Source organism: Arthrobacter sp. BE255 (assembly GCF_031457335.1).
GTDB lineage: Bacteria > Actinomycetota > Actinomycetes > Actinomycetales > Micrococcaceae > Arthrobacter.
In genome coordinates this window covers 283,682-514,367 of sequence record NZ_JAVDWK010000001.1, presented here as the reverse complement: position 1 = coordinate 514,367, position 230,686 = coordinate 283,682, and the positions used below count along the sequence as shown (strand labels likewise).

Below are 230,686 nucleotides of genomic sequence, written 5' to 3'. Positions count from 1 at the left end.
GCAAGCTGACCGCTGACGACCACCAGGGCACCACCGTCTCCCTGACGAACCCCGGCGGCATCGGCACCGTCCACTCCGTGCCCCGCCTCTCCAAGGGCCAGGCCGCCATCATCGGCGTCGGCGCGCTGGACTACCCGGCCGAGTTCCAGGGTGCGAGCGAAAAAATCATCGCGCACAACGCGATCAGCAAGGTCCTCACGCTCACCTCCACGTATGACCACCGCGTCATTCAGGGAGCCGGCAGCGGTGAGTTCCTGAAGCTCGTGCACCAGCTGCTGCTCGGTGCCCAGAACTTCTACGACGAGATCTTCGAAGCCCTGCGCATCCCGTACGAGCCCGTCCGCTGGAGCCCGGACCTGCAGGTTGACCCCGCCGACCAGATCAACAAGGTCGCACGCATCCAGCAGCTGATCCACTCCTACCGTGTCCGCGGCCACCTGATGGCGGACACCGATCCGCTGGAGTACGTCCAGCGCAAGCACCCCGACCTTGACGTCCTCACCTATGGCCTCACCCTGTGGGACCTGGACCGCGAGTGGCCCACGGGCGGGTTCGGCGGCAAGCCGATGCTCAAGTTCCGCGACATCCTCGGCGTCCTCCGCGATGCCTACTGCCGCACTACAGGCATCGAATACATGCACATCCAGGAGCCTGAGGAACGCAAGTGGTTCCAGGACCAGCTGGAGCACGCGTACTCGAAACCGAGCCGCGAAGAGCAGCTGCGCATCGTATCCAAGCTCAACGCTGCGGAGGCCTTCGAGACCTTCCTGCAGACCAAGTTCGTGGGCCAGAAGCGCTTCTCGCTGGAAGGCGGCGAGTCCCTGATTCCGCTGCTTGACGCGATCATTTCCGACGCCGCTGATGACGGCCTGGACGAGGTTGCCATCGGCATGGCCCACCGCGGCCGCCTGAACGTGCTCACCAACATCGCCGGGAAAACCTACGCCCAGGTCTTCCGCGAATTCGAAGGGACCCAGGACCCCCGCTCCGTGCAGGGCTCCGGCGACGTGAAGTACCACCTGGGCACCGAAGGTACCTTCACCTCGGACAACGGCAAGGAAACCAAGGTTTACCTCGCCGCCAACCCCTCGCACCTTGAGGCCGTGGACTCCGTGCTCGAAGGCATCGTCCGCGCCAAGCAGGACCGCCTGGACCAGGGCGAGGCCTTCCCGGTCCTGCCCATCATGGTCCACGGTGACGCCGCTTTCGCCGGCCAGGGCGTGGTTGCAGAAACCCTGAACCTGTCCCAGCTGCGTGGCTACCGGACCGGTGGAACCATCCACGTTGTGGTCAACAACCAGGTCGGCTTCACCACCGCTCCGTCCTCCTCGCGCTCGTCCACGTACTCCACGGATGTCGCCAAGATGATCCAGGCGCCCGTTTTCCACGTGAACGGTGACGACCCGGAGGCAGTGGTCCGCATCGGCCAGCTCGCCTACGAGTTCCGCCAGCGCTTCCACAAGGACGTTGTGATCGACATGGTGTGCTACCGCCGCCGTGGCCACAACGAGGGCGACGACCCCTCGATGACCCAGCCGCTGATGTACAACCTGATCGAAGCCAAGCGCTCCGTACGCAAGCTGTACACCGAGTCGCTGATCGGCCGTGGCGACATCACCGAGGAAGAAGCAGAGCAGCTGCTCCGCGACTACCAGGAACGCCTGGAGCGGGTCTTCGCCGAGACCCACGCCGCCCAGACCTCCCCGATCCCGATCATTACGGCGGACTCCGCTGCCGTGTCGGACATCGAGCGTCCCATCGCCCAGCAGTCCGATTTCGGCACCAACGCACCGGCGTCCACGGCCATCTCCCCGGAGACCCTGGCCCGGATCGGCCAGGCGCACCTCGAAATTCCCGAGGGCTTCACCGTCCACTCGAAGCTCAAGCAGCTCCTCGAGAAGCGTGAACAGATGTCCCGTGAAGGCGGCATCGACTGGGGCTTCGGCGAGATCGCAGCCTTCGGCTCGCTCATCATGGAAGGCGTTCCTGTCCGCCTCGCCGGCCAGGACTCGCGCCGCGGAACCTTCGTGCAGCGCCACGCCGTGTTCCACGACCGCTCCAACGGCAACGAGTGGCTGCCCCTGGGCAACCTCTCGGACAACCAGGCCAAGCTGTGGATCTACGACTCCTTGCTGTCCGAATACGCTGCCATGGGCTTCGAATACGGTTACTCCGTGGAGCGCCCGGACGCGCTCGTGCTCTGGGAAGCCCAGTTCGGCGACTTCGTCAACGGCGCGCAGACCATCATCGACGAGTTCATCTCTTCCGCCGAGCAGAAGTGGGGCCAGCGTTCGTCGCTGGTGCTGATGCTGCCGCACGGCTACGAGGGCCAGGGGCCGGACCACTCTTCAGCCCGCATCGAGCGGTTCCTGCAGATGTGTGCCGAGGAAAACATGATCGTGGCCAACCCGACGACGGCCGCATCGCACTTCCACCTGCTGCGCCGCCAGGCCTACAGCCGGCCACGCAAGCCGCTGATCATCTTCACGCCGAAGCAGCTGCTCCGCCTCAAGGGAGCCGCATCCTCGGTCGAGGACTTCACCACCGGCAGCTTCCGCCCGGTCATCGCGGACCACGAGCAGCTGGCGGCAGACGCCGTCGAACGCGTGTTGCTGGTGTCCGGCCGCCTGTACTACGACCTCCTGTCCACCCGGCAGAAGACCGAGGACAAGACCACGGCGATCGTCCGCGTGGAGCAGCTCTACCCGCTGCCCGCGGCGGAAATCGCCGCAGAGCTGGCCAAGTACCCCAACGCCGAGGTTGTCTGGGCACAGGATGAGCCCGCCAACCAGGGGCCGTGGCCGTTCATGGGCCTCAACCTTCCGGGCGAGCTTGACCGCAAGGTCCGGCTTGTGTCCCGTCCGGCGTCGGCATCCACTGCCGCCGGTTCCATGAAGCGGCACGCCGCCGAGCAGGACACCCTCCTGAAGCAGGCATTTGCCCGTTAGTGACCACCATGGCTGCCCGGCCGGACGTCGAAATACCAGACTCCGGCCGGGCAGTTCTGTTTAATGGGGTGCGAGGGTATCCAACGGGCAGAGTGCCCGGCCCGTCCCGCGCTGCCGGCTTTACCACCCGGCACGGGACGCCATTCAGTACGGAAGTAAAGAGGAACTTGTGGAAGACAGGAAGCTGCGCATCGCAGCTGTTGGAGATGAACTGCTGGCCGGTCTGGGCGACCCCAGGGCCCTCGGCTGGCTGGGCCGCGTCCTGGCCCGCACTCCGCAGGACGGCATGGCGTTGGAAAGTTATGCCCTCCCCTGCCCACAGGAAGGAACCGAGGGCCTTGCAGCCCGCTGGCTTGAGGAAGCCGGCCGGCGGTTCAGCGACAACCACGAGAACCGGCTGGTCATCGGGCTGTCCGGCCGCGACATTGAGTTCGGCCTCTCCACCGCACGCAGCCGCCTGAACCTGGCCAACATCCTGGATTCAGCGTCACAGAACCGGATCGAAGTGTTTGTGGTCGGCCCGCCGCCAACCCTGGATCCCACCCAAAACCGCAGGCTGGGCGAGCTCAACACCGCGTTCGCCGACGTCACCACCCGGCGGAAGCACCTTTACGTTGACACCTTTTCACCATTGCTGAACCACGAGCAGTGGCGCCAGGACCTTGCGGCGAACGGCGGTACACCCGGGCAGTCCGGCTACGGCCTGATGGCCTGGCTGGTCCTTCACCGGGGCTGGTTCCAGTGGCTGGGGATGGACGCCCCCGAATAATCCGCGTTCCGCCAATTCGCGATATATCTTGACCATCCCACAGCGCCGTTATACCGTGGGATATCAATCACGATATATCGCGATCTTGGAGGATTCATGGCAGAGACCAGCTGGACGGTCACCGACCCCCGGGTTATCGACGTTGACGGCGTCACGTCGCTGAAGCTGGGAATGGTCCGCGGACGGTTCGACATCGTGACCCACTCCGAAGCCGTTGCGCGGGTGGAGGTTTCTGACGTCCAGGGCGACCCTGTCGCCATCAGCGTCGTGGACGGACGGCTGGAGGTCCGCCACCAGTTGCACGGGCCGCAGGGGTGGTTCAAGAACCTTATGGGGACCGTCAACCACAACAGCAACAATTCCGCCGTCATCAGCATCGCCCTGCCCGAGGGCGTTGACGTGGAAGCGGGGACAGTCAGCGGTGACGGCCTCGTCTCCGGGATCAGCGGGCATACCCGGCTCAACACCGTATCCGGGTCGGTGATGGCGGATGGAACTTCCGGCGACCTTCACGTCAACACCGTCAGCGGCGAAGTGATCGCACGGAACCACGACGGCGTCCTGACCGCCAAGAGCGTCTCAGGTGAGGTCACCGCATCGGGCAGGTTCACCAACATCCGGGCGAACACGGTATCCGGGGAGATGAGCTTCGACCTCCTGGGTTTCACCCACGACTTCGGCGCCAACTCGGTGTCCGGCGACTTGACCATCCGGCTGCCGCACGATGTGGGCGTGGACATCGTGGCCAAGTCGGCCAGCGGGACCCTGATCATCGACAACCAGCAATACTCCCAGCCGGGCGGCAAAGTGGAAACGATCGCCGGCCCCGACGGCAAGCTGATGATAGTCCGGACCAACTCAGTCTCGGGCAAGACGTCGATCTTCCACGGCCAGCCGGCCGGGACCCCGGAAACAGGGCACTGATGGCCCCTGTCTTCGCCCACGGCGCCCTTCGCCTCTACCTCTTGGCCCTCCTGGAGTCCGGGCCGAAGCACGGCTATGAGCTCATTAAGGCGCTCAGCGAGCGGTTCGGCGGCACCTACTCCCCCAGCGCCGGCACCATCTACCCGCGGCTGGGGAAGCTGGAAGAGGAAGGGCTGGTGGCGACGGAATCGGCCGGCCGCCGCACCAACTACCACATCACCCCCGCCGGCCTCGCTGAACTGAACACCCGACGCGATGAGCTCGCCGGCGTCGAAAATGACATCTCCGCGTCCGTCCGGCGGCTGGCGGACAACCTCCGGGACGATATCCGCACAAACATGCGCGGCCTGAGGGCAGACCTCGCCGCAACTGCTGAGGCCGCGAGGGCATCGGTCCGCAACGGCGATTTCAGCACAGCGGGAACCCGGCAGTCCCCGGAGGGACACCGGACGCTCAAGGAGGCCGAGATGCTGCTCCAGGCGTTCCGTGACGACATCCGCTTCGAGCTTCGCCTGCAGGCAGGCAGACAGCCGCTCAGCCCGGTGGCCCTCGAAACAGTCCGGACCGTGCTGGACCAGGCCCGCATTTCCATCCGGAATTCCCTGCCCGGTTGAGCTGGCGCTTCACAGGCGGTTCCGGTTCGCGGCCTGTGCCTTCATGTGGGAGACTTGAGGGCAGCTCTTTTGAGTACCAACATTAAGGAGGCCAGCTATGAGCAAGCGTGCACGTAAACGTCGTGACCGTAAGCGTGGCGGCGCGAACCACGGCAAGCGCCCCAACGCCTAAGCAAAAGCTTTGGTATGACGGTTCAAACGAAGAACCCCGGAAGTCACATGGCTTCCGGGGTTCTTGGTCTCTTACGTGGTGTTTCCTGCAGGCGGCCCTCAGGCCTCGACCGGGCGGATTGAGTGGATCCGGTCCAGGATGGCGTTCTTCAGGTTCTCCGGAGCCGCTTCCGTGCAGGAGCGCTTGACCATGTTGCGGATGACACATTCAAGGTCGTACTGCTGGGTACACTCCGGGCAGTCATCAAGGTGGTGCTTGATGTCCGTGATGTCCTCACGGGTCAGTGCCCCATCAAGATATTCGTAGATGCGTTGCATCCTGGCGTCGTCGCAGTCGCCCAATCCCTGGCAGTCGCTCATTTCCTGTTCTCCTGTTGTGTGCTTCCGGCCGTGTCCTGAGGATCAACGGCGGTTTTGAATCCCCGCTCGGCGGCATACTCCGCCAGCATGTCCCGCAACATTTTCCGGCCGCGGTGGAGCCGGGACATCACGGTGCCGATGGGCGTGTTCATGATGTCTGAGATTTCCTTGTACGCGAAGCCTTCGACGTCGGCGAAATACACTGCCAGCCTGAACTCTTCGGGAATGGCCTGCAGCGCCCTCTTCACGTCGGTGTCCGGCAAATGGTCCAGCGCCTCCGCTTCGGCTGACCTCAGCCCGCTGGAGGTGTGGGACTCCGCCCTGGCCAGTTGCCAGTCCTCAATGGTGTCCGAATTCGACTGCAGCGGCTCGCGCTGCCGCTTGCGGTACAGGTTGATGTAGGTGTTGGTCAGGATGCGGTACAGCCACGCTTTGAGGTTGGTGCCGGGCTTGTACTGGTGGAACGCAGAAAAAGCCTTGGTGTAGGCCTCCTGGACGAGGTCCTCGGCATCAGCCGGGTTCCGCGCCATCCGCATGGCCGCTGAGTACAGCTGGTCCACGTACTGCATGGCATCGCGCTCGAAGCGGATCCGGCGTTCTTCGGTGCTTTCCGTGGCCACGTCCACCGCCTGCTCAGCCTGCGGCGCGCCTGGCTCCACCGCGTCCGATTGCACGTTGGTGGTCTTGGCTTCGCTTTCGGAGGCCTCATACATGGCCTCGAGGGCCGGATCCAGGGTGCTCATTGCCCTCAAGTCTACTGTCAGGCCTTGCGCACGCACGGACCCGTACTCCGGGGCACCGGATTCCAACGCACCCATCGCCACGGGGCCTGCCACTTCCATACCGTCCTTCACCAACCCCAAAGGCCAACTCCGTTCCCTGTCCCGTTCAGCGCGACCGGACCTGCTGCCCGCCGCCGAGGGGGCGCGCCGTGCGCCGTATTTGTCCGGCACTGCCGGACCCGCAATCCATAACCCCTGGCGGCAGGCAAATATTCCCCAAAAGTGCAAGACTAGAACCGACTCCGCCGCATTCGACGCGGTTCGTCCACCCAGGAGGAAATCCATGTCCTTTGTCCGTACTCTCGCCCGGCCCATGCTGGCATCCAGCTTCGTGCTCGCCGGACTGGACAAGCTCAGGAACGCCGACGACACTGCCCAGCAGCTGTCGCCGCTCCTGCGCAAAGCCACAGCCTCACTGCCTTTCCGTACGGAGGAAAAGACACTGGCCCGGGTCATCGGCGGAGTGCAGGTGGGCGCCGGCGTGCTGTTCGGCCTCGGAAAGTTCGCGCGCCTGTCGGCAACGCTGCTCACTGTCATCTCGGCCCTTAATACTTTTGTGGAATGGCGCAGCGCGGACATCAGCACCAAGGACGCCCGCCTGGCACGGCGCAACCAGCTCCTGAAAAACCTCTCCCTGAGCGGCGGGGCCCTTCTGGCCTCGGTGGATACGGCCGGCAAGCCCGGCCTGGCCTGGCGCGCGGAACACCTCGCCGCCGACGCCAGGAAGGGTGCTTCCCACCTTGCCGCGGACGCCCGCAAGACGACCGGCAAGAAACTCCACAAGGCCGACAAAGCAGTGCGGCGTGCAGTGGACCAGGCAACGGGGGCATAAGGACGCATGACCGGATCCACCACCGCCGTTTCGCAGCCCGACGCAGTCGAAGCAGTCCCGAACTGGCCCGCCCCGTTCGCCACCAGGCCCATCAACGCCACCGTCACCGTTCCCGGCTCGAAGTCCCTGACCAACCGGTTCCTGGTGCTGGCGGCACTGGCTGACGGCCCGTCGAGGCTCCGCGCCCCGCTGCATTCGAGGGACTCGGCCCTGATGATCGAGGCCCTGCGTCAGCTGGGAGCTTCCATCACGGAAGTCCCCGGGGACGGCGCCTTCGGCCCGGACCTTGAGGTCATTCCGCTTAGCCAGGACGCGCCGTCGTCGCGGACCCGGATTGACTGCGGCCTCGCCGGTACCGTCATGCGCTTTGTTCCCCCGCTCGCTGCGCTGCGGAACGGGGTCAGCACGTTCGACGGCGACCCGCACGCCAGGAAGCGTCCGATGGGGACGATCATCGAGGCGCTGAAGGCGCTTGGCGTGGATGTGGCGGCGGAGGACGGCGGCACGCCGGCTTCCCTGCCGTTTGAGGTTGCCGGAACCGGCGAAGTCAGGGGCGGCCACCTGGTGATCGATGCCAGTGCTTCGTCGCAGTTCGTCTCGGCACTGCTGCTGGTCGGCGCGCGGTTCACCGAGGGACTGCACCTGGAGCACGTGGGAAAGCCGGTGCCCAGCCTGGACCACATCAACATGACCGTGGCCGTCCTCCGCGGAGTGGGCGTCTCGGTGGACGATTCCGTCCCCAACCACTGGGTTGTGGCGCCGGGAACCATCCGGGCGTTCGACCAGCGCATCGAACAGGACCTGTCCAACGCGGGACCGTTCCTTGCTGCCGCGCTGGCGTCCGGCGGCACCGTCAGGATTCCCGACTGGCCCACTCACACCACCCAGGTGGGCGACCTCTGGCGCAGCATCCTGACGGACATGGGCGCCACCGTCAGCCTGTCCGAAGGCGTCCTCACGGTCACCGGCGGGCCGGAGATCAAAGGTGCCGACTTTGCCGAAACCAGCGAACTCGCCCCAACCGTCGCGGCCCTCTGCGCCCTCGCCAGCGGTCCATCCCGTCTCACCGGCATCGCCCACCTTCGCGGCCACGAGACGGACCGGCTCGCCGCCCTCGTCACCGAGATCAACAGGCTCGGCGGCGACGCCGAGGAAACCAGCGACGGTCTGGTGATCCGCCCGGCCACGCTGCATGCCGGCGTCGTGCACAGCTACGCGGACCACCGGATGGCGACCGCCGGTGCCATCCTGGGCCTGGCGGTGGAAGGCATCGAGGTGGAGGACATCGCCACCACAGCCAAGACCATGCCCGACTTCCCGCAACTGTGGGCAAACATGATCGCGCAGGGCCAGGAACCCGGCACCACGGTTCCGGTTGGTGCCGAGTAGTGGCACGCAGCACTGATTCCTGGGACGAATCCGACGTCCGGATCCGCCCCAGCAAGAAGGGCTCCCGCCCCCGCACCAAGGACCGCCCCAGCCACGATGACGCAGTCACCGGCCGGATCATCACGGTGGACCGCGGCCGGTACACGGCGGTTGTTGGCGAGGATTCCGGTGACGAGCGTATTATCATCGCCGCCAGGGCACGGGAACTCCGCCGGAACCCCGTCGTCGCCGGCGACTTCGTCTCCCTGGTGGGCGACGTCTCGGGCGAACCTGACACCCTGGCCCGGCTGGTCCGGATCCAGGACCGCCGGACCCTCCTGCGTCGCAGCGCCGACGACACCGACCCGATCGAGCGGGCGGTTGTGGCCAACGCCGACCAGCTGGTGGTGGTGGTGGCTGCCGCCAATCCCGAGCCCCGCACCGGCTTCATCGACCGCGCGCTGGTGGCCGCCTACGATGCCGGCATCGAGCCGCTGCTCCTGGTCACCAAGGCTGACGTCAAGGACCCCGCGGAGCTGCTGTCCAACTACGAACACCTGGACTTCCCGGTCATCATCAGCCGCACGGCCGACTCCGAAGCGTCCGGCATCGACGCCCGCTCCGATGACGGGCTGTCTGCGCGCCTCGACAGCGATGCCGTCGCCCAGCTCCGGGCCCACCTGGACGGCAAGGTGACGGTAATGCTGGGGCACTCGGGCGTCGGCAAGTCCACCATGGTCAACGCCCTGACCGGCGCGGAGCGTGCCACCGGCGGCGTCAATGCCGTGACCGGCCGGGGACGCCACACTTCCTCCTCTGCCCTGGCGCTCAAACTGACTGACGCGCCGGCGGGAAGCTGGATCATCGACACCCCCGGCATCCGCTCCTTCGGCCTGGCCCATGTGGACCCGGACCGCATCCTCCGGTCCTTCCCGGACCTGGAACCGGGCACCGATGCCTGCGAGCGTGGCTGCAAACACACCACAGGCGCAGTCAACTGCGGCCTGGACCCGTGGGTCACCGACGGCCATGCCGGGCCGACAGGACCTGCGAGGCTCGGTTCCCTGCGGCGCCTGCTGGGCACCGACCCCCGGATGGCTGGGCAGGAAACCAAGGAACTGGGCAGCGTCAACTGACGCCGTCCCGCCCGGTTGGAGCCGCACGGGGGCTCTGCGCACGGTTCCAGTGGCCGGGGTCCCCAACCACGCGGCGCTTTGACGGTAGTTTGGAACCATGATCCAACCCGCTTCGAGCTACAACGATGACCTGCGCCTGGCCCACGTGCTGGCCGATTCCGTGGACGACCAGACCATGAGCCGCTTCAAGGCCCTGGACCTCCACATCGAGACCAAGCCGGACCTGACGCCGGTCACCGATGCGGACAAGGCCGCCGAGGAAGCCATCCGCGGCCAACTGTCCCGTTCCCGCCCCCGTGACGCAGTCCTGGGTGAGGAATTCGGCAGTTCAGGCCACGGCTCCCGCCGCTGGATCATCGACCCCATCGACGGCACGAAGAACTTCGTCCGTGGCGTCCCGGTCTGGGCGACCCTGATTGCCCTTGTTGACGAAGGCGAGCCCGTCGTCGGCGTTGTCAGTGCCCCTGCACTGGGCAAGCGCTGGTGGGCCGCCAAGGGCGCCGGCGCGTACATGGGCCGGTCACTGGCCGCTGCCACCCGGCTGAAGGTATCCGACGTCTCGAAGCTCTCGGACGCGTCCCTGTCCTACTCCAGCCTGGGCGGCTGGAAGGACCGCGGGAACCTCGATGACTTCCTTGGCCTGACCGAAGACGTCTGGCGCACCCGCGCCTACGGCGACTTCTGGTCCTACTGCATGGTCGCAGAAGGCTCCGTGGACATCGCGTGCGAACCGGAGCTCAATCTCTACGACATGGCGGCGCTGGTGCCGATTGTGGTGGAGGCGGGCGGCCGGTTCACATCCCTCGACGGAGAGGACGGCCCGTTCGGCGGCAACGCCCTGGCCACCAACTCCATCCTGCATTCGGAAGTCCTCAAGCGGCTCAACCCCGGGCTTGACGACCTGCTCTAACGGCCACATGTACCGAATTATCAGCGGCGGACGCCTCCGGCAGGGGGCGTCCGCCGCCGTATCTTCGGACAAACGCGACAATTCCGGGCCCCGCGTAACAAAAGCCTTAACATTCGGACCGGCTTCCTGCCCGCCCCGCCCATGTTCTACGCTCTTAACAGGTCACGAGTGCCAGCGCGAAACCCCGGTTTGCTGGCCGGCAACCCTCCATTCGCGGTGGGGTGCCCCGGGTGACGACCAGGCCGGTCCGGAACGGACCCGGCAAGCGCGGATTCCCGGGACAGGGAGTCCCTCTGAAGTGAGGTCTCTGTGACAACTGCCACCGTCTCCCCCAACACCGCCGTCCGTCTGCAGTCCGCAGCCGGCCCCGACACCGCAGCCCTGTTCAGCGAACGGCTTGCCGTTGCCGGCCGGCCGCTCTCCGCCGTCACCGGCGCCGAAATCCAGGCCCCGCTGATCCAGGGCGGACACGTCCGCTACGCCAACCTTGACTACGGTGCCTCCGCCCCGGCCCTCTCGGTGGTTTCCGCGTACCTCAACGAAATCCTGCCGTTCTACGCCAGCGTCCACCGCGGCGCCGGCTACGCATCCCAGATCAGCACGTCGGTCTACGAGAACGCCCGGAACATCGTGCGTGACTTTGTGGGCGGACGGGCCGGCGACTCCGTCATCTTCACCAGGAACACCACTGATTCGCTGAACCTCCTGGCAGGCTGTCTCCCAACGGTGGACGGCCGCCCGGCCGGCGACGTCCTGTACCTCGACATCGAGCACCACGCCAACCTCCTGCCGTGGCAGGGTGTCCCGCACCGCAGCGTCGTTGCCGCCGACACGTTGGCCGGCACCGTGGAGGCCATCCGCGCCGAGCTTGAACAGGGTGGAGTCAGCCTGCTGGCCGTCACGGGCGCTTCCAATGTCACGGGCGAAATCCTTCCCATCCGGGCACTCGCCGCCCTGGCGCACGAGCACGGCGCCCGGATCGTCGTGGACGCGGCGCAACTCGCGCCCCACCGCCGCATCAACATCAGCGCCGACGACGTCGACTACCTCGCCTTCTCCGGGCACAAGCTCTACGCTCCGTTCGGCGCAGGCGTCCTCGTGGGCCGGCCGGACTGGCTCGACGCCGGCACGCCGCACCTTGCCGGCGGCGGCGCTGTCCGTGAGGCCAGGCTCGACGGCGTGAGCTGGGCCACAGGTCCCGCCCGGCACGAGGGCGGTTCCCCCAACGTCCTCGGCGCCGCCACGCTGGCCCGCGCCACCCAGGTGATCGCCGCACTGGACCCGGACCGCTGGCACGCCCACGAATCAGCCATCCGTTCCTTCCTGGTGGAAGGACTCCACAAAATCGACGGCGTCACCGTGCACCAGATTTTCCAGGACACGGACCCGGATACAGACACCATCGGCGTGGTGAACTTCTCTGTCGAAGGCTACGACGCCGGTTTGGTGGCCGCCTACCTGTCCGCCGAACATGGAGTGGGCCTCCGGGACGGCCGTTTCTGCGCCCACCCGCTGCTCAAACGCCTGGGCCTGCCGTCAGGCTCCCTGCGGGCGAGCTTCGGCCTGGGGTCACGGCTCGAGGACGCCCAGCGGCTCCTGGCCGGCATCGAGGAACTCCGCAGGACCGGCCTCGGCTGGGACTATGTGGTGGACTCCGGCCGCTGGGTTCCGGCCAACGACACCCGGACCTACCCGGACTGGGCACCCAACACGCCCGGCACGGCCGGCGCAGCCCCCTGCACCGACGACTGACCCGGACAGCCCTGTCGATGCGGTAAATTCGAAGGATACCCAAGGGCATCTGGCGAAGGAGACCGCACGTGGCACGGGGTGGCCCCAAACTTGACCACGGACGCCGTCAGGAGCTCGGACAGAGCTTCCAGGACGGCGGCGAACACTACGAGCGCGTCCGGCCCGGATACCCCGTCGAATCGGCCGACTGGCTCATCCCTGCCGGGGCGCGCGACGCCCTCGATGTTGGCGCCGGCACCGGCAAGTTCACAGCCCTGCTGCTTGACCGCGGACTCGCTGTGGCCGCCGTCGACCCTTCCACGGACATGCTTGACCAGTTACGGGTCCTGCTGCCCGGTGTTCGGGCGACGGAAGGGACCGCGGAGGCGACCGGACTCGCAGACTCCTCGTTCGACGTCGTGAGCGTGGCGCAGGCCTGGCACTGGTGCGATCCGATCGCTGCGAGTACGGAACTTTCGCGGGTCCTCCGCACCGGCGGAACGCTGGGGCTGATCTGGAACCAGCTGGACACGTCCGTTCCATGGGTTCACCGGCTTTCCCGCATCATGCACGCGGGGGATGTCTACCGGCCGCACTTCCGGCCGCCTGTGGGGCCGGAGTTCGACGGGCTGGAAAGCCACGTGACGCACTGGGAAGACGCGCTCACCACCGGGGAAATCATGGAGCTTGCCAAGTCACGGAGCTACTACCTGCGTTCGGGTGAGGCCACGCGCACCAAGGTCCTCGCCAACCTGGACTGGTACCTCCACGACCACCTGGGCCATGAGCCTGGCGCCCGCCTGGGACTCCCCTACCTGACACTGACATGGCGGGCAGTCAAAGCATGAGGCCGTCCGCCCACCGGGTAGGCTTGGTGTCGTGAAGACCAGCGCGCCCTCCTCCTCCATCGAGGACTACGTCAAGGTCATCTACTCCTTCACGGAGTGGCAGGACAAACCCATCACTTCCTCCCAGCTGGCCCAACGGCTGGGTGTGGCCAACTCCTCGGTGTCCGAGATGGTCCGCAAGCTCAAGGACCAGGGCCTGGTGGACCACAAGCCGTACAGCGCCATCACCCTCACCCGCGACGGTGTGCGGCTGGCACTTTCCATGGTCAGGCGGCACCGGCTGATCGAAACGTACCTGGTGCAGCAGCTCGGCTACAGCTGGGACGAGGTCCATGATGAGGCCGAACAGCTGGAACACGCTGTCTCGGACACCTTTATCGAGCGGATGGCGGCGAAACTGGGCAATCCGCTCCGGGACCCGCACGGTGATCCCATTCCCGGCGCCGACGGCACAGTCCGGATGCCCCACGCCCACCTGATGAATGAACTTGACCAGGGCCACACCGGCCGGATCACCCGGATCAGCGACGAGAACCCTGACTTGCTCCGGTACCTGTCGGCGGAGGAAATCGACCTCGACTCCGAGGTCGAGGTGGTTGGCCGCAAGCCCTTCGGCGGTGCGCTGGTGGTGCGGATCAGCTCCGAAGGCAAGACCCGCGAATACGACCTCGCCGATGAGGTCACTTCCGCCCTATGGGTCGACAGCGACACTCCGCACGCCGGCTGCGTCCTCGGAAACGGCTGAATGGCCGCCTCCGGGGCACCCGGTTGGCGTGCGTGGCTGGCGGTGGCCGCCGGCGGACTCCTCGGGTCGGAACTGCGGTACGGCCTTGGCCTGGCGTTCCCTGACAATATGGGATCACTGCCCTGGACCACGCTGTGCATCAACGTCTCCGGGAGCTTCATACTCGCAGCCCTGACCACGTTCTGGATCGCCAGGCCACGCACCGCCTTTTGGCTCCGGGCGGGCCTGGGTCCGGGATTCCTGGGTTCCTTCACCACGTTCTCCGCTGTGGTGTTCTCGGTGGACCAGCTTTGGCGGGCCAACCACCACCCCGTCTGGATCGCCTATCTTGGGCTGTCGCTCCTGCTGGGGCTGGGCGCCGCAGCTGCCGGCTGGCGGACCGGCAAGGTGCTGGCCGACCGTTCCGGGGCCGCCGCATGAGCGCCGCCATCCTGGTTGGCGTCTTCGGCGTGGCCGGTGCCCTGCTGCGCTTCGCCGTGGACAGCTGGTTCGCCCGCCGGGCGGGCGCCCTCCCGGTCCGGAGCGCCACGGGCGCGGCCGGGCATGCGCCACGTCACTGGCCGTGGGCCACGCTGGCAGTCAACGTTGCCGGCTGCCTGGTCATTGGGCTGTCGGTAGGGATTACCGGACGACTCGGACTCCCCGAAGAGTTACACACCGCCGTTGCCACCGGCCTTGCCGGCGGCCTGACCACATTCAGTTCGTGGACCACCGCCACCATCAGGCTGCTGAGTGAGTCACGGTTTGGTGCGGCAGCTCTGAACGTGGCAGCCAACCTGCTGGTGGGATTCGCCGCGGCCGCGGCGGGCATTGCCATCGTGTCCTAGTCCGGAGTTCCGGGAGCGGTTCGGGCTGAGGCGGCGGCCATGGATGCAGTCCCGTATCGTTGACTGTGATGATTAGCAGACGTGACGCGGCAATTGCCCTTGATGTACCCATGGAAATGGCGCAACGCCACGGCATCCCCAAAAGGCTCACGGAAGCCGAGCTGGGTGAGATCCTCGACAACCCGCCACCGTGGCTTGTCCAGTCCCGGGCAAACCGGACTGGAAAGCGCCCGGTGTGGGTCCACCTGGAGTGCGCAATCTGCGGCTATGAGGAAGCGGCGCGGCCCAAGAAATGGTGGCCCGACTTCACCTATGTCAGCTGCGGCCACCATGCCCCGGGTGAGCTGCCGCCCCCTCGCCCGGGTTTTGTCCGCAGCGAATTCGACGGCGTTGGGACGCGTTTTGTGGGCATTGCGGACGTCCCCGTTCCGGACTGAGCCGGGGCATTACATTTAGCGCGAATCAGGCGTAATTTACGAGGTGGGACGCATGCCGTCCCGCTGAGTAAAGGGAGCACGCCATGCCGGACAAAACACCCCACCAGAATCTGTCCAAGAAGCCGGTGAAAACCATCAAGGAGAAACGCGCCGAAAAGAAGGCCAAGAGCCCGATTGACGGCCCACAGGATCCTGTCGCACACCTGAAGAAGCGCAGGTAGCGGGCACTAGCCGGCCGCCATCTCTTCAGGTACGGCCACAAGTTCCGTTTCCTTCCCGTCCCTCAGCACGTCGATCCGCAAAGGCTGCCCGATAGCATCGGCAAACAGCAGCTTCTGCAGGCTTTCGGCGTTGCTGACGGGGCGGTTTCCTGCTGTCAGGATGATGTCGCCAGCCAGCAGGCCTGCGTGGTCTGCGGGCGAACCGGCCAGGACCTCCACCACGCGCAGCCCGTCCCGCTGGCCCGTCCGGACCACGGCACTCGCGTTCAGGCGGATGGGCGTGCTGACCACGCCAAGGTAAGCCCGGCGGACCCGCCCGTCAGCCAGGAGCGCGGCGATGATCCGCCGGGTGGTGGTGTTAATGGGCACCGCGAGTCCCAGCCCGGCCCCGGCTACGGCTGTGTTGATGCCGACGATCCTGCCGTGGGTATCCGCCAGCGCACCGCCGGAACTCCCCGCGTTCAGGGCCGCATCCGTTTGGATGACGTCCTCGATCACGCGCCGGTTGCCGCCTGCCCATACCGGGATAGCCCTGCCGAGGCCGCTGACGACGCCGGCTGTCACCGACCCCGCCAGCCCCAGCGGGTTCCCGACGGCGACAACAAGCTGTCCCACCCGGAGAGTCTCTGCGTCGCCGAACTCGGCGGGCGGTACCTTCGGCGCGCGGCCGCGGACAACGGCAAGATCCGACAAGGCATCGGCGCCTACAAGTTCAAGGTCGGTGCGGCTGCCGTCCGCGAACACAGCGTGGCCCTGGTGGGTGCCGGCTACTACATGGGAATTTGTCAGCAGGTAGCCGTCCGTGGTGAAGAGCACCGCCGACCCTGCGCCCACGCGGAACCGGCCGTTGCGGCGGTTTCCCGTCATTTCAATGGCGGCAACATGCGGGGTGACCGTCTCAGCCACGCGCATGACCGTCTCCGAGTACGAATCCAGCGGCCCGTCGTCGGACGCTGGGGAACCGGGCTTCAGCACCTGGTCCATGGCCCACCTCCTGGTGTTAGCGCAGCCACCCTGGCCCCGGACCGGCTGCTGGTCCTATCTGTCTCAACTATTCCGCCGGCCGTCCTACTCCCTGCGCGGCTACGCCGTGGGTGAACGGGGGCAGGTTGCCGGAGGCGCCCGTCCGGGGAGGGTGTCAATTTTCGGGGAGGCGGTTAACGCAGAACGGCCCGGACCAGGGTCCAGGCCGTTCCGCATGCCTTGCAGCATTGCAAAATGTGGAGATGGGGGGAATTGAACCCCCGTCCGATGTCGTGTTGTCAGGGCTTCTCCGGGCGCAGTTTGCGTCGGATTTTCTCGGCCCCGGCCATGCTGCAAACAGCTGGCTGATCCGGGCCCAGTCATCTAAGAGTCCCGTTTACCCCGATGACGGAGGCAAACAGCAGTGGCTATCTAAATGACGCCAGCATCCGGGGCAATAGCAACCTCGGGCTGACGGACTGTCTTACTGCTTAGGCAGCGAGAGCGAAGTCAGTGCGGTTTGATTTGGCACTTATTGTTTTGCAGACAGCGTTTACGAGATAATTCTGCATCCTCGGCCCGCTTCACCTGTCGCGACTAACATCGTCGAAACCGATCATCCCCGTATTTTGTTACCAAACCCGGCAGGTCAGGTTTTGCGTCCCAATCCCTGCCGGACTACCAATCATAACGCATGGCCGGCGGAAATGATTCCTACCTGCGGTTGCGTTCCCGGACCTCGCGCAGCGCCTCGCGCGTGTCCTGCTGCTCACGGAGGGTCTGGCGCTTGTCGTACTCCCGCTTGCCGCGGGCGACGCCGATCTCCACCTTCGCCCGGCCGTCCACAAAGTACAGCTGCAGCGGCACGATGGTGAAGCCGGATTCCCTGACTTTGTGGGAGATTTTGATGAGCTCTTCCCGGTGCAGCAGCAGCTTCCGGCGCCGGCGGGCTGCGTGGTTGGTCCAGGATCCCTGGTTGTACTCCGGGATGTGGATGCCCTCCATCCACAACTCGTCGTTGTAGAAGGTGCAGAAGCCATCCACCATGGAGGCGTGGCCCTCGCGGAGCGACTTGACCTCTGTGCCCATCAGGGCGATGCCGGCCTCATAGGTATCCAGCACGTGGTAGTCATGCCGGGCCTTGCGGTTGGTGGCCACCACTTTACGGCCACTTTCTTTGGGCACGGTGGAACTCCTCGGTTCTTGGATCGTCAGTGGCTCCGGCCGTTCCGGCGCGAAGTCATACCAGTGTACGGCAGGCGCGGAGCCGCGTTACAGCAGCCGCATCGGATCAACGGCCGCGCCGTTGAGCCACGTCTCGAAGTGGGCATGGCACCCGGTGGAATTGCCGGTGTTGCCCGAGTAGGCGATGAGCTGGCCCTGGGAGACCCGCTGGCCGTTCGAGACGACGATGCTGCTGTTGTGGTAGTAGATCGTGGTCAGCGAGTTGCCTTGCACAACGCCGTGCGACAGCTTGACCCGCCACCCGCCGCCGTCGGCCGAATTCCAGCCGGAGGAAAAGACTTCGCCGGCCGCGGCCGCGTATACAGGGGTTCCGCAGGCTGCTCCGAAGTCGATGCCGGTGTGCAGGTAACCGCCGGTGCCGTAAAAGTCGATCGTTCCCGGCGGCGTGGCACGCCAGCCGAACCCGGACGTGATGGGCACGTCACCGGAGAAGGGGTGGCGCAGGCCAAACGCCGACGGCGACCCGGTCACCGGAGCGTACGGCTGCACAGCCTGCCCTGCTGCGGCTGCGGCAGCGGCAGCTGCCGCAGCGAGACGCCGCTGTTCTGCTTCCCAGGCTTCCCGCAGCCTGCGGTCCCTTTCGGCAATTTCGTTGGCGACAGCATTCTGGCTGGCCTCAACAGCTGCCAGCTGGCTCTGGATACCCGGCTTGGCTGCCTGGAGTTCGGCGTCAAGACGGATGGTGTCCGCGATCAGCTGGTCAACCTGTGCCTTCTTAGCCTCGGCTTCGTCACGGGCAGCCTTTTCACGTTCGAGGGCGGCGTCCGCCTTGGCCTTCAGGTCCTGGATCTCCGCTTCAACGGCAGCGAGCCTCGCCTGCGAGTTGACGTTGGTGGCGTTCTGCTGCGACAGCTTGTCCATTGCCGAGTTCTGGCTGCGCATTGCCTGGTCGGCCAGGTCCATCGTGTCGGTGAGGCTGCCACCCGCATTGGATCCGAAAAAGAGCGTGAGGTTCGAGGGAACGCCGCCGGACTTGTACGCCTGGGTCGCAATCTGGCCGATCAGCTTCTTCGTGTCGGCTATCTTCTGCTTGTCCGTCTCAAGCTGCTGCGTGAGCTTGGCCTTGTTCTGCTGCGCAAGGTCCACGCGCGCTGAGAGTGCTTCGACTTCCTTGACCGCGGTTGCGACCCTGCCCTGGGCTTCGAGCAGTGCCTGTTGGGCGCCGGGAAGCTGACCCTGGTAAATCACCAGGTCGCCCGCGGCTTTGGCGATCCGCGAGTCGACGAATTCGAGGGATTGCTGGACCCGGGCTGCCTCGGCTTCGAGGGCTGCCTGCTTGTCTTCCAGTTCATCGGCGAACGCTACCGGCGTTGAGGCGCCAAGGCTGGCTGCAAGGACCAGCGCCAGGACACCGCTGATGATGCCTGTACGGCGCGCCTGGCGGGTACGGTTCCTGCGGGGCAGGCCGGAAGTTCGATCGAGACCAGTCATAAGCTTTCCTTGTTCGGTTTGCACAGCCTAGACCCTCAAATATCTGCGCAAGGTCAAGAGAGACGAAATTCCTGCCAAAGATCCGCCAAGGATTAGCAGGGCAGGCGCAAGAACGAGAGTCTGCCCTGGCGAGATGAAGGCTGTGTCCGGGTACTGCTTGGACAGGTATTCACCCAGGAAGAAGTGCGCCACGGCCCACAGGGTGCCGGATGCCAGGACTGCACCAATGACGGCGGCAATGACGCCTTCGAGGATGAACGGCAGCTGGATCACCGTTTTCGAGGCGCCCACGAGGCGCATGATGCCCGTTTCGCGGCGGCGGCTGAAGGCTGAGAGCCGGATGGTGGTTGCGATCAGGAGAATCGCGCAGACAATCATGACGCCGGCAACGCTGACAGCCACGAGGGAGGCGGCGTTCATGGCAGAGAAGAGCCGTTCCAGCAGCTGGCGCTGGTCAATCACGGTCTCGACGCCGGGCTGCGATGAAAACGTCTCGCTGATGATCTGGTACTTTTCGGGGTCCTTCATGTTGATCCGGAACGAGGCAGGGAGCTGGTCGGGCGTGACAGAGTCAACAATCGGGGAGTTCGAGAACTGGTCCTTGAAGTGCTTGTAGGCCTCGTCTTTGGACTCGAACTGGAAGTCGTTGATGTACTGCGAAACAGCCGGTGACTCCAGGAGGGTTTGCAGGTTGTCCTGCTGCTCCGGGGTGACCGGGCCGGTGGCGCACCCGGTCGCCGTCGAACCGTCACTGCAGAGGAAGATCGCCACCTGGACCTTGTCGTACCAGTAGCCCTTCATCTGGTTGATTTGCAGCTGAAGCATGCCGGCGGCGCCAACAAAGGTCAGGGACACAAAGGTCACCAGGATGACCGACACAACCATCGATACGTTCCGGCGCAGTCCACTGCCAATCTCACCGAGGATAAAAGCGAGCCTCATCGCCGGTCCTCCCCTGCGCCGTCGCCCCGGCCTTCCGGGCTGGCCGGCGGTATCTCTTCCCGGCCGCTGGCGTCCTTGAGCCGCCGCGACTGCCCGACAATCGGAATCATGGAGGTGTACAGGGCCTTCGCTTCGTCGCGGATGACAACACCGTTCTTCAGCTCCACCACGCGCTTGCGCATTTCGTTGACAATGTCGTCGTCGTGGGTGGCCATCACCACGGTGGTGCCGTTCTGGTTGATCTTGTCCAGCACGCCCATGATGCCCATTGAGGTGGTGGGGTCCAGGTTTCCCGTCGGCTCGTCGGCGAGGAGGATGCCGGGCCGGTTGACCACCGCCCGGGCGATGGCCACGCGCTGCTGCTCACCGCCGGAAAGCTCGTGGGGAAGCCGGTTTTCCTTGCCTTCGAGCCCTACCGTCTTGAGTACCTCGGGCACGGTGTCGCGGATGACACTGCGGCTCTTGCCGATGACCTGCATGGCGAAAGCGACATTGGCGAAGACGTTTTTCTGCGGCAGGAGACGGAAGTCCTGGAACACCACGCCGATGCCGCGGCGAAGCCGGGGCACACGCCAACTGGAAATTTTGGCGACGTTCTGGCCTGCCACGTACACAGCACCGGACGAGGCCCGGTCCTCTTTGAGCACAAGCCGCAGGAAGGTCGACTTACCGGACCCGGAAGCGCCTACAAGGAAGGCGAATTCGCCGCGGTCGATCTCAAGGTTGATATCGTCCAGCGCGGGCCGTGCCTGCTGGTCGTAGACCTTGGTGACATTTTCGAATCGGATCATGACCCTAAGTACCCTGCAGGCATGGCTGATGGTACGCAGCCCAGATCTGCAGCCGGTGCGCGGGCTTCTGTTTGGGGGAAGTAGAGCTCCGGCTCCTCGACTATACGCAGTCCCTATGCCTTATTTACGCCGCTTCCGGGGGCGTGTCGCGGGATCAGTCGCGCCGGGACGGCCGGACGTTTACTTGTCGGCGTTCCGGTTGTCAGTACGCCAGCGGATGCCGGCGTCGATGAAGTCGTCGATCTCGCCGTCGAAAACGGCGGAGGTGTTGCCGACTTCGTGGTCGGTCCGCAGGTCCTTGACCATCTGGTACGGGTTGAGCACGTAGGAGCGCATCTGGTCACCCCAGGAGGCCTTGACATCGCCGGCAAATGCTTTCTTTTCGGCGTCTTCCTGTTCCTTTTTCAGGAGCAGGAGCCTGGACTGGAGGACGCGCATGGCAGCCGCCCGGTTCTGCAGCTGGGATTTCTCGTTCTGCATCGACACCACGGTGCCGGTGGGGATGTGCGTCAGGCGCACGGCGGAGTCCGTTGTGTTGACCGACTGTCCGCCGGGGCCCGATGAGCGGAACACGTCAACGCGGATCTCGTTGTCGGGAATGTCGATGGAGTCCGTCTGTTCAATCAGCGGGATCACTTCGACGGCGGCGAAGGAGGTCTGGCGGCGGCCCTGGTTGTCGAAGGGGCTGATCCGGACGAGGCGGTGGGTTCCGGCCTCCACGCTCAGCGTTCCAAACGCGTAGGGCGCTTTGACTTCGAACGTGGCGGACTTCAGGCCGGCCTCCTCCGCGTAGGAGGTGTCCATGACGGTGGTCGGGTACCCGTGCCGTTCGGCCCAGCGCAGGTACATCCGCATCAGCATTTCGGCGAAATCAGCGGCGTCGACCCCGCCGGCGCCGGCACGGATGGACACCACGGCTTCACGTTCGTCGTATTCGCCGGAGAGCAGGGTGACAATTTCGAGGTCCTTCAGCGCCTTCCTGATGGACTCCAGTTCCGCGGCGGCTTCGCCCATGGAATCGGCGTCGTCCTCATCCTGGCCGAGCTCCACCAGCACTTCGAGGTCGTCGATCCGCGCGGTCAGCTTGTTGAGCCGCTCCAGTTCGGACTGGCGGTGGGAGAGCCTGGACGTGATTTTCTGGGCCGCGGCGGGATCGTCCCACAGGTTCGGCTCGCCCGCCCGCTCGCTGAGTTCGGCGATGTCCTCCTTCAGGGCCTCAACATCGCTGACTTGCTCGATGGAGGTGTAGGTGGCGCGGAGGGCGCGGATTTCTGCGGAAAAATCAATATTGGCCATGGTTGTTTAAGCCTACGCTATCCAGCCGGAGGCCCGGACTCCGTTGCCGGTCATCCCTTGCCCGGTTGGCTCTGAGATCGGTCACCGGGTCAGGCGGGAACGGGCCGTGGACGAGGCTTCGATCCTGATTCCGTCGGGCACCAGGAAATTCACAACCGGTGGGTGGACAGCTGCGGTCAGGACAACGACGGCGGTGGAACCGTCGGGACTGCCTGTCGCCGTCGAGACCTCCAGGCTGTCCAGGCGCTGGGCTCCCGGATTCCTGCGGATGAAGTCGCTGGCGACATTCCTGACGCGCTCGGAGCCGAGGACAGCTGAGGGGCTGCCGCCGTTGGATCCGACCTCACCCAGCGTGAAGCTGTCTGCTGCGGCCAGTGACGCTCCGTCTGCCAGTGACAAGAGCCTTTTGTGCTCGAGGTAGACGCTTGAAATGCCCACGACGACGGTGGTCACCAGGAGAGCCAACAGGACGTAGCCGATGATCAGGACAAGCATCTGGCCTTCCTCTGCTGCCTCGTTTGGATTCACCGGAACCTGCCGACCAGCTGAGTGGATGAAGCTTCAACTTCGCTGGCGTTGAGGCGGAACCCGTCGACGAACGGCACAAACGGCAGCGGCACGGTGAGGTTGACGGTCACCGTAACTGCCGTTCCGGCCGCCTGACAGTCGGAGGGCTCACAGCTCGTTGAGATTTGTGCGTTGCCGGCAGCGTGTCCGTAATCGGCGAGCGCAATGAGGGCCGCCTGCTCGGCCGCTACTTGCGCTGACTGGGTATGTGTCTGGGCAACATACACTTTGGCGGCCTGGTCGGCTGCCCCTACGACGGCAAAGGACCCGCCCTGGATCTGGCCCATGGTGATGATGAAGTACACCAGCGGAACCATCAGGAGCAGTGCGAGGAACGTAAACTCCACGACCGCACTCCCCTGTTCCCGGGTTGCCGGTGCGGGCTTGCCTGGAGCCGGACCGGTATCGACGGGGAGGCACAGTACCTCCCGGAACCTCTTGAGGAACGGCTGCACGGCGTTAGGGCTGGACGGCGGCATGGCCCTTGACCTCCAGCATGCCCCGGGGCCCGATCAGCCCGATCACCGGCATCGGCGCCTTGATGGTTACTTCGAGCGTTCGAAGTCCCTGGAAAGTCACTTCTGACGTGCTGATGTCCTGGGCGAAGTCCGCGTTGAGGGCCATTCCAACCAACGCCCCGGCGCGCTCCTCCGCATCTGATGCGCCCCGGTCGGCCAGCGTGCCGTAGCGTGCACCCGAAGCGGCGGCGTCGATCAGGGTGTTGCGGACGTGGAGGACAAGCGTGAGCTGGATGATCGCGAGGAAGAACATAGTGAGCAGGCCACCCACCATAACGAAGTCCACTACGGCGGATCCGCGTTCGCGGGTGGCTGCTGCGCCCAGGACCCGGTCCCAGCCCATGACGGGACCGCCATCGTGGAGGAGGTCCCGCCCACGGCCCTGAAGCATTGCTAGTTTCCGACCTTGTCCATTGCCTGGTTGAACATCGATTCCAGTGCCGGTCCTGCCAAAGCCAGCAAGGCCGCAACGAGGACAGCCGACATCAAAGTGATCATGACCCAGCCGGGGACATCACCGCGCTCTGGATGGTCTGCAGGGCGCGTGTCGGTCCTCGTGCCAGGCCTGACCAGGTTGCCGGCAGTGGCCCACAGGCTAGCCAGTGTCACCGACCAGATGAGTGCCACCATGCACCTGAGCTGTAATCCGCTCCGTATTCCCAGGTTTTTCATTTTCTGTCCCATTTCATTAGTCGCGTTCTCCATGCCGGCGGTCCTGCCGGTTGTCTCTGTCATATGCACGTTCGCCTAAAGACCCAGGCTGATTGCCGCTATGCCGGGGTAGACGGCGAAGACAACTGTCAAAGGGAGGACACCGAAAACCAGTGGCACCATCATCCCGATCTCCTTCTTGCCGGCTGACTCCATAAGGTCCCTTTTGGCCGTATCCCGGACGTCCTGGGCCTGTGCGCGGAGCACATCCGCCAACGGGGTCCCGCGCTCAACGGCGACGATAATGCCGTCAACGAACCGGACCAGCGGACCCAGGTCTGTCCGGGCGGAGAAGTCCTGCAAGGCCTCCACGAGCGGTTTGCCGGCCCTGGTTTCGGCCAGGATTCTTGAGAATTCCTTGGCGAGTTCTCCCCGCGCACTGCGGCAGACGCGGTCCAGAGCGCCCGTGGCGCTTTCACCGGCGCCGACCGCGAGCGCCATCAACTCGGCCAGGCTCGGGAACTCGGCCATCATCCGGGCTTCACGGTTCCTGATCTGGACACCCAACCAGTAGTCGCGGAACAGGAAGCCGCCGAACGCGCTGCCGATGACCGCCACAACAGCCAGCAAAGGACTGAACCGGCCTGCAACGGCACCAACGACCACCAACGCCAACGACACAGAAAATCCAGCCGCGGCCCAGAGCAGCTGTTCCGCCCGGAAATCGATCGGCGACTTGTGGATACCGGCCTGGGCAAGCCGTCGCGCCAGGCCTTTGGAGCCCAGGTTCAACCTGCCCAGCGCGGCTACACCGTCACGGATCATGGGCCTCATGATGCGTTCCAGCGCGCCGAACGGCGTGACGTTCTGTATGCCGCCAGCCCGCAACAGCCTTGATTCAAGGTTCTGTGACTTCAGCTGCGGTTCGATGCGCTCGGCCAGGGTGGTGGCGCGCATCATCGGCAAGCGGACGAGGATCAGCCAGAGCCCGACTCCTAGGACGATTCCGCATACGGTGGCCGCGGCTTGTGTGCCTGTCACCGGAGTACCCTTTCGTCCTGCGGCAGGGCGCCGATCCGCAACATGATCGAGTAGCAGACGAGGGAAACCACGAGACCGCCCAGCAGAACTGCGGCACCCACGGGAGTGTTGTATGCCTGGACCGCTTCCGGCCTCGTGGCAAGAAGGACCATGACGATCCACGGAGCAGCGACGGCAAGCCTGGCGGCGTTGATGGTCCACGACTGGCGTGCCTCAAGCTCGCTACGGGTGCGGGCGTTTTCGCGGAGGAACTCCGCGAGGGTGCCGAGCAGTTTGCCCAGGTCAGAGCCTCCGACTTCACGGGTCAGCCGCAGTGCTTCGACGATCCGGTCGGCCACAGGATCGGCCAGGCGGTCCTTGAGCTTGTTAAGGGAGGCATCGAACTGGCCTCCGGCCCGGTAGTCCGAGCCGAAGTCCCGGAACACGTGCCGCAGTTCTTCCGGCCCCTTCTCCCCCAACTGGATGAGTGCCTCCGGCAACGAGAGTCCTGCCCGGATGGCTGATCTGAGGTGGTCAACTACATCCGGCCACAGCTGGCGCAGCATTGCCGTTCGCTTTCTGGCCCGCCATCTCAGCACACTGACTGGAAGCCAGGCACCGAAGAGGCCGAAGCATGCCGCCATCGGCCACGAGCGGCTGACCGCGAAGAATACAAGGGCCACAAAAAGACCGAGTCCCAGGCAACTGGCAACCAGGCCGGTCGTTGTGACCTTTTCGATTCCGGCGGAAGCCAGCAGGTCTTCCAGCCGGTTTGTTCTGACCGGCCGGTCAGCCCGTTGGGGACTTTCCCAACACGACCACCAGATAAGGAAGAACCCGGTACCGGCAAGTACCCCCATGAGCGGTGCCATCAACGCGGTTCCAGCAACGCCGCGACGTCGTAACCTGCACGGCCAAATTTTTCCGCGGCAGGCATGGAACTGGCCCGGGGTTGCAGTTGCCCTTCGTCCATGGCGAAGACCATAGACGACTCGATGATGCCGTTTTCGACTCTCCGCCCCAGTGAAAGCACTTCGGTTACCTGTCTGCGCCCGCTGTTCTGCCGGCTGCAGTGGACCACGAGGTCGATGCAGGACGCGACGGTTGGTACGACGAAGGCTGAGGAGATGTTCTCGCCGGCGAGCAGCGGAAGCGTGCAGATCTTGGTCACGGCGTCGTGGGCTGAGTTTGCGTGAACCGTGCACATCCCAGGAAGGCCGGAATTAAGCGCAATTAACATGTCCAGGCTCTCCGCTTCGCGGACTTCCCCCACCACCAGGCGGTCGGGCCGCATGCGGAGGGCCTCCTTCACCAGCCGTCGCAGCGGGATCTCGCCTTCCCCCTCCAGGTTGGGTTGACGGCACTGGAGGCCAACCACATCCCGCAAGGGAAACTGGAGCTCGAAGATCTCCTCCACGGTGATCACACGTTCCCGGCTGCCGATACTCGCGGCCAGGCAGTTCAGCATGGTGGTCTTTCCAGCCTGGGTGGCACCGGACACCAAAATGTTAAGGCCGCTGGCAACTGCGGCGCCGAGGAACCGGGCGGACTGCGGCGTCAGCGTGCCAAGCTCCACGAGGTGCTCGAGCCTGCTCGCCTTCACAACGAATTTCCGGATATTCACGGCCCAATGGCGGCGTGTGACATCCGGGATGACCACGTGCAGCCTGGATCCATCTGGCAGTGCTGCGTCCACAAAGGGCGACGACATGTCGAGGCGGCGGCCGGAGCTTTTAAGCATCCGTTCCACCAGGTCACGGACTTGCTGGTCGGTGAGGCTCAGGGACGTCAGTTCGGATTCGCCGTTCCGTGCGACATAGATTTCGTTCGGGGCATTGAGCCAGATCTCCTCAATGGTTGGATCGTCCAACAGCGGCTGAAGCACACCGAAACCGGCAACGGCATCAAAAACGAACCTGCGCGCCGCCTCCAACGGACCGATCGGAGGGAGGGGCCCCATCAGCGCCCGCTCGTCGTAATCGCTAACCGCGGCTTCAACCAGCCGCCGGATCTCTCCGGCCTGCCGCGACGGGTCCAGGCCACGACGGCGGATCAGCTCGCGGACTTCATCCTCCACGATTTGCACAGCGTCCATAGTTCCCCCAAACCCACTGCCGCCCCCAGCGGAGGCAGTGCAACTGGGGTTAAAGCTAGAGGACCTACCACACGGTGCCAAGTCACATGAGCGGCGCTGTGGATAACACCAAACGCGAAGCATCCCGGCGGGCGCCCTCCGCTACTATCCGATGGGCGACAACCTTGAATGGGGAACGCCGACTGTAGTCGGCCGCGGTTGGAATGGTTTCACCTTGTTTGGTTCACCAACGTCGTAGCTCCACACCCTCTGTTGGGTCTGCCCTCGCTTAGCCGTCGCATCAGTTAATGACAGCAACAGGTCGGCGCACGTGGTCTAATGAAGCATATTTCACCTACTTGCCGCGTTGCGCACCTTGGATCCTGGTCCTCAGCACTGGGACCGACGTCCACCGGGAGCGCCGATACAAGGAGCGATCCGGACATGGCGTTTAGCGTTTCAACGGCCAAGGTCGACATCACGCCGACACTCAGCACCAACCCCTATATGGCCGGCTATGGAACAGTAGACGGGGGCCGGATCGCCACCAGCAGCACCCCTTACCAGCCGCTGTATGCCCGGGCCATTGTTCTTTGGGAAGATACTTTCCCCCATCTCATTCTGAGCGCGGATTTGCTAGCTTTCCCCCGCGCGATGCACCAGAGAATCCGGGCCCGGATTCTTGCCCTCGCTGGCTGGCAGAGCAGCGAGATTCTTTTGCAGGCAACACATACCCACAACGGCCCGGCTCTGATCGACTCGCTTCAGCCCTACATTTCGTATGGCCTGTCCGACCTCACGCTCATCAGAAGCTACTGCGCTGCTCTGGAGGACAAGATCGTGGCTTTGGTTGGGACGGCCCTTGCGGCTCCACGGACCGCAGTCACCCTTGACTACAAGGTGGCCAGCCAGAATTTTGCGGCCAACAGGGTTGGGCTCCCTTACACGGAGACGGCCGTCCCGGTCCTTGTAGCCCGGCGCAGCAACGGGGTTCCGCGGGCCGTTATTTTCGGTTACGCGTGCCATCCGGTAAGTGCCGGGTGGCGCACTCTGTTCGATGGCGACTTTCCCGCCGCCGCATGCAACTACATTGAAAATCAAACCGCCGGTTGCTTCGCCCTTTTCCTTCAGGGAGCAGCTGGGGATCAGGATCCGCTCGGGGCCCGCGGCTGGGCCTTGCGGGACCAGCACGGGAACTCCCTGGGAACTGCCGTGAGTTCGGCCATGTCCAGCCCGGGCCGAACGATAGCCGGGCCCCTGCTGACCTATTATCAGGAAGTCCAGCTCCCCCTCGATATCACTCTGACTCCGGCAAATCTCGTCGGCGTCCGCGCAGCGTTCGTCGCAAGGCTTGGTAACCCTGAAGGGCAGCCGCTCTGGTACCAAAGGCATGCGCAGGGAATGATTGCACGGCTCGACAGCAACAACCTCCCCACCGCTGTCCCTTCACCTTTCCAAGTTTGGAAGCTTTCGGGCAGCCCCCAATTAAAAATTGCGATGGTTGGCGGGGAGCTTGTCAGCGGCTATGCTGCCTACTTCCGGGCAGGGCACGGCGGCGCGAACGGCATCGTCGTGGGTGGTTATGCCAACGAATCCTGCTGTTACATCCCGAGCAACGAGTTCCTGCCTCCCTACATGCCCTACGGAAGCTATGAAGGCGGATGGGATCCCGATCAGCCCGGCATTGGTGGAGGGTCAATGACCGTCTACGGGCATCTGGCCCATTTCAAGGGAGGAAGCAATGGGGTGGAGGCCACGGTTGTCAATGCCATGAATGCCCTGCTGGGCTAGTCGGACGTCACGCGTGTTGAGGCGCAACGGCCGTGCACAGCCTGGACCCTCCCGAGCTTCTTACCTTTCAGGCGCTCTGTAACCACCGTTCCAGCAGGACGGATTGTGGCGCCAATGGGGCAAACGCCAGCGCGCCCTTGATGACTGGAGCTCCGAGCTCGGACAAACGAGTGTCCAGCTCCCGTGGATCGGTGCGAATGCACGCCTTCAAAATACGCAGGAACAGGGCTGACCTGTCGTCGCTTGGGGCACCGGCCGCAATTGCAACGTGCACTGCCGTTTCCTCTTCCGGCGTGAGGATATGGGGACCACCCCCTACGTAGGTGACCTCGCAATTCGCTATGCGCATGTATCTCGACGAAGCCCACACTTCTTCCAGGCTGGACAGCGTTCCAATCCTGGCGCCCCCGACCTCGAAACAATCGAACTGGTACCGGGCCTTTGGCTCAGGCTTCTCAGGCGGTATTCGGTATGCAGCCTCACCTCGTGCTCCGGCCGACGCCGCCACTTGGACGGGTTCAAGATAGGCCGCAGTGGAACAACTGGTTAGGACTAAGGTAGCAATAGCCATCTGAACGACGGTACGCCTGCGGATATCCACAATGGAGCCCCAATTTCTTTGGGATGCTCCCCAGCTCCGCATGCAATTCCGAGTTCGGCCGTTTAGGCCGAGTTAGTCAATTTTCCCCCAAATTCCGCATTTGTCACTAGTGAAAATTTCTCCATCGTCCAGGGTCACTTCATCCAGCCCCGATGCAGAGCGGTTCCGGTCGCTCACCAGGCCATCAGCACCGGCAACAGCCCAGGTGCATTCTTCTCCCACAGCGCCTGCCCTGCCCTTCTCCAGGACGTACCTTCCTGGTTCTATGGAGACACCCGCGATATGCCGACCGTCACCTACCCGCGTGCCGTCAGCCCACGCCTGGATAATTTTTCCTTGCGGACCATCAGGACACACCTGGGCGGCCGCGCGCAGAATCTCTGACTTGTTGTCAGCAAAGCCGCCCGGAGCTGTCTCATCGCTGACGCGTGTACAGAGCTCGACGGCGGTCAAATAGGCGTCGAGTCCAGCAGAAGAGCCAGCGCCTCCTGAATTCGCGATCTCGATGACGGCGGCTTCCTCGACCGTGGGCCGGAATGGCTGCGGACCAACGTAGGTAACCACACATGATTCCATCCGCAGGTAATTGCTCGCCGCCCAGACCTCCTCAAGGCTCGATAACTGAACGTCCGGCGAATTATCGAGACTTGTGCAAAAGAAAGCCAGCCGCTGGTCCAGTTCACTTGAACTACCGCCAGACGATACAGCCGGCGTGGGCGCGCTTTCCGGCTGGGCGGCTGGCGGGCCCACGGAGCAGGCAGAGAGGAGGATCGCCAACGTCCCCGTCAACAAGAACTTTTTCACGCCAGCCTCCTGTTCCATCATCGATCGCCGTCGCCACGCGGTCAACAAAGGGCCTTTGATCTGTATCGAAAGTAATCGAAAGGTGTGTGCCCTTCAGAAGAGACCTCCCAAGGACGGCCCGGCGTTGCCGCGGCGGCCAACACCTATATCCCCGGCGCTGGGTGCCGATTTATATGAGTACCACTACTTATTCACTTGCTCCCCGGGTCGGTCTAGCATTCAGCTCATGAAGGAATACCGCTCCCGGAGCGGCGTTGGATGGGGACTTCGACGACATCGGATTACGGCATTTATTGCTTCGGTTGGCATCGCAGTGGCGGTACTCACCGGAGTGTTTTTTTCTGCACCAGCGACCGCAGACCAGACCCGCCACACCCTGGCCGTTGGTCTGACGACGCCCGCGGGATCGGTTCAGGATCCAGCCGGCAGAATTTGGATTTCTGATGCCATGGCAGGATTTTGTCGCGTTCTTGAAACCTCCGGCAGCACGGTCGGCAGGATCGAGCACCCACTGACAGCAACGGATCCAACAGCAAAGACCTGTCTCGGAGGCACTTTGCCTTACCGTGGAAAAGGACCCGCGCTGGCAGCGAGTCCCGCTTTGCTCGACCCAACCCCCAATTCCCCGGGCAGCGGGGATGAACTCGTGTTCATTCCGGACGCAGCTGCAGGAAGCGCTGAACTGATTCGCGCGAAGTGGAATCCGGCCACGGGTAAGTTCGAATACCTCGACCAGCTCACGGTCCTGGATGGCGATCTCAGACCCAACGCAGCGAGCGCGGGTCCAGACAACAACATCTATCTGTCTTTTGCGCGGGCACGGTCGATCGTAAAGATCACGAGACCTGCAGCGAACCAACCAAGTATCGAACAGATAGCTTCGGTCAATTCGGCGGCGTTGGGTCTTTCCGCTACGACATTCAATAGCCAGGGACGAGTCACGGTCTTCGTGGCCGAGGCCGCCGGGCTGACAACTTTTACAGCTCCATCCGACGGAAGCCTGACTGACTACGTTCCCCTTGCCGCCTACAACGTCGGGAAGCCAACACGAGTCTATTTCGATAGGGCCACCAACATGCTTTATACCGGAACCTCCGGAGGCACATCGGCGGCCAACGCAGGCGTGGACTCAGTTGCCCGTATCAATCTGCAGACCGGTGTCGTTGAATCGCAGTGGGCCCTTGGATTCAGCATGGTCAGCGGCCTCGGCATGAAAGCCGGAAAACTCCTGGTCATGGACGACGCCGGCCAGTTGGACGCGAATAAACCCGCGGGACAGGGCAAGCTCTACCTATTGTCGAACACAGCGGCGCAGATCCTGACAGGCCCCACTGCCGCAGATGGGACGCAGGCCGCAAACCCCGGGATCACCAACGATCCAACACCAACGTTTACGGTAGGAACGGTTCCGGCAGGCAGCCAGATTGAATGCAGCTTAACGGGGGCAGGACAGACTGAGGTTTGGCAGGATTGCACCTCCGGGAGCTACACCCCCTCGTCGCCCCGGGCAGATGGCTCGTATTCCTTTGCCGTTCGCCCGATCCCCGGGATCGCAGCGACCCGTGAGTTCCAGATCGATACCGTTCCTCCCGCAGTGCCAGCCATCACCGCCCCGACCGCCGCCGAGATCGTTACCGGCAATCCTGTGCTCGCAGCCTCATCCGAGTCCGGAAGTTCACTGCGCTGCTCCGTTGATTCGACGGCGGACAACAGCTTCATCGCCTGTGCCTCCGGCCAGCCCTTTGCTTTGACGAAGGAGGGGCCCGTGACCCTCCGCGTCAAAGCTGTTGACCTCGCCGGGAACGTGAGCGCCGCAGCTTCAGTCAATGTCACCGTCGACCGCACCCCTCCGCTGATCACGATCACGGAACCGGCGGAAGGTGCGACCGTTTCGGATTCGATGTCCGTGCACTTTTCGTCGACGTCAGCTGACAGCTCCGAGTTCAGGTGCAGTCTTGATGGCGACGCTCTGTCAGCTTGCACTTCTCCGAAGGCGTATAGCGGCCTAGGGAACGGCCAGCATCACGTTGATATTGAGGTTTCGGACGTCGCCGGAAACAAGAGCCTCGCCACCCGTAACTTCACTGTCCAGGTCGCTGACACTGCTCCGCCCGTCGTCACGGCTTCACCTCAGTCCGGAACGTACGGACCTGGAACGACCATAACGTTGTCGGCGAACGAGCCTGCGTCGATCTATTACACAACTGACGGTTCAACCCCCACCGCCGCCAGCACCCGGTACGCCGGGCCCATCCTGCTCGGCGCCTCGATGACTGTTAGATATCTGGGAGTCGACTCGGCATCGAATACCTCGGACGTGGGGCAGCAGGCCTACGTCCTTGATGCCACACCTCCAGGGGTGGTCGCCTCGCCAGCCGCCGGCACATACCCGGTCGGGCAGCAGATCACGCTGACGGCCAATGAGCCCTCGACGATCTATTACACGACCAATGGTTCGACGCCCACGTCCGGCAGCACGAAGTACACAGGGCCCATCACCCTGTCTGCGGCGATGACACTGAAATATCTTGCGGTTGACGTTTCAAACAATGCGTCGCCGGTGGGAACGCAGGCCTATACGGTTATTCCTCCCGTTTCCGGACTCTGGAAGGACTTCAACAGCGACTCCAAGGCGGACGTCATAGCCCGGGACAGTGGGGGTACGCTCTGGATTTACCCCGGCACCGGGAAAGGCGGTTTCCTGGCCCGCAAAAACACCGGTCCTGGCTGGAATGAAATGTCGGCAATAATGCCGACTCCGGACTTCAGCGGGGACGGCCGCAGTGACGTGCTTGCCCGGGATAGCAGCGGAGCCTTGTGGCTCTACGCAGGCACTGGCACGGGTGGCTGGCAGCCCAGAGTCAAGAATGGTGAAGCGTGGAACGGAATGTCCGTGATTTTCTCGCCCGGCGACTTTGATGGCAACGGCAAAGCGGACATCCTGGCGCGGGACGAGGCCGGCGCCCTCTGGCTGTACCCGGGCAACGGTTCTGGAGGGTTCCTGGAGCGCGTTCAGGTGGGTAGCGGCTGGAACGTCATGAGCTTCATCTTTAGCCCGGGTGACTTCAATGGTGACGGCAAGAGTGATGTATTGGCTCGGGATTCCGGAGGAAGCCTCTTGCTGTATCCGGGCAACGGCAGTGGTGGCTGGCTCGACCCGCAACAGGTGGGTAGTGGCTGGAACGCAATGAGCGCCATGCTGGGCCCAGGTGACTTCAACAGCGATGGAAAGCCGGACGTCCTGGCACGCGATGCGGCCGGGCGCCTCTGGCTCTACCCCGGCAACGGCAAGGCCGGTTGGCTGCCCAAGAAGCAAATCGGTACCGGGTGGAATGGGTATCTGATCCCCTAGCCGCCGATATCTGCTCCTTGCCGGGCAGCACATCGATAACAGTGCCGCATCTTTCACTTTGGCAACATCAGGATCACTGGTTTCATTAGCTCCTACGGTGTTAGTGTGAGCGCGTTAAGTCTCAGCAACCCCAGTTCGGTGTCTCCTGACCGGATTTCACTGGAAACTGAAACCCTGATGTTGCGCTATGGGGAGCGCCTCATGTCACCGGAGCCAAAATGAAGCGGAACCAGTTAGTCAGCTATCGTCCCCTTCTGCGGGTCTTGGGCACAGCCGCCTTGGCGGCGGCCCTTATTGCGGGCCCAGGGCTGGCAGGAACTTCCGTAGCGCTGGAACCCAGCCCGACGCCGGCGGCGCCCACGGCGGATCCGGGTGCTCAGCCTTCTGCTTCGGCTCCACCGGTATCCGCGCCGGCGACATCGGCTCCTGCCCCGACCGGGGAGCAGCCGGCAACAGCTGCCACGTCGGCTGCTGCCGCCTCCACACCCACGGAAGAATCGATGGCCGAAGCCATCGGCGAGGGCGGGGCGGAGATGGGCCAGCGCTCCGCCCGGGTGACTGCGTCGGCTCCTTCTGACTCCTTGAAGAAACTCAGCACCGAATCCCTGGCAACCGAAGGTACTTGGATGCCCACGTTTGGTGTCCAGGGCCTGGACGTGAGCGGCCATCAACCCAGCGTGGACTGGCAGCAGCAGTGGAATATGGGCGCAAGGTTCGCCTATGTCAAGGCAACAGAAGGAAGTTACTTCACCAACGACTACTTCAACTCCCAGTACCAAGGATCCCGCAACGTCGGGATGATCCGAGGCGCTTACCACTTCGCAATCCCGAACGGCTCCTCCGGCTCCGACCAGGCGCGCTTCTTCGTGCAGAACGGCGGCGGCTGGTCCGCGGACGGTTACACAATGCCGCCAGTGCTCGACTTTGAGTTCAACCCCTATGAGGGCCGAACCATCAACGGGTTCTATTTCGGCAACACTTGTTATGACATGTCACCAACGCAGCTGGCGTCCTGGGTGCGCGACTTCGGCAGCACGATGCTGTCACTGACGGGTCGCCTGCCAATGATCTACACGAACACCAACTGGTGGAAGCAGTGCCTTGGGGATCCTTCCGGCTTTGGTGACTACCCGTTATGGGTTGCAGCCTACCCACTGACGCCAACCAACAACGCTGGCGCCGTTCCCTCAAGCTGGAGCACTTACAGCATCTGGCAGTACAGCAGCACCGGGCCGTTCGCCGGCGATTCGAACGTATGGAACGGCAGTCTGTCGCAACTGAAAGAATTCGCTGCCATAGGTGATTCCGGGCATAGCGGACCCTCTATAAAGTCCGATGCCGACATTCTCGCCGCTGACGCAGCGGGCAACCTGTTGAACTATGCCTCGAACGGCGCGGGCGGCCTCCGCGCGCCAAGAACAATCGGCTCGGGCTGGACGAGCCTGCGATCTGCCACTACCACCGACTGGGACGGTGACGGCGTCCGCGACATCTTTTCGCAATGGGATAACGGGGACCTCCTTGTCTACAGGGGGCTGTCCTTTGGAGGGTTTTCGACACCAACCCGGATTGGCCAGGGCTTTCAAGAAAACCTCATCACCGTCGGTGCCTGGCGGACGACCGATTCGCGTCCTGGTGTAATGGCACGGAAACCCTCGGGCGAACTTGTGTACTACGCAAGGTCAGGAGAAGGGCTGCAAGCCGGGGTCGTTTCCGGGACTGGTTGGGGAAATATCAACGTCACGATGCTCGACTTCGACGGCGATGGCAATCAAGACATCCTCGCCCAAACCGGAGCCGGTGAAATGAGGCTCTACCGTTCAAACGGCGGCGGGGCGTTCATTGCCGAGACACGGACTGTGGTCGGAACGGGATGGAAGGCCATCACCGCGGTTTCGCTGAGTGGCGGCTTCACCGGAAGTGGAACAAGTGGCCTCGTGGTACGCCGCGACGGCGGAGAATTACAGTATTTTCCGTTCGGACAAGGAGCTTGGGGACAGGCTGCGACAATCGGCACAGGTTGGAATCCGCTGCTTATCCTGGGCTCCGGCGACCAGACTGGACCTAAGCCGTGGGCCACACCGGCAGACACAATGGGCATTACAGGTGAGGGAAAGCTGCTGCTGTATCCTGCCGAAGCCGGCGGCCTCCTGTCAGGGCGGACGGTCGGCACAGGGTGGACAAACGTCCAAGCCATCTTCAACACGGATTGGGACATGGACGGGAGGCTGGATCTGTTGACCCAATGGAAAGATGGTGCCGTAACCCTTTACAAGGGCCTCGCGGGAGGAGGGTACTCGGTACCTGTCGGACTGGCCACCGGATTCCAGGACAAGACCCTGACAATTGGCCCCTGGAATAGCAAGGATAAGAGGCCCGTCATAGTGGCGAAATCCGCGAACGGCGACCTCTTGCTCTACGCCCGCGGGACTGCGGATGCGCTGAAGGCTGCTGTTCCCATTGGTTGGGGATGGAGCGGACTCGACATCACCATGTTCGACTTTGACGGAGACGGTAACCAGGACATGCTCGCCCGGCGCTCCGATGGTCAGCTGCTTCTTTACCGAACGGATGGAGCGTCCAATTTCCTGAACGAGAACCGGAGGCCAGTGGGCAGCGGTTGGGGCCCGGTGGACGCCGCGACCTCCACTTTGGGGTTCCAGGGGGCCGGCACGACTGGTCTTACCGTCAGGTTCAAGGACGGCACCCTTGCCTATTATCCTGTTGTCGGCGGGGCATGGCGGGCGCCTCTGACGATCGGTTCCGGTTGGACGCCGCTGACCATTGCGGGATCTGCGCGCTGGCCATAACCGGGGTGGCTCCGACCAGGGAGGGCTCCTGACACATGCCCCTCCAGCCGGAGGACGGCAACTGGCCGTGGCTGGTGCGCCGGCCTCGTGCCAGGAGACCGGACATCCAGGCGGGCATGCCTTCTGCTGTAGAATTGCACACCGGGTGCGTTCACTCAGGGCCCTTTCGGCTCAAGACACAAAGCAACAGGAGGCTTCTTCAGTGATCTCTGCCCGGATAACCGGTTTCCGTGCGGCCCAAGGCAGATCCTGGTTTTTGCCATCTTTCCTGGTGTTGCTGTTCCTGAGCTGGTCGTGGGCCTTCGCCTCGCCAATTGCTGCTATCCCCGACGAGCCGGCCCATGTCACAAAAGCCGCCGCCGTCGCCCGCGGTCAACTGGGTGGTACACAAGTCGGTACCGATGGGCCGCTGCTCGCTGTCGATGTCCCTCGTTATATCCGATACGTGGATGCCATGACCTGTTTCGCGAGGCATTTGGACAAGACGCCAACGTGCGCCCCCGACCTCGACGGAGACCCTGACGATACGGTGAAAGCACTAACAACTGCGGGACTTTACAACCCGGTTTACTACGCAATCGTTGGTTGGCCGTCGCTTGCCGCATCGGGGTTCCCCGCAGTGTACGTAATGCGTTTCGTCAGCGCCTTGTTGAGCAGTTTCTTTCTCGCCGCGGCATTCGGGGCGGTAAGCCAGTTGCGTCGCAACAAGTGGGCACTCATCACTCTGTCGGGCGCGATTACGCCAATGATCCTTTTTCTCAACGGATCAGTTAACCCGAACAGCCTCGAGTACGCGACAACGGCAGCGATATCAGCCAATCTGCTCTTGCTTCTTCAGAAGTCCTCATCGGAGCGCCTGCCAATTCTTCCAATAGCAATAACCACAGCAGCCGCTGCACTGCTTGCCAATACCAAGGCGCTTTCCTTACTTTGGCTGCTAATAATCGTCCTGGCTGTCATGCTCACGGCGACAGGCGTCCAACTGAAACGCTTAGCCAAGACTCCCGCAGTCCTCGCTGGTGCCGGCGTCATTGCTCTTGCGTGCGCGTTCGCTGTCAGGTGGATCGTCCGGCACGACAGCCTGAGCAGCAAACCATTTGAGGGCGCTGGCCTGGAGCCCGCCGATGGCGTGGAAATCATGCTCGATAAAACATTCAGCCACATGATCGGGTGGATAGGTCAATTCGGCTGGTTGGAACTCGATGCCCCTGTAGGCGTACTCGCCTTTTGGATGGCGATCATTTTCGTGGCCACCTTCTCTGTCCTGCTATTTACCCGGGGACGATCCCGCCTCGCCGCCCTGCTCTTGGCAGTCAGCCTTATCGTCCTTCCCATGGCACTTCAAGCCCAAGTCATTTCCGAGCAGGGAATCATCTGGCAGGGGCGCTACATCCTCGCCCTATTCGTTCCGTTTATGCTTATGGCCGGCTTCGCCCTTGACAGGTCGCTGACTGGGCGCATCCCGACACAGGGGCGGAGGGCCCTCGGCGCCGTTGTCAATATCGCGGTCGTTGCACAAATCGTCACCTTTGTATGGGTGCTCCGGCGATACACGACCGGCCTTTCACTGGACGTTCGGTGGGGTGACATGCTTGGGGCCCCAGAATGGCAGCCGCCGCTAGGCATTGTTGGTGTCGTAATCATCTTCTCGGCGACTTCGGTAATAGCCGCTGTGCTTCTCAAACGACATATTAATAGCCCTGACGGTTTGCCCGCTGCCGGTAACACCACCGAACCTGTATCAGCAGAAAGCGTCTGCGGGCATCCTGCGGACAGGACGACCGATCATGCATAATCACCAACGGGATCAGAACGTCGAGCGCAAGCCGAACCAGTCTCTACGGCGGGCCATAAATCACAGCGCCATCCGATACCTGTTTTTTGGGGGCCTGTCGTTCTTAGTCGACCTGGGTCTTCTCGTTCTATTCCGGGAGGTCTTCCAATGGAACCTCTCTGTGGCCACTGCCACCGCGTTCCTGCTCAGCTTCGCCTTCAGCTACACAGTCCAGAAGCTCTTTTCCTTCGAATCCGCCCACAGAACACACGTTAGTCTCGGCCGATACACCCTCCTGGTTGGCGCAAACACAATAGCAACCGTCTTCATCGTGCAGCTTTTATCCCTCACCGGCCTGGGTTATGGCGGAGCAAAAGTGGTTTCCACGGCCGCGACCACTGTATGGAACTATTTCCTCTACAAACACTGGGTATTCGGAGGCAAGCAGCCGACGCGGGACCATGTCGAGGAAGAAAATCGAAAGGACCCCATCCACAATGTATAACGGCGCCCGAATCGCTGCAGTCGTTCCCGCCTATAAAGAGGAGAGAATGATCGGGCAAGTCATTGAAACCATGCCCGACTACGTGGACCACATTGTTATCGTTGACGACTGCAGCCCGGACAACACTTCTGCCGCAGTCCGTGCAATGTCAGACTCCAGGGTGGAGCTCATTCGTCATGACGTCAACCAGGGTGTTGGAGGTGCCATTATCACGGGGCACCGAAAAGCCATGGAGCTCGGCGCCGATGTGAATGTCGTGATGGCCGGCGATGCCCAGATGGACCCTGCTTATCTTCCCGATCTCTTGGAAAAGGTCGTGGACGACGGCTACGGATTCGCCAAGGCGAACCGGTTCTTTTCCGCAGGCTCATTCTCGGGGATGCCCAAATACCGCATTTTTGGCAACATCCTCTTGTCCTTCATGACCAAACTTGCGTCGGGCTACTGGCATCTCTTTGATCCTCAGAACGGTTATACCGCCGTCCGGACTGAGATTTTGCAGCGCCTGCCCCTGGACACGATCTCCAAGCGTTATAGCTTCGAGAACGACATGCTTCTGAACCTGAATATCCTCCAGGTTCCCGCCATAGACGTCCCCATCCCAGCGGTGTACGGCGACGAAGTTTCCAGCATCAGGCTCAGCAAGGTTGTTCCCGAACTGCTGCATATGCTTGGGACCGGGTTCTGGAAGCGGATTTGGTACCGCTATGTACTGTGGTCCTTCTCCCCTGTTGCGCTCATGCTCTTCCTCGGAATGGCCCTGTTTGGGGTGGGTACCGTCATCAGCATCTGGGTTTGCTTCCAGATCCTGTCCAGCACTGTGGCAACCGCGGCCACCGTGATGCTTGCCGCACTGCCGCTGATGCTGGGAACCCAACTCTTGATTAGTGCGCTGCAGCTCGACATACAGGCCAGTCCCTCGGCACCCAGTCTGCCGCACATTCGAAACCACGGCAGGACAAAGCGTTAAGTGAAGCGAGGCCCGGGCTGGTTCAGCCCGGGCCTCGCTTTTTGTGTTGGCCCCGCCGTGCAGGGAAGGGATGCTGCCGGTTTGCCGTTGGTTACTTGCTGTTCTGCAGGTAGCCCTTGAGGCGGGTCTCTGCGAGTTCAGGGCGGAAACCCGTGCCGGTGATCTTTGTCAGGTCCAGCACGCTGTTGGAGGGCCGGGGCGCGGCGTCCTTTCCGCGGAAGTACTCGGATGTGGAGACGCCGGTGACGCTGCCCCGCGGGCGCCCGCAAAGTTCGAAAACGTCAGCCGCAACGTCCGCCCAGGACCTGGGCTCGCCGTCGTTCGTCAGGTTGTACGTCCCAAACGGTGCCCCGACCTCCAGGAGGTGCTTGATCCCGGCCGCAAGGTCTTCCGAGAACGTCAGACGGCCAATCTGGTCGTTGACAACGGCGGGTGAAACTCCCTTTTCCGCGAGGGACGCCATGGTCCGGACAAAGTTCGGCCCGTCACCGATGACCCAGCTGGTCCGGATGATGTAATGCCGTGGCACCACACTGACGACGGCGTCTCCCGCAGCCTTGGTCTGGGCGTAGACGCCCAGCGGGGTCGGGCCCTCGGTCTCATCATGGGAAGGACGGGACCCGTCGAAGACGTAGTCGCTGGAGACCTGCACCATCACCAGGCCATGGGCAACGGCGATCCTTGCCAGTTCCGCAACCGCGGTGACATTCAGTGCCCACGCAGCCTGGCGGCCTTCTTCCGTTTCAGCAGCATCCACCGCCGTGAACGCCGCAGCGTTGATCACGGTGGAGTATTTCCGCCAGTTTCGGTTGCCAAACGAAGCAGGATCGAGCAGGTCAAAGGTGCTCCGGTCAGCAAACTCCACGCTGGGATCGCCCGCGTACGCGGACCGCAGCGCCCGCCCAAGCTGCCCGTCAGCCCCGAGCACCAGCGTTTTCTTGGCCGCCATCGGAGTGACCTCCGCCAGCCGCGGGTGAGCCATGTCCTTCTCAGACAGCTCCGCCTTCTCCAGCGGAATAGGCCAGGAGATGCCCACCGTTTCGTCAGCGAGATTCACGAACGTGTACTCCGCATCGGCGGACCAATGGTCATTCACCAAATACACGTAGGACGTGTTGTCCTCCAGCGTCTGGTAGGAGTTTGCCACACCGCGCGGAATGAAGATCGCCTTTCCGGCATCCAGCTCAGCCGTAAACACCGAGCCGAAAGTCGGACCTTCACGAAGATCGACCCAGGCGCCAAAAATGCGGCCGGTCGCCACGGACACAAATTTATCCCAAGGTTCCGCATGAATCCCCCGGGTCGTCCCGGCTTTATCGTTATACGAGATGTTGTTCTGCACCGGGCTGAAATCAGGCAACCCCAGCGCCATCATCTTCTCCCGCTGCCAATTTTCCTTGAACCAGCCACGGTTGTCCCCATACACCGGGAGGTCGAAAAGCAGCATGCCAGGAATGGGCGTCTCCGTGGCAGCGAGCTTTTTCTGGAACTCCATGCCTATTGGCCCTGCACTTTGTATTTAGCCTCAGTAGCGGCCTTCTGCGGCCGCCACCAGTCCTCATTGTCCCGGTACCAGGCGATGGTGTCCTCAATGCCGGAATCGAAGTTCGAAAACTGCGGTTCCCAGCCCAGCTCGTCGCGGAGCTTCGTGGAGTCGATCGCATACCGCAGGTCATGGCCCGGCCGGTCAACAACATGGTCGTACGCGTCCGGGGACTGGCCCATGTGCTTGAGGATCAGCTCCACGACGTCCTTGTTGTTCTTCTCCCCATCCGCGCCGATCAGGTACGTCTCCCCGATCCGGCCCTTGGCGATGATCGCAAGCACCGCCGAGGAATGATCGTTCGCGTGGATCCAGTCACGCACGTTCTCACCCTTGCCATACAGCTTGGGACGGATCCCGTCGATCACGTTGGTGATCTGGCGCGGGATGAACTTCTCCACATGCTGGTACGGACCGTAGTTGTTCGAGCAGTTACTGATGGTCGCCTGCAGCCCGAACGAACGCACCCAGGCACGGACCAGAAGGTCAGAACCGGCCTTCGTGGACGAGTACGGGCTGGACGGGTTATACGGGGTCTGCTCCGTGAAACGCTCCGGATCATCAAGCTCCAGATCCCCATACACCTCATCAGTGGAGATGTGATGAAAACGCTTATTATGCTTCCGCGCCGCCTCGATCAGCGTGTACGTCCCGATGATGTTCGTATCCAGAAACGGCCGCGGATCATGCAACGAATTGTCATTATGCGACTCGGCCGCATAGTGAACAACAACGTCGTGTGCTGCGACCAGCTCGTCCACGAGCGGCTGGTCACAAATGTCACCCTTGACGAACTGGAACCGCTCGGCGGGAAGGTGCGTCAGCGACTCCTCGTTGCCTGCGTACGTCAGCTTGTCAAGGACGGTCACGTGGTGGTCCGTTGTGGACATGACGTAGTGGACAAAATTGGAGCCGATGAAGCCGGCGCCGCCGGTTACTAATAGTCGCTGCATAGTTTCAAAGGTTACCGGATTTGGATGATGCACGAGTCAGCAGGAAAGATAGGCTATATGCGCGGAATCATTCTGGCCGGCGGTACCGGCTCACGGCTCCATCCGATCACTCTAGGCGTCAGCAAGCAACTGATGCCTGTCTTCGATAAGCCGATGATCTACTATCCGCTCTCCACCCTCATTTTGGCCGGAATCCGGGACATCCTCATAATCACCACGCCCCACGACGCCGAACAGTTTGAGCGCCTGCTGGGGGATGGATCGCAGTTCGGTATCAACCTGAGCTATCTCCAACAGCCGTCTCCCGACGGCCTGGCTCAAGCGTTCATCCTCGGAGCGGAGCACATTGGCAACGAACCAGTGGCGCTGGTTCTGGGCGACAACATCTTTTACGGCCAGGGTATGGGAACCCAGCTTCGCCGTTTTGAGAACATCGATGGCGGTGCAGTCTTTGGATATTGGGTCGCTGACCCGAAGTCATACGGTGTTGTGGAATTCGACGCCAGCGGCAAGGCCATCTCCTTGGAGGAGAAGCCGGAAAAACCCAAGAGCCACTATGCCGTTCCCGGGCTGTACTTCTATGACAATGACGTCGTTGAAATTGCGCGGAGCCTCAAGCCATCGCCCCGCGGCGAGCTGGAAATCACAGACGTGAACCGGACATACCTGGACCAGGGAAAACTTCAGGTTGAAATACTTCCCCGCGGCACGGCCTGGCTGGATACCGGTACGTTCAATGACCTCAACGATGCTTCCAATTTCGTCCGCACGACCGAGAACCGACAGGGCCTGAAGATCGGGGCGCCGGAAGAGATCGCATGGCGGCTGGGCTTCCTTAGCGATGACGACCTTCGGCAGCGGGCCGAGCCCCTGCGCAAGAGCGGCTACGGAACTTACCTGCTGGGACTCCTGGAAGACGGCCGCTGATCCCAGTGCGGCTCCGTCACAGCCTGGATACGCCCCTCTATCGGATCCGGATGGTAGTCGGACATAGCCGCGGCGAAAATTCCGGACGGAAACCGTTCTAGCTGGCTCTTCTTCTGCTGATGGGACTCCCCACCGCGTGGACTGTGGCAACGCAGCTGATGGGGGCTCCCGATGAGCCTGCCCACGTCATCAAGGCGGCAGCTGTTGTCCGGGGCGAGATGACAGGCCTGGAAAAGCCTGGAGTCGGCACCTTCCGGTACGTCACTATCCCCGCAGAATTGCGTATTTAGGCAGCTTCGATTGCTTCGCCCGGCAAGCGGATGTCACGCCTGCCTGCGTCAAGCCGTTCACGGGGAATCGTGATGAACTGGTTGAGACGCGCACCTCGGCAGGAAACTACAACCCCGTCTACTACGCTGTGGCAGGTCTCCCCTCCCTGTTCAGCAGCGACCCTGGAGTTGTCTATGCCATGCGGCTGGTCAGCTCCCTGCTAAGTTGTTTTTTCCTGGCCCTCACCTTTGCCGCACTCTCACAAATGCGCCAACGCAAGTGGGCCATGGTCGCGACAGCTGTCGCTGTTACCCCTATGGTCCTCGTCCTCAACGGCGTCGTAAATCTAAATTCACTGGATTACCCCACCGTGGCGGCTCTGCTGGCAGACCTCGCGTCGCTTCTGGAACGTTCCCTTGAGCCGGCAGACTGCCCACGTTTTGTTCCAATCATCGCTGCCTCTGGATGTCTGTTGGCAAACGAAAGGCCTGTCGCGGCCGTGGCTTGCCTTGGTGGTGGTCGCGGCCTGCATTCTTGGGAGCGGGACGCAGTTGAAAGATTCAGCCGCAAACCCGTGGGTCTGCGGAGGAGCCGCCACAATCGTGTCGTCGTGTGCCCTGGCCCTCTCATGGTTGCTGACCCATGACAGTCTCGCCAGCAGTCCCTTCGAGGCGGCAGGATCGTCGCCTGTAACGGGTTTCCTGATAGTGCTCAGTCGCACCCTTGAATATTCAACGGCCTACGTCGGCCAGTTCGGTTGGCTGGAAGTACCACCAAACCAGGGGGCGGTTGTACTCTGGCTGGGCCTCGCTACGGCGCTGATCCTGTCCGCTATCGTGCGCGCCAAGGGCGGTGTCCGCGCGCCGCTACAGTCTTCCTTGTCACGGCACTGCTGTTGCTCCCGCCGCTCCTCCAGGCACAAGCCATCGGCACTATCGGAATTGTCTGGCAGGGCCGCTACATCCTGGCCGTTTTCGTTCCGCTGCTGATAGCTTCCGGAATGGCACTCGACCGCATCGACCCGAGCCCGTTCTCCCGGTAAATGGCGGCGGGATTGGAGGGAACAGCCGTGCTGGTCGCATTTTTTCACTTCTGGACGTTTGCGCAGACCCTGCAGCGCTACGTCAGCGGTTGGGCTGCAGACCGCGGCTGGACCGATATGTTCGCAAATCCGTCCTGGCAGCCGCCAGGCGGCACCTCGCTGTCTCTTGCATTCTTCGCTGTCGTGCTGGTTTCCGCTTTGTGGCTGGTCTGGCGCGGCGTTACTGCGGAGCACCGCCTAGCAACATAGTGCCAAAGGGTGGGGCCAAGCTGCTCGACGGCAGTGACGTCGTTGATCTCGGATGGCGTCCGCGCCCGGGGTTTCCCATGACTCGCGGTTGCTGCAGCCAAGCCACGTTTTCGGCCACTCCAGACGCGCAAATCCCGGAGGCGGGCCACCGGCAGGCTGGCGGCCGCCAGATGGACCGCGACGACGCCGGCGGCGGGTGCCTTCCGACCAAAAGGGCAAAAGGTGTTGCGACTGCGACCATGGTGTGACCACGCCCCACGTCAGAACACCCCAACGCGAAGCGCTCTAGCCTCGCTGGAAATGGACCGGAACGTTCAGCGACAGGCAATACTTGGATGCCGGGGAAGGCATAACCCTCCCCGGCCCGTGTCATCCTCTACCGTATTCCCTCATAGGCAGGTGCCGGTTGTTTGGAACCGTCGTCTGCTGGTTGCGGCTTCATTGGACCGTCCGACCGCCTTCGCCTGATGGTCAAAAGGCTCCAGAGCAGCATCCCCGCAACTGCGACGGCCCACAACGCGATGCCTATGCGCCACCCCGGCGGTTCGAAGCTTACGGTGATCAGCTTGCCCTTGGCGTCAGCGGGAATGGCCAGGCCAAGCAGATACCCGCCGATGGGGCGATTGGTAAATTGGGCGCCTTCCACACTGTATCCGGGCCAGGGAAGGCGGCTCAAAGCGGCTCGGCCGCCTTCGGCCGGCACGTCCTCGACCTTGAGCACGACTTTGGTGTCGTCCCGCGAGACCTCACTCAACTGGGTGCCAGGCCGGGTCCAGGTTACGCCTCCGGCCGGGCCCAGGGGCACGTCACGGCTCCACAGGACGGTGTCGTCAGTCTCCGTTGCGACATGCCATCCGTCGGGAACAGCAGGTATCTCTACTTCTTCATCCCGTGACACGTAATTGTTGGAGGCCATGGCCACTTGCGGTTTGTCGAACGACCGCTTGAGGATCTGCACGTTGTCGATATGAAGTTCATCGACGAGCAGCAGGCCGGTCTCTGCCCGGCGATCGAAGAGTTTCTCCGCAAGTTCAGGGCATGTTCCACCCAGGTAACGCAGGCAGAGCAACTCATTGAGCTTGGAGAATCCGACCAACTGGTAGCGGTTCACGACGTTTGCGTCGCTGAGGTACCACGCGTTCGCCATGAGCGTCTCTTCCCATGTCGCTTTGTCCTGGGGGTAGTCCAGCGGATCCCCCACAACGATTACGTCATTCTGGACGCCCTCGAGCACACCTTTATACGTGGACACGTCCTCGGGCTGGTTGGCGATCGACAAGCCGCTGCGTGCAGTCGTGCGGTGCTGAAGCACGGTCGTCGCTGTCGTGGCCAGCAATACACCGATAGCCAACAACGATATTGCGGGAAGCCCAAACTTATTCCACTTGTGGCTGGCGACCTCGGGGTGATTCAACAGCCATCGCATAGACACCAGGCCCGCGACGATCAAGGCAGCACATAACGCGATAGTGAAGTAACGCCACGGGGCCTGGGACCAGCCGAGGTAGGAACCAAGCACCACAAGGCCGAGCGCAAAGAGAAGCGACCCTCGACTGATCGAAGGCTGCCTGGAACGGGCCAGTGCAACGACGACCAGGAGAACAGCGGCCAACGCCACATAAGGCATAAACCGAGCGGGATAGCGCAGGGGGCCTATCGTCGTTGGAAGCAGGACAAACGCCGCGGACGCTGCGAGGAAGAAGAAAAGGTCCCGCAGATCGGATGAAAGCTTCTTGAACTTAATCCAGCTCACGAACGCAATGGCGGGCAGGAACCACGCAATATAGGCGGCCGGGCTTGTTGCTGCGGTTCCGGACCACCACCATGAAAGGAGCTGTGGGTAAGCGGTGGCGATCGGTGCCAGCAACAGGCTGGTGAAGTCAATGCTCATGTAGTCGTCGTTCCAGATGCCCGTTGTTCCACGCGTGGTGACGGCAGCTGTCAAAACCCCAGGCAGGAAGACGACAACGGCGACAAGCCCGATAGAGATGCCGGTGAGCGCAATCCTGGCGGCCGGCCACCATGCCTTGCGGACCAGCGCTTCAATACCGACGGCGAGAAGGATAAACCCGATAGCGACAGTTCCAGCGACATAGCCAACTGTGACTATCAGGTACCCCGTGACGAACGCCCAGAACGGATTTCGTTTGCCAAGCATCAGCTGGCGTAGCTGCGCCCAGAAAAACGGAAAAATTGCCCACACGAGAGCTCCCGTTACCCATGACGGGGCATCGAAATACATCGTGAATCCGTTCAATGGCACGGCTATGCCTGCAATGAAGGCCCACTCGGGCGAAAGTGTGTAGCTCCTGGCGAGAACGAACGTGCCAACGCCGGCAAGGACCAGCATGGCCACCTTCAGAGCGGTGGTGAGCACAACCGCGTTCGGGCTGACGTAGGCGAGGAGACCGAACAGCATGACCAGTGGGTTCCATGTGCCCCACTGCCCCTCCGCGATGTAGTTTCCACTCGACCATACAGAGGGGTTCAGGACCGGCACCTTCCCCTGGAACAGACTCTCGCCAAGGTGATACCACACGCCGTATGCACCGTTCTCGGTGTCATCCTGGAAGTAGAAGCGGCCGTGGAAGATGAGCGGGATAAGGCTGAGCACCAACACCGATCCGGCGGTTGACAGTAGCCACTTCCTGTTGCGTGACGACGGCGATAGGGAAGGCTGCAATTCTGGTTCCGTTCAGTTTGGGCATGCGTCCGCCGCATGACAGCGCGCGAGGGACAGGTTCATAATACCTGAGGGTCCATTCCCCGCGCTCGGGAAGGGGCTCCCGCGCCGCTCCGGGGCGCGGGAGGCGGGCTTCGGCCCAACAAAGCCAGGCTGAGCCGGTAGAATCTCCTGACATGACACTGGCTCAACCCGAGACTAACTTGACGCCCCACCGCATATCTGTGGTCATACCCGTCTACCAAGGCGAAAAGACCCTCGTTGGTGTAGTTAACGAACTCCTCCCCTATCGGCAAATGTCAACGAGCAAGGGCGGCCACGATTTCGTCATCTCGGAAGTCCTGCTGGTCTTCGATCACGGCCCCGACAACTCTGCTGCCGTGATCCGGTCATTGACCCAGTCCATTGACATCGTCCGCGGCGTCTGGCTGAGCCGGAACTTCGGCCAACATGCGGCTACGTTGGCGGGCATGGCTTCGGCAGGTGGCGACTGGATCGTCACCATGGACGAGGACGGACAGCACGACCCCGCAGCAATCGCCGATCTGCTGGACACGGCCATGGAGCACAACGCCTCTGTCACTTACGCAATGCCGAGCAACCCGGCCCCGCATGGCTTCCTGCGGAACGTCGCGTCGAAGGGCGCCAAAAAAGCAGTCCGCTTCCTGCTGTCCAGCGACGACGCCACGAGCTACCAGAGCTTCAGGCTGGTCACCGGGGAAGTTGCCCGCTCCGTGGCCGCCTACGCCGGGCACGGCGTCTACCTGGACGTCGCAATGGGCTGGATTGCTGACAAGACAGCGACTTGCCCGGTCCTGCTGAGGGAAGAGGGTGACCGCCGCTCCGGATACCGGTTGCGGTCGCTGCTCTCCCATTTCTGGCGGATGGTGATTTCGAGCGGGACGCGTGGGCTTCGATTGGTAAGCCTGATAGGTGCAATCTTCGCCTTGGCCGGAATCGGACTGGCCATCTATTTTGTCATCGCATACCTGACCGGCCATGGCGCAGGCCAACAGGGCTGGACGTCGACGATGGTGGTCCTCCTCGTCAGTACCGGCGCAATACTCTTCGCCCTGGGGGTCATCGCAGAATACGTCGGGGTCAACGTCAACATGGCCATGGGCAAACCGGCGTACCTCATTGTGAGTGACCCCGCCCTGGGTCCTCTCGGCAAGACTATCCACAAAGCACCCGCCCAGATGCCCTCGGGCCCGGTGGCTGATGCAGGCTAGGCCCACGTGGGTCATCGGTGCCGGCGGCCTCCTCGGAAGAGCCGTTGTCCGAGAGCTCGAGTCACGCAAAACACCGGTCTTAACAAGCAAGATCTCGTGGGCTGACCCGGAGGCAGCACTCCGCGAATTCCGGCTCGGCGCCGAGAAGCTGCGTATCGCAGCTGCTTCGGGTCAATGGACTATCGCATGGTGCGCCGGCGCGGGAGTGACCGGGACCTCACAGGCCGACCTGGACGCGGAACTTTCGTTGTTCTCCCGTGCCCTGGGCGTGTTCGAGGAGACCCTTTGCGCTGACGGTGACGGGCGCATGGGTGCGATGTTCCTTGCTTCTTCGGCCGGCGGAGTCTATGCCGGTTCAAGCACGCCGCCGTTCACTGAGGAAAGCCCCGTGCAGCCACTGGCGCCTTATGGTTTCGCCAAATTGAAGGCAGAGGCGGCGGTGACGGATTTTGCGAAGCGGACAGCGGTCCGGACTCTCATCGGAAGGGTCAGCAACCTCTACGGACCGGGACAGAACCTCCGGAAACCGCAGGGCCTTATCTCAGTGTTCGCCAAGGCTCACCTCACGGGCGCACCGGTTTCGGTCTACGTGTCGTTGGACACGCTGAGGGACTATCTTTTCGTTGACGACGCCAGCCGGTTGGTGTCCGATGGAATCGGCAGGCTCGTCCGGCCGGACGTCCTCCCTGGCGAGACCGTCGTGAAGATCCTTGCCTCCCAGAGGGCGGATACGATCGGCAACCTCATTGGTGCATGCCGCGCTATCTTCAAACGCCGTCCGTTGATTATCCTTGGCGCCTCGCCCTTCGCTAAAGCCCAGGCACACGACCTTCGGCTGCGCTCCGTGGTCTGGCCTGAGCTGGACGAACACCCTGTGACTCCGCTTGCTGTTGGAATCAACTACACCGTGCAGGAAGTCCAGCGGCTGGCGGTATCAGGAAAGCTCTGATGTGCTCCCACACCAGGCCTGTGGGCGCAAGGATTGTGATGCCCCTTGGCGTCTTCGGTAGTCTAGGGTGTGAAGTTGCCGGTTACCGGCCCTAAAGTTCGGAGATTATGTGGCTTCCACGAAGCAACCCGATTCCCCAGTGGAAGTTGTGAAGGGTATCCATGATGGTCCCCCCGGCCCCCTCTTGAGAATCATCAAGGATCAGCGGATCGCTTTCCTGTTAGTTGGAGTCAGCAATACCGCCTTCAGTACCGGATTATTCGTGGCGATCGCCTGGGCCTATCCTGCGCTACCCTCGCCAGTCGTGCTGAGCATCGCATTTGTCGTTTCCCTTGTCGCAGTCTTTTTTGTCTATCGGAAGCTCGTTTTTCGGGTGAAGGGCCACTTCTGGCTGGACCTCGGGCGTTTCACCCTGGTCAATCTGACGATGTTCTTCACGAACATGGCGCTGCTCCTGGTAGCCCACGAAATTCTCGGATATCCGAAGATCCCCGCCCAGATCGCGATCACGTTCGTGACTGTTTTCATCAATTACTTCGGGCACAAGTATTTCTCGTTCCGCAGACGGCCTGAACCCGCTTCCCCCACACAAGCCACCGAGGAAAGTGCACCATGAGTCCCAAAGTCTCCATCGTCATTCCGGCCTACAACAACGTGCAGTACATCGAAGAGACTCTCCAGTCCGTCTTGAACCAGACCTTCGAAGACTACGAAGTGGTTGTCGCAGACCACTCCTCCATTGACGGCACGGCTGAAGTCATCGCCCGATTCAAGGAACACCCCAAAGTCCGGGTGCTGTCCCCCACTCCGACAGGCGGCGGCGCCCAAGCAAACTGGAACCGTGTCAGCCAGGCTGCAACCGGCGAATACCTGAAGCTCGTGTGTGGCGATGACCTGATTGCGCCCAATGCCCTCACCCTGCAGGTCGCAGCCCTCGAGGCAAATCCGGGTGCCGTGATGGTCTCCTCGCATCGGGATCTGGTAGATGCGAACGGCCGCCTGTTCCTGAAGGGACGTGGGCTGCAGGGCGTAGACGGACTGGTCGGCGGCCGCCAAGCCATCCGTGCAACTGTGCGTGCAGGTTCAAATATCTTCGGTGAGCCAGCATGCTCCTTGTTCAAGCGGGACCTTCTTGCCCAGGAAGGCTGGTGGGACAACACCCACCCGTACCTCATCGATGAAGCGACCCTCGTGCGGATCTGCCGGCATGGTGACTTCGTAGCGCTTCGGGAATCCTTGGCGTCGTTCAGGATCAGCGCCAGCCAATGGAGCGTCCGGCTTGCCCGTCAACAGTCAGACCAGGCGATTGCTTTTCACCAGCAGCTGCGAGCGGACGATCCTACGCTGCTGAGCCGGCTTGACGTGACGGTAGGTAATGTCAAAGCTATCGCCATGTCCTACGCACGGCGCCTGGCCTACGTCCGCCTGACCCACCGCATGGGGCACCAACACGCCGTAGAGAGTACAGTCTGACAGCGGAGCTTGGCGAACTGCCGGGCACCAATGGTGTAAACGTTCGGAGGGGTTAGGCCCCTCCGAACGTTCTTCACTTTAAGGGGAGATTGCTGCGGGCAGCGTGGCGCCGGACCATTTGCGGGGCCGCCGTCGAACCGCCAGTGCCTCAGCGACGCTCCAGGCCACAGTGACAACAACAGCGAAAATAATGCTTCCAATGACAACTGGCCAGCCGGGTGGACTGAAGCGGAGGACGATGTCCTTACCTTCGGAGCCGGCGGGAATGTCGAGACCCACAAGGTAGCCCCGTAGCGGCGCTGCCAGGCTCGCACCTTCCGCAGTGTAGCCGGGCCACGCCAGCCGGCTCAGAACAGCATTTCCTGCGCCGTGGTCCAGTCTGTTCACCCTGATCACCACTTCCTGACTGCTTTCGGAGACCACCCTCAGGTCCGCGCCAGCCGAAGCCCAGACAACCTGGCCTGTGTTCAGCCGTGGCATGTTCCGGACCCACACGACAGAATTTTCTGACCGGGTGGTCTCATGCCATCCCGCGGGCGGGGTATCCCGAAAGGCGTCGTTGGCCTGAGGCTGCGGATCCCGGAGTATCTGGACGGTATCCAAGGAGAGCAGATCCGCGAGAACGGCGCCTGTGGTTTCATCGGTTTCGAACAGCTTTCTTCCAGCGGCCGCGCAGGTCCAGCCGTGGCTCGAGATGCAGAGGTCCTCTGCGTACTCGGCAAACATGATGGGCGAATACAGGTTTTGAACCTCCGCCGCATTCAGGTACCAGGCGTTGGATGCCAGGGTCTCGTCCCAGATTCCAGCCCCGAGGATGGTGGGATCTCCCACCACAAAGGTGCCACCTTTGGCGCCTGGAAGCTGTTGGGTGTATCCGGCCGATGCATCGGGCATCCGGTAGTCAGGCAGGGGTGAGCCTTTAAACGCCGCATGCTGCCCACCAGCTATAACGAGGCTGATGAGAATGGGAACGGCAGCTGTGAGTGCCGGCGTCCTGAAACGACCCCTAACCCGGCCCGAGTAAAGGAAAAAGTACAGCACAGCGATGCCCGCCACGGACAACAGGCCGAATGAAGCGGCCAAGCGGAAGGATGGAAACTGGGTCCACGCCAGATAGAGGCCGGAGACGACAATAGCCGCAGTAATCGCCAATCGCGCCCGGCTCAACGCTGCGACCCGGTAGCGTGAAACCAGGACGGCAGTAGCGATGAGCACCGCCAAGGAAACGTATGGCATAAGCCGGACAGGAAAGCGTAGGGGGCCAAGGTCACTGGGTGCCAAAGTCAGCCCCAGCGACAGCAGCCCGAAAACACCGATTGCAGCGAAGTCCTTGATGCCACCCCTGGCCCGCCCGTAATCAACGAGGACAAGTGCGGGCAGGAACCAGGCCACATAGAGGAGGGGCACTGGGGCAAAACCGCCCCACCAGCCTGTGACCTGTGGCAGGCTCCCCGGCACCCACGCTGTGGCAAGCCCAGTCAGGTCGGGGGTCAGGAACCCGCTGTTGACGATGCCGCCGGTCCGCGCAGTTACCGGGGCCGTCAGGACACCGGGCAGATAGACCGCCAGCGCCACAGTGCCACAGACCAGACCTGTCAGCAGGAGCCGGAGGGCGGCACGGCGTGAGGCGCGGACCCAGGCTTCCGTCAGAAGCCCAAGGAAAAGGATGGCCAGCATGAGCGTTCCGTGGACATAGCCGATAGTGATCAGCACGTAAGAGGTCGCTAGCGCAAGGATGGGGTTGGCTCTAGCGAAGGCCATCCGATGCAGACCAAACCACGCAAGCGGTAAAAGACTGAACACCATGAGCCCGGTGACCCACGAGGCGGCGTCCATGTATACGGTGAAACCGGTCAGGGTCACGGCAACGCCCGCGATGGCTGCCCACTCCGGGCTGGCTTTGTAGCTGCGGGCCACCAGGAACGTCCCGGCCGCCATGACGCAAAGGAATGAAATCTTGAGAATCGTGGAAAAAACGACGATGTTGGCGGATTTGCTCGCTATCAGGCCGATCAGGAGAATGAGCGGATTCCAGATCCCCCATTGCCCCTCAGCCGCATAGTTGCCTGCTCCCCAGGCGCTGTCGCTAAACAGGGGCCACTCTCCTGAGCTGATTTTGGTGCCGATCTCAAACCAGATACCAAATGCCCCAGCCTGGGTGTCATCGTAGTAATAGAACCTGTTGTTGGTGACGAGCGGGACCAATGATCCAATCAACGTGGCGCCTACAGTTGCCGCTATCCACGCAAGGTCGCGGCGCATTGGCACGTGGCTCACAAACTGCCCTCGGCTTCGGCTTCGGCTTCGGCCTCGGCCGAGCGCCGCCGCAACTCTTTGACCACGCCATGCACTTCGCCGTCCATCACAACTTTGCCGTGCTCCAGGAGGATTCCACGTTCGCAGACCGTTGCCACGAGATCCAGGTCATGGCTAACGACGAACAGCGTCTTCCCCTTGGCAGACAGTTCCTTGATCTTCGCGATGCACTTGCGCTGGAAAGGTTCGTCTCCGACGGCAAGGATTTCGTCGATAAGGAAAACTTCGGGGTCGGTGTGCACGGCGATGGAGAACGCGAGCCGGAGGTACATTCCCGATGAGTAGAACTTGACTTCCGTGTCGATGAACTCCCCGATCTCGGAAAATTCCACGATCGAGTCGAACATCTCGTCAATCTGTTTTTCGGTCATTCCGAGGATGGCGCCATTGAGGTAGACGTTATCGCGTCCGCTGAGGTCATGGTGGAAGCCCGCACCCACCTCGATCAGCCCGGCTACCCGCCCTCGGGTGCGTACTGTTCCGCCGTCGGGCTGCAATACCCCTGAGATGAGCTTGAGGAGTGTTGACTTTCCGGAGCCATTCAGGCCCAGGAGTGCGACAGTCTCTCCCTGCTTTACTTCCAGCGATACGTCTTTCAAAGCCAGGAACTTCTTGGAGAGGTCGCCTTTCCTTCCCTTGACCAGCCACACGAGGGCCTCCTTGAGGGACCTGGTGTGGCGAAGGACGAACTGCTTTCGTAGGTCGATGCAGCTGATCGCTACATGGCCATTCGTCGTCATGTCAGAGCTCCTGTGCAAAGTGGATGGCGAGACGACGGAACGTCAGCTGTCCGACGAAGAGGATAACCAACGTGGTCAATATGGCGACCGGAAGCCACACTGTCAGCAGGTCCGGCGGCATCGTCGCGCCGACGAGCTGATCGGACTTCAATGACGGTTCCCAGAATGCCCAATGAAAGACTTCCACTGCGACCGTCATGGGGTTCAGCTGGTAGATCCAGAACCAGGGGCCCATAACACGCTCAACCATCGACCACACGTAGAGGACCGGAGAGGCCCAGGTGACGACCATGACGATCATGTCAACGATGTTCTCCGAGTCGCGGAAATAGACGTTAATTGCCCCGAAAATCAAACCCAGCCCCGTTGCAAGAACTGCAACCATCAGGAATATCAGCACAACAGCTGCCAGCTGGAGGATCGACGGCGTCCAACCAACCACAAGACAGGCCCCGATGAGGACCAGCAGCTGAGGGAGAAAGTGCGCCGCCGAAACCCATACGGTCGCGACAGGAAAGAGTTCGCGCGGCAGATATATCTTCCGGATGAGATCGCGGTTGTCCACGATCGAACGCGTTGCATTGGACAGCGATTCCGTGAAGAAGTTAACCAAAACGATTCCTGCAAAGAGGTAGATCGCATAGTTGGGCGTTCCGCGCTGGAGGTTGAGGAAGATGCCCAGTGCCACAAAGTAGATGAGGAACTGCACGAGCGGTTTGACGTACGACCACATCAGCCCGAGCACGGAGCCCCGGTAGCGAACTTTGATTTCCTTGCGGACCAGCAGTTTCAGGAGGAAGCGGTCCCCGTAAACATCAAGGAGACCGCGCCCACTCCCCGGCTTTATCAGCTGGTCGATTTGGCCTGTCATCTAACTTTTGTCCTCGGAATTCGCTTCGAAAGTCTTTTTCCACGACTCCAGCGAGCTGATCTCGGCGACAGCGTCCCTGTACTGTCGGGCGAGCTTGTCCCACTCACGGAAGAGCTGCAGATGTAGCCGCGTTGCCTCCGTCAGCATCGATTTCAGCTTCTTCGGGTCACGTTGGTACCACGAAGCTCCAGTTCCTTCGGCATTGGACACCACCACGCTGTCGTAGTGGGCAACCCGGAACCAGCGGTTGTCCCTGTGGGCAAGATATCCTTGCGGCCGCTCGGCGCTTTCTGGGCCCGGTGCCTTGATCAGCTGCCGCGCAACTGTCTTGATACCCCAGGGAATGAGTTCCTTCTTGCTGGGCATTCCGACGACGGTTCCCCCCATGGGACCGCGGCCCAGTTTCGGTGCGGGAAAGTCGTTGACGTCATCCTTCAACTGCGCGTCCGGGTAGGAGGCCTTCAAAGCGTTGATTTCAGGCAGCTTGGTGCCGAGCACCCGATGGAGCTCCTGGGGCCCTTTGAAGAGGTCTTTCAAAGCCTCGATCCGGCCATGTTCGGTGAAGTACTGCATGGACACGAGGTGCTTCACGTCGGCCTGAACCGATTCCCGCAGGACACGGCCGCCCTTCGGGTACGGGCTGTGGATCAAGGTGGTAATCAGGCGGTTGCGTTCGTGGAAGTACGCCTGCCATCCCACGAGGTCGTCCTTGTCGATCCAAGAGACGTGCCACACCGCAGCACCGGGGAGGGACACCGTCGCGAAACCGGCTTCGCGTGCCCGAAGCCCGTATTCGGCGTCGTCCCACTTGATGAAGAGCGGCAGGGAAAGGCCGATCTCACGGATGACTTCGGTGGGAATCAGGCACATCCACCACCCGTTGTAGTCCACGTCGACGCGCCGGTGCAGCCATGCCGTCTGGCGGAGGTTGGCGATGCTGAAGTCGTGCCTGGTTTCCATGTCGGCGTGCGGCAGCGCCGGGACGATCCGGAAGGGATCCACAACCTCGCCGAAAGTGTGGAGCACACTGCGGTTGTACAGGTCGAACATATGGCCGCCGACGATGGTCGGCTTCCTGCAGTGGTCAGCAAAGGTCAGCAACCGGACTATGCTTTCGGGCTCGACCACAATGTCGTCGTCCAGGAGCAGCACGTAGTCACTGCCGTTCTCCACGGACTCGTACATCCCGCGGGCGAAGCCACCCGACCCGCCCAGGTTTGCCTGGTTAATGACCCTGAGTTTTCCGCCCAACGAGTCTTTGACGGCGGCGTAACCGTCCTCTGCCTCGACCTTGTGTGTGCCCTGGTCCACAATCAGGATCTCTTTGACGTTCTCCAGGACGGTGGGATTTTCTGCCAGGATGCGCGCATTGTTCAGGCAAAAATCGGGTTTATTCATGGTGGTGATTTGGAGTGTCACTTGGCCCTTGGAAACACGGCTGCTACCGGCCTGCCATTCTCCGTTCTCCAGGAGAAGTTCGCCCGTACTTGCGGCGAGGTCGAACCAGTACCAGCCCCCGTCGCCAAACGGCTGCAACGTGAGGTCAAAGACAGACGTGGCAGTGCCGTCCACGTGTTTGCCATCCACGCGCTGAACGGATCCCCGTGCGTTGGACTTGTAGACGGTGACAGTTCCGGTGCCGCTCGTGCTGACCACCAGTCGAACGTCACGGACGTCAGTCCAGCGCCGCCAGTAGCTGGCCGGAAAAGCATTGAAGTATGTGCCAAAGGATATCTGCTCACCCGAACGCACCCGCATTGAATGCCGCGTCAGCAGATCTTCGAAATGAGCCTCACGGCTTCCCGAACTGAACATCTGCAGTTTTTGTTCCGGCAGCTTGGGGGTGCGGGCCAGCTCGTCATTTTCGCGCAGCCGGATGCCGCTTGCCGTTCCCGCATCGACGTACAGGGACACTGTGTCCGGCTGGTCCTGCGATGGCAGGATGACGCGCTGGATTGTCGCCCAGTCTGTGGTTACTTCGTGTGCGCTCATGCGTCCACTCCTCCACTTTCAAGCTTGGCGCCGCTTTCGAAGTGCGGCCGGATCTTGTTGTCGAACATGGTCAGGGCTGAGCCAATGGCCATGTGCATGTCGAGGTACTTGTAGGTGCCCAGACGCCCGCCAAACAACACGTTCTGTTCAGCGGCGGCGAGATCACGGTATTTGAGCAGCCTCTCCCTGTCCGCGGCCGTGTTGATCGGGTAGTACGGCTCATCGCCCTTTTCGGCAGCGCGGGAGAACTCGCGCATCACAACCGTTTTGTCGGTCCGGTAGTCCCGCTCGGGGTGGAAATGGCGAGGTTCGATGATCCGAGTAAATGCCACGTCTTCGTCGTTGTAGTTCATCACGGACGTACCCTGGAAGTCCCCGACCTCCAGCACTTCCTCCTCGAAGTCGATAGTCCGCCACGAAAGGTCGCCTTCGGCGTAGTCGAAGTAGCGGTCTACCGGCCCCGTGTAGATCACCGGAATCCTGCCGACCACCTTGCCCTTGCTGTACTCGTGCGTTTCGTCGAAGAAATCGGTGTTGAGCCGCACTTCGATGTTCGGATGCTCCGCCATCTTTTCAATCCAGGCGGTGTAACCGTTTGTGGGCAGGCCCTCGTATGTGTCATTGAAGTACCGGTTGTCGTAGTTGTACCGAACCGGGAGCCTGGAGATGATGCCGGCGGGCAGGTCCTTCGGATCCGTCTGCCACTGCTTGCCGGTGTAGTGCTTGATGAATGCTTCGTAAAGCGGCCGGCCGATGAGCTGGATGCCCTTGTCGTTCAAGTTCTGCGGGTCAGTCCCGGCGAGCTCTCCGGCCTGCTCATGGATCAAGGCCTGGGCCTGGCCCGGCGTGAGGTTCGCACGGAAGAACTGATTAATTGTGGCCAGGTTGATGGGCAGGGAATAGACCTCGCCCTTGTGTACGCCGTAGACCTTGTGGACGTAGTTTGTGAAGGTGGTGAAGCGGTTGACGTATTCCCACACCCGCTCATTGGACGTGTGGAACAGGTGCGCACCGTACCGGTGCACCTCGATGCCCGTCTGCTCTTCTTTTTCGCTGTAGGCGTTCCCACCGATGTGGTGTCGGCGGTCGATGACCACCACCTTCAAGCCGAGCTCAGTCGCGGCCTGCTCTGCGATTGTCAGGCCAAAAAAGCCCGACCCTACAATGACGAGGTCAGCGTTCACGACTCTCCTGTGTGGTGGATTGCAGGCACAGCTATGCCCGGGTTTACTGGTCAAGGTTACCGCGACGAAGTCGCCGGCGTTCCGCTCTGCCGGGCTCAGAGCCTGACGACGTTGCCCGTCCTCGCGGACTCCAGCACGGCTTCTGCGACACGGAGGGTCTCCAGCCCCTCGGCCATTGTGACAATGTTCATTGACTTTCCCAGTACGGCATCCCGGAACGCTTCATGCTCCATTTTCAATGGTTCCCGCTTAGCCAGGGCGAATCGAATACTGGATCCCTCGGATACACCCCGGAACGCGGCCATGGATTCCCACTCGGTCTGGAAGGTTCCGTTTTCGACAAAAGTGAGGTCGGCCGAGATCGTATCTGCGATGAACGCTCCCCGCTCGCCCAGGACAATGGCTGTGCGCTCCTTCATGGGCGAGAGCCAGTTCACTATGTGGTTCGTGACGACGCCGCCGCTCAAGTGCCCGATGGCCGTCACCATATCCTCGTGCTCACGCCCGCTCCGGGACGTGGTGTGGGCAACGACGTCGACGTAATTCTTCTGGGCAAGCCAGGCGGTCAGATCAATGTCGTGGGTCGCGAGGTCCTTGACCACGCCCACGTCTGCGATCCGCGCCGGGAACGGGCCCTGCCTTCGCGTGGATATCTGGTAGACATCGCCCAGATCCCCGGCTTCGAGTCGCGCGCGCAGGCTCTGAAGGGACGGATTGAACCGTTCAATATGTCCCACGGCACCAATCAACCCCCGGCTTTCGAAGGCGGACGCAATCCGGCGGCCAGCCTCAGAATCACCGGCAATAGGCTTCTCCACGAGGCAATGGATGCCGGCTTCTGCCAACTGCACCGCCACGGCCTCATGGAGGTTGGTCGGAACTGCCACGACCGCCAGGTCGATGCCTTGGGCGATCAGGTCATCGACACCGTTGCAGACGGTGAGGCCGTCCGCCACGCCGTGCGGGTCGCCGAAGGAGTCTGCCACTGCGACAAGGTCCACGCCGTCCAACTCCCGGATCACCCGGGCATGATGCCTGCCCATCATCCCGAGTCCAATGAGTCCTGCACGCAAGTTTGGCATCAGCTTCCTGCCTTCGCGAGTGCGTTCACGGCAGCAACGATCCGCTCGAGATCGTTCTGGCTCAAAGAAGGGTGGACAGGAAGGGAAAGAACCGTCCTGGCCGCCTCATCGGTGGCCGGCAATTCGTCGTCCGTCTGGAATGGGGCCAGCCGGTTATTCGGAATCGGGTAGTAGACGCCACAGCCAACGTTGTACTCCTCCCGCAGGGCTTTGGCGAAGCCGTCCCTGTCCTCGCTGACCCGAATGGTGTACTGGTGATAGACGTGCTGGCAGCCCTTGGCCACGGTCGGAGTGATGACACCCTCAAGATGGGCGTCCAGGAATGCCGCGTTTTCCTGGCGGATCCTTGTCCAATCCAACACCTTTGTCAGTTGAACGCGACCGATGGCGGCGTGAATGTTGGTCATTCGAGCGTTGAAGCCAACGAGTTCATTTTCGTACTGGCGCTCCATGCCCTGGTTGCGCAGCAGACGCAGCCGACGCTCGACACCCGGAAGACCGGTGCTGACCATCCCTCCCTCCCCAGAGGTCATGTTCTTCGTCGGATAGAGGCTGAACATGGCAAAGTCACCGAAAGTTCCCACCCTCTGTCCGTTCACCGCAGCTCCATGTGCTTGCGCTGCATCTTCAAAAACCTTGATGCCGTGCTTCGACGCAAGGGCGCCGATGGCGTGGACGTCAAATGGGTGGCCGTAAAGGTGCACCGGCATGATGCCGGCCGTCTTATCAGTAATCCTTGATTCAATAGAGGCCGGGTCCAGGGTGAAGTGTTCCAGTTCGATATCCGCGAACACCGGAGTTGCACCTGTCAGTGCGACAGAGTTGGCTGTCGCGGCGAACGTGAACGAGGGGACAATGACTTCATCCCCCGGCCCGATCCCGGCCGCGAGAAGTCCGAGGTGAAGCCCGGACGTTCCGGAGTTGACGGCCACGGCAGCGCGCCCGTCGAGCAGGACCTCGGAGAACTCCTGTTCGAAAAGGGCCACCTCCGTTCCCTGGGCCAGTTGGCCCGTAGCCAGGACGGCATCAACGGCCCTGCGCTCGTCCTCGCCAATGATGGGCTTGGCGGGGGGGATGAATTCCTGGCTCATACTTCAACCTCTCGAAGAACTTCGTCGTGTTCGACATACATGGCACCGGTCTCAGGGCAGACCCAGTGCTCGCCGACGCGCTCCAACGGGAACCCCGCCTTTCCGACCCAACCGCGACGCTTGGCGGGAACCCCTACCATGAGTGCAAAGTCGGGAACGTCCGTGGTGACCACAGCGCCGGCCGCAATTGTTGCCCAGCGGCCGATTGTCAGAGGTGCCACACAGACTGCTCTGGCTCCGATGGATGCGCCGTGCTTGATGGTTACGCCGACAGGTACCCAGTCGTGTGCGCTCTTCAACTCGCCCTCCGGCGTGATGGCCCGGGGATACGTGTCGTTAGTCAGCACGACCGCAGGTCCAATGAAGACCCCGTCGCCCAATTGGGCTGGTTCGTACACCAGCGCATAATTTTGAATTTTGCAGTTGTCGCCCATCGTGACTCCTGTCCCGATGTAGGCGCCACGGCCAATAATGCAGTTTGCGCCTAGCAGGGCCTTCTCGCGTACTTGGGCCAGATGCCAAATTTTGGAACCCTCCCCAACCACCGCATCAGCTGACACATCTGCGTTATCCGCAATCTCTACCACCCGTGGACGTCCTTCCTCATAAGCACACGACAACGTCATTCATCCTATCTGGCGGGATGGTTGCCCCCGACACGCGCTGCATGACGGGGCCGTCGTTATCCACATGGCATGTGCCCGTTGAGACACGCGCCGGATGCCATGGCTAGCGTGGAGATGTAGGTCAGCCAAACGATAGGGATTCAACATCATGCCGCTGGAGTGTACGCTGGTCCGCAGCCCCGGCACTGGGCTGGTCCAGACACCACTGGAACTCACGGTGGACGCGTCCATTGGCACCGGGGGTGCGGACCTGCAGGCCGAACTCGGGGCAAGGTTCGGCACCGGCGTTCTGTCAGTGGACGGCTTCCAGCTTGCTTCCCTGACGGTCGGCGAACCGCCACTGGTGAACGGTGCGGTTATCGTCGACGGCGGGACACGGAGCCTGGGTGGCAAGCCGCGGCGGCCTTCGGGCCTGCCCGCGCCGTTGGCCCTCGCAGTGCTGAGCGGCACCGGCGCCGGGACGGTGGTTCCCCTGAGGCGCGGAACGTACAGCATCGGCCGAAGCAAAGCGGACATCGTCATCCCGGATCCTGAACTGTCGAGGCAACATGCCCGCCTTCTGGTTTCCGAAACTGCCATCACCATCGAGGACCTTGACAGTGCCAACGGTACGGAAGTCGACGGCGAACGGGTGAGAAACACTGTCGTGACCACCGGATCCGTCATCCATTGCGGCAACTCCACGATGTCGCTGATCTTCGTGGATGCTCCCGGCGTGAAGCTGGAAGAAGCAGGATCAGACGTCTACGAGCCCCTGTTGATCCAACGGCGAACGGACTCCGTTAACCGTGCCGCACTCGTGCTGACGGCCGTCCTGCCGCTGGTCATCGGCGTCGGACTGGCCGTCATGACAGGTATGTGGATGTTCCTTGCTTTCACCGTGGTCTCTGCGGTCTCCGTCCTCGTGCCGGTCGTCTCCGGGAGGCGTCAACGCAGGGACTTGGCCACAGCGGTGGCAACGGCGCTCCGCCAGGACCTGGAGCGGCGGCGGCGCGCTGCTCCACCGCTGTCCGATCTTGTGGTCGGCGGGCCGCCGTCCGGCGCGTCCCATGAACGGGCTCCCGGCGAACAGAGGATCTGGCTACGCCTGGGTTTGGCAGCCCAATCTGCAAATATCCGATTCGAGCCTGCCGCGCCGGAACTGGTCGTCCCGTCGGCCGGAGTTGTTCCGCTCGTCCTCGATCCGGCCAATTCCCTGACCACAGTCAGCGGCCCGGCTGAGTCCCTCGACGGTCTGATGCGGTCGCTCATTATGCAACTTGCGGGTTACCCGCGGGCCGTCCGCACCCGCGTGGTGGTCCATGGTCCGGCCGGTCGACTTCCACTCAGCGGCCGGTTCCTGTCCAGTGTCACCCTGACTGCCACGAAGGCTGCAGCAACAGCCGCGCTGGCAGGGGAACACGGCCCCACAACCGCACGGGGCGTGCTTCTGATGATCAATGCCGGCGACCCGACGGACGACGGAATCAAAGCTCTCGCGGCGGAAAACCACTGGCAGGTCATCGATTTTCGGTCCCGGCCTGGTTCCATGGCATCAGCGGACATCGAACTGGGCGAACGGGTGGCCGAGCTGCACGGACCGGAGGGGACCATTCGCTTTGTGCCGGACCTCGCTCCGGAGGAGGTCTTCGGCAACTTTTGCCGCATGCTTTCCCGTGATGCCGGGCCCGTTAACAGCAGTGCGACAACTGTGCCGCAAACTTGCCTGCTCAGCGACCTGCTCAACCCCAGCAGGTCTGAAACGTCAGCACGCTGGGCCGCATCCCGCCACGAACCGGGGCTCGCCGTACCCGTCGGTCAAACCGCCGACGGCACCCGCTATCTGGATCTCCACACCGACGGGCCCCATTTCCTGGTGGCCGGGACCACCGGCTCGGGAAAATCCGAACTTTTGCGCAGCATCACCGCGGCATTGGCGCTCAGCCACCCGCCGGACCGCATCAATTTCCTGTTTATCGACTTTAAAGGCGGATCGGGGCTGGCGCCCCTGCAAGGCCTTCCACACTGTGTAGGGATGCTCACCGATCTCGCCAGCCACGAGCTCGACCGGTCGCTGGTATCTCTTCGGGCGGAAGTCCGGCTCCGTGAGCAAGTACTGGCCTCCGCCCGGGCGCCGGATCTGACTGCGTACCGGGCTTCGCGCACGGATCGGGATGCCCAGCTCCCCCACCTTGTGGTGATCATTGATGAATTCCGGATGCTGGTTGAGCAGGCGCCGGCGGCCCTGACCGAACTCATGAGGATCGCAGCTATCGGGCGCTCCCTGGGCCTCCACCTGATCATGGCGACGCAGCGGCCCCAGGGCGCCCTGACGGCGGACATTCGGGCGAACGTCACAACCAGCATCGCCCTCCGCGTCCAGTCCGACATGGAGTCGATGGACATCATCAATGCCGCAGCCGCTTCAGCCATTAGCCTGCATACGCCAGGGAGGGCTTTCCTGGCGCGGGGCACTGAGGAACCAGAGGAGTTCCAGGCCGCCTCCCTGACGGAACCGACTGACAGGAGCATTCCAGGCCGCCTACGGGTACGTCTGGCCTCGGAATCGCTCATGGACCCCACCGGAAAACTGCCCGCGGCGGACGACCACGAAGACCTGACACCTGCGATGGCGGCCGCACCCATGGTCGAAATGATGTCGCGCCTCTGGGTCTGCATGGATGGTCAGCCAGCAAGGCCACCCGTGGCTGCGCCGCTACCGCACGTCCTGCAACGCCCCGTGGTGGCCGCTGCCGCCGTCAGTCACCCCGCATCACTGCCCTGGAACAGGAATCCACAAGGATGGGCGATAAGCCTCGGAATGATTGACCTGCCCGATGAACAGCGGACAGCACTGCTCGACTGGCACCCCGCCCGGCACGGGCATTTGGGGCTCGTTGGCACTCCGGAGGCGGGCGTGCCTGACGCCCTGAAAGTTACGGTCAACGGACTCGCGTCCCATCAGGTCGAATCGCATTTCTATATCCTCGACGCCGACGGTTCCTTGGACGGCATCGAGTCGAACTGCCGCGTTGGCGCCAAGGCCGGTCCGCAAGACCTTCGACGTGCCGTCCGAATCCTCGAACGCCTCAAACAGGAGCTGTCACTTCGGCTGGGCAGCTCCCCCGACCATCACCGGACTCCCCTGCTGCTGATCATCTCGGGTTGGGGAACGTGGGCTTCGTCCTTCCGGTCCGGACCGCTGGGCTGGGCGGAAGAGCTGGTCCACGATCTTCTGCGGGATGGCGGCCGCGCAGGAATCATTGTCGCCATTTCGGGACAGAGAGAGCTGGTGACTGCCAGGTTCTTCGCTTCGGTGCCTAACCGCTTCTACTTTCCGTGCGGCTCAAACGACGACAGCCGCCTCGCGTGGCCGAAAATGCCCGCCACGGCTGAAGTTCCCGGCCGGGTGGTGGCCTTCGGACCGCTCGCGGGAGGCAAATCTGCCGTCGGCCAGTTCTTTGCCGAGTCCGACGACGAAGAATCTCTGTGGGCTGTCGCGGGGAAAGCCGGCGGCCATGCAGTTATCAGACGGCCCTTCCGGGTGGATTCGCTGCCCGCCACGGTATCGATAACAGAAATGATGGAACGTGCAATGCCGGACACGGGAGTAGTGCCGGCTCGGCCGGGAACTCGGCGTCCGAAGCTTTATCCCGGCCTTCCAGGGCAACAGTCCTTTGTCATTGGGCTGGGCGGAGACGAACTGGCGCCTGTCTGCGTGCGCATTCCGGCAGGTGGAGTTCTCGCCGCCCTTGGAGGGCACGGCGGCGGCAAGACCAACTTTCTGCGGCTGTTACCGGAACTGAACGCCGGGACGGCGGAGTGGCTGGCACCGGATGCAGGCGGTGACGCCTGCGAGTACTGGTCCGGTGCGCTTCAGCGGGCCGCTGCCGGCGCAGTGGGCCGACATGCCATCGCCCTGGTGGACGACGCAGACCTCCTGCCCCAGTCAGCGCAGCAGGACCTTGCAGCACTGAACAATAGGGGAATCAGCGTGGTTTTCACTGCAGGGTTCAGTCCGCTACTGGTCCAGCGCGTGCCGCTGGCGCTCAGCGCCCGGGGTTCGGGGACCGGGCTGGTGATCGCGCCGCGCAGCCTCATGGACGGCGACCTGTTTGGCATCAGGTTCGACGCGGAGCCGAATCCGCCCCCGGGCCGCAGCGTCCTGGTGGCGAACGGCAGGCCGATGCCGGTCCAGCTGGGCTGGGTGCCTGACACGTCGCAAGCCCCAGCCCATAAACAGGACGCGGCGGGACTTCAAACGGCCGCGGAGCCGCCCGTCCGTGACGCATAGGTAACAACACGTTTGTCGAACAGCAGGACAATTGCGAGGAGCGCGGGAAGGAGCATGGCGAGCCCGGCCCAGATGAGGCCCCCGGTCAGGGTAGGGAAGCCCACGGTCAGGACGAAGATCTGGGCCACCAAGGAAGCTGCCCGTGTCCAGCGGTATCCGCGGAACAGGAAGTGCCCCACCGCGAACAGCCACGCCGAGAAGGCGAGGAGCAATGCCATCGTGAACACGGCACCCCAAAAGGAGAGGACAGGCGCTCCCGTCGCAAGTTCATATCCGTACCAGGCGGCCGCGCCAAGCAAAGCTGTGGCTTCAGCGGCGACAACCAGGGCAATGACTGTTACGCCGCGCGGACGTCCGGCCAGCTGGCCGGTGGGAAATTCCTGGCCCTTCTGCGGCCCGGATCCGCCCGCAAAAGGGTCTGGGGAACCGTCAGGGGAAGTGTTCGAGGGGGGTACGGGGGGTCTTGACACACTGGCACCCTACCGGACATAGTCGGACAGTGGTGAGGGCCACCAACACCGATGTGATGTATCGCTCAGCTTTCCGGGGATTTCAAGCCTTATTACCCCTTGTTTACACAGCGTTAACATGACAGGCTTAATTCAGATGACCAAGGGGGCCCCAAAGGGCCCCTTTCCTTTGTAGCTACTAGTGAATAATTTCACAAAGAGCTCTTCCCAGAAATGGAGCAACTGATCAGCATGGATTGGCGTAACCGCGCAGCGTGCCTTGACAAGGACCCGGAACTGTTTTTCCCGGTCGGAAACACGGGCCCTGCCCTCCTCCAGATCGAGGAAGCCAAAAGCGTTTGCCGCCGCTGCCCCGTTGTTGACACCTGCCTCCAGTGGGCGCTGGAATCCGGCCAGGATGCCGGCGTCTGGGGCGGCATGAGTGAGGACGAGCGCCGGGCCCTGAAGCGCCGGGCAGCACGCGCGCGCCGGGCTTCGTAACCCGGGCTAAGGCATAACAGACGGCAATGGCCGCAACCCAACGGGTTGCGGCCATTAGTTTTTCCAGAGTTCGGTTGATTCCAGCGGCGCCGGAGACGCGGGCTACTTGGGCATGAGGCTCAGCCGGATCCGGACGGCCGTGCCCCCGCCTTCCCGGGGTTGCCACGCGATGGTGCCGCCGAGCTCGCTGGTTACCAAAGTGCGGACGATCTGAAGGCCCAGGCCCTCGACATGGGGAGTCTCCGGCAGGCCCACCCCGTCATCGGCCACTGTGACCGTCAGGAGCTCTTCGCCGTCGTCCTCCTCGGACCGGTCGGCCAGGAGCCATACCGTGCCGGTGCGTCCCTCGAGACCGTGTTCGACGGCGTTGGTCACCAATTCATTGATCACCAGCGCCAGCGGAGTTGCGAAGTCGCTGGGAAGTTCGCCGAACAGTCCCGCGCGTTCGGTCTTGACCTGCTGTGAAGGTGAGGCAACTTCCGCTGACAGCCTGAACTGGCGGCCGATCAGTTCGTCGAAATCGACGCTCTGCGCCAGGCCCTGGGACAGAGTTTCGTGGACAAGGGCGATCGTGGCCACGCGGCGCATCGCCTGTTCCAGGCCCTGCTTGGCTTCATCGCTGACCATGCGGCGCGACTGCATCCTCAGGAGGGCCGCCACGGTCTGCAGGTTGTTTTTCACCCTGTGGTGGATCTCGCGGATGGTCGCGTCTTTTGTGACGAGCTCCATCTCCCGCCTCCGCAGCTCGGACACATCGCGGCACAGGACCAGGGCCCCGAACCGGTGCTGCTCATCACGGAGCGGAATTGCCCGCAGGGAGAGGCTCACGCCGCGGGACTCGATCTCGCTGCGCCATGGCATCCGGCCGGTTACCACCAGTGGCAGCGTCTCGTCGACCATTCGCCGGTCCTTTAGCAGGCTCGCCGTTACTTCGGCCAGCGACCGCCCCTCGAGGGACTCGCCGTCGCCAAGCCGCCGGAACGCGGAAACACCATTGGGGCTCGCGTACTGCACGATGCCCTCGGCGTCGAGCCTGATAAGGCCGTCCCCCACGCGGGGCGCGCCACGGCGGGACCCCGTTGGCGAGGCAAAGTCCGGCCACAGCCCCAGCGTGCCCATGCGGAGCAAGTCATAGGCGCACTGCCGGTACGTGAGTTCCAGCCTGGAGGGCATACGCGAGCTGGATAGGTCCATGTGCGTCGTCACAACGGCCAGGGTCCGGCCGTTGCGGACCATGGGAACGGCCTCGACCCGCAGGGCCATGTCGCTGCTCCAGTTTGTTTCGCTGGACCGTTCGATGGCACGGCTGGCCCATGCTTTGTCAACCAGCGGCTGCAGGTCCGAGCGGATGCCCTCACCCACAAAGTCGCCGTGGAAAACGGTGTGCGTGGTTGAGGGCCGGACGTGCGCCAACGCCACGTAGCCGTACTCCGGGTGGGGGAACCACAGAGCGAGATCGGCAAACGCGAGGTCGGCAACCATCTGCCAGTCCCCCACCAGGAGGTGCAGCCATTCGGCATCGCCCGGCCCAAAATCAGCATGTTCCCTGATGGGGTCCGTAAAGATTGCCACTGCACCTCCAGTTACGACGCCGGTATCCCTAGCGTCGGACGATTGACCTCAAGAGCCTCAATGCTACCGACAGTGACGCCATATCGTCCGCTTCGAGGGAATTGACCTCGTCGAACATGCTCTTGGCCCGGCCCAGCTGTTCAGCGTTCTGGCTCTCCCAATCCTTAAGCCTGTCCGCCGGGGCGAGTCCGGAATCCGTGCATTCGAGCACCGCCATCGTCATGTCCGACACCGTCGAGTACAGATCGTCGCGCAAGGCCGCCCGTGCCAGCGCCTGCCACCTGTCCTGCCTGGGCAGGCTGCTGATCCGTTCAAGCAGTGAATCAGCGTGGAAGCGGTTGAATACCGTGTAGTAAACGGACGCAATCTCCTCAACGGGGTCCTTGCGGACCTGGGCGATCTTGGCAATGTCCAGCAACACGAAACTCTCAAACAGTTCAGCCCAGCGCAGAGCCAGGCCTTCGGGCAGCTTCCACTCCCGTGCTTCCTCAAGCCACGCGGCCACCCGCTCGCGGTCGTCGCCCCGAACGTAGTCGAGGAGTCGGGCGCGCATCGGATCCATGACGGGCTTGAATTCGGCGACGACGTCAGCGATCGGCCGGTTGGCTCCGCCTTGGCCCACGAGCCAGCGCACGGCACGGTCCAGCAGTCGCCGGATGTCCAGGTGGACAGTGCTCCAGTGCTCCGTGGGGAACGATGCCGGGAGGCTGTTCAGCTCATCCACCATGACATCGAGTTCGTAGATCTCCCGGAGAGCGACAAACGCCTTCGCCACAGCCACCTCGGTGGCTGAGGTCTCCTCAATGGTCCGGAACGCGAAGGTGATGCCGCCCATGTTGATCATGTCGTTGGCAACAATGGTGGCGATGATCTCCCGCCGCAGCGGATGCGTGTCGAGTTCGGCATCAAACCGTTCCCGCAACTGCTGCGGGAAGTAGGCGCGGAGGGTCTGGCGGAACCACGGATCGTCGGCGAGGTCGCTGTCCCGGAGGGCAGAGGTCAGCTCGATCTTGGCGTACGCCGCAAGCACGGACAGTTCCGGGGACGTCAGGCCCTGGCCCTGGCCCAGACGTTCCCGCAGGGTCTCCGTAGTAGGCAAGGCTTCAAGATCGCGTTTGAGGTCAGCTGATTTTTCCAGCCAGTCCATCATCCGTTCGTAGCTGGGGCTCCACTCGGCAACGCGCATGCGGTCGTTGAGGAGCAGGATGTTTTGGTCCACATTGTCCTGCAGCACCAGCCGGCCCACCTCGTCGGTCATCGACGAGAGGAACCCGGAGCGTTCCTCTGCGGAGAGTTTGCCGGCAGCCACCATCCGGTCCACGAAGATTTTGATGTTGACCTCGTGGTCAGAGCAGTCCACGCCTGCCGAATTGTCGATGGCGTCCGTATTGAGGATCACTCCCTGGAGTGCTGCCTCGATTCGCCCGCGCTGGGTCATCCCGAGGTTGCCGCCTTCACCGACCACTTTGACCCGCAGGTCACGGCCGTCCACGCGGATGGTGTCATTGGCCTTGTCCCCCACGGACGCGTTCGACTCGGTGCTTGCCTTGACGTATGTTCCGATCCCGCCGTTGTACAGCAGGTCGGCGGGAGCCAGCAGAATCGCCCGTAGAAGCTCCGGCGGGCTCAGCTGGGTTGTCGATTCCGGCAGCCCCAGGGCCGCACGGATCTGCTCCGAGACGGGGACAGTCTTGGCCTGCCGGGCGAAAACGCCGCCGCCCTCGCTGATGAGGGATTTGTCGTAGTCATCCCATGAGGAGCGGGGCAGCTCGAACAGCCGCTGGCGTTCCGCAAAGGACGATTCCTCGTTTGGATTGGGATCCAGGAAAATGTGGCGATGGTCGAAGGCCGCGAGCAGGCGGATGTGGCGGGACAGCAGCATACCGTTGCCGAACACGTCGCCGGACATGTCGCCGACGCCGACGACGGTGAACGGCTGGGTCTGGGTGTCAAGGTCAAGTTCGCTGAAGTGCCGTTTGACAGATTCCCAGGCCCCGCGGGCGGTGATGCCCATGGCTTTGTGGTCGTAGCCTACGGAACCGCCCGAAGCGAAGGCGTCTCCGAGCCAGAAGCCGTACTCGGCTGCGAGGCCGTTGGCGATGTCGGAGAACGTGGCCGTGCCCTTGTCCGCGGCGACCACAAGGTAGGAATCGTCGTCGTCGTGCCGTACCACGTCCGACGGCGGCACCAGGTTTTCGCCGTCGGGCAGGGTTACCAGGTTGTCCGTGATGTCCAGCAGGCCGCGGATGAACGTCTTGTAGCTTTCAATGCCCTCCGCCATCCAGGCAGCGCGGTCTGCCGCCGGATCCGGGAGCTGTTTGGCGAAGAAGCCGCCTTTGGCGCCGGTGGGGACGATAACCGCATTCTTGACGGTCTGTGCCTTAACGAGGCCCAGGATCTCGGTGCGGAAGTCTTCGCGCCGGTCGGACCAACGAAGCCCGCCGCGTGCCACCTTACCGAAACGCAGGTGTACACCCTCCACCCGGGGGGAATACACCCAGATCTCGAACTTTGGCCGCGGGAAGGGCAGTCCCTCGATGTTTGTGGGATCCAGTTTGAAACTCAAGTGCTGCTTGTACTGGTAGAAGTTGGTGCGCAGCGTGGACTCGATCAGGTTCATGAACGTACGAAGGACGCGATCGGCGTCGAGGGTTGCGACCTGGTCGATCGATTCGTGCAGTCCCGCCCGGACGGCCTCCTGGGTGGCGCCACGCTGGTCCTCATCAACTGAGGGATCGAACCGGGCCGCGAAGAGTGCGCTGAGCCCTTTGGTAACTTCAGGATTGGCAAGCAACGTGTCGGCGATAAACCCGAACGAGTTGGTGTTTCCCATCTGGCGCATGTAGCGCGCGTAGGCCCGCAGAACAGTAATCTGGCGCCAGTGCATTCCCTCCCGGAGCACGAGCCGGTCGAAACTGTCGGATTCAATGGCACCGGAAACGGCTGCCCCGAAGGACTCGGCGAGCAACTGGCCGGTAGCTACCGGATCTACGCCGGCCGGGTACTTAAGCCCAAGGTCATAAAGGAAGAAATCACGCCGGTCAGCCGTCTCGATCTCGAAGGGCCGCTCGTCCAGTACCTCAAGCCCCATGTTGTGGAAGTAGGGCAGGATCTGGCTGAGGCTCTTCGGCTCCAGCATGTAGAGCTTGACGCGGGCATCTTCCTCCAGCGTGGCACCTGCGCCTTCCGGGAGATAAACATGGACACCTGGACGTTCCTGCTTTGCTCCGGCTGTACGCTCCGCTTCGGCACCGTACTTCTCGAAGCGGGAGATGTCCTCCAGGGCCTCCTCAACTTCATAGTCCACGCGGTAGCTCGCCGGGAAAGCTTCGGACCAGATGGCTGCCAGTTCCTTGGCGTGCTCGTCTTCACCGCTCCCCCGCAGGACCTCTGAGATTCCTTCGCTCCAGGACCGGGCGGCCCTGACCAGACGCTTTTCAAGGTCTTCGGCGTCAACGTGGCTGGCGTCAGCGCCTTTGGGCAGGCGGATGCGGAAGAACAGCCTGGCCAGCGCGGACTCTGTCATCCGTGCCTCGTAGTCGATCGAGACGGCCTGGAACGTTTCCCGCAGCTCATCCTCAATGCGGAGCCTGACGTTGGTGGTGTACCTGTCACGCGGGAGGTATACGACGGCGGACATGAACCGGCCGTAGATATCCGGGCGCAGGAACAAACGCGTCCGGCGGCGCTCCTGCAGCCGCTGGATTCCCATTGCGGTGGCCGCAAGGTCGGGGATCTCGATCTGGAAGAGTTCGTCGCGCGGATAGGTCTCAAGGATTCCGAGCAGGTCCTTGCCGGAGTGCGAGTCAGGCGGGAACCCGGCATTCCGCAGCACGGCGTCCACTTTTTCCCTGACGATCGGGATGTTCCGGACAGACCCGGCGTAGGCGCTGGTGGCAAACAGTCCGATGAAGCGACGTTCCCCGTTGACGTTCCCGGCGGCGTCAAAGCTTTTCACGCCAATGTAGTCCAGGTACGCGGGGCGGTGCACGGTGGACCGGGAGTTTGCCTTCGTGATTACGAGTGCGCGCTTCTCCCGGGCCTTTTTCCGGCCTGCATCGGTCAGGTGCTGGACATGGTGGGAATCCACTGCGGCCCGGAGGAGCCCGAGTCCGCTGTCGTCCCGGAGTTCAAGGACATCTTCGCCATCGACGTTAATGAGGTCGTATTCGCGGTAACCCAGGAAGGTGAAATTGCCTTCATCGAGCCAGCGGAGCAGGTCCTGGGCCTGGCGCAGCTCCGCAATCTGGGCCGGGTGGGCCACTTTGTCCAGGCTTTCCGCGATCTGGCGGGCCTTGTTGCGCATTTTCGGCCAGTCCTCGACTGCGGCCCTCACGTCACCCAGGACCCGTTCCAGGCCGGCAAGAAGTGCCGTCCGGGCCTCGTCCGTGGTGCGGTCGATCTCCACAGCGATCCACGACTCCATGTGGGAGGTGTTGTCTCCCTGGGCGATAAGGTGCGACATGCTGGGCATTGCCGCGGTGTCGCCGCTGGAAATTCCGAACTGCGATGGAACCCGGTCCACTTTGACCAGCTGCCCCGATTCGCGGTTCCGGGTGACCACAAAGAGAGGGTGGTTTACCAGGTGGATGGCAGAATTTTGCCGGACCAGCTCGGCGTTCACAGAGTCAACGAGGAAAGGCATGTCGTCTGTGACGATATAGACTACGCTGCTGTCCGGCTCCGTCCCGATGGAGATTTTGGCCTGGCCAGGGAGCCGCACTCCGGCGACCTCGCGGTGCGCCTCGGCCCGGGCCGCCAGCACATCCTGCGAGTAGCTGCGCGCGTCCTCCTCGGCTAGATGCTGATAGTAGTCCCCCAGGAAACCTTCACGGTCTCCAATAGCAAGGGGTTGATCCTCCACACTGGATCCAGACGACATCGACAAACGCCTCCATCACAAGATTGATGCTGCACCTTTGCAGCTCTTATGGTGAGCCTAACCCTTTAGGCGACGCCTCGCTGTGGAAGAAAATACAGAGGATCTGCGTTTTTGCTGGACAGATGCACAGACCAATTCGGCTATCGCGGCCCTGAGCTTCGACTCCGGTGCAACTTCGAGGAGCAATGAGCCTCCCAGCAGCGCTGAATCGGCGGCGGGACCGTCGGCCGGCAGAAACGCGCTGATTTCTGCGGCCGGACCATACCGGTCCCATGCTTCCCGCAACTGACGTTCGGGGGCCCTGCCCACCGCGCCGGCGCGGACCTTGTTCATCACCACCACGGGAGAGACATGCGGCACCGCAAGCTCCAGTTCGGCCAGCCCACGGACCAGCCGCGGGACTCCGACCGGATCCGCCGAACCCACGGCATAGACGGTGTCCGCCAATTCCAGCGTCCGCAGGGTCGCCGCGTTGCGTCGCGGGGCCATTGTGTCAAAGCTGATTTCTTCATCCGCCTCGAGGCAGAATCCGGTATCGACGACCACCACATCCGCGATTTCCCGGCCGCGCTCCAGCACCAGGGACAGGGCTGCCGCCCGGAGTTCCGTCCATCGGTCCGCGCGGGTAATGCCGGTGAGGACCCGGAATGTGCCGAGCCTGGTCGCTACCGCAGCCGCAATCCTGAGCAGTGCGTCGGCGTCGAGCATGCCCTGGTCAGCAAGCCGGCAAGCCTGCGCCAGCCCGGCGGACTCATCCAGCAGGCCAAGGACTGCCGCGACACTGGCCCCATAGCTGTCGGCATCAACCAGGAGGACGGACTTCCCCTCAGCAGCCAGTTCCCCCGCCATGTTCGCCGCGACCAGGGTCCGCCCGGGCGATCCCGCCGGACCCCAGACCGCTATGATGCGGCCCGTGCCGGAAGCAGCAGGGACATCTTCCGACGCCGCGGGCACGGACCTGAGCGCGGCGGCGGGATCGGCCAGGCCTGCTGCGGGATGACCAGGCTGCCTGCCCACCAGCTGGGCAACGGCCTCGGATATCCTTGCCGCCAAGGCTGCAGCCTCAACACCCAACAAAGCCGACGGTACGCCGATCCCCCGCAGCCGGGATGCCTCGTCCGGATTATCGGTGAGGGCTATGACCGCCACGCCGACCGCACCCAGCCGGTCGACAAGTGAAGCCGTCAATTCCTCACACCCGTCAGCGACCACGGCAGCGCGGGCAAGTCCGCTCTGGCAGGCTGCCAGCAACTCGGTCAGCTCGGCGCACCTCCGAACCACAGTCACAGGGCCGTGCAACCGCTCAAGGCCGCCCACAATATCTTCCTGGGCCTGGCCGACGGTGACTACCGGAATGCTCACGAAGCGGCCCCGCCAGGATTCCAGACTACGGAGATCTTGGCCTGGTTGGCCTGTGCTCCCAGCAACTCAGGCATGTGGCTGTCGGCCACGAGGACCATCAGCACGGTGCTTCGTGATGAACCCAGCGTTGTGGACCCGGAGGTGATCTCCGCAATTTCCGCGCCGGGAAGAAGGAGCTTCGGCTCGCTGAATCCGTTTTTCGCATCCGGCAGGGCAACCCACACGTCCACTCGGGTCCCGGCCATCGCCTGGGACGGGAGCGCCTCCTCGACAGTCACTGCAACCGGCTTGCGATCCAGGGCATCCACAGCGCCAAGACTTTGGCGCGGGACCAGCTGGTCCTTGCCGATTCGTTGGACAGCCACCACCCCCTCAGGCAGGCCGCCTTCTGCAGTTATGTACTGCCTCTCCGTGTCACCCAGCCGGACTTTGGCGCGGACCACGTTGTCCTCCGTCAGCATTTCGCCCACTGCGATGGCGTCCCGGGCCGCATAGACCTCGGTGGTCCTGTCAGCGCTGCCGACAAGCGAGATAACCCCGGCAACGGACGCAAGAACGAGCAGTACTCCAACGAGCAGCCGGGGATCTTTCCACGACGGCCGCTTCAGCCTTGCGGCCGCAGTTGCATCAACATTTGTCACGCGCAGTCTCCCCCTCGCTCCGCGCCGGGCCTCAGGCGGCGCCCGGACACCCTCATTGTTACGTCATGGAAGCCTGAACGGAAAGTCAAAAAGCCAAACAGCATCAAACTGTGGATAAACGCATCAAATGCTCCCTGAAGTGGCAAAATAGGACCATGCCCCGATTCCTCACCCTCGCAGACGTCGCAGAGCAGCTGCAGATCAACTCGCCGGCGGCGTACGCACTGGTCCGCAGCGGAGAACTCAAGGCCATCCAGGTTGGCGGCCGCGGCCAGTGGCGCGTTGAAGAGAAAATGCTGGAGCAGTACATCGAAGAGCGCTACGCCGAGGCGAGCCGGATGATCCAGGAATCCAGGTCCAAGTCCGTCTGAGCGGGCCCTGACCGCCGGATGGCTGCGAAGCGGCTAAAAGTCTCCGGTGAATGCCGACCTGATGGCGGCAAGTGCGGAAAATGGAACCGTACAGACGTGGCCAACGTGCGAGGCGCGGCGGGCTTCCCCGGGCCTGAGTGCAGCCAGGTCAAGGTAGTCGCGGCCCACCTTGTCGATGACACCGGTCATGCCGGAGTCCTGCGCGCTCCCGCTTCTCAACAGAACCGTCAGCTCCGACCGGTCCCGGGCCAGTCCACGAAGGGCATTGGACAGCCCGATACTCCTCCGCACAACAGATGGCTCACTGACCGAAAGCCGCCCCAGTCCCGCGTAACTCTCAACGGCAAGGTGCGGAACCAGTACCTGATGGCGGTTGTCGTTCAGGACAAAGGCGTCGGCCCCGGCATACACGAGGGTCCCTTCAAAAACCGCACCGGACACGAGGTGTACCTTCACCTGCGTTCCCAGGGAACCCCGCAGGCGGTCGGCCAGGCTTAGTCCGGCCGCGTCCGCTCTTGCACGCTCCGAAACCTCGGCTTCCATCGACAGCCTGCCGCCTTCGGCAAACTGTGCCTCCATGTCACTGAACAGGGCATCCCAACGCATTCGGCCAGCGTAGGACGCGCCCTCCTCACGGTCAATTCACAGCCGACTTCCCTCCAACGTATGGACAAACTTCGATCAGGTAGGGCAAACTGATTTCACTTGCATCAAACTGCATCAAACAACATCAAACGTGATGGAGATGGCAATGACAGCTCATGCGAAGCACAACGTCGGCTCCGACGCCGCGATGTCCGCAGCCATCCCGTTGTTGGGCGGATTCCTGTGGATCTCGGGCCTGCCATTCGCGGATCGCTGGATCCTCAGCGGCGCAGGCCGGAGGGCACCGGATTTCGACCAGCTTTTGGGCGCGGCCACAACTGCGGCGGGATTGGCAATCGCTGCGTGGTGGGTGCTTTCCATGCTGTCTGCCTTTATGGCGGCGGTACTGGACCGAAGCGGACGGAAACGCGCGGCCGCCACGGCGGGTAGGTTGTGTCCGGCATTCATGCGCCGGCTGGCGCTGGCGGTGCTTTCCGTCCACCTCGTTACCGCTCCACTGGCCCATGCTGAAACGCCCTCAGGTCCGGTTTGGCTGCCTACGCAGGGTGGTGCGGCTCCGGCCGCCTGGGAGCCCACGGGCGGCACCGCCGCCATCGCGTTGATTGCCGCGGCAAGTTCGACGCCGGAGGAACAGGGCTCCCCGCCGGAGCTTCATCCGGACTGGCGGCCCACTGCCCCGGTACCTGATCCTGGCCTCACTGTCGCCAGGCCCTTACGGGCCGGGCAAGCGCCACCATCATCGCGGACTGTGGTCACGGTGCTTGCCGGCGACACACTCTGGGACATTGCGGCCCGCGAACTGGGGCCCGCAGCCTCGGATGTCGAGGTGGCACTGCACTGGCCGCGCTGGTACCAGGCCAACAAGGCGGAAATTGGCGAAAACCCGGACATCCTGCTCCCGGGCCAAATCCTGAAACCACCAGCCGCTGCCTAGCCGACAGATCGACGGACAGCATTATCTACCAAGGGGGAAACCATGAGTGCCGTTACACCTATCCGCCCCGCAGCGCCCATGCCAAACCGGCCTGCAGCCGGGCGGCAGGCTCTGGATGGGGTGGGGCCTACTGCCCGTCCGCTCCGGGCCGTCGACGAGAAGACCGAGGTCATCGCCATCACCCGAACCACAGTCCAGGCCGCGATGGAAGTCCTTGCAGGCATCCGTCCGGTCCATCAGCTGGCCCGGCGGCTGGATCCCCGCTGCCTGGCAACGCTGCAGCACCGCGCGTTATTGATCCGGCGTGAGCTTGCCCGCTCGTCGTCACCGTCGCTGGCACGTCTGCACAAAAACTCCGTAGTGCGGTCGGTCCGGCTGTGCGAGGTCGCTCCCGGTATCTATGAGGCCAGTGCCGTCGTGGTTGACGACGTGCGGGCACGGGCCGTGGCAGTCCGATTGGAACGAAGCAAGGAGGTGTGGCGCGTTACGGAACTCGTGGTCGGCTGATCCCCCGTCCGGCCGGTCACAGAAAGGGCCCGGAACTTAGGTTCCGGGCCCTTTCCCTGTGGTCATGTCTCCGGTATCAGCGGCGTTTCTTCTTGGCAGGCTTCTTGGGGCCGTCCTGTGCTGCCGCTTTGGCGGGGTTGCCCGAACGCGCGGAAGATCGGCTCTCCACGCGCGTCTGGCTGGCGCCGTCTTCCCCCGGAGCCGTGTACTGAAGCTGCGCAGGCTTCTCGGGCGCCTCCAGACCGGCGGCGTGGATCTGTGGTTCAACGTGCTCGGTGTGGCCGCCGGCGGCGTCGGCCACCACAACATCCTGGGCCGGGGTCACCTCGACCTCAAGGTTGAACAGGAAGCCCACGCTTTCCTCCCGGATGGCTTCCATCATGCTCTGGAACATGGTGAAACCTTCGCGCTGGTATTCCACGAGCGGGTCACGCTGGGCCATGGCGCGCAGGCCGATGCCTTCTTTCAGGTAGTCCATCTCATACAGGTGTTCCTGCCATTTGCGCCCGATAACTGACAGCACAACGCGTCGCTCCAGTTCGCGCATGCTGTCAGAGCCGATGGCCTCTTCACGTGCCTGGTAGACCAGCCGGGCGTCGGAAAGGAGCTCTTCCTTCAGGAATTCAACAGTGAGCCGGGATTTTCCGCCCGCCTCATCAATGATTTCGTCGGCGGTAACGCTGACCGGGTACAGGGTTTTCAGGTTGGTCCACAGCTGGTTGTAATCCCAGTCGTCGCCGTTGCCTTCCGCGGTTGCGGCGTCGATGAGGGCCGTAATGGTGTCCTCGATAAAGAACTGCACCTTTTCGTGCAGGTCGTCGCCCTCGAGGATTCGCCGGCGGTCGCCGTAAATGGCTTCGCGCTGGCGGTTCAGGACGTCGTCGTACTTCAGGACGTTCTTGCGCTGTTCCGCGTTGCGGCCCTCAACCTGCCCCTGGGCGGAAGCGATGGCGCGGGACACTAACTTGGATTCCAGCGCGACGTCGTCCGGCACTGAACTGTTCATCAGGCGTTCGGCCGCCCCTGAGTTGAACAGCCGCATCAGGTCATCGGTCAGGGAGAGGTAGAACCGAGATTCACCCGGATCGCCCTGGCGGCCGGAGCGGCCCCTGAGCTGGTTGTCAATGCGACGGGACTCGTGCCGTTCGGTTCCAAGGACATAGAGCCCGCCAAGGCTCAGTACTTCCTCGTGCTCGTCCTTGACGGACTGCTTGGCCGCCTCGAGGGCAGCGGGCCACGCGGCCTCGTACTCCTCGGAGTTCTCCTCAGGGTCCAGTCCCTGCCTGGCGAGCTCGGCGACGGCGGTGAATTCCGCGTTGCCGCCGAGCATAATGTCAGTTCCGCGGCCAGCCATGTTCGTTGCAACCGTGACGGCGCCCTTCCGGCCGGCCTGGGCGACGATGGCGGCCTCACGGGCATGGTTCTTGGCGTTCAGGACTTCATGCCTGATGCCTTCCTTGGCCAGCAGCCGGGAGAGGTATTCACTCTTCTCAACACTGGTGGTGCCCACCAGGACCGGCTGGCCCTTTTCGTGGCGTTCGGCAATGTCTGCCACCACGGCGTCGAACTTGACGGCTTCGTTCTTGTACACCAGGTCGGACTGGTCGATGCGCTGCATGTCCCGGTTGGTGGGAATCGCGACCACGCCGAGTTTGTAGGTTCCCATGAACTCGGCGGCCTCAGTCTCCGCCGTGCCGGTCATGCCCGAGAGCTTGCCATACATACGGAAGTAGTTCTGGAGCGTCACCGTGGCCAGGGTCTGGTTTTCAGCCTTGATCTCGACGCCTTCCTTGGCCTCGATCGCCTGGTGCATGCCTTCGTTGTAGCGCCGGCCGGCAAGGATACGGCCAGTATGTTCGTCAACGATGAGGACTTCGCCGTCCAGGATGACGTAGTCCTTGTCGCGCTTGAACAGTTCCTTGGCCTTGATGGCGTTGTTCAGGAAGCCGATGAGCGGCGTGTTGGCCGACTCGTAGAGGTTCTGGATGCCGAGGTAGTCCTCGACCTTTTCGATACCGCTTTCCAGGACGCCGACGGTGCGCTTCTTCTCGTCGACCTCATAGTCGCGCTCGGGCTGGAGGCGAAGAACAACCTTGGCGAATTCGCTGTACCAGCGGTTCGTATCGCCCTGCGCCGGCCCGGAAATGATCAGCGGGGTGCGGGCCTCGTCAATCAGGATGGAGTCAACCTCATCCACGATCGCGAAGTGGTGGCCACGCTGGACGAGCTCTGAACTGTCCCAGGCCATGTTGTCGCGGAGGTAATCAAAGCCGAATTCGTTGTTGGTGCCGTAGGTGATGTCGGCGGCGTACTGCTCCCGGCGGACCGACGGGTCCTGGTTGGACAGGATGCAGCCGCTGGTCAGGCCAAGGAAGCGGTAGACGCGGCCCATCAGGTCCGACTGGTATTCGGCCAGGTAGTCGTTCACGGTAATGACGTGGACGCCGTTTCCGGTGAGGGCGTTGAGGTAGGCCGGAGCAGTGGCCACCAGGGTCTTTCCTTCACCGGTCTTCATTTCGGCGATATTGCCAAGGTGAAGGGCGGCGCCGCCCATCATCTGGACATCGAAATGGCGCATGCCCAGGGTTCGTGACGAAGCCTCCCGCACGGCGGCGAACGCTTCGGGCAGCAAGTCGTCCAGCTTTTCGCCATCCTGGTGGCGTGCCCGGAGACGGTCGGTTTCTTCCCGGAGTTCGGCATCCGTGAACGTCTTGAACGAGTCTTCGAGGGCATTGATGGAGTCGGCATAGTTCCGCAGTTGCCGCAGGGTTTTTTTGTCACCCGTACGGAGAAGTTTTTCGATAAGTGATGCCACGTGAAGATGCTCCCAGTCTCTGCCGCCGAATTCTGGCGTTTTTAGTCTACGGGAGAGACACAGGCCACGATGCCGGTGTTCCCTCAGAGCGGATAGCACTTCCACCCGCTCCAACCGCCGCTGCGAGGTCCCCGGCCAGGTCTCCCACCGGGCTCACCACAACGTCCCCCAGGCCCAGCCAATCAGCCATCAGTTCCAGCTCTGCTGCAAGTTCGACGGCGGTCCGCGGCGGTGCGCCCGGCTCGCCGTAGGCGGACCGGACCAGCAGCTTTCCGGCGGCGCGGTCCGCTTTGAGGTCCACCCGCGCCACGATGGCCTCGCCCAGGAGGAACGGCAAGACGTAGTAGCCGAAGCGCCGCCTGTGTTCAGGCGTGTAAATCTCGATCCGGTAGTGGAACCCAAACAGTTCCTCAAGCCTGCGCCGCTCGAAAACCAGTGAATCGAAGGGACTCAACAGCGCCCGCCCCACCGCCCTGCGCGGCATCCTGGCGTCGGCGTGGCGGAAGACCAGGCGGTCCCAGCCGGCCACAGAAACGGGCTCCAGCCTGCCGATGGCCACGAGGTGGTCCACTGCGGCTGCTGCGGGCTTGACGGGCACGCGGAAATAGTCTGCGAAACACCGCACGGTGCCGATGCCGTGAGCCTGCGCGGCAGCATCGATCAGCCGGTGCATGGATTCGGCACGGTCGCGCGGATGCCCTGCCGGATCCAGCCGGCCAGGCAGGACCCGAGGGGTCAGCGCATACCTGCGCTCGAACTGCTCGGTGCGCGACGCTGCGGAAATGATGCCAGCTTCGAACAGGTGCTCCAGTACCCTTTTGACCGCGTTCCAGTTCCATCCCCAGTTCTCGTCCCGGCGGTCTTCCACGTGCCCTATTTCCACCGTCAGTTCGGCGGCGGTCATGGCCCGTCCGCGGGCAAGGACGTCGAGGATCTTTCCGGCCACTGATTCGCGCAGCTCCGGATCCATAGCGGAAGCGCCGACCCATTTCCGCTTTTGCCACTGCAGCAGGTCGTGGAAATGCTCCGGTCGGATGTAGCTGGCTTCATGTGCCCAGTACTCCATCATGCGCCGCGGGTGGGTGCTGGACATGCGCTTCAAAATGTTGCGGTCGTAGTTGCCCAGGCGCGAGAAGAACGGAAGGTAATGGCTCCGCGAGACCACATTGACGGAATCGATCTGGACAAGCTGCAGCCGGGCAAAGGTACGGCCCACCGTCCGTGAAGTCACGGGGCCGGAGGGCCGTCCTTTGTCCAGGCCTTGGGCTGCCAGTGCGATCCGCCGCGCCTGTTCAAGGCTCAGCGTCGCCGCCACGTCAGTCCTTTCGATGGATGGTTTTCACCACCCTAGACCCTGGCAGCCTCATCGTCGGAGCGGTAGGCAAGGATCTTTTCTTCCACAACTGTTTCCCCTGGTTCGCACTCATGGTCCAGGGTGATGACGCCGTAGGTCCAGCCACGGCGGCGGTATACGACAGACGGCGTGTTGGTTGCCTTGTCCACGAACAGGTAGAAATCGTGGCCCACCAACTCCATGTTGTCCACGGCGTCGTCAAGGGAGAGAGATGCTGCAGGGAAGACCTTGCGCCTGATCAGTACGGGTGAGTCCCCGGCCGGAATGTCGTTGTCAACGTCGTAGGGCGATTTTTCAGGTGCCACGGGCACGGGTTCGCTACGGTGGCTTGCCTCGACGTAAATAGGTTCATGGGCACTTGCGGGCTCCAATGACGCGGTGGCTTCGCGGACCGCCTTGGGCGTGTGGCGGCCGTGATGGACTTTCTTGCGGTCTTTCGCACGGCGAAGCCGTTCAAGCAGCTTGTTATAGGCAAGATCGAATGCAGCGAATTTGTCTGCGGCGCTGGCTTCAGCGCGGATCACGGGCCCTCGTCCCAGGACAGTCACTTCAACGGTGAGCTGGTCGCCGGCCTGGCGGGCGTTGGTTTCCTTCGAGACCTTCGCGTCCACCCGCTGGACCTTGTCGCCAAGTGATTCGATCTTCGAGATCTTCTCACCGGCATATTCGCGGAACCGGTCAGAGACCGTCAGATTTCGTCCGCTGATCATAAACTCCATGGTGCCCTCCAAATGACTTCGGTGACACGACGGCGGCACTTCCTAGGGCCGATCTGCTTGACAGTCGAGCCCCTTTCCGAGCCGCTATCGACAGGTACATCTGTTCTTGGTACCCACAACCGACGTTAGTTCATCGCCACACGTTATTCATCCTTTCTTGGTTTATTTTTTTCTAAGTCAGGCCCCTTTCCGCCAGCTTCCGCGGATACGGTTCCGCCGCCAGCTGAATCGGGCGGGCGTGTCACGGCGAGGACCACCGCACCGGCCACAACGGCCCCGCTTTCGTGCAGTGCACGGGCCGCTTCGGCGAGCGTCGCCCCGGTGGTCAGGACGTCGTCGACGATGACGCACCGGCGGCCGGCCACGCCGTCGAGCTTCCGCCGCGGAACCCGCATCGACCCCCGGACGCGGCTGGCCCGGGCACCGCGTCCGAGGCCTTTTTGACCGCCCGGGAGGCCGCCCGGCCCTGTCCGCCGATGCGACTTCCGCAGCACATCCAGCACCGGCGCGCCCGCCAGCAGGTTCCCTGCGGCGGAAGAGCCGAGCAGGAGGTGCACCGGGCTGAAGCCCCGGCGCACGAATGCCCCGGTGCTGCTGGGGACCGGTACCAGGCAGGTGCCGGGGCTGTTGGGCACCGCAGCATGGACCGCACGGGCCAGCGCCCGTGCCAGGACCCGCCTCAGCTGGTACTGGCCGTGGCTCTTGAACGAAAGGACAGCCTGTGCGAGCTCGTCGCGGTAGACGCCTGCGGCGACAACGGGCAGTATCACGCCGCCACCGACATCCATGAGGGCCGGCGCCTGCGCTTCAGCCCTGAACGGATGCTGCGTCAGGTGCCTGACCCGCCGTTCGCAGGCTACGCAGAGGGCCAGGTCCTCCGCGCCGCAGCAGACGCAGTCAACGGGCACAGCCAGCGCCAGCAGCTCAGCGGCGGCCGCTGCCACCTGGTCGGTTGCACGCAGGAGCCGCCGGCGATGGACTCCCCTGTGCTTTGCGGGCTGCAGCGACGGCGGCCGGAGGTCAGGATCGCCAGCCAACGGGGCAACGGGGCCGCCTTGGTCCTGGCGTGGTACTGCAGAAGTCACACGTTCAGTCTGCTGCCCCGCGCACTGCCGGCGAAGGCTCGGGGCCGGCTATGTGGAAAAGTCCGGCACCGGTGGCTACCCCGGAAACGAGGGGTCGACCGGGCCCTTGAGCTGCGGCGACCAGCCGTTGCCCAGCCGCTGGAAAATGCCGTCGGAGGATTGACCGTAGATCTCCTCGGCCCCGTTGCCTGCACTGAGCGAAACGAGACCGGGCCACGGTGCCAGCTGCTGCGGCTGCCCGGAAGTCAGGGACAGCAGCTCAGGTGTGACGTTCGCTGCTGCCGAGCCCTTCATCACCGCTACAACGGTGTCGCTGACCCATACACCCTGGTCGGGGTCAGTCCCGGTTGCGAGCGTGACCGGCGTCGTCAGTTCCTTGGGTGTGCCGTCGGCGCCACGGATGATGCCGGCGACCTGAACCCGGGTTTTTCCGTTCTGTTCCGAGATCACCAGGACACGTACACCCTCACGGGAGACCCTCAGGTCCTTCACCGTCCTGCCGGCAAGCCACGACGGCGCAAGGGTGACAGTGGGAACCGCCGCGCCTTCCGCCACGCCCACGGGCCGGTAGGCCACGATTTCCGTGCCACCGGCAGCTCCCGGACCGGCAGTCCAGACCCAGTCCTGGAGGCTGAAGGTCGGATGCGTGAGTGTGCTACGGGTGGTGAGCGCCCGCGCGGGCTGCCCGGGAACCATGCTGTAGAGCGTGGTCCGGCTTTCATTCAGGAACGCCACGGTCTGTGACACCGGAGATTCAGCCGGGAAGCGCGGTCCCAGGGCAGACACCGGCTGCATGTCCGGCAGCGGAGAAATACGGTTGTTCTCGTACCGGACCAGCTCGTTGCCGCTGACCGCGATCTGCCGTGCGGGGACACCTTTGTCCTGGACAGGTGGCAGCACGGAACCGTTGTCCTCGACCCGGACCAGGTCCTGGTTGGCACGCAGCTCAACGTTGACCACGTCCGGCTGGCTGCGGAACGTCAGCGCCAGCTGGGTCTGCATCCGCAGCCTGTCCTCGGTGGAGGCCTCCGACAGCTCCTTTGCCGTGAGATCCACCTGCGCAGCGCCGGACACCACGGGGACGGATTCCCTGGCAAGTTTGATGCCCGACGGGAAGGCGCTGGCCACGGCGCCCCGGAGGTAGGGGGCCGGCCCGGCGAGAAGGGCGCTGGTCATTGCCTTGACGGTTTTGTTCTTGATGAACCAGCGGACGTCGGGAACGGCGTAGGTGAAACTCGGATCGTAGAAGTAGATCGGATACGCGCCGTAGATGACCTTGAAGGTTTCTTCCGGGATGGCTGTTCCGTCCGGAATGGCCGAGATCCGCCATTCACCGTCCACCTGGGTTAGCGTCGCCGGGATATTCTCGGTGGTGCCTTCGGGTGCCTGCGTGGCGATCCCGTCGGCGTCGACCGTATAGGCAACATCCAGCTCGTAGTTGTAGACGTTTTCGACGGCGGTGCCCACCACGCGTGCCTCGCGGTAGACCAGGGCACGCTGGTCAGGCTTCCAGGCCACGGAGGACGCCTGCGTCAGGTATTCGCGGGCTACAGCGTAGTCGTCCTCATAGCCGCTCCCGGCACGGTAGAAGTCCTCAATGATCGTCTCGGGGGCTGCGCCGGGCTGGGGCGCGGCCGGCAGGAAAACGGGTGCGTTGAGGTTCCCGGCGCTTTCGTCGGTGCTCTTGCCTACGGGCCCGGCCGTTGGTATCCGTGCACAGCCGGCGACAACCAGTACCAGCAGCACCATCAGCACCGCTGCCCTTTGGCGCCAACGCTGCTGCGGTCCTGTCATGAGGGCTCCTTGGGCGGCACGTGCACCGCGGTCTTCGATGCTGGGGACACTTCGCTGCGGGTAGTTCCGGCCGTGGCAGCCTGGGCGGCTGGGCCCGGACCGAGGACCAGGACATTCCGGTCTTCCGGTACCCCCGGCAGCACGATGTCCTCCGGTTCAAGCTGGACCGGAGACCTGTCGATCTCGTCGCCCTGCCGGAGGGGTACGGTCAGCCGGAAGTTGGCTCCGCTCCCCTTGTTTCCCCACGCCTGCAGCCAGCCGTTGTGAAGTTTGGTGTCCTCCATGGCAATGGACAACCCGAGGCCGCTGCCGCCCGTGGTCCGCGCACGGGCGGGGTCGGCGCGCCAGAACCTGTCGAACACACGCGCGGCTTCCGCCGGCGTCATGCCGATGCCCTGGTCCCTGACGGCAACTCCGACGGCGGTCTGGTTGGCAGCCACTGTAATGGTCACCGGTTTCCCCTCCCCGTGTTCCACGGCGTTGAGGATCAGGTTGCGCAGGATCCTGTCGATCCGGCGGGAATCCATCTCCACCACAATCCCGCCTGCCGGTGCCCGCAGGATGATGTCGGACCCGTATTCGGCGGCCACGGGAGCCGCGCCTTCGATGACGTGGGCGATAACCTGCAGGATGTCCTCCGGCTCCGCATCGAGCATGGCAACCCCGGCATCAAAGCGTGAAATCTCCAGGAGGTCGGACAGCAGGGACTGGAACCGCTCCACCTGGTTGTAGAGGAGTTCAGCGGAGCGCTTGTTGATGGGATCGAAGTCGTGGCGTGCGTCGAACAGCACTTCCGCGGCCATCCGGACGGTGGTCAGCGGCGTCCGCAGTTCGTGGGACACGTCCGAGACGAACCGTTGCTGCATCTGGGACAGGGTGGCGAGCTGGGTGATCTGCTCCTGCAGGCTGGCTGCCATGTGGTTGAAGGACGCGCCGAGGCGTGCCACCTCGTCCTCACCCTTAACCACCATCCGCTCCTGCAGCTGGCCCGCGGCCAGTTTTTCGGAGACGACGGCGGCATGGCTGACCGGGCTGACAACGTTGCGGGTGACGTACCAGGCAATGGCGCCGATCATCAGGACCAGGACGGCGCCGCCGGCCCAGAGCACGCTTTGGATTTCGTCGAGGGTCTGCTGCGCGGTGTTCAGGTCGTAGATCAGGTACAGCTCGTACACCGTTCCGTTAAAGGTCACTTTGTTGCCGACGGCGATGCCGGGCCGGTCTTCGGTTCCCACCGGGATGACCGTTGAGGCCCAGTACTGGTCCTTGCCGGATTCCTGGACCGCTTTGCGCAGGTCCGGCGGGATGACACTGACGGTCAGTTGGTCGGACGCCCGGGATTCCACCCAGCGGTTGCGGGGTTTCGTCTGCTGCGGCATGGCCTCAAAAACATACCGCCGCTGGATCACCGATCCCCTGCCCTCCACGGCGTTGAGGGTGTCGTAGACCAGGGTGATGACGCTGGACTGGTCGGTGACCTGGGCGCCGTCGAAGGTGTCCTGGACCTGCTTGACGTTGTACCGGGTCTCGGACTCGGCCTGGGTCAGGCGTTCCTGGAACAGGTTGTTGGCAATCTGGTTCGAGAGGTATGCGCCCACCACGGCGAACGACGTCACGGCAAGCAGCAGGGTTGTCAGCACGGTCCGGAACTGCAGCGACCGGCGCCACCGGCGGTGAAGGGATTGCGCGATGTAGCGCAGTGCGGGGAAAAACCTGCGGACTCCGGTGCTGACCAGGCGTGCAACACGCAGGCTGACAATAACTGCCCTGCGTTTCCAGATGCGGGCACGGAAGGGCAGCTGCTCGAGGCTCGCTGCCAGGGCGTCCGTATGCTCCGGGGCAACGTGATGTTCCTCCGGACGTGCAGGGTGTTCCGCTGCGGGTCCGTCCGGAGCACGCCCGCCGTCTGCTCCTGACGGGTCAGGAACCTGCTTTGTAGCCGACACCACGAACCGTCAATACTACTTCCGGGGCTTCCGGGTCCCGCTCAATCTTGGAGCGGAGCCGCTGCACATGGACGTTAACGAGCCTCGTGTCCGCGGCGTGGCGGTAGCCCCAGACCTGCTCAAGCAGGAGCTCGCGGGTAAATACCTGCCACGGTTTCCGCGCAAGGGCAACGAGGAGGTCGAACTCCAACGGGGTCAGGGAGATGCGTTCATTTCCGCGGCTCACCGTGTGGCCCGCCACGTCAATGGTGACATCGGCGATCCGGAGCGTTTCCGGCGCCTTCTGGTCGCCCGGCCTCAGCCGCGCCCGGACCCGCGCCACCAGCTCGGCCGGCTTGAACGGTTTGGGGACGTAATCGTCGGCGCCGGACTCAAGCCCGCGGACGACGTCGGAAGTGTCCGATTTGGCGGTGAGCATCACGATGGGAACGTCCGATTCGGAACGGATCTGCCGGCAGACTTCAATGCCATCCACGCCGGGAAGCATCAGGTCGAGCAGCACGAGGTCCGGCTTCGATGAACGGAAAACATCCAGCGCCTGGCCGCCGTCTGCGCAGAAGACCGGCTCGAAGCCGTCATTGCGCAGAACAATTCCGATCATTTCGGCCAGCGCTTCGTCATCGTCAACTACCAGAATGCGTGCCTTCATAGTTATATATTCCCTTATTGCCCACCCTTTGTCCTGTTGATCGCCGCCACGGCATGGCGCAACGCTATGACGCCCGACGCCTGAACTATAGGCTGGGAGCGTGCCGGCCTTGCCGGACGCCTTCGCCGCTGAACTGCGGCAACGGCGCCCGAATGCAAACGTCCGGTTCAATCCGGGGGAAGGAACAGGTTGTCACAACAGGATCCGAACATGCAGCGGCCGCCACACGGCGGCGGGCCGCCATGGCAGCCACAGCCTGGTTCCGGCCAGCCCCAGTGGGGCGCCCAGCCTGTGTGGGGTCCGCCCGCCGGCCCGGCGCATCAGCCGCAGTGGGGACAGCCGCCCTACAACCCCTACGGCGGTCCGCCGCCCTACCGGCAGCCGCAGTACATTGCCCCGCCCAAGCCCGGCATCATTCCGTTGCGGCCGCTGATGTTCGGCGAAATCATCGACGGCTCCTTCCAGACCATCAGGCGCAACGCCCGGGCAATGTTGGGAGCGGCACTGCTGGCGCAGTCCCTTGCGGTAGTCCTCACGGCCGTCCTCACCGCAGGTTCCGTCGCCTCGGCGGCTTCCCTGGAATCCTGGATCAAAAGCCTCAATGAGCAGGACATGGTCTCCATGGGCTTCACCGTCCTTGCAGCAGTCCTTCTGGTGGCGGTCCTGACCGTGTTCCTTGCGGCAGTCCTGCAGGGCGCCATGGTGGTGCCGGTGGCCCGTTCGGTCCTGAACCGCACCACAGGCTTCCGGCAGATGTGGGCGCTGGCCCGGTCCCGTGCCGGTGCGCTGATCAGGCTGGCCTGCCTGATGGTGCTGGGCTGGCTCGTGGGCGCGGCCCTGTTTGTGGGCCTGATGGTCCTCGTGATCGCCGCGTTGGGCGGAATGGGCGCACTGATCCTGATCCCGCTCGGCTTTGGCGGCATCGCCCTGTCGGTCTGGATCTACATCAAGATCCTGGTGGCGCCCGCCGCGGTGGTGATCGAGGAGCTGGGCGCCGTGGACGGACTCCGCAGATCGTGGCAGCTGACCCGGGGCAACTGGTGGCGGATTCTGGGAATCACCCTGGTGGTTTCAATCATGGTCGGCATCATCGCGCAGGTGGTGACCATCCCCGTGAGCCTGCTTCCGGGGTTCTATACATCCGTGGTTTCACCCCACGGCGGCCCTGACGAGGCAATCGCGGCAGGAGTGGCCATCGCCCTCGCAACCGCGGTCATCAGCGCCCTCGTCGGCGCCGTCGGTTATGCCTTCCAAACAGCAGTGATGGCACTGCTCTATCTGGACCTGCGGATGAGGAAGGACGGTCTGGACATCGCGCTCCTGCGCCTGATGGAATCCGGAACCGACCCCGACGGGGTTCCCGGCCGGGGCATCCCGGTATACGGCGGGCCTGCACAGGGCGGCCCGGCCCACAGCGCCAGCCCCGTTTACCGTGCCTGGCCCGATGTCCGCTGAACCTCCTGTCCTGCCCGACGCCGACGAAGCCCGCCGCTGGGCGGCCGAAGAGCTGGCCAAGCCCGAGTACCAAAGCGCCGGGCCTGGCTGGGTGGATGAACTTTGGCGCGGCTTCCTGGACTGGCTGGCCTCGCTGGAAGGCCCGTCCGGTGTAGACGGAAACGTGGCGGCGCCGCTGACCGGGGTGGTCATCGCCGTGCTCATCGCCGCCGCCATTATCGTGGCGCGTCCCCGCCTGAACGCCCGGACGAAAAATGCGGCAGAAGGGTTCGACGGCGACACGTCCGTGAGTGCCTCGGACTACCGGGGAAGCGCCGCAGCCGCGGCGGACCGGGGAGACTGGGGCACCGCCGTCGTGCACTGCTTCCGCGCGCTGGTCCGCGCGGCCGAGGACCGGAACATCCTGGACGTCCGGCCGGGCAGGACTGCGGATGAAGTGGCACGCGAACTTGCCGGCGTTTTTGTTCCCGAGGCCCGGCGGCTCGACCGGGCCGCCAGGACATTCGACCGGATCCGCTACGGGCACGGCACGGCCGGTCGCGCCGACTACGACGCCATGATTGCTCTCGATGCTTCACTGCAGTCCCTTAAGCCCGGCAGCGCCCCGGCCTACCCGGCGGTTGCCCCATGACGGCGGACCTCGGTGCCGGCACCGACGCGACGTCCGGAGATGCGCCCAGTGATCCGTCCAACGCGCCACTGCCCGCCAGGCAGTTGGGCTGGCTCCGGCGCCACCGCGGCCCGGCAGTGGCGGCAGCGGTGTTCGCCGTCGCTTTGGCGGTGACCATCTTTGCCCAGCTGGCCCCCAAAGGTGATTCGGTTCCGCTGTCCATCCACAATGCAGGGCCCGAGGGCGGCAGGGCGGTGAGCGAGATTCTGGGCCGGCACGGGGTGAAGGTAAAGAACGCCGATTCGTTTGGTGCCGCACTTGCTGCCCTCCATGCCAGCCCCGGTTCAACGCTTCTGCTGTACGACCGGAACGGCTTCCTCGACGCGTCCCAGCTGGAACGGTTGGCGGTCGAGGCGACACGTGTAGTGCTGGTCACGCCGCGGTTCAACACCCTGGGAGCGCTGGACGCCGGAATCAGCCAGGCTGGCGTGGTGCCGCGGACGTCCCCGACCCTGGAGCCCGGCTGTTGGAACGACGATGCCGAAACAGCTGGAACAGTTTCCGGGGAGTCCGGATTCCTGTACGGCGACGAGGGCGGGGGCACTGTGTGCTACCGGCCGCCGGGTTCAGAAGCCGGCCTGCTTGCGTCCACCGAAGACGGCACACTGACAGTCCTGGGAAGCACCGCCCTGATCAGCAACGCAGGACTCGGCGAGCACGGACATTCAGCCCTAGCACTCCGGACGTTGGGCGGTACCGGGGATCTGGTCTGGTACCTGCCCGGCCTCGGCGACGTGAATGGTGCCGGGTCCCCGCAAACGCTCAGCGAACTCGCCCCCGGCTGGGTGCCGTTCCTCGGACCGTGGCTGGTCTTCGTCGCCGTCCTGGCCATGGTCTGGCGCGGCCGCCGCTTTGGTCCACTGGTCTTTGAACCATTGCCCGTAGTGGTCAAGGCCGCGGAAACGGCCGAGGGCCGGGCCCGGCTCTACCACGATTCGCACGCGGTGGACCGTGCCAGGGACAACCTCAGGGCAGGCACCCTGGTCAGGCTGGCGAAGGAACTCAGGCTGGGACCTGACGCCTCGGCCGACGACGTTGCCGTGGCCGTGGCGCGTCTTGTGAACCGGCCGGAGGACAGCATCCGGGAACTGATCAATGAACGGCCCCCGAACGAAGCCAGGCTGGTGCGATGGTCCCAGGAGCTGGACGAACTAGAGAATGAGGTAGGGACCCGATGAACGAACAGCTCCGCGGCCCCCGGATCCTGGAACCCATGCACCACGATCCCGCCCGGCAGGCTCTCCTGGATGTCCGGAACGAAGTGGCCAAGGCCGTGGTTGGCCAGGACTCCACCGTCACCGGGATGCTGATAGCCCTGCTCGCCCAGGGACATGTGCTGCTCGAGGGTGTGCCGGGCGTGGCCAAGACGCTCCTGGTGCGTGCCCTCTCCGCGTCGCTGAGCCTGGACACCAAAAGGGTGCAGTTCACGCCGGACCTGATGCCCGGCGATGTCACCGGATCGCTGGTGTATGACTCGCACACCTCCGGGTTCAGCTTCCGCGAAGGACCGGTCTTCACCAATATCCTGCTCGCGGACGAAATCAACCGCACACCCCCCAAAACGCAGGCGTCCCTGCTGGAAGCCATGGAAGAGCGGCAGGTCTCGGTGGACGGAGTGTCACGGCCACTACCCGCACCGTTCCTCGTGGCGGCCACACAGAATCCGGTGGAATACGAAGGCACGTACCCGCTCCCTGAAGCCCAGCTGGACCGCTTCCTGCTCAAGCTCACCATGCCCCTTCCGAACCGTACGGAGGAGATGGAGGTCATCCGCCGGCACGCAACAGGGTTCAGCCCCCGGGACCTGGCCGGCGCCGGTGTCCGGGCAGTCGCCGGCGCGCGGGACCTTGAGCGCGCGCGCCAGGCCGTCGCCAACGTTGCCGTCGAACCCGAAATCATCGGCTACATTGTGGACCTCGTCCGTGCCACCAGGTCTGCGCCTTCATTCCAGCTGGGCGTTTCCCCCCGCGGCGCCACAGCCCTCCTGAACACTTCGCGTGCCTGGGCCTGGTTGTCCGGCCGGAGCTTCATCACCCCGGACGACGTCAAGGCATTGGCGTTGCCCTGCCTGCGGCACCGGGTGGCACTGCATCCTGAAGCACAGATGGACGGCGTCCGGGCGGATGACGTCCTGACCAGCATCCTGGCCTCAGTGCCCGTCCCCCGCTGACCGGGATGGCATTATCCGGGCGTTTTGTGGTCCTGGCCCTGCTGGGGCTGGTGCCGGTGCTGCTGCTGCCCGGGTGGTGGACAGTACTGGGCGTCATCGCGGTGCTGGCGGCGCTTCTGGGCCTCGAACTCGGCCTGGCGGCATCCTTGCGCACCATCGAGGTCCAGCGCGCTGATCCCGGACATGTGGCCCTCAACGGCACCGCCCACTCGGTCCTGACGGTCAGCAACCAGGGCGGGCGCCGGCTCCGCGGGCTCATCCGGGATGCCTGGCAGCCCTCTGCCGGGGCGCAGAACGCTGTCCGGCCGTTGGACATCCCGGCCGGCGAGCGCCGCCGCGCCGACGTGACACTCCGCCCGGTCCGGCGGGGCGACTTGAAGGCCCCGCACGTCACGATCCGTTCCTATGGGCCGTTCCGCCTTGCAGCCCGCCAGCGCACGGTACCGTGCCCGGGCACCCTCCGCGTCCTGCCCCCGTTCCACTCCCGCCGTCACCTGCCGTCCAAACTGCGGAAACTGCGGGAACTCGACGGCAAAGCGGCCGTGCAGATCCGGGGCGCAGGCACCGAGTTCGACTCGCTCCGGGACTATGTGCGCGGTGACGACGTCCGCTCGATTGACTGGCGGGCAACCGCCCGGCGTTCCGCCGTCGTGGTCCGTACCTGGCGGCCGGAACGCGACCGGCGCGTGGTCATTGTGCTGGACACTTCCCGCACCTCGGCGGCACGGATCGACGACGAGCCACGCCTGGACACCGGCATGGAGGCCGCCCTCCTGCTGGCCGTCCTGGCCGAACGCGGCGGTGACCGGGTAGATTTCCTGGCCTTCGACCGGCGCCCCCGGGCGCGGGCGGGATCGGCGGCGTCGGGGAACCTCCTGGGCCAGCTGGTGCAGGCAATGGCCCCCCTCGAAGCCGAATTGATCGAAATGGACTGGCAGGGCATCCCGGGCCAGGTCAGGGCCGTCTCGGCGCACCGGTCGCTGGTGGTCCTCCTGACGTCCCTCGACGGCGGTGCCCCGGAGGAAGGGCTAATCCCCGTGGCCACCCGGCTGTCCCGCCAGCATGTTGTGGTGGTGGCAGCGGTACGTGATCCGCTGCTGGGACAAATGCTCACCGAACGGGACACCGCCGCCGGGGTGTTCCGGGCCGCTGCCGCCGAACGGGCCCTGCTGGAGCGCGAAGCCATCAGCGTCCAGCTCCGCCAGCACGGCGTGGAAGTGGTGGACGCGGAACCGCTGCAACTGCCGCCGCGGCTGGCGGACATGTACATCCGGCTGAAGGCTGCAGGTAGATTATGAGATCACGGACAGCGCCGGCGCCCGTCCAGCCATCAGGAGGTCATGATGAATGTTCCCATCTACCGGCAGGCCCTGGGTGCGGATTTCGACCGGCTGCAGCCTGAACTCCAGGACTACTTTTCACTGGTGCCCGGTTCAGGACAGTACGGCATCGGAGAGGGCGTGTTCGACGTCGTCGGCTGCAGGCAGCGCTGGCTGCAGCCGCTGCTGAAACTGACCTCCGGGGAGGAAGCGTTCTTCCCCGAGTACGGCGAGCGCATTCCGTTCCGGATTGAAAACCATGCCCACGAGGATCCCTTCGGACGCTCAAGCCTGACGGCCCGGCGCGAGATCCGGTTCCCCGGCCGGACCCGGATCTTCCAGGACACCACCAGCGTGGCCGACACAACGGACGGCCCCCGGCTGGTGGACTACGTGGGAAAGTACCGCAGGCTGGTGACCGACCTGAACCTCAGCGTCACGCCGGCGGGCCGGCTCAGGGGTGTCTCCGAGGCCTCACGGCTGTTCCTCGGCGAGTTCCGGATCCCGCTTCCCCAGGCACTCGACGCCAAAGCGTACGCCGAACAGTGGTGGGACCCGGCTGGCGGGGAACACGGCAAACACCGGATCCAGGTGAAAGTCATCCAGCCGCAGATCGGCCTGGTCCTGGTGTACGCGGGCAGCTTCGACTACCGGCTGCGCCCCTACTCCGGCGGCAGCTCCGCCCGGAGCTTCCTGCCCCGCTACGCGCACCCTGAGCGCTGGGAGGCCCGGACCTGACAGGCCGGCCGCCCGTCAGACGCGGGACCTGACCTAGCGCAGCGCCAGCTGGTTCAGGCCGTCGGCCACCTGGGTAAGGCGGGTGAGCACGGCGGTGGCAGACGCCGGGGATTGTCCGGCGAGGCCGGTGGATGGCGTGACCCGCAAGGTGCGCAAGGACGACGCCGGCAGGCCCAGTTGGTGCCACGGCCTCGAAACGGATTCGACGACGTCGGCAACCCTGGGCAGGGTGCCAGGCCTGATGTCCAACGCACCGGCCCAAAGACGTTTGCCATCCTCAACGGCGCCGGCGAGCTGCTCCCACTGGCGCGACGTCAGGGCTTTGAGGGGCACGGCAATGCCATCCGCGCCGGCGGCGAGGATCCGTTCGAACGGGGCCTCAATCTCCGGTACGGCAACAATGATCTCCGCGGCACCGGCCTCCCGAAGGGCAGAAACCACCAGGCCCCACGACTCCGTGGCCTCCTGCCCGGCCACTGCACGCAGGGTGCGGTACCCGCTGGACGTCGGAATGGTGCCGGCCAGCACGGCAGCGATGTCGGGCTCGTCGATCTGGACCACCAGCCGGGCACCGGGCACGGCCGCGGAAACCCGGGACAGGTAGCTTCCCACCCCGGCGGCGAGGGAGGCTGCCACATCGCGGCGGGCACCGTAGTCAAGGAGGGCGCGTTCGCCGTTATGCAGGTGGATGCCTGCTGCGAGCGTCATCGGCCCCACCAGCTGTACCTTCAGCTCACCGGCCGGGGTGTCTTCAGCCCCGGCGACGTCCGCGAGGACATTGATATCCGTCGACAACGCCGAAGCGGCCCGCCGGAAGTCCTTGCCGGGCCGGTCCACCAGCCGCCAGCCGAAGGGCTGGACATCCACGGCCATCTCGACCAGGAGCGACGCAGTCCGGCCCAGCGCATCGGAGCCCACCCCCCGGTCCGGGAGTTCGGCGAGGAACGGCAGGTGCGGGCTGCCGAGTTCCCCACGGATGATACGCGCGGCCTCGGCGGGGTCCTCCCCCGGCCACGCACCCAGCCCGGTAGCGGTGACCTCCAGCGGTCCGGCGTCCGCGGGGTTTGGTTCGGCTTCGTTCGGGTTTGGTTCCTGCCGGCTGGTTACCCTCACGCTACGACGGACGCCTGGGGCCCGGACGGGATACCGGCCTCACGGGAGGCCTGACCTGCCCGGTCTGCTTCCTGGTTTCCGGCGGCCGCCTGGTGGTCCTCTGCGATGGCCTCGTGGTGGCGGATGACTTCGCCGATGATGAAGTTCAGGAACTTCTCCGCGAAGGCCGGATCGAGGTGGGCGTCCTCGGCCAGGCGCCGCAGCCGGGCAATCTGGGCCGTTTCCCGGCCGGGATCACCTGCCGGGAGGCGGTGGGCGGCCTTCAGGAAGCCGACTTTCTGCGTGGCCTTGAAGCGCTCCGCCAGAAGGTAGACCAGGGTGGCATCGATGTTGTCGATGCTGGAGCGGATGGACAGCAGTTCCGCCATCACCGAGTTGTCCACCTGTCCGGCCAGCGAGCTGGCGGCGGCGTCGTAGGATTCGGAATCAGGAACGTCGTGGTTGTGCTGCGTCATGGTCCAAGTCTATGGGCAGGCGCGGAAAACCCTTGCGGTGTTAAGCACCCGCCGCAACCATCCCGCCGTCGGACTTCCGTGCAGCGGACGGTGCCGCGGACGGACACTCCAGCATTCCCCAGGCCGGGTGTCCGTCCGCGTCCGCGGATTATCAGATTCCGAGCAGTGCCCGGTGTTCTTCCCGGCGCCGGGCCTGTTCGTCCGGATCAGGGACCGGGAGGGAGGCGATGAGCCGTTTGGTGTAATCGTGCTGCGGCGCCCCCATGACCTGGCTGCCGATCCCCTGTTCCACGAGTTTGCCCTTGTACAGGACTCCGATCCATTCCGACAGGATGTCCACCACGGCGAGATCGTGGCTGATGAACAGTGCCGCGAAACCGAATTCGGCCTGGATCTCCTTGAAGAGTTCCAGGACCTTGGCCTGCACCGAGACGTCCAGGGCAGACGTCGGTTCATCCGCGATCAGCAGCTTCGGGTTCAGGATGAGCGCCCGCGCAAGGGAGGCCCGCTGGCGTTGCCCGCCGGAGAGCTCGTGCGGGTACCTTGCCGCGTACGACGCCGGCAACTGGACTGACTCGAGCAGCTCACCGACGCGTTTGCGCGCCTGCGCCGGGCTCGGGCTGGTGTGGATCATCATCGGCTCCGCGACGCAGTCCCCGATGGTCAGCTGCGGGTTGAAGGACGCGGCAGGGTCCTGGAAAACGAAGCCGATATCCTTCCGCAGCGGCTTGAACGTACGCTCCTTCAGATTCAGCATTTCGTAGCCCAGCACCTTCAGGCTGCCGCCCGTTGTCCGGTTCAGCCCCGCAATGGCCCGGCCAATGGTGGTTTTTCCGGAACCCGACTCGCCCACAAGCCCGAAAACTTCGCCTTCGGACACGGTGAAGCTGACGCCGTCAACGGCTTTGAAGGAGGGGGTTCCCAGCCGGCCCGGGTACTCGATGGTCAGGTCCTTCGCCTCCACCAGGACCTTCGCCTGTTGATGGGCGCGTACCGTCATGCCTTCCGACGCGGAATTGTGCCCCAGGTGGGGCACAGCGGCCAGCAGCTTTTGGGTGTAGTCCTGCTTTGGCTCGGCGAACAAAACCCGCACCGGCGCCTCTTCAACGACGTCTCCCTGATACATCACCACGACGCGGTCGGCGAGGTCAGCCACCACGCCCATGTTGTGGGTGATCAGCACAATCGAGGTCCCGTACTTGTCCCTGAGGTCCCGCAGCAACTGCAGGATTTCCGCCTGGACAGTGACGTCCAGGGCAGTGGTGGGTTCATCGGCCACAATCAGCCCGGGGTTCAGTGCGAGCGCGGCGGCGATAACAACGCGCTGCTTCTGGCCGCCTGAGAACTGGTGCGGATAGTAGTTGACCCTGTGTTCAGGATCGGGGATCCCCACTTTGCGCAGCGCCTCGATGGCACGGGCCTTCGCCTCTTTGCCGGAGACGCGCTTTCCTCCGTCGCCGCCGGCATGGGCACGGATGCCCTCGGCAATCTGCCAGCCCACCGTAAACACGGGGTTCAGGGCCGTTGAAGGCTCCTGGAACACCATGGCCACATCGCGGCCCCGGATCTGCCGCAGTTTCGCTGCACTGACGCTGATGACGTTGTTTCCGTTGATCAGCACGGCGCCGCCGCTGGTGGCAGTTTCGGGGAGCAGCCCAAGAATGGTTTTGGCGGTCACCGTCTTGCCGGAGCCTGATTCACCCACGATGGCCAGCACTTCGCCGGCCTTCACTTGCAGGCTGACGTCCTTGACGGCGTATACATCGCCGCCGTCCGTGGCGAAGGTGACTTTGAGGTGGTCGATGTCCAGGACCGGGTTGTTTTCCGGCCTGGACTGGTCCGATACAGATCCAAGGTTGATGGTCATGATCCTCTCACTTCGGCTGCGATGGCAGCCTGCGCCCCGGGCGTTGAACCCGGGCCGCCCTTGCCTGCCGCCTTGCGCCCGCGCAGGCGCGGATCGTTCAGGTCGTTGATGCTTTCTCCTACCAGGGTGAGGCCGACCACCGTCAAGACTATGGCCAGGCCAGGGAAGACTCCGGTCCACCAAATGCCGGACGAGGCATCGGACATCGCCTTGTTCAGGTCAAAGCCCCACTCGGAGGCGGAGCTCGGCTCGATACCAAAGCCAAGGAAGCCCAGACCTGCCAAAGTGAGGATGGCCTCAGAGGCGTTGAGCGTGAACATCAGAGGCAGGGTCCGGGTGGCGTTGGAAAGAATGTGCCGGCCGATAATCCTGGCACTGGAGGCACCAACAACCTGGGCTGATTCCACAAACGGTTCAGCCTTGAGCCGGATGGTTTCGGCACGGATCACCCGGAAATACTGCGGCACGAACACTGCCGTGATGGCGAACCCGCAAGCGAAGATTCCGCCCCAGAATCCGGACTGCCCCTTGTTGATCGCAATCGACATGACAATGGCCACGAGGAGCGTCGGGAAGGCGTAGATTGCGTCCGCAATTACGACCAGCACACGGTCCAGCCAGCCACCGAAGTAGCCGCTCACCAGTCCGAGGAACACCCCCAGGAAGATGGACATCAGCACGGCAGCAACAATGACCGCCAGGGCTGTCTGCGATCCCCAGACCACCCGTGACAGGACGTCATAGCCACCCACTGTTGTTCCCAGCAGATGTTTGCCACCGGGTTCGGCCTGCGCCGGGAACGAACCGTCGCCGTCGGAAATCTGGGAGTAGCTGTAAGGTGCCAGCAGTGGCGCGAAGACCGCGGCCAACACAAAAACTCCGCACAGCACAACGCCGATGAGCAGCATCGTCCGCTGCAGGCCAACGCTTTGGCGGATGTGGGACGAGACGGGGAGCCTGTCCAGCAACGACTTCCTGGTCGGTTTGAGTTCTGCTGTGCTCATCAGTACCTCACCCGCGGATCAATGAGGGCCGCAGCAATGTCCACCACAAAATTGGTGATAGCCACGATGACAGCCAGCAGCATCACGATGCCCTGGACGGCCACAAAGTCACGCGCAGTGAGGTATTGCGCCAACTGATAGCCCAGGCCTTTCCACTCGAAGGTCGTTTCAGTCAATACCGCCCCGCCCAGAAGCAGGGCAATCTGCAAGCCCATGACGGTGATGATGGGGATAAGCGCCGGCTTGTAGGCGTGCTTTGTCACGAGCCGGTATTCGCTGACGCCACGGGACCGGCCTGCCTCAACGTAGTCCTTGCCCAGCGTGCCGATCACGTTAGCGCGGACAAGTCGGAGGAACACGCCGGCGGTCAGAAGGCCCAGCGCGACGGCCGGGAGGACTGCGTGGTGGACGATGTCCGAAAAGGCCGCAAGATCACCGCTTCGCAGGGCGTCCAGCCAGTAGATGCCGGTGGGCGCTGCCAACCTCGACATCGCCAATTCGGTTGTGGTGGAAGCGCGGCCGGCTACCGGGAACCAGCCCAGGCCCACGGAAAAAGTCAGCTTCAGCAGCAGGCCTGCAAAGAAGACGGGGGTGGCGTAGCAAAGGATGGCGAACATCCGCAGGAAGGCGTCCGAGACCTTGTCACGTTTGTGGGCGGCGAACATTCCGAGCGGTATTCCTACGAGCAACGCCACCACGACGGCATTGATGCTCAGTTCCAGTGTGGCGGCGCCAAACTTAACGAGCATTTCGGCGACGGACCTGCCGTCGGAGATAGTGCGGCCGAAGTTGCCGGTGGCGATGTTGCCGAGGTACTCGATGTACTGAATGAAGAGGTTCCGGTCGTAGCCGGCCTGGTGCACCAGGGCATCAATCTGCTCCTGCGGAAGCCGTCCTCCCTGGGCCGCGGTGATGGGATCGCCAGTGATCCGCATCAGGAAAAAAACAAGGGTGACGAGGATGAAGATCGTGGGGAAGATCAGCAGGAAGCGAACCAGGATGTACTTCCCGAGGCCACCTCCCGCGGATTTGGATTTGGGGGGCGCAACCGTTGGCGGCGGCGCATCAATTATTGTGGCCATGCTGTCCCTGCTTGGTCTGGATCTAGAAATTGTGTAGCCAACACGTAGGAGGCAGGGCCGGCCGGCCCCACCTCCTCACGCGGGTTTACCGGGTGCTACTTGGAAACCGTGCCGAGCCGGAACTTGAATGACGCATCCAGGGTGGAATCCACGCCCTTCACATTGGTCCGGGACACGGCCACCTGGGCACCTTGGAGCAACGGCAGGGTGGAGATGTCCTTGGCCAGCAGGTTCTGGACGTCCTGGATTGCCTTCTCACGTTCTGACTTGTCCGCGGTGACCAGCTGCTTGGCGATCAACTTATCGACCTCAGCGTTTGCGTAGTGGTTGTTCATGAAGCCGCCCTTGGGGAAGAAGGGGGTCAGGTAGTTGTCCGCGTCGCTGAAATCGGGGAACCAGCCGAGCTGGAAGACGGGGTAGCTGTCCTTCTTCGATGCCGAGTTGTAGGTCACCCATTCAGTGGACTGGAGGTCCACCTTGAATAGGCCGCTCTTTTCCAGCTGGTCCTTGACCATGGCGTACTCGTCACCGGATGACTTGCCGTAGTGGTCAGGGTTGTATTGCAGCTTGATGGTCACCGGGCCGGTGATGCCGGCGTCGGACAGGACCTTCTTGGCCTTGTCCAGGCTGGGCTTGCCTGAGCCGTCCCCATAAGCCTGCTTGAAGGACTCATTGGCGCCGGCAAATCCGGACGGGACGTTGGACCACATGGGCAGGTACGTGCCTTTGTAGACCTGCTCCGAAATGGCCTGGCGGTCGATGAGGTTGGCTGTGGCCTGGCGGACGGCAAGCGCCTTCTTCGGATCCGCTTCCGGGGTCTTGGCGCCGTACGGCATGGTGTCGTAGTTGAAGACGATGTACCGCATCTCGCCGCCGGGTCCGATGTTGACCTTGACGTTCGAGTCCTTCTTCAGGTCATCGATGTCCGTGGCGCTGAGGCTGCGGTTGGCAACGTCGATCTGGCCGCCCTTGATCTCCAGCTTCATGTTGGTCTGGTCGGTGTAGTACTTGATGGTGGCACCGGCGTTGGCGGGCTTGCCGAGCACTCCCTTATAGTCCGGCCAGGCCTTCAGGCTCACCAGAGTGTTCTTGTTGAAGGAGTCGATCGTGTACTGGCCGTAGAAGGCGTTCGCTTTGACAATTTCCTCGTCGGTGAGGAGCTTGTCTGCCGGGAAGACTTCGTCGTCCACGATCGGCGCGGCCGGGCTGGTCAGGATCTGCGCGAATGTTTGGTCGTTGGCCTGCTTGAGCGTGAACACCACGGTGCTGGCGTCAGGCGTGGCAATGGACTCGATGTTGGTCAACAGCGAAGCAGGGCCGTTGGGATCGTTGATCTTAAGCTGGCGGTCAAACGAGAACTTGACGTCCTTGGAATCCAGCACGTGTCCGTTGGCCCATTTGAGGTCGCTCTTCAGCTTGACCGTGAATTCGGTGGGCTTGGTGAACGAAGCCGATTCGGCCAGGTCCGGCACAGGCTCGGCGCCGCCGGGCTTGGAGTTCAGCAAGAACGAGTAAATCTGGTTCATCACCATGAACGAACCGTTGTCGTACGAACCTGCCGGGTCCAGGGACGTGACCTTGTCCGTGGTGCCATACGCAATGACGCTGCTGGCGGTCCCCGAAGTTGTGCTGCTGCCGCCGCCACCTGATGGGCCCGTGCAGGCCGTCAACGCGAAAGCGGAAATGCCTGCGAGCGCGATTGCGCTCCGCAAGGCCTTGGTGCTCTTGGTCATCTGTGAACTTTCTGTTCGATGAGTACGCGCTCGCCGCCCGCTAATGGGTGTATTTGCTTGAGCGGGCAGCGCGCTGTCCTGATGCCTAGATTCAATCAGACCAGAACGCGGTGAATCGATTCACCCTGTGAGTTGAGACACAAAATTTACCTGATTGGGTTGCCGCTCTCACTTTTGTGCCGCAGCCGGAGGAAAGGGCCACACAAAAACAGCGCGAACGTACAGTTGAGGCCCCAACCGACGGGACGGTTTGGGGCCTCAACTGTACGTTCGCGCTGTCTGCAGGCTGCCGGGCGGTCAGAGCTCCGCGCGCTGCAGGGACCGGGCGGCGTCTATGGTGGCCTGGCCAAGCACGCGGCTGCCCTGGTACAGGACAACGGTCTGGCCCGGGGCGACGCCGCGGAGCGGGTCGGTCAGCGTCACCACCAGTTGTCCGGCAGCACCGTCCGCCGACGGGCTTTCCATCCGTGCCGTCGCGGGGACGGGGTCTCCGTGCGCGCGGACCTGGGCGTAGCAGTCGAAGTCTTCACCCGTGGCGATTTCGGCGATGGGAAGGCCAGCCCACGACACCTTGATGCCGCGGATTTCGTCAATGGCCAGCAGGGCCTCCGGACCCACCACCACCTTGTTTTCCTTCGGCCTGATTTCCAGCACAAAGCGGGGCTTTCCGTCAGCCGCCGGGGTGCCCAGCTTCAGGCCCCTGCGCTGTCCCACCGTGAACGCGTTGGCGCCGGGGTGTTCCCCGACCTTGGTGCCGGTCTCGTCGACAATGTCGCCGGTGGTCATGTCGATCTTCTCGGCCAGCCAGCCGGCGGTGTCACCGTCGGGGATGAAGCAGATGTCGTGGCTGTCCGGCTTGTTGGCCACGGACAGCCCGCGCCGTTCGGCTTCCGCCCGGACTTCGGCTTTCGAAGGGGTGTCGGCCAGCGGGAACATGGAGTGCTTGAGCTGTTCGTGGGTGAGGACACCCAGGACGTAGCTCTGGTCCTTGGCCCAGTCCGCGGCGCGGTGAAGTTCGGGGTTGCCCTCGGCGTCTGTGATCACCTTGGCGTAGTGCCCGGTGCAGACTGCGTCAAAGCCAAGCGCGATGGCCTTTTCCAGGAGTGCCGCGAACTTGATGCGCTCGTTGCAGCGCATGCACGGATTCGGTGTGCGGCCGGCAGCATACTCGTCAATGAAGTCCTGGACCACGTCCTCCTTGAAGCGCTCGGAGAAGTCCCAAACGTAGTACGGGATTCCGAGCACGTCGCACGCACGCCAGGCGTCACGGGAGTCTTCGATGGTGCAGCAGCCGCGGCTGCCTGTCCGCAGCGTGCCGGGCATCCGGGACAGCGCCAGGTGGACGCCGACGACGTCGTGTCCTGCCTCGACGGCACGTGCTGCGGCAACGGCGGAATCGACTCCGCCGCTCATGGCTGCTAGAACTCGCATGCTGGCTTTCCGTTGGTTAAAGAGTGGATTGGGGGTTATGGGCCCTATCTATTCTAAAGCCTGCCGCGTTCGGCCATAGTTGAGCTACCGGATCGTCAGGAGGCGCGCGGACCATGGCTGCAGGACACACTCTCGGAAACATCGTCATCGCAGGTGGAGGCCTGGCCGGCGCCACCGCCGCCCGGACGCTCCGGTCCGAGGGCTACACGGGGGCCATCGTCCTCCTTGGCAGCGAACTCCACCACCCCTATCTGCGGCCGCCCCTTTCGAAGGAATACCTGCTCGGCAGGGAGGAAGAGGACAAAGTCCCGGTGGTGCCTCCGGGCTGGTACGCGGAGAACGACGTCGACCTCCGCCTGGGCGCGACGGTCACCAGCATCGGGCCTGCGGAACGAACGGTGCTGTTGAGCGACGGGACGGCGCTGTCCTACACCTCACTGCTGCTGGCCACAGGGGCCGCCCCGCGCACGATTCCGCTGCCAGGCAGCGAGTTGCCGGGTGTATCCACGTTCCGGACCCTGGACGACAGCCGTCGGCTGCGGCGAAAACTGGAGCGCGGCGGGAAGAACGTGGTGATGGTTGGCTCCGGCTGGATCGGCATGGAGCTGGCAGCAGCGGCGGCGACCTACGGAAACAACGTCACCCTGCTCGGCCTCGAGGATATTCCGTTGGCCGGCGCCATCGGGCCGGACCTGGGACGCTTTTTCCGATCGCTCCATGAATCCCACGGCGTGGGCTTCCGGCTGCCCGCGTCCGCCCGTGAAATCGTGGGAAAGGACGGTGCCGTCTCCGGCGTGGTGACCGACAGCGGCGAGCTGATTCCCGCGGACGTCGTGGTGCTCGCCATGGGCGTCCTGCCCAACACCGGTCTCGCACTCACGGCCGGCGTGGAGGTGGACAACGGAATCCTTACCGACGCTTCCCTTCGGACCAGCGAGCCGGGGATCTTCGCCGCGGGCGACGTGGCCAATGCCCTGCACCCATTCACCGGCAAGCACTACCGCAGCGAGCACTGGTCCAACGCCCTAAACGGAGGCAAGGTGGCCGCCAAGGCGATGCTTGGCCAGGACGCCACCCTCAGCACCATCCCCTATTTCTACACCGACCAGTTCGACGTCAGCATGGAGTACTCGGGGTTCCCCGATTTGGCGGCCGGGACGGACCCGGTGATCCGCGGTTCGCTGGAGCGCAAGGAGTTCATTGCCTTCTGGCAGCGTGACTCCCGGGTGGTGGCCGGCATGAGCGTCAACTGGCCGCACCAGGCCCGGCCAGGTGCGCAGAAGGTCATCAAGGCCTTGATCTCCGGCCGCACCCCGGTCAGCGCCGACCGCCTGGCGGACGGGTCAGCCGGGCTCGATCAGCTCCTGCCGGAGGCCTGACGCGCCACCGTCCCGGCGGTCTGGATGGAGGATTCGTGCCCGGCCATCCCGGCAGCGCGTGCCCTGGAATATGCACCAGGGAGGGCAGCGAGGAGGGCGTCGACGTCGGCTTCGGTCGACGTGTGCCCGAGGCTGAACCGCTGGGCACCGCGCGCGGTTTCCTCGTCCAGGCCCATGGCAAGGAGCACGTGCGAGGGCCGTGGCACGCCGGCAGTGCAGGCAGAACCGGTGGAAGATTCAACCCCGGCCAGGTCCAACAGGAACAGCAGGGAGTCGCCTTCGCAGCCGGGAAAGGTGAAGTGCGCGCTGCCGGGGAGGCGTCCTGCTCCGTCGGCACCACGGAGGACGGCCTCCGGGATGAGCTGCCGCACGCCGTCGACGAGCCGGTCCCGGAGGGCTGAGATCCTGGCTGATTCCGCGGGAAGGCTTGCCGTGACTGCCCCGGCCGCCGCGGCAAAGCCGGCGATGGAAGCCGTGTCCAGGGTTCCGGACCGGACGTCCCGTTCCTGGCCGCCGCCGTGCTGGACGGGGGTCAGCTTCACCGCGCGGCCCAGCAGCAGCGCCCCGACTCCCACAGGACCGCCGATCTTGTGTCCGGAAACGCTCATCGCGTCCAGTCCGGAGGCCTTGAAGTTAATGGGCAGCGAGCCAAAGGCCTGGACCGCGTCTGAATGCACCGGCACACCGGCGGCGTGGGCCAGCTGAACAATTTCGGGGATCGGCTGGATGCTGCCCACCTCGTTGTTGGCCCACATCACGCTCACCAGGGCGATGGTTTCCGGGGACCGCGCAAGTTCGGCCTCCAGGACCGCGAGGTCGACGACGCCTTCGCTGTCCACCGGAAGCCAGGTGACGTCTGCACCTTCGTGCCGCTCCAGCCATTCCACGGTGTCCAGCACTGCATGGTGCTCGACGGCGGAGCAGAGGATGCGCCGCCGGGCAGGGTTCCCGGCGGCCCGGGACCAGAACAGGCCCTTCACGGCCAGGTTGTCAGCTTCCGTGCCGCCGGACGTAAAAATGACTTCGGAGGGGTGCGCCCCGGCTGCGGCCGCAATCGTTTCGCGCGCATCCTCCACCGAGCGGCGGGCGCGGCGGCCGGAACTGTGCAGGGACGACGGGTTGCCGGTGCGGACCAGCTCGCGGGTCAGGGCAGCCAGCGCCTCGGCTGAGAGCGGCGTGGTTGCTGCATGATCCAGGTAAACAGGCACCCACCAATTCTAGCCGCCGGCGCTGGTATAGATTCGAGCGGTGAAGGCCTCCCTCTACCTGATGCTGGCCACCCTTTTCTGGTCCGGAAATTTTGTGGTGGGGCAGGCAGCAGTAGGGTCGATGACTCCCGTCGAGCTGACGTTCTGGCGCTGGGCGATCGCGGCGCTGCCGCTGCTGGTCCTGGCCCAGCTGGTGGACCGGCCGGATTGGCGGGCCGTCCTGCGTTGCTGGCGCGCGTTGTTGTTCCTCAGTTTCCTGGGCATGGGTGGCTACACCCTGCTCCTGTACACCGCCCTGCAGCACACATCCGCGCTGAACGCCTCGCTCATCACGGCGGCCAACCCTGCGCTGATTGTTGTCCTCGCAATTGCGATGCTGGGCGACCGGCCGGGCGCCCTCGGCTGGGCGGGCATCGGACTGGGGCTTTCCGGGGTCCTGATCGTCCTCACCGGCGGGGACTTCCAGAGGTTGCTGAGGTTTTCCTTCAACCTGGGCGAACTGCTGATGCTGGCTGCCATTGCCGTCTGGAGTCTTTACACCATCCTCGCCCGCCGCCTGGCAGTCCCTGCCATCACCGCCACGGCGGTTCAGGTTGCCATGGCCACGGTGGTCCTCATTCCGGTAGCGGTGGGCACGGGAGCGCACCTGCCTCAAACAGCCGCGGGCAGTTGGTCGCTGGCCTACATCGTGGCCTTCCCGTCCCTGGGAGCGTACCTGCTGTGGAACCTGGCGCTCAAAACAACCGCACCCGGGACCGCGGGCAATTACCTCAACCTCATGGTGGTCTTTACAGCCGCCATAACCTTCCTGCTGGGGGCTGCGATCAGTGTGCCCCAGATCCTGGGCGGGCTGCTGGTGGTGGGCGGTGTCCTGCTCACCAGCGTGCGCCGGACCGGAAAAACCCCTGGCATCACAGCACAGGAAAGGAGCGGGCTCAGGCCGAGGGCGGAACGATGATCAGGCGCTCAGCCACGTCCTGCCGGGCCGCAGCAAGGGTGGCCGGGTCCGGGCACGAGACAGTGATGTAGATGGACGATGCGGGAACGCTGAACAGGCGGGCCATAACAGCCGTTGACCTGGCTCCCGCAGGGGCAGCCTGTTCCAGTACCAGCACTTCCACACGCGGGCCGGGCTTGTCCGGGCTTCCGCCCCAACGCAGGGTTTCCGTCTTGAGGTATTTGGGGAGGATGCTGGGGTCGAGGTAGGTAAAGAGCCCCACTGTGGAGGCGCGGTCGTCGGCAAGGGCCAGCGGCGTCTGGTTGGTCCGGACTTTGGTGGCCACGAGGCAGCCGTCGGTCTTCACGTACTGGTTCCCGCCCGCCACGTTTTCCTTGACCGGCTTCCAGCCTGGGGCTTCCTTCAGCCCGTCGGAGATACCCACCGGAACTCCCGGCGCAAGTGCGCCCCCGGCAGTGAACGGCAGGTCCTTGGCCGCTACCGCCTCTGCGTCATGGCCGGGCGTGATGGTGGGTGTAGCCAGCCCGGGTGCCGACTGTTCCACAATGGGGGCCGACGGGTCCGGCACGTCGATGCTGCAGCCTGCCAGCAGGCCGGCACCAATCAGCATTCCAGTGAGCAGCGTCCCGGACGTTGCCCCAGTCCCGCGTAGTTTCATTCCACCCCAATGCCTGGCCGGCTGCCCGGCGCCACTGGCCGGGGTTCCGCCCGGCCCATCAAAGAGTCTAGACGCCCCATGCCCGACGGCGGGTCCCAGGCATTGTTCCTACGCCAGGATGCGCAACGCGCCGGGTACAACATCCACGGTGAGCGGCAGCGGCCCGATCCTCTCGCCGTCGGCATACGCCACGACGTTGAGCGCGGACAGCCGCACCTTCCGTACGCGGCGGATCTCAACTGCCGGATGCCCGATATGCCATCCGGAGAACACCTTCGGGAATACGGCCAGGAAGTGGACCCTGGGCAGCGGCCTGAGAACAAAGAGGTCAAGCAGTCCGTCGTCCGGCAGGGCGTCCGGCGTAATCCGCATTCCGCCGCCAATTGACTGCCCGTTTGCTACTGAAATGAGCATTGCCCGCTGATGCCAGGTGTCGCCGTCGTCCGTTTCCGTATAGTCCGTCACCGTGTACTCAATAGCCCGGAACGCCACCAGCTCCCTGAGCATTGCCAGGTTGTAGCGGGCCTTGCCGCGCGGCCAGCGCCACCCGTTCGCGCGGTCGTTGACGGCGGCGTCGAAACCGGCCGACAGCACACCGGCGAACCAGCGGCAGTCACCGTCCAGCGTGATCCGGCCCAGGTCAACGGGACGCCCTCCTGAAGCGATGCCGCCGGTGATCCGCCTGCAGGCGGCGGCTACGTCGTTCAGCGGCAGTCCCAGGGTCCGGGCAAAGTCGTTTCCGGTCCCGTTGGGCACGATTCCCAGCGGGACGGCGGACGCCGACCCACCGGAGCCCGCCAGCGCGTTCACGCCGAGGTGCACCATGCCGTCTCCACCCACCACAACAAGGGCATCCACGCCATCCGCGAGCGCCCGTCCGACGGCTGACGCCAGGAGGGCGAAGCTGGCCTCCCGCAACTCCACTACGTCCGCCCCCGTAGCCCGGAAGTAGTCCACCGTCTGCGCGCCGGCGTGCGTCCGGGAGCCAAAGGACGCACGGGGGTTGATGGCGACGGCGATCCTCATGGGCTGAATTATGCCAGCCGCGGGAACCCCGGCTGCCGGCACGCACGTTGTCAGAATGGGCCGTTAAGCTTGGCCTACCTGGCAAGGGCCCTCCGTGCCGCCGTGGACTGGCCACACCAACCGAAGGACAAGTGTTTGACCGAGAGCAGCAACTCCCATTACCAGGTGCTCCGTGTCGCCGTGACGGCCACCGAGAAGGAGATCAAAGTTGCTTACCGCCGCGCAGCCCGCCAGGCGCACCCTGATCATGGCGGGGACGCGGCCGCATTCCGGCGTGTGACCGCAGCCTATGAGACGCTCATCGATCCCAAGCGCAGAAGCGCCTACGACCGGTCCTACGCCGCAGGCACCGGGGGCGGTGCCGGGAACGGCGATGCCGGTCCGCACTTTGATGCGCCCGCTGCCGGTAGCCACGCGTCCGCCACGGTGCACCGCCCCAACACTCCCCGCAACACCGCCGGCGACCCGCCGGTCTACGTTCCGCCCTATGACCTTGCTGCATTCGAGGCGGCCGGGGTGGTGCCGTTGATCCCGCTTGCGCAGGCCAGCCAACAGGTCCACGGCATGCCCCGGAAACGCGGCATCTTCGGGGCCGAGGCGCGCATCCAGCGCGAAATGCGGACTGTGCAGCTGGTCAGCAGGCAGATCCTGCCAGCCATTCCGGCCGCACGGCTGATCAACGGGCTGCAGTCACCGGCAGACAACAGCCACATCGACCACGCGCTGCTGTCCGGCTACCGCCTGGCCATCATCGGGTCCATGCTCCTGCCCAAGGGCGCCTACGCCTGGGACGGCAGCACGCTCAACCACGGCGGACGCTCCATCCCACCGCCACAATTGGCGCACGTGGTCCGCGCCATGCAGGACATCTTCCCCGAACTCAATGTCACCGGCTGGACGGTAGTGCACAGCCCCGACGGGAACCTGCACGAGCCTGTCATCGACCGGCACCGACGGTCCGCCGGTGCCCACGAAACTGTCCAGGTGGTCAACGCGGCCGGGCTGGTCCGCGGCCTCAAACAGTTCCTGTCCTCGGGCCCGGCACCCAACACCGTCAATGTTTCCGTGCTCGCCCGGCTCCTGCGGGGCATGCACTGACGGCATTTACCAAGGGCGGCAGTGACTAGGATGGGATGGTGTTCCGCATCCTCTTCCACTCCCCCGAAATTCCGGGCAACACCGGCAACGCCATCCGGCTGGCAGCCATAACCGGCGCCGAGCTGCACCTGGTGGAACCTTTGGGCTTCGATTTTTCCGATGCCAAACTCCGGCGGGCAGGCCTCGACTACCACGACCTCGCCGTGGTGACGGTGCATAAAAGCATCGACGACGCCTGGAACGCCCTCAAGCCGGAGCGTGTGTACGCATTCACCTCTGACGGAACCGCCAGCTACACGGACATCGCCTACCAGCCCGGCGATGTCCTGATGTTCGGCCAGGAATCCGTAGGGCTGCCGGAGGAACTCAAGCGGGATCCACACGTCACGTCCACGGTCCGGCTCCCCATGCTCCCGGCCCTGCGGTCCCTGAATCTGGCGAATGCAGCCTCCATCGCAGTTTACGAGGCGTGGCGGCAGCAAGGGTTCGCGGGCGCCAAAACCTGACCCGCCCTTCTTGCCGGCTCCCCGGCGTCCGGGCACGGCCAGGGAGAAATTTCCCATGGCGCCAATCCGCCCGCGCACCTGCACCGAATCACTCCTGAGAACATCCACGGCGGACAAGGAGCGGCAGGTGAGAGCACTGGAGACAGCAAGGCCCGCGGACCGCTCCGGTTCCTCCGCCGCCTGCGACAACCCCGGCAGGGCTGCTCCTGAAGCAACCCGCGGACACCTATGCTTGGTAGTGATGGAAACTCCCAACGCGCCAAACTACGAGGCCCCGGCCGCAGTGACAGATTCACCAGCGGACATCAGCCAACGCCTCGCCGCCCTCCTGGGCCGTATTGCCCAGGGCGACCAGGCTGCTTTCGCGGAGTTCTACCAGCTGACATCCCGCCGTGTATTCGGCATGGCCCGCAGGGTCCTGATCGATCCCGAGCTCAGCGAGGACACCACCCAGGAAGTCTTCCTCCAGGTCTGGCAGATCGCGGCGAAGTTCAACCCGGACGCCGGCAGTCCGCTGTCGTGGCTGATGACCATCTCGCACCGCCGTGCCGTGGACAAGGTAAGGTCCTCGCAGTCGTCCACGGACCGGGAAGCCCGGTACGGGGCGAGCAGCCAGGACATCGACCACGACTCTGTTTCCGATGAAGTGGGCAGCAGGCTTGAGGCCGAGGCGGTGGTCCGGTGCCTGGAAACACTGACGGACACACAGCAGGAATCCGTCCGGCTCGCCTACTATGGCGGCCTCACCTACAGGGAGGTTGCGGAGCGGCTGAACGCTGCAGTGCCAACCATCAAGTCCCGCATCCGCGACGGACTGATCCGCTTGAAGACATGTCTGGGGGTGAGTTGAGATGACAGAGATGAACAATCAGGGAAACAGCCGCCGCGGCACCTTCGGCGACACCGTATCGGTGGACCTTGCCTCGGGCCGTGCAGTGGACCTGGCCGAGCTGTACGCCCTTGATGCTGTGACTGACGCGGAGCGCTCGGCCATTGACCAGTACATCTCCTCCGCCCCGGACGCCGAGCGCGCGACGTTCCACGAACGTGTGCGCCAGGCCAGGGAAACGCTGGCCGTGACGTTCACCGCAGAGGAGGAACCGCCGTCGGACCTCTTTGCACGCATCGTTGCCCAGCTCCCGGCCCAGGGTTCCGGAAGCGCCCACGCGCCAGGCGCCGCTCCGGCGGCGCCACTCCATCAGCCAGCCCCTGGGGCGGGCGGTGACGAGCTCGCCGCAGCCCGGCAGCGCCGGGAAGACCGACGCCGGCCCGGCGGTGCGCGCCGGTGGCTCGCCGGTGTCGCCGCGGCGGCCGTGATCGCGCTCGGCGGAGTGGGCGTCGGCGCCTATGTCGCGGACCAGAACGATCCGTTGAACCAGGTGATCCGGGCCGGTGACGTCCGCGAGGCCTCAGTGCCTGTGTCCGCCGGCGGAACCGCAACGGTCCTGATTTCGTCCTCCAGGGACGCAGTGGTGGTCAAGATGAATGGTGTGCCCGCACCGCCGGCCGGCAAGGTGTACCAGATGTGGCTGATCCCGAAGGACGGTTCGGCGCCCGTTTCCCAGGGCCTGATGGACGAAGCAGCGCTGTCAAAGCCTGCCGTGGTGAAGGGCATCGCTTCCGCTGCTGCCCTCGGCATCACAGTGGAGCCTGTGGGTGGCTCGGCTTCCCCGACCTTCCCCACAGTCGCCGCCGCGCCGCTCAGCACCTAAGCGGCCCCTGGCTTCGGCTCGCTGAAGGCAAAGAAGCCCGCGGCGCCCTCCCAGGAGGGCGCCGCGGGCTTTTTGTGACAGAAATTGCCGGAGCAGGTCAGTTCCGCGTCAGGTGCTAAAAGCCGGCGATTGTTCCCGGTCCGTTGACCGCGACAACGTGGAACGCCTCGGCACTGCGGTCCCCCGGCAGTCCGGCCCGCCGGGCATTGATGTGCATCCCGTTGCGCACGGCCGCCTCCATCGCCTCAACATCCGGATGCTGGCTGACGTGGACGTTGATGGCCTTCAGTTTGCTGTCCACGTGGTCCGTGACGTCCACGAAGTGGTTCTCCCGCTCTTCCGGACCGGCGTAGAGCCAGAGCCAGGGAAGCTTATAGGCTTCCAGCCCGGCCTCGGCAAGCTCCGGATAGGCAAACGGATTCTCCACGGCAGGGTAGACGGCGCGGGTGACGGCCTCGCCGACGGCCAGGTGGTCCGGGTGGCTCTTCTGGATCCGCTTCCAGTTGCGCTCCGGATGCATGGCGAGCACCACATCGGGCCGCAGCGCCCTGATGAGCCTGACCACGCCCTTCATCACTTCGTGCGACGGTTCCAGGTAGCCGTCCCGCTCGTGCAGATAGTGGATATCCGAAACGCCGACGAGTTCTGCCGCCCGGAGCTGTTCCGCCGCACGCAGGGCGATGATTTCGGACCGGTCGGCGGGATCGAAGCCGCCGGCATCGCCGTCGGTCATGATGCAGTAGCTGACCTGCACCCCCGCCACCGTCCAGGCAGCGATGGTGCCGGCCGCACCGAAGTCAATGTCGTCAGGATGGGCTGCGAAACAGAGGACCCGCCCAACCCGGTGCTTTGCCGGGTTGAACGGGCTCTGTGCTGAAACAGCAGGAGTGGTCAAGGGTCAGCCTTTTCGCTTCTTGATTTCTTCCGTGGCCTGCGGCAGGACGTCGAAGAGGTCGCCGATGATGCCGAAGTCGGCGATCTCGAAGACCGGGGACTCTGCATCCTTGTTGACGGCAACAATGACCTTGGCCGTCTGCATGCCGGCCTTCTGCTGGATGGCGCCGGAAATTCCCGCTGAAATGTACAGCTGCGGGGATACCGTCTTGCCGGTCTGGCCCACCTGGGCGTCATGGCTGATCCAGCCGGCGTCCGTGGCGGCGCGGGAGGCGCCCACGGCCGCACCGAGGGCGTCAGCCAACTGCTCAACCGGACCGAAATCGCCGTCGACGCCGCGTCCGCCGGCCACCACGATGCGCGCATCGGTGAGGTCGGGGCGGCCGCTGGCCACCTTCTGCTCGCGGGCGGTGACGCGCGCGGCGGTGGCGGTGCCGTCAGCGGGCACGTCAACCGTGGCAACCGCCGGGGCGCTGGGGCCGGCCGCTGGTTCGGGGGTGACGTTGTTGGCCTTGACGGTCAGCACCGAGACGGGCGTGGTGGTCTTCGCGGCTGTGGTGTACGAACCGGCGAGCACGGACTTGTGCGCTGTGCCGTCCGGGTCCACGGCCACAACATCGGTAACGACGCCAGCGGAAAGCCGGATACCAACTCGCGCGGCAATTTCCTTGCCTTCCGGCGAGTTGTCCAGGAGCACCGTGGTGGCGCCGGCAGCCTGCACCGCGGCCGCAACGTAGGCGGCCTTCGCTGCGACGAGGTAGTCGTCAAGGTCATTGGCTGACGGGCGGTAGACGCCGCTGACGCCGTACTCGGCGAAGGCCGCCGAAACGCCGTCGCTGAGGTCGCCGTTCACTGCCACAGCTGTTTCGCCGAGGGAACGGCCCAGGGTCAGCAGTTCGAGGCTGCTTTTCTTCAGGGCCGCGCCAGGGTTGTCAATGAAAATAAGTACGTTTGCCATGTCTGTGATCCCTCTTAGAGCAGCTTCTGGGCGGCCAGGAAGTCCACCAGCTTGATGCCGGCGTCGCCTTCGTCGGTGATGATGGTGCCGGCGGTGCGCGGCGGACGCTCTTCTGCCGACGTCACCGTGGTCCAGGATCCCGCGTGGCCCACCTGCGCGGGGTCAACCCCAATGTCGGAGAGTGACAGCGTGGTGATGCTCTTGCGCTTGGCCGCGATGATGCCCTTGAAGTTGGGGTAGCGGGGCTCGTTGATCTGGTCCGTCACGGAAACTACGGCCGGCAGGGACGCTTCCACGGTCTCGGAGTACGTGTCGGCGTCGCGGCGCGCGGTGAGCCGTGCGCCGTCGACTTCGAGTGTCGACGCGAACGTGATTTGCGGCAGTCCCAGGCGTTCGGCCAGCTGCGCCGGCACCAGGGACGTTTCGCCGTCGGTGGAGGCCATGCCGGTGAGCACGAGGTCCACGGGGGCGCCTGCGCCGAGGTGGCGGATGGCGGCGGCCAGGGCCAGCGAGGTGGCGGCGGCATCCGAGCCGGACAGGGCGCCGTCAGTGAGGTGGACACCTTCGGTGGCGCCCATCTGCAGCGACTTCTTGACGGCGTTCACCGCACCGGCGGGACCCATGCTGAGCGCGATGACCTGGTTTCCGGCTTTGCTGCCGCCACGGGCTTCAGCGAGCTGCAGCGCCGCTTCGAGCGCGTATTCGTCCAGCTCGGACAGGATGCTTTCGCCGCGGTCCGTGGTGTAGCCCTCCCCGTTGAGGTGACGGTCGAACTGCGCGTCCGGCACATGCTTGACCAGGACGATGATCTTCAATGTCTCTTCCACTGTATTTACAGCAGCCTTCCATGCTTGTGGATAGCCAGCCGGGTGAGGTCATGGCCGCGGAACGCCCGGGGTACGGGTAGATCCTAGCTAACCATATAGAAGTACCCGGGTGACGTCGCGTTAACGCCTGTGTCAGCCGGCTTGCCCGTGGCGTGGAAATGACGACGGCGGGGCCCCCTTCCGGGGGACTCCCGCCGTCGTCCGGACTTCTTTTGGCAGAACAGGTCCGGTGCTTACTGCTCCGCTGCGGCACCGAGCGTGACATCCAGGGTCTGTTCCTGGCCGTTCCGCTTAACCGTGATCTTGACCTTCGCACCGGCAGCCTGTTCGCGGACAGCCGCCGTCAGCTGGTTCGGTTCGCTGATGGTCAGGTCGTTGAAGCGGGTGATCACGTCGCCCACCTTGATGCCTGCGTTTGCGGCAGCCGACCCTGATTCGACCGTGGCGACGTCGGCACCGACGGAGAAGCTGGAGGAAGCGCTGGTGGAGGACTTGTCCTTGACGCTGACGCCCAGCTGGCCGTGGGAGACCTTGCCGGTGTCGATGATCTCCTGGGCGACGCGCTTGGCGTGGTTGATCGGGATGCTGAAGCCCACGCCGATGTTGCCGCTTGACGAGCTGGACGAGGAGTCGGAGCCGGCTGAGGCGATGGCAACGTTGACGCCGATGATCTCACCTTTGCTGTTGACCAGCGCGCCGCCGGAGTTTCCTGGGTTGATGGCCGCGTCGGTCTGGATTACGTTGATGGAGATGGAGCCCTGGTCCGTTGTCTGCTGGCTCTGGCCGCCACCCGGAGGCGCGAACTGGAAGCCCTGATCGCCGCCCTGGGAAGTGTCGCCTTCCTTGGGTGCTGCCGAGGATGCCACGCTGATGGTCCGGTTCAGGGTGGAGACGATGCCGTCAGTGACGGTTCCGGTGAGGCCCAGCGGGGAGCCGATGGCGATGGCCGTGTCCCCCACGTTGAGCTTGCCGGAGTCACCGAGGGTGGCGGCGGTGAGGCCGGAGGCGTCGTCCACCTTGATGACGGCAAGGTCGGAGAGCGGGTCAGTGCCCACGAGCTTGGCGGTGAGGACGCGGCCGTCGCTGGTGCGGATTTCAAGCGCCGCGTTTGCCGTCGCTCCGTCCAGGGTCACGACGTGCGTGTTGGTGAGGATGTGGCCTTCGTCGTCGAGGATGATGCCGGACCCGGTGCCGCCTGAGCTGCCGCTGGTGGCGCTGATGGTCACCACGCTCGGGGACGCCTTCAATGCTGCTGCGGTGATGGCATTGACGTCGTCCTTGTTGTTGACGATGACCGTTTCAGGCTGGCTGCTGCTGACGGCGCCGGAATTCCCGCCGTCGAAGAGGTTCCCTGAGCCCACGGTGGCCACGCCGCCGCCTACCAGGCCGGCGGCGAGGATGCTGGCCACGAGGGTTCCGACGCCGAAGCTGGGCTTGCGGCGGGGAGCGTCGGCGGGGTTGTGAGCCAAGGCCACTCCCCCTGGAGCTGCCGCGTGCGCGCCGTGTTGCCCGTATTGCGGCTGGCCGTACTGCTGCTGGCTCTGGCTGTATGGACCGCCGGAGTTTTGGCCGGGCTGGTGGTTCTGCTGGCCGTAAAAAGGCTCACGTGGCGGGTAGACCGGGCGGGGGGCTCCCGGGAGCTGCTCGGTGGGGTTCGCACCGGCGCCGGAGTCCACGTGCAGGGCTTCGGTTGCCTGCTGGTCCCCCTGCGCCGCAGCCGCGGGATCGTGCAGCGGCGCTGGAGTGCGCCCGGCCGGCGGTGCCGGCTGCGACGCGTCCGGATGCCGCGGATCCCGGGGTTCCGGTGCTGCACCTGGCGTTGGGTTCTCAGTCATTGGACTTCCTTTCATCCTCGTCTGCCATTAACTATGAACCCCCTGGCTGGAACAAATGCGGACGTTGGCTGGGAGCTTCCTGAATGCCTGTGCCTGGCCCTTCACAAGCCCCGAAGTTCGTTTCGCTGGTGGCATATTCGTCCTTGTGGACGCACTTATAGGTGCACCATAGAATCAAGAGGAATTGCCACAGCGACCTGCGGCTTTACACCACGCGTGGGGGCGCTGCTGCATTCTGAGACGACTGATTCGTCCCGAATCGGTGTCAGGCGTGCTGAAGGGTTGCACATGCGGTCAAAGTTCAAACGTATCCTCGCCGTGATTGGCCTGACGGGCTTGTTGGCGGTTCCCGCCGGCGCGGCCTGGGCCGAAGATCCGGTGACGCTGGATCCGGCAACAAAAGTCGTGGACGAGGCCGGAGTTTTGGGTGCCAACAAAGCCGACGTTGAGGCTGCCATCAAGAAGCTTGGCACAGACCACGCCATGGTTTTGCACGTCGTGACTGTCAAGAAATTCGAAAACCCGACGGATCGGGAAGCCTGGTCAGACAAGGTGGCCGAAAAAGCCAGCCTTGGTTCCAATGCCCTGATTTTTGCGGTGGCCACCGAGACCAGGCAGTACGTCCTGAATAAGGGCGGCAGCAAAATCACCAACGCCCAAATCGAAAACATCAAGAGCAAGGCCATCGGCCCGCAGCTGGCGAATAACGATTACGCCAAAGCGGCCATCAATGCCGCCGCCGCCATCGGCGACGCGGCCGGCGGCGGGAGTGGCAATGTCCCGTCCGAAAATGGCGCAGGCACCGCAATCCTCGTTGGTACCGGCGTGGTAGCCGCAGGAGGTGCCGGCGCCTACCTCTACTTCCGCAACAAGCGGAAGAAGGCAGGCCAGGCATCCAGCGCCAGCTACGGTCCGCAGGGTGCCGAACTCGATCCGCTGGCCTCGCTCAGCGTGGAGGAGCTCCGCCGCAAGAGCGGATCGCTGCTCATCGAAGCCGATGACGCGATCAAGTCCAGCGAGCAGGAGCTGATGTTCGCCCAGGCCCAGTATGGCGATTCCGCCGTCGGCAACTTCACCAAGGCGCTGCAGGAAGCCAAGGGACACATGTCCGAGTCCTTCAAGCTGCAACAGCAACTGGACGACCACATTCCCGATACCGAAGAACAGCAGCGCAGCTGGCTGGGCGAGATCATCCGCCGTTCAGAGGCCGCCCTCGCTTCACTGCAGGAGCAGAAGGCCGACTTCGATTCACTGCGCGAGCTGGAAAAAAACGCGCCTCAGGCACTCGCCACGGTCAAGGCGGGGGCACAGGAAGCCGATACAAAGATCGCCAGCGCTGAACAGTCGCTGACCACCCTCCGCGGCAAATACGCCGACAGCGCCCTGGTCCAGGTTTCCGACAACATCACGCAGGCCAAGGAGCGGCTGGCCTTCGTCCAGAACGCCACGGCTACTGCTGAGCAGAAGCTGGCTGAGGGTGAAGGCAGCCTCGCCGCCGTGGCTGTCCGCGCATCCGAAGAGAGCCTGCATCAGACCAACGTTCTCCTCGACGCGATCTCCAAGGTCTCCACCAGCCTGGATGAGGCCCGCAACGGCCTGGAGGCGGCCGTCGTGGATACCTCCCAGGACCTTGCACAGGCACGGGCCATGATCCAGTCCGGGGCCCACCCCGAACTGGCCGGACCGGTAGCGGGCGTCGAATCCGCACTCGGCCAGGTCAAGGCTGAGATCCAGGGCGGGAAGATTGACCCTATTGCCACGCTGCAGCGTGTGGAGACGGCCCACCAGTCCCTGGACCAGGCGCTCACCGGGATCCGCGACCAGCAGGAACAGGCCCGCCGGGCCCAGGCTTCGCTGCAGCAGACCATCATGTCTGCCCAGGCACAGATCAGCGCCACGTCGGACTACATCACAGCCCGCCGCGGCGGAGTAGGCACCGAAGCCCGCACCCGCCTGGCTGAGTCGCAGCGCAACCTGGACTATGCGCTCTCCATCTCCCGCAACGATCCGGTCACTGCGCTCACCTACGCGCAGCAGGCGCATGCCCTCGCAGCCCAGGCGGCCCAGCTTGCCCAGGCTGACGTCGACCACTTCGACGGCTATGCCAACCAGGGCTACGGCCGGGGCGGCATGTTCGGCGGCGGCGGAGGCGGAGGCGGCCTCGGCGGCGCAATTCTTGGCGGCATCCTCATCAACTCCATCCTCAACGGCGGCAGCGGCGGCGGCTGGGGTGGCGGGCACAGCGACGGCGGCGGCTGGGGAGGCGACGGCGGCGGCTTCGGCGGAGGCGACTCCGGCGGCGGCTGGGGCGGCGATTCCGGCGGCGGCGGAGACTTCTGAGCCCGAAAGACTAGGCACCGGGTGGAACGAGCCGCCCGGCGTATAGATAGCGGTACAACAACTGTTCACTGATTTCAGTGGCCACCACTGAGCAGGACGAAAGGTAACACCATGGTTAAGCAGTCCATTTTCGGCCGCATCGCGCAGCTTGCAAAGGCAAACATCAACTCCTTGCTGGACAACGCTGAGGATCCGCAGAAGATGCTGGACCAGATGGTCCGGGACTACACCAACAACATCGCCGAAGCCGAATCGGCTGTGGCGCAGACCATCGGCAACCTGCGCATGCTCGAGGACGACTACAACGAAGACGTGAAGAACGCCCGCGACTGGGGCAACAAAGCCCTCGCGGCGTCGCGCAAGGCCGACGAGTACCGCGGCAGCGGGCACGCCGCAGACGCCGAAAAGTTCGACAACCTGGCCAAGGTGGCCCTGCAGCGCCAGATGTCAGCCGAGAACGAGGCCAAGGGCGCAGAGCCCAGCATCGCCTCACAGCGGGAAGTGGTGGACAAGCTCAAGACCGGCCTTGGCCAGATGAAAGGCAAGCTCAACGAGCTCACCAGCAAGCGCAATGAACTCGTGGCCCGCTCCAAGACAGCGGCAGCCCAGTCACAGGTCCACGACGCCATCAAGAGCATCGACTTCATGGACCCCACCTCCGAGGTGGGCCGGTTCGAGGAAAAGATCCGCCGGGAAGAGGCGAAGGTCAGGGGCCAGCAGGAACTTGCCGAGTCCAGCCTGGACGCACAGTTCAACCAGCTTGAGGACCTCGGCGAACAGGTCGAAATCGAAGCACGCCTTGCTGCGCTGAAGTCCGGCGGCGCCGCCAAGCCCGCCATCGGCGCCTCGGCTGCCGGAGCCGGTGCCGAGTCCACGGTGGACGAAGCCGACTTCGACAAGCTGTAAGTACCACGTGCCCGGACTCGCCGGGCAGGCTCAAGGCCGGGGTTCAGGATGAACCCCGGCCTTCGCCGTCCGCGAAAACCCGGCCAACCCGCCCACGCGGCTCCGGGTGGATGTGTGTAGCGTGGAAGCCATGTCCTCCCCTGCCGCTTCGTCCATTGTCTGGCTCCGTGATGATCTTCGCCTGGATGACAATCCGGCGCTGGCCCGGGCCGCAGAACTCGGCCTGCCCCTGACAGTCGTGTACATCCTCGACGAGGAATCGGACGGCATCCGGCCCCTCGGCGGCGCAGTCCGCTGGTGGCTCCACCATTCCTTGGCATCCCTTGCCGCCGACCTGGAGGATGCCGGATCCGCCCTGGTCCTCCGGCGGGGACCAGCAGCCAGGATCATCCGGGATTTGGTCCACGAAACCGGCGCGTCCCATGTCCTCTGGAACCGCCGTTACGGTGGTCCGGAGCGGGCTGTGGATGCAGGCATCAAGGAATGGGCCGTCGGTGCAGGCATCGAGGCCGCCAGCTTCCAGGCAAGCCTGCTCTTCGAGCCGTGGACCGTCACCACTGGCAGCGGCGGCCCCTACAAGGTCTTCACGCCCTTCTGGCGCGCCTGCCTCGCCTCGGGCGAACCCCGGTTGCCATTCGATGCGCCGGCCACACTGCCCTCCCCTGCCTCGGCGGGCCGGAAAAAGCATGCCGACAGTGAACCGCTGGAGTCCTGGTCCCTGCTGCCGGCTTCGCCCGACTGGAGCGGCGGCATGGCAGAAACCTGGGAGCCGGGCGAAGCCGGCGCACACGGCCGCCTGGAGGACTTCCTGGATGGTCCCGTGGCCGACTACGGAACCGGCAGGGACGTGCCCGGCGTCGAGGGAACCAGCAGGCTGTCCCCGCACCTTCGCTTCGGCGAAATCAGCCCGTTCCGCGTGTGGCATGCGCTCCGGCAGCGGTTTCCGCGCCAGGCGCCTGCCGACGTCGGAATTTTCCGGTCCGAGATTGGCTGGCGGGAATTCTGCTGGCAACTGCTCTACGTCAATCCGCAGCTGGCAACACGCAACTACCGCCCGGAGTTCGACGCCTTTGCCTGGGAGGAGCCATCCCAGGCCGAGCTAGGCGCCTGGCAGCAAGGGAAGACAGGTTACCCCCTGGTCGACGCCGGCATGCGGCAGCTCTGGCGTACTGGCTGGATGCACAACCGGGTCCGGATGGCTGCCGCGTCGTTCCTGGTCAAGAACATGCTGGCAGACTGGCGCCTGGGCGAGGAATGGTTCTGGGACACCCTGGTGGACGCCGATGCTGCCAGTAATCCGGCGAACTGGCAGTGGGTGGCCGGGTCGGGGGCGGATGCCTCCCCGTATTTCCGGATCTTCAATCCGGTCACGCAGAGCAAGAAGTTCGACGCCGGCGGAGGCTACCTGAGGCAGTATGTCCCCGAGATTGCCGGCCTGAGCGACAAGGCCATCCACGAACCGTGGAAGAGCGGCGGGGCGGCAGGAGCCTATCCGCCTCCCCTGGTGTCCCTGCCGGAGTCCCGGGAGCGGGCGCTGGAGACCTACCAGAGGCTCAAGGACGGCCAGTAGCCCGCGCCTGAGGGCTGGCGGGCCCCCGGCTGCGTGGCCGGGCTTAGCGGCTGACCTTGCCCATCAGGGAGGCAATGGGGCGCAGGAAGATGGGCCGGGCAAGGAACCATGCCGCCACCATCACGGCCACGGACACGAGGAAGATCCAGAAGCCGAGCCAGCCGTCGCCGTCGGACACGGCGTACATATGGTTCAGGTTCCGCAGGGCTCCGGTGGTCAGCACCAGGAACACATGCACCACGATGAAGGCCACGAAGTAGATCATGACCGGGAAATGGATGGCCCGCGCCAGCTCGATCGGGTACGCCTTGTTCAGCGCGGCAGCCTTCTTGGGCCACGCGGAGGACGTCCGGATGCCCGAGATGAAGGCAAGGGGCGCGGCGATGAAGACGGTGAGGAAGTAAGTCAGCAGTTGCAGGGCGTTGTAGTTGATCCAGCCGTTTTCGGTGGGCCAGTTCAATGATGCGTACTGCAGGGCTGCAGACAGCGCGTTCGGAAAAACATCCCAGCTGGTGGGGACGATCCTCGTCCACTGTCCTGTGGCGAACAGGAGGACGGCAAACACCAGTCCGTTGATGATCCACAAGGCGTCCAGCGTGAGGTGGAACCAGAGCTCAAGCGTGATCTTGGTGGGCGGTGTCTTGGTTTTGATGAGGCCTTTGTTGTTGCGGGTCCAGTGACCGCTCGGCCGGGTGGTGGTCCGCACCTGCCATCCGGTCCGGATGATCAGCAGCAGGAAGAACCCGTTCAGGAAATGCTGCCAGGCAAGCCAGGCAGGGAATCCTACGGGGGCGCCGTCGGGGAGGTCTGAATGGCCCGGGTAGTCCGTGAGGAAGGATGAGACCGCCGGCAGCTCCCTCAGCCACCTGGCGAGCAGCACCACCAGCACCAGCGCCACAAGGGCAGCAGGAACACCCCAGTAGAGTCTGTTCCGCTTGCCCGTCGCAGTACCGGACTTTTTGGTGGGTGTGGACATCGAAGAACATTCCTCTCAAGAATGACTGGCCTGTGGTTCAAATACCTGAGGCCCTGCGAAAGAGAATACTAGGAACTACCAGCAATCAAAGAAAAAAGAAGACCCCGGGCGGCATATCTGCCGGCCGGGGCCTTCACTTGGTTGCGGGGACAGGATTTGAACCTGTGACCTCTGGGTTATGAGCCCAGCGAGCTACCGAACTGCTCCACCCCGCGTCGCTTGATCAACACTACCCTAGTTTCGCCGGCGCAAAATCCACACCCAATATCCGGCCCTTTTTTGCCCCGTCATCCGTCGCCCGGCAACCTCCGACCCAGGCGGCACTTAAACCAGAAAGTCCGGAACCGTTTCAAGTTCCGGACTTTCCGTCAGTTGCGGGGACAGGATTTGAACCTGTGACCTCTGGGTTATGAGCCCAGCGAGCTACCGAACTGCTCCACCCCGCGTCGCAAGAACAACTCTACCGCCGGGTGAACAGGAGGCCAAATCGAGATGGCGTGATCTGCGTCTCGCCCCCCTCCCGCCCCTTGCGGACGCCGCCGGGATGACGCCCCGGGCCGTTAACGCCGCCGGCCCGGCCACCCTCCCTGCGGAGTGCGGCCGGGCCGGCGGATCCAGTCAGGTGCCCGTCAGTTGCTTGACGAGGGTGACGGCGTGGGGCTGCCCGACGGGGTGGCCGTGGGCGACGGCACCGGCTCAGGCGCTGTCACCGGAATCTTGGCCTCCGCATCGACGGCCTTCTGGAGGGCTGCAGCCATCTTCTTCTGCTGCTCGCCGTAGGCCGCGAAGTCGCCGGCTGCCAGGGCTGCCTGGCCCGCCTGGATGGCGGCCCTTGCCTCATCCAGGGCCGCCTTGAGCTCTGCCTTCGCGTCAGCACCGGCGGGGGGCGTGGTGCCTGGTGTCGGAGCCGTCTGGCCGTTGTTGTCGGAGTCGCCGGCGGAAGCACCGGAGTCCCCGCCGAACAGCTGCTTGAGCGCCGCGTCCAGCGTCGGCGCGAACCCGACCTTGTCACCGAAGGCCACCAGCACGCGCTGCAGCGTGGGATACGACGTTTCACCCGTGGACTTCAGGTAGACAGGCTGGACGTACAGGATTCCGCCGCCCACCGGGAGCGTCAGGAGGTTGCCGTTGAGCACATCCGAGGCGCCCTGGCGCAGCAGGTTCAGCGCCTGCGAGACCGTGGGGTCCGAGTTGAACTTGTTCTGCGCCTGGCCCGGGCCGGGGACCTGCGTCTCCGGCGGGATCTGGAGCAGCCGCAGCTGGCCGTAACTGTCAGCCTTGACCCCGGCCTGGTTGCCGGCGTCGGAATCCGCCGCCAGGAAGCCGTAGAGGACGTTACGGGCATTTCCGTTGACGATCTGCGGGATAAAGGAGGACGTCAGCTGGAACGCCGGTTTGTCCTGGTCCGGCATCTGCAGCGACATGTAGAACGGCGGCTGCTTGACGTCCGTGTCCACGGTCGGGTCGGCCGGCACGCTCCAGGCGTCGTTGGTCTTGTAGAAGCTGGACGGATCCGTCACGTGGTACTTGCCCAGCAGCTGGCGCTGGACCTTGAAAAGGTCCTCGGGGTAGCGGACGTGGCTCATGACGTCGCCGGACATCTCCGAGAACGGCTTCAACGACGTCGGGAAAACCTTCTGCCAGGACTTCAGCAGCGGGTCCTGGTCATCCCAGGCGTACAGGGTCACCGACCCGTCATAGGCGTCCACGGTGGCTTTGACCGAGTTCCGGATGTAGTTGACGGTGCTGTTGGGCAGTGCGACGGCACGGCCCGACGTGGTCTGCGTGTCAGCGGTGGCGTCCGAGAGCTGCTCCTGCTGCGAGTACGGGTAGTACTGGCTGGTGGTGTAGCCGTCCACGATCCACTTGACGCGGCCATCCACCACTGCCGGATAGGCGTTCCCGTCCACGGTCAGGTAGGGGGCCACCTTCTCCACCCGTTCGCGCGGACTGCGGTCGTAAAGGATCTGCGATTCCGCGTTCACGCCGTCCGAGAGCAGCAGGTCCGAGGACTGGAACTTGATGGAGTACAGCACCTTGTTGAAGAAGCTGCCCACGTTGGGACCGCCGTTGCCCTGGAATGTGTACTGGGTTTCACCGTCCCCCTCGCGACCGGACGGCCTGTCCTGTTCACGGTTCGGGGAGCCGTCAGGAGCACCCACAATGGAGTACTCGGGCGAGCTTTCGCCGAAGTAGATGCGCGGCTCGTAGGTGGAGTCGTTGCCGAGGACGCCCGTGGACGGAATACCCGACTGAAGGAATTCGGGCTTGCCGTCAACGGTGAACTTGTTGCCCTTCGCTGCAACGACGCCGTAGCCGTGGGTGTACACAACGTGCTGGTTCAGCCAGCTCTGCTGGTTCTCAGCCACGTTCTGCGGATTCAGTTCGCGGACCGCGATGACGGTGTCTTGGACCTTGCCGTCCACTTCGTAGCGGTCGACGTTCAGGGCCTCGGGGAACTGGTAGTACGGGCGGTACTGTTCCAGCTGGGAGAAGGCGTCCGAGATCAGGTTGGGATCGAGGAGCCTGATGTTGGCCGTGGTCTGCGCGTCCGGCGCGAGTGCCCCGGTGGTGGCGGTGTTCGTGGCGTCGTACCGGTCCACCTGGATCTTGTCCAGGCCGTAGGCGGCGCGCGTGTTGTCGATGTTGCGCTGGATGAATTCCTTCTCCAGCGTCTCTTCCGAGGGCCGGACCTGGAACTGCTGGATCACCCAGGGGTACACGCCGCCGGCCAGGATGGAGGTGATGATCAGCATTGCGGTGCCAATCACCGGCAGGCGCCAGCGGCCAATGACCGCGGCGACGATGAAGAGGATGGCGACCAGCGCGGCTGCCACCGCAAGAATGGCCTTGGTGGGAATGACGGCACTGACGTCGGTGTACAGCGCACCGGCCCACCGTCCTCCGTTGCTCTGCAGTGCGGCGAACCTGTCCAGCCAGAAGTTGGTTCCCAGCAGCAGGAGGAAGGCAGCGCCGGTGACGGCGAGGTGGATCTGCGCCGCGCGGCTGGTGAAAACGCCGCGCTCCATCAGGCGGATGCTTCCATACAGGTAGTGGGTGAGGATCCCGGCGATGCCGGCCACCACAACCACGCTGATCAGGAACCCGGTGACGAATCCCAGGAACGGGAGGGTCATCAGGTAGAAGCTGAGGTCCATGTCGAATTCCGGATCCCGCTGGCCGAAAGGTTCCTGGTTGAAGAACAGCAGGACCTTCTGCCACTGGCTGGCCGCGGCGCTGCCGGCAAAAAGGCCAAAGAGGATGGGAAGCCCGAGCATGACCACGCGGCGGACCGGTTCAAGCTGGGCCTGGTAGCGGTTCAGGTTGTCACGGATCTCGGAGTCTGGCGCATAGACCGGCCGCGCGTGGTAGGCGATCCGGATGGCGAAGAACACGGCGGCGAACATGATGGCGAAACCGGCGACAAAGATACCGATCCGCGCCAGGTTCTCCGTCAGGAACACTTCGAAGAAGCCAAGCTGCCGGTACCACAAAACATCAGTCCACACATTGGCGAAGAAAATGAAACCCACCACCACGAGGGCGACAACAACGAGCGTGGGTGTCAGGGCACCTCGTCTTGAGGGGGGTCTTCCGGGCGGGATGGGGCTGGCAGGACGGGACAAACTCGGTACCTCATAGCTGGTCGTCAGATTAACATTCGAAGCGTGCGTGCGAACGACGTCCGGTACCGGTCAAACGAATGGCAACGTCCGTCATATCTGCCACGAGTGGCAGTAAAGCTTAGTTCCTGCCTCAGTCTAGTTGCTGGTACAGGCCGCAAGACCGGAGGTGTCCTGCCCTGACGCGGCGAGTTCGACGGCGTCACGCGCCTCGGCGAGATTCTCCACCTTTACTACCTGCAAACCGTCGGGAATGTGCCCGGTTACGTCGTCGCAGTTGGCGGCGGGCGCCAGGAACAGGGTGGCCCCGGCCGACCTTGCGCCCTGCATCTTCTGGGCGATTCCACCGATGGGTCCCACCTTGCCGTCCGGAGTGATCTCGCCGGTGCCGGCCACGTGCCTGCCGCCCGTGAGGTCCCCGGGCGTCAGCTTGTCGATAATGCCGAGGGAGAACATCATGCCCGCGCTCGGGCCGCCCACCTTGTCAAGGGAAATCTTCACGTCAAGGGGGAAAGTGAATTTGTACTTGAGCATCACGCCCAGGATGTAGCGGCCCTCGCCGTTGTCCATCGGCGAGATGGTCTGGGTCACGGGCTGCCCTCCCCTGTCCAGGACCACGGTGACGGGTGCGCCTTTGCCGGCGGCAAGTTCGTCCTGGATGACGGAGAGCGCGGTGATGGGCTTTCCGTTGATGGACCGGAAGACGTCTCCTTGCTCGATCTTTCCTTCGGACGGGGAACCGTTGGAAAGTCCCGCCGCCTGAAGTTCCTGGCTGAAGGGAATATCCAGCTCGTTGAGCGCCGATGCAACAGCGTTCTCCTGGGACGTGGTCATGGCCACGGAGCTCTGCTCCTCGGCCTGCTCCCTGGTGGTGCCGACGGGGTAGATCAGTTCCTGCGGATACACCGACCTGGACGGGTCCAGCCACGCTGCAAACGCACCGAAGATGCTGACCGGGCCGTTAGGGCCGCCGTCAACGTAAACGGTGGTCAGGTCCAGGTTCCCGGCGGCCGGATAGGTTTCGCGTCCCGTAACGCTGATGACCGGTGCGCCATGGGACTCGCCCAGCGTGTTGAACGTGGGGCCGGGTTTTTCCACAACATACGGAACGGGCAGCGTCCCGGCGGCGAGGCCAAGGCCCAGGGCCGCCACGCCGGAGACCATCATCAGGGAAACCTTCTTGCCGCGGCGCCTTGGACGGAGCGAAACCATGGAGTCGTAAGGTTCGGGGCCGTGCGAAGCCGGGCTGTCCACGCGCGATGTGCCCGGCGCTTGGTCGGCAGGCCACGTGCCGGCGTCGGGCTCGGTTGCACGGTCCTCGGGAGGATGGTCGCCACGGGTCGTAGTCACCCATCCAACATTACGCGTCCCGGCAGCAGGCAAGCTCTTTGCCTACAGCGAACGTCGCCGCTGCGCGGCAGACAGCCGCCGCTGCCCGGGGTACCGTGAAGTTGATCAACAGTCACACCGACGATCGGCGTAATCATGACCTCCAACCCACTCAATCCGTCCAACGGCGATGACGCTCCCAAGGATCCGCTGGCAGAAATGCTGCAGAACCTTATGGGCGGCAAGGGCATGGAAAACATCGACCCCGCCGAACTCGCGAAGGCCGCCGGCCTGCCTGACGACCCCAACCTTTTGGCCCAGATGTTCTCCCAGGTCCAGGCCATGATGAGCGCGCCCTCCGAGGGACCCGTCAACTGGCAGCTGGCCCATGAGAACGCCCGCCGGGTCGCTGCCAGCAGCGCGGACCCGTCTGTGACATCGCTGCAGTCCCGTGAAGTGGACGAGGCCCTGCGCCTCGCCGAGCTCTGGCTCGACCCGGTGACGGATCTCCCTGCTACCGGCCTGATCGGCCGGGCATGGTCGCGCGCCGAATGGGTGGAGGCAACCCTGGGTACCTGGAAGCGGCTCACGGAGCCTGTCGCCAACAGCATCGCCAATGCCCTGTCCAATGCCATGACCGAACAGATGCCGGAGGAGATGAAGTCCATGATGGGCGGCGCCTCCTCCATGCTGCAGAACATGGGCGGTGCGATTTTCGGCATGCAGTTGGGGCAGGCCATCGGCGCACTTTCCGCTGAAGTGGTCAGCTCCACCGACATCGGGGTCCCTCTTGCGGACCTGGAAATGGCCCTGCTTCCGGCCAACGTGGCCAAGTTCGGCGAAGGCCTGAGCCTGCCGGAGAACGACATCCGGCTGTTCCTGGCCGTCCGTGAGGCAGCCCACGCGCGCCTCTTCGTGCAGGTTCCCTGGCTGCGCGGCCACCTGCTGGGCGCGATCGAGGCCTACGCCCGCGGCATCCACATCGACACGTCAAGGATTGAAGAGCTGGCACGGGACCTGGACCCCAGCAACCCCGAAGGCATCCAGGAGGCACTCTCCCAGGGCGTGTTCATGCCCCAGCGGACGCCCGCACAGGAGCAGGCCCTGGAAAAGCTTGAGACCGCACTCGCGTTGGTTGAAGGCTGGGTGGATGAACTTACCGCCGCCGCCACGGAGAAGCTCCTGCCGTCAGCGGGCGCCCTGCGGGAAACCGTCCGCCGGCGCCGCGCCACCGGTGGCCCTGCCGAGCATGCGTTCTCGTCCCTGGTGGGCCTGGAACTGCGCCCGCGCCGGCTGCGCGAAGCCGCCACCCTGTGGGCGGCCCTTAAGAAGGAACGCGGCATCGAAGGACGGGACGCCATCTGGCAGCATCCCGATCTCCTTCCCACTGCCGAGGACCTGGACGATCCCTTGGGATTCAGCGGCCGCCGGAAGCTGGCGGAGGCCAGCGACAGCGAAGTCGACGACGCCCTGCAGAAGCTGCTCAGCGGAGGCTTCGACACCGCACCGGGACAGGGCACGGATGAGGCCGGAAGCACAGACACCGACGACTCCGGCTCCACCGGCACGGACGGCAGCCCCGACGGCGGAACCGACGGGGACCAGCCGAAGAGCTAAGCAGCCCGGTCCAGGGTGACCTTGGGCGGCCGGATCTAGTCGGCGTCTCCCGGCCACAGTGCGGGCTGGCCTGGAGCGCCGCCATTTGTTGTGTCCGGACCGGCGGCCAGGCCGCGGGACGTTGCGAACGAGACGCCCTCAAGGAATGCCTTGGCCCGCGCCGTGTCCGGATACGCCTCCAGCAGCTTCCAGAACGCGGCATTGTGCCCGGCCACCAGCAGGTGGGCCAGCTCATGAAGCAGGACGTAGTCGATGACCCACTGGGGCATGGGCCGGAGCTTGTCGGAGAGCCGGATGGTGCCTTCGGACGGTGTCGCCGACCCCCACCGCGAGTTCTGGTTGCTGACCCAGCGGACCGACGTCGGCACTGCCCTGCCGCCGAAGTAGCGGGCGGACAGGTCTGCGGCGTGGGCGGCGAGCCCGGCGTCTGTGGCCGGCTGCTGCCGGCGTTTTTGCGCGCGGCGGCTGCCCTGGCGATGAAGCTTCTCCAGCATGCGGTGCACCCACTCGGATTCCTGGGCCGCCGTGAACCGGGCCGGGATCGCCACAACCGCCGTGCCGTTCTCCCAGAAGGCCGCCACTGTCCGTGTGCGGCGGGCAGACCGCCTCACCTCCACCGGGGCGCCGTCGGCCGTGGTCAGCGGGGGCGCTGTCCGCCCTTCGGCCCGGGGAGTCACAGCGTAGTGCTTTCGACGAGGACCCGGAGGACGTCCTCGCCGTAGCGTTCGAGTTTGGACGGCCCCACTCCGGCGAGCGTGGCGAGCTCCTCCAGCGACGACGGCCGGGCCTCGGCAATGGCGGTCAGGGTGGCGTCGGTGAACACCACAAAGGCGGGGACCTCGGCGGAAAGCGCAACTTCCTTGCGCCAGGTGCGGAGCGCGTCGAAGGTCTGTTCCTCGTAGCCGGGCGGGCAATCGTTGCAGCGGCCCACCTTGCGTTCGGCGCCGCTGGCCAGCATGGTGCCGCAGACCCTGCACGTGGCAGGTTTGGCAGCTTTGCGGCGGGGCGCCGGTCCTTTGCCGCGGGCAGTGGAGCTGGCCACCGAGTCCGGCCGCAGGCCGTCAAGGAAGCGTGAGGGCTTGCGGTTTGCCCGGCCGCCGGGGGTCCGGGCCGTGGACCAGGACAGTGAAAGGTGCTCGCGGGCGCGGGTGATCCCCACGTACAGGAGCCGCCGCTCCTCGTCCACCGACTCTGGGGTATCGGCAAAGGAGATCGGCATCAGCCCTTCGCTGAGGCCCACAAGGAACACTGCGTCCCATTCGAGGCCCTTGGCCGCGTGCAACGAGGCGAGGGTTACGCCCTGGACCGTGGGGGCATGCTGCGCCAGGGATCGTTCCTGAAGCTCATTGACGAAGTCCGCGAGGCTGAACTGGTCCCCGCGTACCTGGACCAGTTCGTCGGCGAGGGCAACCAGTGCTGCAAGCGATTCCCAGCGTTCCCGCAGGGCACCTCCGTTGTGCGGCGGTGAGTCGGTGTAGCCCAGCGATGCCACGATGTCCCGGACCAGCTGCCCGAGCGGTTCCGGCGTGGCAGTCTCCGCCACTGCCCGGGTGGCGGCGCGGAGCTGAAGGATGGCGTCCCGGACTTCCTTGCGGGCGAAAAACCGCTCACCGCCGCGCAGCTGGTAGCCAATGCCGGCGGCGGCCAGGGCTTGCTCGTAGGCTTCGGACTGGCCGTTGGTGCGGAAGAGGACGGCTACCTGGCTTGCCGGCGTGCCGCCGTCGAGCAGTCCTTGGATCTTGAGCGCCACGGTGGCCGCTTCCGCCTCGTCGTCGGAACACTCCGTGAACTGGGGAACCGGTCCTGCCGGACGCTGGGCCACCAGTTGCAGGGGTGCCGCCCACGCGGCGTCCGCCACGGGTCCGCCGCTTCGGCGCCCGCCGAGGAGGTCGTTGGCAAGCTTGACCACCTGGGGAGTGGAGCGGTAATCCCGTATCAGCTTCACCACGTTGGCTTCGGGATACCTGGCCTTGAAGCCCAGCAGGTGTTTCGGGGACGCGCCGGTGAACGAATAGATGGTCTGGCTGGCGTCACCCACCACGCACAGTTCGTCGCGGCCGCCGAGCCAGAGTTCAAGGAGCCGTTGCTGCAGCGGGGAAACGTCCTGGTATTCGTCGACCACAAAGTGGCGGTACTGTTCGCGCACCGTGGCTGCCACTTTCTGGTCTTCCTGCAGGATGCCCACTGTGATCAGGAGGACGTCTTCGAAGTCGATGACGTTGCGGTCGGTTTTGACGTCCTCGTACGACTGGAAGACCCGGGCCACGGCGGTGAGGTCGAAGCCGCCGGGCGTGCCCCGGTCATGGGCATTTTCCAGGTAGTTGGCCGGGGTCAGCATGGAGACCTTTGCCCACTCGATTTCCGAGGCAAGGTCCCGGATGGAGGCCCGGTCCGTGCTGAGCCGCAGGCGGCGGGCTGCCTCGGCAATCATCTGGGCCTTGTGGTCCAGGAGGTTGGGCAGGGTGCCGCCGACGGCCTGGGGCCAGAAAAACTGGAGCTGGCGCAGGGCGGCAGCGTGGAATGTGCGGGCCTGGACGTTGCCCACGCCGAGGTCACGCAGCCTGCTGCGCATTTCCGCTGCGGCCCGGGCGGTGAAGGTCACGGCGAGGAGCCGTTGCGGGCTGTAGACCCCCGAATGCACGCCATAGGCGATCCGGTGCGTGATGGCACGTGTTTTGCCGGTGCCGGCGCCGGCCAGCACGCACAGCGGGCCGTTCAGGGTGCTCGCAACTTCCCGCTGTTCGGCGTCCAGGCCGCCAAGAATGCGGTCCTCCAGGGACACTGCACTGTCAAAATTCTCTGTAGTCACTCTGCTGCTCTGTTGTCTCGACTACCTGGTGCTGGAGTCTGGTCGGTGATGATGCCTGAGGTTCAGGTGTCGGTGCGGTCCAGGATTCGTCCGCCGTACCAGTGCTCAATCAACGAGCGGGCAATGGACAGCCGGCTGGAGATGGTGATCTCCCCGGTGAGCACTGCCTCCTGGAGTTCCTCCCGGCTGAACCAGCGCGCCCTGGTGACTTCCACGCCGTCGGGCGTTGCCTCGGTGTCCGCGGTGATGGCCGTAAATCCAAGCATAAGGGAGGCAGGGAACGGCCAGGGCTGCGAACCCAGGTACTGGCACCCGGAAACACGGACGCCGACTTCCTCATGGATTTCCCTGACCACGGCCTGCTCAAGTGATTCCCCCGGTTCAACGAACCCTGCGAGGGTGGAATAGTTCCTGGCGTCGACTGGTCCTCCGCCGCCGAGCAGCAGCCTGCCGTCCGGGCCCACCACGGTGACGATGATTGCCGGATCCGTGCGCGGATAGTGTTCGGAGTTGTCCTGCGGGCAGCGGCGCACCCATCCCCCGGACTCCACAATTGTGGGAGCGCCGCACCGGGGACAGTGCGTGTGCCCGGCGTGCCAGTTGGTGATGGCGCTTGCCTCGACGAACAGCGCGGTGTCCGTGGGGTTAAGGACCCCGGCGATGTCCCGGAAGCCCGTCCAGATGGCGTCACCGGGTATGCCCGCCGTGCCCGGTTTTAGGGCATCCGGCAGCACCAGAAGGAGGAGCTCCGTGCCCGCGGGGAGGTCTGAACCCTCCAGTGCGGTCCCGAGGTAGATCACCTGCTCGGGAGTGGTTCCAACGCCCTGGAGGCTTTCGACAAAACGTGCAGCGCCGGTCAGGAAAAGGCTGTTTCCGGTCACGAGGGCCTGCCGCCCCGACAGGACCACTGCAACGGTGGCGTCGCGTCCCAGCAGTTCGTCCACCATGCCCGGGCGTGTGCGGACGGCAGAGCCGCGGTCCACCAGCGCGGGACGCACGGGAAGCACGGTATCGAACAAGTGGTTGGCCGGCAGCTGGACTGCCTGCGTCCGGTAGGCCGGTGTTGCGGACTCCGCATGACTCATGTGTCCACCGTACTGACTCGGACCGACAATTGACATTTTGGGCGTCCAAGCACGGGGTGCCGTGGCGACAGGCCGAGATTTGCCGCATATCTGGAGACTCGCCGCCGCCGCACCGTTGTCTTGGCCGCCAGTCAATCTACCGTGGAACGGTGAGAAGAAAACCGATCGAACTGGCAGCCGTTGCAACCGCGGCAGTCCCCGGGCTGACCCCCACCGCAGTCAGCTCCGCCCCGGATGATGCCGCCGACTTCGACAGCGCGCTGCTCCTCGATTCGGAAGGAAAGCGCTGGAGGGTCCGATCGCCCCGGCACGCCGAAGCCAGCGCCCGGCTGGAGACGGAATTCCTGGTCCTGCGCGCGTTCGCTCCCGGCATCAGGGCCGAGTTGCCCTTCCTGATGCCCACGGTGGCCGGCAGTGTCCGCCTGGGCGCGCTCAGCACGTTCGTGTACTCCCATCTGGCGGGAACCACCCGCAGCGTCGAGGAACTGACCGCCGGCCCGGACCAGCTCGCCCGTGAAATCGGTGTGGCCCTGGCAGCGATCCACGATCTGCCCCATGCGCTGGTCAGCAACGCCGACCTCCCCAGCTACACACCGAACGAATTCCGTCAGCGCCGCCTGAACGAGCTGGACCAGGCCGCTACTACCGGCAAAATTCCGCCGTCCCTCCTTCGCCGCTGGGAGCACGCGCTCGAAGACGTGTCACTGTGGCGGTTCAACCCCTGCGTGGTCCACGGCGACCTGCACGAAGACAACCTGCTGGTCGACGGCCACCGCGTGACAGCCGTGACCGGTTGGACGGACCTGCGGATCGGTGACCCCGCCGACGACTTCGCCTGGCTGGTGGCCTCCAACGAGCAGGACTTTGTGGACACTGTCCTGAGCAGCTACACGGAAAGCCGCCGGGACGCACCGGACAAGCATCTGCTCCGCAGGGCCGCCCTGTCCGCCGAATTCGCCCTGGCGCAGTACCTCGTCAAAGGCATTGCAGCCGGCGATGACGGGATGACCACCGAGGCGGAGGGCATGCTGGAAACCCTTGCCAGCGACATCGCCGAGCACGGCGGGCAGGCCATCAGCGTTGAACCGCTGCCTCCCGCGGCGGCTCCTGCCGGCACCGCCTCGGCAGGGCAACAGGCGGACGACGGCGGCGCGGGGCACAGTGCGGCGGCTCCTGGCAGCGAACAGGGCTCCGCGGCCGGTGACTCGGGAATTGCCGGCGTGACGCCCCTGGTTGTCCAGCCCGTGACAGTAGTCCCGATTCCGGCGCCCGTCCTGCCTGCAGTCCAGGTGACGCCGATCCCGGTCGACGAACCTGCGCCGGAAGGCGGGCCCGCCGGGGCTGACCCGCCGTCGGATGTTCCATCGGCTGACGACACCTCCACCGCCGCCATCACCATCATCGACGTCAAGAACTGACCGAGTAGGACTCCGACACCAACTCCTCCAGCTCTGCGGCCGAAGCGAGGTCGTGCGGACGGACCACCTGGTTGTCAGCCACATAGAAGAACGCTGCCCGCACGTCCTCCACGGCAATGCCTTTGAGCCGGGCCCAGGCAAGGCGGTACGCGGCAAGCTGCACCGCCCTGGCCTTCAGCCGGCGGGCCTCGGGGCGGCGGCCCGTTTTCCAGTCCACCAGGTCCCAGCGGCCGTCGGCATCACGGAAAACCGCGTCGATCCGTCCGCGGACCACCACGTCACCCACCCGGGTCTCTACCGGAACCTCAATGAACGCCGGGGAGCGGTGGGCCCACTCCGACGCCCGGAACGTAGCGACCATGTCCTCGAGGTCGTACGCGGCATCGATGTGACCGTCCGCTCCCGGCGCTTCGCCGAGGTCGAGCATTCCGGCGGCTCCGAAGTATTCCTCCACCCAGGAATGGAAGGCGGTTCCCTTCCGGGCAGACATGCCCGGTTCCCGGGGAACGGGCCTCCGAAGGCGTGCCAGCACAGCTGCCGGGTCCTCGCCCAGATCAACCAGGGTGGACGCCGAGATGTGGCCGGGCAGGTGGACGTCCTGGCCGCGAGCCCTGGTGGAGCGCCGTTCCAGCAGCAGGGAGGCCTCCTCAGCCCACCGTGCCGCAGGACCGCGAAGCCCGCGGCCGTCGTTGTAAGTGCCGGCGGGGTCAGGTCCGCCGGCACGGATTTCGTCACCGGCAGGAACGGCTCCATTGCCTGGAACTCCGTTGCTGGTCCTTTGGTCAAGCGTGGCCAGCACCTGCGCGGCGGCCCTTTCCATTGCCGCGCGCCGGCCCGGGAAGAGTCGAAGGCGCTGGCCTGTCCGGGGATCCACTGGCCCTTCCAGGGGGTCGTAGGGCCACTCGGCCACCTCCGTCTCCAGGGTCAGCGGACTCTTCTCCGGAAGGGAAGCTTCGTCCACCGAGGCAGGGTGGACAAGGGCAGCGTTGCCGTCCGCTCCGGCCGCGGGCCGGGCTGCCAGGGGCTCGAGTTCGGCCAGGAACGGGGACATCTCCGCCCGGCCTGCCCGCGAACCCACCCAGGCCGCACTTGACACCCACAGCACATGCTTGGCACGCGTGTAGGCAACGTAGGCCAGGCGCCGTTCCTCCGACTCGCCGTGGGCCTGCACTGCGGACTTGAATTCCTTCTCCGCATCAAGCCAGCCCTTCTGGTCGGGCTGGTCGGTGTCCCACTGGGGCAGGTCCGCCCGGTCACCCCTCAGCGGCCAGGGCAATGCCGCAGCCCCGCTGCTCCACCGTGAATCACGGCTGCTGGGGAACGCGCCGGCGTTCAGGCCCGGCACAAAAACCACGTCCCATTCCAGTCCCTTGGATGCATGGACCGTCAGGAGCTGCACGGCTTCGCGGTTTACATCCGGAGCAGGCGCGTCGAGGCCGTTTTCCTCAGCCGCAGCAGCCTCCAGCCACGCCAGGAAAGCCAGGATGTCCACCCGCTGGGATGTCCTCAGGAAGCCGGCAGCGGCATCCTGGAAGGCATCAAGGTTGCGGCGGGCCTGGTGGATGCTGACACCAGGGCGCGCGGCCACCTCTATGTCCAGCAGCATGGCGCGTTCCACTTCGCCAAGGAGCGTGGTCAGGTCGTCGCCGAGATAGCCGCGGAGCTGCCTGAGCTCGACGGACAGCCGGCGGAGCCGCTCCCCTGCTTCCGCGCTCAGGGATCGCCCGTGGGACGACGTCCAGCCTTCGCGCGGGAGCCAGTCCAGGGCCTCCACCAGGCTGGAGCCGTCCGTGAGGTCGCTCTCAACCACGGGCGCGTCGTCGGGCCGTGCGGCGTCCCCGGTCCCGGGTTCCGGGTCATTCCCGGCGGCAGCCTGCCCGCGCCTGCGGGCCAACTGGCTGGACCAGTCACGGAAGGCCATCAGGTCCGCCGGGCCGATGCGCCACCGGGCGCCGGCAAGCAGGCGCATCAGGGAATCGGACCGCCCCGGATCGGCCAGCACCCTCAGGGTGGAAACAAGGTCGATGATTTCGGGGGTGTCCAGCAGGCCTCCGAGGCCCACGATCTCGTAGGGAATCCCCCGCGCGTCCAGCTGGCGGCTGATGGTTTCCATTTGGGCACGACGGCGGCACAGGACCGCGAGCGCAGGCGGCACCGGGGTGCCGTCAGCTTTGCGCTCAAAGTCAGTGACCCGGTATTTCAGTATGTCTTCGGCCAGTGCCGAGGCTTCCTCGACGTCGGTTCCGAACCTGCCAAGCACCACGCGTCCGTCCGACGCGTAGGGGCTCGGCTGGAGCGGCGGCACGTTCGTGGCAGGTTCCCCGTGGGCGCCGGCCGGTTCGCGGTGCGCGGCCGCCCTGCCCAGTGATTCTGACATCACGTTGGCGGCCTCAAGGATGGACCGGCCGTTACGCCACGCAGTGGTCAGGTAGGAAGTGGGGGCAGGGCTGAACTTCTCCCCCGCCTGCGGGCCGGGAGTCCGGACGGGGAATTCCCGGACGAAGTGGAACAGCTGCCCCGCGGACGCCCCGCGGAAACCATAGATGGACTGGTTGGGGTCTCCCACCGCGGTGACAGCATGGCCGCCGCCGAAGAGGCGCGAAAAGAGGACCAGCTGGGCGTAGGAGGTGTCCTGGAATTCGTCCAGGAGCACCACTTTGTAGCGTTGGCGTTCCATCTCAGCAGCAAGCGGGACCTCCTGCGCCACCCGGGCGGCCAGTGCCACCAGGTCACCGAAATCGAGGGCTCCGCGGGCGCGTTTCGCCGCTGAATAGCGGCCCACCATGTCCGCGACGCTGGCCCTGGTCCTCAGCATGGCGGCGAGTTCCGCTGCTGCCTGGGTGGGATTCTTCTTGCCGTCAGCCACATAGGGCAGGGCCTCAAACTCTGCGATCCGCGCCATCAGCCAGGATTCGACATCCACAGGTTCCTGGAGGTGTTCCGCGCATTCCCCGGCAAGCTGGATGACCGCCTTCACCAGTGTGGACTTCGCCGCGCTGAAGTGGCCGTACTCGCCGTCGAATGCCTCCACCACCTCGCTGGCGAGCTGCCAGGCCTGGGCGCCGCCCAGCAGCACGACGTCGCGTTCAACGCCCAGCCTCAGCCCGTAGTCGGACACGATGCCGCTGGCGAAGGAGTGGTACGTGGAGACCTTCGGTTCGAGGGCGTCGCTGCTGAGGAGGCCTTCGGGGAACACTGTGTGCGCCGTGTCCTGCGCCGCCATGCGCTGCAGCACCGCCAGTTTGGCCCTGATCCGGGTGGCGAGCTCGCCGGCGGCCTTCCTCGTGAACGTGACGCCGAGGACTTCCTCGGGTCTGACCCACCCGTTGGCGACCAGCCACACCACACGGTCGGCCATCGTGGCTGTTTTGCCCGATCCGGCGCCGGCAATAACCAGCCTGGGCGTCAGGGGCGAGGAGATGATGGCGGACTGCTCGGCCGTGGGCAGGTTCTTCTCCCCCAGCAGCCCGGACAGCTGTTCGGGGGTAAACCGGGGCTCGGGGAGTCCTGGCTCGGTCATTCTGTTACCTGCTTTCCACGGACACAGAGGGGGCAAACTTCGGGAAGCCTGCAGCCGTGACCGCCGTGGCCGCCCTTCGCGGGGTCGTGCCTGGCCTCGAAGACGCTTCCTGCCATGAGGGCCGCCGCGCCGTTCACCATCTCCAAGGCCCAGTTGTCCTGCGGATCGAGGGAGTCCTGCTGCTGGACGCCCGGGCCTTTGGTTCCCGTGCCCAGCTGGGCGAGCACGGCCCCGCCAGGGGTGGCCTCTGCGGGCCGGCCGGGGGCGTCCCCGAAGCCGCCCGCCAGGACGGCGGCCTGATAGGCGCCAAGCTGGGGATGCCGGGAAAGCTCGGTCTTGCCGGGCTGCCTTTTCCCGGTCTTCAGGTCCACGACCACCAGCCTGCCTTCGGAATCGATCTCAAGCCGGTCAACCTGGCCGCGAAGGACAGCCGAGCGGACGGGGATCTCCAGTCCGGCGCCGTCCGTGCCTGCCGCGGGAGTGAGGTCCGGAAGCTGGACAGCAAAATCCTGCTCCACCCCCACCAGGCTGCGGCCTTCGCTCCGCATCACCAATACGTACTGAGCGAGTTTGCGGACCATGGCTTCGGCGCGCTGGAAATCGAGCCTGCCTTCCCAGTTGTCCTTCATACCGAGGGCCGGCCAACGCCTGACCAGTTCCGCGACGTATTCTCCGCCTGAGGCCTCCGGCAGGTCCTGCGCGATGGCGTGGACCAGGGTGCCCAGGCTTCGGGCGAAGTCGGTGGCGGCCTCGCCGCCCGCTGCCTGCACAAACCAGTCCAGGGGCGATTTCTGGACGGCTTCGACCTTTGACGGCGAAACATAGACCGTTCCACCGGGAGGCACCACAGCGTCCGTGGTGGTCAGCGCAGGCAAGCCCCACCAGCTGCCCGGATGGGCACCGGGCACGGGGGGCTCGGCATCGGCCAAGTGTGTCAGGACGCTGACGGCTTCCGCGGCCTCAGGGGCGTATCTGCCGTCCAGTTGGGCGTACTGCCTGAGTTCCGCCACGAGGGCGCGGAGGGTCATGGGCCGCTCCACGGGGGTGAAGCCGCGGCCTTCCTGGCCGGGCCCCAGCGGTGCCACGTAGTCCAGGAACGAGGAGGGCTGGTCATCCTCGGAGGAGACTGCAGTGCAGATCAGCAGGTCCCGTGCTCTGGAGACTGCGGTGGAGAAGCTTCTGAGTTCGTCATAGCGGATGTCCCGCAGGCGGCTCAGAGGATCAAGCTGCAGCGCGTATTCCACACCGTGCTCCACGGCGTCGGCATACAGGGTGCTGCCCAGCAGCTCGCCCCGGAGCCGGGTGTTGGGCCACACTCCTTCCTGGAGCCCCGAAACGATCACCACGGGCCATTCCCTGCCGGCGGCGCTGGCAGGGGTCATCAGTTCGACGGCGTCGTCCACCTGGGCCCTGGCGGCCAGCGTGTCCATGGGGAGTTCCTGGTTCAGGAGGTACTCCAGGAACTGTTCAGGACCGGCACCGGGCATCTGGTCCACGTAGCGCTCGGCGGTGTGGAAGAGGGCCATCATGGCATCGAGGTCCCGGTCGGCGCGGGCGCCGTGGGGACCTCCGGCCAGCGCAGTTTCTGTCCAGGCGTTCGCCAGCCCCGTGGAGTGCCACAAGGCCCAGAGCACGGACTCAGCGTTGGCTCCGGGTTCGACGGCAGCAGCGCGTCCTGCCTGGATCATGCGGGCGGTGCGCCGCGCCGCCCGGCCTTCCAAACCCAACGTTGCCAGCGCACCGGGCTCCAGCAGCGCCTCGACCAGCAAGGCGTCGCTGGTCCGCCCGCCGCCGCCCAGAAGTTCTTCACGCCGAAGCGACTGCCTGAGCCTGCGCAGCTCAATCGACGTCGCGCCGCCGATCCGCGATGTGAGCAGGGCAACAGCAGACTCAGGCGTCAGTAGCGCCGGGTCCAGGGCAACCGCGTAGGCGTCCAGAAGCGGGCGGACGGCAACTTCATCGCGGACCGCGGATTCGGCCACCGGAACGCGGACGGGGATTCCCTGGCCGGAGAGGTAGCGCTGGAGCTCGCTGAGCTGCCCACCGTTCCGGACAATGACGGCGATGTCGGCGAGGTCACGGCTGTGGTTGATGTGCTGGTCCAGGATCCGCTGGGCAACATAGCGCAGTTCATGGACCGGCGAAGGTACAAGGTGGGCTTCGACGGCGCCGCAATGCTGTGCGGGGACGGTTTCGGGATCGTGCTGCTCCAGGCGGCGTGCCAGCTGGCCGCCGGCACGCTGCGAGATCCGGCCGGCAACCCCGAGCCAGGCCTCCGCGACGGCGGGCGCGTGGCGGTGGGTATGCCACAGGGGCCGTTCCAGGACGGCTGCGCCGGCAGAAAGCAGCCGTGGAAGTTCGGCAACGAGATCCGGCCTGGCGCCGCGGAAGCCCTGGACGACGGTGTCCGGAGAGGATGTCACGTAGCAGTCCTTGCCCGCCGCAAGGTCGGCAAGGAGTTCAAAAACGGCAGGGTTTGCTTCCTGGATGTCATCCACCAGGAGAAGCTGCAGACGCTCCCGTTCGGCGGCCAGGAAGTCGGGCGCGTCCTGGAAGATTTGCCGGGCAGCGGTGATGATTCCCGCGGGGTCGAAGGCCTCGGGCATGCGGAGGTCCAACACGTCCCTGTATTCGGCATAGAGCGCTGCGGCGGCGATCCAGTCCTCCCTGCCGCAGCGGCGGCCAAGGTCTTCAAGGTCTTCGGCCGTCCGGCCCGATTCGATGATCCGGTCGAACAGCTGGCGGACTTCGTGCCGGAATCCCCTGGTCTCCAGCGCGGCGCCCAGATCAGCGGGCCATGGCAGCTGCAGGCCGGGAAGTGCATGGCCCTCGAGCAATTCCTTGATGATGAGGTCCTGCTCGGGTCCGGAAAGGAGGCGCGGCGGCCGTGGAAGCGGCAGGATGCCTTCAGCCTTGGCCCGCCGGATCAGGTCGAAGGCATAGGAGGCCCAGGTCCTTGCCGGGGTAGTGCTCAGGCTCCTGTCCAGCCTGGCCGTGAAGCGGTCCCGAAGCGAGTCGGCCGCCAGCCGGCCCGGGGCAAGGATCAGGATCCGCTCCGGGTCCACGCCGTCGTGGAAGGCCCGGCGCACGGCGGCTTCGATCAGGACGGTGGACTTGCCGGTCCCGGGCGCACCTGGAACCAGGACCGGTCCGGAACCATGCGGGACCTCCACGGCCTCCCGCTGGTCGGCTGAGAGCACGGGGACGGAGTCCTGCAGGCGGCGGGGCGGCAGCAGCCGAAGGCCGGTCCCGCTGGCACGCCGGCCGCGTGCACCGGCGTCGCCCGCCAAGGCATGCGCGTCATCAAGGTCGTCGAGAGGGGGGTCGGGCAGGAGGTCCGTCTGGAGGCTTGTTAACGTCACACGGACATTTCATCATCGGCCACGGACAATTTATGAAGCCCACGCTCCAGCCGGTCCGCAATTGCGTCCAGCTGGTCGAATTCAGCGTCTGTCGGCGTCCACCGGGCCGCAGCCAGGTCCACGCGCCAGCGGCCGTCGCCCGTGCGAAGGAATTCTTCAGGACTGCCCAGGAGCGCCGTGCCCTCGTCCAGGTAGTGGCGCAGGGCTTCGGCGGCGTGGCCTTCGGGCGCCTGCCCGCTGGCCTTGAGGATCCGCCACCACGGCACATCACTGCCGTAGTGGCTCATGACCGAACCGACCTGCCGCGGTCCGCCGGCTCCAAGGAGTTCGGCGACATCGCCATAGGCGACGGCAGCACCCGGGGGCACCAGCTCCACCACGGACAGCACCGCCTCGACATACTCCTTCCGCATGGGTCCAGCGTAGCCGGTGTCGGCGCACCTCCCGATACTCCGGGAAGGAAGAATTCTGACCCGCCGACCGTGCTGCCGGAGACTGTCGGTGCCTCCCGGTAGCGTGGAAACATGACCACTTGGAACACCCTCCCCCGCGCAGCGTTCGACCTCGAGACCACTGGCCGGAACTCCCGCGCGGCCCGTATTGTCACGGCGTCGGTGACTGTGGTTGACCATCAGGGGGATGTCATCACGGAACATGAATGGCTGGCCGATCCTGGTGTCGAGATTCCCACGGAAGCAAGCGATATCCACGGCGTCACCACCGAGCAGGCCAGGCGTGAGGGCCGCCCCGCCCATGAGGTGACGCGGGAGCTTGCCGCCGTCCTGCAGGAACTCTTTGATGCCGGCGTTCCCGTGATTGCGTTCAACGCCAGCTACGATTTCACCGTGCTGGCCGCGGAATCGGCGCGGTACGGCGTGAAGCAGCTGAGCCGGTTTCCGGTGTTGGATCCGTACATCATGAACAAGCAGGTGGACCGGTACCGGAAGGGCAAGCGAACGCTTACTGCCCTGTGCGAGGAATACGGCGTCAGCCTGGACAACGCCCACACCTCGGCTGCGGACGCCCTTGCCACGGTACGGGTCCTGGACGCGATGGCGGGCAAGTTTCCCAAGCTCAGGATGCCGGCCAGCCAGCTTCACCAGCTCCAGGTGGACTGGGCCGTCAGCCAGGCGGCCGATTTCCAGGGCTACCTGAGGAAGACCAAGCCTGCTGCGGTTATCGAAGGCGACTGGCCGGTCCTGCCGCCCGAAGACGCAAGCCGCGGCGACTTCTAGCTGCGAGCTAACTCACACTTATTCGGCCGCCCCTCGCGCGTGGCCTGAGCATGCGCCGATTCGGCAATAGGGACGCCGTCAGGCCGGGCCGGAGCGGCCCCATGGCCTGAGCCGAGCAATATTCGGCCTACACCCCAATTGGCTGCCACCTTCTTCGTCTATCCGCGGGAATAGGCCTTAGTGAGATGATTAAGTTTTGCGGTCCCCTGTCCTGAACGTCAGTTCCCATGGTGTGGCAGGCCCCCGGCGCCACGTATGCAGCATTACGGCCGGGATGAACTTATGACTCAGATGAAAGTGACTACCTGATGAAATCGAAAGCCATGAAGTGGCTGACCAGCGTTCCTGTGGCTATTGCCCTGGCCGCCTCCCTCGCAGCCTGCGGCGGGGCTTCCCAGCCCACCGGCACGCCGACGGACGCCCTGGCCGGCAGCGATCAGCAGACGCTGGACAAGTACACCACCGCTGAGGTCACCCCGATCGACAAGATCGACAAGTCCAAGCTGGGCCTGATCACGGATGGCACCCTGCGCGTCGGCACCCTGTCCGATGCCCCGCCGAATATCTTCATCGATCCTTCCGGCAAGTTCACCGGCTACGACAACGAACTCCTGCGAGCCATCGGTGACAAGCTGGGGCTGAAGGTCGAATTCGCCTCCACCGACTTCTCCGCCCTGCTCTCCCAGGTCTCGAACAAGCAGTTCGACGTCGGATCCTCCTCGATCTCGACCACCGACGCCCGCCGCAAGACCGTCGGCTTCACCAACGGCTACGACTTTGGCTACATGGCTGTCGTGACCAAGAACGACGCCAAGGTCACCGGCTTTGCCGACCTCAAGGAGGGCGTCCGCATCGGCGTCGTCCAGGGGACCGTCCAGGATGACTACGTCACCAACACCTTGAAGCTCGAGCCCGTCCGTTTTCCTGACTACAACACTGTCTACGGCAATGTGAAAAACGGTCAGATCGACGCCTGGGTCGCACCGTCACAGCAGGCCTCCGGCCAGGTGAAGGAAGGCGACAACACGAAGATCGCCGAGAAGGTTGTCAACACGCAGAACTTCACCGCATACGCCGTGAACAAGGACAACCAGCCCCTGCTCGATGCCCTGAACGCAGGCCTGGACGCCGTTATTGCTGACGGCACCTGGACCAAGCTCACGTCGGAGTGGTACACCGACCGCACCACCGCGGCGGAGCAGACCCCGCAGGGTTGGAAGCCGGGCAGCAAGGCCGTCCAGATCCCCGCAAAGTAACCCGGCGTTCCATGGATATCCTCAAGCAGCTCTCTGACACCTTCCTTGATTGGGAGGCTATGGGCCAGGTCATTCCCAAAATGTTCGCCGTCGGCCTGCCGAACACGCTCGTCCTCGCGGTCATTTCAGGCATCATCGGCACAGTGCTCGGGATGGCCCTGGCCCTGATGGGGATCTCCCGGAACGCCGCCGCCCGCTGGATTGCCCGCATCTACACGGACATTCTCCGCGGGCTCCCGCCGGTTCTGACCATCCTGGTCATCGGATTCGGGTTCGGCCCCATCATCCGTGAGCTGACCGGCTCCACAAGTCCCTACCCCATGGCCATCGCCGCGCTGTCCCTGATGTCGGGTGCCTACATTGGCGAAATCTTCCGCTCGGGGATCCAGAGCGTGGACAAGGGACAACTCGAGGCATCCCGTGCCCTGGGCTTCGGCTACGGCCCTTCCATGCGCCTGGTAGTTGTTCCCCAGGGCATCCGCCGGGTCCTGCCCGCGCTGGTCAACCAGTTCATCGCACTGATCAAGGAATCCTCGCTCGTCTTCCTCCTGGGCCTGCTGGCCACGGAGCGCGAGATCTTCCAGATCGGCAAGGACGCTGCTGCAACCAGCGGCAACCTCTCACCTTATGTAGCCGCGGCGATCTTCTACCTGGTGCTGACCATCCCGCTCACGCATTTCGTGAACTGGATTGACGCCCGGCTTCGTTCTGGCCGGCCGGAAAAGAAAGAACCGGACGAGGCCGCAGCTGTCGTCGGAAAGGGAGCACAGGCATGAGTGAATTCGCATCCGGAACGCTGACGGCGAAGAACATCCACTTGTCCTTTGGCAGCAACCACGTCCTGCGGGGCATCGACCTGCACGTCGAGAAGGGCACCACGGCTTCCGTGATCGGCCCTTCAGGCTCAGGTAAGTCGACGCTGCTGCGCGTGATGAACCGCCTCATCGAGCCGGACCAGGGCGACATCCTGCTGGATGGACGTTCTGTCCTGAAAGACAACCCTGACGAGCTGCGCCGGCGGATCGGCATGGTGTTCCAGCAGTTCAATCTGTTCCCACACAAGACGGTGGCGGAAAACATCTCGCTGGCACTGCGCAAGCTCCGGAAGCTGCCGAAGGACCAGGCACACGCCGAGGCCCTGGAGCAGCTGGACCTGGTGGGCCTGAAGCACAAGGCTGATGCCCGTCCGGCCAACCTTTCCGGCGGCCAGCAGCAGCGTGTGGCAATCGCCCGTGCGCTGGCGATGAAGCCTGAAGTGATGTTCTTCGACGAGGCAACGTCGGCCCTGGACCCCGAGCTCGTCAAGGGTGTCCTGTCGCTGATGGCGGACCTTGCCAAGGGCGGCATGACCATGGTGGTGGTGACCCACGAAATGGGGTTCTCCCGCAACGTCTCGGACACCGTGACGTTTATGGACGCCGGCGTGGTGGTGGAGTCGGGTCCGCCCGAGCAGATCTTCACTTCGCCGGCCACGGACCGGCTGAAGGGCTTCCTTTCGGACGTCCTCTAGCGCCAACAGAAAATCCCCGCCTCCCGGACATTTCCCCCCTGCATTCAGAGGGGATTCGTCCGGGAGGCGGGGATTTCCCGTTTAGGAACGACGCCGCCGCTAGGCTTGCGCTGCGGCTGCCGCCTTCGCTGCTGCCGGGAGGGCGTCGAAAATCCGGTTCATGGCGGCGTCGTCGTGGGCGGCGGACAGGAACCAGGCCTCGAAAACGGACGGCGGCAGGTAAACCCCGGCTTCCAGCATCGAGTGGAAGAACGGCGCATACCGGAAGGTTTCCTGGGCCTGGGCATCCGCGTAGTTGTGGACGCCGTTGGAAGATGTTCCGAACGCAACCGAGAACAGGTTTCCGGCGAACTGGATGGAGTGGTCCACACCGGCTGAGTCCAGCGCCGCGGACAGCGCCGACGAGAGTTCCAGCGACCGGGCATCGATGAATGAGTAGACGTCCCGCGTCGCGTGGGTCAGCGTGGCCACGCCGGCGGCCATGGCCACGGGGTTCCCGGACAGCGTGCCGGCCTGGTAGACCGGGCCAAGGGGCGCGAGGTAGTCCATGACGTCGGCACGCCCGCCGAGGGCCGCCGTCGGCATTCCGCCGCCGATCACCTTTCCAAAGGTGAGCAGGTCCGGGGTCCACGGGTCCGCTGCGTCGGGCGCGCCGCCGGTGAGGCCCCAATAGCCGGAGTAGCCCGTGCGGAATCCTGTCAGCACCTCATCAACGATCAGCAGTGCGCCGTGTTCGCTGGTGATGCGGGACAGTCCGAGGTTGAACCCCTCGGCGGGGGTTACTACGCCCATGTTGGCCGGCGCGGCTTCGGTGATGACGGCCGCGATGTTGGCGCCGTGGGCGGCGAAGGCGGCTTCGACTGCAGCGAGGTCGTTGTACGGCAGGACAAGCGTTTCGGCGGCAGTGGCTTCCGTGACACCGGCCGAGCCGGGCAGGGCCAGGGTGGCGACGCCGGAACCGGCTGCGGCCAGGAGCCCGTCCAGATGGCCGTGGTAGCAGCCCGCGAACTTGATGATCAGGTTGCGTCCGGTGAATCCGCGGGCCAGCCGGACGGCCGTCATCGTGGCCTCGGTGCCGGTGGACACCATCCGGACGCGCTCCGCGGCCGGGACGCGTTCCTGCACGATGGCTGCCAGGTTTGCCTCATCGGGCGTGGACGCGCCGAACGACAGGCCACGGTCCACGGCCGCGTGGACGGCTTCCAGGACGGCGGGATGGGCGTGGCCCAGCAGGGCAGGGCCCCAGGAGCAGACCAGGTCGACGTATTCCTTCCCGTCGGCATCCGTGAGGTACGGTCCCTTGGCGGACACCATAAAACGGGGCGTTCCACCCACGGAGCCGAAGGCCCGGACAGGAGAGTTCACGCCGCCGGGCATCAGCCGGCGGGCGCGGTCGAAGAGTTCCTCGTTGCGAGGGTTGCTGGAAGTCATGGTTCCTATTCTTTCAGTTGGCCGGAACGTCAGTTACCGAGCAGTTCAGACACCTTGGGCGCCACCGCCGTGCCCATCAGCTCGATGGAGCGCATCATGGCCGCGTGCGGCAACGGGCCGCTGCTGTATTTGAGGTCAAAACGGTCCACGCCCAGGTCCGCCTTGAGCCGGGCGATCTTCCGGGCCACGGTATCCGGGGAACCGACATAAAGGGCGCCATCCGGGGCGCAGAGGGCATCGAACTCCGGCCGCCCGGCCGGTCCCCAGCCGCGTTCGGCGCCGATCCTGTTCCGCAGCTTGAGCCAGTGCGGGAAGAACTCCTCGCGGGCCTGTTCATCGGTGGCGGCCACGTGCCCGGGCGAATGGGTTGCGACCTGCTGCATGGGATGCCCGTACTGGGACATGGCTTCCCGGTAGAGGTCTGCCAGCGGCCCGAAGGCACGCGGCTGCCCGCCGATGATGGCAAAGATGATGGGGTACCCGTACTGCGCGCAGCGGAGGACCGATTCCGTGGTCCCGCCCACGCCGATCCAGGCGGGCAGCAGGTGGTGTTCCAGCGGCGGGTAGACGCTCAGGCCGTGCAGCGCGGGCCGGGTGCGGCCTTCCCAGTGCACGGGCTTCTGCGACCGGACCTTGTCGAACAGCTCGAGCTTCTCTTCGAACAGGACCTCGTAGTCGGCCAGGTCCAGCCCGAACAGCGGGAATGACTCAACAAAGGATCCACGGCCGAGCATGACTTCCGCCCGGCCGTTGGAGAGGGCGTCCACGGTGGCGAAGCGCTGGAACACCCTGATGGGATCATCCGAGCTCAGCACGGTGACGGCCGAGCCGAGCCGGATCTGCCGGGTGCGGGCCGCGGCGGCGGCGAGGAAAACCTCCGGGGCGGAGACTGCGAAGTCCTTGCGGTGGTGCTCCCCCACGCCAAACGCGTGGAGTCCGACGGCGTCGGCCAGTTCCGCCTGTTCGAGCAGCTGGCGGAGCACCTGGGCGTGCGGCTGCGGGCTTCCGTCCGGGTTCTCACCGACGTCGCCGAAGGTGTTCAGGCCCAGCAGGATTCGGTCCGCGGCTACCGGCGCAGTGGGCCCTGCGGAGGCCGCAGGCTCCGAAGCCGGCTGCGGGGTCATCGGGATTCCCTCAGCCAGCCGGCGAGCTCGGCCGCCCAGTACGTCAGCACCATGTCGGCACCGGCGCGGCGGATGCCCAGTACGGACTCGGTGATGGCGGCGCGGCGGTCGATCCAGCCGTTGGCTGCCGCCGCCTCGATCATCGCGTACTCACCGGAGATCTGGTAGGCGGCAACGGGGACCGGGCTCATGGCGGCGACATCCGCCACGATGTCCAGGTAGCTCATGGCCGGCTTCACCATCACGATGTCAGCACCTTCGGCGAGGTCCAGTTCCACTTCACGGATGGCTTCGCGTCGGTTTCCGGCGTCCATCTGGTAGGTCCGCCGGTCGCCTTTCAGCTGGGAGTCCACGGCTTCGCGGAACGGGCCGTAGAAGGCCGAGGCGTACTTGGCGGCATAGGCAACCACCGAGGTGGTGGCGTGACCGGCTTCGTCCAGGGCTTTGCGGATGGCGGCGATCTGGCCGTCCATCATGCCGGACGGGCCCAGCATGTGGGCGCCGGCGTCGGCCTGGGCCACGGCCATCCTGGCGTAGATCTCCACGGTGCGGTCGTTGTCCACGTACCCGTAGGCGTCGAGCACGCCGCAGTGCCCGTGGTCGGTGAACTCGTCCAGGCAAACGTCGCTCATGATGACCAGGTCATCGCCCACTTCGGCGCGGACGTCGCGGATGGCCTTGTTGAGCACGCCGTCCGGATCCAGGGACGCCGTTCCTTCAGCGTCCCGGACCGCCGGGATGCCAAAGAGCATGATCCCGCCGATGCCCAGTTCAACGGCCTCGGCGGCGGCGCGCTTGAGCGTGTCGGTGGTGTGCTGGAGGACGCCCGGCATCGAGGTGATGGGGTTGGGCTCGGTGAGCCCTTCCCGGATGAAGGCCGGCAGGATGAGCTCGGCCGGGGCCAGCCGCGTTTCGGCCGTGAGCCTGCGCATCGCCGGGGTGGTGCGCAGGCGGCGGGGACGTTGGTTGGGGAAACTCATGGTGTGTCCTTCACGGGTGGTCCGGGTGGGGTCGGGGAATCCAGGGCTTCACGCACCGCGGCCACGAGCCCGGCGGGGGTGGGCTCAGCCGCGACCGCAGCTACGTCAAGGCTGAGCGCGGCGGCCTCGTCCGCCGTCGAACGTCCGATCGCGACGAGCCTGCAGTCTGCCAAGGGGGTCAGCAGGGCGCTGATGCGCCGTACGGCGCTGGGTGATGCGGCCACGACGGCGTGCAGCCGGCCGGCGTCGATCTCGGCCCGGGCGCCTTCCGCGGTCAGCAGCGCGTACGACGGCGGCACAGCCACGGGTGAAACGGTGCTGTTTTTCCCCGGGCCGGCAGCCAGCGGTTCGACGGCGAGCCTGCGCTCCGCATCGGCCGGAAAGTCGACAGTCCGGTAGGCGGTGACGACAGTGACGGAGGCCCCGGACGCCGTCAGCCCTTCCGCCAGCAGCGGTGCGGCGATGTCGGCCTGCGGCAGGAGCACCCGGCCCCCGCCTGCAGGCCAGGCGTCAAGAAGCCCGGCAGCCGACTGAGCGGTCCCGGGCGTGAGCGCCACGGGAACTCCCGCGGATTCGAGCATCCCCCTCGAAGCCTGGCCGATGGCGGCCACCCGGGTCGTGGCGGGCAGCCAGTCGCCCAGGGCCTGGCCACGCTCGGCCGCCTTGTCGCTCAGGACGTGGACGGTGGTGGCGCTGCTGACCACCAGCCAGTCGAACGCCCCGGCCGCCAGGGCATCGCAGGCCACGTCGAGGGAGTGCTGGTCCGCGGCCCGCTCAAAATCGATCAGCGGCAGCAGCAGTGCCTGCGCACCGGCCTGCTCCAGCGCTGAGATAAGGGACAGCGACCGCTCCGGACTGCGCGTGATCAGGACACGCGTTCGTGCGAGCGGCCGCGTGTCCTGCTGGAAGCTGTTGTCCTGGCCCGCCATGTCAGGACGCCCCGGGGCGCGTGTCCACGGACCCGGTCAGGATGCCTGAAGGTCTGCGATGTCGGCGGCGCCGCCGGCAAGGAGGACCTCGGCCAGTTCGATGCCCAGGAGCGTGGCCCCGACCTCGGTCAGCCCGTCGGTGGCGCGTTTGTCACGGACGGATGCTGTTCCGTCCACGGCACAGACCACGGCTTCAAGGTGCAGCATGCTGCCCTTGCGGTAGGCGTAGGCGCCCACGGGGGCTGCGCAGCCGGCCTCAAGCCTGGCCAGCAGGGCCCGTTCGGCGGTCACGGCGAGCCTCGTGTCAGGATCGTCGAGTGCTGCCAGGGCCTGGGCCAGGACGCCTTGGGAGCCTTCCGTTGATCCGGCCTTGCGGGGAGCGTCGGCGGTGCGGCATTCGATCGCCAGCGACCCCTGCCCGGCTGCAGGGAGCATCACGTCGGTTTCGAGGAACTCGGTGACGGCGTCGAGCCTGCTGATCCGCTCGAGGCCGGCGGCGGCGAGGACCACGGCGTCGAGGTCGCAGGACTTGCCCGGCACCACCTGGTCCGTCACGTTGCCCGGCAGCCCCGGCACGCGGCCAAGGCGGGTGTCCACGTTGCCGCGGATGTCCAGGATCTGCAGGTCCGGCCGTGCGGCGCGGAGCTGGGCAGCGCGCCGCGGTGAGCCGGTGCCGACGGTGGCGCCCTGCGGCAGGTCGGCCAGTTTCAGGCCGTCGCGGGCGCAGAGGACGTCGCGGACGTCAACGCGGCGGGGGGTTGCCGCCAGCGTCAGCCCAACGGCCGCGCCGGTGGGCAGGTCCTTCAGCGAATGCACAGCGACGTCGCACTCGTTGCGCAGGAGTGCTTCGCGGAGGGCAACAACAAAAACGCCGGTGCCGCCCATCTGGGACAACGAGCCGGTAAGGACATCGCCGTCGGTCCTGATGTGCACCAGTTCCACGGGAAATCCGCCGACGGCGGCAAGCTGGTCCGCGGTCTGCTGCGTCTGGGTCAGGGCGAGCTTGCTGGCCCTGGTTCCGATCCGGACGGTCACTGGGCGCCTTCTCCCCCGGCCGGCACTGCGGTCGCGTCAGGGTACGGGTCGTGCCCGGTTCCAACCGTGGTGTCCGAGCCGGCGATGGTGGGCTTTTCGCCGCGGAAGTTGGCGCAGCAGCCGGGCCGGCAGACGTCGTACCAGGGCCCGAGGCCGGTCACGGCAGGACGGTCGGCGATGTTGTTGGCGCGGGTCCGCTCGGAGATGAGGTCCACGAGCCCGTTGACGAACATGCGGTGCGTGCCGGGTGTGGGCACCCGGGTGGCGGCCAGGCCCAGGTTGCGGCAGGTCTCCAGCGCTTCGGTGTCCAGGTCCCAGACGACCTCCATGTGGTCGCTGACGAAGCCCAGCGGAACAATCACGATGCCCTTGATGCCCTGGCCGGCCAGTTCCTCGATGGCGTCGTTGATGTCCGGTTCCAGCCACGGGACGTGCGGGGCACCCGAACGTGACTGGTAGACGAGGGACCAGGGTGCGGTGAGGCCCGATTCGGCTTCAACGCGGCTGATCACGGCGGCGCCGGTGGCGAGGTGCTGTGCCACGTACGCGGAGCCTTCTTCGAAGTCGCGCGGCTCGGCGTCGGACCGTCCTGCTGCGTCGGCGTCGCGGGTGGGAATGGAGTGCGTGGCGAACAGGATGTGCACGGGTGCGTCGGGGGTGCCGGCCGCAGCGAGCTGGGCGCGGACGTCGGCCAGGCCGGCGGCGGTCCCTTCAACAAAGGGCTCGACGAAGCCCGGGTGGTCGAAGTACTGGCGCACCTTGTCCACCTCGAGCCGGCCGTCCAGGCCGGTCTCGGTCAGTGCCATGCCGATGTCCTCGCGGTACTGGCGGCAGCTGGAGTAACAGGAGTAGGCACTTGTGGTGATCATCAGCAGCTTGCGGTGGCCGGCGTCGTACGCGTCCTGCAGCGTCTGCGGGATGTAAGGGTCCCAGTTGCGGTTGCCCCACAGCACCGGCAGCCCGATGCCGCGGGCGGCGAGCTCGGCTTCCAGCGCAGCCTTGAGCTCGCGGTTCTGCTGGTTGATGGGGCTGATGCCGCCGTTGGCCCGGTAGTGGTGGGAGACCTCTTCGAGCCGCTCGTCCGGGATGCCGCGGCCGCGGGTGACGTTGCGCAGGAACGGGAGGACGTCGTCCTGGCCCTCGGGCCCGCCGAAGGAGGCGAGCAGCACGGCGTCGTAGTCCTTGGGCGCCATCCGTCCGGCCTCGGTGACGGGGTTGACCGCGGTCAGCGTGGAGCCCGGCTGGGGATCCGACGGGTTCATGCGAGGACCTCTGCGATCTCCGCCGCACTGATCCGGCGTCCGGTGTAGAACGGGATCTCTTCGCGGACGTGGTTGCGTGCTTCAGTGGCGCGCAGGTGCCGCATCAGGTCCACGAGGTCGACCAGCTCCGGCGCTTCCAGGCCCAGGATCCATTCCCAGTCACCCAGGGCGAAGGAAGACACCGTGTTGGAGATGACCTGCGGGAAGTCGCGGCCCAGCATGCCGTGATCGCGCAGCATCTTGCCGCGCTCGGCCTCGGGCAGGATGTACCACTCGTAGGAGCGCACGAACGGGTAAACGCACAGCCACTCTGCCGGCGCAACGCCGCGCGAGTAGGCAGGCGTGTGGTTTTTGGCGAATTCAGCCTCACGGTGCACACCCATGGCGGACCAGACAATCTCCGTTCCGGCGAAAAGCTTGCTGCGCCGGATATCGCGGATCGCCCGCTGCAGCTCTTCGGGCCTGGGGCCATGGAGCCACACCATCACGTCGGCGTCGGCGCGCATGGCGGAAACATCGTAGTTTCCGCGGTGGGTCACCCCGGCCTCGCCCAGGCGGGACAGCAGCGCATCGAAGTCCTCGGCAGCGTCAGCGCTGCGCAGGACGTCCGCTGACCGCTTGAAGACAGTCCAGAGGGTAAAAAACTGCTCGGCTGATTCTTCGGTTTTAGTGACAGATTCGGCAGAAGTGTGGCTCATGGTTACCAGTTTGCCCCTTCCCCTTCGCCAAGTCGAAACCGAAGAGTTCTACAAGCCGTAGAAGTGTTGAATGTCACATCAGGCGCAACGGGCATGGCGCGCCGGGGCTGCTGCCGGCACTAGAACCGGCGGATCCGGGTGAAGACCAGTCCGGCTGCCCCCGCTGACCCGACAAGCCCGACGCCGAGCCACACCTTGGCGGTCTCGGCCGTCGGTTCCGTCTGGGCAGTCATCTCGTGGCGGCTTTCGGCGGCGCCGCCGACTGCCTGGGGAACCCCGGTGCGCGTTGTGGCCGTCGGGCCCGGCGCGCTGCCGGTTGGCTCTGACGTGGCGGATGCTGCCGCATTGTCCTCGGCGGCAGGCTGGTCGGCGGCTGGAGTGCCCGCTTCGCTACCGGCCACCCCTGGCGCGGCCCCTGCTGCCGTGGACGCCGGGTCCGGCTGGCCGGCCGCAGGCTGCGGGAGTGTCCCGGCGGTCCCGCCCTGAGGAGAAGGGGCGGGCACGGGCGCTGCAGTACCCGTTGCCGAAGCGCTGGTGCTGGGCGACGGCGAAGCCGTGGTGGGCGCGGGGACCGGCGACGGGGAAACGGTGGTCGCTTCGGGGACCGGAGTGGGCTTGGGTGAGGCAGTGGCGGAGCCGAGGACGCCGTTCAGGAGTCCCCCGACCAGCGGCAACTGCGCGCTGCCGCTGACCTGCACCTCGGGCTCGTCAGCGCCGGAACCCCCGTCTGCCTGGGACGCGGGAACACCCGCAGTGAGGACCAGTACCGCCCCGATTGCGGCAGCTGCGCTGCCCATTCGGAATCCCCCATGGATACCGGTCCGGGAACGTGAAAATTCGGACCTGTAGCTAACCATAGTCATCCACCCTAGCCACCGTGGCGGGTCAATTGAAAGTCAGCAAGAGCACTTGACTGGCCGTGCAGGCGGGCTGGCAACGGGCTGAACTGGGGCGATGGTCAGCTCAGGAAGCTTCGAATCTGTTCCCTGGTATCTGCCACGACAGCAGCCAGCCCGTTGCCAGCAACCCAGCCTCCGACGACCGCGAGGCCTTCCTGCTGCGCACAGATCTGCCTGATGTCCGCAACGCGTGCCTTGTGTCCGACAGCGGCGAACGGCAGCGCCCCCTGCCACCGGACAACGTCCCAGCCGATGATGTCCTCCTGCCGGATGGGCACATCGAGCAGGGCTGACGCGTCACGCAGGGACGAGGCCAGGAGGTCGTTGTCGGTTGCGGGACCGCCTCCTCCGGCTGCCGATCCGTCGATGCGCCCATAGGACAACCGCAGGACGTGGGTTCCTGGGCCTGCAGCGGCCGCCAGCCAGTCCCATTTCGCCGTCGCATGCGTCAGTGCCTTGGCTTCAATGCCCGCGGTCTGCGGCGCCACCAGGATGCCCGTCCCCCGCGGCCGCCGATCCAGTTCGGGGACGTCCACCACCAGGCTGACAAGCCGGACATCGGGACCGCCGTCAGGCTGTTTGCCGGCCAGGCCGGGGACCGCTGTTTCCAGAAGCCCGACGGCGGCCGGACCGTCGAGTGCCACCACCAGGAGTCCGGCGTCGTAAGCGGTTGGCCCTGCGGTGACCCTCCAGCCGTCCGGCGTCCTGGCGGCGCTGTCCGCGCGGGCGTTGTGCACCAGCGCCACGCCGCGGGCCCGGAGGTCCGACAGCAGCGCCGTGACGAGGGTGTGCATGCCACCCTCCAGTCCGGCAACAGCGGAACCCGCCTTGGCAACGGGCTGAGGCCCGGAGCCCGGCACTTCAGACGGTCCGGGGCCGGACGCCGCGGGGCCAGGGCCGCGCCGCTGCGCGGACACGGCAGCCGCGAGTGAACCGTGCCGGCGAAGCCCAGCACGCAGTCCGGGCGCCACCATATCAACGTCAAGCAGGCCCGGGTCGGCGGAGTGCACACCGCCCACAACCGGGGCGACCAGGCGGTCAAGGACGCGGCGGCCCATCCGGGCACGCACCAGCGAGGACACGCTCGTTACCTTGGCCGAGGCGCCGACGGACGCCGGCAGGAACCTGTCCAGCGAGGCGCGCAGCGAGCCCAGGAAGCCGAGCGAGCGCCGGACCTCCGGGTCCCAGGGGCTGGCGGGGATGCCCAGGACACCGGTCTTGGGGAGTTCCCGCGGCCCGTCGGGCAGTTGCACCCACGCCCCACCCGGGCGGGGCGCGACGATTTTTCCGGCTAGCCCAAGTTCGCCGGCGAGGTCGGCCACGGCGGTGGAACGCGTGGCGAAGGACTCGGCACCGCTGTCGAGCAGGAGTCCCGCCACGACGTGGCTGCCCACGCACCCGCCCCAGCGGTCCGTGGCTTCCAGGACAGTGACGGCGCGGCCGGCCGCTGCCAGTTCCCGGGCGGCCAGTAGGCCGGAGATCCCGCCGCCCACCACCAGCGCCGGAGCCCGGACTGCCTCGGACGGGACGTCGGGCTGCTGTCCGGGATCCGCTGCCTTGCCCACGGACCTACTCCGGAGAGATGGAGTGGATGAGCTCAACAACCCGGGTCAGCACGGCGGGATCGGTCTCGGGAGGCACACCGTGGCCGAGGTTCAGCACGTGCCCTGGCGCTGCCGAGCCGGCCCGGATGACTTCGCGCACGTGGGCTTCCAGCACCTCCCAGGGAGCGGACAGGAGTGCGGGATCGATGTTCCCCTGCAGGGGCACCGTGCCGCCCAGCCTCCGGTTGGCCTCGTCCAGTGGAAGGCGGTAGTCGACGCCGACCACATCCACGCCGACGTCGCGCATGGCGGCGAGCAGTTCCGAGGTGCCGGTACCGAAGTGGATCAGCGGCGCGCCGAGGTGCCGGACGTGGTCCAGCGCCCGGGCGGAGGCCGGTGCCACGTACTTGGTGTAATCGGCCAGGCCCAGCGACCCGGCCCAGGAATCGAACAGCTGTCCGGCGGAGGCGCCGGCTTCAAGCTGGGCGCGGAGGAACATCCCAGAGGCATCCGCGGCCCAGTTGGCCAGTGCAGTCCAGGTCTCCGGATCGGCGTGCATCATGGTGCGCGGGCCGAGGTGGTCGCGGGAGGGCTTGCCTTCAACCATGTAGGCGGCGAGGGTAAACGGTGCGCCGGCGAAACCGATCAGCGGAGTTTTGCCCAGCTCAGCGACGGTCAGCCGCACGGCTTCCCGGATTGGTTCCAGGGCTTCCCAGGTCAGCTGGGGCAAGGCCGCAACGTCTTCAGCCGTTCGCACCGGCTTGTCCAGCACCGGGCCCACGCCGGGAACGATGTCCACGCCGACGCCTGCAAGCTTAAGCGGAATCACAATGTCGGAGAAGAAGATGGCTGCGTCGACGTCGTGCCGGCGCACCGGCTGCAGGGTGATCTCGGACGCCAGCTCCGGCCGGAGGCAGGAGTCAAGCATGGCCACGCCTTCGCGGACTTTCATGTACTCCGGCAGCGACCGGCCGGCCTGCCGCATGAACCACACGGGCCTGCGCGACGGCTTGCCGCCCCGGTAAGCCGTGATGAGCGGAGAATCTGCGGTGCGGCCGTCCATCAGCGGATGGCCGGCAGCGAGAGCGCTGTCGTTGGAGACGGCATTGGACACGGCGGAGCTGGAAGTCATGCCTCGATTGTCCCCAAAATCGGGCACAAAAGATAACGACAGCCTGTCACCCATCGCGGCCGCAAAGGCGCCGTGGCAGGAATCACGGCCCCGTGCCGGCCGTTCCTGCCCTGCGGGTTGTTCTACCGGGGCACGAAAAAGCTATGATTGATCTGCTGTGGTTCTTTTTTCATTGGTGGCTACACACGCCGACATCGACCTTGAGACCGTTGCTCAGTTGAGCAACGGTGCCTCCGGTATCGCAACATCCGCACTCTCCGGATCGCCGGCAGTGACGGGTGCGGTGGTGCTTGCCACCTGCAACCGCTACGAAATCTACGGTGAAGCACCCCACGCCGACGACGTGGAGGCCGCCCGCGCGGCCCTGGTGTCCCAGATCAGCGGGCTCAGCGGCCTCAACGAACAGCTCGTCTCCCGCTCCTTCAGCACCCGGACGGGCCCCGAGGTCAGCCAGCACCTTTTCGCGGTCAGCGCCGGGCTCGATTCAGCTGTAGTGGGCGAGCGTGAAATCGCCGGGCAGGTCCGCCGCGCTCTGATCACCGCCCAGCACGAGGGCACGGCAAGCCCCGGCCTCGTCCGGCTGTTCCAGGCCGCTTCCAAGACGGCCAAGGACGTGGGTGCGCAGACCGCCCTCGGCTCCCGGGGCCTGTCGATCGTCTCCGTGGCCCTGGACCTGGCCACCGACCTCTCCGAAAACCCCGACTGGTCAGCCAAGAAGGTCGTGGTGTTCGGCACCGGCGCCTACGCCGGCGCCACCATGGCGCTGCTCCGCGAGCGGGGCTGCACCCACATCTCTGTGTTCTCCTCCTCCGGCCGGGCCGAAGGCTTCGTGGCCACCCGCGGCGGTACGGCGCTGGACAGCGAATCCCTGCCCGCTGCCGTAGCGGCAGCCGATGTCATGATCGGCTGCAGCGGCTCGGACACCCGCGTCGAGGCGGACGAACTTGCGCAGGTCCGCGCTGGATCCACCCAGCCGCTGATCGCCATCGACCTCGCCCTCACCCATGATTTTGACCCCGAAGTCGGCGAGCTCGACAGCGTCGAACTGCTGACCCTGGAGTCCGTGCGCCTCGCCGCGCCACAGGAACAGGCCGAGTCCCTCACCCAGGCCAGCGGCATTGTGTCCGGCGCGGCCAAGGCTTTCGAACAGGAGCGGGAAGCACGCTCAGTAGACACCGCGATCGTGGCATTGCGCAGGCACACCATGAACGTCCTGGACGCCGAAATGGAGAAGGTCCGTGCCCGGCACGGCTGCACCGCGGCGGCGGAGGAAGTGGAGTTCGCCCTCCGCCGGATGGTCAAGCAGCTGCTGCATGTCCCCACTGTCCGAGCCCGCGAGCTGGCGGCGAACGGCCAGCAGGACGACTACGTGACGGCGCTCGAAACCCTCTACGGCATCACCGTGGAGCAGCCTGCCGCCGCGGCGCAGGCCGAATGCCCGGTGGACCACCAGGGCCTCGAAAGCGCCTGATCCGCCCCACGACGCTCTCTCACTTCCTGCAGGTTTCCCCACGACGCTCTCTCACTTCGTTCAAGAGAGTGAGAGAGCGTCGTTGAAAAACGGGCAAAAAGTGAGAGCGTCGTGGTAGGGGGCGTCAGTAGACGGGCTTCTGCGGCTCCACGTCGCGCACCCAGGCCAGGATTCCGCCGTCGAGATGGCTGACCCGCTGGTAGCCGGCCTTCCGGGCTGCTTCCAGGACGTTCGCCGACCGGGTCCCCGCCTTGCAGTGGAACACAATGTCCTTGTCCTGCGGCAGCTCCGCCCACGCTTCGCCGGCGAGGATCCGCCCCTGCGGGATCAGCACAGACCCGTCGATGCTGACGATGTCGTGCTCTCCGGTTTCGCGGACGTCCACCAGGTCAAAGTCCTTCAAACCTGCCTTCCTGGACGCCAGCATGGTGGCCAGCTGGGTGGCCGTGATGGTGTGCTCCGTGTCGGCTGAGGCAGCCGGGGTGATGCCGCAGAAGGCCTCGTAGTCCGTCAGTTCGGTAATCGGTTCCGCCGCGGGGTCCTTGGAGACGCGGATCTCGCGCCAGCTGCCGCCGAGCGCGTCGAACAGTGCCACGCGGCCCAGCAGTGAACGCCCGACGCCGGTGATCAGCTTCACTGCCTCCGTGACCATCAGCGAGCCGACGGCAGCGCAGAGCATGCCGAACACGCCGCCCTCCCCGCAGGACGGCACGGACCCCGCAGGCGGCGCCTCCGGGTAAAGGTCACGGTAGGTGGGGCCGTGCTTTTCCCAGAACACGCTCACCTGGCCGTCGAAACGGAAGATCGACCCCCACACGTAGGGCTTGCCCAGGATGGCGGCGGCGTCGTTCACGAGGTACCGGGTGGCGAAGTTGTCCGCTCCGTCCAGGATCAGGTCATAGTCCGCGAAGAGCTCCAGCGCGTTGGAGGCGTCCAGCCGGACGTTGTGCAGCCGGACGTCCACCAGCGGGTTCAGGGCGGCGATTGCGTCGCGGGCGGATTCGATCTTGGGCCGTCCCACGTCGGCCACGCCGTGGATTACCTGGCGCTGCAGGTTGCTGAGGTCAACGTCGTCGTCGTCGATGATACCCAGGGTCCCCACGCCCGCCGCTGCGAGATACAGGAGGGCCGGCGAACCCAGTCCCCCGGCGCCAATGACCAGCACCTTGGCATTCTTGAGCCGCCGCTGTCCCATGGCCCCAATCTCGGGAATGATGAGGTGCCGGGAATAACGCTCCACTTCGGCGGGAGTCAAATCCCCTGCGGGCTCCACCAGGGGTTCAAGGGAAACAGAGGAAACATTTGTGGTGAATGTCGAAGCCATACTTCAATGTATGCCCCGAGATACCGCGAGGTCATATTACCCCGCAGTAAAGTGGAGGTAACTGCAATGGAAAGTAGGGCAACTGTGGTCCACGAAGCACGGGCTGACCGGGCGTCCGAAGGCGAACCGCCTGCACCTCAACGCGCCGCAGGCCAGCGGTCCGCCCGACTTCCCCGGGACGAGCGCCGGGCCCAGCTCCTCGCTGCGGCCCAGGAGGTCTTTGTCGCCAACGGATACCATGGCGCCGCGATGGACGAGATCGCCGAGACGGCGCATGTGAGCAAACCGGTGCTTTACCAGCATTTTCCGTCCAAGCGCGAACTGTACCTGGCCCTGCTGGACAGCCACTTGAGCTCCCTGACCGACCTGATGCTCGGCGCCCTCAGTTCCACGATCGACAATAAAGAACGTGTCCAGGCCGTGATGCGGGCGTACTACCGCTTCATCGCCAGCGACGACCAGGCCCACCGCCTGGTCTTCGAATCGGACCTGATCAACGATCCGGACGTCAGTTCACGCCTTGAGACATTCAACAAAACATTCGCCGACGCCGTCGCCCGGGTCATTGCCGAGGACACCAAGCTGCCCCATCTGGAGGCACAGCTGCTGGGGCGCGGGCTTGCGGGAATGGCCCAGGTCAGCGCCCGGTACTGGCTCGAAACCGACGGAAACCTCGACCTCGATGTGGCCAGCGACCTCATCTATCGTTTAGCTTGGCGCGGAATCTCTCGCTTCCCCAAAGAGTCCTAGACTACAAATGAGAGAACCCAAGAAACTTTGATTGGCTGGGAGGCCCCCTTTTGGAAATTAAGATTGGCATTCAGAATATTGGCCGCGAAATCGTGCTGGAATCAGCGCAGGACGCTGACGCCGTGGCTACGGTCGTTGAAGAAGCCATCACCAAGGGCACCGAGCTCCGCCTGAAGGACGACAAGGGCCGTATCATCATCGTTCCCGGCAATGCCCTGGGCTACGTCGAAATCGGCGCGGAAGAGGCCCGCAAGGTCGGCTTCGGCCAGTTCTAGCAGGCCGCCGGCCAACCCGCCCTCCGAGGGCAGGCATCCGTTGCGTTTTTGAGGAGATTCAATGCTTTCGCTGACGATTGTTGTGCTCGTGACCGTGGCCGCAGGCTTCATTGTCTGGGCTAACGACAAACGGCACGCCAAATACGGCATGGGGCTGCCCGCCGGGGTCGCCACTGCCGTCGGCGCATTGAGCTGGATCATCTTTATGGCCGCGGGCTTCGGCTACCAGCCGGGCCTGACCTGGATACCGTGGGTCCTGCCCATGGTGCTGGGGACCGTGGCTGCCGCGGGCGCTGCCATCTACCTCGGACGCACCAGGGCGCACTATGACACCCTCCGGCTGACGGCGGCGCTCAAGCTGTAGCCGGCTCAATCCGCCGGCTGATGTCCTGCCTCCGTGCACAGGCAGAGCCTGTTCCCTTGTGAATCCGTGACCACCACCCAGTCGGGTGCGTGGTCACGGTTCACTAAGGCGCCAGCGGCCGCGGACTTTTCGAGAACGGCCGCAGACTCGCCCCGGCTTCGATGGATGTCGAGGTGGATGCGGCTGCTGTGGGGCGTGGGTGTCTCCTGGAACCACACGGAAGGGCCCCGGCCGTACGGATCCGCGAGGGCCGTGCCGGGGCCTTTCCTGTAGCCGAGGGCAACGCGCCAGACTTCGGAGATTTCGGCGGCGTCCGTGGTGTCAACGCCCACCTCGACGGTGCGGTGCAGTCCCGGTTCCGCTGTTGCTCCGACGTCGGCTGCGGCCGCGCTTGCCGCGGCGGCTGCCGCCACGTCCCGGGAGGTGACCTCACCGCCGGCGTCATGGGAGGTGTACCGCAGGAAGACGCGGTTATACCGCCAGTCGAGGTCCGGGTGGTGGTTTTGTTCTTCGGCGAGGCGTCCGACGGCGGCCATCAGCTGCAGCGCTGCCGCCGCCGTCGGCGTTTTGTAGACCGTCACGAGTCCGCCGAGGCGGTACCGCCAGTCCGGAAGGCCGTCCAGCGCCTCGTCGATGCCGGACCTGGTGAGTATCTCTTGCTTGCCGCCCACAGCTGTCTCCCTCGGGTCGTCGTGCGGGAGCGGCGCCGGTGGGCGGCGGCGGGGAGATGGTCAGAGGAACTCTGCCCGGCCTTCCATGGCCGACGACGCCAGGGCGTGCTCACGGCGCGGTATCCGCCCGGCCGCTTTCGCCAGCCTACCGGCGATGACTGCGTGCTTGAAGGCCTCCCCCATGACCGCCGGGTTCTGGGCACGGGTAACCGCTGTGGCCAGCAGGACGGCGTCGCAGCCCAGTTCCATGGCGAGCGCAGCGTCCGAGGCCGTGCCGATCCCGGCGTCCAGCACTACGGGCACCGAGGCGCGGGACACGATGAGCTCGATGTTGTGCGGGTTGAGGATGCCCAGTCCGGTACCGATGGGCGAGCCCAGCGGCATGACCGCCGTCGCGCCAAGGTTTTCGAGCCGCAGGGCCAGCACAGGATCGTCATTGGTGTAGGCAAACACCTTGAAGCCCCGGTTCACGAGCTGTTCGGTGGCGTCCACCAGCTCAACGGCATCGGGCAAAAGAGTATGCTCGTCGGCGATCACCTCCAGCTTGACCCAGTCCGTTTCCAGCGCTTCGCGGGCCAGTTCGGCCGTCATGACGGCGTCGCGGGCCGTGAAGCAGCCCGCCGTGTTGGGCAGGACCCGGATTCCGTGGTCCACCAGCAGCTGGAACAGCGAGCCTGTCTCGGCCGGCGAGAACCGCCGCATGGCCACGGTGGTCAGTTCCGTCCCGGAGGCCAGCAGGGCCGCGCCAAGTCCGTCCAGGCTCGGGGCTCCGCCGGTGCCCATGATCAGGCGCGACCCGAGTTCCACACCGTCGATGATCAGCGGGTCCGGGTGCCCGGCCCGGTTGGTGGCGTTGATGGTTTCGGTCATGCTTCAGCCTCCCTGGACTGCGGTGACCAGTTCGACGTCGTCACCGTCGGCGAGCGCCGTGACGTACCACTGGCTTCGGGGTACTACTTCGGAGTTGTGTGCGACGGCGACACCCAGTTTCCGGCCGTCCGTCGCCTGTCCGTTGGCGGCAAGGGGCCGGCCGGTGATCTGGCTGACCAGCGTGGTGATGGAGGCGCCGTCGGACACGGCGTGCTGTGTACCGTTGAGGGTGATGTTCATGCATGTTCCTTGATGGGTTGAACGGTGGAAGGGCGGCCGGAGAACCTGGCCGGGCTGAACGGGTGCCAACGCGGATCCGTCCGCCCGTCCATGAGATCCCGGCAGATGGTGGCCGCTGCGGGCGTCAGCAGCACCCCGTGGCGGAAGAAGCCGGTGGCCACGATGAGGCCGGGCACGTGTCCGCGGCTTTCAGGGAAGTTGACCCGGCCCAGCAGCGGCGCGTTGTCCGGCGTGGCGGGGCGGGCCCTGGCCGTGCTTTCCAGCAGCTCCAGCTCGGCGACGGCCGGCACCAGCACCTGGGCGTCGCGGAGCAGCTGGTAGACGCCGCCCGCCGAAACGCCGGCGGCGCCTCCGCCGCGCTCCGGGCCGGAAGCAGCCAGGGCGTCCTCGCGCTGGGTGGCCCCGATCACCACTGTGCCGTCACACCGCGGAACGATATACACCGGCACACCCCGGACCAGGCCACGGACGGTGGCAGTGACAAGCGGGCGGAGGTGGTCCGGGACGCGCAGCCGGAGGATATCCCCGTGCACCGGACGCAGCGGCAACCGGAGCCCGGCAGGCAATCCGTCCAGGGAGGCCGCGTGCAGCCCGTTGGCCACCACGGTTTCCCCGGCGGTCACCAGTCCCCCGCCCGCCAGCCTGGCGCCGGTGACCCGGCCGTCCTCCCACATCAGGGACGACGCGCGGTCGACGACGGCGAAAGCGTCGAGCGCTCCGGTGACGGCGGAACGTGGATCTTCCCCGTGGCTGGCCAACGCCTGACGCAGGCACGCCACAAGCTTGCGCGGGTCCACCTGGTGGTCGGCGGGAATGTCCAGGGCGCAGGAGATGGCAGGGCTCAGAAGCGGCTCGCGGCTCCTGGCTTCACGGACCGTCAGCGGTTCAACGTCCAGCCCGTGGGCCTGCTGTACGGCCCGCAGGTCCATCAGGGCCCGGCGGTCGGCGGCGTCCGCGCCGATGGCGAGCGTGGGTGTGGCCAGGTAGCCGGCGTCAGCCGCGGCGTCGCGGGCCAGGTCCGCGGCGAATGCCGGCCACAGCGCCGAGGATTCAAGCATCAGCTCCAGGAGGTCCTCCTCCTGGTAGTGCAGCTCGCTCACCGGGGCGAGCATGCCGGCCGCAGCCCAGCTGGCGCCGGAACCGGGGGCGTCATCAATGACCACCACCGAACGGCCCGAGCGTCTGGCCTCCCAGGCGATGCCGTGGCCGATCACGCCTCCACCGATAACGGCGACATCGGCTTGCAGCTCAGCGGGAGCCGCAGCGGACGGACTTCCGGTTGGGGGGAGCATCTGTTTCCTTCCCTACGCCGGTACTAGCCGGATCAGGTCAAGCGGTCGGCTCTGACGCCCTCTCAGCCCGGCCGCTTTATGACAGCTGCCACGGGCTCCCGCAGTACCTGCCCAGTTTAGAGGAACTAGTCTGGTTTCCATGAACCACGCCCTTTCCAACAGCACCGCCTTTTCCAACACCGCACTCCGGTCCGACGCCCTCAGCAGCGCCCGGCTGTACTTGTGCACGGATGCGCGAAAGGACCGCGGCGACTTCGCCGGGTTTGTGGATGCGGCCTTCGCCGGCGGGGTGGACATCATCCAGCTCCGCGACAAGACCATCGAGGCGGCCGAGGAACTTGAGCTGCTGGCAGTGCTGAAAGAGGCGGCCGAGCGCCACAGGCGGCTGTGGGCCGTGAACGACCGCGCCGACGTCGCGGTGCTGTCGGGGGCGCCGGTCTTCCATGTGGGCCAAAAGGACCTTCCGCTTGCTGCGGCACGTTCGCTCGTCCAGGACGCCGGCGTCATCGGGCTGTCCACCCACACCACCGCGCAGATCGACGGCGCCATCACCGCCTCCGCGGCCGCCGCCGGCGGACTCGACTATTTCTGTGTTGGACCGGTCTGGGCCACACCCACCAAACCCGGCCGGGCCGCCGTCGGGCTTGATCTTGTGAAGTATGCGGCGGAAGCGGTGAAGCGGGCCGGGTCCGCTTCCGGCGGGGCAACCGTGCCCTGGTTTGCCATCGGGGGCGTTGACCTGGGCAACGTGGAGCAGGTGGTGGAAGCGGGTGCCAGCAGGGTAGTGGTGGTCCGGGCCATCACCGAAGCCGCGGACCCTGCCGCGGCCGCGTCGGCGCTCCTGGCGGCCCTGGACGCCGCCGACTCCTAGGACTGCGGGCCGGGGGACCGATTGCGTGCATTATCGGCGAAAATCGGGCTACCCTGATTTTCGTGTCACATCATCGGTTGGCCCCTAACGTCCACGAGCACAACAATGCCCTCGAGGAGGCACTGGGCGCGCTGCGGACCGAACTGGAACTGCCGGGCGCCTATCCGGCAGACGCGGTCCGTGATGCCGAGGCAGCCGTCGCAGCCCGGCAGCTTCCGGACGCCGACCTGACCGGCGTTGACTTCCTCACCATCGATCCGGAGTCGTCCACCGATCTTGACCAGGCACTGTTCATTGAGCCGGCCGGAAGCGGTTACCGGGTTCTGTACGCCATCGCCGACGTTCCCGCTTTCGTAGCGCCCGGCGGTCCGCTGGACGCCGAGACCCGCCGCCGGGGACAGACGTTCTACGCGCCGGAAGGCCGAATCCCGCTGCATCCGGAGGTCATCAGCGAGGGGGCCGGAAGCCTCCTGGCAGGCCAGCTCTGCTCTGCCTTCGTCTGGGACTTCCAACTGGACCCGGCTGCCCAGGTGACCGCCGTGGCCGTCCAGAGGGCGCGTGTCCGCAGCCGGGCCAAACTCAGCTACAAGGGGGCGCAGGCCGAACTCGACGCCGGAACAGCTTCACCGGTGCTTCAGCTGCTGAAGGAAGTGGGCCTCAAACGCGTTGAGCTGGAACGGGAACGCGACGGCGCCAGCCTGAACATGCCCGAGCAGGAGATCGTCCAGCTTCCCGACGGCGGCTACCGGATCGCCGCGGCTCCGCAGCTCCCCGTGGAGGACTGGAACGCCCAGATCTCGCTGATGACCGGGATGGCCGCCGCCACGCTGATGCTCGAAGGCAAAGTCGGCATCCTGCGGACCATGCCGGCACCTGACGAACGGTCCCTGCGGCACTTCCGGCTGCAGACCGAGGCGCTGGGCAAACCCTGGGACGGAAAGGCCGGCTACGGGGAGTACCTCCGCACCCTCGACCCCACCGACCCCCGGCAACTGGCCATCATGCACTCGGCCGGAATGCTCTTCCGCGGTGCCAGCTACACGGCGTTCGACGGCGGGATCCCGGACGACGCCATCCAGTCCGCGATCGGGGCAGCCTACGCCCACACCACAGCCCCGCTCCGCCGCCTCGTGGACCGTTTTGTGCTGGTGATCTGCGACGCCCTCAGTAACGGCAGGGCCGTCCCGGGCTGGGCACGCGAGGCCCTGCCCTCCCTGCCCGGGATCATGGCCGGCTCCGACCAGCTGGCCGCCCGGATGGAGCGGCTGGCCCTGGACACCGTCGAAGCTGCCCTGCTGGTCAACCACGTCGGACAGGAATTCGACGCGATCGTCATTTCCGGGTCCAAGCCGCAGAAGGACGGGAATGAAAAGAGCGGCGGCAACGGCTCCAACGGAAATGGCAACGGCAATGGAAGGAACGGTAACGGCCCGTCCGGGATCATCCAGATAGCCGAACCCGCAGTCACCGCGCGCTGCGCCGGAGACCTCGAATCAGGCACGAAGGTCCGGGTCCGGCTTCTCTCCTCGGACATCGCCACGCGGGAAGTCCATTTCGAGCTGGTCAGTTAGCCGCAGGGCTGCCGAAGGGGCAAAGCCGGGATTAGGAGTCCTTGCCGGTAGACTGAAGAAGTAGATATGGATGCCCGGTCGTTGATTTCCTTGATTTTGAATTCAACAAGCCCGCCCCTACGCGATCTTGAGATACACCCGCTGGTCACCAGTGCCAGCATTAGATAGCCCGCGATCGGCTTCCACTGGATTTGCTTGCGCGCTTCGAGCGTGCTCCGGAACGGCCACGTTGGCCGGCCCGTTGAGCAGGCAGCGCCAATGCCCAAATGAATAAGGAAACTCCCCTGTGAGTGAATTGCATACCCACCAGCTCCTGATTGACGATTCCGGCACCGAGACCCTCGAGCCGGAAGAAACCATTATCTCGGATGAAAAGCCGCACGAGATCGAGGAGAAGTCCTTCGCCGACTTCAACGTCCGCGCCGATATCGTGGAGTCCCTGGCCGACGCCGGGATCACCCACCCGTTCCCGATCCAGGCCATGACCCTGCCGGTGGCGCTCTCGGGCCATGACATCATCGGACAGGCCAAAACCGGTACCGGCAAAACCCTGGGCTTCGGCATCCCCGCGCTCCAGCGCGTGGTGGGCCGCGATGACCCCGGTTTCGACAAGCTCGCAGTGCCGGGCGCCCCGCAGGCCCTGGTAATTGTTCCTACCCGCGAACTTGCCGTGCAGGTGGCCAACGACCTCCAAACCGCCTCCCGCAAGCGCAATGCCCGCATCGCCACCATCTACGGCGGCCGCGCGTACGAGCCCCAGGTGGAGGCCCTGCAGAACGGCGTCGAAGTGGTCGTCGGCACCCCCGGCCGCCTGATCGACCTCTACAAGCAGAAGCACCTGAGCCTGAAGAACGTCAAGATCGTCATCCTGGACGAAGCCGACGAGATGCTGGACCTCGGCTTCCTGCCGGACGTCGAGACCCTGATCGCCGGTACTCCTGCGGTACGCCAGACGCTCCTGTTCTCCGCCACCATGCCCGGCCCGGTCATCGCCATGGCCCGCCGCTACATGACCCAGCCCACCCACATCCGTGCGGCCGACCCCGACGACGAGGGCCTGACCAAGCGCGACATCCGCCAGCTCATCTACCGCGCCCACAGCATGGACAAGATCGAGGTAGTTGCCCGCATCCTGCAGGCCAGGGGCCGTGGCCGGACCATCATCTTCACCAAGACCAAGCGGACCGCCGCGAAGGTGGCCGAGGAACTGGTGGACCGCGGCTTCGCGGCCGCCGCCATCCACGGCGACCTGGGCCAGGGCGCACGCGAGCAGGCGCTCCGGGCTTTCCGCAACAACAAGGTCGACGTCCTGGTGGCCACCGACGTCGCCGCCCGCGGCATCGACGTCGACGACGTCACCCACGTCATCAACTACCAGTGCGTCGAAGACGAAAAGATCTACCTGCACCGCGTGGGCCGCACCGGCCGCGCCGGCAACAAGGGCACCGCCGTCACGTTTGTGGACTGGGACGACATGCCCCGCTGGGGCCTCATCAACAAGGCACTGGGCCTGAGCGTCCCCGAGCCGGTCGAGACGTACTCCTCCTCACCGCACCTCTACGAAGAGCTCGACATCCCGGAGGGAACCAAGGGCCGCCTGCCCCGCAACAAGCGGACCCTCGCCGGCGTTGACGCCGAAGTCCTTGAGGACCTGGGCGAAACGGGCAAGAAGAACTCCCGCTCCGGCGGACGCGACGGCGCAAAAGACAGCGGACGCGACGCCGGACGTGACGGCAGCCGCGACCGCGCACGGTCATCCAGCCGCCGCGCCGGGTCGGAAACGGCAGGCCGCTCGGGCGAGCGCCGCCGTCGTACCTCCGACGCGGCGACCGCCGGCACCGGTCCCGCCGCGGAACCGGCAGCATCAGCCCCGGCCGACGGCGACCAGTCACGGACGCGCCGCAGCCGGACCCGCACCCGCCGCCGCAACGGCGAAGTGGTGGCCGGCGGCGACAACGGCACGCAGCCGGGCAGCGCCGAGGCCTAAAAGCCTCAATGACTGAATCTGTCTGGGCGCCGGACGGCAGCAACCTGGTGGTACACGCGGACAACGCGGAATTCCTCCCCACGCTGCCGGACGGCGCCTTCACACTCATTTACGTGGACCCGCCGTTCAACACCGGACGGGCCCAGCAGCGCCAGGAAACGCGGATGGTGGTCAACGCCGAAGGCTCGGGCGACCGCGTGGGCTTCAAGGGGCGGTCCTACGACACCATCAAGGGCGCCCTGCACCGGTACGACGACGCGTTCAGCGATTACTGGTCGTTCCTGGAGCCCCGGCTGGTGGAGGCCTGGCGCCTGCTGGCGGACGACGGCACCCTCTACCTCCACCTGGACTACCGGGAAGTCCACTACGCCAAGGTGATGCTGGACGCCATCTTCGGCCGGGAATGTTTCCTGAACGAGATCATCTGGGCGTATGACTACGGCGCCCGGGCCAAGTACCGCTGGCCCACCAAACACGACAACATCCTCGTGTACGTCAAAAACCCGGCGAAGTACCATTTCGACAGCGCCGAGGTGGACCGCGAGCCGTACATGGCCCCCGGCCTTGTTACGCCTGCCAAACGGGAACTCGGAAAACTGCCTACCGATGTCTGGTGGCACACCATCGTCTCCCCCACGGGCAAGGAAAAGACGGGCTACCCCACGCAGAAGCCCGAGGGCCTCGTCCGTCGCGTGGTGGCCGCTTCAAGTCGTCCCGGGGACTGGTGCCTGGACTTCTTCGCGGGCTCGGGAACGCTCGGCGCCGTGGCGGCCAAGCTGGACCGGAAGTTCGTGTGCGTGGACCAGAACCAGCCGGCAATCGATGTGATGGCGAAGCGGCTGGGTGCCAAGGCAACATTCACCTCGTACCCGCCCACTGAGTCGCAGTAAGTGTCGTTTTGAGCGCCCAAAACGACACTTAGTGCGACTTACTTTCGTCAGTGAGCTGCCTCGCAGGCGTCTTCCATCAGTTGGATTCCATGCTCGACCTGCCGATGCACCAGGACCTTCCCCTCCGAATCGCAAATGGCATTGACTAGCAGGGCGACGCCATCGCCACTCTGAAAATTCCCGTCTTCGCCAGGCAGACCAAAGCCCTGGACCGTTCCTGGCGGAACAAAGACCCAGGCCTCAGGGGCGCCCGGGAAGACACTGGGAAGCCAAGCCCAGTTGCCGACCAAGATCGGACCGTCTGTGCAGACGGCCCCGCAAGCAGCCGGCGGCCGGCTCACGTTCTCGCAGTGCAGGGCCTGCGCTGCTGCGGCGGGAACAAACATAAAAGCTGCGGCAAGGCCAGCCGCGGCGAGTGACTTCCTAAACATGGTTTCTCTCCGTCTACCGTAAAAAATGTTGCATGGCGACGAGACCTTTTTTGGGTTCCAAACCACCCTCAGTACGCGCAACATTACTCAGCCGGGACTGCCCGTCAAGACGCTGTAGCTGCTCCGCGAACCACCGGCGTCCCGGTGGCAAGCTCCTCGATCCGGGCCAGCACTTCCGGCGCCGTCAGGTTCTCCCCCAGCAGGTTTGGTTTGCCTGTGCCGTGGTAGTCGGACGAACCCGTAACCAGCAGTCCATGCTTGGCAGCAAGGCTCCGGAGGAACGTCCGGCCTTCCTCCGGATTGTCCCGGTGGTCGATCTCCAGGCCAACCAGGCCGGCGTCGATCATCTCCCGGTACGTGCGCTCCCCCACGATCCGGCCCCGCGCGGAAGCGACCGGGTGGGCAAACACCGGGACACCACCTGCGGCACGGACCAGTTCGACGGCGGTGGCCGGATCAGGTGCGTAATGCTGGACGAAGTACCGTGAATGCGATGTCAGGATGGACGTGAATGCCTCGGAACGGTCCGCCACGACACCGGCCGCCACCAGGGCATCCGCGATGTGGGGCCGCCCCAGGGTTGCGCCGGGCGCCACATGGTGGATCACGTCGTCCCACGTCAGCGGGTAGTCCTCCGCGAGCAGGGTGACCATACGCTCGGCGCGGGTGAGGCGGGCGTCCTTGGCCTTGGTGATCTCCTCCAGCAGCCCCGGGTGGTCCGGATCGTGCAGGTAGCTCAGCAGGTGCACGCTGATCCCCTGCCCAGTCCGGCAGGAAACCTCCATGCCGGGAACAAACGCGACGCCGGCTTGCACGGCGGCCAGCGACGCTTCGGCCCAGCCGTCCGTGGAGTCATGGTCGGTCAGCGCGACGACGTCCAGCCCCGCACGGGCGGCGGAGGCCATCACATCGGCGGGGGTTTCCGTGCCGTCGGAAACATTGGAGTGGGCATGCAGGTCGATCCTCACCTGCCCAGCCTAGTTGACCGCGTTCGCGCCGGTATTACCCCCCTCAGTCCCGGGCAACCTGACCACGCCGAGCTGCTGCATTAAGCCCAGGTCATCCCTGCTGGACCAATGCTCAACGATTCGCCCATTCTCGATGCGATGAATCGCCACGGCACTCTCCCGCAGATTCGCACCGGTGGCAGGGAGCGGACCGGGAAGGTCGCCGGTGTGGGTTCCGAATGCAGTCAGACGGGTTACGACGCGGTCCCCCTCAGCGACCTGGTCCTCTATCTCGTGCCGTCCAGGGGTGGCTGTCCAAAAGATGCCGAAGGCCACCTTGAGTCCTTCGCGTCCGCCGGGCAACCCGGGAAACGGCGGGTTATGGTCAAGGTAGTCTTCAGCGACCAAATCATCCATCGCATCAATATTGCCCGCATCGATCTCTGCGTAGAACCGCCGAACCAGAGCCTTGTTGTCATTCGATTCCATGGCCGTCTTCCCGTTGCACGGAAGCCTGCGATGCGCATGGCATTCGCCGTGAAGTGCAATCGTAAACCCGCGCGGCTGTCGTGGGCGATGGGCGCCGGCCGCGAGCCCACGCCCCTTGTCGCCCGTGCATGTCCGCTGATGAGACGATGGTGCGGTGAACGATGCCGAAAACACCCTGAACTCTGCTTCCCAGCCCCTCGACGAGCGCGTCAACAACCGCTCGCAGCGGCCCAGTTCCGATGCCTTCAAGGCCTTTATGGCCAGCAACTGGGCGCCATCCAGCCAGGAACTGCCAACCCGCGACGCAGTCGCCAGCTTCGCCGCGATCCGGCGAAGGGCCATCTCTGACCAGTTCAAAGGCGAACGCCTGGTCATTCCCGCGGGCCCGCTGAAGGTCCGCTCCAACGACTGCGACTACCGCTTCCGTCCGCACTCCGGATTCGCGCACCTCACCGGTCTGGGCCTGGACCATGAGCCGGACGCCGTGCTCATCCTGGAACCGGCCGGCGAAGGAAAGGGCGACGACGGCGGGAACCACCACGCCACGCTGTACTTCCGCCCCCTGGCCGGCCGGGACACCGAGCAGTTCTACGCAGACTCGCGCTCCGGCGAGTTCTGGATCGGGGCCCGCCCTACCCTCGCCGAGTTTGAAGCCCGTCTGGGCCTGCCCACCGCGCACATCGACGCGCTCGAAACCGCGATCACCAAGAACGTGGGGGCCCCCGAGATCGGCGGCATCTCCATCCGCCTGGTCCGCAAGGTGGACGAGAACATCGACGCCCTGGTGGACACAGCCCGTTACAACACGGCCAAGGACCCGGACAACCTGGACCTCGTCGTCCTCGACGCGCTGGATGAAAAACTGTCCGAAGCCCTGTCCGAGCTCCGCCTCCTGAAGGACGAGTGGGAGGTTGAGCAGATGAAGATTGCCGTCGCAGCGACGGTCGAAGGCTTTGTCGAGGTGGTCAAATCACTCCCCCGCGCCCTGACCCATGCCCGCGGCGAGCGGGTTGTGGAAGGCGCCTTCTTCGCCCGTGCCCGCGAAGTGGGCAACGAACTGGGCTACGACACCATTGCCGCTTCGGGCAACAACGCCACCGTGCTGCACTGGACCCGCAACACCGGCAGCATCAGCGCCGGTGAGCTGCTGCTCCTCGACGCCGGTGTGGAGGCCGACTCCCTGTACACCGCCGACGTCACCAGGACCCTGCCGGCCAACGGCACGTTCACCGACGTCCAGCGGAAGGTCTACGAAGCGGTCCTCGACGCCGCCGACGCGGGATTCGCCGCGGCCCGGCCCGGAACCAAGTTCCGGGACATCCACACGGCGGCCACCACGGTGCTGGCCGAACGCCTGGCAGAGTGGGGCCTGCTCCCGGTGAGCGTGGAGGAAGCCGTCAGCCATGAGGGCCAGCAGCACCGCCGCTGGATGCCGCACGGCACCAGCCACCACCTTGGGCTGGATGTGCACGACTGCGCCCAGGCCAAGCGGGAGCTGTACCTTGATGGCGTCCTCACCGAAGGCATGGTCTTCACCATCGAACCGGGCCTGTACTTCAAGAACGAGGACCTGCACATTCCGGCGGAATACCGCGGCATCGGCGTCCGGATCGAGGACGACATCCTGATGACTGCCGACGGCCCCGTCAACCTGAGCGCCGCGCTGCCCCGCAAGGCAGACGACGTCGAGTCCTGGATGGCGGGCATCTACCGGGAAGCAGACGGCGAAGGCAGCCAGCACTCCCCCGCATAACCGCACAATCCGGATAAGCGCGAACGGACACTTAAGCCCCGGGGCTTAAGTGTCCGTTCGCGCTTAAGGGTTCGCGCTGAGTGGAGCGGGGCGGCTATGAGCCCGCTTCGTCCCGGCTACGCTCAGGTGCCGCTCCGGGCTGTCCGGCGTCCTGGCGTTCGTCACCAGGAGCTGCATTGTTGCCGGCGGGGGCGGGCGCAGGGTTATCGCTGACGCGGACGCCGTACTGTGGCCGGCCGTCCGGGAGGTCAGGGTAACGGACCGCTGCCGCGGGTGCCGGAGCCGGCTGCGCCGGGGTTTCGGCGGGCTGGCCGGGCTGCGCGGCCGCAGCCGGGGTGCCCTGCGTGCCGGGACCCTGCTGGCCGTAGGGATCGTTCCAACTGGCTGGCCGCACCGGGGGCTGGCCCTGCTGCGGGCCCGGCTGCTGCCCGGGCTGCTGGTACGGCTGGTTGTAGTAGTCGGCCTGCGTGTGGGGCCTGGGGCCGGCAGCCGCATCGGACCGCGTCATGGGCAACTGCTGGAGCAGGCGCCGGGCCTCGTGGGCTGCCTCGACCGACACCACGACGTCATAGTTGGTGGCCACGACCTGGCTGGTCGAGGTGAAGTCGCGCTTTCCCCGCTGCATGGCATAGGTGACGATGCCGAACAGCATAAAGAACGCCGCACCCATCAGCACGGAGGTCAGGATGGAGAAGTATCCGGGCGAAGGAGCGAAGAAGGACAGCATCACGCCCACAAACAAACCGAACCACATGCCGCTAAGAGCCCCGGACAACGCAACGCGGGGGTAGCTGAGGCGTCCCGTGACACGCTCCACCATCTTGAGCTCGTTGCCCACGATGGACACCATCTGGACCGGGAACTGCTGGTCAGCGAGGTAGTCCACAGCCTTTTGGGCATCCAGGTAGGACGTGTAGGAACCGACGGTGTCACCAGTGGGGACGGTGCGGGACTCGTCCACGCCGTTGGGCCCGCCGGCCTTGGGAGCACCAAAAATGTTTGACATACCTCCATTCTTGCCCATCAGCATGTGTGCGGCCTGTAAATTCAGCTAAAAGAGAGCAGACTCGGTAGCCTGTAGACGTGAGCACAAATCTTTCGCGCGTCTTTGTGGCGCGCCTTCTGGGTCTTGACGTCTTCGACCCGCTGGGCGACCGTCTGGGCAGGTTGCGCGATGTTGTGGTGCTCTCGCGTGGAAGCCGGGGTGCCCCCCACGTGGTGGGTATCGTCGTCGAAGTTCCGGGAAAGAAGCGCGTTTTTGTGCCGATGACGCGCATTACGTCAATCGACCAGACCCAGATCATCTGCACCGGCCTGGTCAACCTCCGGCGCTTTGAGCAGCGTGGTGCCGAGACGCTGGTGGTCGCTGAGATGTTTGACCGTCGGGTGACCCTCCGGGATGGCAGCGGAGACGCCACCATCGAGGACATCGCCATGGACCAGCACCGTTCCCGGGACTGGTTCGTCAGCAAGCTGTTCGTCCGCCGCGGCCATTCGCTCTCGCCGCTCAGCCGGCTGCGCCGCAACGAAACCATGATCATTGACTGGGCGGACGCCCTGCAGGGAGCCCGCACGGAGCCGCAGGCCGCCACCCAGTTCGTCGCCAACCACGAGGACCTGAAACCGGCCGACTTCGCCGAGGCCCTGCAGGAAATGAGCGACAAGCGCCGCTTCGAGGTGGCCAGCGAGCTCCAGGATGAACGGCTCGCCGACGTCCTGCAGGAGCTCCCCGAGGATGACCAGGTGGAAATCCTCTCGGCCCTGGACGTCCAGCGAGCCGCCGACGTCCTGGAAGAGATGGACCCGGACGACGCCGCCGACCTCCTGGGCGAACTGCCCACCGCGCAGGCCGAAGAACTGCTGCAGCTCATGGAGCCCGAAGGCGCCGAAGACGTCCGACGCCTGCTCGAATATGACGAGGACACCGCCGGCGGCCTGATGACGCCGGTTCCGGTGATCCTGCCCCCTGAAGCGACGGTGGCCGAGGCACTGGCCCACGTCCGGCGCGAGGAACTCTCCCCTGCCCTCGCATCTTCCATCTTCATCGCCAGGCCCCCGCTCGAGACCCCCACCGGCCGCTTCCTGGGCGTGGTGCACATCCAGCAGCTCCTGCGCTTCCCGCCGTTCGAGCCCCTGGGCAACCTGGTGGACAAGAATCTTGAGCCGTTGTCGGACCAGGCCCACATCAGCGAGGTGGCCAGGACCCTGGCTACCTATAACCTGAACTCCCTCCCTGTCGTGAATGACGACGGCCGGCTTGTGGGGGCGGTGACTGTTGATGACGTATTGGATCATCTGTTACCGGATGATTGGCGCGCCCATGATGGCGAAGCCCCGATAAGAAGGCTCGGTGGCCGCATTGGCTGACAACAGCGCTCCCAAGAATCCCGGCCAGCGCGGCACGGGCAAGACGGCAACCAAAGGAAGCCTCGACACACCCCTGAGCGGCCGCAAGCGGATCCTGCCCAAATTCTCCCCGGACCCGGACGCCTTCGGCCACGCCACCGAGGGTTTTGCCCGGTTCATGGGCACGCCGCAGTTCCTGGTGTATATGACAATTTTCGTTGTCATCTGGCTGGTCTGGAACACGTGGGCACCCCTTGAGTGGCAGTTCGACTCCCGCGCCCTCGGCTACACGCTGCTGACCCTGATGCTCTCGCTGCAGGCGTCCTATGCCGCGCCGCTGCTGCTGCTCGCCCAGAACCGCCAGGATGACCGCGACCGCGTCTCGCTGCAGCAGGACCGCCAACGTGCAGAACGGAACCTGTCCGACACCGAATACCTGACCCGTGAGCTTGCTTCGCTGCGGATTGCGCTCCGCGAAGTGGCCACCCGCGATTATGTCCGGGCCGAGCTGCGCTCCCTGCTGGAGGACATGCTGGAGGCGCAGGAGGAACTGCGCACCCACGACCCCTCGGGAACCGGCAGCCACGAATCGCCGCGCGACAAGGTCAAGGAGAAGCTGAAGGAGAAGAGGGACCGGCAGCGGAATCCCCGCACGCAGCAGATCCCCAGGGTCAAGCCCAGCCACGTTGCCCCGAACCCCGGCGTGCCGCCACAGCCCGCACCCCCCGAAAGCCGCCCAACCCCGGAAGCCGAGTAACGCCTGCATGACTGAAACCCTCACCCAGGCGGTCAACGCTGCCTTGGCCACCGTCATCGATCCTGAGCTCCGCCGCCCCATCACGGAGCTGGGCATGGTGGAATCGGTGGAGATTTCCGACGACGGCCGCGTCCGCCTGGCTGTACTGCTCACCATCGCCGGTTGTCCCCTGCGGGACACGATTACGGCCGACTCGGAAAAGGCGCTGTCCTCGGTTCCCGGCGTCACCGCCGTCGACGTTGAGCTGAAGGTCATGAGCCAGGCCCAGCGGGACGCCCTGAAGGAGCAGCTCCGCGGCGCAGGTGGCCAGCGCGGAATTCCTTTCAACCAGCCCGGTTCGCTGACCAAGGTTTTTGCCGTGGCCAGCGGCAAGGGCGGCGTGGGGAAGTCGTCCGTCACCGTCAACCTTGCCTGCGCCCTCGCCGCGCAGGGACTTAGGGTGGGGATCGTCGATGCCGACGTCTACGGTTTCTCGGTTCCCGCCCTGATGGGCATCACCCAGGCTCCCACGAGGGTGGACGACATGATCCTGCCCCCGGTGGCCTACGGCGTCAAAGTCATTTCCATCGGAATGTTCGTCACGGGGAACCAGCCGGTCGCCTGGCGCGGTCCCATGCTCCACCGCGCGCTGGAGCAGTTCCTCACCGACGTCTACTTCGGTGACCTGGACGCGCTCTTCCTTGACCTTCCGCCCGGCACCGGTGATATCGCCATCTCAGTGGCCCAGCTGCTGCCGAAGGCGGAAATCCTGGTGGTCACGACGCCCCAGGCCGCCGCCGCAGACGTTGCCGAGCGCGCCGGCGCCATCGCCACCCAGACGGGTCAGTCAGTCGCCGGAGTGATCGAGAATATGTCGTACCTGGAAATGCCCGACGGCGGCAGGATGGACCTGTTCGGAAGCGGCGGCGGGGCGGTCCTCGCCGAGCGGCTGACGGCAACGGTGGGTTCGGACGTGCCGCTGCTGGGCCAGATACCGCTGGACATCCTCCTGCGCCAGGGAGGCGACGCCGGCTCACCGATCGTCCTGGGCCAGCCGGAGACGCCGGCGGCTGTGGCGCTCGTTGACATTGCCGGCAAGCTGGCGGCAAAGCCGCGTGGACTGACCGGGATGAAACTGGGGCTGCGGCCGCGCTGACAGCCGTGGTGTGTTCCTAGGTGGCCTCAGTGTCGAAAGGCGCGGCTTCGCCGGCAGGCAGCTGCTGGACTACACGCTCCGGGCGGGATGAGGGCTTTGAGGTGCCGGCAGCGACGGCTGCGGTTCCGGCTACGGCTGCCACAGCGGGTGCCCCTGCACTGACCGGCTTGGTGTCGTCGTCGAGCAGCGCTTCCTTGATGATGCGGCGTGGATCGTATTGGCGGGGGTCGTACTTCTTCCAGTCGACCTCGTCGATGTCGATCCCCACCTCCTCCTTGATCTGCTCGCGCGCGCCGGAGGCCATGCGGCGGACTTCCTTCACCAGGTTCGCAAGTTTTTGGGTGTATTCGGGCAGCCGTTTGGGGCCGATCACCAGGATGCCGATGATCAGCAGAAGGAAGAACTCCGGGCCGTTGATTCCAAACACTTTAGGAAGATTACCCTCTCCGGGGTCGTGCTGACGATTCCCGCAGGCGGGGGGCCGTTACAGCCAGGTTTAAGGCGTCAGAATCCGGGCAATTTTCTCCAGGCCCCGCTGCAGCCGTTCACTGAACGGCTCCGAGGGTCCGCTGCCGGCCGCCGGCGGCTCCGGCGCCGCTCCCGCCCTGATCCCGGCATTGGCCAGCGCGCTGAGCCGTTGCAGGACAGGGACGGCGTCATCGGCGCGGTCTGCCGGAAGGTCGGACTCGTAGGTGATGGTGCTGCCGAGGGACCGGACGACTGCTGTCCAGGGGGCAGAGCTCCTGACCGACACGCCGCCGTCGGTGGTGGCCGCTCCGCCGTGCTGTTCGAGGACTTTGGCGTAGTGCTCGCCGTCCGACAGCTTCATCTCAACAGCGGGAACGCCGTCGAGGGTTGTCGCCCTGGCCGAGAGGATGTGGAACCCCATGGACTCCAGCCCAGGACACACCCATCCCTCCGTGCGCAGCCCTGCCAGCTGCTCGGCGCTCAGCTCGCGCCCGTCGGCCGGCACGTTGGCGGACTGCTGGACGAAAGAGCCCGCTGCAGCATTGGCAGCCATCGGCAGCGGGTCGCCGGCCAGTGCGAAGGCGCCAGCGGCAAGGACCCCGACAGCCGCCGCTGTCCCGCCGGCGGCCAGGGCAACGATCTTTGCTCCCCGGTGTGGACTTCGTGACGGCTCGCAGGGGGCCATGGCCAGCGCATGGGTCTGCTGCAGGAGGCGGGCGGTCAGCTCCTGGCTGGCAGGCGGGATGGCCGCCTCACGGAGCCGTTCTATGTACTGCCGCTCGCGGTGCACCGCGGAGGCGCATTCCGGGCAGCTCCTGACATGGCTGTCGTTCCGGGGATGCCTTCGGAATAGCGGGTTGTCGGAAGTCATGGGGCCGATCAGAGAATGCTGGCGATGCGGGGCAGCGAAAGCTTCGGCTTGCGCGAGTGCTGCGGGCGGGGATCCCGGTGCGCGAGCTTCTCACGCAGCATGGTCCGGCCGCGGTGGATGCGTGAACGCACAGTACCCAGCTTGACGCCGAGTGCCGCTGCCACTTCGTCGTAGGACAGGCCCTCGAGGTCGCAGAGCACCACTGCGGCGCGGAAGTCCGGCGGGAGTTCCTCCAGCGCTGCCTGCACATCGAGGTCGAGGTTGTTCAGTTCGAAGCTCTGTTCGGGCCCGGGTTCGCGGCCCGGGATGCGGGACTCCGCGTCCTCGGCCAGCGCGTCGAAACGGATGCGGGTCTTGCGCCGTGCCTGGTCCAGGAACAGGTTGGTGGTGATCCGGTGCAGCCAGCCGTCCAGCGTACCGGGCTTGAAGTTCTCCAGTGACCTAAAGACCCGGACAAAGACTTCCTGGGTCAGGTCCTCGGCGTCGAACTTGTTACCGGTCAGGCGGTAGGCCAGCCGGTAGACCTTCGCGGAATGGTTGGCAACCACTTCTTCCCAGGTGGGCCGGACCCATTCAACCGCGGAATCTTGTGACGCAGGGACAGGTGCCACAACTGATGCTGACATCGTCCACTCCCCTCGTGGATAAGCTAACGCCCGGATACTGCTGACATCTCTGGTTCGGCGCCGATCACCATATGGATGAGCGGATCTCCATCATTTCAAAGTTGGCTGGGAATTTCCTGATTGGCCGGCCTCTTCTGCCAAAGGCGCAACCCCGGCATCCGGCAGCGGCGCCTCCGGACACAGTAGGCTGTATTCAACACTCCCCTGCCGCCCAGAAAGCGAAAATCATCCATGAGCGCCGACAAGTCCACGAGCTGGTCCTATGCAGAAGATCTGCCCGCAGAGGATGAAGTCATGCTTCGTGCACGCGAGCGCTCCTTTGAGCTGGGAGTAACCCCGATCGGACGCGGCGTGGGAGCTGTACTGACGGTGCTGGCGGCATCGTCCAAGGCGCAGACCGCCGTCGAAATTGGTACCGGCGCCGGCGTCTCCGGCGTCTGCCTCCTGCGCGGCCTGGGACCCCAGTCCGTCCTGACCACCATCGACGTCGACGTTGAGCACCTGAAAGCGGCCCGCGAGGCCTTCGCCGAAGCGGGCAGCCCCGCCAACCGGACGCGCACCATTTCCGGCCGGGCCGGCGATGTCCTGCCGCGGCTGACCGACGCCGCCTACGACCTCGTCTTCATCGACGCTGACAAGCCGGGGCTGCCGGGTTATGTGGACCAGGCCATCCGCCTGCTGAAGTCCCGCGGGCTGCTGATTATCAACGACGCCCTGGACAAAGACCGCGTGGCCAACCCCGCGAACAGGGATGCCACCACCGTGGTGCTCCGCCAGGTGGGAAAAACCATCCGTGACGACGAGCGGCTCGCCGCCACCATGCTTCCCACGGGCGACGGCCTGCTGGTCGCGGTCAAGAAATAGACGCCGCCGGGAAATAGGCCCGGCCTTCAAAAAGGCCAGGGCCCGCAGCCCGGAGGCTGCGGACCCTGGCCCGGCGCAATTATTCGGTAACGCCGACGAGGCATTCCTTGAGGTTTGCCGCTTCCGCTGCATTGAGTTCAACAACAAGCCGTCCGCCGCCTTCGAGCGGCACACGCATAATCAGGCTGCGGCCCTCCTTGGTGACTTCCATAGGGCCGTCGCCGGTGCGTGGTTTCATAGCCGCCATGAGGAATTTCCCCTCCAATTAGTCCCAGGACTTACCAGCCCGGACGGGCTGTGTCCGCATGGTCAATCAAGCCGCTATGGCGGCACGTATGGGCACCGCCATGGCTGAACATCTTCTGAATGCTTTTGTCCTTGCTTACTTACTATTATCCCGTAATTACCCGCACGTAGCTAATCGATGGACATTTACCGCCGCGTCGCTTTCCTGCACTTCGCTGCCCGGGGCCGCAGGAAATCACGGCGGATAGTCGCCTCCGCCAGGCAGCTGCGCCCACGCCCACAGCCAGACAATCCAGACGATCTGCAAAAGAATAAACATTACAATTACCGCGCCGCGGTAGGCCCGTGAACGGGACATCACAGCAGCGCCGAGTGCCAGCGGGAACAGCGGAAGCAACATCCTGAACGTGCTGGTCTGGGGATGCAGGAACAGCAGTAGATATGCCATGTAGCAGGCGCACCACAAACGCAGTTCAACCCCGAGTTTCACTGCCGGCGGGCTGAACAGCATCAGGGCGAACAGCCCGGCGAAGACGAACGGCGCCAACACTCCCAGAACCGGACCGAACAGCTGGATGCCGGTATCGAACCACGGCTTGAACGGCACCAGGTCGTGTCCCCGCCAGACAGTTTCCGTCTTGGTGTACGCCTCGATATCACCTGTCGTGGCCCACGCCGCCGCCGGCCAGATCAGCGCGGCGGCCCCGCTGAGGGCGGTAAGGGCTGCGAGGCCACCCAGTTCCCGCGGGCTGTGGACCTGGGGGCTGCTTCCTCGGCTGCGCTGCACCAGCCGGTAAGCAAACAGCAGCCCCACCAGCGCAGCGAACGGCACCCCCACAGGCCTGGAAAGGCACATCAGCAGCACCACGGGCATCGCCACGTAGTACTGCCGCCGGATGACCAGCAGCAGCGCGGCAGACAGGAGGAGGATCGTCAGCGGCTCCGCGTAGGGCACCTGCAGTATGCCGGAAACGGGGAACGTCGCGAAGAACGCAACCGCCCACATGGCCGTGCTGTGCTGCGCCTTATGGCGGAACAGGCTGTAGATCACCAGCGCGGCCCCCAGCCCGGAGAGCATGGCAACGATTGTCAGCGCGGCCGCCGGGGCAACGCCTGTCAGTGTCGACAGGGTCCGGCCCAGGAAGGGGAAGAGCGGATAGAACGCCCAGGCGTTTTCCTGGACGTTTCCAGCGGCATCGACCGGCAGTACCGCCGGGTAGCCGTTGCTGATGACTTCGCCGTACCACCGCGCGTCCCAGATATTGATGAAGTTCCAGTAGTCGGGCTTCGCGGGGAACCAAGGGTTCGTGCCCTGCTGCAGGGCGGCGGCCATGAAGATGCACGCGCTGGCCAGCCTGGCCGCCACATAGAGGGCTGAGACCTGGACCCACCAGGGCCACCGGCGCATTGCGTCTCCGGCGCGCACGGCAAGGACGCTGATCGAGCCGGCGGGTCCTGGCCTGCTCCCGGTGTCAGTAGTCAAGCCCCGGCCTCCGACGCGCCCCGGTCCTGGACTTCGGCAAGTTGCTCCGGGTCCGCCGGTTGCTCGGGCGGGTGCTGGGCTTCGGACAGCCGCGCCTTTAACCGCTCCACTTCTTCGCGCTTGGCTGCCAGCTGGTCGCGAAGGTCATCAAGGACCTGGTCCACCTGGTCCATGCGGTAGCCCCGCAGGCCCAGGGAAAAGCGGACACGGTCGACGTCGGCCGGCGCCGCGTCAGCGGGGAGCAGGACCGGAGGAAGGTTGGCCACTGGCTGCTCGAAGCCGCTGTCGAAGAGTCCGCTTTCCCGGACCCCGCCCGGGCGGCCGCGCCAGGACACGCCGCTTTTGGCGCCGGCACCCGCCCACACGACGGCGCCGACCAGCGCGATGGCAAGGAAAACCAGGAAGAAGCTCACAGCATCAATCGTGCCAGATCAGCGGTCACCTTCTATTCGGGCCGCTGCTCCCCGTTGGACGGTGCCCGGACAGTGCCGTGGAGCACCCGGTCCACCGCGTCGGCCGGGTCATCAACCACCTGGATCAGGTCCAGGTCCTTTTCCGAAACCATGCCTTCGGCCACGAGCGTGCCCTTGATCCACTCGATCATGGGGCCCCAGAAGGCAACTCCGAGCAGGACGATGGGGAACGACGTGACCTTCCGTGTCTGGACAAGCACCATCGCTTCAAACAGCTCGTCCAGCGTGCCCAGCCCTCCGGGGAGGACGATGAACCCCTGGGCATACTTCACGAACATGGTCTTCCGCGCAAAGAAGTAACGGAAGTTGATGCCCAGATCCACCCACTGGTTGAGGCCCTGTTCGAACGGAAGCTCAATGCCGAGCCCTACGGAAACGCCGTTTCCTTCAACGGTCCCCCGGTTGGCGGCCTCCATGGAGCCGGGTCCGCCGCCGGTAATCACCGCCACGCCGGCTTCCGCCAAGTGGCGGCCCACGGCTACGCCCATCTCGTAATAGGGGCTCCCCGGCTTGGTCCGGGCCGAACCGAAGACACTGACTGCCGGGCCGAGGTCCGCCAATGCGCCAAAGCCTTCAACGAACTCGCTCTGGATCCGCAGTACACGCCATGGATCGCTGTGGACGAACTGCCCGGCGCCTTTGGTGTCAAGCAAATGCTGGTCAGACATTTCCACGGCCGCCTGCTTGCGGCGAAGTTCAAGGGGCCCCTTACGGCGCGGCTGGGTGGTTTTGGCCGGATCTGCGTTGATGCTCATCCCCCAAGGCTAGCGCCACGGCCGGTCCACAAGCGGCAGGTATCTCTTGAATCACGATCCGCATGAACTTGGCGTGATTCCCGTCATATCCAGTCTTTGTTCGCTAGATTCTTCTTATGACTACTCATGTGCCCGGCGATGCGCTCGTCTCCCTGAATGGTGTGAATAAGCATTACGGTCAGCTGCACGTCCTCAAGGACATCAACCTCCACGTCCGCAAAGGCGAAGTGGTTGTTGTCATCGGTCCGTCAGGCTCCGGCAAGTCCACGCTGTGCCGTGCCATCAACCGCCTGGAAACCATCGAGGGCGGCACTATCAGCATTGATGGGAAGGTGCTGCCGGAGGAGGGGAAGGAACTGGCCCAGCTCCGCGCCGACGTCGGCATGGTTTTCCAGTCCTTCAACCTGTTTGCCCACAAGACCATCCTCGAGAATGTGACGCTGGGGCCCATCAAGGTCAAGGGCGTGGCCAAGGCCCAGGCCGACAAGGAGGCCATGGCTTTGCTTGAACGCGTGGGCGTGGGCCACCAGGCACCCAAGCTCCCTGCGCAGCTTTCCGGCGGCCAGCAGCAGCGTGTGGCCATCGCCCGCGCACTGGCGATGAAACCGAAGGTCATGCTCTTTGACGAGCCCACCTCGGCCCTGGACCCCGAGATGATCAACGAAGTCCTTGATGTCATGATCCAGCTGGCCAAGGAGGGCATGACCATGGTGGTGGTCACCCACGAAATGGGCTTTGCCCGGAAGGCCGCGGACCGCGTGGTCTTCATGGCCGACGGCCAGATCGTCGAAGATGCCAAGCCCGAAGAATTCTTCACCAACCCCAAGAGCGACCGGGCCAAGGACTTCCTGTCCAAGCTGCTCACGCACTGAGTTTCCTCCGAACGCACACACTCCAGTTCGCACCCAGGCCGTGACCCACGGCCGACCAATGAAAGGAATGTCATGAAGGCATTTATGACCCGGCGTAAGTCGTTCCTCGTGGCGGCTACCGCTGCCCTGGCGCTGTCCCTGAGCGCATGTGGCGGCTCAACCCCTGGCACAAGCAATCCCACCGTTGCCGAGAAGCCGACGTTCGCTGCAGGCACCACGATGGCGAAGCTGGCCTCCGCCGGCACCATCAAGATCGGCACGAAGTACGACCAGCCGCTCTTCGGCCAGGTGGGCCTGGATGGCAAGCCTGTTGGCTTCGACGTCGAGATGGGCAAGCTGATTGCCGCCAAGCTCGGCATCGCAGCGGACAAGATCGAATGGTCCGAGACCGTTTCCGCCAACCGCGAACCGTTCATTGAGCAGGGCAAGGTTGACCTTGTCATCGCCACCTACACCATCAACGACAAGCGCAAGCAGGTTGTCAGCTTCGCGGGTCCCTACTACGAGGCCGGCCAGGCCCTGATGGTCAACAAGGACAACACCTCGATCAAGAAGCCCGAAGACGTCAAGGGCAAGAAGGTCTGCTCCGTGACGGGCTCCACCCCCGCTGCCACGATTGTGGACAAGTACGGCGCCGAACTGGTTCCGGCCGCCACGTACTCCGCCTGCCTCGAGCCGCTGCGCAACAAGCAGGTTGAAGCCATCACCACCGACAACGTCATCCTTGCCGGCTTCGTGGACAAAGAGCCGGACGCCTTCAAGCTGGCCTCTGACGAAACCTTCACCAAGGAGCCTTACGGCATCGGCCTGAAGAAGGACGACACCGAGTTCCGCAACTGGATCAACGACCAGCTGGAAGCATTTGACAAGGACGGGTCCTACAAGAAGGCCTGGGAAGCAACCGCAGGCACGGTCATCAAGACTGCACCGGCACTTCCGGCCATCAACCGTTACTAGGTAACAACGGCGGTTTTCCGGGGGATTCGTTGCGTTGCGGATCCCCCGGAAACCGCCACCTCCTTTTTCGACCGCCTACGCCCAGAGCCGAAGGATCCTATGGAAGTCATCATTGAAAACCTCCCGCTGTATTGGGAAGGCCTTCTCCGCACTCTTTTCCTGTCTGTCGTCTCCGGGATCATCGCGCTTATCGTCGGAACACTCCTGGCGGCAGCCCGGGTTTCCCCCGTTGCAGCACTCCGTGGATTCAGCACCGTGTATGTGGAAGTCCTCCGGAACACCCCCCTGACCATTGCCTTCTTCTTCGCAGCGATCGTCCTGCCCCGCCTCGGCGTGACATTCCAGCAGTTCGAGGTTGCAGCCATCATCGCCCTCAGCGCCTACACAGCGGCCTTCATCGCCGAAGCCGTCCGCTCAGGCGTGAACAGCGTCCCTCTCGGCCAGGCGGAGGCCGCACGCAGCATCGGCATGAAGTTCGGCCAAGTGCTTTCCCTCATCATCCTGCCGCAGGCTCTCCGGACGGTGATCCCGCCGCTGATCAACATCCTGATTGCCCTCGTGAAGAACTCCTCCGTCGCCGGTGCGTTCTTTGTCCTTGAACTGTTCGGCTACGGCCGCCAGATGGCCAACGCCAACGGTGACCAGGTCATGGCCGTGCTTCTGGGCGTGGCGTTCTTCTATCTGCTCCTCACCATTCCGCTGGGCGTCCTGGCCAGCACGGTGGAACGAAAGGTGGCGATTGCCCGATGACTTCAGTCCTCTACGACGTTCCCGGCCCCAAAGCCCGCCGGGTTTCACTGATCGGTTCCGTCATCGGTTCAGTGCTGATCCTGGGCCTGCTTGCATTTATTGTGATGACGCTGGCCCAGCAGGGCATCTTTGAAGGACGCCGCTGGGCGATCTTCACCCGGGCCGATGTCTGGACGCTTCTCGGAAACGGTATCGGCGCCACGCTCAGTGCGGCCGCCATCGCCGCGGTCATCGCCTTCCCGCTGGGCCTGATGCTCTGCCTGCTGCGTATCTCCCTCGTCGCCTGGATCCGGATCCCCACCCGGGTGGTGCTGGAGTTCCTGCGCGGCATGCCGGTTGTCCTGATGATGCTGTTCGTCCTGCTGGTGTTTGGTACGAGTTCCTTCATCGCGGTGATTGCCGGGCTTGTCCTGTACAACGCAGCCATCTTCGCGGAGATCATCCGTGCAGGCATCCAGTCCCTGCCCAAGGGGCAGCGGGAGGCCGGCCTGACCATCGGCCTGACAAGCTTCCAGTCCCGGATGCTTATCGAGCTGCCGCAGGCCGTCCGCCGGATGATGCCATCGCTGGTTGCCCAGCTCGTGGTGCTCCTGAAGGACACCTCGCTTGGGTACATCGTGGCTTACGGCGAGCTCCTGCGGGCCGTCCAGGTCATGGCCGACTTCCTGGGTAACGCGTTCCTGTTCCCCATCTTCTTTGTCGCCGCAGCGATCTACATTGCGATCAACATCTGCGTGTCCCGGCTCGCGGTATGGATCGAGCGCCGCGGTTCCAACAAGGCCGCCGGCGGCGTGGCCAAGGCACCAACCGCCGTCGTGGCACCGGAACTGCCGGACGTAACCGAACGCAAGTAACCATTCCCACTGCACAAACAGAAGGGTCCGCAGCCTGCAGGCTGCGGACCCTTCTGTTTTGCCGCTAGGCCGAAAGCCAGCTGCGCAACGCCCGCAGGCACTCGCGGATCGCGTCCGCGTCCACGTGCTCGTTGTCCTTGTGCGCCAGCAGCGGGTCGCCGGGCCCGAAGTTCACCGCCGGGATTCCCAGTTCGCTGAAGCGCGCGACGTCGGTCCAGCCGTATTTCGGTTTCGGCTCGGCTCCGACGGCAGCCACGAAGGACGCGGCAGCGGGATGGTTCAGGCCGGGCCGCGCGCCGGCTGCAGCGTCGGTCCGGACGACGTCGAAACCGTCGAGCAGTTCGCGGACATGCGCTTCTGCCTGGTCCGGGGACTTATCGGGCGCGAAACGGTAGTTGATTTCCACCACGCAGCGGTCAGGGATGACGTTGCCGGCCGTGCCGCCGTTGATCTTTACCGCGTTGAGGCTCTCACGGTAGTCGAGTCCGTCCACGTTGACGGTCTGCGGTTCGTAGGCGGCGAGCCTTGCGAGGATCGGGGCCGCGGCGTGGATGGCGTTGCTGCCCATCCAGGCGCGGGCGGAGTGTGCGGCTTCCCCTACGGTGGTGGCTTCGAAGCGGCTGGTGCCGTTGCAGCCGCCCTCTACCGTTCCATGGGTTGGCTCCAGGAGGATGGCGAAATCGCCGTCGAGGAGCCCGCCGTGGTTGCGGACCAGGCGGCCCAGCCCGCTCTTGACCGCTTCCACTTCCTCGTGGTCGTAGAAGACAAAGGTGACGTCGCGCGCGGGTTCCGCGCCGCCGTCGAACATGGTGGCTGCCAGCGCGAGCTGGACAGCGACGCCGCCCTTCATGTCCGTGGCTCCCCGCCCGTACAGGACCCCTTCGCCCGGGATGCCGGATTCCCAGCTCGAGGGAACCGTGCCCAGGGCCCCGTCGGTGACCGGCAGCGGAACGGTGTCCAGGTGCCCGGCCAGGATGACGCGTTCCGGCCGTCCCAGCTCCGTCCGGGCGATCAGGGAGTCGCCGTCACGCACAATGTGCAGCCCGGGAATGGTACGAAGGGCGTCTTCGACGGCGTCGGCCAACTCCGTCTCGTTCCCGGACACGCTGTTGATGTCCATGATCGCGGCGGTGAGCAGGGAGACGTCCTGGCGGAGGTCCAGCGGCAGGACGGAGGCAACGGGTGCGGTTTCGGCAGTCACGTTGCCAGTCTAGTTCGAACCCGGGGCCCCGCTCTCGATAGACTGGGCCCATGACTGAGACCGCTACTTCTGCCGTGCCCGAAAACCAGAACGCAACCGCTGATGCCCGCTCCGCCTATGGCTTCGGCCTTGCCACCATTGCCACCGCCAACGGTGACGCCACCGTCCTGGATGTCTGGTTCCCGGCGCCTGCCCTTGGAGTTGCCGCGGAGAACCTGCGTGCCGTAGAGAACGCGGACCCGGTCCTCGCCACCATCGCGGCCGACGGAGCCGACGCGGACCGCGGTACCGAGCAGAAGGTCGTTTTCGTCCAGATCAACCTGGATGAGGCACCGGCAGACACGGCCGATGCCTACCTGCGGCTGCACCTGCTTTCGCACCGCCTGGTGCGGCCGAATTCCATTAACCTGGACGGCATCTTTGGCAAGCTGCCCAACGTGGTCTGGACCAACTTCGGCCCGGCCGTCGTGGAGGGCTTCGAGCTGACCCGCGCCAAGCTGCGCAAGCGCGGCGCTGTCACCGTCTACGGCGTCGACAAGTTCCCGCGCATGGTGGACTACGTGGTGCCCGCCGGGGTCAGGATCGCCGACGCCGACCGCGTCCGCCTCGGCGCCCACCTCGCCGAAGGCACCACCGTGATGCATGAGGGCTTTGTGAACTTCAACGCCGGCACCCTGGGGACCTCCATGGTGGAGGGCCGCATTTCCGCCGGTGTCGTGGCCGGTGACGGCAGCGACGTCGGTGGCGGAGCGTCCATCATGGGCACCCTGTCCGGCGGCGGCAAGGAAAAGATCGCCATTGGCGAGCGCGTCCTGCTGGGCGCCAACTCCGGCGTGGGGATCAGCATCGGCGATGACTCCGTCGTCGAGGCTGGCCTGTACGTCACCGCCGGCACCCGCGTGCGCGTGGTCGGCCCGAAGGACGCCGACGGCGAGGACACCACCAAGGTCGTCAAGGCTGTGGAGCTCTCCGGCGTCCCGAACCTCCTGTTCCGCCGCAACTCCACCACCGGCGCTGTGGAGGTCCTCCCCCGCAAGGGCCAGACGGTGGAACTCAACGACGCCCTGCACGCCAACTGATCCGGGCGGCTCACCCTTCAGTGGCACGTCGACGTGGCCTCCACCGGCCCCTGGTGCTGCTCCTCACCCTGGCACTGGTAGGAGGCGGCGTCTACACGGCCGTGTCCTTCCTGCAGCGCTCCGAGACGCTCGTCTCTGAGCGCTGCACGGCCGTGGTTGGCTCCCGGACGGCGGAGCTGGCCACGGACCAGGCGGTGAATGCCTCCCTGATCACCGCCGTCGCTGTCCAGCGCGGGCTGCCGCCACGGGCCGCGACGATCGCCCTCGCCACCGCCATGCAGGAATCCAAGCTGCGCAACATCGGCCACGGCGACCAGGCCGGCCCCGATTCGCGGGGCCTGTTCCAGCAACGGCCCTCGCAGGGGTGGGGTACGGAGGCGCAGGTCATGGACCCCTACTACGCGGCCAACGCGTTCTACGACGCACTGGTCAAGATCCCGGCCTACGAATCCCTGGAAATCACCGACGCCGCCCAGCGCGTGCAGCGCTCCGCCTACCCTGGGGCGTACGCCCAGCACGAGGAAATGGGCCGGTTTTTCGCGTCGGGATTGTCAAGCCAAACGCCCGGGTCCGTGCACTGCACGTTGCGCTCCCCCGACGCGCCGGGCGATACCGCCCAGGTCGCCACTGAACTCTCCCAGGCCTACGGTCCGCTGGCCGCCACGGCCGATGGGCAGACGCTGACCGTTGAAGCCAGCGGGGCCCAGGCCTGGTCGGTGGCACAGTGGGCTGTCGCCAATGCCAAGGGCCTTGCCGTCACCGACGTGTCTGTTGCCGGGCGAAGCTGGAGCCGCGCTGCAGATGAAGGGTGGCAGGTGTCCGATGCCGCCGACGGCGAAGTCAGGATCACCGTCTCGCCCGCCGTCGAAAACTGACGCTTACCCGGGGTGCCGGGCCGGCCTTGGCTGAACGTGCTCAGACGAGCATTTCCACCACGGGCTGGACGTAGCTGCGGAAGAGCTCGGGCTGGGACATCAGCTCGTGGCTCATGATGATCTTGTCCGGTTCGAGGTACCACGCCCGCTGCTCGTTCAGGGGCAGTTCGATGATGGTCAGGTTGAAGTCCCGGGAACCCCGACCCACCTCCATCAGGCGGTCGTCAACCATGTCATCGAGCAACTGGTCGGAGCCGCTGGCCACCCTCTCTGCTTCCAACTCCGCATACTCGCTGCGGCGCTCCCGGGCCCATGTCAGGGCTGCACCAAAGTGCGCCTGCAGGACCCGCTGCAGGGCCGGCGAGTTACCGAAGGCCTCGAAGTCGGGCGGAGTGAGCTCCGGCAGCATCTGGGGATGGGCCTTGAGCAGCTGGTCCCACCATGCTTCCCATTCCGTCTTGAGGGCACTGAGCCCGCCCACTTCGGCCGTCAGATGGGTGTGGTCCGCATGGCGGATCTTCGGGGTGGCGTGGGACAGTGCAGGACGGCCCGCGCCGTCCAGTCCGGCGGCATCACGCACATACAGGGCGATCATCATTGGACCTGATGTGTCCATGGTTATCTGCCAACCGGAACCGCCTGTGTGGTGCATCCCTTGTCCTTCCGTGGCGTGCGCTGTACCGGCGTGATGTCCGGATCTGCTTCCCCCGGCTCCCAGTCTATTCCCGAAGCTGTCCGACGTTAACGGCCTGACCAGCGGACATGCCGACAAGGTGCCGTTCCAGGACGTCACGGCACATCTGCGCGGTCATCCACTCGGGCTGCAGCAGGGCGTGCATGCACAGGCCGTCGACCGTGGCCAGGAGCCGTTCCGCCTCGATAACCAGGGCCTGCTGCCCGCCGCCGTTGTCGGGCATAAGTGCCGTGACCAGCTGGCCGACGACGGCGGCCACCCCGCGGTGGCTCCGGTCAGCCTCGGCAGCCAGGAAGGGCCTGATGCGGGCCGCGTTTTTGAAGGCCATCCACACGCAAGCGTCCACCGCACGCTCCTCGTCCAGCGGCAACATTTCACCCAGCAGTGTTAATACAGCCTCGTGGTATCCCGGGGCGCCCGGCGGCAGGGCTTCCAGTTTCGCTTGGGCAGCGGACAGGCGGAGGAGGATGCGGTCCACGACGGTGGCAAAGGAGAAGCTCAGGAGCTCCTCACTGCTTGCGAAGTAATGCCTGACTGATCCGACCGCCAGCCCCGCCTCATCGGCAACTTCACGGAGCGAGGCCCGCTCCAGGCCGTCCACTGCAATGATCCGGAAAACAGCGTCGACAACTTCCCCGCGCCGGACTTCGGCATCTACGATTTTTGGCACTCCTCCTTTTTAACACACATGTGCTGCAAAGATGGTTTTCTGTCTGCGCGTTTCCGGCCCGGGCCATGACCGGTATCCGGAATGGCCGGGCGTCGCGGACCTCAAGTGGGATAGCGTTGAGGCATGAAAATTCTGGTCACAGGTGGCACCGGGTACATCGGCTCCCACACAGTTTTGTCCCTGCACGAAGCCGGCCACGACGTGGTGGTGATCGACAACCTGGTCAACTCCAGTGAGGAGTCCCTGCGCAGGGTTGCCGAGCTCAGCGGAAAAACCGCCGAGTTCCACAACGTGGACCTGGTGGACGAGGCCGCAGTGGAAGCAGTGTTCGCCAACGCCGGGATCGACGCCGTCATCCACTTCGCCGGCCTCAAGGCAGTGGGCGAATCGGTCCGCGAACCGCTGAAGTACTACTACAACAACCTGGTGGGCACCCTGAACCTCATCCGGGTCATGGACCGCCACAACGTCCGCTCCCTCGTCTTTAGCTCCTCCGCCACCGTGTACGGCGAGCACAACCCCATCCCCTACGTGGAAAAGATGGAAATCGGCGCCAACAACCCCTACGGCCGCACCAAGGAACAGATCGAGGACATCCTCTCCGACCTCGGCGACGCCGACCCCCGCTGGCACATCGCCCTGCTGCGCTACTTCAACCCCGTCGGCGCACACCCCTCCGGCCGCATCGGCGAAGACCCCCAGGGCATCCCCAACAACCTCGTTCCCTTCATCGCCCAGGTCGCCGTCGGCCGCCGCGAAAAACTCATGGTCTTCGGCGGCGACTACGACACCCCCGACGGCACCTGCCTGCGCGACTACATCCACGTCGTCGACCTCGCCGAAGGCCACGTCGCAGCCCTGAACCACGTCACAGACCGCACCGGAGTGTTCCGCTGGAACCTCGGATCCGGCAAAGGCTCCTCCGTACTGGACGTCCTGCGCTCCTTCGAAAAAGCCGTCGGCCAGCCCATCCCCTACGAAATCACCGGCCGCCGCGCCGGCGACCTCCCCGCCTTCTGGGCCGACGCCACCTCAGCCCTGGCAGACCTCAGCTGGTCCACCACCAAAACCATCGACCAGATGTGCGAAGACCACTGGCGCTGGCAGAAAAACAACCCACTCGGCTACACGGCTTAACAGCAACGCGGGGTCACTTTATACCCCTTCCAAGGCTTGGGATGGGCGTAATGTGACCCCGCGTTGCTTTGTTGGTGAAGAAAACAAAAGCGGCCGCCCACCTCTCGCGAGGTGGGCGGCCGCCGTCGTAGGTCAGCGGGCGGGGATCAGCGGACCGGGTAGTCGCGCTCGGGCTCGCCGATGTAGAGCTGCCGCGGGCGGCCGATCTTGGTGTTGGGGTCGCTGATCATTTCACGCCACTGCGCGATCCAGCCCGGCAGGCGGCCGATCGCGAAGAGCACGGTGAACATCTTCTCGGGGAAGCCCATGGCCTTGTAGATCAGGCCGGTGTAGAAGTCCACGTTCGGGTAGAGCTTGCGCTGGATGAAGTAGTCATCATTCAGTGCCTTCTCTTCCAGGCGCATGGCAATGTCCAGCAGTTCGTCGTTGCCGCCGAGCTTGCTGAGGATCTCGTGGGCCGTTGCCTTGACGATCTTGGCACGCGGATCGTAGTTCTTGTAGACACGGTGTCCGAAGCCCATGAGGCGGACGCCGTCTTCCTTGTTTTTGACCTTCTCCATGTAGTCCTCGGGCTTGGTGCCGTCGGCCTGGATCTGGCGGAGCATCTTCAGCACGGCTTCGTTGGCGCCGCCGTGGGCCGGGCCGAAGAGGGCGTTGATGCCTGCCGAGACCGATGCGAAGAGGTTGGCGTTGGAGGAACCCACCAGGCGCACCGTGGAGGTGGAACAGTTCTGTTCGTGGTCGGCGTGCAGGATCAGGAGGAGGTCCAGCGCCTTGGCGATGACCGGGTCCACCTCGTACTGCTCGGCCGGGAGGCCGAAGCTCAGGCGCATGAAGTTTTCCACGAGGTTGTGGGAGTTGTCCGGGTACAGCATGGGCTGGCCGATGGACTTCTTGTGCGCGTAAGCGGCGATGACCGGCATCTTGGCCATGAGGCGGATGGTGGAGACTTCCACCTGCTCGGCGTTGAACGGGTCCAGGGAGTCCTGGTAGAAGGTGGACAGTGCCGACACTGCCGAGGACAGCACGGGCATCGGGTGCGCGTCGCGCGGGAAGCCGCTGAAGAAGCCCTTGAGCTCTTCGTGCAGGAGGGTGTGGCGGCGGATCTTCTGGTCGAACTCTTCCAGTTCCGTGGCGCTGGGCAGGTTGCCGTAGATCAGCAGGTAGGAAACCTCGAGGAAGCTGGAGTGCTGCGCCAGCTGCTCGATGGGGTACCCGCGGTAACGCAGGATGCCCGCATCGCCGTCAATGTAGGTGATAGCGGAGGTGGTTGCTGCGGTGTTCATGAAGCCGGGGTCAAAGGTGACTGCGCCCGTCTGCTTGAGCAGCTTGGAAACGTCGTAGCCTTCGTTTCCTTCAACAACCTGGATGCGCGGGAGCTTGAGCTCGCCTCCTGCATGGTGCAGGGTTGCGCTGTTGGTCTCAGTCATGGAGTCCCCTTCATGAGGCGCCTTGGGCCTCTGTCGAAAGCTTGATCCAACATCAGGTGAGCCGTGGCACCGTCCCTGTTCATCCAGGAATCCAACACCCGGGCTGCCTTCTTGTAGAAAGCCACCATTGATAGTCACTTAAAAAGTACCGCTCCTTGGCGGGTGTCACTAATCGGCGACGTTCGTAAATGCCCTAAAATGGCCCCGTTGTGGCGCGAGTCACACGATTGTTACGCGGCTGCGGCGAGCCGCGACACCGCGGCGTTGATCCGTTCGTCGGTGGCTGTCAGCGCCACGCGGACGAACCCGTTGCCGGCCTCGCCGTAGAAAACGCCCGGGCCCACCACAATCCCGCGGTCCGCGAGGCGGCCCACGGTGTCCCAGGTGCCCTCGCCGGCACTGGACCAGAGGTACAGCCCCGCTTCGGATTCCTTGATCTCCAGCCCGAACTGCTGCAGCGCCGGCACCAGCCGTTCCCTGCGTCCGCGGTAGAGATCCTTCTGGGCCAGAACATGTGCGTCGTCGCCCAAAGCCACACGCATGGCTTCCTGTACGGGATAGGGAACGATCATGCCGGCGTGCTTTCGGCTGTTGACCAGGTTGGCCATGATTTCCGGATCGCCGGCCACAAAGGCAGCCCGGTAGCCGGCCACGTTGGATTGCTTGCTCAGGGAGTACACGGCGAGCAGCCCCTCGTGCGACGCGCCTGCCACGCGGGGGTCCAGGATGCTGGGCACGGGCTCGCCTCCGCGCTGGACGTCCCAGGTGCCCCAGCCAAGCTCGGCGTAGCATTCATCCGATGCGACGACGGCTCCCTGTTCCCTGGCCTGCGCCACCAGCGACCGCAGGGATTCAACGTCCCTGACGCTCCCGGTGGGATTGCCCGGGGAATTCACCCAGATCAGGCGTACCCTCGAGCGGGTGGTTTCATCCAGCTCATCGAGGTTGTCCGTGGCGACCGACGTGACGCCGGCGAAGGTGGCACCGATGTCGTAGGTCGGGTAGGCCACCTTGGGACGGACGACGACGTCACCCGGCTTGAGTCCCAGCAGCAGGGGCAGCCACGCAACGAGTTCCTTGGAACCGACGGTGGGCATGATGTTTTTGGGGTCCAGGCCCGGAACGCCGCGGCGCCGGTCGAACCAGGCGGCGATGGCTTCCCGCAGCGGGATGGTGCCGTGCACGGTCGGGTAGCCGGGGGCGTCCGCGGCGGCTTTGAGGGCCTCCTGGATCAGCGCGGGCGTCGGGTCAACGGGAGTGCCGATCGAGAGGTTGACGGCCCCGCCGGGGTGCTCCGCAGCCCTGGCCAGGTACGGCGCCATGGCCTCCCACGGGTAGTCGGGCAGGCTCAGGCCAAAACTGTTCACCGCTGCGGTCACCGGGGCGTCCCGGCTCAGTGGTCTTGGTTCTGCGGGGGCAGGGCGGCGATCATCGGGTGGTCCTTGCCCGTGTTGCCGATCTTTGCGGCGCCGCCGGGCGAGCCGAGGTCGTCGAAGAATTCGACGTTTGCCTTGTAGTAGTCCGCCCACTCATCGGGGGTGTCGTCTTCGTAGTAGATGGCCTCCACCGGGCATACCGGCTCGCAGGCACCACAGTCGACGCACTCATCCGGATGGATGTACAGCGAACGCTCACCCTCATAGATGCAGTCGACCGGGCATTCCTCAATGCATGCCTTGTCCTTGACATCTACACACGGCTGCGCGATTACGTACGTCACGTCCCTTGCCTCTCCACGTTGTTTCCGGCGACCGCCGGCAGTTGCATCCGGCACGCTGGCCGGACTCTTGACTTCTGAGCCTATTATCTCCCAGCCCGTTCCTGCGAACCTAGCGGGGCCCATAGTATGAAGTGGTGAGACCCACCCAGCCTACGCCCCAAGAGTTTCTGGCAGCCGCCGCGCCCGGGACCAGGGTGGTGGTCCGCTACCGGATCGCCGGCGGGGGCCTCACTGACGCGCTGGGCCACCTGGTGGACGCTGACGACGGCGACTGCACCGTGCGTACGCGGCAGGCCGACGTCGTGATCCCCCTGGAGCTTGTGGTGGCGGCGAAGGAAGTCCCGCCCGCCCCGCCGCGGCGCCCGGCGCGCACCAGCGACTGAGCGCAGGCGGCTACCGGACTTAAAACAAAACTGCCGGTACGACGGCGGGGTTCCCGCCTGCCGTACCGGCAGTTTCAGTAAGGGCTGTTTGTGACTAGACCTTCGCGCGGGCGCGGTTGGCCTTGGCACGCTCGTTGGTGTCCAGGATGACCTTGCGGATGCGGATGGACTCCGGGGTCACCTCGACGCACTCGTCCTCGCGGGCGAATTCGAGTGACTCTTCGAGGGTCAGGTCGCGCGGCGGCGTCAGGTTCTCGAAGGTGTCGGACGAAGCGGCACGCATGTTGGTGAGCTTCTTTTCCTTGGTGATGTTCACGTCCATGTCGTCGGCGCGGGAGTTCTCGCCCACGATCATGCCTTCGTAGACCTCGGAGGTGGGCTTCACGAAGAAGGAGCCACGTTCCTGCAGGTTGATCATGGCGAACGGCGTCACAACACCAGCGCGGTCGGCGATCATCGAACCGTTGGTGCGGTACTCGATCGGACCGGCCCAGGGCTCGTAGCCCTCGGAGATGGATGCCGCGATGCCGGCGCCGCGGGTGTCCGTGAGGAACTTGGTACGGAAGCCGATCAGGCCACGGGCGGGAACGATGAACTCCATGCGGCACCAGCCGGTGCCGTGGTTGGCCATGTTGGTCATACGGCCCTTGCGGGCTGCCATCAGCTGGGTGACGGCACCAAGGTATTCTTCCGGCACGTCGATGGTCATGTGTTCCATCGGCTCGTGGATCTTGCCGTCGACGGTCCTGGTGACAACCTGCGGCTTGCCAACGGTCAGTTCGAAGCCTTCACGGCGCATCTGCTCAACGAGGATGGCCAGTGCCAGCTCGCCACGGCCCTGGACTTCCCAGGCGTCGGGACGCTCAGTGGGGAGAACCTTGATGGAGACGTTACCGATCAGTTCCTTGTCCAGGCGGTCTTTCACCTGGCGGGCGGTGACCTTGGCGCCCTTGACCTTGCCGGCCAGCGGCGAGGTGTTGATACCGATCGTCATGGAGATCGCGGGATCGTCCACCGTGATCAGCGGCAGCGGCTGCGGGTTCTCGGCGTCGGTCAGGGTCTCACCGATGGTGATCTCCTCGATACCGGCGACGGCGACGATCTCGCCCGGTCCGGCGGACTCAGCCGGAACGCGCTCCAGTGCCTTGGTGGCCAGGAGTTCGGTGATCTTGACGTTCTTGAGCTCACCGTTGGCACGCGCCCAGGCAACGGTCTGGCCCTTGCGCAGGGTGCCGTTGTAGATTCGCAGCAGCGCGAGGCGGCCCAGGAACGGGGAGGCGTCCAGGTTGGTGACGTGGGCCTGGAGGACACCGTTCGGGTTGTACGTCGGTGCCGGGATGTGCTCAATGATGGTCTTGAACAGCGGCTCCAGGTCTTCGTTCTCCGGAGCAGTGCCGTCTGCCGGCTGCTCGAGGGAGGCGCGGCCTACCTTGGCGGCTGCGTAGACAACGGGAACGTTGAGGATCTTGTCCAGGTCCAGGTCCGGAACTTCGTCGGCGAGGTCGGAGGCGAGGCCCAGGAGCAGGTCCATGGACTCGTGGACGACTTCCTCGATGCGGGCGTCGGGGCGGTCGGTCTTGTTGACCAGCAGGATGACGGGCAGGTGCGCGGCCAGGGCCTTGCGCAGCACGAAGCGGGTCTGGGGCAGCGGGCCCTCGGAAGCGTCAACCAGCAGGACAACACCGTCAACCATGGAAAGGCCGCGCTCGACCTCGCCACCGAAGTCGGCGTGGCCGGGGGTGTCGATCACGTTGATGGTGATGGTCTCGCCCTGGGAGGACGGTCCGTTGTAGGCCACAGTGGTGTTCTTGGCCAGGATGGTGATGCCCTTTTCGCGCTCCAGGTCACCGGAGTCCATCACTCGGTCTTCGAGGTGGTTGTGCTCGGCAAAGGAGTTGGTCTGCTTGAGCATGGCGTCGACCAGCGTGGTCTTGCCGTGGTCAACGTGGGCCACGATCGCGACGTTGCGCAGGTCACTGCGCGATGCAGTGGCTACCGCGGTGTTGGTGGTGGTTTCAGACATGCGTAATGGCTCGATTCAGTGGATCAGCTGTAAGGTATCGCAACATTTCCAACTGGAACGCACGACGGATTAGTCCCTTAGCACAGGGCACCTTCCCCCATTCTAGCCGCTGAGTCATTTATTGGCCTAAAAACTCCAGACCGTCTTCAGCGGCTGGCCTCTGGCGATACCGCAACGACACGCATTTTTTGTGAGAAATATCACTGGCTTTATTTGACTTGATGGCCCATCATGGCTGTGATACTTCAAGCACGTCCGGAGAACCACTGATGCGAAAAGCCTCGGCTCTGCGCCGCTTCGTCGCATCCGGAGTCGCTGCGGGCGTTCTCCTTTGCGGCTGCAGCCAGCCCCCTGCTCCCCCCGCTGCCTCCACAGTGCAGGCTCCCGCGTCCGGACGGTACGCGGCCCGGGGCGTGGATCCCGCGAATCTTCCTGCCGGCACCATTTACCGGAATCCGGCCAGCGGCCGGGACGAAGTGGTGGTCCCCGACATCAGCCGCACGGCACTCCTGATAGGTGATTCCCAGTCCGAGCCCGCGGACGGCTGGCCCCGCCTTGGCCTGGCCGCAATCGGTTACAAGGTCCACTTCTGTGGGCTGGGCGGCACGGGCTTTGTTGCTGCCAACGGCAAGACCGGGAACTACATTGATGCCCTGGAGCGGGGCGACTGGATGCTGCCCTACGGCACTCCCCCGCTGATCGTCATCCAGGGCGGCGGCAACGACGCCGGCAAGGGTGCCACTGACGCACAGATCGTGGCCAACGCTGACCGCCTCATCGCAGCCCTCCAGCAGAGGTATCCGGGTGTCCCGCAGGTGCTGATCGGCACGCTCGGGCGCGGAGCGAACTACGGCGGGGGCCGCCGCAGCCAGGTCGATGCCCTGCTTGGAACTGTGGCAGCACGGCACGGCATGCGGTTTGTGGGCGTCGGCGACTGGCTGACCAAGTACGGGCTCGTCAAGGACCTGAGTGACGCCGTCCATATGAATGCCTCCGGCCGCCGGTCCCTTGGCACCCTCCTCGAAGGCAGGCTGCGCGAGCTGGGCATATCAGCTCCGACGGGCGACGCGGCAGGCTCCGCGACCATCACCGAACAGTTTGTGACCGACCCCCAATAGTCCTTAAACGGGTGGAGCCGGCGCCCACAGGGCACCGGCTCCACCAGCTGACTGCGTCTCAGGCCACCTCGGGCGGAAGCATCAGCTTCGCTCCCGGAATGGCGTTGAGCAGCGCCTGGGTGTATTCCTGCTGCGGGGACTCGAAGACATCATCCGTGGAGCCTGTCTCAACCAGCTTGCCTTTTTCCATGACGCAGACGTGGTCTGCGATCTGCCGCACGACGGCCAGGTCATGCGTGATGAAGAGGTAAGTGAGGCCCAGGTTGGACTGCAGGTCAGCCAACAGGTTCAGCACCTGTGCCTGTACCAGTACGTCGAGCGCGGACACCGCTTCGTCGCAGATAATCACCTCGGGGTCCAGGGCGAGCGCCCGCGCGATTGCGACGCGCTGGCGCTGCCCGCCCGAAAGCTCGTTGGGGAACCGCTGCATGCTTGATTGCGGGAGCGCCACCTGGTCGAGCAGTTGGCGGACCTTCTTCTCGCGGCTCGCCCTGTCTCCGATCTTGTGGACGCGCAACGGCTCCTCGATGGTACGGAAGATGTTGTACATCGGGTCCAACGAACCGTACGGATCCTGGAAAATCGGTTGCACCCGCCGCCGGAATTTGAAAAGTTCCGAGGCTTTCAGCACCGACGTGTCGACGCCGTCGAAAAGGATCTTCCCGTCCGTCGGCTTCTCCAGCTGCAGGACCATTTTTGCCACGGTGGACTTGCCGGAGCCTGACTCCCCCACGATCGCAGTGGTGGTCCCCCTCGCCACGTCGAAGCTGACACCGTCCACGGCTGCGAAATCCGTCGATTTACCCAGTCCTTGCCGCAGCTTGTAGACCTTTCGCAAGTCCCGGATCTCCAGGACATGATCCGTTGCGGCCACCTCCGCATCAGGGGCGAGCAGATCAGAAGCTTCCACGCCCTGTTCCTTGGCGACCTGGATCCGGCGGCTGGCCAGTGATGGCGCGGACTCAACCAGCCGTTTGGTGTAAGGGTGCCGCGGATTCTGGAGCAACGCGAGCGAAGGTCCAGCTTCCACTACCTGCCCTTTGTACATGACAACAACCTTGTCCGCACGCTCGGCGGCAAGCCCGAGATCATGGGTGATGAGCAGCACAGCGGTACCCAGTTCGGTAGTCATAGTGTCCAGGTGATCCAGGATCTGCCGCTGGACCGTGACGTCCAATGCCGACGTTGGCTCGTCCGCGATCAGGAGCCGCGGCTGACAGGACAACCCAATGGCGATAAGTGCCCGCTGGCGCATGCCACCGGAGAACTCGTGCGGGTACTGGTTTGCCCGCCGATGGGCATCGGGAAGTCCTGCCTGAGCCAGAACCTTCGCGATGTCGTCCGGACCGCTGGGCCGGCCGTTCGCGCGAAGGGTCTCCTTGACCTGGTAACCGATCTTCCACACCGGGTTCAGGTTGGACATGGGGTCCTGCGGGACCATGCCAATGGTGTTGCCACGCAGTTCGATCATCCGTTTCTCGGTGGCATGGGCGATATCCTCGCCATCAAGAAAGATTTGCCCGGCGGACACCGCGCCGTTGTTGGGGAGGAGTCCGATTGCGGCTAAAGCCGTGGTGGATTTGCCCGATCCGGATTCCCCCACGATGGCCACGGTTTCCCCGGGCATGATGGTCAGGTGGGCGTTGCGAACTGCCTGAACCTCGCCACTGCTGGACTGGAACGTGATGGCCAGGTCTCGGATTTCCAGGAGCGGTTTCGTTCCTGAATAGCCCGCTTCGTCGACGTGAACGTCGGGAATTGTCATCTTGTTGTCTCTCATCGCTGCCGGCTTTTCGGGTCGAGGGCGTCACGCACGGCGTCACCCAACATGATGAAGCTCAGGACCGTGATGGACAAGGCTGCCGCCGGATATAGCATGATCTCCGGCTTGGTCCGAATGGAGGATTGTGCGCCCGCAATGTCGTTGCCCCAGGACATGATGCTTTGCGGCAACCCAATGCCCAGGAATGACAAAGTGGCTTCCAGAACAATGAAGATGCCCAAATCCAAAGTCGCAAGGACGATGATCGGCGCCAGGGCGTTCGGCAGGACATGGCGCAAGAGCGCCCCCACCTTCGATACACCCAGCGCGCGGGCGGCAGTTACAAAATCAGCATTCCGGACTTCGATGACAGCGCCACGAGCGATACGTGCCATTTGCGGCCAAGCCAACAAGGCGATGATCACCACTACAGTCCAGACACTCTTGTTGTCCCGGAAGGCAGGCAGCTGGGTGATAACCAGGGCGCCAAGGACCAACGGCAAAGCGAAGAAAATATCACCGAGTCTAGCCAGTACTGAATCAACCCAACCGCCGTAGTACCCCGCGACGGCACCAATCGTCACACCGATGATCACGACGCAGAGCACAGAAAGGACGCCTACAGAAAGTGAAGCCTGTGTTCCGTGGACAACCCTCGAGTAGATGTCGCAGCCCTGGAAGGTGAAGCCGAAGGGGTGTCCGCCCGTGGGACCGGCCTCGGAATTGCCGAGTTGGCAGTCGTCGTTAGGCGGGACCGTCGACAGGAGGCCGGGGAACAACGCGATGATGATCAAAGCCAGGATCAAAAGCGACGAAATGATGAACAAAGGACGACGACGAAGCTTGCGCCAGGCGTCAGCCCAAAGACTCAGCGGTGCCTGATCCGTTGTCAGGGCATCCGTTGCCTGAAGCGGCGTCTCGTCGATGGGCGCCACAAAGTGAATGTCTCTACTGGTCATAACGAATCCTCGGGTCCAGCCAGGCGTACAGGAGATCAACAAGCAGGTTGGCAACCACAAACACCAGCACCAGCACACTGACGATGGAAACAATGGTGGGGCCCTCAGTCCGCAAAGTGGCCTGATAGAGCTTGTTGCCTACGCCTGGAACGTTGAAGATGGCTTCCGTGACAATCGCACCGCCCATCAGACCGCCAAGGTCTGCTCCAAGGAACGTCACGACGGGAATCAGGGAGTTGCGCAGGATATGTGCCAGCACAACGCGGGGCCGGGACAGACCCTTGGCGGTAGCGGTCCGCACATAGTCGGCATTCATGCTCTCGCTAACGGAAGCACGCGTCAGACGAAGTACATATGCGAATGACACGAGGCCAAGCACCGTTGCCGGCAGCAACAAATTTCCCCAATCAGCATTAGCGCCGACTGTTGGTTTAGCCCAGCCCAATTGGACTCCGAAGACCAACTGGAAGACAAAGCCGAGAACGAAGGTGGGAACAGCGATGACCACGAGCGAGGCCACCAGCACGGTGGAATCGAACCAGCCACCGCGACGCAGGCCGGCAAAGACACCAAAGGCCACTCCGAAAACGGTTTGGATAACCAGCGCCTCCAAGGCCAGCATCGCCGTTACCGGAAAGACCCGTGCAAGGGACGCCGAGATCGGCTGGCCCGTGAAGTCGTTGCCGAGATTGAAAGTAAATATGTTCTGAAGGAAGAGGCCGTACTGGACCCAGAACGGTTCATCCAGGTGGTATTGGCTGCGCAATGTGTCGATGACAGCCTGCGGTGGCTGGCGGTCACCGAAGAGGGCCGCAATGGGGTCGCCGGGAAGGGCGAAGACCATGTAGTAGACCAAAAGGGTGGTGCCAAGGAAGACGGGGATTGCCTGAAGGAGCCTGCGAAGGATAAAGCGGACCACTGGATCACCAGCCTTCGAGGAGCGAAGAGAGGGGGTTCATTTGTGCCTTCCTGCCGTACAGGAGAAATGGGGGCCCGGCTTTTGGCCGGACCCCCATAAGCCTGGCGGCAAGTTAGATCCTGGTGGCTACTTGGCCGTGATGTTGTAGTAGAGGATTCCGCCATTCCAGCCGGTCTCGGCCTTCACAACGTTTTCACTCCATACGATCGCGCGTGCCTGGTCCCAGAGCGGCAGGCCGGGCAGGTCCTTGAAGAGGATCTCCTGGGCCTTGTTGAACTTATCGTTCGCCTCAGTGGTGGACTTCGCAGCGAGGCCCTCCTGGAGCAGCTTGTCGAACTCGGGGTTCGAGTACTTCTCGTAGTTGGAGGATGCGCCCGTTGCCCAAACCGGTCCGAGGAAGTTGTAGAGCGACGGGTAGTCGCCCTGCCAACCAGCGCGGGTCAGGCCCGGGAGGGACTGGGACTTGCGCAGGTTGAGTACTTCAGCGAACTTGGCGAAAGGCTGGATTTCAGCCTGGATGCCGAGGTTGTTCTTGAATCCGTTGGCCACGGCGTCAATCCATTCCTTGTTGCCGCCGTCGGTGTTCGAGGCAATCTGGAGCGGCTTGGAACCGTCGTACGGCTGGATCTTCTCGGCCTGAGCCCAGAGGTCCTTGGCTTTGGCGGCGTCAAACTTCAGGACTTCGCTGCCGGGGATGTTGTCTTTGAAACCATCGATGACCGGCGGGGCGAAGGCCTTTGCCGGAGTGCGGGTTCCGTTGAAGACCACCTTGGCGATTTCTTCACGGTTGATGGCGTAAGACAGGGCCTGGCGGCGCAGCTTTCCGGCTTCACCCTGGAAGTTCGGGTTGTAGCCCGGGATGTTCAGTGTGGAGTCGGTGGCAACCGGCTTGGTGGAGTTCCGGTCCGGGAAATCCGTGACGTAAGTCTTCAGTGCGTTGGACGGGAGCACATCGGTGATGTCCAGGTTGTTGGCCTGAAGGTCCGTGTATGCGGGGCCCGGATCGGTGTAGAACTTGAAGCTCACGCCACCGTTCTTTGCAGCGCGGGGACCGCTGTAGTCAGCGTTCTTTACGAGGGAAATCGACTGGTCATGGACCCATGAGCCGGTCTTTTCGAACTTGTACGGACCGTTGCCGACCGGGTTTTCGCCGTAGGTCTTCGGATCCTTCAGAGCGGCGGAAGGCAGCGGGAAGAAGGCTGAGTAGCCAAGGCGCAGCGACCAGTCAGCCTCCGGCTGTGCCAGCTTCACAGTGAGGGTGGAATCATCTGTGGCCTTCAGGCCGGACATGGTTTCGGCCGTAGGAGCCGGAGTGGTGGTGGTCTTGCCATCGGCAGACTTCTCGGTGGTCACTGCAGAGACGTCTGCATAGCCCTCGATGGACTCGAAGAAGAATCCATTGTTCTGGAGGTTCTTGGAGTTCGCAGCGAAGTTCCACGAGTCAACGAACGTCTTGGCGGTGATCGCTTCGCCGTTGGTGAACTTCTGGCCCTGCTTGACCTTGATTGTCCAGTTCTGGGCGTCCGGCGACTCAATGGACTCTGCCATGGCGTTGACCGGCTTACCGTCGGCGTCATAGCTGCGAAGACCCTCGAAGAGCAGCTCAACAACCCGGCCGCCGTAAACTTCGTTGGTGTTTGCAGGCAGCAACGGATTTTGTGGTTCGTTGCTGTACGCCGTGATGACCTTGTTGGGGTCGCCAGCGGATTGGCTGGCACCGTCATTGCTGCCGCCTCCAGCGCCGCAGCCGGTCAGGGCGAGCGCGGCGATGGCCACGATGCCCAGTGCTTTGGAAGTGCGCGTCAAACGCATTCCGCCTCCTATGAGTTGTAAGAGATATTCAGGGGAAATCTTTTGCTTCCCCGCAGCCTGCCCACAGTTTTCCAGTGTGACGCAGACTACATATACGAGTAGCCTAACCGCACAGAGTCCAAATACTGGTACTCCGTTGCCAAACCGTAACCGGTTAATGATCATTAGCTAGCCGGGTCGCGGAAGTTGTGCAAGTCACATGCTACTCGCAGGTAGGGGCGACGGCGAATCGGCCCTGATATCTCCCCCATAGCCGCTGTGGAGGCGGCCAGGCGCCTCAGTTCTGGCGCCACTCCCACACGTTCCACCAGACGCCCAGTGGCCCGCCGCTGGGCTTCACGCCGGCGATGCGCCCCGCAACAGCGGTGGTTCCCGTGGTCTGGTACAGGGGCAGGCCGTAGTCGCTTTCCCACACGCGTTTGTCGATGTCGGCCATCAGCTCGTCCTGTTTGGCCAGGTCCGTGGTGGTGGACAGTTGTTCCATCATCCTGTCCGCATCGCCGTCGGAATAGCCACTGAAATTGCTGCCCGCCCCGGTCCGGAAAATCTGCGGGACGCGGCCGACGCCCACGCCGGTGCTGATCCAGCCCAGGATGGCGGCGTCGTATGTTCCGCCGCCGAGGGCCTTGGCCCAATCGGCGCTGCCCTGCCCGGCGTCCAGGACACGGAATCCGGCGAGGGCCGCCGAATCCCGGATGAGTTCAAAGGCCCGCACACGGTTGGGATTGTCCCGGTTGTACAGGATCCGGATGGTGGGTGTCGTCCCGTCCAGGAGCGACGCGGCACCATCGATGTCCACGTCCGCGTAGTCTTTGGAACCGTTGTCCTTCACGGTGTCGGCGTATTTGGGGTGGGACGGAAGGAAGACGTGGGAGTCCAGGGGTTTTGCGTCGGGAATAAGGTCGCCGACGATTTCTCCCACGATGTCCTGCCGCGGGACCGTCTTCAGGAACGCCTCGCGGATCCTGCGGTCGGCGAACGGACCGGCAAAGTTCAGGTCGAGATGGTCATATCCCGACTGGCTGTACCGCTGCACAGTGATCCCCTGCGCCTCCAGTCCGCTGAACAAAACCTCGGAGCCTGCGGAAGGCTGGGGCGAGATGATGTCGGCCCGGCCAGTCTTGAGCGCGTCCACGGCAGCCGGCACCGCACCCGAGAACGTTATGGTGATGTCGTCCAAGTAGGGTTCCGGACCCCACACGTAGTCCTTGTTCCGCACCAGCGTCACCGACGTTTCCGGGACGATATCCCGCACGAGATACGGCCCGTTCGAAAGATACACCGCAGGATCCCCTGGCAGCGTCTTCGCGTCGAATCCGGAGTTCCAGAAGTTGCTGACCACCTGCAGGTCTGTATTCAGCACTGGTTTTTTCGCGTCACCGCGTGGCGCATCGCGCAGCAGCTCAATGAGGTCGTCTTCGTCGTTCAGCCCGGCCTTGGCAGCCACCACGTGGGCCGGGAGGCCGACGTCGAAGGCTACTTCCCAGTCGGCGTAGGGCGATCCGTACTCCAGCGTGATGGAGCGGCCATCTCCCCCGATTTCGGGAAAGACGGTGGTGGCCAGGCCGCTCGTGTCCGATGCTGCCGAGAAGTACTTGGTTCCCGTCCCTGCAGCGGCGTCTGCGTCGTCAAAGAAGCCGGATCCTGCGGCCCAGGCCAGCACAAGGTCCCCGGCATCAACGGCCTCTCCGTCGGACCATTTCACGCCGTCATTGACCGTGTATTTCACCTTCAGCGGCTGGTCGGAGACCTTTTCATACCGGCCGAATTTTTCGTTCCGGACCACCCGTGCGGAGTCGTCCACGTAGTAGAAGCCGGAGTGTGTGGCGTACCAGACCTTCGAATTAATGTCCGTGTTGCCGTCCGTGCTGAACGGGTTGAAGGAAGAGAGCGTGTTGACTTCGGCCACCGTGGCACTGCCACCGCGTTTCGCCTCGCCCACCACTATGGGTGCGGCTCCCCCGCCGCTGGAGCAGGCCGCAAGAAGCAGGGCCGCCGCCGCTGCGCCGCTGATGAGCTTGACCAGACGCCTGAGAGGCATGCCGTCTCTCCTTATGTGTTCCCTCTGCCGGAGGGGCCCTGGAGTCGCCAGGATCACGTCCACTGTCCTTCAGCAAGGATACTTCGTATGGTGCGGGGCCAGCACCAAAAAAGCTGCCCGGTTCATTGAACCGGGCAGCTGCGTGACTAGACGTTGAAGCGGAACTCCACGACGTCGCCGTCGGCCATCACATATTCCTTGCCTTCAATGCGGACCTTGCCGCGGGACTTGGCCTCGGCCATGGATCCGGCCTCGATCAGGTCGTTGAAGGAAACTACTTCGGCCTTGATGAAGCCGCGCTGGAAGTCCGTGTGGATGACGCCCGCCGCCTGCGGGGCCGTGTCTCCCTGATGGATGGTCCACGCACGTGTTTCCTTGGGACCGGCCGTGAGGTAGGTCTGCAGGCCCAGCGTGTGGAAGCCCACGCGGGCCAGCTGGTCCAGGCCGGACTCGTCCTGGCCGTTCATTTCCAGCATTTCCCGTGCTTCTTCCTCGTCCAGTTCCACGAGGTCGGACTCGAGCTTCGCATCGAGGAAGACGGAGTCCGCGGGCGCCACCATGGCCCGCAGCTCTTCCTGCTTTTCCGGGCTGCCCAGGATGCCTTCGTCAGCGTTGAAGACGTAAATGAACGGCTTGGCCGTCAGGAGGCTGAGCTCCTTGAGGTGTTCCATTTCCAGCTTGTCGCTTTTGATGGACGCGAAGATCGTGTCGCCGCGCTCCAGGACCGCCTGCGCAGCCTTGATGGCTGCCAGCTCGGCGGCTTCCCGCTTCTTGATCTTGACTTCTTTTTCGATCCGGGGAATGGCGTTTTCGATCGTCTGGAGGTCTGCCAGGATCAGCTCGGTGTTGATGGTTTCCATGTCCGAGCGCGGATCCACCTTGCCGTCGACGTGGATGACGTCGGGATCATCAAACACCCGGACCACCTGGGCGATGGCCTCGGCCTCACGGATGTTGGCAAGGAACTTGTTGCCCAGGCCTTCACCCTCCGACGCGCCCTTGACGATTCCGGCGATGTCTACGAAGGACACCGGCGCGGGCAACAGGCGCTGCGAGCCGAAGATCTCCGCGAGCTGCTTCAGCCGCGGGTCCGGCAGGTTCACGACGCCGACATTGGGCTCGATCGTAGCGAACGGATAGTTCGCTGCGAGCACCTGGTTGCGGGTCAGTGCGTTGAAGAGAGTTGATTTGCCGACGTTGGGCAGTCCGACGATGCCAATAGTAAGAGCCACGAGCATTGATTCTACCCGCAGCAGGCCGGGAACCTTCCAGCGGCCACCCTTGGAGGCCCGCCGGACCGTGCGGACATAGTGCCCGCCGGATTGGCGCTGCCCTAAATTGTCACAGGGGCATGCCAAAGTGAGGATATGGATGCTTTCGCCCTGATTCTTGCCCTGTTGATGCTTCTGGTGGGCGCCTTTGCCGGTGCCGCCGCCACCTACTTTTCGTTCCGCCAACGCGCACGCGCGCTGGAGGAGGATTTCGACGCCGTCTCGTCCCGCCTTTCCGAGGTCAGCGCCCAGTTCGCGGCCGCCGACGCCGAGCGGCGGCTCCTCAGCATCCAGAACCGGGAGCTGGGCGACTCGCGCAGCCAGGACGGCAATGTGCTGCGTGCGCTCGCGCCGGTGGCGGAAAAACTGACTGCCGTGCAGCAGCAGGTGGCACTGCTGGAGCGTGACCGCCTCGAGCAGTACGGGCAGCTGGCACAGCAGCTCCAGGAAGCCCGGCTGTCCGACGCCCAACTGATCCGCTCCACGCACGCCCTCGAGTCTGCCCTCCGCTCCAACAGCGCCCGGGGGCAGTGGGGCGAGGTTCAGCTGCGCCGCGTGGTGGAGGCATCAGGGATGCTCAAGCACGTGGATTTCCTGGAGCAGGTCCACAGTTCCGGAGTGGACTCCACGATCCGCCCCGACCTCGTGGTCCAGCTGCCCGGGGAAAAGCAGCTGGTGGTGGACGCTAAGGTGCCGTTGTCCTCCTACCTCGCCGCCCAGGAACTTGGTTCCGGATCAGGCATGGAACACAACAGCCACCACGCGGAAAACTCGCAGCAGACCCTGCTGGCCGCTCACGCAAAAGCCCTGCGCGCCCACGTGGACGCCCTCAGCAGTAAAAAGTACTGGGACATTCCCGGGAATACGCCCGAACTGGTGATCTGTTTCCTTCCGGCTGAATCGATCCTGGCGGCGGCGCTCATGGCGGACGCGACGCTCCTGGACCATGCCTTGTCCAGGAATGTGGTCCTGGCTTCGCCGAGCACGCTGCTTGCAGTGCTGAAATCGGTGGCCTTCACCTGGCGCCAGGATGTGCTGACGGACAGCGCCCGCGAACTGTTCGAGCTCGCCCGCCAGCTGTACGAACGGATGGGAACCCTGGGCGACAACGTGGCCAAGCTGGGATCGTCGCTGAAGTCCTCAGTGGACCGCTACAACTCGATGATCGGCACGCTTGAGGCGCGGATCCTGCCGACCGCCCGGAAGCTCAACGCCATGGACGGATCCGGTCTGGTCACGCCGCCTGCCCTGGAAGTGACGCCGCGCTCACTCGCGGCGCCGGAGCTTCAGCAGGACGAGGCGGCTGCCTGACGCTGGCTGGACTGGTCAGTCGCGCGGCCGGCGTCCGCCGAGCGCGCGGCTGACGTCGCCGGCTTCCTTGAGTGTTGCGCGGAGCTCCTTGGGCAAGGAGAACAGCAGGTCTTCCTCGGCCGTGACAACCTCTTCGACGGCACCGTAGCCATAGTCGGCGAGCAGCCGCAGGACATCCTTGACAAGGACCTCGGGTACGGAGGCGCCGGAGGTGACGCCGACAGTGGCCACGCCTTCAAACCATGACTCGTCCACTTCGTTGGCAAAGTCCACGCGGTAGGAGGCCTTGGCGCCGTACTCCAGGGCGACCTCCACCAGGCGGACTGAATTCGAGGAGTTGGCCGAACCCACGACAATGACCAGGTCCGCCTGGGGCGAGATCTTCTTAATGGCCACCTGCCGGTTGGTGGTGGCGTAGCAGATGTCGTCGCTGGGCGGATCCTGGAGGGTGGGGAACCGTTCCTTGAGAAGCCGGACGGTCTCCATGGTCTCGTCGACGCTCAGGGTGGTCTGGGACAGCCAGATGACCTTTTCGGGGTCGCGGACTGTTACCTTGTCCACTTCATGCGGGCCGTTGATGATCTGGATGTGTTCCGGGGCTTCGCCCGCGGTGCCCTCAACTTCCTCATGGCCGTCGTGGCCGATGAGGAGGATGTCGAAGTCGTCCTTGGCGAACCGGACGGCTTCCTTGTGGACCTTTGTCACCAGCGGGCATGTGGCATCGATGGTGCGCAGTCCGCGGTCCTCTGCGGACTGGACCACTGCGGGCGATACACCGTGGGCGGAGAAAATGACCAGGGCGCCTTCGGGCACCTCGTCGGTTTCGTCCACGAAAATGGCGCCCTGTTCCTCGAGCGAGCTCACGACATGGACGTTGTGCACGATCTGCTTACGCACATACACCGGCGGGCCGTAGTGCTCCAGGGCCTTTTCGACCGCTATCACAGCCCTGTCCACCCCGGCGCAATAGCCGCGGGGGGCAGCGAGCAGGACCTTCTTGGGGCCGGTCACCGGCGCAGCGGCGGATACTTCCTCAGGAGAGCGCCGCCTTCGCGGGACGGTTGGCATCGAGAGGGAAACAGCGGAGGAAGTCATTTCTCCATGCTACCGGCTGAGGGCCCGGCGCCCCCGCGAAGCGATCCCTGTCACAAGGCCGGCCGCGAGAAGCACACCGCCGGCAACCGCGGCCCCGGCCGTCCAGGACTGGAAGCTCCCGGACGCCGCCGCCGCAAAAGCATCCTTGAACATGTCGGCAACCTCGTTGCCGCTGGCCGTCCCCACGACGGCGTCCCACGCCACTTGCGAACCATAGGTCCACAGTGCGGCCAGAAGAAGCGCCCCAACGCCTGCGCTGAAAACCACCGTCCAGCGCCGGCGCGCGGCCACCAAGGCAAGCGCCAGGGCAATCCCGGCGCCGATCGCCAGTGAGTAGCCCAGCGGCGCGTACGCGGACACCCGTTCGATCCATTGCCGGTGCTCCGGCTGCCCAACGTTGATCAGCGTCTGCTCCGGCGCTTCCAGCGGCAGGCCGCTCGTGCGTGCAAGTTCCTCCGTCGCCAGCGCCACCAGTGGCGCCACATCCAAGGTGAGCGACGTGGATGAGTCCGCGGCCGGCGGCGACGCGGGGTCGGCGAAGGTTAGCCGATGGCTCTTCCTGAGCGTCTCCTCCCAAGCCGCCGGGTATCCGGGCAGTCCGGTCAGGGAACCGGCCGCCGCTTCGATCACCGGCCGGACGACGTCTGCCAGGGCATCCGGGATGGCCCCTGTGTCGATGGTTCCCACAGCTGCGGCTGCGAGCCGCTGCTGGAAGTCGGCGTCCTGGCCCAGCGGTCCCGACAGCTCCACAAAGCCGTCCTCCTGCACCACACTGCGGTCAATCCAGATCGCAGGGACGGCGACGGCGGTCAGCAGGACGCCGATGATGAGGGCCACGGCTGAAACGAAGGTGCGCAAAGCAGGTCCTAACTGGTGGGAGGCTGGGGAGCCATCCTACGCATGGAGGCTGGACATTGAATGTCCGCCTCCGGTGATAGAGCTTATGGATAAGGTTGAATGACAGCCGCCATTCAACCACGAGCCACCATCTGCCTAGCAAAGGACCGCCATGCCGCCAGCCACAGCTTCCCGGGGCAGGGCGCATGCCTGATCAGGCTGCCCTGCCGGACACTGCTGCCAGCACGCTGCCTGCGACGGCCGCTGAAACCAGTCCGGACAATCCCTGGCCATTGCAGCTGCTGTCCCAGAAACTCAAGGCACACATCGACCGGACGCCGTCGGCGTGGGTCGAGGGCCAGGTCATCGAAATGAACCGCCGCGGCGGCAATGCCTATTTGACGCTGCGCGATGTGGACGCGGAGGTTTCCCTTCCTGCCTCCGTCTGGACCAAAGTACTGGACCGCCAGAACATGCCGCTGGAGCGTGGATCACGGGTGGTCGCCCTGCTCAAGCCGGAGTTCTGGCTGAAGACCGGCCGCCTCAACATGCAGGTCAGGGACATCAGGCCGGTAGGGCTTGGCGACCTGCTGGCGCGGATCGAACGCCTCAGGCAGGCCCTCGCAGCCGAGGGCCTGTTTGCCGACTCCCGCAAGAAACCCCTGCCCCTGCTGCCGCACCGCATCGGCCTCATCACCGGGCGGGATTCCGATGCCAAGAAGGACGTCCTGCAGAATGCGGCGCTTCGGTGGCCGGCCGTGGAATTTGAGGTCCGCGAGGTGGCCGTCCAGGGCAACACCGCCGTGTCCCAGATCGTCCGGGCACTTCGCGAGCTCGATTCCCGTCCGGACGTTGACGTCATTGTCATCGCCAGGGGCGGCGGCGCCCTGGAGGACCTGCTGCCGTTCAACAGCGAAGAGCTGGTCCGGGCTGTCGCCGCCGCGGTGACACCCGTGGTCAGCGCCATCGGCCACGAAGCGGACCGGCCACTGCTCGACGACGTCGCCGACCTGAGGGCATCAACGCCTACCGACGCTGCCAAGCGGATAGTTCCGGATGTCGCTGAGGAACTGGCCGGCGTCCGCCAGGCCCGGGAGCATCTCCGCCGGTGCATCAGCCGGCTGGTGGACCGGGAGACCGACCGCCTGCACGCCCTGCAGTCCCGCCCGGTCCTGTCGGCGCCGGAAACCATGGTGACCGGCCGCTCCGAGGAGATCGAGCGCCTGCTGCGCCGGTCGTCCGCGGCGGTCAGCTCACTGGTGGTGCGTGCCGCCGACCAGCTGGTCCATCTGCAGGCCCAGGTGCGGGCGCTTTCGCCGCAAAAAACCCTCGACCGCGGCTATGCGGTGGTGGAACTTGCCAACGGCCGGCCGGCCCGGGCAACCGAAGTCGCCGGCCATGCCGTAGTCCGTGACCCGTCGGAGGCGCCGTCCGGAACCGCGTTGTCCGTGCGGGTCGCCCATGGCCTCTTTGGGGCCACATCCACAGGGGAAATTCAACAAGGAGAAGCACATGCCCGAGACAAAGCCTGATCCGGAAATCGACGCGCTGAGCTATGAGGAAGCCCGCGAGCAGCTCATCGGCGTAGTGGGCAAGCTGGAGGCCGGAGGGGCAAGCCTTGAGGAATCACTGGCCCTCTGGGAACGCGGCGAAGCCCTGGCCAAACGCTGCGAGGAGTGGCTCGAAGGCGCCAGGAAGCGCCTGGCGGCGTCCCGGGACCAACCCCTCTAAACGCCCGTTCAGGACCTGGCGACGAGCTCCCGCTCCACACCGACGTCGAAGTCTGCCTTGGGCCACTCCAGCTTCAGGTCAGTCAGCGCACCGAGGACCAGCTGCTGGACGGCGATCCGGGCAAACCACTTTTTGTTGGCCGGGACCACGTGCCACGGGGCTTCGTCGGTGTTGGTGTTGTCGAAAACTGCCTGGTAGGCGGCCATGTAGTCGTCCCAGAAGGCACGCTCCGTCAGGTCTCCCCTGCTGTACTTCCAGTTTTTGGCGGGCTCGTCCAGGCGTGCCAGGAGGCGTGCCTTCTGTTCGTCCTTGCTGATGTTGAGCATGACTTTGACGATCTTCGTGCCGGAGCCGGTGAGCCTGGCCTCGAACTCATTGATGGCACCGTACCGTCGTTTCAGCTCCTCCGGGGCCGCCCAGCCGTGCACGCGGTGGATGAGGACGTCCTCATAGTGGGAGCGGTCAAAAACGCCCACCATGCCGGCCGCCGGGACTTCCTTTTCGATCCGCCAGAGGAAGTCATAGGATTTTTCCTCCTCGGTAGGGGCCTTGAACGCCTTGAACTGGACGCCCTGGGGATCCATGGCGGCCATGACGTGCTTGACGATGCCGCCTTTGCCTGCGGTGTCCATCGCCTGCAGGATCAGCAGGATCCGCTTCGTCCCGCCGAAGCGGGACTCCGCGAACAGCTTCTCCTGCAGCTCGGCGAGTTTGCTGTCCAGGTCCGCCAGCAAGGCTTTGCCGTCGGCCTTGTTGCCGGTAAATCCGGGCGTGGAGTCGGGGTCGACATCCGCCAGGTTGAAGCTGCCTCCGGCCTTCAGCGTCTTCGTCGGATGCTGCTTGAACTTAACCAGGCCGGCCATGGGGATCCTTTGTCCGCAGTTCACGCGCGGGATGGGCGCGTGAGGACAGGCTAGTTCCCCTGGTACCTGCTTAGGAAGTCCCCCATGCGTCCCACGGCCTCTTCGATGTCCTTGACGTTGGGCAGCGTGACCATCCGGAAGTGGTCCGGGCGCACCCAGTTGAAGGCGCGACCGTGGGAAACCAGGATCTTCTGCTCCCGCAGCAGGTCCAGCACGAATTTTTCGTCATCGCGGATGTGGTAGACCTCGGGGTCCAGCCGGGGGAAGAGGTAGAGCGCGCCCCTTGCCTGCTGCGTGCTGACTCCGGGAATGGCGTTCAACATGTCGTAGGCCTTGTTGCGCTGTTCCAGCAGCCTTCCGCCGGGAAGGATGAGGTCGTTGATGCTCTGGTACCCGCCCAACGCTGTCTGGATGGCGTGCTGGGCGGGCACGTTGGCGCACAGCCGCATGTTGGCCAGCAGGTTGATGCCCTCCAGGTAATCGGCGGCTTCCTTTTTGGGTCCGGAAATGGCCATCCAGCCCGCGCGGTAGCCGCAGACGCGGTAGGCCTTGGAGAGCCCGCTGAAGGTGAGGCAGAGGACGTCGTCGCCGGTCAGCCCTGCCAGGTTCACGTGGACGGCGTCCTCGTACAGGATCTTTTCGTAGATTTCATCGGCGAAAAGGACCAACCCGTGCTTCTCGGCAAGGGCAACGATCTTCTTGAGGGTTTCTTCGGGATAAACGGCGCCCGTGGGATTGTTCGGGTTGATCACCACGATGCCCTTGGTGCGGGGCGTGATCTTGGCTTCCATGTCTTCAAGGTCGGGCTGCCAGCCGGACTCCTCGTCGCAGAGGTAGTGCACGGGCTTGCCGCTGGCGAGGGCCACGGAAGCCGTCCAGAGCGGGTAGTCCGGCGTGGGAATGAGGACCTCGTCGCCGTCGTCAAGCAACGCCATGAGCGACATGGTGATGAGCTCGCTGACGCCGTTTCCGAGGTAGATGTCGTCAACGTGGATGTTCTGGATGCCGCGCGTCTGGTAATACTGCGAGACGGCGGTGCGGGCGGAGAAGATGCCGCGGGAGTCGCTGTACCCCTGGGCATGCGGCAGGTGGCGGATCATGTCCACCAGGATGGCGTCGGGGGCTTCGAATCCAAAAGGTGCGGGGTTTCCGATGTTCAGTTTGAGGATCCGGTGACCCTCCGCCTCCATTTGCTGGGCGGCCTGAAGAATCGGTCCACGGATGTCGTAAAGGACGTTGTGAAGCTTGGTGGACTGCCTGAATTCTGCCATCCATCAAATATGCCACAGGAAGGATGTACTTCCGTTGAGACCTCGCCCACACCCGTGCCACGTGCGACGGCGGCTGCCGGACTCGTGAAGTCCGGCAGCCGCCGTCGGGGTGCTGCAAAGGAGCCAGGCGTTACTTGACGATGCCCTTGTCCTTCAGCCAGGCCGCCGCAGCGTCCTTGGCGTTCTGCTTCTGGCTGCCGCTGACTGCCCGGTTGAGGTTGACCAGGTCATCGGTGGTGAGGATGCGCGAAACGGCGTTGAGTGCTTCCTTGGCCTTATCGGTCATCTTTGCCTTGTTGTACAGCGGCAGGACCTGCTGGGCCTTGAAGTTGTTCTTCGGATCTGCCAGCACCACAAGGTCGTTGTCCGCGATGGACGGCGTGGTGGTGTAGATGTCGGCCACCTGGACGTCATCGGTCAGCAGGGCCTGCAGCGTCAGGTTGCCGCCGCCGTCGCTGAAAGGCTTCAGCGCCTTGAGTTCACAGCCGTAGTTCGCCTTGAGCCCCGGGAAGCCATAGGCGCGGGTTTCAAACGTTGCAGGCGCCGCCATGGTCAGGTCCTTGCAGACCTTGGCGAGGTCCTCGATGGACTTAAGCTGGTACTTTTCGGCCGTGGCCTTGGTGACCACCATGGCGTCCTTGGACTCAGCCTTCGCTGCTTCCAAGACCGCCAGGCCGTCGGGAAGCTTCCCCGGCAGGGCCTTGTAGATGTCGTCGGCCGAAACCTCCGCTGCCTCGGGATCCACGTGCGAGAGCAGGTTGCCGGAGTAGTCCGGGACCAGATCCACGGAACCGTCCTGCACGGCCTTGAAGTAGATTTCGCGGGATCCGATATTAGGCTTGGTGGTCGCTGTGACACCGGCTGCCGTCAGCGCGCCGGCATAGATCTCGGCCACGATCTGGCTTTCCGGGAAGTCCGCCGATCCCACCACCAGCGAGCCGCCGGTTGAACCGCCGGTTCCGGTGGTGCTGGGCGTCGACAGGGGGTCGCCGCCGCCGCAGGCGGAAAGGGCGACGGCGATGCCGACGCCCGCAGCCAGGCCGGCAAGGCTCCGGCGTGCAATGGTTGTCGGGGCGGTTTTCTTCATGGGGTGCCTCCTTGAACAGCAGCTGCCACAGGCGTGGCAGCTGGGAGATCGGCGGCGGCCTTGTGGCCGCCGTGGGGATCGGTGGACAGGCCGGGCGACAGCAGCATTCTCTGCACCGCGGCGAGGATGAGGTCGACAGCGATTGCCAGGCCTGCGATAAGCAGGGATCCTGCCAGCATCCGCGGGAAATCCTGCAGGACCAGGCCGTCGAAAAGATACCGGCCGAGGCCGCCCAGCGGAAGATACGCCACAACGGACACCGTGGCGATGACCTGGAGCACGGCCGTACGGATGCCGCCGAACATCACCGGCAGGCCGTTGGGTACTTCCACGCGGAACAGGATCTGCAGTTCGGTCATCCCCATGGCCCGGGCGGCATCAACCACCGTCCGGTCCACGCTGGAGATGCCCGCATATGTTCCGGCGAGCAGCGGCGGAACGGTGAGGATGACCAGGGCCCACACCGGTGGCATCAGGCTGCTGCCCGCGAGCAGTGCAAACAGGACCAGCAACCCCAGGGTGGGCAGCGCACGGAGGGCGCCGGCCACGGCAACGGCAACCACCCGGCCACGGCCGGTGTGCCCGATGTACAGCCCCGCGGGGAGAGCTATGGCCGCCGCGATGACGAGCACCAGGGCGCTGTATTGGAGATGCTCCAGCAGGCGCACTCCGATACCGGAGCTTCCGGACCAGTGCACGGGGTCGGTCAGCCAGGCGAGGGTGTCAACGAAGATGTTGCTCATCCGGACGCCCCTGCAATCCCGGGCAGACGTGCGGCGTCGATCCGCTGCGAATCCGCTGCTGGCGATTTTGCGGCCCGCGTCCACGGCGTCAGCAACCGCTCCAGCAGCACCAGCACCCCGTCCATCAGCAGGGCCAGCACCAGGATGGCAATAATGCCCACCACCACTTCGGTGACGAAGGTCCGCTGCAGTCCGTCGGTAAACAGCATGCCCAGGTTCCCCACCCCCAGGAGTGCGGCAACACTGACGAGGGAGATGTTGCTGACCGAGACCACGCGGAGCCCGGCGAACATCACGGGGAGTGACAGTGGCAGGTCGATCTGGAAGAAGCGCAGCCAGGGCTTGTAGCCCAGGGCCACGGCGGCCTGGCGCAGGTTTTCGTCCACGGAGTCGAAAGCATCGAGGGCGGCCCGCACCAGCAGGGCCACTGCGTACAGGGTGAGCGCAACAATGACGTTCACCGGATCGAGGATCCGCGTCCCGAGGAGGGGAGGCAGGATGATGAACAGTGCCAGCGAGGGGATGGTGTAGAGCAGCGAACTTGCGGTCACTACGACGGACCGCAGCGTGCCGTTCATCCGGGCGAGCTGGGCCAGCGGGATGGAAATGACCAGTCCGAGCACCATCGGGATGAGTGCAAGCACCAGGTGCTGGCCGGCCCGTTCCAGGACCATGCCGCTGTTTGCCAGGAACCAGTCCATCAGAGCGCAGCCTGCCGGACCTGGCGGGCTTCCTCAATGACGGCCAGGACCTCGTGTGCCCTGATGGTGCCCAGGACGCGGCCCTCACGGTCAACGGCGACGCCCAGGCCGGACGGCGAGGAGAGCGCGGCGTCCAGGGCCCGGCGGAGGGTGTCGCCGGGGCGGAACAGTGAGCCGCCGGGAATGAGTTCGGTGTCCGTTCCCGGGCTTGCCCAGCCCAGGGGGTGCATGGCGGTGTCCACCACCAGTTGCCAGCCGGATACGGCGTCGGGGTCCCCGGCGAAGCCTGAGTCGCCCCGGACGAGCGTGGGCACCGGGTGGATGGTCACGCCGTCGGACGCTGTGAATCCCAGGTGCCGGAAGCCGCGGTCCCGGCCGACGAAAGCCGCGACAAAGTCAGTAGCGGGTGCGCGCAGGATCTCCTCGGGGGTGGCGTACTGTGCCAGCTTGCCGCCTACGGCAAACACGGCCACTTTGTCGCCCAGCACGGTGGCTTCGTCAATGTCATGGGTGACAAAAACGATGGTCTTGGCGAGGTCCTTCTGCAGCCGCAGGAGTTCCTGCTGAAGCTCGTCCCGCACCACGGGATCCACGGCGCTGAACGGCTCGTCCATCAGGAGCACGGGCGGGTCCGCGGCGAGGGCACGGGCCACGCCGACGCGCTGCTGCTGTCCGCCGGACAGCTGGGAGGGGTAGCGTTTGCCGAGCGTGGAGGCCAGGCCGACGACGTCGAGCAGCTCTTCGGCGCGTTTGCGCGATGCTGCCTTGGAGACGCCGTTGAGCCGGGGAACGGTGGCGATGTTGTCCAGCACTGAACGGTGCGGCATGAGCCCGGAAGACTGCATCACGTAGCCCATGGAACGCCGGAGTTCCGCCGCGGGAACGGACGTGACGTCCTTGCCGTCCACGGTGATGACGCCGGACGTAGGTTCGACCATGCGGTTGATCATCCGCAGCGACGTGGTCTTGCCGCAGCCGGACGGGCCCACAAAAACGGTGATCGCGCCCCTGTCGATGGACATGGTCAGCTGCTCCACGGCCGGGTGTCCGCCCTGATACTGCTTGGTGACGCTTTGGAACTCAATCATGGCCTGGTCCATTGCGGGACTTACCTGTTCTGTTGGACGGCATCGGAGTGGAGATCGACTCGGTCAATAAGCATACTGATAATCACGGTAACCCTCATCCGACCCCAGCTTAACCAGTGGCGCACCGAAAGTGGGCGAAGGAATCCCTACTGTAATCATTCGGAGACCTCGCCTTCGCGGATGGGCCGTCGGGCGAAGAACCCGGCGACGCCCCTAGGCGGCCGGGAGGAGGCACTGACCGGCCGACGGCGGTGGGCCTAGAGTTGAACTGTGACCAATCTCGAAGTGACCCCCGAGCAGGAAATTTGTCCACCCGCGGCCCCCGGGGAGGGCTCGGGACCATGCCTGCAGCTCTGGCCGGAACGGGAAGTTCCGCTGGGCGGAGTGCGGGCCATGAACGTCCGGCGCACGCTGCCCCAGCGAGGGCTGCCGACCATCGGGGCCTGGTGCTTCCTGGACAGCTTCGGCCCGGACCGCACAGCCATGTCGGTGCTCCCCCACCCGCACATCGGGCTGCAGACCGTGACATGGCCGCTGGCGGGGCACGTCCGGCACCGGGACAGCGTCGGCAGCGACGTTGTGGTCCGCCCCGGCGAGCTGAACATCATGACGGCGGGGCGGGGCGTATCCCACTCGGAGTTCGCTGTACTTCCGTCACCGCTGCCCGCGTCCGACGGCGGCGGGCAACTGCCGCTGCAGCGTGGCCTTCAGCTCTGGGTTGCGCTCCCGGACAGCCAGCGGCACCGGGAGCCTGCCTTCGAGCAGCACCGCGAACTTCCCGCCGTGACCGGTGAAAATTTCACCGCCACGGTAATGGTGGGGGAATTTGCCGGCGCAACGTCGCCGGCCACCATGTACTCCCCCATTGTCGGCGCGGACATCTCGTGCGCGGGCCCCGTCGTCCTGCCGCTCAACGAGCACTTTGAACATGCCGTCCTGGTGCTCGACGGCGGGCTGGTGGTGGACGGGCAGGAGATTCCGCCCGGCCCCCTCGGCTACCTGGGCGCGGGCCGCTCCCGGCTGGCCATGCAGGCGCTCCCTGGCACCCGCATCGTGATCATCGGCGGTGAACCTTTCCAGGAGGAACTGCTGATGTGGTGGAACTTCGTGGCCCGCACCCATGAGGAAGTGGAGGAAGCCCGCGAGGCGTGGGAGGCCCAGGACGGCTTAGCCGATGCCGAGGCCCGGGGCGCCCGTTACGGGCTGGTCGAGGGACATGGACCGGAGGCGGGCGCCGAAGCCGGCCGCATCCCGGCCCCTGTACTGCCCACCGTCAGGCTGACGCCGCGGAAACGGAGCACCCGGCCCTGATAGGTCGGCCCACCGGGCTTTAGTCCTGCTCGGAGACCAGCTGCAGGACACCAAACACCGGTTCCTGGTCCAGTACCCGCACGTCCGTGATGCCGGCGGCGGCCAGATGCTTGCGGAAGGCATCCTGGAGCGGGACCACGTTCATGCCGAGGCCGCCGCCCAGGATTACGGGGCCATCAAGACCAAGCTTCCCGAGTGCCTGCGCGGCCAGGCCGGCCAGGTCGCTGCCGGCCTGGTCCAAGAGCTCCAGGCTGGCCGGGTGGCCGGCGGCGGCGGTCTCCACCACCGGACGGGCCTGCTGCGCCCAGAAGCGGCGGCCTGTGTCAGGGGCATGGAACAGGGAGATCAGCCGGTTGGGGTCGTCCACGCCGCAGGATTCAAGGAGCGCTGCCGTCAACCCGTCGACGGGCAGGCCCTGGTTCATCCGGCGCAGGCTGTAGCGGACCGCTTCGCGCCCCAGCCAGTAGCCGCTGCCCTCATCGCCAAGGAGGTAGCCCCAGCCCCCGGCCCTGGCCTCGTCTCCGCCGGCGTTCCTGCCCCACGCGGCGGAACCCGTTCCGGCAATCACCGCAACGCCGGTGCTGGCACGTCCGGCCGCCAGGAGCAGCCGGGAGTCGTGGACCACCGTGATTCTGGCTCCGGGAACGTGGGGTTCGATCAGCGCGGCGAGCGCGGCGGCGTCGTCGTCTGTATCAATGCCGCCGGCCCCGGCATAGACCTGGGCCACCTGGCCCCCGCCGATCCGGGCAAACAGGTCAGCCAAATTAAGGGCAGCGTCTTCACGGCTGACATTCTGGACGTTGGAGCTGCCGGCGGACTCATCCGCCACTGCCTTCCCGTCCTCAAAACGCACGCCGCGGGTCTTGGTGCCCCCGATGTCCAGTCCGATGATGACTCCGGACAGCGGGCCAGTCTTCGCGGTGCCGGCTGCTTCGGATGGTGGGGTATCTGGGTTTTCGGTGTAAGTCACGTCACCAGCCTACTGAGGCTGGCGCTGGAAGCCCGTGCCGCCCTCGCCATATGTCACGGGCCGCCGGACCGGGACCGGACCAGGCCTGCCAGCAACTGTGGTCCCTCCTGGAGCACCATCTCCCGGAAAAGCCGGACAGCGTCGGATTCGGCATCCGGCCCAGGCTTGCGAACCCGCCATGCCAGCCCGATCTCGCGGAAGGCCAGGTCCGATTCAATCGCGAGTTCAACCCAGCCCAGGTTCCCTGTTTCCGGGCTGACGTCACGCCCCGGTCCGTTGCCGCCGGGCGGGAGGATGCTCACGCCAAGCCCTGCCGAGACAAGGCCCCGCACCGTATGGGAGTCCTGGCTTTCAAAAGCGATGCGCGGCCGGAAACCCGCTTCGCGGAATAATGCGTCCGTCAGGGACCGCAGGCCGTACCCGGACCCCATTGCCACAAAGGGATCGCTCCTGATGTCCCGGATCCGGACGCTGCGGCGGGACGCCAGCGGATGCGCGTGATGGACCACCAGCCGCAGCGGTTCACGGTAAAGGGCCGCGGACGAGACCGTGCGGCCCGCCGGCGCCACCGGAGCCGTCAGGGCAAGGTCAGCCCCGCCGGATGCAAGTTCCGCGAGGCAGCTGTCCCGGGCACCCTGGCTGAACGTGAAGCCGGCTTCCGGATGCCTGCTCCGAAAAGCACTGATCAGCATCGGCAGCGTGGCTTCACCGAACGTGTGCTGGAACGAAATGGAAATCCTTCCCCGCACGACATCCGATTCATGCCGGACGAGATCCAGCCCGGCCTGGAATTCGGACAGCGCCGCCTCGATGAACGGCAGCAGCGTCCTGGCCGCGGAGGTCAGCCGCACTCCCCTGCCGTCCCGGATCACGAGTTCGGTTCCGACGGCGGCGCTGGCGCGGCCCAGGGCGCGGCTCACGGTGGACTGGGGCACGCCGAGCAGCTCCGCGGTTTCGGTCACGTGCTGCGTCCGTCCCAGCTCCGCGAGCAAAGGCAGCAACGGAAGCAACTGCGCGAGCTGTTTATGGTCAGCGTCCATTGAGTCGCCCTTCCAGGCCGGTTATCTGTTCCATATTTGATATGAAATTCCATCCAAACATGCATTGGAAGCATACATTCCTCCGGGTCTAGGGTGGAGAAATGGGCAAACATCCGCGTACGGCAGGCAATGACGCGTCGAATCCCAAACCGTGGGACGGCCACCCGAAAGGTTCTGCTGCGTACGGAAAGGTCCTGGCCGGCCTGGCCTTTGCCGGCGTCGCCACCTTTGCCCAGCTCTACTCCACCCAGGCTGTTTTGCCCATCATGGCAACGGACCTGCAGATTACGGCTGCCGAAGCCGCCCTGACCATTTCCCTGGCCACCGTCGGACTGGCGGTCACCGTCATCCCGTGGTCCTTCCTGGCGGACAGGATCGGACGCGTCAAAGCCATGGCCATGGGGATCACGGCCGCCACGGTCCTCGGCCTGCTCGTGCCGCTGGCCGGCAGCTTCGGTATGCTCCTGGGCTTGCGGCTGCTCGAGGGCATGGCATTGGGAGGGATCCCCGCCATCGCCATTGCCTACCTCAACGAGGAAGTAAACAAGGCACATGCTGCCCTGGCTGCCGGCAGCTACGTCGCAGGAACCACGCTGGGCGGCCTCGCCGGGCGGCTAGTTGCCGGACCCGTCGGCGAACTGTGGGGCTGGCGGGCGGCCGCACTTGCCGTATCCCTGCTGGCCACCCTCGCAGCGGTACTCTTCCTGCTGCTCGTCCCCAAGGCCCGGGGATTCACGCCGGCCAAGGCGGCCGGATTGCGGGGTGCGTGGCGGACCCTAGCCGGGCATGTCCGCAACCGACGGCTGCTGGCGCTGTACGTCCAGGCGTTCCTGCTGATGGGCGGCTTCGTTGCGGTCTACAACTACCTCGGCTTCCGCTTGGCCGGTGCGCCGTTCGCGCTGCCGGCCACGCTGATCAGCCTGATTTTCCTCGCGTATCTGTCCGGAACGTTTTCCTCACGCTGGGCAGCGGCGCTGACGTTGAGGTTCGGGCGGCGGAACGTCCTGCTCGCCGGGGTCATCCTGATGGTGGCGGGTCTGGGCCTGACCCTGACCCAGCTGCTGGCCGTCATCCTGCTGGGCCTCGTCGTCTTCACCGGAGGGTTCTTCGCCGCGCACAGCATCGGCGCAGGCTGGACGGGCAGTATCGCTTCCACGGGCCGGGCTCAGGCGGCCTCACTGTACAACCTGTCCTACTACCTGGGCTCCAGCGTCATCGGCTGGGCCGGCGGTCTGGTCTTCCAGTCCTGGGGCTGGCCGGCACTGGCAGGGACCGTGATGGTCCTGGCCTGCCTCACGGCGGTGACTGTCGCCGTCGCCCATCCCTGGCGCGAAACCCGCGCAGCCGCTGCGCCCGAGGCCGGACGGCCGGAAGCTGCCGCCGCCTAGGAGCGAACTATCCGCTGCCCAGGGCCTGATCTTCTGGCGAATATTCGGACAGAAGGACCCGGACGGGGGTGAACGGCCGGAATAGGGCGTCTAGGATGAACTCAGAACACTTTGAGGAGATCCCATGAGCAGCAACGCCAAGAACGTCCGGCCCGGGCACACCGAACCCCTGGATGCCATCGACGAGCGGCTGCTCGCAGCCCTGGTGGACGACGCCCGGATCTCGAACAAGCAGCTGGCCGAACTCGTGGGCATCGCCCCTTCGACGGCCCTGATGCGCACCCGGGCACTCTCCGAACGCGGCATCGTCCAGGGCTTTGAAGCGAAACTCAGCCTGTCCGCCATCGGACGGTCCGTCCAGGCACTGGTGGCCGTCCGGCTCAGGGCGCATGACAGGGACCAGATCGACCGCTTTACGGCACGTGTTCCGCATCTGCCGGCCGTGCTCTCCACGTTCCATACCTCAGGCTCCGTGGACTACCTCCTGCACATCGCCGTGGCCAGCACCGAGGACCTGCGTGACTGGGTGCTGGACAATTTGGCGACGGACCCGGTGGTGGGCCACACCGAGACAACCCTGGTCTTCGACCACATCCAGGGAAACCACGGGCCGCTCCCCGAGTAGCCCGACTGCCCGCTGCTAGCGGCTGGCGCCGGGCTGCATCGCCGAACGCATGGTGACTCCCGCGAGCACCAAAGCCGCCGCGCTGCACAGCACCACAAACCCGGCGACGGATGCCTGCAGCCCGAACACCGCCGTCGCCCATCCAAGTCCCAGGACGGGCACTGCGCTGCCAAGGTACGTGATCACGTACACCGTGCTGATGATCCGGGCATGGTGGGACGGCTCCACTTTGCCGGCAACGTCGTTGAAGACAGTGCGGAACGCCACCCCCTGGCCCAACCCGGCACAGACGCTGGCCAGCACGAGCAACAGCGGACTGTTCCACGCCGCGGAGGCAGCCAGCACCAGCACCGAAATGCCCAGGACGGCCAGGCCTGCCGGCACCGCATACCTGCCACGTACGCTGAGCAGCTGGCTCAGGGCAGACGCGGCCAGGGTGATGCCGGCCAGGGCGCCAATGACGGGGCGTGAATCTGCGTGCACGATCTGGGCAAAATAGCCCGGCGCCAGGGACAGGCAGAAGCCAAAGACGGAAAAGCTGAGGAATCCGACGGCGGCTGCGAGCCAGAATGCACCCCTCGCCCCGGTGGACACGGACGGCCGGCGCGGCGCCAGCGCCTTGAACGGCCGGGCGGCGTCAGCGGGCATGATTGGAGGCCGTGCCTGGAGCAGGTAGAGGGGCACAAGGAGGCAGGCAAGTACTGCGGAGTGAACGTAGTACGGCGCGGTGGTTGGTCCGGGCAGCATCGACAGGACGCCGCCAATGACCGGGCCTGCCGCCACACCCCCGGCAGAGGCCAGGAGCGTAAAGCGCGAGGCCCATTCGGGGCGGGAGGGCAGCAGTTCCCGCAGGGCTGCCGCACTCGCGCCGGTGGCCAGGGCCACGGCGACGCCCTGAAGGGCACGTCCGGCGGAAAGGGCCGCGAGCCCCTGCGCATGGGCGAACATCCAGCCGCCCGCAAGCCCCACCACAACGGCGAGGATCAGGGCAGCGCGCCGGCCGATGTGGTCCGACCAGTGCCCCGCAAGCATCAGCGTGGATACCAGGGCGAGGACGTAGCTGGCGAACGCGACGGTGATCCCGAACGTCGAGAGCCCCAGGTTTTCCTGCAGCAACGGATACAGGGGCGTTGCCAGGTTGGCGCCCACCAGCAGGGTAAAGATGACGGTTCCCGCCATCACCAGCCGTGCGGTCGTGGAGGCGTCCCAGCCTGTACGCCCGGCGGCGGCGGGCCGCATGCGGAGTTCACTGAAGACGGTCATTCGCGTGCCTTTGCTTCGACCGGCGCCGGGTGTCCTTGTGGGATGCGGCGGCCGGGTAAAAAACGGATAAGTACAGATTGCTGCACTTCTGCCTTATTGGTCCGCCATTCGTGGAATAATTGATCAAAATCATCAATTTATAGTTGCCTTCATGGCTGAAAGTGACAGTTTGAACAACCTTGACCCCACGGACTTGAAGATCCTGTTGGAATTGATCCGCGATCCCCGCGTCCAGATCGGCGAACTCAGTGATTCGCTGGGAATCGCCCGCAACACGGCACAGTCGCGCGTGCGGCGCCTGCTGCGTGCCGGCGTCCTTCACGACGGCGGACGCGAAATCGACCTCGAAGCGGTGGGGTATGACGTCGTCGCCTTCGTGACGATCGAGGTGACGCACCGGGAACTCGACGGCGTCGTGGCGGCACTGCGGCTCCTCCCCCAGGTCCTGGAAGTCCACGAGATCTCCGGCCGGGGAGACGTCTGGTGCCGCTTGGTGGCCACAGACACCCACAACCTGCAGGCCGCGCTCCGTCAGATCCTGCGGATCAAGGGCGTCATCCGGACTGAAACAGTGCTGGCGCTCCACACCCACATCCCGTACCGGACCGAACCGCTGATCAGCAGGCTGGCACACGGCACGCCGGGCCAGGCAACACGGGCAGTCCGGGCCTCCGCGGCGTCCCGCGAGGACCCAAGCGGCTAGGCTTTCGAACATGGATTGGCTCTCATATATCTCGCAGATCAACTGGCTCGCCGTGCTGCTCGCCTTCATTGCAAGCATGGTCATCGGCTTCGTCTGGTACCTGCCCGCCGTGCTGGGCAACAAGTGGATGGCGGCCATCGGCAAGACAGAAGAGGACCTGAAGAACATCAGCGGCGGCGCCGGCATCTGGGTCCCCATGATGGTGGCCGCGGCCCTGACAGCCATCCTGCTGGCTGTCCTGATCAGCAAACTGGGGCTGGACAACGCGCTGGCCGGAGGCTTCTTTGCCCTGGTCCTCGCCCTGGTGTTCCGCGCCGGCGGCCATGTGATCCACAATGGCTTCGCCGGCCGCCCAGTGGCCGTCACCCTCATAGACTCCGGCCACGACCTGTTGGCAATGACCGTTGCCGGCGCGATCATCGGAGCCATGTCCTGAACCGCGTGCACCCGGCCCCGCGGAAAGGAGCCTCCCTCCGATGACAATCATCGACAATGCCGTCTACGTGGACGGTGTCCGCAGCGCCGAACCCGAGTCCATGGAGCAGACGTTCGAAACGCTCGCCCACCACGGGGGCATGGCCTGGATCGGACTGTACCGGCCCACAGCGGCAGAGATGGCCGCGGTCGCCGATGAATTCGGCCTCCACGCGCTGGCCGTGGAGGACGCAATCTCCGCGCACCAGCGTCCCAAGCTGGAGCGGTACGAGGACAACCTCTTCACCGTGCTGCGGCCCGCCCGTTACCTTGACGCCACCGAAACCGTGGAATTCGGCGAGCTCCACATCTTTACCGGCAGGAACTTCGTGGTCACCGTCCGGCATGCCGAAATGGCCGGCGTGGCCACGGTACGGCGCCGGCTGGAGTCCCGGCCCGACCTGCTCCGGCACGGCCCTGAGGCGGTGCTGTACGCCCTCCTGGACAAGGTCGTGGACGACTACGCCCCCGTGGTGGCGGGGCTCGAGAACGACATCGATGAGATCGAAGACCAGCTGTTCAGCGGCGACAGCACGGTCTCACGCCGGATTTATGAGCTTGCCCGGGAGGTCATCCAGTTCCAGCGCGCCATCCACCCGCTTCCGGGCATGATGCAGCAGCTCAAGCGCGGCTTCGGGAAATACGGCGTGGAAACGGAACTGCAGCATAGCCTGCGGGACGTGGAGGACCACGTGGAGCGGGTCATCTCCCGGGCCGATTCCTTCCGGGACCTGCTGCAGAACGCCCTGACCCTGGACGGGACACTTACGGCCAACCGCCAGAATGAGGCCAGCGCCGAGCAGAACGAGCAGGTCAAGAAAATCTCGTCGTGGGCTGCGATCTTCTTTGCGCCGTCGTTTGTGGCCGGCGTCTACGGGATGAACTTTGACCACATGCCGGAGCTCCACTGGGCCGCAGGCTACCCGATGGCCATTGCGCTGATGGCTGGAACTGCCGGCCTGATGTACGCCATCTTCAAGAGGAAGGGCTGGCTCTGATGCCGGCCACGGCGGCCGACGGCGGGACCGCACCGGCGCTGGTACATGGCCGGATCATCACTCCCGGCACAGAGCACCAGCTGGGCACCTACGGCCTGTTTCCGCCGTCGTCCGCCCAGCAGCGCACGCTGATGCCCGGCGCCGTGCCGTTCACGGCCAGGAACGCTGAACCGGAGCTGCTGTGGATCGGCTTCGCCGAGCTATGCGGCGGCGCCGCAGAGCGGGCCGACTACGGGGCATTGGCGGACCGGCACTCCACATGGGTCATTGACGGCGTACCGGACCCCGAAGCCGTTTCGGCGGAAAAGGCACCGTGGTGGGTCCGGTTCGCGGAGGCCCTGGAAGCCCTCAGCGAGCAGGGCACGACGCTGTTTGTGGTCAGTGCCCACTCCCTTGACTGGGAACGCGCGGCGGCTGCTTGGCAGCGCACCCGCACCCCGGGTGCTATGGACGTTCCGGAGGTGCTGGCCGGGATTGCCCGCCGCCTTTCGGTCCTGGTGCGGGTGGAATCGGCTGCAGGGGCGGTTCCGGAGGGCAACTCCGGAAGTTAGGCCGCGTGAACGCCGATGGCCGCGCTGTCCTGAGTGAAGACAAGACGGCGGTTGGCGACCTTGTCAGTGAAGAACCGGTCGTGGCTGACCACCACGACGGCGCCCGGGAAGTGCAGCAGGGCACGTTCCATCACCTGCGTGCTGGAGAGGTCCAGGTGGTTGGTGGGCTCGTCCAGCAGCAGGACCGAGGCTCCGGAGAGCAGGCACTGGGCCATGGCCACGCGGGCACGCTGGCCGCCGGAGAGGTTGCCGATCCGCTGCATGAGGTCGGCGTCCGAAAACTGGAACATCGCCAGGAACCGGTGCACGGATTTTTTCGTCGCCGTAAGGGCCAGGCTGTCCGGCATCGCATTGACCGCATGGGTGACCGTGTCGTCGTCGTCAAGCTCTTCAAGCACCTGGTTGTAGGAAACCATGCCGGCGCCCTTCGCCCAGGTGACCGAACCGGAATCGGCGGGCTCCTCGCCCGTGAGGGCCCGCAGCAGCGTGGACTTGCCGCTGCCGTTGGCGCCAATGACGGCGATCCGGTGCCCGCGGCCGATCTCGAAGCTCAGGTCCTGGAACAGCGTCCGTCCGTCATAGGACTTGCCGAGCGAATCCACCCTGCAGAGCACGTCCTTGACGTACAGGCCGCCGTAGATCTCCGTGATGATCTGGTCCACGGGCCTCGGGGTACGGGATTTCTTGATCTTGGCCAGCTGGTTGGCGAGCCCCTTGCCCGCCGCCTTGGCTGCCTCACGGCGGTCCGAGATGCCCTCTGCCTCGAACGCCAGCAGCTCGGACTCGTGCAGAAACTGGCTTTCCAGGCTTTTGAGCCGGAACTGCTTTGCCACGACATACTCGGCGAAGTTGCCCGGATATTCGTGCAGGTGGAAGTTTTCCACCTCCACGATCCGGGTGACAACGGCGTCCAGGAAGGTCCGGTCGTGGGAGACGATGATCGCGGCGCCCTTGAAGGTCCGGAACCAGCCTTCCAGCCATTCGACGCCGGCCACGTCCAGATAGTTGGTGGGCTCGTCCAGGAGGAGCACGTCAGGGGCCTCAAGCAGGATCTTTGCCAGCGCGGCGCGGTTCCGCCAACCACCGGAGAGTTCGTCGATGGAGCAGGCCCGGTGGGCGTCGCTGAAGCCCAGTGTGGTGAGTACCTTGTCGATGCTGCGTTGGTAGTCCCAGCCGTCCAGCCGGTCCATGTCTTCGAAGAGCTCCGACTGGCGGTGGATCAGGGTGTCCAGCTGGGAGTCCCCGGGGCCCGCGGCTATGGCGGTGTCGATGGCCGCCAGTTCCGCCTCAATGTCCTTGATGTGGGCGAACAGCCCGTCCAGGACCTCAAGGATGCTCGACCCGCCATTCAGTTCCGAGAACTGGGAGAAGTAGGCGGTGGTGACCCCGGGGTCCAGGCTGATGCTCCCGGCGTCCGGGGCAATCTGCCCGAGGATGAGCTTGAGGATGGTGGACTTGCCGGACCCGTTCCTGCCGATGAGGCCTACGCGGTCCCCGGGTTCGAGCCTGAAGAACGCTTCACGGAGCACCGGTGTTTTTTCGAAACTGACGCTGACGTCGTTCAGCCGGATCAAACTCATTAATTCTGTCCAATCCAGGGAGTTCAGGCGCCGTCGATCCCGATTGGATCAGGCAGCCATGGTGTGGAGCTAAGGAGATTCGAACTCCTGACCTCTTCGATGCGAACGAAGCGCTCTACCAACTGAGCTATAGCCCCGGAACAGCCCGCTCTCCGGTGGGAGCCGCGGGGCCGGTGACCCTAGGCTACAAATTTTCCGGCCACTTTACCAACCGGGACCGCAAATGTCCCTGCGGCGGTGGCGCCGGTGGCCTCCAGGGTGTCAGGCGCGCCGGCGCTGCAGGACGTCGTCGAGGTTGCTCAGTGCGCTCTGGGCCTTGGTCAGCGGCTTGGGCGCCGGTCCGGCGGCGGGTGCGGCCACAGTGCCCTGCTTCAGCGACGGCTTCCCGACGGCTTTGGGGGCCTCGGGGAGATCCAGGGGCTCAGGTGCCGGCCGTTCGGCCTTCGCGGCCTCGACGTAAACCGGTTTGGGAACCTCAACAGGTTCCCAGGTGTCGCCGGCAGGTCCGGCGTCCGCAGCTGTCCTGGCGCTGGTGTCGCCGGCTTCGAGGGCGACGGCGAGGGCAGCCTCGCGCAGGTCAGCGGCGGTCAGCGGCTTGGCCTTGGGCTGGTGGGCCTCGGCGTCGAACAGGGGCCGTTCCGGCTGGGACGCGGGCTTGGGTGTGTGGAGTGGAGTCCGCTCCGGCTCACTGTGTCGGCGGGCGGGCGAACCCATTGCGGCACGGAACGCCGCGTTGACCTTTTTCCTGCGGTCACGGACTGCCAGGCCGCGGAGCAATGCCAGCGATCCGAAGGCCACCAGGAAGGCAGAAACCGGCAGCAGCCCGCTGCCCAGTCCAAACGGGAGAAGCATGCCTGCGATGAGCGCGGTCAGGAGTGAAACCAGGGCCGCGAGGGCGAGTGCCGTGCGGCCGTAGCGGATCTTGAATCCACTCGTCCCCGACCTGTCGCGGGGCTCCGGTGCGGCGGTGTCCGCCGCGCCGTCGCCTGCTGCGGCAGCGGGGCTCTTCCTGATGTCCATGGCTTTCTCCTGCTGGGCGGTGATGTTCATGACCGTCCCGGCTCTCGGGTCCGATGAGTCAGTAGCTGGTGCGTCCGCCGTCATCTCACCTGCAGCCTGAACCTGGTGCCGGCGGTTCCGGAGAACATACGGGGCAACCCAGACAATCCAGAGCACAACGGCAACCACAAGGATCACTGAGCTGCTAAGGGGGAAGTCCACAATCAAAACCGTATGAGCATTAAGTCAACCCCTGCGGCATTAGCCACGGTGTGTCGCCGGCAACGTGGCAAATCAATGGATTTATGACGGCCCGGGACTCAGGACGGGCGGGAGGCGAGCCACCGGGGCAGCAGCCCGTCGGGAACTTCTTCCGAGGTCAGGGCAAAGGTCCGGTGGTCAGCCCACTCGCCGTTGATGTGCAGGAAGCGGGGCCGGTACCCTTCGTCCCGGAAGCCCAGCTTTTCAACCACCCTCAGGCTGGGGCCGTTCTCCGGACGGATGTTGATCTCCATGCGGTGCAGCCCCAAAACCTGGAAGCAGTGGTCAGTGGCCAGGGCGACGGCCGTAGGCGCGATGCCATGTCCTGCCCGGCCCTGGTCCACCCAGTACCCGAGCGTTGCCATCAGGGCGGAGCCCCACACAATGGATGACACGGTCAGCTGGCCAACTATGGCTGGAGCCGCCGCGCCGGGCCGCCGCTCGGTGATGAGGAACGGCAGTGCCGTGGACTGCGCGGCCTGGATCTTGAGGGATCGCACCATCTGCCGGTAATCGGGCAGGCCTCCCCCGGGCGCCGGGTTGGACGCCTCCCAGGGAGCAAGCCATTCGCTGTTCCGCCCCCGGACTTCGGTCCATTCCTTCTTGTCCCGGTACCGGATGGGACGCAGTACCAGGTCGCCGCACTCCAGCGTGACCGGCCAGATAGGGCCTGCGCGCACGATGCGTTAGTGGGAGAGACCGGCGGTGAAACCGGGCAGCCACTCGCGCAGACCGGGACCAAGGTCATCGCTGTCGATAGCCAGCTGGACGCAGGCCTTGAGGTAGCTGAGCTTGTCACCGGTGTCATAGCGGCGTCCACGGAACACAACACCGTAGACTCCGTGGCCTTCGCCGTCGCCGGCAGCCAGTTCCTGCAGGGCATCGGTGAGCTGGATCTCGCCTCCGCGCCCCGGTCCGGTGCGTTCGAGCACCTCAAAGACCGCCGGGTGCAGGACGTAGCGCCCAATGACGGCGAGGTTGGAGGGCGCATCTTCGACGTCGGGCTTTTCCACCAGCTCGTTGATCCGGACGTAGCTTTCGCCGTCGATTTCCTGGATGTCCGCGCAGCCATAGGCGCTGATCTGGGACGGTTCCACCTCGATCAGGGCCACAACCGAGCCACCGGTTTTGGCCTGGACCTCGATCATGGTGCTCAGCAGCTCGTCACGGGCGTCGATCAGGTCATCGCCCAGCAGGACGGCGAACGGTTCGTAACCAACGTGCTGCTTGGCACGAAGGACCGCGTGGCCAAGGCCATTGGGGTCGCCCTGGCGGACGTAGTGGATGTCACCGAGGTTGCTGGCAGCCTGGATGGATGACAGTTTTGCTGTCTCACCCTTGTCTGCCAGGGTGGCTTCGAGCGCGGGGACCCTGTCGAAGTGGTCTTCGAGGGCGCGCTTGTTGCGGCCCGTGATCATCAGGATGTCGTTAAGGCCAACTTTGACGGCTTCCTCAACGACATACTGGATGGCAGGTTTGTCGACTACCGGGAGCATTTCCTTCGGCATGGCCTTGGTGGCAGGCAGGAACCTGGTGCCGAGTCCCGCAGCGGGAATGACGGCCTTGCGTACTGTCTGGTTAGTGGTAGTCACCGGACTAATCTAGCGGAGGGAACATACAGACAGTAATTATTGGGCGGCCGAAACCCGGCCGGACGACAGGAGGAGCAGCCACTGTGACTGCCGGCAACAGCTCAACCAAGGAAAAGATCCGGGCACTGCACCGGGCTGCCCGCGCGGCCATGGACCCCGCCGCCCGCGAGGCGGCCGGTGCCGGCATAGCGCGCCACGGCCTCGACTGGGCTGACCGCCTTTCGTCGGGGACGCCGTCGACGTTCTGCGTTTACCTCGGTGTGGGTTTCGAACCGCCCACGAGCCCGCTCATTGGCGCCCTTCACGGCCGGGGCCACAGGATTCTGCTGCCGGTCTGCGAACCCGGACGCCGGCTCAGCT

The 230,686-nt window shown here is 64.8% G+C and carries 207 protein-coding genes, 3 tRNA genes, 1 other RNA gene and 2 riboswitches (2 of these 213 cut by a window edge); of the genes, 90 read left to right on the top strand and 121 right to left on the bottom strand.

Going from position 1 to position 230,686, the window contains the following annotated elements; all coding sequences use genetic code 11:
- The 5 genes from J2X42_RS02390 to J2X42_RS23345 form a co-directional block, all read left to right on the top strand.
- Window positions 1–2,948 carry the 3' portion of a multifunctional oxoglutarate decarboxylase/oxoglutarate dehydrogenase thiamine pyrophosphate-binding subunit/dihydrolipoyllysine-residue succinyltransferase subunit gene (locus tag J2X42_RS02390; protein WP_310161776.1) on the top strand. Its footprint begins 868 nt before the window's first position, so only the last 2,948 of its 3,816 coding nucleotides appear in the window; the start codon falls outside the window, past its left edge; it ends in the stop codon at window positions 2,946–2,948.
- Between the two features lie 169 nt (window positions 2,949–3,117).
- Window positions 3,118–3,717 (top strand): GDSL-type esterase/lipase family protein, encoded by a 600-nt coding sequence (locus J2X42_RS02385; RefSeq protein WP_310161775.1) that lies wholly within the window; start codon window positions 3,118–3,120, stop codon window positions 3,715–3,717.
- Window positions 3,718–3,813: 96 nt separating this feature from the next.
- Window positions 3,814–4,641 carry a DUF4097 family beta strand repeat-containing protein gene (locus tag J2X42_RS02380; protein WP_310161774.1) on the top strand — a complete coding sequence of 276 codons (828 nt, stop codon included), beginning with the start codon at window positions 3,814–3,816 and terminating at the stop codon, window positions 4,639–4,641.
- Window positions 4,641–5,255 (top strand): PadR family transcriptional regulator, encoded by a 615-nt coding sequence (locus J2X42_RS02375; protein ID WP_310161772.1) that lies wholly within the window; start codon window positions 4,641–4,643, stop codon window positions 5,253–5,255. The genes J2X42_RS02380 and J2X42_RS02375 overlap by 1 nt, the downstream gene beginning before the upstream one ends.
- A 97-nt stretch (window positions 5,256–5,352) precedes the next feature.
- On the top strand, window positions 5,353–5,427 hold the full coding sequence (locus J2X42_RS23345) for a 50S ribosomal protein bL37 (RefSeq protein WP_104061284.1): 75 nt from the start codon (window positions 5,353–5,355) through the stop codon (window positions 5,425–5,427).
- A 98-nt stretch (window positions 5,428–5,525) separates the two neighbouring features.
- Here J2X42_RS23345 and rsrA read toward each other — a convergent pair whose 3' ends face one another.
- Window positions 5,526–5,786 (bottom strand): mycothiol system anti-sigma-R factor, encoded by a 261-nt coding sequence (rsrA, locus tag J2X42_RS02370; protein WP_131131627.1) that lies wholly within the window; start codon window positions 5,784–5,786, stop codon window positions 5,526–5,528.
- Complete coding sequence (locus J2X42_RS02365; protein WP_310161769.1) at window positions 5,783–6,529, bottom strand: sigma-70 family RNA polymerase sigma factor; 747 nt, start codon at window positions 6,527–6,529, stop codon at window positions 5,783–5,785. The genes rsrA and J2X42_RS02365 overlap by 4 nt, the downstream gene beginning before the upstream one ends.
- Before the next feature lie 322 nt (window positions 6,530–6,851).
- Here J2X42_RS02365 and J2X42_RS02360 point away from each other — a divergent pair, with 322 nt between their 5' ends.
- The 11 genes from J2X42_RS02360 to J2X42_RS02310 all read left to right on the top strand — a co-directional run bounded on the left by J2X42_RS02360 (window position 6,852) and on the right by J2X42_RS02310 (window position 15,623).
- Window positions 6,852–7,400: a DoxX family protein gene (locus J2X42_RS02360; protein WP_131131624.1), complete on the top strand. Its 549-nt coding sequence runs from the start codon at window positions 6,852–6,854 to the stop codon at window positions 7,398–7,400.
- A 6-nt stretch (window positions 7,401–7,406) separates the two neighbouring features.
- Window positions 7,407–8,789 carry a 3-phosphoshikimate 1-carboxyvinyltransferase gene (gene aroA, locus J2X42_RS02355; RefSeq protein WP_310161766.1) on the top strand — a complete coding sequence of 461 codons (1,383 nt, stop codon included), beginning with the start codon at window positions 7,407–7,409 and terminating at the stop codon, window positions 8,787–8,789.
- Window positions 8,789–9,904, top strand: coding sequence for a ribosome small subunit-dependent GTPase A (locus tag J2X42_RS02350; protein ID WP_310161764.1), 1,116 nt, complete (start codon window positions 8,789–8,791; stop codon window positions 9,902–9,904). The genes aroA and J2X42_RS02350 overlap by 1 nt, the downstream gene beginning before the upstream one ends.
- Before the next feature lie 97 nt (window positions 9,905–10,001).
- Window positions 10,002–10,814, top strand: a complete 813-nt coding sequence (hisN, locus tag J2X42_RS02345) for a histidinol-phosphatase (RefSeq protein ID WP_310161761.1) — start codon at window positions 10,002–10,004, stop codon at window positions 10,812–10,814.
- A gap of 160 nt (window positions 10,815–10,974) precedes the next feature.
- Window positions 10,975–11,088: riboswitch (SAM riboswitch) on the top strand.
- A gap of 35 nt (window positions 11,089–11,123) precedes the next feature.
- The gene (locus J2X42_RS02340) at window positions 11,124–12,566 is read left to right on the top strand and encodes an aminotransferase class V-fold PLP-dependent enzyme (RefSeq protein ID WP_310161759.1); all 1,443 of its coding nucleotides are present in this window, start codon (window positions 11,124–11,126) and stop codon (window positions 12,564–12,566) included.
- A 68-nt stretch (window positions 12,567–12,634) separates the two neighbouring features.
- Window positions 12,635–13,393, top strand: coding sequence for a class I SAM-dependent methyltransferase (locus J2X42_RS02335; protein WP_310161757.1), 759 nt, complete (start codon window positions 12,635–12,637; stop codon window positions 13,391–13,393).
- Window positions 13,394–13,424: 31 nt separating this feature from the next.
- Window positions 13,425–14,138 (top strand): metal-dependent transcriptional regulator, encoded by a 714-nt coding sequence (locus J2X42_RS02330; RefSeq protein ID WP_310161755.1) that lies wholly within the window; start codon window positions 13,425–13,427, stop codon window positions 14,136–14,138.
- On the top strand, window positions 14,139–14,558 hold the full coding sequence (locus tag J2X42_RS02325) for a CrcB family protein (protein WP_310161754.1): 420 nt from the start codon (window positions 14,139–14,141) through the stop codon (window positions 14,556–14,558). It begins immediately after the preceding gene.
- The gene (locus J2X42_RS02320; RefSeq protein WP_310161752.1) at window positions 14,555–14,965 is read left to right on the top strand and encodes a CrcB family protein; all 411 of its coding nucleotides are present in this window, start codon (window positions 14,555–14,557) and stop codon (window positions 14,963–14,965) included. The genes J2X42_RS02325 and J2X42_RS02320 overlap by 4 nt, the downstream gene beginning before the upstream one ends.
- Window positions 14,966–15,033: 68 nt before the next feature.
- Window positions 15,034–15,402 carry a hypothetical protein gene (locus tag J2X42_RS02315; protein ID WP_310161750.1) on the top strand — a complete coding sequence of 123 codons (369 nt, stop codon included), beginning with the start codon at window positions 15,034–15,036 and terminating at the stop codon, window positions 15,400–15,402.
- Between the two features lie 83 nt (window positions 15,403–15,485).
- The gene (locus J2X42_RS02310) at window positions 15,486–15,623 is read left to right on the top strand and encodes a hypothetical protein (protein WP_310161748.1); all 138 of its coding nucleotides are present in this window, start codon (window positions 15,486–15,488) and stop codon (window positions 15,621–15,623) included.
- Window positions 15,624–15,629: 6 nt separating this feature from the next.
- On the opposite strand, the gene J2X42_RS02305 is transcribed toward J2X42_RS02310, so the two are convergent.
- From J2X42_RS02305 to J2X42_RS02240, 14 genes are all read right to left on the bottom strand, one after another.
- Complete coding sequence (locus J2X42_RS02305; RefSeq protein ID WP_310161745.1) at window positions 15,630–16,607, bottom strand: trypsin-like peptidase domain-containing protein; 978 nt, start codon at window positions 16,605–16,607, stop codon at window positions 15,630–15,632.
- A gap of 234 nt (window positions 16,608–16,841) precedes the next feature.
- Window positions 16,842–17,210, bottom strand: a transfer-messenger RNA (tmRNA) gene (gene ssrA, locus J2X42_RS02300).
- Window positions 17,211–17,300: 90 nt separating this feature from the next.
- Window positions 17,301–17,771, bottom strand: a complete 471-nt coding sequence (gene smpB, locus J2X42_RS02295; protein WP_131131597.1) for an SsrA-binding protein SmpB — start codon at window positions 17,769–17,771, stop codon at window positions 17,301–17,303.
- Window positions 17,772–17,858: 87 nt separating this feature from the next.
- The gene (locus J2X42_RS02290; RefSeq protein WP_310161742.1) at window positions 17,859–19,262 is read right to left on the bottom strand and encodes a peptidoglycan DD-metalloendopeptidase family protein; all 1,404 of its coding nucleotides are present in this window, start codon (window positions 19,260–19,262) and stop codon (window positions 17,859–17,861) included.
- Between the two features lie 27 nt (window positions 19,263–19,289).
- Complete coding sequence (ftsX, locus tag J2X42_RS02285; RefSeq protein WP_310161740.1) at window positions 19,290–20,204, bottom strand: permease-like cell division protein FtsX; 915 nt, start codon at window positions 20,202–20,204, stop codon at window positions 19,290–19,292.
- Entirely contained in the window at window positions 20,201–20,995 is a 795-nt protein-coding gene (ftsE, locus tag J2X42_RS02280; RefSeq protein WP_310161738.1) for a cell division ATP-binding protein FtsE, read from the bottom strand. The genes ftsX and ftsE overlap by 4 nt, the downstream gene beginning before the upstream one ends.
- 180 nt (window positions 20,996–21,175) lie before the next feature.
- Window positions 21,176–22,291, bottom strand: coding sequence for a peptide chain release factor 2 (gene prfB, locus J2X42_RS02275; protein WP_310161735.1), 1,116 nt, complete (start codon window positions 22,289–22,291; stop codon window positions 21,176–21,178).
- An 81-nt stretch (window positions 22,292–22,372) separates the two neighbouring features.
- Window positions 22,373–22,786: a pilus assembly protein TadG-related protein gene (locus tag J2X42_RS02270; RefSeq protein WP_310162167.1), complete on the bottom strand. Its 414-nt coding sequence runs from the start codon at window positions 22,784–22,786 to the stop codon at window positions 22,373–22,375.
- Window positions 22,787–22,815: 29 nt separating this feature from the next.
- Window positions 22,816–23,337 carry a hypothetical protein gene (locus tag J2X42_RS02265; protein ID WP_310161733.1) on the bottom strand — a complete coding sequence of 174 codons (522 nt, stop codon included), beginning with the start codon at window positions 23,335–23,337 and terminating at the stop codon, window positions 22,816–22,818.
- Window positions 23,318–23,719, bottom strand: coding sequence for a pilus assembly protein (locus tag J2X42_RS02260; RefSeq protein ID WP_310162165.1), 402 nt, complete (start codon window positions 23,717–23,719; stop codon window positions 23,318–23,320). Before J2X42_RS02260 ends, J2X42_RS02265 begins: the two co-directional genes overlap by 20 nt.
- 50 nt (window positions 23,720–23,769) lie before the next feature.
- Window positions 23,770–24,081, bottom strand: a complete 312-nt coding sequence (locus J2X42_RS02255) for a hypothetical protein (protein WP_310161731.1) — start codon at window positions 24,079–24,081, stop codon at window positions 23,770–23,772.
- A 42-nt stretch (window positions 24,082–24,123) separates the two neighbouring features.
- Window positions 24,124–25,068: a type II secretion system F family protein gene (locus J2X42_RS02250; protein ID WP_310161729.1), complete on the bottom strand. Its 945-nt coding sequence runs from the start codon at window positions 25,066–25,068 to the stop codon at window positions 24,124–24,126.
- Window positions 25,065–25,919 (bottom strand): type II secretion system F family protein, encoded by an 855-nt coding sequence (locus J2X42_RS02245; protein ID WP_310161727.1) that lies wholly within the window; start codon window positions 25,917–25,919, stop codon window positions 25,065–25,067. The genes J2X42_RS02250 and J2X42_RS02245 overlap by 4 nt, the downstream gene beginning before the upstream one ends.
- Window positions 25,919–27,142, bottom strand: a complete 1,224-nt coding sequence (locus J2X42_RS02240; protein WP_310161725.1) for an ATPase, T2SS/T4P/T4SS family — start codon at window positions 27,140–27,142, stop codon at window positions 25,919–25,921. Before J2X42_RS02240 ends, J2X42_RS02245 begins: the two co-directional genes overlap by 1 nt.
- 423 nt (window positions 27,143–27,565) lie before the next feature.
- On the opposite strand from J2X42_RS02240, the gene J2X42_RS02235 reads away from it, so the two are divergent.
- Window positions 27,566–28,912 (top strand): hypothetical protein, encoded by a 1,347-nt coding sequence (locus tag J2X42_RS02235; RefSeq protein ID WP_310161723.1) that lies wholly within the window; start codon window positions 27,566–27,568, stop codon window positions 28,910–28,912.
- A 673-nt stretch (window positions 28,913–29,585) separates the two neighbouring features.
- Here J2X42_RS02235 and J2X42_RS02230 read toward each other — a convergent pair.
- Entirely contained in the window at window positions 29,586–30,317 is a 732-nt protein-coding gene (locus tag J2X42_RS02230; protein ID WP_310161721.1) for a hypothetical protein, read from the bottom strand.
- A 226-nt stretch (window positions 30,318–30,543) separates the two neighbouring features.
- Between J2X42_RS02230 and J2X42_RS02225 the strand changes: the two genes are divergently transcribed.
- On the top strand, window positions 30,544–33,669 hold the full coding sequence (locus J2X42_RS02225) for a chitobiase/beta-hexosaminidase C-terminal domain-containing protein (protein ID WP_310161719.1): 3,126 nt from the start codon (window positions 30,544–30,546) through the stop codon (window positions 33,667–33,669).
- 376 nt (window positions 33,670–34,045) lie between these two features.
- On the opposite strand, the gene J2X42_RS02220 is transcribed toward J2X42_RS02225, so the two are convergent.
- Entirely contained in the window at window positions 34,046–34,303 is a 258-nt protein-coding gene (locus tag J2X42_RS02220) for a hypothetical protein (protein ID WP_310161718.1), read from the bottom strand.
- On the opposite strand from J2X42_RS02220, the gene J2X42_RS02215 reads away from it, so the two are divergent.
- The 4 genes from J2X42_RS02215 to J2X42_RS02200 all read left to right on the top strand — a co-directional run bounded on the left by J2X42_RS02215 (window position 34,296) and on the right by J2X42_RS02200 (window position 39,728).
- Window positions 34,296–36,479, top strand: a complete 2,184-nt coding sequence (locus J2X42_RS02215; RefSeq protein WP_310161717.1) for a GH25 family lysozyme — start codon at window positions 34,296–34,298, stop codon at window positions 36,477–36,479. The two genes, J2X42_RS02220 and J2X42_RS02215, sit on opposite strands and share 8 nt — an antisense overlap.
- Before the next feature lie 202 nt (window positions 36,480–36,681).
- Window positions 36,682–38,274 (top strand): DUF2142 domain-containing protein, encoded by a 1,593-nt coding sequence (locus J2X42_RS02210; protein WP_310161714.1) that lies wholly within the window; start codon window positions 36,682–36,684, stop codon window positions 38,272–38,274.
- Window positions 38,267–38,758 (top strand): GtrA family protein, encoded by a 492-nt coding sequence (locus J2X42_RS02205; RefSeq protein ID WP_310161711.1) that lies wholly within the window; start codon window positions 38,267–38,269, stop codon window positions 38,756–38,758. Before J2X42_RS02210 ends, J2X42_RS02205 begins: the two co-directional genes overlap by 8 nt.
- Window positions 38,751–39,728 carry a glycosyltransferase family 2 protein gene (locus J2X42_RS02200; RefSeq protein WP_310161710.1) on the top strand — a complete coding sequence of 326 codons (978 nt, stop codon included), beginning with the start codon at window positions 38,751–38,753 and terminating at the stop codon, window positions 39,726–39,728. The genes J2X42_RS02205 and J2X42_RS02200 overlap by 8 nt, the downstream gene beginning before the upstream one ends.
- Before the next feature lie 91 nt (window positions 39,729–39,819).
- On the opposite strand, the gene J2X42_RS02195 is transcribed toward J2X42_RS02200, so the two are convergent.
- The gene (locus J2X42_RS02195) at window positions 39,820–41,229 is read right to left on the bottom strand and encodes a bifunctional dTDP-4-dehydrorhamnose 3,5-epimerase family protein/NAD(P)-dependent oxidoreductase (RefSeq protein ID WP_310162162.1); all 1,410 of its coding nucleotides are present in this window, start codon (window positions 41,227–41,229) and stop codon (window positions 39,820–39,822) included.
- The gene (rfbB, locus tag J2X42_RS02190) at window positions 41,226–42,224 is read right to left on the bottom strand and encodes a dTDP-glucose 4,6-dehydratase (protein ID WP_310161708.1); all 999 of its coding nucleotides are present in this window, start codon (window positions 42,222–42,224) and stop codon (window positions 41,226–41,228) included. The genes J2X42_RS02195 and rfbB overlap by 4 nt, the downstream gene beginning before the upstream one ends.
- A gap of 57 nt (window positions 42,225–42,281) precedes the next feature.
- Between rfbB and rfbA the strand changes: the two genes are divergently transcribed.
- From rfbA to J2X42_RS02170, 5 genes are all read left to right on the top strand, one after another.
- Entirely contained in the window at window positions 42,282–43,151 is an 870-nt protein-coding gene (gene rfbA / locus J2X42_RS02185) for a glucose-1-phosphate thymidylyltransferase RfbA (RefSeq protein WP_310162160.1), read from the top strand.
- Between the two features lie 119 nt (window positions 43,152–43,270).
- Window positions 43,271–43,441, top strand: coding sequence for a hypothetical protein (locus tag J2X42_RS02180; protein ID WP_310161706.1), 171 nt, complete (start codon window positions 43,271–43,273; stop codon window positions 43,439–43,441).
- Window positions 43,429–44,067, top strand: a complete 639-nt coding sequence (locus J2X42_RS23340) for a DUF2142 domain-containing protein (protein WP_396134010.1) — start codon at window positions 43,429–43,431, stop codon at window positions 44,065–44,067. Before J2X42_RS02180 ends, J2X42_RS23340 begins: the two co-directional genes overlap by 13 nt.
- 249 nt (window positions 44,068–44,316) lie before the next feature.
- The gene (locus J2X42_RS02175) at window positions 44,317–44,463 is read left to right on the top strand and encodes a hypothetical protein (protein ID WP_310161704.1); all 147 of its coding nucleotides are present in this window, start codon (window positions 44,317–44,319) and stop codon (window positions 44,461–44,463) included.
- Window positions 44,464–44,490: 27 nt separating this feature from the next.
- Window positions 44,491–44,712: a hypothetical protein gene (locus J2X42_RS02170; RefSeq protein ID WP_310161702.1), complete on the top strand. Its 222-nt coding sequence runs from the start codon at window positions 44,491–44,493 to the stop codon at window positions 44,710–44,712.
- A 376-nt stretch (window positions 44,713–45,088) separates the two neighbouring features.
- On the opposite strand, the gene J2X42_RS02165 is transcribed toward J2X42_RS02170, so the two are convergent.
- Window positions 45,089–47,326, bottom strand: a complete 2,238-nt coding sequence (locus J2X42_RS02165) for a hypothetical protein (RefSeq protein ID WP_310161700.1) — start codon at window positions 47,324–47,326, stop codon at window positions 45,089–45,091.
- A 245-nt stretch (window positions 47,327–47,571) separates the two neighbouring features.
- Between J2X42_RS02165 and J2X42_RS02160 the strand changes: the two genes are divergently transcribed.
- The 4 genes from J2X42_RS02160 (at window position 47,572) to J2X42_RS02145 (ending at window position 51,049) form a co-directional block, all read left to right on the top strand.
- Window positions 47,572–48,627: a glycosyltransferase gene (locus J2X42_RS02160; RefSeq protein WP_310161697.1), complete on the top strand. Its 1,056-nt coding sequence runs from the start codon at window positions 47,572–47,574 to the stop codon at window positions 48,625–48,627.
- Entirely contained in the window at window positions 48,617–49,576 is a 960-nt protein-coding gene (locus J2X42_RS02155) for an NAD-dependent epimerase/dehydratase family protein (protein WP_310161695.1), read from the top strand. The genes J2X42_RS02160 and J2X42_RS02155 overlap by 11 nt, the downstream gene beginning before the upstream one ends.
- A gap of 109 nt (window positions 49,577–49,685) precedes the next feature.
- Window positions 49,686–50,192, top strand: coding sequence for a GtrA family protein (locus tag J2X42_RS02150; RefSeq protein ID WP_185261011.1), 507 nt, complete (start codon window positions 49,686–49,688; stop codon window positions 50,190–50,192).
- Window positions 50,189–51,049 carry a glycosyltransferase family A protein gene (locus J2X42_RS02145; RefSeq protein WP_310161690.1) on the top strand — a complete coding sequence of 287 codons (861 nt, stop codon included), beginning with the start codon at window positions 50,189–50,191 and terminating at the stop codon, window positions 51,047–51,049. The genes J2X42_RS02150 and J2X42_RS02145 overlap by 4 nt, the downstream gene beginning before the upstream one ends.
- A 78-nt stretch (window positions 51,050–51,127) precedes the next feature.
- Here J2X42_RS02145 and J2X42_RS02140 read toward each other — a convergent pair whose 3' ends face one another.
- The 8 genes from J2X42_RS02140 to J2X42_RS02105 form a co-directional block, all read right to left on the bottom strand.
- On the bottom strand, window positions 51,128–53,326 hold the full coding sequence (locus J2X42_RS02140) for a hypothetical protein (RefSeq protein ID WP_310161688.1): 2,199 nt from the start codon (window positions 53,324–53,326) through the stop codon (window positions 51,128–51,130).
- Window positions 53,323–54,105 (bottom strand): ABC transporter ATP-binding protein, encoded by a 783-nt coding sequence (locus J2X42_RS02135; protein WP_310161687.1) that lies wholly within the window; start codon window positions 54,103–54,105, stop codon window positions 53,323–53,325. The genes J2X42_RS02140 and J2X42_RS02135 overlap by 4 nt, the downstream gene beginning before the upstream one ends.
- Window position 54,106: 1 nt before the next feature.
- The gene (locus J2X42_RS02130) at window positions 54,107–54,976 is read right to left on the bottom strand and encodes an ABC transporter permease (RefSeq protein WP_310161685.1); all 870 of its coding nucleotides are present in this window, start codon (window positions 54,974–54,976) and stop codon (window positions 54,107–54,109) included.
- The gene (locus J2X42_RS02125) at window positions 54,977–56,968 is read right to left on the bottom strand and encodes a glycosyltransferase (protein WP_310161683.1); all 1,992 of its coding nucleotides are present in this window, start codon (window positions 56,966–56,968) and stop codon (window positions 54,977–54,979) included.
- Window positions 56,965–58,152, bottom strand: a complete 1,188-nt coding sequence (gene glf, locus J2X42_RS02120; RefSeq protein WP_310161681.1) for a UDP-galactopyranose mutase — start codon at window positions 58,150–58,152, stop codon at window positions 56,965–56,967. The genes J2X42_RS02125 and glf overlap by 4 nt, the downstream gene beginning before the upstream one ends.
- Window positions 58,153–58,247: 95 nt before the next feature.
- Window positions 58,248–59,234: a Gfo/Idh/MocA family oxidoreductase gene (locus J2X42_RS02115; protein WP_310161679.1), complete on the bottom strand. Its 987-nt coding sequence runs from the start codon at window positions 59,232–59,234 to the stop codon at window positions 58,248–58,250.
- On the bottom strand, window positions 59,234–60,325 hold the full coding sequence (locus J2X42_RS02110; protein ID WP_310161676.1) for a DegT/DnrJ/EryC1/StrS family aminotransferase: 1,092 nt from the start codon (window positions 60,323–60,325) through the stop codon (window positions 59,234–59,236). The genes J2X42_RS02115 and J2X42_RS02110 overlap by 1 nt, the downstream gene beginning before the upstream one ends.
- Window positions 60,322–60,951: an acyltransferase gene (locus J2X42_RS02105; protein ID WP_396134003.1), complete on the bottom strand. Its 630-nt coding sequence runs from the start codon at window positions 60,949–60,951 to the stop codon at window positions 60,322–60,324. The genes J2X42_RS02110 and J2X42_RS02105 overlap by 4 nt, the downstream gene beginning before the upstream one ends.
- Before the next feature lie 148 nt (window positions 60,952–61,099).
- On the opposite strand from J2X42_RS02105, the gene J2X42_RS02100 reads away from it, so the two are divergent.
- A complete protein-coding gene (locus J2X42_RS02100; protein WP_310161671.1) occupies window positions 61,100–65,224 on the top strand; it encodes an FtsK/SpoIIIE domain-containing protein in 4,125 nt (1,374 codons plus the stop codon).
- Here the strand turns inward: J2X42_RS02100 and J2X42_RS02095 are convergent.
- Window positions 65,188–65,586, bottom strand: coding sequence for a hypothetical protein (locus J2X42_RS02095; protein ID WP_310162156.1), 399 nt, complete (start codon window positions 65,584–65,586; stop codon window positions 65,188–65,190). The genes J2X42_RS02100 and J2X42_RS02095 overlap by 37 nt on opposite strands.
- Window positions 65,587–65,925: 339 nt before the next feature.
- Between J2X42_RS02095 and J2X42_RS02090 the strand changes: the two genes are divergently transcribed.
- Window positions 65,926–66,174: a WhiB family transcriptional regulator gene (locus J2X42_RS02090; protein ID WP_003804966.1), complete on the top strand. Its 249-nt coding sequence runs from the start codon at window positions 65,926–65,928 to the stop codon at window positions 66,172–66,174.
- Window positions 66,175–66,276: 102 nt separating this feature from the next.
- On the opposite strand, the gene J2X42_RS02085 is transcribed toward J2X42_RS02090, so the two are convergent.
- From J2X42_RS02085 to J2X42_RS02070, 4 genes are read right to left on the bottom strand one after another with little or no spacing between them, the layout of a single operon-like run.
- Window positions 66,277–67,746 (bottom strand): sensor histidine kinase, encoded by a 1,470-nt coding sequence (locus J2X42_RS02085; protein ID WP_131131515.1) that lies wholly within the window; start codon window positions 67,744–67,746, stop codon window positions 66,277–66,279.
- Window positions 67,747–67,774: 28 nt separating this feature from the next.
- Entirely contained in the window at window positions 67,775–72,628 is a 4,854-nt protein-coding gene (locus tag J2X42_RS02080) for an NAD-glutamate dehydrogenase (RefSeq protein ID WP_310161668.1), read from the bottom strand.
- 57 nt (window positions 72,629–72,685) lie between these two features.
- Window positions 72,686–73,990, bottom strand: coding sequence for a P-loop NTPase (locus J2X42_RS02075; protein WP_310161667.1), 1,305 nt, complete (start codon window positions 73,988–73,990; stop codon window positions 72,686–72,688).
- Window positions 73,987–74,631 (bottom strand): hypothetical protein, encoded by a 645-nt coding sequence (locus J2X42_RS02070; protein ID WP_310161665.1) that lies wholly within the window; start codon window positions 74,629–74,631, stop codon window positions 73,987–73,989. Before J2X42_RS02070 ends, J2X42_RS02075 begins: the two co-directional genes overlap by 4 nt.
- Window positions 74,632–74,786: 155 nt before the next feature.
- Here J2X42_RS02070 and J2X42_RS02065 point away from each other — a divergent pair, with 155 nt between their 5' ends.
- Window positions 74,787–75,002 (top strand): helix-turn-helix domain-containing protein, encoded by a 216-nt coding sequence (locus J2X42_RS02065; RefSeq protein ID WP_018768505.1) that lies wholly within the window; start codon window positions 74,787–74,789, stop codon window positions 75,000–75,002.
- A gap of 33 nt (window positions 75,003–75,035) precedes the next feature.
- Here J2X42_RS02065 and J2X42_RS02060 read toward each other — a convergent pair whose 3' ends face one another.
- On the bottom strand, window positions 75,036–75,608 hold the full coding sequence (locus J2X42_RS02060; protein WP_310161657.1) for a hypothetical protein: 573 nt from the start codon (window positions 75,606–75,608) through the stop codon (window positions 75,036–75,038).
- A gap of 145 nt (window positions 75,609–75,753) precedes the next feature.
- On the opposite strand from J2X42_RS02060, the gene J2X42_RS02055 reads away from it, so the two are divergent.
- Both J2X42_RS02055 and J2X42_RS02050 read left to right on the top strand, forming a co-directional pair.
- Window positions 75,754–76,542 carry a LysM domain-containing protein gene (locus J2X42_RS02055; protein ID WP_310161656.1) on the top strand — a complete coding sequence of 263 codons (789 nt, stop codon included), beginning with the start codon at window positions 75,754–75,756 and terminating at the stop codon, window positions 76,540–76,542.
- 42 nt (window positions 76,543–76,584) lie between these two features.
- Entirely contained in the window at window positions 76,585–77,049 is a 465-nt protein-coding gene (locus tag J2X42_RS02050) for an Rv3235 family protein (protein ID WP_310161654.1), read from the top strand.
- Between the two features lie 76 nt (window positions 77,050–77,125).
- Here the strand turns inward: J2X42_RS02050 and secA are convergent, their stop codons facing one another.
- The 7 genes from secA to mtrA form a co-directional block, all read right to left on the bottom strand.
- The gene (gene secA / locus J2X42_RS02045; RefSeq protein WP_310161651.1) at window positions 77,126–79,864 is read right to left on the bottom strand and encodes a preprotein translocase subunit SecA; all 2,739 of its coding nucleotides are present in this window, start codon (window positions 79,862–79,864) and stop codon (window positions 77,126–77,128) included.
- A 46-nt stretch (window positions 79,865–79,910) separates the two neighbouring features.
- Window positions 79,911–81,179: a DNA glycosylase AlkZ-like family protein gene (locus J2X42_RS02040; RefSeq protein WP_310161648.1), complete on the bottom strand. Its 1,269-nt coding sequence runs from the start codon at window positions 81,177–81,179 to the stop codon at window positions 79,911–79,913.
- 32 nt (window positions 81,180–81,211) lie between these two features.
- Window positions 81,212–81,937 carry a ribosome hibernation-promoting factor, HPF/YfiA family gene (gene hpf, locus J2X42_RS02035; protein WP_310161646.1) on the bottom strand — a complete coding sequence of 242 codons (726 nt, stop codon included), beginning with the start codon at window positions 81,935–81,937 and terminating at the stop codon, window positions 81,212–81,214.
- A 143-nt stretch (window positions 81,938–82,080) separates the two neighbouring features.
- The gene (locus tag J2X42_RS02030; protein WP_310161643.1) at window positions 82,081–83,022 is read right to left on the bottom strand and encodes a phosphoribosyltransferase family protein; all 942 of its coding nucleotides are present in this window, start codon (window positions 83,020–83,022) and stop codon (window positions 82,081–82,083) included.
- A 75-nt stretch (window positions 83,023–83,097) separates the two neighbouring features.
- The gene (locus J2X42_RS02025; protein WP_310161642.1) at window positions 83,098–84,816 is read right to left on the bottom strand and encodes an LpqB family beta-propeller domain-containing protein; all 1,719 of its coding nucleotides are present in this window, start codon (window positions 84,814–84,816) and stop codon (window positions 83,098–83,100) included.
- A complete protein-coding gene (gene mtrB / locus J2X42_RS02020) occupies window positions 84,813–86,765 on the bottom strand; it encodes an MtrAB system histidine kinase MtrB (RefSeq protein ID WP_310161641.1) in 1,953 nt (650 codons plus the stop codon). Before mtrB ends, J2X42_RS02025 begins: the two co-directional genes overlap by 4 nt.
- Window positions 86,737–87,411 (bottom strand): MtrAB system response regulator MtrA, encoded by a 675-nt coding sequence (gene mtrA, locus J2X42_RS02015; protein ID WP_066292768.1) that lies wholly within the window; start codon window positions 87,409–87,411, stop codon window positions 86,737–86,739. Before mtrA ends, mtrB begins: the two co-directional genes overlap by 29 nt.
- 210 nt (window positions 87,412–87,621) lie before the next feature.
- On the opposite strand from mtrA, the gene J2X42_RS02010 reads away from it, so the two are divergent.
- Genes J2X42_RS02010 through J2X42_RS01985 form a run of 6 tightly spaced genes read left to right on the top strand, consistent with a single transcriptional unit; the run spans window position 87,622 to window position 93,763 of the window.
- Window positions 87,622–88,866: a hypothetical protein gene (locus tag J2X42_RS02010; protein WP_310161637.1), complete on the top strand. Its 1,245-nt coding sequence runs from the start codon at window positions 87,622–87,624 to the stop codon at window positions 88,864–88,866.
- Entirely contained in the window at window positions 88,856–89,497 is a 642-nt protein-coding gene (locus tag J2X42_RS02005) for a DUF4129 domain-containing protein (RefSeq protein WP_310161636.1), read from the top strand. The genes J2X42_RS02010 and J2X42_RS02005 overlap by 11 nt, the downstream gene beginning before the upstream one ends.
- Complete coding sequence (locus J2X42_RS02000; protein ID WP_310161635.1) at window positions 89,494–90,714, top strand: DUF4350 domain-containing protein; 1,221 nt, start codon at window positions 89,494–89,496, stop codon at window positions 90,712–90,714. The genes J2X42_RS02005 and J2X42_RS02000 overlap by 4 nt, the downstream gene beginning before the upstream one ends.
- Complete coding sequence (locus J2X42_RS01995) at window positions 90,711–91,706, top strand: MoxR family ATPase (protein ID WP_310161633.1); 996 nt, start codon at window positions 90,711–90,713, stop codon at window positions 91,704–91,706. The genes J2X42_RS02000 and J2X42_RS01995 overlap by 4 nt, the downstream gene beginning before the upstream one ends.
- Window positions 91,707–91,711: 5 nt before the next feature.
- Complete coding sequence (locus tag J2X42_RS01990) at window positions 91,712–93,004, top strand: DUF58 domain-containing protein (RefSeq protein WP_310161631.1); 1,293 nt, start codon at window positions 91,712–91,714, stop codon at window positions 93,002–93,004.
- Window positions 93,005–93,049: 45 nt separating this feature from the next.
- On the top strand, window positions 93,050–93,763 hold the full coding sequence (locus J2X42_RS01985; RefSeq protein ID WP_310162155.1) for a DUF4166 domain-containing protein: 714 nt from the start codon (window positions 93,050–93,052) through the stop codon (window positions 93,761–93,763).
- A 33-nt stretch (window positions 93,764–93,796) separates the two neighbouring features.
- On the opposite strand, the gene J2X42_RS01980 is transcribed toward J2X42_RS01985, so the two are convergent.
- The 7 genes from J2X42_RS01980 to mnmA form a co-directional block, all read right to left on the bottom strand.
- A complete protein-coding gene (locus J2X42_RS01980) occupies window positions 93,797–94,807 on the bottom strand; it encodes a hypothetical protein (protein ID WP_310162153.1) in 1,011 nt (336 codons plus the stop codon).
- A 65-nt stretch (window positions 94,808–94,872) separates the two neighbouring features.
- The gene (locus J2X42_RS01975) at window positions 94,873–95,331 is read right to left on the bottom strand and encodes a chorismate mutase (RefSeq protein ID WP_310161628.1); all 459 of its coding nucleotides are present in this window, start codon (window positions 95,329–95,331) and stop codon (window positions 94,873–94,875) included.
- Window positions 95,332–95,482: 151 nt separating this feature from the next.
- Window positions 95,483–97,198: an ABC transporter ATP-binding protein gene (locus tag J2X42_RS01970; RefSeq protein ID WP_310161627.1), complete on the bottom strand. Its 1,716-nt coding sequence runs from the start codon at window positions 97,196–97,198 to the stop codon at window positions 95,483–95,485.
- A complete protein-coding gene (locus J2X42_RS01965) occupies window positions 97,195–98,202 on the bottom strand; it encodes an ABC transporter permease (protein WP_310161626.1) in 1,008 nt (335 codons plus the stop codon). Before J2X42_RS01965 ends, J2X42_RS01970 begins: the two co-directional genes overlap by 4 nt.
- Complete coding sequence (locus J2X42_RS01960; RefSeq protein WP_310161625.1) at window positions 98,202–99,284, bottom strand: ABC transporter permease; 1,083 nt, start codon at window positions 99,282–99,284, stop codon at window positions 98,202–98,204. The genes J2X42_RS01965 and J2X42_RS01960 overlap by 1 nt, the downstream gene beginning before the upstream one ends.
- 95 nt (window positions 99,285–99,379) lie before the next feature.
- Window positions 99,380–101,017 (bottom strand): ABC transporter substrate-binding protein, encoded by a 1,638-nt coding sequence (locus J2X42_RS01955; protein WP_310161624.1) that lies wholly within the window; start codon window positions 101,015–101,017, stop codon window positions 99,380–99,382.
- 297 nt (window positions 101,018–101,314) lie between these two features.
- The gene (gene mnmA / locus J2X42_RS01950) at window positions 101,315–102,448 is read right to left on the bottom strand and encodes a tRNA 2-thiouridine(34) synthase MnmA (RefSeq protein WP_131131492.1); all 1,134 of its coding nucleotides are present in this window, start codon (window positions 102,446–102,448) and stop codon (window positions 101,315–101,317) included.
- Window positions 102,449–102,561: 113 nt separating this feature from the next.
- Between mnmA and J2X42_RS01945 the strand changes: the two genes are divergently transcribed.
- Window positions 102,562–103,827 carry an FAD-dependent oxidoreductase gene (locus tag J2X42_RS01945; protein WP_310161621.1) on the top strand — a complete coding sequence of 422 codons (1,266 nt, stop codon included), beginning with the start codon at window positions 102,562–102,564 and terminating at the stop codon, window positions 103,825–103,827.
- Here J2X42_RS01945 and J2X42_RS01940 read toward each other — a convergent pair.
- The gene (locus J2X42_RS01940; protein WP_310161619.1) at window positions 103,806–105,035 is read right to left on the bottom strand and encodes a cysteine desulfurase family protein; all 1,230 of its coding nucleotides are present in this window, start codon (window positions 105,033–105,035) and stop codon (window positions 103,806–103,808) included. The two genes, J2X42_RS01945 and J2X42_RS01940, sit on opposite strands and share 22 nt — an antisense overlap.
- Before the next feature lie 40 nt (window positions 105,036–105,075).
- Between J2X42_RS01940 and J2X42_RS01935 the strand changes: the two genes are divergently transcribed.
- Window positions 105,076–105,993: a DMT family transporter gene (locus J2X42_RS01935; RefSeq protein WP_310161618.1), complete on the top strand. Its 918-nt coding sequence runs from the start codon at window positions 105,076–105,078 to the stop codon at window positions 105,991–105,993.
- On the opposite strand, the gene J2X42_RS01930 is transcribed toward J2X42_RS01935, so the two are convergent.
- Window positions 105,971–106,603 (bottom strand): hypothetical protein, encoded by a 633-nt coding sequence (locus J2X42_RS01930; RefSeq protein ID WP_310161615.1) that lies wholly within the window; start codon window positions 106,601–106,603, stop codon window positions 105,971–105,973. The genes J2X42_RS01935 and J2X42_RS01930 overlap by 23 nt on opposite strands.
- 156 nt (window positions 106,604–106,759) lie before the next feature.
- Window positions 106,760–107,677: a diacylglycerol kinase family protein gene (locus tag J2X42_RS01925; RefSeq protein ID WP_310161614.1), complete on the bottom strand. Its 918-nt coding sequence runs from the start codon at window positions 107,675–107,677 to the stop codon at window positions 106,760–106,762.
- 135 nt (window positions 107,678–107,812) lie between these two features.
- On the opposite strand from J2X42_RS01925, the gene J2X42_RS01920 reads away from it, so the two are divergent.
- The 4 genes from J2X42_RS01920 (at window position 107,813) to J2X42_RS01905 (ending at window position 110,993) form a co-directional block, all read left to right on the top strand.
- The gene (locus tag J2X42_RS01920; protein ID WP_310161613.1) at window positions 107,813–108,775 is read left to right on the top strand and encodes a J domain-containing protein; all 963 of its coding nucleotides are present in this window, start codon (window positions 107,813–107,815) and stop codon (window positions 108,773–108,775) included.
- 38 nt (window positions 108,776–108,813) lie between these two features.
- Window positions 108,814–109,281, top strand: a complete 468-nt coding sequence (locus J2X42_RS01915; RefSeq protein WP_131131886.1) for a tRNA (cytidine(34)-2'-O)-methyltransferase — start codon at window positions 108,814–108,816, stop codon at window positions 109,279–109,281.
- A 241-nt stretch (window positions 109,282–109,522) separates the two neighbouring features.
- The gene (locus J2X42_RS01910) at window positions 109,523–110,131 is read left to right on the top strand and encodes a sigma-70 family RNA polymerase sigma factor (RefSeq protein WP_310161610.1); all 609 of its coding nucleotides are present in this window, start codon (window positions 109,523–109,525) and stop codon (window positions 110,129–110,131) included.
- Between the two features lie 10 nt (window positions 110,132–110,141).
- The gene (locus J2X42_RS01905) at window positions 110,142–110,993 is read left to right on the top strand and encodes an anti-sigma factor domain-containing protein (RefSeq protein WP_396134001.1); all 852 of its coding nucleotides are present in this window, start codon (window positions 110,142–110,144) and stop codon (window positions 110,991–110,993) included.
- Between the two features lie 115 nt (window positions 110,994–111,108).
- Here the strand turns inward: J2X42_RS01905 and J2X42_RS01900 are convergent, their stop codons facing one another.
- From J2X42_RS01900 to J2X42_RS01885, 4 genes are all read right to left on the bottom strand, one after another.
- A complete protein-coding gene (locus J2X42_RS01900) occupies window positions 111,109–111,888 on the bottom strand; it encodes a PIG-L deacetylase family protein (RefSeq protein WP_310161607.1) in 780 nt (259 codons plus the stop codon).
- A 3-nt stretch (window positions 111,889–111,891) separates the two neighbouring features.
- Complete coding sequence (locus tag J2X42_RS01895; RefSeq protein WP_310161605.1) at window positions 111,892–112,845, bottom strand: electron transfer flavoprotein subunit alpha/FixB family protein; 954 nt, start codon at window positions 112,843–112,845, stop codon at window positions 111,892–111,894.
- 14 nt (window positions 112,846–112,859) lie between these two features.
- Window positions 112,860–113,660, bottom strand: a complete 801-nt coding sequence (locus tag J2X42_RS01890) for an electron transfer flavoprotein subunit beta/FixA family protein (RefSeq protein ID WP_310162150.1) — start codon at window positions 113,658–113,660, stop codon at window positions 112,860–112,862.
- A gap of 245 nt (window positions 113,661–113,905) precedes the next feature.
- Entirely contained in the window at window positions 113,906–115,507 is a 1,602-nt protein-coding gene (locus J2X42_RS01885) for a trypsin-like peptidase domain-containing protein (RefSeq protein ID WP_310161603.1), read from the bottom strand.
- Between the two features lie 288 nt (window positions 115,508–115,795).
- Here J2X42_RS01885 and J2X42_RS01880 point away from each other — a divergent pair, with 288 nt between their 5' ends.
- The 3 genes from J2X42_RS01880 to J2X42_RS01870 all read left to right on the top strand — a co-directional run bounded on the left by J2X42_RS01880 (window position 115,796) and on the right by J2X42_RS01870 (window position 120,323).
- Entirely contained in the window at window positions 115,796–117,847 is a 2,052-nt protein-coding gene (locus tag J2X42_RS01880; protein WP_310161601.1) for a TPM domain-containing protein, read from the top strand.
- Window positions 117,848–117,958: 111 nt separating this feature from the next.
- Entirely contained in the window at window positions 117,959–118,753 is a 795-nt protein-coding gene (locus J2X42_RS01875; RefSeq protein ID WP_310161599.1) for a PspA/IM30 family protein, read from the top strand.
- A 130-nt stretch (window positions 118,754–118,883) separates the two neighbouring features.
- Window positions 118,884–120,323: a deoxyribodipyrimidine photo-lyase gene (locus J2X42_RS01870; protein WP_310161597.1), complete on the top strand. Its 1,440-nt coding sequence runs from the start codon at window positions 118,884–118,886 to the stop codon at window positions 120,321–120,323.
- 43 nt (window positions 120,324–120,366) lie between these two features.
- Here J2X42_RS01870 and J2X42_RS01865 read toward each other — a convergent pair whose 3' ends face one another.
- The 5 genes from J2X42_RS01865 to J2X42_RS01845 all read right to left on the bottom strand — a co-directional run bounded on the left by J2X42_RS01865 (window position 120,367) and on the right by J2X42_RS01845 (window position 126,134).
- A complete protein-coding gene (locus J2X42_RS01865) occupies window positions 120,367–121,299 on the bottom strand; it encodes a cytochrome b/b6 domain-containing protein (RefSeq protein ID WP_310161595.1) in 933 nt (310 codons plus the stop codon).
- A gap of 138 nt (window positions 121,300–121,437) precedes the next feature.
- Window positions 121,438–121,514: transfer RNA gene (locus J2X42_RS01860), tRNA-Met, on the bottom strand.
- 157 nt (window positions 121,515–121,671) lie between these two features.
- A tRNA-Met gene (locus J2X42_RS01855) sits at window positions 121,672–121,745 on the bottom strand.
- A 183-nt stretch (window positions 121,746–121,928) separates the two neighbouring features.
- On the bottom strand, window positions 121,929–124,925 hold the full coding sequence (locus J2X42_RS01850; RefSeq protein WP_310161592.1) for a UPF0182 family protein: 2,997 nt from the start codon (window positions 124,923–124,925) through the stop codon (window positions 121,929–121,931).
- Window positions 124,926–125,060: 135 nt separating this feature from the next.
- The gene (locus tag J2X42_RS01845; RefSeq protein WP_310162148.1) at window positions 125,061–126,134 is read right to left on the bottom strand and encodes a S16 family serine protease; all 1,074 of its coding nucleotides are present in this window, start codon (window positions 126,132–126,134) and stop codon (window positions 125,061–125,063) included.
- A 273-nt stretch (window positions 126,135–126,407) separates the two neighbouring features.
- Between J2X42_RS01845 and J2X42_RS01840 the strand changes: the two genes are divergently transcribed.
- Window positions 126,408–127,868 (top strand): zinc-dependent metalloprotease, encoded by a 1,461-nt coding sequence (locus J2X42_RS01840; protein WP_310161590.1) that lies wholly within the window; start codon window positions 126,408–126,410, stop codon window positions 127,866–127,868.
- 35 nt (window positions 127,869–127,903) lie between these two features.
- On the opposite strand, the gene J2X42_RS01835 is transcribed toward J2X42_RS01840, so the two are convergent.
- The 3 genes from J2X42_RS01835 to nudC all read right to left on the bottom strand — a co-directional run bounded on the left by J2X42_RS01835 (window position 127,904) and on the right by nudC (window position 131,762).
- Window positions 127,904–128,545 (bottom strand): YgjP-like metallopeptidase domain-containing protein, encoded by a 642-nt coding sequence (locus tag J2X42_RS01835; protein ID WP_310161586.1) that lies wholly within the window; start codon window positions 128,543–128,545, stop codon window positions 127,904–127,906.
- On the bottom strand, window positions 128,542–130,677 hold the full coding sequence (locus tag J2X42_RS01830) for an ATP-dependent DNA helicase UvrD2 (RefSeq protein WP_310161583.1): 2,136 nt from the start codon (window positions 130,675–130,677) through the stop codon (window positions 128,542–128,544). The genes J2X42_RS01835 and J2X42_RS01830 overlap by 4 nt, the downstream gene beginning before the upstream one ends.
- 62 nt (window positions 130,678–130,739) lie before the next feature.
- Window positions 130,740–131,762, bottom strand: a complete 1,023-nt coding sequence (gene nudC / locus J2X42_RS01825) for an NAD(+) diphosphatase (RefSeq protein WP_310161579.1) — start codon at window positions 131,760–131,762, stop codon at window positions 130,740–130,742.
- A gap of 149 nt (window positions 131,763–131,911) precedes the next feature.
- On the opposite strand from nudC, the gene J2X42_RS01820 reads away from it, so the two are divergent.
- Window positions 131,912–133,180, top strand: a complete 1,269-nt coding sequence (locus J2X42_RS01820) for a phosphotransferase (RefSeq protein ID WP_310161578.1) — start codon at window positions 131,912–131,914, stop codon at window positions 133,178–133,180.
- Here the strand turns inward: J2X42_RS01820 and J2X42_RS01815 are convergent.
- From J2X42_RS01815 to J2X42_RS01805, 3 genes are all read right to left on the bottom strand, one after another.
- Window positions 133,170–136,700, bottom strand: coding sequence for an ATP-dependent DNA helicase (locus J2X42_RS01815; RefSeq protein WP_310161575.1), 3,531 nt, complete (start codon window positions 136,698–136,700; stop codon window positions 133,170–133,172). The genes J2X42_RS01820 and J2X42_RS01815 overlap by 11 nt on opposite strands.
- The gene (locus J2X42_RS01810; RefSeq protein ID WP_310162146.1) at window positions 136,697–139,990 is read right to left on the bottom strand and encodes an ATP-dependent DNA helicase; all 3,294 of its coding nucleotides are present in this window, start codon (window positions 139,988–139,990) and stop codon (window positions 136,697–136,699) included. The genes J2X42_RS01815 and J2X42_RS01810 overlap by 4 nt, the downstream gene beginning before the upstream one ends.
- A 68-nt stretch (window positions 139,991–140,058) precedes the next feature.
- Entirely contained in the window at window positions 140,059–140,475 is a 417-nt protein-coding gene (locus J2X42_RS01805) for an MGMT family protein (protein WP_310161572.1), read from the bottom strand.
- 111 nt (window positions 140,476–140,586) lie between these two features.
- Here J2X42_RS01805 and J2X42_RS01800 point away from each other — a divergent pair, with 111 nt between their 5' ends.
- The 4 genes from J2X42_RS01800 (at window position 140,587) to J2X42_RS01785 (ending at window position 144,063) form a co-directional block, all read left to right on the top strand.
- Complete coding sequence (locus tag J2X42_RS01800; protein WP_310161569.1) at window positions 140,587–141,297, top strand: 3'-5' exonuclease; 711 nt, start codon at window positions 140,587–140,589, stop codon at window positions 141,295–141,297.
- 308 nt (window positions 141,298–141,605) lie between these two features.
- Complete coding sequence (locus J2X42_RS01795; RefSeq protein ID WP_310161567.1) at window positions 141,606–142,553, top strand: ABC transporter substrate-binding protein; 948 nt, start codon at window positions 141,606–141,608, stop codon at window positions 142,551–142,553.
- An 11-nt stretch (window positions 142,554–142,564) separates the two neighbouring features.
- On the top strand, window positions 142,565–143,329 hold the full coding sequence (locus tag J2X42_RS01790) for an amino acid ABC transporter permease (RefSeq protein ID WP_310161565.1): 765 nt from the start codon (window positions 142,565–142,567) through the stop codon (window positions 143,327–143,329).
- Window positions 143,326–144,063, top strand: a complete 738-nt coding sequence (locus J2X42_RS01785; protein ID WP_310161563.1) for an amino acid ABC transporter ATP-binding protein — start codon at window positions 143,326–143,328, stop codon at window positions 144,061–144,063. Before J2X42_RS01790 ends, J2X42_RS01785 begins: the two co-directional genes overlap by 4 nt.
- Window positions 144,064–144,162: 99 nt before the next feature.
- Here J2X42_RS01785 and hemL read toward each other — a convergent pair whose 3' ends face one another.
- From hemL to hemE, 10 genes are all read right to left on the bottom strand, one after another.
- The gene (gene hemL / locus J2X42_RS01780; RefSeq protein ID WP_310161560.1) at window positions 144,163–145,494 is read right to left on the bottom strand and encodes a glutamate-1-semialdehyde 2,1-aminomutase; all 1,332 of its coding nucleotides are present in this window, start codon (window positions 145,492–145,494) and stop codon (window positions 144,163–144,165) included.
- Window positions 145,495–145,523: 29 nt separating this feature from the next.
- The gene (locus tag J2X42_RS01775) at window positions 145,524–146,618 is read right to left on the bottom strand and encodes an LLM class flavin-dependent oxidoreductase (RefSeq protein WP_310161558.1); all 1,095 of its coding nucleotides are present in this window, start codon (window positions 146,616–146,618) and stop codon (window positions 145,524–145,526) included.
- The gene (hemB, locus tag J2X42_RS01770; RefSeq protein WP_310161555.1) at window positions 146,615–147,598 is read right to left on the bottom strand and encodes a porphobilinogen synthase; all 984 of its coding nucleotides are present in this window, start codon (window positions 147,596–147,598) and stop codon (window positions 146,615–146,617) included. The genes J2X42_RS01775 and hemB overlap by 4 nt, the downstream gene beginning before the upstream one ends.
- Window positions 147,595–148,527, bottom strand: coding sequence for a uroporphyrinogen-III synthase (locus J2X42_RS01765; protein ID WP_310161554.1), 933 nt, complete (start codon window positions 148,525–148,527; stop codon window positions 147,595–147,597). Before J2X42_RS01765 ends, hemB begins: the two co-directional genes overlap by 4 nt.
- Before the next feature lie 36 nt (window positions 148,528–148,563).
- Window positions 148,564–149,562, bottom strand: a complete 999-nt coding sequence (gene hemC, locus J2X42_RS01760) for a hydroxymethylbilane synthase (RefSeq protein ID WP_310161552.1) — start codon at window positions 149,560–149,562, stop codon at window positions 148,564–148,566.
- Window positions 149,559–150,824: a ferrochelatase gene (locus J2X42_RS01755; protein WP_310161551.1), complete on the bottom strand. Its 1,266-nt coding sequence runs from the start codon at window positions 150,822–150,824 to the stop codon at window positions 149,559–149,561. Before J2X42_RS01755 ends, hemC begins: the two co-directional genes overlap by 4 nt.
- A complete protein-coding gene (hemQ, locus tag J2X42_RS01750; RefSeq protein WP_310161550.1) occupies window positions 150,821–151,522 on the bottom strand; it encodes a hydrogen peroxide-dependent heme synthase in 702 nt (233 codons plus the stop codon). Before hemQ ends, J2X42_RS01755 begins: the two co-directional genes overlap by 4 nt.
- Before the next feature lie 119 nt (window positions 151,523–151,641).
- Window positions 151,642–152,319 carry a hypothetical protein gene (locus tag J2X42_RS01745; protein WP_310161548.1) on the bottom strand — a complete coding sequence of 226 codons (678 nt, stop codon included), beginning with the start codon at window positions 152,317–152,319 and terminating at the stop codon, window positions 151,642–151,644.
- Window positions 152,320–152,480: 161 nt separating this feature from the next.
- Window positions 152,481–153,920, bottom strand: a complete 1,440-nt coding sequence (hemG, locus tag J2X42_RS01740) for a protoporphyrinogen oxidase (RefSeq protein WP_310162144.1) — start codon at window positions 153,918–153,920, stop codon at window positions 152,481–152,483.
- 70 nt (window positions 153,921–153,990) lie between these two features.
- A complete protein-coding gene (gene hemE / locus J2X42_RS01735; protein ID WP_310161546.1) occupies window positions 153,991–155,097 on the bottom strand; it encodes a uroporphyrinogen decarboxylase in 1,107 nt (368 codons plus the stop codon).
- Between the two features lie 157 nt (window positions 155,098–155,254).
- On the opposite strand from hemE, the gene J2X42_RS01730 reads away from it, so the two are divergent.
- Window positions 155,255–156,568, top strand: coding sequence for a glutamyl-tRNA reductase (locus tag J2X42_RS01730; protein WP_310161544.1), 1,314 nt, complete (start codon window positions 155,255–155,257; stop codon window positions 156,566–156,568).
- 124 nt (window positions 156,569–156,692) lie between these two features.
- Here J2X42_RS01730 and moeB read toward each other — a convergent pair whose 3' ends face one another.
- Window positions 156,693–157,892, bottom strand: a complete 1,200-nt coding sequence (gene moeB, locus J2X42_RS01725; RefSeq protein WP_310161543.1) for a molybdopterin-synthase adenylyltransferase MoeB — start codon at window positions 157,890–157,892, stop codon at window positions 156,693–156,695.
- An 84-nt stretch (window positions 157,893–157,976) separates the two neighbouring features.
- On the opposite strand from moeB, the gene J2X42_RS01720 reads away from it, so the two are divergent.
- The 3 genes from J2X42_RS01720 (at window position 157,977) to J2X42_RS01710 (ending at window position 159,281) form a co-directional block, all read left to right on the top strand.
- Window positions 157,977–158,642 carry a TetR/AcrR family transcriptional regulator gene (locus J2X42_RS01720; RefSeq protein ID WP_310162142.1) on the top strand — a complete coding sequence of 222 codons (666 nt, stop codon included), beginning with the start codon at window positions 157,977–157,979 and terminating at the stop codon, window positions 158,640–158,642.
- Between the two features lie 50 nt (window positions 158,643–158,692).
- Window positions 158,693–158,917, top strand: coding sequence for a DUF3107 domain-containing protein (locus J2X42_RS01715; RefSeq protein WP_056343932.1), 225 nt, complete (start codon window positions 158,693–158,695; stop codon window positions 158,915–158,917).
- Window positions 158,918–158,978: 61 nt separating this feature from the next.
- Window positions 158,979–159,281: a hypothetical protein gene (locus tag J2X42_RS01710; protein ID WP_310161540.1), complete on the top strand. Its 303-nt coding sequence runs from the start codon at window positions 158,979–158,981 to the stop codon at window positions 159,279–159,281.
- 5 nt (window positions 159,282–159,286) lie between these two features.
- Here J2X42_RS01710 and J2X42_RS01705 read toward each other — a convergent pair whose 3' ends face one another.
- From J2X42_RS01705 to thiO, 4 genes are all read right to left on the bottom strand, one after another.
- Window positions 159,287–159,952: a 4a-hydroxytetrahydrobiopterin dehydratase gene (locus J2X42_RS01705; RefSeq protein WP_310161538.1), complete on the bottom strand. Its 666-nt coding sequence runs from the start codon at window positions 159,950–159,952 to the stop codon at window positions 159,287–159,289.
- 60 nt (window positions 159,953–160,012) lie between these two features.
- Complete coding sequence (locus tag J2X42_RS01700) at window positions 160,013–160,822, bottom strand: thiazole synthase (protein ID WP_310161537.1); 810 nt, start codon at window positions 160,820–160,822, stop codon at window positions 160,013–160,015.
- Between the two features lie 3 nt (window positions 160,823–160,825).
- Window positions 160,826–161,062, bottom strand: coding sequence for a sulfur carrier protein ThiS (gene thiS, locus J2X42_RS01695; RefSeq protein WP_310161535.1), 237 nt, complete (start codon window positions 161,060–161,062; stop codon window positions 160,826–160,828).
- On the bottom strand, window positions 161,059–162,354 hold the full coding sequence (thiO, locus tag J2X42_RS01690; RefSeq protein ID WP_310161533.1) for a glycine oxidase ThiO: 1,296 nt from the start codon (window positions 162,352–162,354) through the stop codon (window positions 161,059–161,061). Before thiO ends, thiS begins: the two co-directional genes overlap by 4 nt.
- Window positions 162,347–162,466, bottom strand: a riboswitch (TPP riboswitch). It overlaps the preceding gene by 8 nt.
- 27 nt (window positions 162,467–162,493) lie before the next feature.
- On the opposite strand from thiO, the gene thiE reads away from it, so the two are divergent.
- The 4 genes from thiE (at window position 162,494) to J2X42_RS01670 (ending at window position 167,673) form a co-directional block, all read left to right on the top strand.
- Complete coding sequence (gene thiE / locus J2X42_RS01685) at window positions 162,494–163,225, top strand: thiamine phosphate synthase (RefSeq protein WP_310161530.1); 732 nt, start codon at window positions 162,494–162,496, stop codon at window positions 163,223–163,225.
- 62 nt (window positions 163,226–163,287) lie between these two features.
- Window positions 163,288–164,796, top strand: a complete 1,509-nt coding sequence (locus J2X42_RS01680) for an RNB domain-containing ribonuclease (RefSeq protein ID WP_310161527.1) — start codon at window positions 163,288–163,290, stop codon at window positions 164,794–164,796.
- Between the two features lie 286 nt (window positions 164,797–165,082).
- A complete protein-coding gene (locus J2X42_RS01675) occupies window positions 165,083–166,783 on the top strand; it encodes a DEAD/DEAH box helicase (protein ID WP_310161526.1) in 1,701 nt (566 codons plus the stop codon).
- 8 nt (window positions 166,784–166,791) lie between these two features.
- On the top strand, window positions 166,792–167,673 hold the full coding sequence (locus J2X42_RS01670; protein WP_310161524.1) for a DNA methyltransferase: 882 nt from the start codon (window positions 166,792–166,794) through the stop codon (window positions 167,671–167,673).
- 535 nt (window positions 167,674–168,208) lie between these two features.
- Here the strand turns inward: J2X42_RS01670 and J2X42_RS01665 are convergent.
- Entirely contained in the window at window positions 168,209–169,072 is an 864-nt protein-coding gene (locus J2X42_RS01665; RefSeq protein WP_310161522.1) for a PHP domain-containing protein, read from the bottom strand.
- A gap of 9 nt (window positions 169,073–169,081) precedes the next feature.
- The gene (locus tag J2X42_RS01660; protein WP_310161520.1) at window positions 169,082–169,540 is read right to left on the bottom strand and encodes an ester cyclase; all 459 of its coding nucleotides are present in this window, start codon (window positions 169,538–169,540) and stop codon (window positions 169,082–169,084) included.
- Between the two features lie 154 nt (window positions 169,541–169,694).
- Here J2X42_RS01660 and J2X42_RS01655 point away from each other — a divergent pair, with 154 nt between their 5' ends.
- A complete protein-coding gene (locus tag J2X42_RS01655) occupies window positions 169,695–171,293 on the top strand; it encodes an aminopeptidase P family protein (protein WP_310161518.1) in 1,599 nt (532 codons plus the stop codon).
- Between the two features lie 94 nt (window positions 171,294–171,387).
- On the opposite strand, the gene J2X42_RS01650 is transcribed toward J2X42_RS01655, so the two are convergent.
- Window positions 171,388–172,299 carry a general stress protein gene (locus J2X42_RS01650; protein ID WP_310161516.1) on the bottom strand — a complete coding sequence of 304 codons (912 nt, stop codon included), beginning with the start codon at window positions 172,297–172,299 and terminating at the stop codon, window positions 171,388–171,390.
- Between the two features lie 77 nt (window positions 172,300–172,376).
- Here J2X42_RS01650 and J2X42_RS01645 point away from each other — a divergent pair, with 77 nt between their 5' ends.
- From J2X42_RS01645 to J2X42_RS01635, 3 genes are read left to right on the top strand one after another with little or no spacing between them, the layout of a single operon-like run.
- The gene (locus J2X42_RS01645) at window positions 172,377–173,660 is read left to right on the top strand and encodes a magnesium transporter MgtE N-terminal domain-containing protein (RefSeq protein ID WP_131131437.1); all 1,284 of its coding nucleotides are present in this window, start codon (window positions 172,377–172,379) and stop codon (window positions 173,658–173,660) included.
- Window positions 173,644–174,396 carry a DUF1003 domain-containing protein gene (locus J2X42_RS01640; RefSeq protein WP_310161513.1) on the top strand — a complete coding sequence of 251 codons (753 nt, stop codon included), beginning with the start codon at window positions 173,644–173,646 and terminating at the stop codon, window positions 174,394–174,396. The genes J2X42_RS01645 and J2X42_RS01640 overlap by 17 nt, the downstream gene beginning before the upstream one ends.
- 7 nt (window positions 174,397–174,403) lie before the next feature.
- On the top strand, window positions 174,404–175,531 hold the full coding sequence (locus J2X42_RS01635) for an Mrp/NBP35 family ATP-binding protein (protein ID WP_310161511.1): 1,128 nt from the start codon (window positions 174,404–174,406) through the stop codon (window positions 175,529–175,531).
- A 16-nt stretch (window positions 175,532–175,547) separates the two neighbouring features.
- Here J2X42_RS01635 and J2X42_RS01630 read toward each other — a convergent pair whose 3' ends face one another.
- The 3 genes from J2X42_RS01630 to sigE form a co-directional block, all read right to left on the bottom strand.
- Window positions 175,548–175,958, bottom strand: coding sequence for a Sec-independent protein translocase TatB (locus J2X42_RS01630; RefSeq protein ID WP_310161509.1), 411 nt, complete (start codon window positions 175,956–175,958; stop codon window positions 175,548–175,550).
- A 69-nt stretch (window positions 175,959–176,027) separates the two neighbouring features.
- On the bottom strand, window positions 176,028–176,870 hold the full coding sequence (locus J2X42_RS01625; protein WP_310161507.1) for an anti-sigma factor: 843 nt from the start codon (window positions 176,868–176,870) through the stop codon (window positions 176,028–176,030).
- Window positions 176,871–176,878: 8 nt separating this feature from the next.
- Window positions 176,879–177,496, bottom strand: a complete 618-nt coding sequence (gene sigE, locus J2X42_RS01620; protein WP_310161506.1) for an RNA polymerase sigma factor SigE — start codon at window positions 177,494–177,496, stop codon at window positions 176,879–176,881.
- A 231-nt stretch (window positions 177,497–177,727) separates the two neighbouring features.
- Here sigE and J2X42_RS01615 point away from each other — a divergent pair, with 231 nt between their 5' ends.
- A complete protein-coding gene (locus J2X42_RS01615) occupies window positions 177,728–178,360 on the top strand; it encodes an O-methyltransferase (RefSeq protein WP_310161504.1) in 633 nt (210 codons plus the stop codon).
- Between the two features lie 79 nt (window positions 178,361–178,439).
- On the opposite strand, the gene J2X42_RS01610 is transcribed toward J2X42_RS01615, so the two are convergent.
- The 4 genes from J2X42_RS01610 to J2X42_RS01595 form a co-directional block, all read right to left on the bottom strand.
- Window positions 178,440–178,607 carry a DUF3117 domain-containing protein gene (locus J2X42_RS01610; RefSeq protein ID WP_009357720.1) on the bottom strand — a complete coding sequence of 56 codons (168 nt, stop codon included), beginning with the start codon at window positions 178,605–178,607 and terminating at the stop codon, window positions 178,440–178,442.
- 234 nt (window positions 178,608–178,841) lie between these two features.
- The gene (locus J2X42_RS01605) at window positions 178,842–180,089 is read right to left on the bottom strand and encodes a hypothetical protein (protein WP_396134000.1); all 1,248 of its coding nucleotides are present in this window, start codon (window positions 180,087–180,089) and stop codon (window positions 178,842–178,844) included.
- Window positions 180,086–180,502 (bottom strand): DivIVA domain-containing protein, encoded by a 417-nt coding sequence (locus J2X42_RS01600; protein ID WP_310161502.1) that lies wholly within the window; start codon window positions 180,500–180,502, stop codon window positions 180,086–180,088. The genes J2X42_RS01605 and J2X42_RS01600 overlap by 4 nt, the downstream gene beginning before the upstream one ends.
- A gap of 32 nt (window positions 180,503–180,534) precedes the next feature.
- Window positions 180,535–181,317 (bottom strand): TIGR00730 family Rossman fold protein, encoded by a 783-nt coding sequence (locus J2X42_RS01595; protein WP_310161499.1) that lies wholly within the window; start codon window positions 181,315–181,317, stop codon window positions 180,535–180,537.
- 116 nt (window positions 181,318–181,433) lie between these two features.
- Here J2X42_RS01595 and J2X42_RS01590 point away from each other — a divergent pair, with 116 nt between their 5' ends.
- The 4 genes from J2X42_RS01590 to J2X42_RS01575 all read left to right on the top strand — a co-directional run bounded on the left by J2X42_RS01590 (window position 181,434) and on the right by J2X42_RS01575 (window position 184,750).
- The gene (locus tag J2X42_RS01590) at window positions 181,434–182,189 is read left to right on the top strand and encodes an amino acid ABC transporter ATP-binding protein (RefSeq protein ID WP_104062136.1); all 756 of its coding nucleotides are present in this window, start codon (window positions 181,434–181,436) and stop codon (window positions 182,187–182,189) included.
- A gap of 72 nt (window positions 182,190–182,261) precedes the next feature.
- A complete protein-coding gene (locus J2X42_RS01585; RefSeq protein ID WP_310161493.1) occupies window positions 182,262–183,146 on the top strand; it encodes a glutamate ABC transporter substrate-binding protein in 885 nt (294 codons plus the stop codon).
- 99 nt (window positions 183,147–183,245) lie between these two features.
- On the top strand, window positions 183,246–183,896 hold the full coding sequence (locus J2X42_RS01580; protein WP_310161490.1) for an amino acid ABC transporter permease: 651 nt from the start codon (window positions 183,246–183,248) through the stop codon (window positions 183,894–183,896).
- Window positions 183,893–184,750 carry an amino acid ABC transporter permease gene (locus tag J2X42_RS01575; RefSeq protein ID WP_310161485.1) on the top strand — a complete coding sequence of 286 codons (858 nt, stop codon included), beginning with the start codon at window positions 183,893–183,895 and terminating at the stop codon, window positions 184,748–184,750. Before J2X42_RS01580 ends, J2X42_RS01575 begins: the two co-directional genes overlap by 4 nt.
- Window positions 184,751–184,814: 64 nt before the next feature.
- Here J2X42_RS01575 and dapE read toward each other — a convergent pair whose 3' ends face one another.
- A complete protein-coding gene (gene dapE, locus J2X42_RS01570) occupies window positions 184,815–185,951 on the bottom strand; it encodes a succinyl-diaminopimelate desuccinylase (protein WP_310161482.1) in 1,137 nt (378 codons plus the stop codon).
- Between the two features lie 50 nt (window positions 185,952–186,001).
- Here dapE and dapD point away from each other — a divergent pair, with 50 nt between their 5' ends.
- Both dapD and J2X42_RS01560 read left to right on the top strand, forming a co-directional pair.
- On the top strand, window positions 186,002–187,030 hold the full coding sequence (gene dapD / locus J2X42_RS01565) for a 2,3,4,5-tetrahydropyridine-2,6-dicarboxylate N-succinyltransferase (RefSeq protein ID WP_310161479.1): 1,029 nt from the start codon (window positions 186,002–186,004) through the stop codon (window positions 187,028–187,030).
- 20 nt (window positions 187,031–187,050) lie between these two features.
- Complete coding sequence (locus tag J2X42_RS01560; RefSeq protein ID WP_310161476.1) at window positions 187,051–187,905, top strand: hypothetical protein; 855 nt, start codon at window positions 187,051–187,053, stop codon at window positions 187,903–187,905.
- 40 nt (window positions 187,906–187,945) lie between these two features.
- Here the strand turns inward: J2X42_RS01560 and J2X42_RS01555 are convergent, their stop codons facing one another.
- Both J2X42_RS01555 and J2X42_RS01550 read right to left on the bottom strand, forming a co-directional pair.
- Window positions 187,946–188,557 carry a hypothetical protein gene (locus J2X42_RS01555; protein WP_310161474.1) on the bottom strand — a complete coding sequence of 204 codons (612 nt, stop codon included), beginning with the start codon at window positions 188,555–188,557 and terminating at the stop codon, window positions 187,946–187,948.
- Window positions 188,558–188,624: 67 nt separating this feature from the next.
- Window positions 188,625–189,269 (bottom strand): TetR family transcriptional regulator C-terminal domain-containing protein, encoded by a 645-nt coding sequence (locus J2X42_RS01550; protein WP_310161473.1) that lies wholly within the window; start codon window positions 189,267–189,269, stop codon window positions 188,625–188,627.
- Window positions 189,270–189,392: 123 nt separating this feature from the next.
- Here J2X42_RS01550 and galE point away from each other — a divergent pair, with 123 nt between their 5' ends.
- Window positions 189,393–190,406: a UDP-glucose 4-epimerase GalE gene (galE, locus tag J2X42_RS01545; RefSeq protein WP_310161472.1), complete on the top strand. Its 1,014-nt coding sequence runs from the start codon at window positions 189,393–189,395 to the stop codon at window positions 190,404–190,406.
- 146 nt (window positions 190,407–190,552) lie between these two features.
- On the opposite strand, the gene J2X42_RS01540 is transcribed toward galE, so the two are convergent.
- The 3 genes from J2X42_RS01540 to fdxA all read right to left on the bottom strand — a co-directional run bounded on the left by J2X42_RS01540 (window position 190,553) and on the right by fdxA (window position 193,556).
- Entirely contained in the window at window positions 190,553–191,836 is a 1,284-nt protein-coding gene (locus J2X42_RS01540) for a citrate synthase (protein WP_310161471.1), read from the bottom strand.
- Window positions 191,837–192,066: 230 nt separating this feature from the next.
- Complete coding sequence (gene dapC / locus J2X42_RS01535) at window positions 192,067–193,215, bottom strand: succinyldiaminopimelate transaminase (protein WP_310161469.1); 1,149 nt, start codon at window positions 193,213–193,215, stop codon at window positions 192,067–192,069.
- 14 nt (window positions 193,216–193,229) lie between these two features.
- Window positions 193,230–193,556 carry a ferredoxin gene (gene fdxA / locus J2X42_RS01530; RefSeq protein ID WP_009356972.1) on the bottom strand — a complete coding sequence of 109 codons (327 nt, stop codon included), beginning with the start codon at window positions 193,554–193,556 and terminating at the stop codon, window positions 193,230–193,232.
- A 131-nt stretch (window positions 193,557–193,687) separates the two neighbouring features.
- Between fdxA and J2X42_RS01525 the strand changes: the two genes are divergently transcribed.
- The gene (locus tag J2X42_RS01525) at window positions 193,688–193,939 is read left to right on the top strand and encodes a hypothetical protein (protein ID WP_310161462.1); all 252 of its coding nucleotides are present in this window, start codon (window positions 193,688–193,690) and stop codon (window positions 193,937–193,939) included.
- A gap of 94 nt (window positions 193,940–194,033) precedes the next feature.
- On the opposite strand, the gene typA is transcribed toward J2X42_RS01525, so the two are convergent.
- A complete protein-coding gene (typA, locus tag J2X42_RS01520; RefSeq protein WP_310161460.1) occupies window positions 194,034–195,962 on the bottom strand; it encodes a translational GTPase TypA in 1,929 nt (642 codons plus the stop codon).
- A gap of 269 nt (window positions 195,963–196,231) precedes the next feature.
- On the opposite strand from typA, the gene J2X42_RS01515 reads away from it, so the two are divergent.
- Window positions 196,232–197,080, top strand: coding sequence for an SGNH/GDSL hydrolase family protein (locus J2X42_RS01515; protein ID WP_310161459.1), 849 nt, complete (start codon window positions 196,232–196,234; stop codon window positions 197,078–197,080).
- Between the two features lie 58 nt (window positions 197,081–197,138).
- Here the strand turns inward: J2X42_RS01515 and J2X42_RS01510 are convergent, their stop codons facing one another.
- From J2X42_RS01510 to ychF, 6 genes are all read right to left on the bottom strand, one after another.
- Entirely contained in the window at window positions 197,139–198,845 is a 1,707-nt protein-coding gene (locus J2X42_RS01510) for an ABC transporter ATP-binding protein (RefSeq protein ID WP_310161457.1), read from the bottom strand.
- An 11-nt stretch (window positions 198,846–198,856) separates the two neighbouring features.
- Complete coding sequence (locus J2X42_RS01505; RefSeq protein WP_310161456.1) at window positions 198,857–199,801, bottom strand: ABC transporter permease; 945 nt, start codon at window positions 199,799–199,801, stop codon at window positions 198,857–198,859.
- Complete coding sequence (locus J2X42_RS01500) at window positions 199,791–200,720, bottom strand: ABC transporter permease (protein WP_310161454.1); 930 nt, start codon at window positions 200,718–200,720, stop codon at window positions 199,791–199,793. The genes J2X42_RS01505 and J2X42_RS01500 overlap by 11 nt, the downstream gene beginning before the upstream one ends.
- Before the next feature lie 126 nt (window positions 200,721–200,846).
- Window positions 200,847–202,532 carry an ABC transporter substrate-binding protein gene (locus J2X42_RS01495; protein ID WP_310161451.1) on the bottom strand — a complete coding sequence of 562 codons (1,686 nt, stop codon included), beginning with the start codon at window positions 202,530–202,532 and terminating at the stop codon, window positions 200,847–200,849.
- A gap of 277 nt (window positions 202,533–202,809) precedes the next feature.
- Window positions 202,810–204,573, bottom strand: a complete 1,764-nt coding sequence (locus J2X42_RS01490; protein WP_310161450.1) for an ABC transporter family substrate-binding protein — start codon at window positions 204,571–204,573, stop codon at window positions 202,810–202,812.
- Window positions 204,574–204,719: 146 nt separating this feature from the next.
- A complete protein-coding gene (gene ychF, locus J2X42_RS01485) occupies window positions 204,720–205,805 on the bottom strand; it encodes a redox-regulated ATPase YchF (RefSeq protein WP_131131407.1) in 1,086 nt (361 codons plus the stop codon).
- Window positions 205,806–205,940: 135 nt separating this feature from the next.
- Between ychF and J2X42_RS01480 the strand changes: the two genes are divergently transcribed.
- Entirely contained in the window at window positions 205,941–207,155 is a 1,215-nt protein-coding gene (locus tag J2X42_RS01480; RefSeq protein ID WP_310161449.1) for a DNA recombination protein RmuC, read from the top strand.
- Between the two features lie 15 nt (window positions 207,156–207,170).
- Here J2X42_RS01480 and J2X42_RS01475 read toward each other — a convergent pair whose 3' ends face one another.
- Both J2X42_RS01475 and J2X42_RS01470 read right to left on the bottom strand, forming a co-directional pair.
- Window positions 207,171–208,250 (bottom strand): 4-hydroxy-3-methylbut-2-enyl diphosphate reductase, encoded by a 1,080-nt coding sequence (locus tag J2X42_RS01475; protein ID WP_310161447.1) that lies wholly within the window; start codon window positions 208,248–208,250, stop codon window positions 207,171–207,173.
- A gap of 9 nt (window positions 208,251–208,259) precedes the next feature.
- On the bottom strand, window positions 208,260–209,108 hold the full coding sequence (locus J2X42_RS01470; RefSeq protein ID WP_310161445.1) for a hypothetical protein: 849 nt from the start codon (window positions 209,106–209,108) through the stop codon (window positions 208,260–208,262).
- A 185-nt stretch (window positions 209,109–209,293) separates the two neighbouring features.
- On the opposite strand from J2X42_RS01470, the gene xseA reads away from it, so the two are divergent.
- Both xseA and J2X42_RS01460 read left to right on the top strand, forming a co-directional pair.
- The gene (gene xseA, locus J2X42_RS01465) at window positions 209,294–210,619 is read left to right on the top strand and encodes an exodeoxyribonuclease VII large subunit (RefSeq protein ID WP_310161444.1); all 1,326 of its coding nucleotides are present in this window, start codon (window positions 209,294–209,296) and stop codon (window positions 210,617–210,619) included.
- Window positions 210,600–210,818 (top strand): exodeoxyribonuclease VII small subunit, encoded by a 219-nt coding sequence (locus tag J2X42_RS01460; protein ID WP_131131402.1) that lies wholly within the window; start codon window positions 210,600–210,602, stop codon window positions 210,816–210,818. Before xseA ends, J2X42_RS01460 begins: the two co-directional genes overlap by 20 nt.
- 8 nt (window positions 210,819–210,826) lie before the next feature.
- Here J2X42_RS01460 and J2X42_RS01455 read toward each other — a convergent pair whose 3' ends face one another.
- The 6 genes from J2X42_RS01455 to J2X42_RS01430 form a co-directional block, all read right to left on the bottom strand.
- Window positions 210,827–211,681, bottom strand: coding sequence for a polyphosphate kinase 2 family protein (locus J2X42_RS01455; protein WP_310161443.1), 855 nt, complete (start codon window positions 211,679–211,681; stop codon window positions 210,827–210,829).
- Between the two features lie 50 nt (window positions 211,682–211,731).
- Window positions 211,732–212,952, bottom strand: a complete 1,221-nt coding sequence (locus J2X42_RS01450) for a pyridoxal phosphate-dependent aminotransferase (protein WP_310161440.1) — start codon at window positions 212,950–212,952, stop codon at window positions 211,732–211,734.
- Window positions 212,953–213,082: 130 nt separating this feature from the next.
- Window positions 213,083–214,039 (bottom strand): ABC transporter substrate-binding protein, encoded by a 957-nt coding sequence (locus J2X42_RS01445; RefSeq protein WP_310161437.1) that lies wholly within the window; start codon window positions 214,037–214,039, stop codon window positions 213,083–213,085.
- Entirely contained in the window at window positions 214,036–214,782 is a 747-nt protein-coding gene (locus tag J2X42_RS01440) for an ABC transporter permease (RefSeq protein WP_310161435.1), read from the bottom strand. The genes J2X42_RS01445 and J2X42_RS01440 overlap by 4 nt, the downstream gene beginning before the upstream one ends.
- Window positions 214,779–215,483 carry an ABC transporter permease gene (locus J2X42_RS01435; protein ID WP_310161432.1) on the bottom strand — a complete coding sequence of 235 codons (705 nt, stop codon included), beginning with the start codon at window positions 215,481–215,483 and terminating at the stop codon, window positions 214,779–214,781. The genes J2X42_RS01440 and J2X42_RS01435 overlap by 4 nt, the downstream gene beginning before the upstream one ends.
- Window positions 215,483–216,583, bottom strand: coding sequence for an ATP-binding cassette domain-containing protein (locus tag J2X42_RS01430; RefSeq protein WP_310161429.1), 1,101 nt, complete (start codon window positions 216,581–216,583; stop codon window positions 215,483–215,485). Before J2X42_RS01430 ends, J2X42_RS01435 begins: the two co-directional genes overlap by 1 nt.
- Window positions 216,584–216,841: 258 nt before the next feature.
- On the opposite strand from J2X42_RS01430, the gene J2X42_RS01425 reads away from it, so the two are divergent.
- The gene (locus tag J2X42_RS01425; RefSeq protein ID WP_310161427.1) at window positions 216,842–217,882 is read left to right on the top strand and encodes a pirin family protein; all 1,041 of its coding nucleotides are present in this window, start codon (window positions 216,842–216,844) and stop codon (window positions 217,880–217,882) included.
- A 19-nt stretch (window positions 217,883–217,901) separates the two neighbouring features.
- Here the strand turns inward: J2X42_RS01425 and J2X42_RS01420 are convergent, their stop codons facing one another.
- Window positions 217,902–218,852, bottom strand: a complete 951-nt coding sequence (locus J2X42_RS01420; protein ID WP_396133999.1) for an N-acetylglucosamine kinase — start codon at window positions 218,850–218,852, stop codon at window positions 217,902–217,904.
- Between the two features lie 53 nt (window positions 218,853–218,905).
- Window positions 218,906–219,892, bottom strand: coding sequence for a LysR substrate-binding domain-containing protein (locus J2X42_RS01415; RefSeq protein WP_310161424.1), 987 nt, complete (start codon window positions 219,890–219,892; stop codon window positions 218,906–218,908).
- Window positions 219,893–219,993: 101 nt separating this feature from the next.
- Between J2X42_RS01415 and J2X42_RS01410 the strand changes: the two genes are divergently transcribed.
- Both J2X42_RS01410 and J2X42_RS01405 read left to right on the top strand, forming a co-directional pair.
- Complete coding sequence (locus J2X42_RS01410) at window positions 219,994–221,280, top strand: MFS transporter (protein WP_310161423.1); 1,287 nt, start codon at window positions 219,994–219,996, stop codon at window positions 221,278–221,280.
- Window positions 221,281–221,404: 124 nt separating this feature from the next.
- A complete protein-coding gene (locus tag J2X42_RS01405; RefSeq protein WP_131131391.1) occupies window positions 221,405–221,905 on the top strand; it encodes an Lrp/AsnC family transcriptional regulator in 501 nt (166 codons plus the stop codon).
- A gap of 15 nt (window positions 221,906–221,920) precedes the next feature.
- On the opposite strand, the gene J2X42_RS01400 is transcribed toward J2X42_RS01405, so the two are convergent.
- The gene (locus tag J2X42_RS01400) at window positions 221,921–223,168 is read right to left on the bottom strand and encodes an MFS transporter (RefSeq protein WP_310161422.1); all 1,248 of its coding nucleotides are present in this window, start codon (window positions 223,166–223,168) and stop codon (window positions 221,921–221,923) included.
- A gap of 151 nt (window positions 223,169–223,319) precedes the next feature.
- Between J2X42_RS01400 and J2X42_RS01395 the strand changes: the two genes are divergently transcribed.
- The 4 genes from J2X42_RS01395 to zapE are packed head-to-tail and all read left to right on the top strand — an operon-like array spanning window position 223,320 to window position 225,894.
- Window positions 223,320–223,871, top strand: coding sequence for an Lrp/AsnC family transcriptional regulator (locus tag J2X42_RS01395; protein WP_310161421.1), 552 nt, complete (start codon window positions 223,320–223,322; stop codon window positions 223,869–223,871).
- Window positions 223,872–223,881: 10 nt separating this feature from the next.
- Window positions 223,882–224,307 (top strand): DUF1761 domain-containing protein, encoded by a 426-nt coding sequence (locus tag J2X42_RS01390; protein WP_310161419.1) that lies wholly within the window; start codon window positions 223,882–223,884, stop codon window positions 224,305–224,307.
- A gap of 40 nt (window positions 224,308–224,347) precedes the next feature.
- A complete protein-coding gene (gene corA / locus J2X42_RS01385) occupies window positions 224,348–225,343 on the top strand; it encodes a magnesium/cobalt transporter CorA (protein WP_310161417.1) in 996 nt (331 codons plus the stop codon).
- Entirely contained in the window at window positions 225,343–225,894 is a 552-nt protein-coding gene (gene zapE, locus J2X42_RS01380) for an AFG1/ZapE family ATPase (RefSeq protein ID WP_310161416.1), read from the top strand. The genes corA and zapE overlap by 1 nt, the downstream gene beginning before the upstream one ends.
- On the opposite strand, the gene J2X42_RS01375 is transcribed toward zapE, so the two are convergent.
- The 5 genes from J2X42_RS01375 to galU all read right to left on the bottom strand — a co-directional run bounded on the left by J2X42_RS01375 (window position 225,891) and on the right by galU (window position 230,326).
- Window positions 225,891–227,474 (bottom strand): ABC-F family ATP-binding cassette domain-containing protein, encoded by a 1,584-nt coding sequence (locus tag J2X42_RS01375; protein WP_310161415.1) that lies wholly within the window; start codon window positions 227,472–227,474, stop codon window positions 225,891–225,893. The two genes, zapE and J2X42_RS01375, sit on opposite strands and share 4 nt — an antisense overlap.
- Before the next feature lie 64 nt (window positions 227,475–227,538).
- Window positions 227,539–227,611: transfer RNA gene (locus tag J2X42_RS01370), tRNA-Ala, on the bottom strand.
- A gap of 124 nt (window positions 227,612–227,735) precedes the next feature.
- Complete coding sequence (locus J2X42_RS01365) at window positions 227,736–228,695, bottom strand: hypothetical protein (protein WP_310161414.1); 960 nt, start codon at window positions 228,693–228,695, stop codon at window positions 227,736–227,738.
- A gap of 98 nt (window positions 228,696–228,793) precedes the next feature.
- Complete coding sequence (locus tag J2X42_RS01360; RefSeq protein ID WP_310161413.1) at window positions 228,794–229,414, bottom strand: GNAT family protein; 621 nt, start codon at window positions 229,412–229,414, stop codon at window positions 228,794–228,796.
- 6 nt (window positions 229,415–229,420) lie between these two features.
- Window positions 229,421–230,326: a UTP--glucose-1-phosphate uridylyltransferase GalU gene (galU, locus tag J2X42_RS01355; protein WP_310161412.1), complete on the bottom strand. Its 906-nt coding sequence runs from the start codon at window positions 230,324–230,326 to the stop codon at window positions 229,421–229,423.
- An 83-nt stretch (window positions 230,327–230,409) separates the two neighbouring features.
- Here galU and J2X42_RS01350 point away from each other — a divergent pair, with 83 nt between their 5' ends.
- Window positions 230,410–230,686, top strand: the start of a protein-coding gene (locus J2X42_RS01350; RefSeq protein WP_310161411.1) for a 5-formyltetrahydrofolate cyclo-ligase. It continues 347 nt past the right edge of the window; only the first 277 of its 624 coding nucleotides appear in the window; its start codon is at window positions 230,410–230,412; the stop codon falls past the right edge of the window.

Coding starts and splice junctions, on each gene's coding strand:
- J2X42_RS02380 (WP_310161774.1), top strand. CDS start 3,814: ATGGCAGAGACCAGCTGGACGGTCACCGACCCCCGGGTTATCGACGTT.
- J2X42_RS02375 (WP_310161772.1), top strand. CDS start 4,641: ATGGCCCCTGTCTTCGCCCACGGCGCCCTTCGCCTCTACCTCTTGGCC.
- rsrA (WP_131131627.1), bottom strand. CDS start 5,786: ATGAGCGACTGCCAGGGATTGGGCGACTGCGACGACGCCAGGATGCAA.
- J2X42_RS02365 (WP_310161769.1), bottom strand. CDS start 6,529: ATGAGCACCCTGGATCCGGCCCTCGAGGCCATGTATGAGGCCTCCGAA.
- J2X42_RS02360 (WP_131131624.1), top strand. CDS start 6,852: ATGTCCTTTGTCCGTACTCTCGCCCGGCCCATGCTGGCATCCAGCTTC.
- aroA (WP_310161766.1), top strand. CDS start 7,407: ATGACCGGATCCACCACCGCCGTTTCGCAGCCCGACGCAGTCGAAGCA.
- hisN (WP_310161761.1), top strand. CDS start 10,002: ATGATCCAACCCGCTTCGAGCTACAACGATGACCTGCGCCTGGCCCAC.
- J2X42_RS02325 (WP_310161754.1), top strand. CDS start 14,139: ATGGCCGCCTCCGGGGCACCCGGTTGGCGTGCGTGGCTGGCGGTGGCC.
- J2X42_RS02320 (WP_310161752.1), top strand. CDS start 14,555: ATGAGCGCCGCCATCCTGGTTGGCGTCTTCGGCGTGGCCGGTGCCCTG.
- J2X42_RS02315 (WP_310161750.1), top strand. CDS start 15,034: ATGATTAGCAGACGTGACGCGGCAATTGCCCTTGATGTACCCATGGAA.
- J2X42_RS02310 (WP_310161748.1), top strand. CDS start 15,486: ATGCCGGACAAAACACCCCACCAGAATCTGTCCAAGAAGCCGGTGAAA.
- J2X42_RS02305 (WP_310161745.1), bottom strand. CDS start 16,607: ATGGACCAGGTGCTGAAGCCCGGTTCCCCAGCGTCCGACGACGGGCCG.
- J2X42_RS02290 (WP_310161742.1), bottom strand. CDS start 19,262: ATGACTGGTCTCGATCGAACTTCCGGCCTGCCCCGCAGGAACCGTACC.
- ftsX (WP_310161740.1), bottom strand. CDS start 20,204: ATGAGGCTCGCTTTTATCCTCGGTGAGATTGGCAGTGGACTGCGCCGG.
- ftsE (WP_310161738.1), bottom strand. CDS start 20,995: ATGATCCGATTCGAAAATGTCACCAAGGTCTACGACCAGCAGGCACGG.
- prfB (WP_310161735.1), bottom strand. CDS start 22,291: ATGGCCAATATTGATTTTTCCGCAGAAATCCGCGCCCTCCGCGCCACC.
- J2X42_RS02270 (WP_310162167.1), bottom strand. CDS start 22,786: ATGCTTGTCCTGATCATCGGCTACGTCCTGTTGGCTCTCCTGGTGACC.
- J2X42_RS02265 (WP_310161733.1), bottom strand. CDS start 23,337: ATGCCGCCGTCCAGCCCTAACGCCGTGCAGCCGTTCCTCAAGAGGTTC.
- J2X42_RS02260 (WP_310162165.1), bottom strand. CDS start 23,719: ATGGGCTGGGACCGGGTCCTGGGCGCAGCAGCCACCCGCGAACGCGGA.
- J2X42_RS02255 (WP_310161731.1), bottom strand. CDS start 24,081: ATGGAGAACGCGACTAATGAAATGGGACAGAAAATGAAAAACCTGGGA.
- J2X42_RS02245 (WP_310161727.1), bottom strand. CDS start 25,919: ATGGCACCGCTCATGGGGGTACTTGCCGGTACCGGGTTCTTCCTTATC.
- J2X42_RS02240 (WP_310161725.1), bottom strand. CDS start 27,142: ATGGACGCTGTGCAAATCGTGGAGGATGAAGTCCGCGAGCTGATCCGC.
- J2X42_RS02235 (WP_310161723.1), top strand. CDS start 27,566: ATGGCGTTTAGCGTTTCAACGGCCAAGGTCGACATCACGCCGACACTC.
- J2X42_RS02225 (WP_310161719.1), top strand. CDS start 30,544: ATGAAGGAATACCGCTCCCGGAGCGGCGTTGGATGGGGACTTCGACGA.
- J2X42_RS02215 (WP_310161717.1), top strand. CDS start 34,296: ATGCCCACGTTTGGTGTCCAGGGCCTGGACGTGAGCGGCCATCAACCC.
- J2X42_RS02205 (WP_310161711.1), top strand. CDS start 38,267: ATGCATAATCACCAACGGGATCAGAACGTCGAGCGCAAGCCGAACCAG.
- J2X42_RS02200 (WP_310161710.1), top strand. CDS start 38,751: ATGTATAACGGCGCCCGAATCGCTGCAGTCGTTCCCGCCTATAAAGAG.
- rfbB (WP_310161708.1), bottom strand. CDS start 42,224: ATGCAGCGACTATTAGTAACCGGCGGCGCCGGCTTCATCGGCTCCAAT.
- rfbA (WP_310162160.1), top strand. CDS start 42,282: ATGCGCGGAATCATTCTGGCCGGCGGTACCGGCTCACGGCTCCATCCG.
- J2X42_RS02180 (WP_310161706.1), top strand. CDS start 43,271: ATGGGACTCCCCACCGCGTGGACTGTGGCAACGCAGCTGATGGGGGCT.
- J2X42_RS02160 (WP_310161697.1), top strand. CDS start 47,572: ATGACACTGGCTCAACCCGAGACTAACTTGACGCCCCACCGCATATCT.
- J2X42_RS02155 (WP_310161695.1), top strand. CDS start 48,617: ATGCAGGCTAGGCCCACGTGGGTCATCGGTGCCGGCGGCCTCCTCGGA.
- J2X42_RS02145 (WP_310161690.1), top strand. CDS start 50,189: ATGAGTCCCAAAGTCTCCATCGTCATTCCGGCCTACAACAACGTGCAG.
- J2X42_RS02135 (WP_310161687.1), bottom strand. CDS start 54,105: ATGACGACGAATGGCCATGTAGCGATCAGCTGCATCGACCTACGAAAG.
- J2X42_RS02130 (WP_310161685.1), bottom strand. CDS start 54,976: ATGACAGGCCAAATCGACCAGCTGATAAAGCCGGGGAGTGGGCGCGGT.
- J2X42_RS02125 (WP_310161683.1), bottom strand. CDS start 56,968: ATGAGCGCACACGAAGTAACCACAGACTGGGCGACAATCCAGCGCGTC.
- J2X42_RS02115 (WP_310161679.1), bottom strand. CDS start 59,234: ATGCCAAACTTGCGTGCAGGACTCATTGGACTCGGGATGATGGGCAGG.
- J2X42_RS02110 (WP_310161676.1), bottom strand. CDS start 60,325: ATGAGCCAGGAATTCATCCCCCCCGCCAAGCCCATCATTGGCGAGGAC.
- J2X42_RS02105 (WP_396134003.1), bottom strand. CDS start 60,951: ATGACGTTGTCGTGTGCTTATGAGGAAGGACGTCCACGGGTGGTAGAG.
- J2X42_RS02100 (WP_310161671.1), top strand. CDS start 61,100: ATGCCGCTGGAGTGTACGCTGGTCCGCAGCCCCGGCACTGGGCTGGTC.
- J2X42_RS02090 (WP_003804966.1), top strand. CDS start 65,926: ATGGATTGGCGTAACCGCGCAGCGTGCCTTGACAAGGACCCGGAACTG.
- J2X42_RS02080 (WP_310161668.1), bottom strand. CDS start 72,628: ATGTCGTCTGGATCCAGTGTGGAGGATCAACCCCTTGCTATTGGAGAC.
- J2X42_RS02065 (WP_018768505.1), top strand. CDS start 74,787: ATGCCCCGATTCCTCACCCTCGCAGACGTCGCAGAGCAGCTGCAGATC.
- J2X42_RS02060 (WP_310161657.1), bottom strand. CDS start 75,608: ATGCGTTGGGATGCCCTGTTCAGTGACATGGAGGCACAGTTTGCCGAA.
- J2X42_RS02055 (WP_310161656.1), top strand. CDS start 75,754: ATGACAGCTCATGCGAAGCACAACGTCGGCTCCGACGCCGCGATGTCC.
- J2X42_RS02050 (WP_310161654.1), top strand. CDS start 76,585: ATGAGTGCCGTTACACCTATCCGCCCCGCAGCGCCCATGCCAAACCGG.
- hpf (WP_310161646.1), bottom strand. CDS start 81,937: ATGGAGTTTATGATCAGCGGACGAAATCTGACGGTCTCTGACCGGTTC.
- J2X42_RS02025 (WP_310161642.1), bottom strand. CDS start 84,816: ATGACAGGACCGCAGCAGCGTTGGCGCCAAAGGGCAGCGGTGCTGATG.
- mtrA (WP_066292768.1), bottom strand. CDS start 87,411: ATGAAGGCACGCATTCTGGTAGTTGACGATGACGAAGCGCTGGCCGAA.
- J2X42_RS02010 (WP_310161637.1), top strand. CDS start 87,622: ATGCAGCGGCCGCCACACGGCGGCGGGCCGCCATGGCAGCCACAGCCT.
- J2X42_RS02005 (WP_310161636.1), top strand. CDS start 88,856: ATGTCCGCTGAACCTCCTGTCCTGCCCGACGCCGACGAAGCCCGCCGC.
- J2X42_RS02000 (WP_310161635.1), top strand. CDS start 89,494: ATGACGGCGGACCTCGGTGCCGGCACCGACGCGACGTCCGGAGATGCG.
- J2X42_RS01995 (WP_310161633.1), top strand. CDS start 90,711: ATGAACGAACAGCTCCGCGGCCCCCGGATCCTGGAACCCATGCACCAC.
- J2X42_RS01990 (WP_310161631.1), top strand. CDS start 91,712: ATGGCATTATCCGGGCGTTTTGTGGTCCTGGCCCTGCTGGGGCTGGTG.
- J2X42_RS01985 (WP_310162155.1), top strand. CDS start 93,050: ATGAATGTTCCCATCTACCGGCAGGCCCTGGGTGCGGATTTCGACCGG.
- J2X42_RS01975 (WP_310161628.1), bottom strand. CDS start 95,331: ATGACGCAGCACAACCACGACGTTCCTGATTCCGAATCCTACGACGCC.
- J2X42_RS01970 (WP_310161627.1), bottom strand. CDS start 97,198: ATGACCATCAACCTTGGATCTGTATCGGACCAGTCCAGGCCGGAAAAC.
- J2X42_RS01965 (WP_310161626.1), bottom strand. CDS start 98,202: ATGAGCACAGCAGAACTCAAACCGACCAGGAAGTCGTTGCTGGACAGG.
- J2X42_RS01960 (WP_310161625.1), bottom strand. CDS start 99,284: ATGGCCACAATAATTGATGCGCCGCCGCCAACGGTTGCGCCCCCCAAA.
- J2X42_RS01955 (WP_310161624.1), bottom strand. CDS start 101,017: ATGACCAAGAGCACCAAGGCCTTGCGGAGCGCAATCGCGCTCGCAGGC.
- mnmA (WP_131131492.1), bottom strand. CDS start 102,448: ATGCGAGTTCTAGCAGCCATGAGCGGCGGAGTCGATTCCGCCGTTGCC.
- J2X42_RS01945 (WP_310161621.1), top strand. CDS start 102,562: ATGGCTGCAGGACACACTCTCGGAAACATCGTCATCGCAGGTGGAGGC.
- J2X42_RS01930 (WP_310161615.1), bottom strand. CDS start 106,603: ATGCTGATTGGTGCCGGCCTGCTGGCAGGCTGCAGCATCGACGTGCCG.
- J2X42_RS01925 (WP_310161614.1), bottom strand. CDS start 107,677: ATGAGGATCGCCGTCGCCATCAACCCCCGTGCGTCCTTTGGCTCCCGG.
- J2X42_RS01910 (WP_310161610.1), top strand. CDS start 109,523: ATGGAAACTCCCAACGCGCCAAACTACGAGGCCCCGGCCGCAGTGACA.
- J2X42_RS01905 (WP_396134001.1), top strand. CDS start 110,142: ATGAACAATCAGGGAAACAGCCGCCGCGGCACCTTCGGCGACACCGTA.
- J2X42_RS01895 (WP_310161605.1), bottom strand. CDS start 112,845: ATGGCAAACGTACTTATTTTCATTGACAACCCTGGCGCGGCCCTGAAG.
- J2X42_RS01885 (WP_310161603.1), bottom strand. CDS start 115,507: ATGACTGAGAACCCAACGCCAGGTGCAGCACCGGAACCCCGGGATCCG.
- J2X42_RS01880 (WP_310161601.1), top strand. CDS start 115,796: ATGCGGTCAAAGTTCAAACGTATCCTCGCCGTGATTGGCCTGACGGGC.
- J2X42_RS01875 (WP_310161599.1), top strand. CDS start 117,959: ATGGTTAAGCAGTCCATTTTCGGCCGCATCGCGCAGCTTGCAAAGGCA.
- J2X42_RS01870 (WP_310161597.1), top strand. CDS start 118,884: ATGTCCTCCCCTGCCGCTTCGTCCATTGTCTGGCTCCGTGATGATCTT.
- J2X42_RS01865 (WP_310161595.1), bottom strand. CDS start 121,299: ATGTCCACACCCACCAAAAAGTCCGGTACTGCGACGGGCAAGCGGAAC.
- J2X42_RS01845 (WP_310162148.1), bottom strand. CDS start 126,134: ATGGTTTCGCTCCGTCCAAGGCGCCGCGGCAAGAAGGTTTCCCTGATG.
- J2X42_RS01840 (WP_310161590.1), top strand. CDS start 126,408: ATGACCTCCAACCCACTCAATCCGTCCAACGGCGATGACGCTCCCAAG.
- nudC (WP_310161579.1), bottom strand. CDS start 131,762: ATGAGTCATGCGGAGTCCGCAACACCGGCCTACCGGACGCAGGCAGTC.
- J2X42_RS01815 (WP_310161575.1), bottom strand. CDS start 136,700: ATGACCGAGCCAGGACTCCCCGAGCCCCGGTTTACCCCCGAACAGCTG.
- J2X42_RS01805 (WP_310161572.1), bottom strand. CDS start 140,475: ATGCGGAAGGAGTATGTCGAGGCGGTGCTGTCCGTGGTGGAGCTGGTG.
- J2X42_RS01800 (WP_310161569.1), top strand. CDS start 140,587: ATGACCACTTGGAACACCCTCCCCCGCGCAGCGTTCGACCTCGAGACC.
- J2X42_RS01795 (WP_310161567.1), top strand. CDS start 141,606: ATGAAATCGAAAGCCATGAAGTGGCTGACCAGCGTTCCTGTGGCTATT.
- J2X42_RS01790 (WP_310161565.1), top strand. CDS start 142,565: ATGGATATCCTCAAGCAGCTCTCTGACACCTTCCTTGATTGGGAGGCT.
- J2X42_RS01785 (WP_310161563.1), top strand. CDS start 143,326: ATGAGTGAATTCGCATCCGGAACGCTGACGGCGAAGAACATCCACTTG.
- hemL (WP_310161560.1), bottom strand. CDS start 145,494: ATGACTTCCAGCAACCCTCGCAACGAGGAACTCTTCGACCGCGCCCGC.
- J2X42_RS01775 (WP_310161558.1), bottom strand. CDS start 146,618: ATGACCCCGCAGCCGGCTTCGGAGCCTGCGGCCTCCGCAGGGCCCACT.
- hemB (WP_310161555.1), bottom strand. CDS start 147,598: ATGAGTTTCCCCAACCAACGTCCCCGCCGCCTGCGCACCACCCCGGCG.
- J2X42_RS01765 (WP_310161554.1), bottom strand. CDS start 148,527: ATGGCGGGCCAGGACAACAGCTTCCAGCAGGACACGCGGCCGCTCGCA.
- J2X42_RS01755 (WP_310161551.1), bottom strand. CDS start 150,824: ATGAACCCGTCGGATCCCCAGCCGGGCTCCACGCTGACCGCGGTCAAC.
- hemQ (WP_310161550.1), bottom strand. CDS start 151,522: ATGAGCCACACTTCTGCCGAATCTGTCACTAAAACCGAAGAATCAGCC.
- J2X42_RS01745 (WP_310161548.1), bottom strand. CDS start 152,319: ATGGGCAGCGCAGCTGCCGCAATCGGGGCGGTACTGGTCCTCACTGCG.
- hemE (WP_310161546.1), bottom strand. CDS start 155,097: ATGACTTCCAGCTCCGCCGTGTCCAATGCCGTCTCCAACGACAGCGCT.
- moeB (WP_310161543.1), bottom strand. CDS start 157,892: ATGGCTTCGACATTCACCACAAATGTTTCCTCTGTTTCCCTTGAACCC.
- J2X42_RS01710 (WP_310161540.1), top strand. CDS start 158,979: ATGCTTTCGCTGACGATTGTTGTGCTCGTGACCGTGGCCGCAGGCTTC.
- J2X42_RS01700 (WP_310161537.1), bottom strand. CDS start 160,822: ATGACCGAAACCATCAACGCCACCAACCGGGCCGGGCACCCGGACCCG.
- thiS (WP_310161535.1), bottom strand. CDS start 161,062: ATGAACATCACCCTCAACGGTACACAGCACGCCGTGTCCGACGGCGCC.
- thiO (WP_310161533.1), bottom strand. CDS start 162,354: ATGCTCCCCCCAACCGGAAGTCCGTCCGCTGCGGCTCCCGCTGAGCTG.
- thiE (WP_310161530.1), top strand. CDS start 162,494: ATGAACCACGCCCTTTCCAACAGCACCGCCTTTTCCAACACCGCACTC.
- J2X42_RS01670 (WP_310161524.1), top strand. CDS start 166,792: ATGACTGAATCTGTCTGGGCGCCGGACGGCAGCAACCTGGTGGTACAC.
- J2X42_RS01660 (WP_310161520.1), bottom strand. CDS start 169,540: ATGGAATCGAATGACAACAAGGCTCTGGTTCGGCGGTTCTACGCAGAG.
- J2X42_RS01650 (WP_310161516.1), bottom strand. CDS start 172,299: ATGTCAAACATTTTTGGTGCTCCCAAGGCCGGCGGGCCCAACGGCGTG.
- J2X42_RS01635 (WP_310161511.1), top strand. CDS start 174,404: ATGACTGAAACCCTCACCCAGGCGGTCAACGCTGCCTTGGCCACCGTC.
- J2X42_RS01625 (WP_310161507.1), bottom strand. CDS start 176,870: ATGACTTCCGACAACCCGCTATTCCGAAGGCATCCCCGGAACGACAGC.
- sigE (WP_310161506.1), bottom strand. CDS start 177,496: ATGTCAGCATCAGTTGTGGCACCTGTCCCTGCGTCACAAGATTCCGCG.
- J2X42_RS01615 (WP_310161504.1), top strand. CDS start 177,728: ATGAGCGCCGACAAGTCCACGAGCTGGTCCTATGCAGAAGATCTGCCC.
- J2X42_RS01610 (WP_009357720.1), bottom strand. CDS start 178,607: ATGGCGGCTATGAAACCACGCACCGGCGACGGCCCTATGGAAGTCACC.
- J2X42_RS01595 (WP_310161499.1), bottom strand. CDS start 181,317: ATGAGCATCAACGCAGATCCGGCCAAAACCACCCAGCCGCGCCGTAAG.
- J2X42_RS01590 (WP_104062136.1), top strand. CDS start 181,434: ATGACTACTCATGTGCCCGGCGATGCGCTCGTCTCCCTGAATGGTGTG.
- J2X42_RS01585 (WP_310161493.1), top strand. CDS start 182,262: ATGAAGGCATTTATGACCCGGCGTAAGTCGTTCCTCGTGGCGGCTACC.
- J2X42_RS01580 (WP_310161490.1), top strand. CDS start 183,246: ATGGAAGTCATCATTGAAAACCTCCCGCTGTATTGGGAAGGCCTTCTC.
- J2X42_RS01575 (WP_310161485.1), top strand. CDS start 183,893: ATGACTTCAGTCCTCTACGACGTTCCCGGCCCCAAAGCCCGCCGGGTT.
- dapD (WP_310161479.1), top strand. CDS start 186,002: ATGACTGAGACCGCTACTTCTGCCGTGCCCGAAAACCAGAACGCAACC.
- J2X42_RS01555 (WP_310161474.1), bottom strand. CDS start 188,557: ATGCACCACACAGGCGGTTCCGGTTGGCAGATAACCATGGACACATCA.
- galE (WP_310161472.1), top strand. CDS start 189,393: ATGAAAATTCTGGTCACAGGTGGCACCGGGTACATCGGCTCCCACACA.
- J2X42_RS01540 (WP_310161471.1), bottom strand. CDS start 191,836: ATGACTGAGACCAACAGCGCAACCCTGCACCATGCAGGAGGCGAGCTC.
- typA (WP_310161460.1), bottom strand. CDS start 195,962: ATGTCTGAAACCACCACCAACACCGCGGTAGCCACTGCATCGCGCAGT.
- J2X42_RS01515 (WP_310161459.1), top strand. CDS start 196,232: ATGCGAAAAGCCTCGGCTCTGCGCCGCTTCGTCGCATCCGGAGTCGCT.
- J2X42_RS01510 (WP_310161457.1), bottom strand. CDS start 198,845: ATGACAATTCCCGACGTTCACGTCGACGAAGCGGGCTATTCAGGAACG.
- J2X42_RS01505 (WP_310161456.1), bottom strand. CDS start 199,801: ATGACCAGTAGAGACATTCACTTTGTGGCGCCCATCGACGAGACGCCG.
- J2X42_RS01495 (WP_310161451.1), bottom strand. CDS start 202,532: ATGCGTTTGACGCGCACTTCCAAAGCACTGGGCATCGTGGCCATCGCC.
- J2X42_RS01490 (WP_310161450.1), bottom strand. CDS start 204,573: ATGCCTCTCAGGCGTCTGGTCAAGCTCATCAGCGGCGCAGCGGCGGCG.
- J2X42_RS01480 (WP_310161449.1), top strand. CDS start 205,941: ATGGATGCTTTCGCCCTGATTCTTGCCCTGTTGATGCTTCTGGTGGGC.
- J2X42_RS01475 (WP_310161447.1), bottom strand. CDS start 208,250: ATGACTTCCTCCGCTGTTTCCCTCTCGATGCCAACCGTCCCGCGAAGG.
- xseA (WP_310161444.1), top strand. CDS start 209,294: ATGCCTGATCAGGCTGCCCTGCCGGACACTGCTGCCAGCACGCTGCCT.
- J2X42_RS01460 (WP_131131402.1), top strand. CDS start 210,600: ATGCCCGAGACAAAGCCTGATCCGGAAATCGACGCGCTGAGCTATGAG.
- J2X42_RS01455 (WP_310161443.1), bottom strand. CDS start 211,681: ATGGCCGGCCTGGTTAAGTTCAAGCAGCATCCGACGAAGACGCTGAAG.
- J2X42_RS01450 (WP_310161440.1), bottom strand. CDS start 212,952: ATGGCAGAATTCAGGCAGTCCACCAAGCTTCACAACGTCCTTTACGAC.
- J2X42_RS01445 (WP_310161437.1), bottom strand. CDS start 214,039: ATGAAGAAAACCGCCCCGACAACCATTGCACGCCGGAGCCTTGCCGGC.
- J2X42_RS01440 (WP_310161435.1), bottom strand. CDS start 214,782: ATGAGCAACATCTTCGTTGACACCCTCGCCTGGCTGACCGACCCCGTG.
- J2X42_RS01435 (WP_310161432.1), bottom strand. CDS start 215,483: ATGGACTGGTTCCTGGCAAACAGCGGCATGGTCCTGGAACGGGCCGGC.
- J2X42_RS01430 (WP_310161429.1), bottom strand. CDS start 216,583: ATGGACCAGGCCATGATTGAGTTCCAAAGCGTCACCAAGCAGTATCAG.
- J2X42_RS01415 (WP_310161424.1), bottom strand. CDS start 219,892: ATGGACGCTGACCATAAACAGCTCGCGCAGTTGCTTCCGTTGCTGCCT.
- J2X42_RS01410 (WP_310161423.1), top strand. CDS start 219,994: ATGGGCAAACATCCGCGTACGGCAGGCAATGACGCGTCGAATCCCAAA.
- J2X42_RS01405 (WP_131131391.1), top strand. CDS start 221,405: ATGAGCAGCAACGCCAAGAACGTCCGGCCCGGGCACACCGAACCCCTG.
- J2X42_RS01400 (WP_310161422.1), bottom strand. CDS start 223,168: ATGACCGTCTTCAGTGAACTCCGCATGCGGCCCGCCGCCGCCGGGCGT.
- J2X42_RS01395 (WP_310161421.1), top strand. CDS start 223,320: ATGGCTGAAAGTGACAGTTTGAACAACCTTGACCCCACGGACTTGAAG.
- J2X42_RS01390 (WP_310161419.1), top strand. CDS start 223,882: ATGGATTGGCTCTCATATATCTCGCAGATCAACTGGCTCGCCGTGCTG.
- corA (WP_310161417.1), top strand. CDS start 224,348: ATGACAATCATCGACAATGCCGTCTACGTGGACGGTGTCCGCAGCGCC.
- zapE (WP_310161416.1), top strand. CDS start 225,343: ATGCCGGCCACGGCGGCCGACGGCGGGACCGCACCGGCGCTGGTACAT.
- J2X42_RS01375 (WP_310161415.1), bottom strand. CDS start 227,474: ATGAGTTTGATCCGGCTGAACGACGTCAGCGTCAGTTTCGAAAAAACA.